This window comes from Xanthomonas hortorum (genome assembly GCF_024339125.1).
In the GTDB taxonomy this organism is placed as follows: Bacteria; Pseudomonadota; Gammaproteobacteria; order Xanthomonadales; family Xanthomonadaceae; genus Xanthomonas; species Xanthomonas hortorum.
Genome location: NZ_CP101417.1, coordinates 3889705 through 4120390, shown reverse-complemented (window position 1 = coordinate 4120390; position 230686 = coordinate 3889705). Strand labels below are relative to the sequence as shown.

General features: G+C 62.2%; 181 protein-coding genes, 1 tRNA gene, 1 other RNA gene and 26 pseudogenes (1 of these 209 cut by a window edge). 113 read left to right on the top strand and 96 right to left on the bottom strand.

Annotated features, from left to right (window positions below):
• Nucleotides 1-246: 246 nt before the first annotated feature.
• From NMB96_RS17640 to NMB96_RS17590, 11 genes are all read right to left on the bottom strand, one after another.
• Nucleotides 247-1785: a DNA cytosine methyltransferase gene (locus NMB96_RS17640; RefSeq protein ID WP_033482600.1), complete on the bottom strand. Its 1539-nt coding sequence runs from the start codon at nt 1783-1785 to the stop codon at nt 247-249.
• Between the two features lie 534 nt (nt 1786-2319).
• Nucleotides 2320-4332 (bottom strand): DNA topoisomerase III, encoded by a 2013-nt coding sequence (locus NMB96_RS17635; protein WP_033482602.1) that lies wholly within the window; start codon nt 4330-4332, stop codon nt 2320-2322.
• A gap of 279 nt (nt 4333-4611) precedes the next feature.
• Nucleotides 4612-5052: a single-stranded DNA-binding protein gene (locus tag NMB96_RS17630; protein ID WP_012438474.1), complete on the bottom strand. Its 441-nt coding sequence runs from the start codon at nt 5050-5052 to the stop codon at nt 4612-4614.
• Nucleotides 5053-5125: 73 nt separating this feature from the next.
• Entirely contained in the window at nt 5126-5659 is a 534-nt protein-coding gene (locus NMB96_RS17625; RefSeq protein WP_011269738.1) for a DUF3158 family protein, read from the bottom strand.
• The gene (locus NMB96_RS17620) at nt 5656-6411 is read right to left on the bottom strand and encodes a PFL_4669 family integrating conjugative element protein (protein ID WP_011269739.1); all 756 of its coding nucleotides are present in this window, start codon (nt 6409-6411) and stop codon (nt 5656-5658) included. Before NMB96_RS17620 ends, NMB96_RS17625 begins: the two co-directional genes overlap by 4 nt.
• Nucleotides 6412-6732: 321 nt before the next feature.
• Nucleotides 6733-7959 carry an STY4528 family pathogenicity island replication protein gene (locus NMB96_RS17615; protein WP_012438472.1) on the bottom strand — a complete coding sequence of 409 codons (1227 nt, stop codon included), beginning with the start codon at nt 7957-7959 and terminating at the stop codon, nt 6733-6735.
• A gap of 3 nt (nt 7960-7962) precedes the next feature.
• Nucleotides 7963-8523 (bottom strand): DUF2857 domain-containing protein, encoded by a 561-nt coding sequence (locus NMB96_RS17610; RefSeq protein WP_011269741.1) that lies wholly within the window; start codon nt 8521-8523, stop codon nt 7963-7965.
• Between the two features lie 15 nt (nt 8524-8538).
• On the bottom strand, nt 8539-10182 hold the full coding sequence (locus tag NMB96_RS17605; RefSeq protein ID WP_011269742.1) for a ParB family protein: 1644 nt from the start codon (nt 10180-10182) through the stop codon (nt 8539-8541).
• The gene (locus NMB96_RS17600) at nt 10175-10435 is read right to left on the bottom strand and encodes a hypothetical protein (protein ID WP_012438470.1); all 261 of its coding nucleotides are present in this window, start codon (nt 10433-10435) and stop codon (nt 10175-10177) included. Before NMB96_RS17600 ends, NMB96_RS17605 begins: the two co-directional genes overlap by 8 nt.
• The gene (locus NMB96_RS17595) at nt 10419-11294 is read right to left on the bottom strand and encodes a ParA family protein (RefSeq protein WP_011269743.1); all 876 of its coding nucleotides are present in this window, start codon (nt 11292-11294) and stop codon (nt 10419-10421) included. Before NMB96_RS17595 ends, NMB96_RS17600 begins: the two co-directional genes overlap by 17 nt.
• Nucleotides 11295-11340: 46 nt before the next feature.
• On the bottom strand, nt 11341-11553 hold the full coding sequence (locus tag NMB96_RS17590) for an AlpA family transcriptional regulator (protein ID WP_015471948.1): 213 nt from the start codon (nt 11551-11553) through the stop codon (nt 11341-11343).
• A gap of 538 nt (nt 11554-12091) precedes the next feature.
• Here NMB96_RS17590 and NMB96_RS23605 point away from each other — a divergent pair.
• Nucleotides 12092-12217, top strand: a pseudogene (locus tag NMB96_RS23605) (TrbI/VirB10 family protein); the annotation flags it as partial.
• On the opposite strand, the pseudogene NMB96_RS17585 reads toward NMB96_RS23605, so the two are convergent.
• Nucleotides 12188-12409, bottom strand: a pseudogene (locus NMB96_RS17585) (transposase); the annotation flags it as partial. The pseudogenes NMB96_RS23605 and NMB96_RS17585 sit on opposite strands and share 30 nt — an antisense overlap.
• A gap of 375 nt (nt 12410-12784) precedes the next feature.
• Between NMB96_RS17585 and NMB96_RS17580 the strand changes: the two are divergent.
• The 6 genes from NMB96_RS17580 (at nt 12785) to NMB96_RS17555 (ending at nt 21721) form a co-directional block, all read left to right on the top strand.
• Nucleotides 12785-13414 (top strand): hypothetical protein, encoded by a 630-nt coding sequence (locus tag NMB96_RS17580; RefSeq protein WP_011269745.1) that lies wholly within the window; start codon nt 12785-12787, stop codon nt 13412-13414.
• Between the two features lie 10 nt (nt 13415-13424).
• On the top strand, nt 13425-14594 hold the full coding sequence (locus NMB96_RS17575; protein ID WP_042761675.1) for a helix-turn-helix domain-containing protein: 1170 nt from the start codon (nt 13425-13427) through the stop codon (nt 14592-14594).
• Nucleotides 14595-14618: 24 nt separating this feature from the next.
• Complete coding sequence (locus NMB96_RS17570) at nt 14619-17393, top strand: class I SAM-dependent DNA methyltransferase (RefSeq protein ID WP_029996165.1); 2775 nt, start codon at nt 14619-14621, stop codon at nt 17391-17393.
• Nucleotides 17390-19495: a pseudomurein-binding repeat-containing protein gene (locus NMB96_RS17565; protein ID WP_016944204.1), complete on the top strand. Its 2106-nt coding sequence runs from the start codon at nt 17390-17392 to the stop codon at nt 19493-19495. The genes NMB96_RS17570 and NMB96_RS17565 overlap by 4 nt, the downstream gene beginning before the upstream one ends.
• Nucleotides 19488-20669, top strand: a complete 1182-nt coding sequence (locus tag NMB96_RS17560) for a GIY-YIG nuclease family protein (RefSeq protein ID WP_011037257.1) — start codon at nt 19488-19490, stop codon at nt 20667-20669. Before NMB96_RS17565 ends, NMB96_RS17560 begins: the two co-directional genes overlap by 8 nt.
• 128 nt (nt 20670-20797) lie before the next feature.
• Nucleotides 20798-21721: a hypothetical protein gene (locus NMB96_RS17555; protein WP_029216867.1), complete on the top strand. Its 924-nt coding sequence runs from the start codon at nt 20798-20800 to the stop codon at nt 21719-21721.
• A gap of 238 nt (nt 21722-21959) precedes the next feature.
• On the opposite strand, the gene avrBs1 is transcribed toward NMB96_RS17555, so the two are convergent.
• The 4 genes and pseudogenes from avrBs1 to NMB96_RS17540 form a co-directional block, all read right to left on the bottom strand.
• Nucleotides 21960-23288: an AvrBs1/Avra family type III secretion system effector gene (gene avrBs1 / locus NMB96_RS17550; RefSeq protein WP_225307021.1), complete on the bottom strand. Its 1329-nt coding sequence runs from the start codon at nt 23286-23288 to the stop codon at nt 21960-21962.
• A 99-nt stretch (nt 23289-23387) separates the two neighbouring features.
• Nucleotides 23388-24407, bottom strand: coding sequence for a type III secretion system effector XopH (gene xopH / locus NMB96_RS17545; protein WP_313905541.1), 1020 nt, complete (start codon nt 24405-24407; stop codon nt 23388-23390).
• Between the two features lie 326 nt (nt 24408-24733).
• Nucleotides 24734-24820: pseudogene (locus NMB96_RS23430) on the bottom strand (resolvase); the annotation flags it as partial.
• A gap of 97 nt (nt 24821-24917) precedes the next feature.
• Nucleotides 24918-25763: pseudogene (locus NMB96_RS17540) on the bottom strand (transposase); the annotation flags it as partial.
• Here NMB96_RS17540 and NMB96_RS17535 point away from each other — a divergent pair.
• Nucleotides 25762-26110: pseudogene (locus NMB96_RS17535) on the top strand (integrase core domain-containing protein); the annotation flags it as partial. The pseudogenes NMB96_RS17540 and NMB96_RS17535 sit on opposite strands and share 2 nt — an antisense overlap.
• 175 nt (nt 26111-26285) lie before the next feature.
• Here the strand turns inward: NMB96_RS17535 and NMB96_RS17530 are convergent.
• On the bottom strand, nt 26286-27953 hold the full coding sequence (locus NMB96_RS17530) for a DUF6119 family protein (RefSeq protein WP_164517437.1): 1668 nt from the start codon (nt 27951-27953) through the stop codon (nt 26286-26288).
• A 35-nt stretch (nt 27954-27988) separates the two neighbouring features.
• The gene (locus NMB96_RS17525; RefSeq protein ID WP_019237643.1) at nt 27989-34627 is read right to left on the bottom strand and encodes a DUF3320 domain-containing protein; all 6639 of its coding nucleotides are present in this window, start codon (nt 34625-34627) and stop codon (nt 27989-27991) included.
• 214 nt (nt 34628-34841) lie between these two features.
• On the opposite strand from NMB96_RS17525, the gene NMB96_RS23425 reads away from it, so the two are divergent.
• Nucleotides 34842-34970, top strand: coding sequence for a helix-turn-helix domain-containing protein (locus tag NMB96_RS23425; RefSeq protein WP_019237642.1), 129 nt, complete (start codon nt 34842-34844; stop codon nt 34968-34970).
• A 96-nt stretch (nt 34971-35066) separates the two neighbouring features.
• Here the strand turns inward: NMB96_RS23425 and NMB96_RS17520 are convergent, their stop codons facing one another.
• Both NMB96_RS17520 and NMB96_RS17515 read right to left on the bottom strand, forming a co-directional pair.
• A complete protein-coding gene (locus NMB96_RS17520) occupies nt 35067-36797 on the bottom strand; it encodes a tannase/feruloyl esterase family alpha/beta hydrolase (protein ID WP_223670054.1) in 1731 nt (576 codons plus the stop codon).
• Between the two features lie 122 nt (nt 36798-36919).
• A complete protein-coding gene (locus NMB96_RS17515; protein ID WP_011269748.1) occupies nt 36920-37366 on the bottom strand; it encodes an avidin/streptavidin family protein in 447 nt (148 codons plus the stop codon).
• Nucleotides 37367-38028: 662 nt separating this feature from the next.
• Between NMB96_RS17515 and NMB96_RS17510 the strand changes: the two genes are divergently transcribed.
• Nucleotides 38029-38304, top strand: coding sequence for a DUF3577 domain-containing protein (locus NMB96_RS17510; RefSeq protein ID WP_011037248.1), 276 nt, complete (start codon nt 38029-38031; stop codon nt 38302-38304).
• Between the two features lie 39 nt (nt 38305-38343).
• On the opposite strand, the pseudogene NMB96_RS17505 reads toward NMB96_RS17510, so the two are convergent.
• From NMB96_RS17505 to NMB96_RS17495, 3 genes and pseudogenes are all read right to left on the bottom strand, one after another.
• Nucleotides 38344-38467: pseudogene (locus NMB96_RS17505) on the bottom strand (IS5/IS1182 family transposase); the annotation flags it as partial.
• Between the two features lie 582 nt (nt 38468-39049).
• On the bottom strand, nt 39050-42010 hold the full coding sequence (locus NMB96_RS17500) for a Tn3 family transposase (RefSeq protein ID WP_255085336.1): 2961 nt from the start codon (nt 42008-42010) through the stop codon (nt 39050-39052).
• Between the two features lie 20 nt (nt 42011-42030).
• Nucleotides 42031-42987, bottom strand: a pseudogene (locus NMB96_RS17495) (site-specific integrase); the annotation flags it as partial.
• A 183-nt stretch (nt 42988-43170) separates the two neighbouring features.
• On the opposite strand from NMB96_RS17495, the gene NMB96_RS17490 reads away from it, so the two are divergent.
• From NMB96_RS17490 to NMB96_RS17475, 4 genes are all read left to right on the top strand, one after another.
• The gene (locus NMB96_RS17490; protein ID WP_255085337.1) at nt 43171-44226 is read left to right on the top strand and encodes a DNA-binding protein; all 1056 of its coding nucleotides are present in this window, start codon (nt 43171-43173) and stop codon (nt 44224-44226) included.
• Between the two features lie 395 nt (nt 44227-44621).
• The gene (locus tag NMB96_RS17485) at nt 44622-45356 is read left to right on the top strand and encodes a hypothetical protein (RefSeq protein ID WP_168957633.1); all 735 of its coding nucleotides are present in this window, start codon (nt 44622-44624) and stop codon (nt 45354-45356) included.
• A 195-nt stretch (nt 45357-45551) separates the two neighbouring features.
• A complete protein-coding gene (locus tag NMB96_RS17480) occupies nt 45552-45911 on the top strand; it encodes a hypothetical protein (RefSeq protein ID WP_255085355.1) in 360 nt (119 codons plus the stop codon).
• A gap of 52 nt (nt 45912-45963) precedes the next feature.
• Nucleotides 45964-46944 (top strand): IS5 family transposase, encoded by a 981-nt coding sequence (locus tag NMB96_RS17475; protein ID WP_183086593.1) that lies wholly within the window; start codon nt 45964-45966, stop codon nt 46942-46944.
• Between the two features lie 452 nt (nt 46945-47396).
• Here the strand turns inward: NMB96_RS17475 and NMB96_RS17470 are convergent.
• Together NMB96_RS17470 and NMB96_RS23600 are read right to left on the bottom strand one after the other, a co-directional pair.
• Nucleotides 47397-47642, bottom strand: a pseudogene (locus NMB96_RS17470) (integrase core domain-containing protein); the annotation flags it as partial.
• A 337-nt stretch (nt 47643-47979) separates the two neighbouring features.
• Nucleotides 47980-48234 (bottom strand): annotated as a pseudogene (locus NMB96_RS23600) (Tn3 family transposase); the annotation flags it as partial.
• On the opposite strand from NMB96_RS23600, the pseudogene NMB96_RS23595 reads away from it, so the two are divergent.
• A pseudogene (locus NMB96_RS23595) lies at nt 48228-48362 on the top strand (DNA-binding protein); the annotation flags it as partial. The pseudogenes NMB96_RS23600 and NMB96_RS23595 overlap by 7 nt on opposite strands.
• Here the strand turns inward: NMB96_RS23595 and NMB96_RS17460 are convergent.
• Nucleotides 48350-49387, bottom strand: a complete 1038-nt coding sequence (locus NMB96_RS17460) for a hypothetical protein (protein WP_255085338.1) — start codon at nt 49385-49387, stop codon at nt 48350-48352. The pseudogene NMB96_RS23595 and the gene NMB96_RS17460 sit on opposite strands and share 13 nt — an antisense overlap.
• 422 nt (nt 49388-49809) lie before the next feature.
• Nucleotides 49810-51132 carry a right-handed parallel beta-helix repeat-containing protein gene (locus NMB96_RS17455; RefSeq protein ID WP_255085339.1) on the bottom strand — a complete coding sequence of 441 codons (1323 nt, stop codon included), beginning with the start codon at nt 51130-51132 and terminating at the stop codon, nt 49810-49812.
• Nucleotides 51133-51424: 292 nt separating this feature from the next.
• Here NMB96_RS17455 and NMB96_RS17450 point away from each other — a divergent pair.
• The 3 genes and pseudogenes from NMB96_RS17450 to NMB96_RS17440 form a co-directional block, all read left to right on the top strand.
• A pseudogene (locus tag NMB96_RS17450) lies at nt 51425-51793 on the top strand (TldD/PmbA family protein); the annotation flags it as partial.
• Nucleotides 51794-51952: 159 nt separating this feature from the next.
• Nucleotides 51953-52708, top strand: a pseudogene (locus tag NMB96_RS17445) (IS5 family transposase); the annotation flags it as partial.
• 218 nt (nt 52709-52926) lie between these two features.
• Nucleotides 52927-53127 (top strand): hypothetical protein, encoded by a 201-nt coding sequence (locus NMB96_RS17440; protein WP_152025527.1) that lies wholly within the window; start codon nt 52927-52929, stop codon nt 53125-53127.
• Here NMB96_RS17440 and NMB96_RS23590 read toward each other — a convergent pair.
• On the bottom strand, nt 53115-53345 hold the full coding sequence (locus NMB96_RS23590) for a DUF3693 domain-containing protein (protein ID WP_425520931.1): 231 nt from the start codon (nt 53343-53345) through the stop codon (nt 53115-53117). The two genes, NMB96_RS17440 and NMB96_RS23590, sit on opposite strands and share 13 nt — an antisense overlap.
• Nucleotides 53346-53704: 359 nt before the next feature.
• Between NMB96_RS23590 and NMB96_RS17435 the strand changes: the two genes are divergently transcribed.
• From NMB96_RS17435 to NMB96_RS17375, 13 genes are all read left to right on the top strand, one after another.
• Nucleotides 53705-53890 (top strand): hypothetical protein, encoded by a 186-nt coding sequence (locus NMB96_RS17435; RefSeq protein WP_255085354.1) that lies wholly within the window; start codon nt 53705-53707, stop codon nt 53888-53890.
• Nucleotides 53887-54108, top strand: coding sequence for a hypothetical protein (locus NMB96_RS17430; RefSeq protein WP_255085353.1), 222 nt, complete (start codon nt 53887-53889; stop codon nt 54106-54108). Before NMB96_RS17435 ends, NMB96_RS17430 begins: the two co-directional genes overlap by 4 nt.
• The gene (locus tag NMB96_RS17425) at nt 54101-54301 is read left to right on the top strand and encodes a hypothetical protein (RefSeq protein WP_255085352.1); all 201 of its coding nucleotides are present in this window, start codon (nt 54101-54103) and stop codon (nt 54299-54301) included. Before NMB96_RS17430 ends, NMB96_RS17425 begins: the two co-directional genes overlap by 8 nt.
• Nucleotides 54298-54471 carry a hypothetical protein gene (locus tag NMB96_RS17420; protein ID WP_255085351.1) on the top strand — a complete coding sequence of 58 codons (174 nt, stop codon included), beginning with the start codon at nt 54298-54300 and terminating at the stop codon, nt 54469-54471. The genes NMB96_RS17425 and NMB96_RS17420 overlap by 4 nt, the downstream gene beginning before the upstream one ends.
• Complete coding sequence (locus NMB96_RS17415) at nt 54464-54640, top strand: hypothetical protein (protein ID WP_255085350.1); 177 nt, start codon at nt 54464-54466, stop codon at nt 54638-54640. The genes NMB96_RS17420 and NMB96_RS17415 overlap by 8 nt, the downstream gene beginning before the upstream one ends.
• 91 nt (nt 54641-54731) lie before the next feature.
• Nucleotides 54732-55673: a rolling circle replication-associated protein gene (locus tag NMB96_RS17410; protein ID WP_233363215.1), complete on the top strand. Its 942-nt coding sequence runs from the start codon at nt 54732-54734 to the stop codon at nt 55671-55673.
• Nucleotides 55670-55966, top strand: a complete 297-nt coding sequence (locus NMB96_RS17405; protein WP_343237617.1) for a single-stranded DNA-binding protein — start codon at nt 55670-55672, stop codon at nt 55964-55966. The genes NMB96_RS17410 and NMB96_RS17405 overlap by 4 nt, the downstream gene beginning before the upstream one ends.
• Nucleotides 55967-55969: 3 nt before the next feature.
• Nucleotides 55970-56191 (top strand): hypothetical protein, encoded by a 222-nt coding sequence (locus NMB96_RS17400; protein ID WP_039425063.1) that lies wholly within the window; start codon nt 55970-55972, stop codon nt 56189-56191.
• A gap of 14 nt (nt 56192-56205) precedes the next feature.
• Nucleotides 56206-56445 carry a hypothetical protein gene (locus NMB96_RS17395; RefSeq protein ID WP_255085348.1) on the top strand — a complete coding sequence of 80 codons (240 nt, stop codon included), beginning with the start codon at nt 56206-56208 and terminating at the stop codon, nt 56443-56445.
• Between the two features lie 137 nt (nt 56446-56582).
• Entirely contained in the window at nt 56583-57983 is a 1401-nt protein-coding gene (locus NMB96_RS17390; protein WP_255085347.1) for a hypothetical protein, read from the top strand.
• A 1-nt stretch (nt 57984) separates the two neighbouring features.
• Nucleotides 57985-58305 carry a DUF2523 family protein gene (locus NMB96_RS17385; RefSeq protein WP_255085346.1) on the top strand — a complete coding sequence of 107 codons (321 nt, stop codon included), beginning with the start codon at nt 57985-57987 and terminating at the stop codon, nt 58303-58305.
• Nucleotides 58302-59486 (top strand): zonular occludens toxin domain-containing protein, encoded by a 1185-nt coding sequence (locus NMB96_RS17380; RefSeq protein ID WP_255085345.1) that lies wholly within the window; start codon nt 58302-58304, stop codon nt 59484-59486. Before NMB96_RS17385 ends, NMB96_RS17380 begins: the two co-directional genes overlap by 4 nt.
• Nucleotides 59483-60166, top strand: a complete 684-nt coding sequence (locus NMB96_RS17375) for a TraX family protein (protein WP_255085344.1) — start codon at nt 59483-59485, stop codon at nt 60164-60166. The genes NMB96_RS17380 and NMB96_RS17375 overlap by 4 nt, the downstream gene beginning before the upstream one ends.
• Nucleotides 60167-60666: 500 nt before the next feature.
• On the opposite strand, the gene NMB96_RS17370 is transcribed toward NMB96_RS17375, so the two are convergent.
• The 3 genes from NMB96_RS17370 to NMB96_RS17360 form a co-directional block, all read right to left on the bottom strand.
• Nucleotides 60667-61020, bottom strand: a complete 354-nt coding sequence (locus NMB96_RS17370; protein ID WP_233363211.1) for a hypothetical protein — start codon at nt 61018-61020, stop codon at nt 60667-60669.
• Nucleotides 61021-61162: 142 nt separating this feature from the next.
• Nucleotides 61163-62971 (bottom strand): hypothetical protein, encoded by a 1809-nt coding sequence (locus tag NMB96_RS17365; RefSeq protein WP_023904056.1) that lies wholly within the window; start codon nt 62969-62971, stop codon nt 61163-61165.
• A gap of 13 nt (nt 62972-62984) precedes the next feature.
• Entirely contained in the window at nt 62985-63584 is a 600-nt protein-coding gene (locus tag NMB96_RS17360) for an NfuA family Fe-S biogenesis protein (RefSeq protein ID WP_006450396.1), read from the bottom strand.
• Nucleotides 63585-63672: 88 nt separating this feature from the next.
• On the opposite strand from NMB96_RS17360, the gene NMB96_RS17355 reads away from it, so the two are divergent.
• From NMB96_RS17355 to zupT, 3 genes are all read left to right on the top strand, one after another.
• Nucleotides 63673-64029 carry a 4a-hydroxytetrahydrobiopterin dehydratase gene (locus tag NMB96_RS17355; protein ID WP_023904057.1) on the top strand — a complete coding sequence of 119 codons (357 nt, stop codon included), beginning with the start codon at nt 63673-63675 and terminating at the stop codon, nt 64027-64029.
• Nucleotides 64026-64448, top strand: a complete 423-nt coding sequence (locus NMB96_RS17350) for an energy transducer TonB (RefSeq protein ID WP_023904058.1) — start codon at nt 64026-64028, stop codon at nt 64446-64448. The genes NMB96_RS17355 and NMB96_RS17350 overlap by 4 nt, the downstream gene beginning before the upstream one ends.
• Nucleotides 64449-64709: 261 nt before the next feature.
• Nucleotides 64710-65528, top strand: a complete 819-nt coding sequence (gene zupT / locus NMB96_RS17345; RefSeq protein ID WP_023904059.1) for a zinc transporter ZupT — start codon at nt 64710-64712, stop codon at nt 65526-65528.
• A 27-nt stretch (nt 65529-65555) separates the two neighbouring features.
• Here zupT and NMB96_RS17340 read toward each other — a convergent pair whose 3' ends face one another.
• Nucleotides 65556-66542 carry an RluA family pseudouridine synthase gene (locus NMB96_RS17340; protein ID WP_023904060.1) on the bottom strand — a complete coding sequence of 329 codons (987 nt, stop codon included), beginning with the start codon at nt 66540-66542 and terminating at the stop codon, nt 65556-65558.
• Between the two features lie 412 nt (nt 66543-66954).
• Here NMB96_RS17340 and NMB96_RS17335 point away from each other — a divergent pair, with 412 nt between their 5' ends.
• Nucleotides 66955-70689 (top strand): Rne/Rng family ribonuclease, encoded by a 3735-nt coding sequence (locus NMB96_RS17335; RefSeq protein ID WP_255086987.1) that lies wholly within the window; start codon nt 66955-66957, stop codon nt 70687-70689.
• A gap of 204 nt (nt 70690-70893) precedes the next feature.
• On the opposite strand, the gene NMB96_RS17330 is transcribed toward NMB96_RS17335, so the two are convergent.
• From NMB96_RS17330 to NMB96_RS17320, 3 genes are all read right to left on the bottom strand, one after another.
• Entirely contained in the window at nt 70894-71541 is a 648-nt protein-coding gene (locus tag NMB96_RS17330; protein ID WP_023904062.1) for a response regulator, read from the bottom strand.
• Between the two features lie 209 nt (nt 71542-71750).
• A complete protein-coding gene (locus tag NMB96_RS17325) occupies nt 71751-72512 on the bottom strand; it encodes a sulfurtransferase (RefSeq protein WP_255085343.1) in 762 nt (253 codons plus the stop codon).
• Nucleotides 72513-72546: 34 nt separating this feature from the next.
• A complete protein-coding gene (locus NMB96_RS17320) occupies nt 72547-72912 on the bottom strand; it encodes a DUF6164 family protein (protein ID WP_104552014.1) in 366 nt (121 codons plus the stop codon).
• 60 nt (nt 72913-72972) lie between these two features.
• Here NMB96_RS17320 and NMB96_RS17315 point away from each other — a divergent pair, with 60 nt between their 5' ends.
• Entirely contained in the window at nt 72973-73404 is a 432-nt protein-coding gene (locus NMB96_RS17315) for an FKBP-type peptidyl-prolyl cis-trans isomerase (protein WP_043889788.1), read from the top strand.
• An 11-nt stretch (nt 73405-73415) separates the two neighbouring features.
• Complete coding sequence (locus NMB96_RS17310; RefSeq protein WP_255085342.1) at nt 73416-74660, top strand: TIGR03862 family flavoprotein; 1245 nt, start codon at nt 73416-73418, stop codon at nt 74658-74660.
• 1 nt (nt 74661) lies between these two features.
• On the opposite strand, the gene NMB96_RS17305 is transcribed toward NMB96_RS17310, so the two are convergent.
• Nucleotides 74662-75954, bottom strand: a complete 1293-nt coding sequence (locus NMB96_RS17305) for a nucleotide sugar dehydrogenase (RefSeq protein ID WP_255085341.1) — start codon at nt 75952-75954, stop codon at nt 74662-74664.
• 143 nt (nt 75955-76097) lie between these two features.
• Between NMB96_RS17305 and NMB96_RS17300 the strand changes: the two genes are divergently transcribed.
• Nucleotides 76098-76181 (top strand) — tRNA-Leu (locus tag NMB96_RS17300).
• A 109-nt stretch (nt 76182-76290) separates the two neighbouring features.
• The gene (locus NMB96_RS17295) at nt 76291-77094 is read left to right on the top strand and encodes a 4'-phosphopantetheinyl transferase family protein (protein WP_255085340.1); all 804 of its coding nucleotides are present in this window, start codon (nt 76291-76293) and stop codon (nt 77092-77094) included.
• 276 nt (nt 77095-77370) lie between these two features.
• On the opposite strand, the pseudogene NMB96_RS23585 reads toward NMB96_RS17295, so the two are convergent.
• Nucleotides 77371-77679: pseudogene (locus tag NMB96_RS23585) on the bottom strand (hypothetical protein); the annotation flags it as partial.
• 257 nt (nt 77680-77936) lie between these two features.
• Here NMB96_RS23585 and NMB96_RS17290 point away from each other — a divergent pair.
• The 4 genes and pseudogenes from NMB96_RS17290 to NMB96_RS17275 form a co-directional block, all read left to right on the top strand.
• Nucleotides 77937-79481 carry a hypothetical protein gene (locus NMB96_RS17290; RefSeq protein ID WP_425520930.1) on the top strand — a complete coding sequence of 515 codons (1545 nt, stop codon included), beginning with the start codon at nt 77937-77939 and terminating at the stop codon, nt 79479-79481.
• 21 nt (nt 79482-79502) lie between these two features.
• Nucleotides 79503-79778, top strand: a pseudogene (locus NMB96_RS17285) (transposase); the annotation flags it as partial.
• Between the two features lie 87 nt (nt 79779-79865).
• Nucleotides 79866-80762, top strand: coding sequence for a hypothetical protein (locus tag NMB96_RS17280; RefSeq protein WP_023905861.1), 897 nt, complete (start codon nt 79866-79868; stop codon nt 80760-80762).
• A gap of 79 nt (nt 80763-80841) precedes the next feature.
• A pseudogene (locus tag NMB96_RS17275) lies at nt 80842-81659 on the top strand (IS3 family transposase); the annotation flags it as partial.
• 215 nt (nt 81660-81874) lie between these two features.
• Here NMB96_RS17275 and NMB96_RS17270 read toward each other — a convergent pair.
• A pseudogene (locus tag NMB96_RS17270) lies at nt 81875-82244 on the bottom strand (TldD/PmbA family protein); the annotation flags it as partial.
• Nucleotides 82245-82536: 292 nt separating this feature from the next.
• Here NMB96_RS17270 and NMB96_RS17265 point away from each other — a divergent pair.
• Together NMB96_RS17265 and NMB96_RS17260 are read left to right on the top strand one after the other, a co-directional pair.
• Complete coding sequence (locus NMB96_RS17265) at nt 82537-83859, top strand: right-handed parallel beta-helix repeat-containing protein (protein WP_255085339.1); 1323 nt, start codon at nt 82537-82539, stop codon at nt 83857-83859.
• Nucleotides 83860-84282: 423 nt separating this feature from the next.
• Entirely contained in the window at nt 84283-85320 is a 1038-nt protein-coding gene (locus NMB96_RS17260; protein ID WP_255085338.1) for a hypothetical protein, read from the top strand.
• Here NMB96_RS17260 and NMB96_RS23580 read toward each other — a convergent pair.
• Nucleotides 85308-85442: pseudogene (locus NMB96_RS23580) on the bottom strand (DNA-binding protein); the annotation flags it as partial. The gene NMB96_RS17260 and the pseudogene NMB96_RS23580 sit on opposite strands and share 13 nt — an antisense overlap.
• On the opposite strand from NMB96_RS23580, the pseudogene NMB96_RS23575 reads away from it, so the two are divergent.
• Both NMB96_RS23575 and NMB96_RS17250 read left to right on the top strand, forming a co-directional pair.
• Nucleotides 85436-85690, top strand: a pseudogene (locus NMB96_RS23575) (Tn3 family transposase); the annotation flags it as partial. The pseudogenes NMB96_RS23580 and NMB96_RS23575 sit on opposite strands and share 7 nt — an antisense overlap.
• A gap of 337 nt (nt 85691-86027) precedes the next feature.
• Nucleotides 86028-86273, top strand: a pseudogene (locus tag NMB96_RS17250) (integrase core domain-containing protein); the annotation flags it as partial.
• Nucleotides 86274-86454: 181 nt separating this feature from the next.
• On the opposite strand, the gene NMB96_RS17245 reads toward NMB96_RS17250, so the two are convergent.
• From NMB96_RS17245 to NMB96_RS17230, 3 genes are all read right to left on the bottom strand, one after another.
• Nucleotides 86455-86955: a hypothetical protein gene (locus NMB96_RS17245; protein WP_076037672.1), complete on the bottom strand. Its 501-nt coding sequence runs from the start codon at nt 86953-86955 to the stop codon at nt 86455-86457.
• Nucleotides 86956-87150: 195 nt separating this feature from the next.
• Nucleotides 87151-87885: a hypothetical protein gene (locus NMB96_RS17240; RefSeq protein ID WP_168957633.1), complete on the bottom strand. Its 735-nt coding sequence runs from the start codon at nt 87883-87885 to the stop codon at nt 87151-87153.
• Nucleotides 87886-88281: 396 nt separating this feature from the next.
• Entirely contained in the window at nt 88282-89337 is a 1056-nt protein-coding gene (locus NMB96_RS17230; RefSeq protein ID WP_255085337.1) for a DNA-binding protein, read from the bottom strand.
• A gap of 183 nt (nt 89338-89520) precedes the next feature.
• Here NMB96_RS17230 and NMB96_RS17225 point away from each other — a divergent pair.
• Both NMB96_RS17225 and NMB96_RS17220 read left to right on the top strand, forming a co-directional pair.
• A pseudogene (locus NMB96_RS17225) lies at nt 89521-90477 on the top strand (site-specific integrase); the annotation flags it as partial.
• A gap of 20 nt (nt 90478-90497) precedes the next feature.
• Nucleotides 90498-93458, top strand: a complete 2961-nt coding sequence (locus NMB96_RS17220; protein ID WP_255085336.1) for a Tn3 family transposase — start codon at nt 90498-90500, stop codon at nt 93456-93458.
• A gap of 94 nt (nt 93459-93552) precedes the next feature.
• Here the strand turns inward: NMB96_RS17220 and NMB96_RS17215 are convergent.
• Nucleotides 93553-93840 (bottom strand): annotated as a pseudogene (locus tag NMB96_RS17215) (transposase); the annotation flags it as partial.
• Between the two features lie 468 nt (nt 93841-94308).
• On the opposite strand from NMB96_RS17215, the gene NMB96_RS17210 reads away from it, so the two are divergent.
• Nucleotides 94309-94884: a PDZ domain-containing protein gene (locus NMB96_RS17210; protein WP_043889222.1), complete on the top strand. Its 576-nt coding sequence runs from the start codon at nt 94309-94311 to the stop codon at nt 94882-94884.
• A 13-nt stretch (nt 94885-94897) separates the two neighbouring features.
• On the opposite strand, the gene NMB96_RS17205 is transcribed toward NMB96_RS17210, so the two are convergent.
• Nucleotides 94898-95773, bottom strand: a complete 876-nt coding sequence (locus NMB96_RS17205; RefSeq protein WP_255085335.1) for a LysR family transcriptional regulator — start codon at nt 95771-95773, stop codon at nt 94898-94900.
• A gap of 142 nt (nt 95774-95915) precedes the next feature.
• Between NMB96_RS17205 and NMB96_RS17200 the strand changes: the two genes are divergently transcribed.
• The 6 genes from NMB96_RS17200 (at nt 95916) to NMB96_RS17175 (ending at nt 102864) form a co-directional block, all read left to right on the top strand.
• The gene (locus NMB96_RS17200; protein WP_255085334.1) at nt 95916-96785 is read left to right on the top strand and encodes an NmrA/HSCARG family protein; all 870 of its coding nucleotides are present in this window, start codon (nt 95916-95918) and stop codon (nt 96783-96785) included.
• Between the two features lie 280 nt (nt 96786-97065).
• Nucleotides 97066-99327: a methyl-accepting chemotaxis protein gene (locus NMB96_RS17195; protein ID WP_255085333.1), complete on the top strand. Its 2262-nt coding sequence runs from the start codon at nt 97066-97068 to the stop codon at nt 99325-99327.
• 246 nt (nt 99328-99573) lie between these two features.
• Entirely contained in the window at nt 99574-99849 is a 276-nt protein-coding gene (locus NMB96_RS17190) for a hypothetical protein (RefSeq protein WP_168957629.1), read from the top strand.
• Nucleotides 99850-100099: 250 nt separating this feature from the next.
• Nucleotides 100100-101251, top strand: coding sequence for an SPFH domain-containing protein (locus NMB96_RS17185; protein ID WP_255085332.1), 1152 nt, complete (start codon nt 100100-100102; stop codon nt 101249-101251).
• An 18-nt stretch (nt 101252-101269) separates the two neighbouring features.
• A complete protein-coding gene (locus NMB96_RS17180) occupies nt 101270-102616 on the top strand; it encodes a TFIIB-type zinc ribbon-containing protein (protein WP_255085331.1) in 1347 nt (448 codons plus the stop codon).
• Nucleotides 102613-102864 carry a hypothetical protein gene (locus NMB96_RS17175; RefSeq protein WP_006448780.1) on the top strand — a complete coding sequence of 84 codons (252 nt, stop codon included), beginning with the start codon at nt 102613-102615 and terminating at the stop codon, nt 102862-102864. Before NMB96_RS17180 ends, NMB96_RS17175 begins: the two co-directional genes overlap by 4 nt.
• Before the next feature lie 18 nt (nt 102865-102882).
• Here NMB96_RS17175 and NMB96_RS17170 read toward each other — a convergent pair whose 3' ends face one another.
• The 3 genes from NMB96_RS17170 to NMB96_RS17160 form a co-directional block, all read right to left on the bottom strand.
• Complete coding sequence (locus NMB96_RS17170; protein ID WP_255085330.1) at nt 102883-103926, bottom strand: Gfo/Idh/MocA family protein; 1044 nt, start codon at nt 103924-103926, stop codon at nt 102883-102885.
• Between the two features lie 69 nt (nt 103927-103995).
• The gene (locus NMB96_RS17165; RefSeq protein WP_023904044.1) at nt 103996-104640 is read right to left on the bottom strand and encodes a LuxR C-terminal-related transcriptional regulator; all 645 of its coding nucleotides are present in this window, start codon (nt 104638-104640) and stop codon (nt 103996-103998) included.
• Complete coding sequence (locus NMB96_RS17160; RefSeq protein WP_043889221.1) at nt 104633-106072, bottom strand: ATP-binding protein; 1440 nt, start codon at nt 106070-106072, stop codon at nt 104633-104635. Before NMB96_RS17160 ends, NMB96_RS17165 begins: the two co-directional genes overlap by 8 nt.
• 200 nt (nt 106073-106272) lie before the next feature.
• Here NMB96_RS17160 and NMB96_RS17155 point away from each other — a divergent pair, with 200 nt between their 5' ends.
• Nucleotides 106273-107181, top strand: coding sequence for a bestrophin family protein (locus NMB96_RS17155; protein ID WP_176340946.1), 909 nt, complete (start codon nt 106273-106275; stop codon nt 107179-107181).
• Nucleotides 107182-107195: 14 nt separating this feature from the next.
• Nucleotides 107196-108134, top strand: coding sequence for a universal stress protein (locus tag NMB96_RS17150; protein WP_023904041.1), 939 nt, complete (start codon nt 107196-107198; stop codon nt 108132-108134).
• 93 nt (nt 108135-108227) lie between these two features.
• On the opposite strand, the gene NMB96_RS17145 is transcribed toward NMB96_RS17150, so the two are convergent.
• From NMB96_RS17145 to NMB96_RS17135, 3 genes are all read right to left on the bottom strand, one after another.
• Nucleotides 108228-109589 carry a PQQ-dependent sugar dehydrogenase gene (locus NMB96_RS17145; protein WP_255085329.1) on the bottom strand — a complete coding sequence of 454 codons (1362 nt, stop codon included), beginning with the start codon at nt 109587-109589 and terminating at the stop codon, nt 108228-108230.
• The gene (locus NMB96_RS17140) at nt 109586-110002 is read right to left on the bottom strand and encodes a hypothetical protein (protein WP_255085328.1); all 417 of its coding nucleotides are present in this window, start codon (nt 110000-110002) and stop codon (nt 109586-109588) included. The genes NMB96_RS17145 and NMB96_RS17140 overlap by 4 nt, the downstream gene beginning before the upstream one ends.
• Nucleotides 110003-110080: 78 nt before the next feature.
• Entirely contained in the window at nt 110081-110392 is a 312-nt protein-coding gene (locus NMB96_RS17135; protein ID WP_023904038.1) for a hypothetical protein, read from the bottom strand.
• A 542-nt stretch (nt 110393-110934) separates the two neighbouring features.
• Here NMB96_RS17135 and NMB96_RS17130 point away from each other — a divergent pair.
• On the top strand, nt 110935-111156 hold the full coding sequence (locus NMB96_RS17130; RefSeq protein ID WP_023904037.1) for a hypothetical protein: 222 nt from the start codon (nt 110935-110937) through the stop codon (nt 111154-111156).
• Between the two features lie 58 nt (nt 111157-111214).
• On the opposite strand, the pseudogene NMB96_RS17125 reads toward NMB96_RS17130, so the two are convergent.
• Nucleotides 111215-111388, bottom strand: a pseudogene (locus NMB96_RS17125) (PAS domain-containing sensor histidine kinase); the annotation flags it as partial.
• 74 nt (nt 111389-111462) lie between these two features.
• Here NMB96_RS17125 and NMB96_RS17120 point away from each other — a divergent pair.
• The 6 genes from NMB96_RS17120 to NMB96_RS17095 all read left to right on the top strand — a co-directional run bounded on the left by NMB96_RS17120 (nt 111463) and on the right by NMB96_RS17095 (nt 115591).
• On the top strand, nt 111463-111831 hold the full coding sequence (locus NMB96_RS17120; RefSeq protein WP_255085327.1) for a response regulator: 369 nt from the start codon (nt 111463-111465) through the stop codon (nt 111829-111831).
• Nucleotides 111809-112936: an acyl-CoA dehydrogenase middle domain-containing protein gene (locus NMB96_RS17115; protein ID WP_255085326.1), complete on the top strand. Its 1128-nt coding sequence runs from the start codon at nt 111809-111811 to the stop codon at nt 112934-112936. Before NMB96_RS17120 ends, NMB96_RS17115 begins: the two co-directional genes overlap by 23 nt.
• Nucleotides 112924-113685 carry a PIG-L deacetylase family protein gene (locus NMB96_RS17110; RefSeq protein WP_255085325.1) on the top strand — a complete coding sequence of 254 codons (762 nt, stop codon included), beginning with the start codon at nt 112924-112926 and terminating at the stop codon, nt 113683-113685. Before NMB96_RS17115 ends, NMB96_RS17110 begins: the two co-directional genes overlap by 13 nt.
• Nucleotides 113682-114278 (top strand): class I SAM-dependent DNA methyltransferase, encoded by a 597-nt coding sequence (locus NMB96_RS17105; protein WP_255085324.1) that lies wholly within the window; start codon nt 113682-113684, stop codon nt 114276-114278. The genes NMB96_RS17110 and NMB96_RS17105 overlap by 4 nt, the downstream gene beginning before the upstream one ends.
• Nucleotides 114275-114961, top strand: coding sequence for a glycosyltransferase family 2 protein (locus NMB96_RS17100; protein ID WP_255085323.1), 687 nt, complete (start codon nt 114275-114277; stop codon nt 114959-114961). Before NMB96_RS17105 ends, NMB96_RS17100 begins: the two co-directional genes overlap by 4 nt.
• A gap of 159 nt (nt 114962-115120) precedes the next feature.
• Entirely contained in the window at nt 115121-115591 is a 471-nt protein-coding gene (locus NMB96_RS17095) for a MarR family winged helix-turn-helix transcriptional regulator (RefSeq protein WP_255085322.1), read from the top strand.
• A 68-nt stretch (nt 115592-115659) separates the two neighbouring features.
• Here NMB96_RS17095 and NMB96_RS17090 read toward each other — a convergent pair whose 3' ends face one another.
• Both NMB96_RS17090 and NMB96_RS17085 read right to left on the bottom strand, forming a co-directional pair.
• Entirely contained in the window at nt 115660-117177 is a 1518-nt protein-coding gene (locus NMB96_RS17090; RefSeq protein WP_255085321.1) for an FAD-dependent oxidoreductase, read from the bottom strand.
• A gap of 139 nt (nt 117178-117316) precedes the next feature.
• Nucleotides 117317-117478 (bottom strand): hypothetical protein, encoded by a 162-nt coding sequence (locus tag NMB96_RS17085; RefSeq protein WP_229015252.1) that lies wholly within the window; start codon nt 117476-117478, stop codon nt 117317-117319.
• Nucleotides 117479-117783: 305 nt separating this feature from the next.
• On the opposite strand from NMB96_RS17085, the gene NMB96_RS17080 reads away from it, so the two are divergent.
• The 6 genes from NMB96_RS17080 to NMB96_RS17055 all read left to right on the top strand — a co-directional run bounded on the left by NMB96_RS17080 (nt 117784) and on the right by NMB96_RS17055 (nt 126485).
• Complete coding sequence (locus NMB96_RS17080) at nt 117784-118590, top strand: MipA/OmpV family protein (RefSeq protein WP_255085320.1); 807 nt, start codon at nt 117784-117786, stop codon at nt 118588-118590.
• Nucleotides 118591-118654: 64 nt separating this feature from the next.
• Nucleotides 118655-119626, top strand: a complete 972-nt coding sequence (locus tag NMB96_RS17075) for an aspartyl/asparaginyl beta-hydroxylase domain-containing protein (RefSeq protein ID WP_255085319.1) — start codon at nt 118655-118657, stop codon at nt 119624-119626.
• A 142-nt stretch (nt 119627-119768) separates the two neighbouring features.
• Nucleotides 119769-120455, top strand: a complete 687-nt coding sequence (locus NMB96_RS17070; protein ID WP_220655544.1) for a response regulator transcription factor — start codon at nt 119769-119771, stop codon at nt 120453-120455.
• Nucleotides 120452-121831, top strand: coding sequence for a sensor histidine kinase (locus tag NMB96_RS17065; protein ID WP_183086762.1), 1380 nt, complete (start codon nt 120452-120454; stop codon nt 121829-121831). The genes NMB96_RS17070 and NMB96_RS17065 overlap by 4 nt, the downstream gene beginning before the upstream one ends.
• 412 nt (nt 121832-122243) lie before the next feature.
• On the top strand, nt 122244-122918 hold the full coding sequence (locus NMB96_RS17060) for a hypothetical protein (RefSeq protein WP_023904022.1): 675 nt from the start codon (nt 122244-122246) through the stop codon (nt 122916-122918).
• Between the two features lie 786 nt (nt 122919-123704).
• Nucleotides 123705-126485 carry a S8 family serine peptidase gene (locus NMB96_RS17055; protein ID WP_255085318.1) on the top strand — a complete coding sequence of 927 codons (2781 nt, stop codon included), beginning with the start codon at nt 123705-123707 and terminating at the stop codon, nt 126483-126485.
• Nucleotides 126486-126699: 214 nt separating this feature from the next.
• Here NMB96_RS17055 and NMB96_RS17050 read toward each other — a convergent pair whose 3' ends face one another.
• Both NMB96_RS17050 and NMB96_RS23570 read right to left on the bottom strand, forming a co-directional pair.
• Complete coding sequence (locus tag NMB96_RS17050) at nt 126700-137481, bottom strand: autotransporter-associated beta strand repeat-containing protein (protein ID WP_425520929.1); 10782 nt, start codon at nt 137479-137481, stop codon at nt 126700-126702.
• Nucleotides 137482-137652: 171 nt separating this feature from the next.
• Nucleotides 137653-137736 (bottom strand): annotated as a pseudogene (locus NMB96_RS23570) (ESPR-type extended signal peptide-containing protein); the annotation flags it as partial.
• Between the two features lie 753 nt (nt 137737-138489).
• On the opposite strand from NMB96_RS23570, the pseudogene NMB96_RS17045 reads away from it, so the two are divergent.
• Nucleotides 138490-140160: pseudogene (locus tag NMB96_RS17045) on the top strand (EAL domain-containing protein); the annotation flags it as partial.
• 275 nt (nt 140161-140435) lie between these two features.
• Here the strand turns inward: NMB96_RS17045 and xopAH are convergent.
• The 3 genes and pseudogenes from xopAH to NMB96_RS17035 form a co-directional block, all read right to left on the bottom strand.
• Nucleotides 140436-141419: a XopAH/AvrB family type III secretion system effector gene (xopAH, locus tag NMB96_RS17040; protein WP_425520928.1), complete on the bottom strand. Its 984-nt coding sequence runs from the start codon at nt 141417-141419 to the stop codon at nt 140436-140438.
• Nucleotides 141420-141698: 279 nt separating this feature from the next.
• Nucleotides 141699-141896: pseudogene (locus NMB96_RS23420) on the bottom strand (XopE/AvrPphe family type III secretion system effector); the annotation flags it as partial.
• A 355-nt stretch (nt 141897-142251) separates the two neighbouring features.
• Complete coding sequence (locus NMB96_RS17035; RefSeq protein ID WP_255085065.1) at nt 142252-143289, bottom strand: hypothetical protein; 1038 nt, start codon at nt 143287-143289, stop codon at nt 142252-142254.
• A gap of 94 nt (nt 143290-143383) precedes the next feature.
• On the opposite strand from NMB96_RS17035, the gene NMB96_RS17030 reads away from it, so the two are divergent.
• The 4 genes and pseudogenes from NMB96_RS17030 to NMB96_RS17015 all read left to right on the top strand — a co-directional run.
• On the top strand, nt 143384-143671 hold the full coding sequence (locus NMB96_RS17030; RefSeq protein WP_046932707.1) for a hypothetical protein: 288 nt from the start codon (nt 143384-143386) through the stop codon (nt 143669-143671).
• A 261-nt stretch (nt 143672-143932) separates the two neighbouring features.
• Complete coding sequence (gene istA, locus NMB96_RS17025; protein WP_229009178.1) at nt 143933-145468, top strand: IS21 family transposase; 1536 nt, start codon at nt 143933-143935, stop codon at nt 145466-145468.
• A gap of 15 nt (nt 145469-145483) precedes the next feature.
• Nucleotides 145484-146227 carry an IS21-like element helper ATPase IstB gene (gene istB / locus NMB96_RS17020; RefSeq protein WP_053051498.1) on the top strand — a complete coding sequence of 248 codons (744 nt, stop codon included), beginning with the start codon at nt 145484-145486 and terminating at the stop codon, nt 146225-146227.
• Between the two features lie 91 nt (nt 146228-146318).
• Nucleotides 146319-146480: pseudogene (locus NMB96_RS17015) on the top strand (hypothetical protein); the annotation flags it as partial.
• Between the two features lie 9 nt (nt 146481-146489).
• On the opposite strand, the gene NMB96_RS17010 reads toward NMB96_RS17015, so the two are convergent.
• The 5 genes from NMB96_RS17010 to NMB96_RS16990 form a co-directional block, all read right to left on the bottom strand.
• Nucleotides 146490-147080, bottom strand: a complete 591-nt coding sequence (locus NMB96_RS17010; RefSeq protein WP_183086765.1) for a DUF1349 domain-containing protein — start codon at nt 147078-147080, stop codon at nt 146490-146492.
• A gap of 47 nt (nt 147081-147127) precedes the next feature.
• Complete coding sequence (locus NMB96_RS17005) at nt 147128-148048, bottom strand: M14 family metallopeptidase (RefSeq protein WP_255085315.1); 921 nt, start codon at nt 148046-148048, stop codon at nt 147128-147130.
• A gap of 175 nt (nt 148049-148223) precedes the next feature.
• A complete protein-coding gene (locus NMB96_RS17000) occupies nt 148224-148733 on the bottom strand; it encodes a ferritin-like domain-containing protein (protein ID WP_023904017.1) in 510 nt (169 codons plus the stop codon).
• 483 nt (nt 148734-149216) lie between these two features.
• Nucleotides 149217-149474: a KGG domain-containing protein gene (locus tag NMB96_RS16995; RefSeq protein WP_023904015.1), complete on the bottom strand. Its 258-nt coding sequence runs from the start codon at nt 149472-149474 to the stop codon at nt 149217-149219.
• 150 nt (nt 149475-149624) lie between these two features.
• Complete coding sequence (locus NMB96_RS16990; RefSeq protein WP_255085314.1) at nt 149625-150800, bottom strand: NAD(P)/FAD-dependent oxidoreductase; 1176 nt, start codon at nt 150798-150800, stop codon at nt 149625-149627.
• Nucleotides 150801-151040: 240 nt separating this feature from the next.
• On the opposite strand from NMB96_RS16990, the gene NMB96_RS16985 reads away from it, so the two are divergent.
• From NMB96_RS16985 to NMB96_RS16960, 6 genes are read left to right on the top strand one after another with little or no spacing between them, the layout of a single operon-like run.
• Entirely contained in the window at nt 151041-152225 is a 1185-nt protein-coding gene (locus NMB96_RS16985; protein ID WP_115040002.1) for a glycosyltransferase family protein, read from the top strand.
• A 56-nt stretch (nt 152226-152281) separates the two neighbouring features.
• Nucleotides 152282-153055: a glucose-1-phosphate cytidylyltransferase gene (rfbF, locus tag NMB96_RS16980; RefSeq protein ID WP_006451332.1), complete on the top strand. Its 774-nt coding sequence runs from the start codon at nt 152282-152284 to the stop codon at nt 153053-153055.
• A gap of 4 nt (nt 153056-153059) precedes the next feature.
• Nucleotides 153060-154109 (top strand): NAD-dependent epimerase/dehydratase family protein, encoded by a 1050-nt coding sequence (locus tag NMB96_RS16975; protein ID WP_255085313.1) that lies wholly within the window; start codon nt 153060-153062, stop codon nt 154107-154109.
• On the top strand, nt 154106-154687 hold the full coding sequence (gene rfbC, locus NMB96_RS16970) for a dTDP-4-dehydrorhamnose 3,5-epimerase (protein WP_023904010.1): 582 nt from the start codon (nt 154106-154108) through the stop codon (nt 154685-154687). Before NMB96_RS16975 ends, rfbC begins: the two co-directional genes overlap by 4 nt.
• Nucleotides 154684-155985, top strand: coding sequence for an NAD(P)H-dependent oxidoreductase (locus NMB96_RS16965; RefSeq protein WP_255085312.1), 1302 nt, complete (start codon nt 154684-154686; stop codon nt 155983-155985). Before rfbC ends, NMB96_RS16965 begins: the two co-directional genes overlap by 4 nt.
• Nucleotides 155986-156029: 44 nt before the next feature.
• Nucleotides 156030-157073, top strand: a complete 1044-nt coding sequence (locus tag NMB96_RS16960) for an acyltransferase family protein (RefSeq protein WP_255085311.1) — start codon at nt 156030-156032, stop codon at nt 157071-157073.
• Between the two features lie 61 nt (nt 157074-157134).
• Here NMB96_RS16960 and cobA read toward each other — a convergent pair whose 3' ends face one another.
• The 5 genes from cobA to NMB96_RS16935 form a co-directional block, all read right to left on the bottom strand.
• Nucleotides 157135-157881 carry a uroporphyrinogen-III C-methyltransferase gene (cobA, locus tag NMB96_RS16955; protein WP_255086986.1) on the bottom strand — a complete coding sequence of 249 codons (747 nt, stop codon included), beginning with the start codon at nt 157879-157881 and terminating at the stop codon, nt 157135-157137.
• 69 nt (nt 157882-157950) lie between these two features.
• Nucleotides 157951-160749, bottom strand: coding sequence for a nitrate reductase (locus tag NMB96_RS16950; protein WP_255085310.1), 2799 nt, complete (start codon nt 160747-160749; stop codon nt 157951-157953).
• Nucleotides 160746-161111, bottom strand: coding sequence for a nitrite reductase small subunit NirD (nirD, locus tag NMB96_RS16945; protein WP_084217878.1), 366 nt, complete (start codon nt 161109-161111; stop codon nt 160746-160748). Before nirD ends, NMB96_RS16950 begins: the two co-directional genes overlap by 4 nt.
• Nucleotides 161108-163525, bottom strand: a complete 2418-nt coding sequence (nirB, locus tag NMB96_RS16940; RefSeq protein WP_255086985.1) for a nitrite reductase large subunit NirB — start codon at nt 163523-163525, stop codon at nt 161108-161110. The genes nirD and nirB overlap by 4 nt, the downstream gene beginning before the upstream one ends.
• A gap of 59 nt (nt 163526-163584) precedes the next feature.
• The gene (locus NMB96_RS16935) at nt 163585-164754 is read right to left on the bottom strand and encodes a nitrate/nitrite transporter (RefSeq protein WP_183086806.1); all 1170 of its coding nucleotides are present in this window, start codon (nt 164752-164754) and stop codon (nt 163585-163587) included.
• A 1006-nt stretch (nt 164755-165760) separates the two neighbouring features.
• Between NMB96_RS16935 and NMB96_RS16930 the strand changes: the two genes are divergently transcribed.
• A complete protein-coding gene (locus tag NMB96_RS16930; RefSeq protein ID WP_183086593.1) occupies nt 165761-166741 on the top strand; it encodes an IS5 family transposase in 981 nt (326 codons plus the stop codon).
• Between the two features lie 115 nt (nt 166742-166856).
• Here the strand turns inward: NMB96_RS16930 and NMB96_RS16925 are convergent, their stop codons facing one another.
• Together NMB96_RS16925 and NMB96_RS16920 are read right to left on the bottom strand one after the other, a co-directional pair.
• Nucleotides 166857-167921, bottom strand: coding sequence for a CmpA/NrtA family ABC transporter substrate-binding protein (locus NMB96_RS16925; protein ID WP_255085309.1), 1065 nt, complete (start codon nt 167919-167921; stop codon nt 166857-166859).
• A gap of 4 nt (nt 167922-167925) precedes the next feature.
• Nucleotides 167926-168498 carry an ANTAR domain-containing response regulator gene (locus NMB96_RS16920; protein ID WP_023904001.1) on the bottom strand — a complete coding sequence of 191 codons (573 nt, stop codon included), beginning with the start codon at nt 168496-168498 and terminating at the stop codon, nt 167926-167928.
• An 82-nt stretch (nt 168499-168580) separates the two neighbouring features.
• Here NMB96_RS16920 and NMB96_RS16915 point away from each other — a divergent pair, with 82 nt between their 5' ends.
• Nucleotides 168581-169579: an NAD(P)-dependent oxidoreductase gene (locus tag NMB96_RS16915; protein WP_115038997.1), complete on the top strand. Its 999-nt coding sequence runs from the start codon at nt 168581-168583 to the stop codon at nt 169577-169579.
• Between the two features lie 28 nt (nt 169580-169607).
• Here the strand turns inward: NMB96_RS16915 and NMB96_RS16910 are convergent, their stop codons facing one another.
• The 3 genes from NMB96_RS16910 to NMB96_RS16900 are packed head-to-tail and all read right to left on the bottom strand — an operon-like array spanning nt 169608 to nt 171823.
• Nucleotides 169608-169970 (bottom strand): hypothetical protein, encoded by a 363-nt coding sequence (locus tag NMB96_RS16910; RefSeq protein ID WP_255085308.1) that lies wholly within the window; start codon nt 169968-169970, stop codon nt 169608-169610.
• Nucleotides 169954-170523 (bottom strand): molybdenum cofactor guanylyltransferase, encoded by a 570-nt coding sequence (locus NMB96_RS16905; RefSeq protein ID WP_255085307.1) that lies wholly within the window; start codon nt 170521-170523, stop codon nt 169954-169956. The genes NMB96_RS16910 and NMB96_RS16905 overlap by 17 nt, the downstream gene beginning before the upstream one ends.
• A 46-nt stretch (nt 170524-170569) precedes the next feature.
• A complete protein-coding gene (locus NMB96_RS16900; protein WP_255085306.1) occupies nt 170570-171823 on the bottom strand; it encodes a molybdopterin molybdotransferase MoeA in 1254 nt (417 codons plus the stop codon).
• A gap of 204 nt (nt 171824-172027) precedes the next feature.
• Here NMB96_RS16900 and NMB96_RS16895 point away from each other — a divergent pair, with 204 nt between their 5' ends.
• The gene (locus tag NMB96_RS16895; protein WP_006448719.1) at nt 172028-172303 is read left to right on the top strand and encodes a hypothetical protein; all 276 of its coding nucleotides are present in this window, start codon (nt 172028-172030) and stop codon (nt 172301-172303) included.
• Here the strand turns inward: NMB96_RS16895 and xth are convergent.
• Together xth and NMB96_RS16885 are read right to left on the bottom strand one after the other, a co-directional pair.
• A complete protein-coding gene (xth, locus tag NMB96_RS16890) occupies nt 172296-173276 on the bottom strand; it encodes an exodeoxyribonuclease III (RefSeq protein ID WP_023903996.1) in 981 nt (326 codons plus the stop codon). The genes NMB96_RS16895 and xth overlap by 8 nt on opposite strands.
• Before the next feature lie 194 nt (nt 173277-173470).
• The gene (locus tag NMB96_RS16885) at nt 173471-173686 is read right to left on the bottom strand and encodes a hypothetical protein (RefSeq protein WP_043889779.1); all 216 of its coding nucleotides are present in this window, start codon (nt 173684-173686) and stop codon (nt 173471-173473) included.
• Nucleotides 173687-173732: 46 nt separating this feature from the next.
• Here NMB96_RS16885 and moeB point away from each other — a divergent pair, with 46 nt between their 5' ends.
• Nucleotides 173733-174932, top strand: coding sequence for a molybdopterin-synthase adenylyltransferase MoeB (gene moeB, locus NMB96_RS16880; protein ID WP_343237616.1), 1200 nt, complete (start codon nt 173733-173735; stop codon nt 174930-174932).
• A gap of 158 nt (nt 174933-175090) precedes the next feature.
• On the opposite strand, the gene NMB96_RS16875 is transcribed toward moeB, so the two are convergent.
• The 8 genes from NMB96_RS16875 to ndk form a co-directional block, all read right to left on the bottom strand.
• Nucleotides 175091-176311, bottom strand: coding sequence for a molybdopterin molybdotransferase MoeA (locus NMB96_RS16875; RefSeq protein WP_255085304.1), 1221 nt, complete (start codon nt 176309-176311; stop codon nt 175091-175093).
• Nucleotides 176312-176520: 209 nt separating this feature from the next.
• Nucleotides 176521-177918, bottom strand: coding sequence for a ribosome biogenesis GTPase Der (gene der, locus NMB96_RS16870; RefSeq protein WP_006448726.1), 1398 nt, complete (start codon nt 177916-177918; stop codon nt 176521-176523).
• Between the two features lie 10 nt (nt 177919-177928).
• Nucleotides 177929-179146, bottom strand: coding sequence for an outer membrane protein assembly factor BamB (gene bamB / locus NMB96_RS16865; RefSeq protein WP_074057500.1), 1218 nt, complete (start codon nt 179144-179146; stop codon nt 177929-177931).
• Nucleotides 179146-179784: a YfgM family protein gene (locus tag NMB96_RS16860; RefSeq protein ID WP_255085303.1), complete on the bottom strand. Its 639-nt coding sequence runs from the start codon at nt 179782-179784 to the stop codon at nt 179146-179148. The genes bamB and NMB96_RS16860 overlap by 1 nt, the downstream gene beginning before the upstream one ends.
• Before the next feature lie 70 nt (nt 179785-179854).
• The gene (locus NMB96_RS16855; RefSeq protein WP_255085302.1) at nt 179855-180715 is read right to left on the bottom strand and encodes a helix-turn-helix domain-containing protein; all 861 of its coding nucleotides are present in this window, start codon (nt 180713-180715) and stop codon (nt 179855-179857) included.
• Complete coding sequence (locus NMB96_RS16850; protein ID WP_043889214.1) at nt 180712-181485, bottom strand: tetratricopeptide repeat protein; 774 nt, start codon at nt 181483-181485, stop codon at nt 180712-180714. The genes NMB96_RS16855 and NMB96_RS16850 overlap by 4 nt, the downstream gene beginning before the upstream one ends.
• A gap of 10 nt (nt 181486-181495) precedes the next feature.
• Nucleotides 181496-182701, bottom strand: a complete 1206-nt coding sequence (gene rlmN / locus NMB96_RS16845; protein WP_023903986.1) for a dual-specificity RNA methyltransferase RlmN — start codon at nt 182699-182701, stop codon at nt 181496-181498.
• Between the two features lie 18 nt (nt 182702-182719).
• Entirely contained in the window at nt 182720-183145 is a 426-nt protein-coding gene (gene ndk, locus NMB96_RS16840) for a nucleoside-diphosphate kinase (RefSeq protein ID WP_006448732.1), read from the bottom strand.
• Nucleotides 183146-183364: 219 nt separating this feature from the next.
• On the opposite strand from ndk, the gene NMB96_RS16835 reads away from it, so the two are divergent.
• The 3 genes from NMB96_RS16835 to NMB96_RS16825 all read left to right on the top strand — a co-directional run bounded on the left by NMB96_RS16835 (nt 183365) and on the right by NMB96_RS16825 (nt 187756).
• Nucleotides 183365-183997 carry a TetR/AcrR family transcriptional regulator gene (locus NMB96_RS16835; RefSeq protein WP_006448733.1) on the top strand — a complete coding sequence of 211 codons (633 nt, stop codon included), beginning with the start codon at nt 183365-183367 and terminating at the stop codon, nt 183995-183997.
• Between the two features lie 25 nt (nt 183998-184022).
• On the top strand, nt 184023-186395 hold the full coding sequence (locus NMB96_RS16830; RefSeq protein ID WP_255085300.1) for a 3-hydroxyacyl-CoA dehydrogenase/enoyl-CoA hydratase family protein: 2373 nt from the start codon (nt 184023-184025) through the stop codon (nt 186393-186395).
• A gap of 155 nt (nt 186396-186550) precedes the next feature.
• Complete coding sequence (locus NMB96_RS16825) at nt 186551-187756, top strand: acetyl-CoA C-acyltransferase (protein ID WP_023903984.1); 1206 nt, start codon at nt 186551-186553, stop codon at nt 187754-187756.
• A gap of 98 nt (nt 187757-187854) precedes the next feature.
• On the opposite strand, the gene crcB is transcribed toward NMB96_RS16825, so the two are convergent.
• From crcB to NMB96_RS16800, 5 genes are all read right to left on the bottom strand, one after another.
• On the bottom strand, nt 187855-188256 hold the full coding sequence (gene crcB / locus NMB96_RS16820) for a fluoride efflux transporter CrcB (RefSeq protein WP_043889213.1): 402 nt from the start codon (nt 188254-188256) through the stop codon (nt 187855-187857).
• Nucleotides 188257-188573: 317 nt separating this feature from the next.
• Nucleotides 188574-189863, bottom strand: coding sequence for a replication-associated recombination protein A (locus tag NMB96_RS16815; protein WP_255086984.1), 1290 nt, complete (start codon nt 189861-189863; stop codon nt 188574-188576).
• 159 nt (nt 189864-190022) lie between these two features.
• Nucleotides 190023-190694 (bottom strand): outer membrane lipoprotein periplasmic chaperone LolA, encoded by a 672-nt coding sequence (gene lolA, locus NMB96_RS16810; RefSeq protein ID WP_043889212.1) that lies wholly within the window; start codon nt 190692-190694, stop codon nt 190023-190025.
• A gap of 64 nt (nt 190695-190758) precedes the next feature.
• Entirely contained in the window at nt 190759-192684 is a 1926-nt protein-coding gene (locus NMB96_RS16805) for a DUF3857 domain-containing transglutaminase family protein (protein WP_023903980.1), read from the bottom strand.
• 446 nt (nt 192685-193130) lie between these two features.
• Nucleotides 193131-195488, bottom strand: coding sequence for a DNA translocase FtsK (locus NMB96_RS16800; protein WP_006448849.1), 2358 nt, complete (start codon nt 195486-195488; stop codon nt 193131-193133).
• Nucleotides 195489-195770: 282 nt separating this feature from the next.
• Between NMB96_RS16800 and trxB the strand changes: the two genes are divergently transcribed.
• From trxB to infA, 4 genes are all read left to right on the top strand, one after another.
• Complete coding sequence (gene trxB, locus NMB96_RS16795) at nt 195771-196739, top strand: thioredoxin-disulfide reductase (RefSeq protein WP_023903978.1); 969 nt, start codon at nt 195771-195773, stop codon at nt 196737-196739.
• A gap of 57 nt (nt 196740-196796) precedes the next feature.
• Nucleotides 196797-197915 (top strand): GNAT family N-acetyltransferase, encoded by a 1119-nt coding sequence (locus tag NMB96_RS16790; RefSeq protein WP_023903977.1) that lies wholly within the window; start codon nt 196797-196799, stop codon nt 197913-197915.
• A gap of 193 nt (nt 197916-198108) precedes the next feature.
• Nucleotides 198109-198858, top strand: coding sequence for a leucyl/phenylalanyl-tRNA--protein transferase (aat, locus tag NMB96_RS16785; protein WP_023903976.1), 750 nt, complete (start codon nt 198109-198111; stop codon nt 198856-198858).
• 80 nt (nt 198859-198938) lie between these two features.
• On the top strand, nt 198939-199157 hold the full coding sequence (gene infA / locus NMB96_RS16780; RefSeq protein ID WP_002813418.1) for a translation initiation factor IF-1: 219 nt from the start codon (nt 198939-198941) through the stop codon (nt 199155-199157).
• Between the two features lie 265 nt (nt 199158-199422).
• Here infA and clpA read toward each other — a convergent pair whose 3' ends face one another.
• Together clpA and clpS are read right to left on the bottom strand one after the other, a co-directional pair.
• Nucleotides 199423-201705, bottom strand: coding sequence for an ATP-dependent Clp protease ATP-binding subunit ClpA (gene clpA, locus NMB96_RS16775; RefSeq protein WP_115038957.1), 2283 nt, complete (start codon nt 201703-201705; stop codon nt 199423-199425).
• 142 nt (nt 201706-201847) lie between these two features.
• Nucleotides 201848-202168, bottom strand: coding sequence for an ATP-dependent Clp protease adapter ClpS (clpS, locus tag NMB96_RS16770; RefSeq protein ID WP_043889778.1), 321 nt, complete (start codon nt 202166-202168; stop codon nt 201848-201850).
• A gap of 262 nt (nt 202169-202430) precedes the next feature.
• On the opposite strand from clpS, the gene NMB96_RS16765 reads away from it, so the two are divergent.
• From NMB96_RS16765 to NMB96_RS16745, 5 genes are all read left to right on the top strand, one after another.
• Complete coding sequence (locus NMB96_RS16765) at nt 202431-202889, top strand: NUDIX hydrolase (RefSeq protein WP_023903973.1); 459 nt, start codon at nt 202431-202433, stop codon at nt 202887-202889.
• Nucleotides 202886-204022 (top strand): tRNA 2-thiouridine(34) synthase MnmA, encoded by a 1137-nt coding sequence (gene mnmA, locus NMB96_RS16760; RefSeq protein WP_023903972.1) that lies wholly within the window; start codon nt 202886-202888, stop codon nt 204020-204022. Before NMB96_RS16765 ends, mnmA begins: the two co-directional genes overlap by 4 nt.
• Nucleotides 204022-204636, top strand: a complete 615-nt coding sequence (hflD, locus tag NMB96_RS16755) for a high frequency lysogenization protein HflD (RefSeq protein ID WP_023903971.1) — start codon at nt 204022-204024, stop codon at nt 204634-204636. The genes mnmA and hflD overlap by 1 nt, the downstream gene beginning before the upstream one ends.
• A gap of 61 nt (nt 204637-204697) precedes the next feature.
• On the top strand, nt 204698-205975 hold the full coding sequence (locus tag NMB96_RS16750) for a methyl-accepting chemotaxis protein (protein ID WP_176340961.1): 1278 nt from the start codon (nt 204698-204700) through the stop codon (nt 205973-205975).
• A gap of 84 nt (nt 205976-206059) precedes the next feature.
• Nucleotides 206060-206344 (top strand): secreted protein, encoded by a 285-nt coding sequence (locus NMB96_RS16745; RefSeq protein WP_023903969.1) that lies wholly within the window; start codon nt 206060-206062, stop codon nt 206342-206344.
• A 984-nt stretch (nt 206345-207328) separates the two neighbouring features.
• Here the strand turns inward: NMB96_RS16745 and NMB96_RS16740 are convergent.
• Both NMB96_RS16740 and NMB96_RS16735 read right to left on the bottom strand, forming a co-directional pair.
• Nucleotides 207329-207406: non-coding RNA, sX9 sRNA (locus NMB96_RS16740), on the bottom strand.
• A gap of 87 nt (nt 207407-207493) precedes the next feature.
• Nucleotides 207494-210280, bottom strand: a complete 2787-nt coding sequence (locus tag NMB96_RS16735) for a bifunctional diguanylate cyclase/phosphodiesterase (protein ID WP_255085299.1) — start codon at nt 210278-210280, stop codon at nt 207494-207496.
• 119 nt (nt 210281-210399) lie between these two features.
• On the opposite strand from NMB96_RS16735, the gene NMB96_RS16730 reads away from it, so the two are divergent.
• On the top strand, nt 210400-212532 hold the full coding sequence (locus tag NMB96_RS16730; protein WP_255085298.1) for a sensor histidine kinase: 2133 nt from the start codon (nt 210400-210402) through the stop codon (nt 212530-212532).
• 3 nt (nt 212533-212535) lie between these two features.
• Nucleotides 212536-214257, top strand: coding sequence for an EAL domain-containing protein (locus tag NMB96_RS16725; protein WP_006450200.1), 1722 nt, complete (start codon nt 212536-212538; stop codon nt 214255-214257).
• Nucleotides 214258-214398: 141 nt separating this feature from the next.
• Here NMB96_RS16725 and NMB96_RS16720 read toward each other — a convergent pair whose 3' ends face one another.
• The 4 genes from NMB96_RS16720 to flgA form a co-directional block, all read right to left on the bottom strand.
• The gene (locus NMB96_RS16720; RefSeq protein ID WP_023903966.1) at nt 214399-215634 is read right to left on the bottom strand and encodes an ATP-binding protein; all 1236 of its coding nucleotides are present in this window, start codon (nt 215632-215634) and stop codon (nt 214399-214401) included.
• Between the two features lie 166 nt (nt 215635-215800).
• Entirely contained in the window at nt 215801-216133 is a 333-nt protein-coding gene (locus NMB96_RS16715; RefSeq protein WP_006450202.1) for a flagellar protein FlgN, read from the bottom strand.
• Nucleotides 216134-216148: 15 nt separating this feature from the next.
• Entirely contained in the window at nt 216149-216460 is a 312-nt protein-coding gene (flgM, locus tag NMB96_RS16710) for a flagellar biosynthesis anti-sigma factor FlgM (protein WP_006450203.1), read from the bottom strand.
• A gap of 66 nt (nt 216461-216526) precedes the next feature.
• Nucleotides 216527-217171: a flagellar basal body P-ring formation chaperone FlgA gene (flgA, locus tag NMB96_RS16705; protein ID WP_006450204.1), complete on the bottom strand. Its 645-nt coding sequence runs from the start codon at nt 217169-217171 to the stop codon at nt 216527-216529.
• A gap of 324 nt (nt 217172-217495) precedes the next feature.
• On the opposite strand from flgA, the gene NMB96_RS16700 reads away from it, so the two are divergent.
• The 13 genes from NMB96_RS16700 to NMB96_RS16640 all read left to right on the top strand — a co-directional run.
• Nucleotides 217496-218440, top strand: a complete 945-nt coding sequence (locus tag NMB96_RS16700; protein ID WP_006450205.1) for a chemotaxis protein — start codon at nt 217496-217498, stop codon at nt 218438-218440.
• 336 nt (nt 218441-218776) lie between these two features.
• Nucleotides 218777-219178: a flagellar basal body rod protein FlgB gene (flgB, locus tag NMB96_RS16695; RefSeq protein ID WP_023903963.1), complete on the top strand. Its 402-nt coding sequence runs from the start codon at nt 218777-218779 to the stop codon at nt 219176-219178.
• Nucleotides 219179-219181: 3 nt separating this feature from the next.
• The gene (flgC, locus tag NMB96_RS16690; RefSeq protein WP_023903962.1) at nt 219182-219589 is read left to right on the top strand and encodes a flagellar basal body rod protein FlgC; all 408 of its coding nucleotides are present in this window, start codon (nt 219182-219184) and stop codon (nt 219587-219589) included.
• Between the two features lie 37 nt (nt 219590-219626).
• Nucleotides 219627-220292 carry a flagellar hook assembly protein FlgD gene (locus tag NMB96_RS16685; protein ID WP_023903961.1) on the top strand — a complete coding sequence of 222 codons (666 nt, stop codon included), beginning with the start codon at nt 219627-219629 and terminating at the stop codon, nt 220290-220292.
• Nucleotides 220293-220323: 31 nt separating this feature from the next.
• The gene (flgE, locus tag NMB96_RS16680) at nt 220324-221547 is read left to right on the top strand and encodes a flagellar hook protein FlgE (RefSeq protein WP_006450209.1); all 1224 of its coding nucleotides are present in this window, start codon (nt 220324-220326) and stop codon (nt 221545-221547) included.
• 144 nt (nt 221548-221691) lie between these two features.
• Nucleotides 221692-222447 carry a flagellar basal-body rod protein FlgF gene (gene flgF, locus NMB96_RS16675; protein ID WP_006450210.1) on the top strand — a complete coding sequence of 252 codons (756 nt, stop codon included), beginning with the start codon at nt 221692-221694 and terminating at the stop codon, nt 222445-222447.
• 929 nt (nt 222448-223376) lie between these two features.
• Nucleotides 223377-224162, top strand: a complete 786-nt coding sequence (flgG, locus tag NMB96_RS16670; RefSeq protein ID WP_006452262.1) for a flagellar basal-body rod protein FlgG — start codon at nt 223377-223379, stop codon at nt 224160-224162.
• A gap of 38 nt (nt 224163-224200) precedes the next feature.
• A complete protein-coding gene (flgH, locus tag NMB96_RS16665) occupies nt 224201-224893 on the top strand; it encodes a flagellar basal body L-ring protein FlgH (protein WP_255085297.1) in 693 nt (230 codons plus the stop codon).
• A gap of 10 nt (nt 224894-224903) precedes the next feature.
• Nucleotides 224904-226028 carry a flagellar basal body P-ring protein FlgI gene (locus NMB96_RS16660; RefSeq protein WP_023903955.1) on the top strand — a complete coding sequence of 375 codons (1125 nt, stop codon included), beginning with the start codon at nt 224904-224906 and terminating at the stop codon, nt 226026-226028.
• A gap of 1 nt (nt 226029) precedes the next feature.
• Nucleotides 226030-227220, top strand: a complete 1191-nt coding sequence (gene flgJ, locus NMB96_RS16655; RefSeq protein WP_023903954.1) for a flagellar assembly peptidoglycan hydrolase FlgJ — start codon at nt 226030-226032, stop codon at nt 227218-227220.
• A gap of 11 nt (nt 227221-227231) precedes the next feature.
• A complete protein-coding gene (gene flgK, locus NMB96_RS16650; RefSeq protein ID WP_023903953.1) occupies nt 227232-229106 on the top strand; it encodes a flagellar hook-associated protein FlgK in 1875 nt (624 codons plus the stop codon).
• Nucleotides 229106-230311, top strand: a complete 1206-nt coding sequence (flgL, locus tag NMB96_RS16645) for a flagellar hook-associated protein FlgL (RefSeq protein ID WP_255085295.1) — start codon at nt 229106-229108, stop codon at nt 230309-230311. Before flgK ends, flgL begins: the two co-directional genes overlap by 1 nt.
• A 158-nt stretch (nt 230312-230469) precedes the next feature.
• Nucleotides 230470-230686, top strand: the 5' end (the start) of a protein-coding gene (locus NMB96_RS16640) for an IS5 family transposase (RefSeq protein ID WP_183086593.1). It continues 764 nt past the right edge of the window; the window shows 217 of its 981 coding nt (coding positions 1-217); its start codon is at nt 230470-230472; its stop codon lies beyond the right edge, outside the window.

Sequence of the window (230686 nt, the reverse complement as noted above, 5' to 3'; positions counted from 1 at the left end):
CACGTCAGCCGAGAATCGGAACCCGGCACAGCCCCGATTGGCGAAAGTGGAAAAAAAGAAAGCCCCGCAACACGTGCGGGGCTGTCAGGACGGTGCGTGATGCTGGATCGCCGGAGGGATGCGGATGCAGATGCGAACTGGCGGGTGGCATGGGTGCAACCCACGGCAGCCTCGACACCCTGGCGGCTGCCGACATGTCGGCAATACAGGAACGAGAATGGCGCGGCCCGTTGGCGGCGTCGTGCATCAATCCGAAGCGATCGATCCCATCTTGTGCAAGCACTGCACCAGCCGCTGGCCTAGCCAGGCGACGCACGGCATGGCCATGGAGTTGCCGATTGCCTTGTAGCGCGGCGCGTCCGCAGCCGGCTTACCGCGATACGGAACCAGCGTGTAGTCGTCGGGCATGCCTTGCAGACGTTCGCATTCCACGGGCATCAACCGCCGTACCCGCCACTGCGACCAGCCCCTTGGAATGGGGTCATTCCAGTCATAGCGGAAATGCGCCTCGTGGTCAGGCGCCAGCACATGCCCATTGGCCCCGCTGCCCAGTTCAGCAGCCAGACCGTTCTGACGATCATGCAGGGCAACGCAGGCGATCATTGGCACGCCATACCCCGGCTTGCCGTTGGACAGCACGGTGCAAGCCACCTGTCCGTGGCCCGACTCGAAGCGCACCTCGCAGCGGTGGTTCTGCGCGAAGGCGATAGCAGGCACGACACCTGCGTTCGCATGGCTGCTGCGATGCCCGCCTGCACGCAGCGTCGGCGTCAGATCCATCGTGGCATCCGCGCCGCTGCCCTGGGCGGTGAAAGCGATGATCGGCACACCTTTGCCCGTACCGTCCTCGCTGCTGCCCTTGCCGCCGTTGGCGGTGTCGAGGGTGTGGGTGATGCTGCCGGCGACCGACTGCACCATGAACGTCTCCGTGCGGATGTCATGCTTGGGGCCAGCCGCCATTAGGCATGCGGCCACATCGACAGGGCCGATGCCTCCACTGAATCCGAACGTCGTCTTGACCTCACCGTAGGACGGTTTCAGTCCTGCGTAGCCGCCTGATGCTTCAGCGCTTGGTCCAGCAGCACGGGCAGCTTCTTGCCACGGCGCGCTGCCCGCAGAAGAATCCCCGCGCAGGCCCGTGCGCTCAAAAAGTACTTCGGCGGGATCGAAACCATCTCCACCACTTGCCACAAGAAACACACGCTTGCGGCGTTGGGCGACGCCGAAATATTGAGCGTCGAGCACGCGCCAGGCGATGCGGCGCCTGGGGCCAGACACGTAACCTGCGTGCGCCCATTTTTCCCCTGGCGGTTGGAGCGCACGGCTTTCTCCGGCCAATGCGCCCAGGAAATTCCCGAAGGCGTTGCTGCGGTCGCTGAGGACGCCCGGGACGTTTTCCCAGACAAGGGTGGCCGGCGAGCGGTCATTTTGGTGACGGGCTTGGTCGATGGCATTGGCTAACTCCACATAGGCAAGGGTCAAGGCTCCGCGTGGGTCATCCAGTCCCCGGCGCGCGCCGGCCACGCTGAACGACTGGCATGGCGTGCCGCCGACCAGGATGTCGGGGGCCGGCACGGTGCCGGCGTGAACCTGGCGGGCGATCATGGTCATGTCGCCCAGGTTGGGCACGTGCGGGTAGTGGTGGGCGAGCACGGCGCTCGGGAACGGTTCGATCTCGGCGAACCACGCGGCTTCGAGGCCGAGCGGTTGCCACGCGAGGCTCACGGCCTCGATGCCGCTGCACACGCTGCCGTAAAGCAGCGGCGCGCAAGGCTGAGGGTGCATATCAGCTCTCCTGTTCGTATGACCCAGGCCAATGGCCGGGCCGGGACGTTGATGGGCAGGAGAAAGGCGCCGAAGGCCGCAAGGCCTTCGGCTCGGGAGGAAAGAAGAAGCCACCCGTGGGCTGATTGGCAGTCCCGGTCGTCGGAAGAACCGTCTGCTGTCAGCAAGCACACCCGGCCCATGTCGTGGCTGGGGCCGGCATCGTCTGGCGCACATCCGCGCACAAAGGGAGCCCGTTTTTGCGCCGGCGGGCACCGGCACTGAATACCGCTGACCGAAAGGGGTCTCCCGATGGCTTGCGTGGGCGAGCAAGCCATCGGGGGACCCTTCGCGATAGGCGGAAGAAAAGCAGATCAGCAGAATGCAAGTGACGCGATTCGTGGAGAAGTCACCTTCAGGTCCCGCGGCCGGGGACGGCTGAGCGGGACGCGCACACGGATCAAGAAGGTGTTGTGCGCTGGGCGTCCAGCAGGGCATGCGGGACACGAGTCGCGCCGCCGAAGGCGAGCACGGCTCACGGGGGGGCGGGGTCGATCAGGAGTCTTTTCGGCAGCCACGGCGCGAGCGTGAGGCTACGCGCTTGGACGTGCCGGACTCGACCGGCAGCGTGCCTTTGCAGTCTGGATAGCGACTGCACGACCAGAACGGGCCGCTCTTGCCACTGCGCTGGCGCGTGGGTGCGCCGCACTGCGGGCAAGCCGGCCCATGGGGAACCTTGATTGACAGGGACGCGCTGGCGTACTGCGTGATCAACTGCGAAATCCATGCGGCCTGCTTGCCGATGAACACGTCCAGCGTGAGTTGTCCCGCTTCGATCATGTCTAGCGCTTGTTCCCATACGGCGGTGGTCCCGGGGTCGGCAATCGCTGCGGGCACGGCGTCGATGAGGGTGAATGCCGCATCCGAGGCGCGAATCGCGCGCCCCTTCTTCATGAGATAGCCGCGTGCGATCAGGCCGCTGATGATGTTAGCCCGTGTCGCTTCGGTGCCGATGCCGACCGTATCCTTGAGTTTCTGTTTCAAGCGCGGATCCGAGACCAGCTTGGCGACGCCTTTCATGGACTTGACCAATTCGCCCTGCGTGTAGGGTCGAGATGGCTGTGTCTTGAGCGCCTTCAGATCGACATCTGCTACCTGGCATGACACGCCCTCGCGTAGCGCGGGCAGCACCTGGCTGCGCGCCGCGGTGTCGCTATCCTCCTCGGGTTGCGGTTCGGCCAACACCAGGCGCCAGCCCTTGACGACCACCTGCTTTCCTGTGGCCGTCAGCGTCTGCTGGCCGCAAGAGAGGTTCGCCACTGTGCGATCGAACTCGTGGTGAGGAAGGAACTGCGCGAGGTAGTGCGCCCGGATGAGCTTGTACACCGCCAGTTCCTTCTCGCTCATGGCCGAGAGGTTCGCCGGTTCGAGCGTCGGGATGATGCCGTGGTGCGCGGACACCTTCGCGTCGTTCCAAGCGCGTGAGCGTTGTGTGCGGTCGAGTTGGTCAATGATCGGGCGCAGCGAGAAATCGGTCTTGAGCAGGCTGTCGAGGACTATGGGGACTTCGGCAAACATGCTCTCCGGCAGGTAGCCGGAATCCGAACGCGGATAGGTCGTGGCCTTGTGCGTTTCGTACAGGGCCTGAGCGATGTCCAAGGTTTCCTGCACATCCAGCCCAAGCTGCTTGGAACACAACTCCTGCAAGGTGCCCAGGTCGAACGGCAGCGGCGGGCCTTCACGCACGCGCTCGGTTTCGACCGAGACAACCTGGGCACTGCCGGTGGCGCGGATCTGCTGCGCCGCCTGCTGTGCCACCGGCTGCTGCAGGCAGCGGCCCGAGTCGTCGGTGCAGGTGTCGGGCGAAACCCACTGCGCGGTGAAGGCTTGGCCGCTTGTGGTCAGGTACACGTCGATGGCCCAGTACGGCACGGACACGAAGGCCGCGATCTCGCGGTCGCGGTCCACGACCAGCTTGAGCGTCGGGGTCTGGACGCGACCGACCGACAGCACTCCGTCGTAGCCGGCTTGCCGACCCAGCACCGTGAACAACCGACTGAGGTTCATGCCCACAAGCCAGTCCGCACGCGAGCGCGCTAGTGCCGAGTAGTACATCGGCAGCGTCTCGGCCGATGGCCGGAGTTTGCCTAGCGCGGCGCGAATGGACGCATCGTTGAGTGCCGACAACCACAGCCGCTCGATGGGGCCGCGGTAGCCGCACAGGTCAATGATCTCGCGGGCGATCAGTTCGCCTTCGCGGTCGGCATCGGTGGCGATGACAAGCTGTGTTGCCTTCGCCAGTAGCGCCTTGACGACCTTGAATTGCGTGGCGGTTTTCGGTTTGACCTCGACCTGCCAACGCTGGGGAATGATGGGCAACTGCTCGATGGACCAGCGCTTTAGCTGTTCGTCGTAGGCTTCGGGTGCCGCCGCCTCTACGAGATGGCCGATGCACCAGGTGACGGTGACGCCGGAACCGTTGAGGCAGCCTTCACCGCGTTGCGTGGCGCCGAGAATCCGGCCAATGTCTTTGCCCTGGGAAGGCTTCTCGCACAAGAACAGCCGCATGTCCGTCCACCCGATTTCCGTGGTTCATTGAGTTGCTGGAATCGAGGATGCCGAGCGCTACCAAGAGCAGCAGCAAACAAGCCGCATGCGGTGGCGACCACTTTCACGGGATGGAATGGCTTGGGTGGGGATCGAGCGTGGGTGCAGATGTGCCGGCCGGAAGCTGCGATTGGCGAGAGCGCGTGGAAGTCGGTGGACTTCGATGGAGCTATCCCCTGGGGATAGCTTGGGGGTGAATGGAAGGCGGCGAAAAACTGCACCGCCGCCCTCCATGCTGGTTCACTTCCTGCGCTTCGCGTCTTTCGGCGGAGTCGATTCCTGGGCGGCTTGGGGCTTCGGCTCTGCATCCTGCGGTTTCGGACTGAGGGCCACGGATTCGATGCGGTAGGGCAGGATGCCGACGCTGCGTGCGTTGATCTGCCAGGTCTCGCGTGGCTGATCCTCGTTGTCCGTCCACGGTTCACGCTCCATGCGGCCGATGACGAGCACGCGCATGCCTTTCTGGTAAAGATCCTTCCAGTGCTCGGCATCGCGGTGCCAGAGTTCGACGGGCGCCCAGAAGCCTCCGCGATCCTCGAACTCGCCATCTTTTCTTGGAATGGGGTTGTCGAAGTAAACGTTCAGGCGCAGCAGCCGGCGCGGTTCATCGTTTCCGTTGGGAAATTCGCGGTACTCGGGTGGCGAGCCGACGTTGCCTTCGCCCCAAAAATGCGTGCTCATGATGCAATCTCCGTGGTGGTTGAAATACTCGTGCCTCATCGGCCCCGGGCGCGTGTGGGGATGCCCGGCGCAATCACTGATTGCGCACTGCAGCGGGGAGGGATGTGAGCCGGTGCAGATAGACGGCATCCGCTTCGCCGGCCTTGCTTGCGCATTCCTGCGCCTGCCTGCCCAGGGTGTGAAGCACGCTGATCTGCATGTTCAACGTGATGCGCTGAAGCTCGATCGCGTGCAGATCGGCCAGCAGGTTGACCGGCGTGTTGGTGCTGGCGATCAGTTCCTGCCACAGCGCTACGCCCATGGCCGACCTGTCGTGCCTGCGCCAGCGCAGAAAGGCCGTGCCTGCGCCAGTGGACTGCTGGGCCAGCTCAATGGACAGCAGGTGGAAGGGATGCCCACACGCCTGTGGCAGCACCTGCCGCTGCGCCAGGGCCATCAACTCGTCGCGCATGGCAAAGCACTGGCTGGCCCATGTGTCCAATGTCCCCTTACCTTTAAAAGGCTTTAAAAGGCCTTTTAGAGAGGCTGCGTGTTCCAGCCTCATGAAGGCCGTCTGTTGCAGACTTTGGAAGTAGAGGGTGGGCCGGTCCTGATCCTGATCGCTCATGCCGACTGGTCCCCGTCGGTGTTGGCCTCTTCGCCAGGGAGGACGGCTGCGGCAGAAATCACACTGCGCTGTTGCAGACCCTGGCGCGCGATGGGCGGCGAAAACTTCGAACGTCGCGTGCCTTCGAGTACGTCCTGCGGCAGCTCGCCAAACTTGTCCATCGCGACCCGCGCCGCCGCATTCTTCGCCGCGAAATCATCGCGGGTGCAGCCCGAGTAACGGTATTGCTGTGCCAGGCTGAAAAGGCTACGCAGCGCATGTGCGCCCTCGTTGAGCCAGCGCTCCAGTGTGCTGCGGTCGATGAGTGCGGTGTGATGGGCGAGGATCAGCTTGCGGGCGATGTCGTCGTAATCGGCCAGGAGATAGACTGCGGCAAAGCCGAGCTGGGCGTTAACGAAGAGAGGCAACTTAACCGGCTGCACGTTTAGGTTTTCGCCCAGGCTCAACGCGGCGGGGACGTCTGCCAGTGCCTGGTCCACCTGTTCGCGTAGCGATTGCAGCGTGGCCTTGGTCTGGTCGAGTTTTTCCTCGATGCGTAGCATCCACCAGTCGCTGTACGGGTCGTCCTGCTCTGAGCCGCGTTTCATCTTGTTCATCACGGCGATGTAGCCGTTCAGGCCTACGATGCCCGGTCGCCCCTCGGCGGCAGCGCGGCCATGCCAGATGCGGGAAGCGTGATGGGTATGCAGCGTCAGCGACATCGCGCTGCGCAGTGAGCCGAGATTCAATTGCAAAGGTTCATTGGTTGCCATGGTGTCCGTTCGCTTTTGGAAAAGGAGCGGTCAGCATCGGCATGCAGCGGAAGGCAGTCAGTCAACAAACCGAAATTGGCCAAGCCCTGGTTTAAGTTGTGGCCGCTGCGAGCGGCACGAGCTATCCCCAGGGGATAGCTCCATGGCGCGCCAAGGAACGCTGTTCGCCAAGGACAGATCGCACACATATGATCCAGTGCATGGCATCCCGATGCCTGCCCACACCTGTTTGCCGTCCTGAACCTCCGCGCGGCTATCCCCAGGGGATAGCGCTACTGACGGCTATGGGCATCTTCTTCATGACCTTGCGGCCCCGAAAAGTCAGGCCTTACGCAGAAGCTCGCGCAGCCGTTCGATGTGCTGCAGAGCCACTTCGGTCGGAACCACGTTACGTGGTGCTTCCGGTGGCCGATCATACGCAGCAGGTACCGGTGGTGCCGTCCCGACTTGCTTGGCCCATGCATTGAACTCGCCCCGGATAGCGCGCTGGATGATGCCGAACAAATACCCTGCGGGATTGCGAATGGTCGAGCCTCGACAGCGATCCGCCCATTCATCCAGTACGGCTTGCCTCAATGGCGCATCGACCTGCTGTAACGCCACCAGTGCGCCGGCCTGCTGCTCTTCCTTCAGGCTCAGGAAGCGATCAGGCATGCGAACACCTGGCATCGCGCGCACATGCCCATGTTCACGCGCGGTAGTACGTATTTCTTTATTACTTTTACTACGTACAGTACGGTCCTGCTTCGGATTCCGAAGGGCACCGTCCGGCGTGGGTTCCAGCCCTGCTTCGGATTCCGAAGAATGCTGTTCGCCATTCCGAAGAAGGTTCGAAACCCTTTCTTCGGAATCGTGGGTGGCGTCTTCTTGTGGATAACTCTCGGGGGCAGCGATGCCCTGTTGGGCAAGGCGTTCGGCAAGCACCTGCAACCGCGACGGCAACGTGCGGCCGGACAGCAGCGGGTCTTCCTCGATTTCCTTGAGGGTGTTGAGCCCCACCATCTGCACGGCCTTCGCAGAATGGCCCAGTGACTGGCTGACCAGCTCCAGATAGTCGGTGTCAAGCTGCATAGCCTCGAATGGGGTCAAGGGCTCATCGTGCAGCACATAGAGGTTGCCGAGGATGCGTCCGGTCTTGGGATCGCGGCGCCTGCGCACGAGGCTCAACCAGCGTGTCAGGCGCAACAGCGTCAAGGCACGTGCTACGGTTTCATGCGAAGCCTTTCCTGCGTTGGGCATCGATGCCAGCCAGGGGCGCAATTGCTCATAGGTGGGGAACGCCGTCACGCCGTCGTTGTTGAGCATCAGCCGGAAGACTTGCCAGGCATTACGTTCCAGTGGCGTCAACCGACGATCCAGGAACAGGCGCCGCGGCACGCTCTCGTGCCGGTTACCGCTGAAAAGGAAACCGTCCCCGCATGTAGGGATAGGAGCAGGCGCAGGCACACTAGGTTTAGGCTCAAGGTCTTTCAGCGCACTATCGAACAAATCGGCGAGGGCTACTGGGCCTTGGCGTGGTGTTCGCGGTGCTGTTTCATCCACGGCCATGGGTCATCCCAATCCTTGGTCGATCCATTTCTTGATCGCCGCCCAGACCACCGACAGCGGCAATGACATGCCTTCTGCCAGGTCCATGGCCGCATCGAGAATCGAGGTGTCGTCCTCCAGATCGACGTTTCTGCTGCTGGTCACGGCCTTCCATTGCCGCCACAACTCCGTGTCCTGGGCTTCGTCTAAAACGGCATGGCGCCCCTTGCGCTTGGGCAGACCAAGGACTTCGCGGCGAAGGGCGACCTCCTGATGGGTCAGCCCGTAGAAGCGGCTCACCATTTCCGTACTTGCTGCCAACCTCAGCATGCGATCAACCGTGGCGATTTCCTTCTCCACGTCCTGAGCCTGCTTTAGTAGCCGAAGGAGCACTTCGCGGTTGACCGTTACGGAGCACCACGAGACGCTGGCGTTTGCCAGCACGCTGATCAGCACTGGGTGCTTGAGCGCATCAAGCTCTTCCTCACCGAATCCCATCGATTTGCAACGACGCAATTGCCCATTGCGCAGGTCGTAGAGTGCTTGGGCGATGACAGCTTGGTTGAGGGGGTGTGGTGCAGACATGCTCGCCTTCCTCGTTCAAGAATCGGGAGCCCTGGCACCGGCTCCCAAATCCAGCAGGCGTCGGGCAAGCCGCAGCAACCGGAACAACTTGACCAGCGCGGTATCGCTCAATCGCTTGGTGACATCGCCTTGACCGTGTAGCAGTGCCGGCAGATCGGTGACGAATTGCCCGTAGGGGCTGGTATCGGTCGGCTGCTGACCGGACAGAGACCCCAGCAGCGCCAGCACGGCGTGTCCACGCGGCAAAGGGGCCTGGGCGCTACATGCGAACCCGATGCCGTCGGGACGGTCCTCGATGAACTCGTCCAAATCCGCCTCGCCGGCGATCTCGCGCGCGAATTGCGCGATATGGATGCGCAGCCGGTCGGGCGCTTCCAGGCCGGGGTCGATGTACCAGACGTCGGAGATGGGATAGAGGCCACCGGCTTGCACCGGGATCGACTGCAATACGCGGGCTGAGAAGTCGGGCGGTAGCGCATCACCCAACTGGTCCGCGATCATCCGCTGGATGGACTGGAGCCGCTCTGTCGTCGGTGCCGGCGAGACGATATGCTCCTGCAGCAGCTCTCCAGCCGCTGCCGCTGGGCTTCCTGCGGATGCATTGCCAGCGGTCGCATCATTCTCGCCCGTGAGCGGGCCGCTCGCTGACCGCGCTTTAGTTGGCGAAGGCGTATCGGTGGACGGCGCCGGTCCGGCGGGCGACCGTGCGATGGCTCCTGGGTCAGGCAACGCAGTTGGTGCCGACGGCGGAGTCGGGTCGCTGACCAGCACACGGTAGCGGTTCTCGGATTCGGTCAGGTCCAAGGCCAGCACGTCGTAATTGACGCCCAGCAGTTCGGACATTTGACCGATCAGCTCGTCCTGCACCCGCTGAGGTGCGAATTCGTCAGCCTGAGTGTCGAACTGCGACAGCACCTCTTGAAAGAAGTTGTCGAAGTCCAATTGAAGGGAGCGGCCTTTGGCATAGTACTCCCAGGTGCGCTCGCAGGCCTTGCGCATGACCGACAGTCGCTCGACCTGGTGGCGGCCCAGACCGCCATAGAGCACGGTCGGAATCGCGGGCAGCAGGTAACGCACCGCATCGGCCATGCGGCTGATGTGCGACTGCTGTACGGGGTAGCCGTCGGCGACCAGGCGGCGGGCCAGTTCGGACTGGCTCAGTGTGGCGCCGCTTTCCTCTTCATAGAACTCGCGGGCTTTTTCGACGCCCAAGGCGCGCTCGATGAACGTGAGGCCGCCGCGCAGCTCGTTCTCGGCGAGGTGTCCGGTCAGCGCAACGATTTCTCCGCGCGCAGGCCAGGGCCGGAACAGGCACGATATGCGGAAGAAGCGCTCGTCCTTCGTCTCTGCCCAGAGTTCACGCAGGATCGCCAGCCTTGTATTGCCACCGTTGCGGATGATGTAGTGCGTGTCGCCAGGACGGCGTGTGATGGCTGGTGCCGCATCCAGGCCGCGCTCTCGTATGGAGGCCTTGATTTCATCGTAGGCCGAGTTGCGCTTTTTGCGGGGATCGTGGTCGTAAGGCCGCAACTGGTCCAACGTCACAACCATCGGGGTGTCGGCGATTGGGTCGCTCAATGCCGTGGCCGATGGGCCGCTGCGCTCGAACCCAGCTGCAAGCAGCTTGCCGGCCATGTCTTGGGACGTCATCTCAGCCATGGCCTCGTCCCTCGGCGTTAGCAGCCCGTGCCATGCGAGCCTCGCGCTCTGCACGGCGTATCTGCGCGCGGGCGTTAAGAGTTGCCCGGTGGTCGCTTGCGGTTGAACTGGTGTAGATAGCGGCGCAGCCGGCCTTGGTGAACTTGAGGTGTCCGCCGGGTGTGCGCTTGACGTGCCAGCCTTCGCTCACAGCAAACTCGATCAGAGCGCGCAGCCGCTTGTGGCCACGGGCCAGTTCATGTGCGTTCGCCATGAGGCCTCCCGGTTTCAATAGGACGCGATGGACGGCCGGATACATGGACAAATCTGTCTTGCCACTCAGGGAACAATTCGCCGGCGAGCGCGCGCATGGTGTCGAGCGAGGAGGGCGCAACTCTGCCCGGTGGCTGGCGATGCTCGACACGATGCACCGGCAGGCCACGGGTCGCGGCACGCGGATAGGCTTCGATGGCCGGTACGTCGGTGTCAAGCACGCGGATGTCCGCATGGTCTTGGAACAGATCACGCAAGGCCTGCTGGATCAGCCGCGCGTTAGCGGACACGGTGTGGACGCGGTTGATCAGCAGGTTCAGCGACGGTGGTTCGATGCCGAGGTGTCGGTACGGCGCGATGTCCTCCAGCAATTGCATGGTGCCGCGCCGTAGCTCGCGGGCTGCAAGTATTTCGGGCGTGACCGGAGACAGGGCCAGATTGGAGGCAAGCACCGCCATCTCGAGCAAAACGGAGCGCGCGCCCTGGGTGTCGATCAACACTAGGTCGTAGAGCGGCGCCAGCATCGGCAGCAGGTGTCGCAGACGCAGGCGCCCATCCGGTGCATGCAAAAGCAAGGTGCTCAACTCGCCCCGATGGTCGTTAGAGAGCACCAGATCGAGGCCTGCGATGATCGTGCGCGAAATGAGCCTGCCCAAGTCGCGCTCGTTGAATGCCAACAACTCGTAGATGCCGCTGGGAGCGCGGTGGGCCAATTCGTAGTAAGAGGACAGCGTTGGCTGCACGTCGAGGTCGAGCAGCAGGACGCGCAGCCCCGCGTCCGCGGCGAGCCCGCCGAGGTTGGCGGCTGTGGTCGTTTTGCCAACGCCGCCCTTGGTCGAGATGATGGATACAACCTGCATGGCGCTCTCCGTCTGAAGGATGGGGAAATCCGAGGAGGGGAGCGGATCAGGTCCGGTTGTTGAGGCGTTCGGCGATCCATTGATCGATCTCGACCGAATCCCAACCCACCGCACGCACGCCCAGGCGCAGCGCTTGCGGGAACTGGCGCTTCTTCATCAGGTTGTAGATGTGGGCGCGCTTGAAGCCAGACTTCGCTTCGACTTCGTCAAGCCGCAGGATGCGGCGCTCTTGCGGTGGCAATACAGGTGCTTGCGACATGGCGGTCACTCCTGAACGCTCAGTGGCGTTTGTTGGCGTGAGCTCCATTCAATAGACATGGCTGCGGAAAGACATTGCAAATGCAATCTCCGCGATTCCGCATACGTGCTGGAAACCGTCACGCGGCTGCGCTACGGACATCCTTCTAGACATTGGCTCCTACTAAGGGCTGTCATGTCGTTATGCCAACGGCTCATGCCTAGAACGTGGACGGACAAGACCTAGCATCTTGCAACGGGTAGTCCTCTGTTATTCGGTGTGCGAGACTTGAACAGCTGTAGGCCCGTCGCCCAATGAGGAAAAGCCCGCTCGATATCGGCGCTCACGGTGCCAGCGTTATGGGGGGCAGCAAGTCCATCAAGACCGTTTCGATATGGTCTGATATCGCCACGGTTTTACAGGGCGCGCTGGCTTGCTCAAGGCCTAGTTAAACTTAGAGAAATTCAAGCATGTCATGCTTGATTCGGCATCTTGATATATCGACATAGCATCCGGTGGTGATGCGCTATGGATTGTTTGAAGCTGCTCTGTGTCGCTCACCGATCTGGCCGGCTACGCCGGCCTGGAGGATGGCGTCGATAGGCATTGGGATCGCATCTTCGCCGGTGTGGTGCTGACCACCTTGCTGGGCGTCGGCGCCGAGCTGTGTCTGATGCCGACACGCGCTGCATTGGGAGTAGATCGCAGCACCCCGCTTGAAACGCGAACGCACGCGCCCGGCACAGACTGGGCAACGAAAGCCTTGCGGCCAGCGCCACTTGTAAAGCGCGCGGTAGCATTTGGCTTCGGTGCCGTAGGACGCAAAGAACTCGGGCATCGACAATCCCGCTTGGAACTGCACGGCATTGATGCTCATCACGCCACCTCGTCGGCTTCAGGTGACAGCAGCATCCACAAAGCGCGGCGCAGATCCTGCGACTGGTAGCTGAAAGTCAGGGCTAATCAGGAGATTAGTTGGAAGGACGTTGAGTTGCCCACCTTGACCAGGCACTCTTTGACTACGGCCAAGGGGATAGCCGGATCGTTTCCAACGGACGAGTAACAGGGGCGTTGGCCTTCGGTACAGCAGGATTGGTTAGCTGAGCTAAGCCGACCGGGCCTCTAGAAGCTTTGTGATCGGCGTTCTACCGTCTTTCCTTGGCGGAGCCGCACAGCAGTCTACATAGACTTCTTGTTTCCCTTCCTCAAATGTGGGAGAATTACCGGAAGCCTGTCCCGCCTTGGAGTTCCCATGACCGCCACCAATCCTGTTGACGTTGCCAACCGTTTGGAGGCGATGGGCCTGAATGAGGCTGCGCTGCGGGAGGCCGTCAATCAGGGTTATTTGCAGCGGACTCGCCTGACCGCCAACCACCCCATCATCTACCACGGCTTGAACATGTGGGGGGAAATTGTCGCTGCGTTGCGTGACCAGCTCCGGTCGTTGGATTGGGTCAGAGAGGATATCGGCAGCTATGCTCTGACCGTCAATGAAGAGCTCAAGCTGGCGATCACCGTGGCATCAGGTGATGAAGCTACTGGCAATCCGGATGCACATCCCACTAATCGCTCCCGCAAGGGGCGCAACACCGTGGACGCGATCGAGGCTAATCGTCAGTTCGAACTATTCGAACAGATGCCGCCTGCGACGACTGATGAAGATGAGGGTAAGCAGACATGGGTGCTGATGCATCACACCGACATTGCCCGTGGCGAAATTCGTGTGGAGTTGTCCCGCCCATTGAGTATTGGGAGCGACGGCAAGATTAACCAGTGGGCCGAGCGCATCATCTTGGCTGGCATTCCGTTTGACGATCAACTGATTGAAATCTATCCGCCTAGCGGACCGGACATCGATTTCGACATCCAGCGAAAAGCATAACGGGATTGTTATGTTCAACCCGTTGCGATTGACCCTGGCAAGAAAGCGCCGGGGAATGAAGAAACGTGAGCTAGCTGAAAAGATTGGTTTAACGGAGAAGTCGGTTTCAAATTACGAAGCCGGATCCCAAGAGCCAGAGAGCACGACGCTGAGCAAGCTATCAGAAGCGCTTCGGTTTCCCGAAGCGTTCTTCTTTGGTGATGACCCAGAAGTTCCAACTCCTGACGTCGCTAGCTTCCGTTCCCTCTCAAAAATGTCTGCTCCTCAGCGCGACTCCGCGTTGGGAGCGGGCGCTGTTGCCCTGTTGCTAAACGACTGGATCGAGTCTCGCTTCCAGTTGCCTGACCCAGATGTTCCCGATCTGGGCAGGGAGGGGGGATCCTCCCGTGGTGTGCGGGGTGATCAGTCATCGAAGGAAGCCGAACCTTATCCAACGCGTGCCTCCGCTCAGGATCCTGAGGCCGCAGCTGGAATGCTGCGCGCTCATTGGGGCATGGGTGAGCAGCCCGTCAAAAACATGATCGCCTTGCTTGAATCCAAGGGGGTGCGTGTCTATTCTCTGGCTATTGACGCCAAGGAAGTAGACGCTTTTTCGATGTGGAAGGGTGGGCGGCCGTTTGTATTCCTTAATACCTTTAAATCGGCTGAGCACTGTCGCTTTGATGCGGCCCATGAATTGGGTCATCTGGTAATGCACCAGCATGCGCAGCCGCAAGGCCCTGATCTTGAAAGGGAGGCTAATGCTTTCGCTTCTGCCTTCCTGATGCCAAAGGCCAGCGTGCTGGCACTCGCTCCCAAGTCAGCCACCATTCCCAGCCTTATTCGACACAAAAAACACTGGCTGGTTTCCGTCGCTGCATTGAACTATCGGCTGCATGCGCTAAGTCTTACGACCGATTGGACCTATCGAACGCTTTGCATCCAGATTGCACAAGCTGGGTATCGAGGAAAGGAGCCCGAGAGCATCAATCATGAGAAGTCTCTCGTTCTGGAAAAGGTGTTCACAGCACTTCGAAATGAGGGTCTAGGCAAAGCAGATGTAGCGAGACAATTGGCCATCCCGCCAGAAGAAATCAATGATCTGACCTTTGGGCTGATGCTCAATGCACTCAAAGGTGGTCGCAGCGATGATGCTGTTCCAAAAGCCAGTCGTGCAAAACTGCGCTTGGTCAAGGGCTGAAATGATTAAGAGAGCGGCAAGCGCATGAACGCAGTTGAGATTGAAGAGGCACTATCAGCTCTGGCTGAGGCCCAGTTTGAGCCGGCAGAATTCCCATATCAGTTCCTGACAGCGTTTGGGAACAAAGACACTACTATCAAGCGCCTGCGGAAGGGCGATAGCAACGCGTCCGACGTTCCGGGCGCCGTCCTGCAACGAAGCAACATCCATCTGGCCACCTGTGCCCTGGGAAAGGTCCAAGAGACCTTGCAGGCGTTGCGCGACAGTCCGCGGACTCTGCCAGCCAAAGCCAAGTTCGTCCTAGCGACCGATGGCCAAATCTTGGAAGCTGAGGACCTGATCAGCGGAGAAGTGCTAGCCTGCGAATTCGTGAACTTTGCTGACCACTTCGGCTTCTTCCTTCCACTGGCAGGCATCTCCACGATCAAGGAGATCAAGGAGAACCCGTTTGACGTTCGAGCCACTGGCCGACTGACTAAGCTCTACATCGAGCTTTTGCAGAACAACAAGACCTGGGCGTCGGACGAGCGCCGAGCGGACATGAACCACTTCATGGCGCGCTTAGTGTTCTGCTTCTTCGCGGAAGACACAGATATCTTCCACGGCACGAGTCTGTTTACCAAGACTCTGCAAACGATGACCGAGTCTGATGGCTCCAACACCCACCAAGTGTTGGAAACCATCTTCCGTGCCATGAACCTTGCTACCGAAGAGCGGGCAACGGCCAAGCTGCCGGGTTGGGCTGAGCATTTTCCTTATGTCAACGGAGGCCTGTTCTCTGGTAGCACCGATGTTCCGGTGTTTACTCGCACGGCGCGCTCCTACTTGATCCGCACTGGCGAGCTGAAATGGCAGGAAATTAATCCCGACATCTTCGGGTCGATGATCCAAGCCGTGGCCGATGAGGAGGAGCGCGGCTCACTGGGCATGCACTACACCAGTGTGCCCAACATCCTCAAAGTGCTGAACCCACTTTTTCTGGATGACCTGCGCGCACAGTTGGAAGCTGCCGGCGAGAACAAGGTGAAGCTGCTGAACTTGCGAAAGCGCATGGCACGCATTCGCGTGTTCGACCCAGCCTGCGGTTCCGGCAACTTCCTAGTCATCGCCTACAAGCAGATGCGAGAAATCGAGGCTGAGATCAACATGCGGCGAGGGGAAGCGGAACTGCGCACTGAGATCCCGCTGACCAATTTCCGAGGCATCGAGCTACGCGAGTTCCCGGCTGAGATTGCGCGGCTGGCTCTCATAATCGCTGAGTTTCAGTGCGATCAACTCTACCGCGGCCAAAAGGAAGCGTTGGCAGATGTGTTGCCTTTGGATTCCCAGAACTGGATTACATGTGATAACGCGCTGCGTCTGGATTGGTTGGCGATCTGCCCGCCCACTGGCACAACGGTAAAGCTGATCGGAGACGATCTTTTTGACACTTCTATTGACCAGGCAGAGATCGACTTTGAGAACGAAGGTGGTGAAACATATATTTGCGGTAATCCCCCCTATGTGGGGCGTAAATATCAGACAGATGCACAAAAGGCGGAATTAAAGGCCGTTTTTCGTGGTCGATCCAACGACACTTTGTCGTTGGACTATGTATCTGGCTGGTTCATGAAGGCCACCGATTACATGGCGGAAACGCTGGCAGACGTTGCGTTTGTTTCGACGAATTCCATCTGCCAAGGTATCCAAGTCTCAGCTCTTTGGCCCACGTTGTTTGGTGAAGGTGCAGAAATTAGATTTGCTTATCAATCCTTTAAATGGGCGAACCTTGCAGCAAAGAATGCGGGGGTTTCGGTTGCCATTATTGGTTTAACACGTAGGAATGGCGGCACTAAGCAGATTTTTATCGCCAATGAGGATGGGGTAGTTACCGTTCGCACTGTCTCTAATATAAGCCCTTATCTTGTTCCAGGAGACAATGTTCTGGTTTCACCTCGATCCAAAGTTCCAGACGAGCGCGCACCTATGCAATTTGGCAATCATCCTTACTACGCGAATGAGCTAATGCTTTCGCTGGATGAAGCGTCCGGGATGGTAGGAGAAGATGCGCGGGTTGCTGAATTTATACGTCCCTTGTATGGCTCACGTGAGAGCATCAGTGGCACGCCCCGCACGTGTTTGTGGATTACAGACGAAAACCTTGCGCTAGCGCAAGAAATCCCTGCTGTATGGGCTCGTGTTGAAAAAGTCCGCAAGGATCGTAAAACTAAGACAAAGGATGTTCAGGCAAAAAAGCTAGTTGAGACGCCGTGGCGCTTCCGAGATCAATATGAAGCGGAAAGCAGTTTGCTGGTCGTTCCGATTGTAAGCTCGGAGAACAGGCCGTATCTGCCAGTTGTTCTGCTGTCGAAAGAGGCGATAGTCCATAACAAGGCGTTTGCGCTGTATGACGCGCCTCTTTGGAACTTTGCGCTGATTGTGTCAAAGATGCATCTTGTCTGGGTGGCGGCTGTCTGTGTGCGCTTAGAGATGCGTTATTCCTACTCAAATACTTTGGGTTGGAACACCTTTCCGGTGCCGACTCTCACTGAACAAAACAAAGCGGATCTAACTCGATGCGCGGAAGACATTCTGCTTGCACGAGAGTCGCACTATCCGGCCACAATTGCCGATCTTTACGGCCCTGATAATATGCCGGATGACCTTCTCCGTGCCCACGAGCGCAATGACGAAGTCCTGGAGCGGATCTACATCGGTCGGCGCTTCCGCAATGACACCGAACGCTTGGAAAAGCTGTTCGACCTCTACACTAAGATGACGGCGGGCCAAGGCAAGCCAAAGAAGAAGGCTAAGAAATGAGCATGGAAGGCAATCCGACCAACAAATACACCGTCCCGTCAGTGTCCATCGCGACGGCACAGACGGGTGCTTCCAGCAAGATCAATGCTCTGGGCATGCGTCCGATGCAGGAGAAGGCCTATGCCAAGCGAGGCGAGCAACACCTGCTGATCAAGTCGCCCCCGGCCTCCGGTAAGTCCCGAGCCTTAATGTTCATTGCCTTGGACAAGATCAAGAACCAGGGCTTAAAGCAGGCCATCATCGTAGTGCCCGAACGTTCCATCGGTGGCAGCTTTGCCGACGAGAAATTGTCTGAGCAGGGCTTTTGGGCGGACTGGATGGTTAGGCCTCAGTGGAACCTTTGCAATGCGCCAGGTGAGGACAACGGAAAGGTAGCCCCGTCCAAAGTGAAGGCAGTAGGTGCTTTCCTGGCCAGCGAAGATCCGGTTCTGGTGTGCACTCATGCCACCTTCCGTTTCGCCGTGGATGAATTCGGTATCGAAGCCTTTGACGGACGCCTTATCGCCATTGATGAATTCCACCATGTCAGTAGCAACCCGGACAACAAGCTAGGCACGCAGCTCGGACAACTCATTGGCCGTGGACAGGTCCATGTGGTTGCGATGACGGGTTCGTATTTCCGTGGGGATGCGGTCGCGGTTCTTTCGCCGGAAGATGAGGGCAAGTTCGAGTCGGTCTCCTATACCTACTACGAGCAGCTAAACGGCTATACCTACCTCAAAAGCCTGGACATCGGGTATTTCTTCTATACCGGTCGCTACCTAGACGCGATCATGAAGGTTCTGGATCCGTCTTTGAAGACGATCATCCATATCCCCAATGTCAATGCCCGCGAATCTTTGAAGGACAAGCACAAAGAGGTTGACGAAATCCTCGCCTCGCTGGGCGATTGGAAGGGACGCGATGAAGCAACGGGCTTTCACCTGATTGAAATCGAGGGTGGGCGGATCATCAGGGTGGCTGACTTGGTGGACGACAGCGACGCGGCCCGTCGCTCCAAGATCCTTACGGCCTTGAAGGATCCGGCTCAGAAGGACAACCGCGACAACGTCGACATCATCATTGCCCTTGGGATGGCCAAGGAAGGGTTCGACTGGATTTGGTGTGAGCACGCTCTGACCATTGGCTACCGCAGTAGCCTGACTGAGATCGTCCAGATCATTGGTCGAGCCACTCGCGATGCACCAGGTAAGGGGCGCTCCCGCTTCACTAACCTCATTGCTGAGCCGGCCGCAGACTCGGAGATAGTGGTCGATGCCGTGAATGACACGCTTAAAGCCATCGCTGCAAGCCTGCTGATGGAGCAAGTGCTGGCGCCGCGGTTTGAGTTCACGCCCAAGAATGCAGGCGAGAAAGAGGGGTTTGACTACGGTGATGAGGGCTACCAGGAAGGCAACGCCAATGTAGGCGTAAACGCCGCGACCGGAGAAGTCCACGTTGAAATCAACGGCCTCGCGCAACCCAAGTCTCCTGAGGCAGCGCGTATCTGCAAAGAGGATATCAATGAGGTCATTACTGGTTTCATTCAGGACAAGCCGACCTTGGAACGAGGGTTGTTCGACAAGGAAAATACGCTGCCTGAGGAAATCACCCAAGTCCAGATGGCGAAGATCGTTCGAGATCGCTACCCGGACCTGAGTGAGGAAGATCACGAGGCTGTGCGCCAGCACGCTATTGCGGTTCTGAACATTACCCAGCAAGCCAAGCAGGTGATAGCCCAAGTTGATGCGAAGGGAGAGTCGCCAAACATGTCCTTGATCGAGGGTGTCCGGAAATTTGTCAATGTTAAAGACCTTGATATCGACCTGATTGATCGGATCAATCCGTTCGACGCCGCCTACGCCGTCCTGGCCAAGGCCATGGACGAACGTGTGCTTCGTCAAGTTCAATCCGCTATTGCAGCAAAGCGCCTGGCTATCTCCTACGAGGAAGCTAAGGACTTGGCCAAGCGCGCCGTTGCCTTCAAGAACGAGCGGGGGCGCTTGCCTGAAATCGGCTCGGCAGATCCTTGGGAGCGTCGCATGGCCGAAGGCGTGGCCTCGTTGCAACGCCACATCGCTCAGCAAAAGGCAGCAGCAGCCCAGGGAGGCGGCAATGGCTGATCGGGAAGGCGAGGACCTGCTGGAAGAACTGGGCCTTGAAGCGACACCGATCAAGGCCAGTAGCCACACCCCACAGGAGGAACGCCTCCTGGCAGGGTTTGAAGACATTCTCCGGTTCGTCCAAGAGCATGGGCGAGCTCCCCAACACGGCGAAGACCGCGACATTTTCGAGCGCCTTTACGCCGTTCGGCTGGATCGATTGAGGGCTCTGACCAGCGCCCACGCGTTGCTTATGCCACTAGATTCCCAAGGCCTGCTATCGGCGCCACCCAGCCGCGCCGCGCCTGATGCTGCCGATGACTTAGATGATGCGGCGCTGCTGGCTGAACTTGGCCTTGGATCCGGTGAGGACGACATCACCAATCTGCGTCATGTCCGATCTTTCGAAGAGCGTAAAGCTGCTGAGGATGTGGCAAACCGGACCGCATGTGTCGATTTCGATCGGTTCCAGCCTCTATTTGAGCGAGTGGAAAGGGATATTAAGACAGGCCTTCGCAAGACGCTGCGGTTTGGCCGGGATGCGAGCGTGGCCGAAGGAAACTTCTTCATCCTGGGCGGCCAGATGGCCTATGTCGTCGAAGTAGGGGAAACTATCCGCGCCCCCAATGGCGAAGCCGATGCTAGGCTGCGCGTCATCTACTCAAACGGCACTGAGAGCAATCTGCTGCAACGCTCATTGCAACGAGCCCTCTACAAGGACGACACGGGTCGACGCATCACAGATGACGACGCTGGTCCTCTCTTTGGCGATACGTTGGAGCTGAAAGATATCGTTAACGGCACCATCTATGTGGTGCGTAGCCTGTCTAACAATCCATTCGTGGTCGCACATCGTGAGTTGATCCATAAAATCGGCATCACAGGCGGGAGCGTCGAAGCGCGCATCGCCAATGCTCAAAAGGATCCGACTTATATGCTAGCCAAGGTAGAAGTGGTGGCTACCTATAAGCTTTCCAATCTCAATCACGTCCGTTTGGAAAATCTCTTTCACCGCATTTTCCAATCGGCGCGCTTGGATCTGAAACTCCAAGATCGCTTTGGCGATAATGTCCGCCCACGTGAGTGGTTTCTCGTGCCTTTGCCTGTCATTGATGAGGCTGTAAAGCGCATCCAGGATGGATCCATCACCGACTACATCTATGATCCGGCCCGGGCTGCGCTGGTCAAACAGTAAAGGTATTTCCACAGGGCGCGTACGCAACCTGATGCTTCGTTGGGCCTCAAAGTAGATCAATCAGCAGTAAAGACTCCATCGCGGAGATGATCCGGCACGCTAGCTCAGCGCGGCCCGAGGATGAGTTGATGGCAAAAGACAAGAGCGACCAACACCTGCCCACGTGGCATCCTTCGTTGAAGAAGACCTTCAAGCGGTGTGATCGCTGGATCGAGCACGCCAGCCGGGACAATGAACCACAGCGATATTTCGACAACATAGAGAACTATCTTGCGGCATCCGGCCCCGTGTCGGGCAAACTTTGGATGGAACTAACTTGGGCTGGCCATGTGTATGCGGTCCAAGCCTGCGCCCTCAGCGGCCAGGGCCGCTTGGACGAACTCGCCCAGCCGCTGTGCTGGGCGGTGGCGATGCGCTCAATCGCATTTCGTTTCGAGGCCGCCGTGACCCTGGCCTGGACCACTGAGAGGCAGCCGCTGCTACCGTTCTGGACCAGCATGAAGGTGGCTGCCACCGCAATGCTCTCGCAGTGGGAGGCCACCGAGGCTGGTGCCCGCTTCCTGGTCCAGGTCGCGCAAAAGGACCAGGCCCTGAAGCCCGATGAGTGGCGTCGCGAGGGGTGGGGTAAAGGCACTAACGACGCCTTCCTGATTTTCCTGTTCGCACAGGCTTTCGGCATTTCGACCCATTACCAGCCTGTGCACCCGCTGATCCCCGAATACCAGGCCGTGCTCGAACACTGGCGCAGCACCGACGCAGCGGCTTTCCAGGCGGCCATGCAGGTCGCGGCCGACTGGCACATCGCCCGCAGCAAGGATGGCACCGAGCGCAACACCTACGAGTTTGAGAAGGACATCGATCGCGTCTACCCAGCCGAACTGCTCGCCGTGCAGGCACTGCGCCAGCGCGACGGCCTGCCGCATTTCGACACCGACCATCTGCTGATTGACACGCCCTGGGCTATCCTGCGCAACCTGACCGAGTGTGCGTCGCATCCGCTCGCCGTGACGGTGGAGGAGCGGGTGCGCAGGGACTATCCGTATTTCCGTTGAGGCGAATACCTCAGACACAACGGGGGGCGATGGGCCAGTACCGATTTCCCATGGCCGCCGGAGTGGGCTGGTGCGAAACTGGCGCCATGTTGAGGGTCGGCAGGGATTCGTTTAAAAAACAGCCAAAAGTGAGCTAACTGGCTCTCAGCAAAGGTCTTTTACACGAATCCCTGCCGACCCTCCAGAAGGGCGTAAGGACGTCGGTCCGCCGCTTCGATTGTGGCGGATACTTCTTCTCTTACGCTTCTCCTGCATTTGTAACATGTAAAAGCTTGGAGGAAATAAAAATACTTATCCCCTCTATGATTTCTTCAACCCTAAAATCCAACAAACTCATTTCACGGATATGACTTCCTGCTTCATCTTTATCGTAAGTGCAAAGTGAAACACCTTGACGCAACGATCGGCTAATCTCATTAGCAATAAATTCCCTTTCTTGTATGGTCACCGCTGAAACCCTTTCAAGCGTTGACTTGCTGTCAAGTGCGGTTTGTGGGCCAAGCCATGATAGTTGGCGCTCGATAAAATCGGCGACCATTTTACTCTTGTGCCCATCATCATCTATCTCTTGTGCTATCGACAACATCTCCAAATTAAATTCAATCAGGGTAGCGACCGCCAAGGCACGAGATTCACCAACTGCTATAGCTTTAGCATCCCACAGTTCAAGCTTGGTGCAATATTCATTATGCCGCAAAGCACTGGCAGGTTTTCTTGATTGCAATAGCATCTGGTGTTCAGCCAATTCTTCAATAGAGTGAACAAAGTCGGTGGAGATTCTATCTGGATCATGCCTTATAAAGGGAGTAAGATTCCTTTCAATTAACCCCAGCTTTTCGGCATGGCTAAGCGACCCACATATTTTTTCGTAGTCGGAATTAAATGCGTTATTGGATTTGAAAGAGTGCACGTCGCCGAAACCATTTCGAGACGTTAGATAGTCTGATTCACTACGGCGGCTGCTTTGGCCATATACGACTGAAGGAAGACCTCTGTATTTTTGTTTATCCTTCGCCCTTGGGACTTCAGATATCAGGTTCATCCGCACTTCCTTTTTTACAAGGGAGGCGGGCGTCATGACAATGTCATGCAGCGTGGATTTATTGCAAATCGTATCAACCTCTCTTTTGGCTGGCGTTTTTCCTTCCGCCCCAAGCTTACTAGTCACCTCTTGGGGGTTTGAAAATCTTAGAGATCGAATCATTAAAGGATTTCCTTCTCCATACTCTTCAGCAATCTTTGGATTTCTTTTTATTAGCAATTCCTTGACTGAAAATCCATCAATTAGCTCTTCGAGTTCGACTCTACCATTTATCTTAGCCAACCCTCTCTGCAACTGCGCTAAATTCTGAACTAATACCTTCTTTTGATGAACTCGCTCTAACGATGAGGTGTGCAAAGCAGCTATATTTTCTTTTATTACTCTTTTTCTAGGTGCTTTTTTCAAGGCTTGTGAATCGAGCGATGGCGCCACCAGTCCAGATTTCGTATAACTATCTTGCTGAGTGGCGACCTCCTCTTCACTGGGTGTTGAATCTATTATTTTTGAAGAGAAATTAACTTTCATGTCGGACATTAGTTCGATATTTATATTAATTGATATTTATCGAGAAAGCCGCCAGCGCATCGAGCACAAGTCCGTCATAGCCGAAAATGTACTTGCGATTTATGCATTGTGGTCGAGCCATTCGGACCATAACAATGGCTGGCCCTTTGGATTTTGCTTGGCGTACTCGTAGAATAGAGGAAGGAACTCTGACCGTTCATTACGAAATTCTGAGCGCCCCTTGTCAGAAACGTCTTTATTATTATCCAAGCTTCGCCCTGGATTAAATTTACGTTGCCGTTCGATGATATCATCAAACGATAACATTGCAGCATTTCTTAGTATGTCATGCATGACAATAAATATTGTCGTACGGCCTAGGCCCATACCACAATGTACATGCAGTCTCTCATCATGGGCCATCTCCCGCTCCATTGCAATAAACGCATCAATATCGTCCGCCCGTGGTGAAAGATGATCTGTCACTGTTAAACGTACATATTTGGCGCCCGCAGCTCTCACAAGCTCTTCTTCGCTAAAAATCAGTGGCTTACTTAACGTCGCTCCGCGTGGGTTGCGGGCTTCGCTCTTGACATCTTTGCGATGGAAGATATGTACCGTCTCTTGCGATTTAAGCGCTTGAATCCTCTGTTGCTCGTCTGCCAAGGCTTCGTCACGTGATTTGCCAGCATTGCCCCAGTTGTTTGGTGTACGCCAAGTACCCGGATAACCGCCGACAATGGCATGCGACTCTTCGCGAGCATCCAGAACGACCACTGGGCGCTCCTTGGACGGCCTCAACCTAGTAATCTGTCCAATGGACGCTATACTGCCGCTACCTGAAACGTGCAGGTTTTTCCAACCAGTCGGATTGAGACTTTCGGGGAGGTCAAATTCATCCGAAGAGCGAAAATTATCGGATGATCCTAGATCCCTGTCGTAAGCTAGAACAGGATGTGACGTGGGTGGTGGCGGGAGAGGCAAAGGGTCTCTGAATTTCTGGATTACCTGATAAAGTGCTGTTTTTGACCGAGGTGGTTGCCGGCTTGGTAGATCGGCGAGTTCTGCGGGAACCGCTTGATGAACGTGTTTTGATACAACTTCCTCTTTAATATTCTCAGCGCAGTCGGCACTCTTCATCGCGTCGCTGCTGGCCGATGGTGCAATTGAGCCGGAGATTTTGTTCGGCATTTTCAGGCGCCTATATATGGATTAGAACTCCTAATTTTAATTGTCGCGCTAACTAGTTTTATATCGTGATCGGAAGTTATGTCGTCAATCGCGATATCGAAGCCTGCCTGGCGCCGGATCTGTGAAATGCCTGCCGTGCAGCAGATCGGTAGTCTGATCTTGGTTTCGCCACACACAACGCGAACATCCCGGTGTTCGGCGATGCCGAGTGGATTGGCGTGTTCACGGCTGCCGAGAACGGGGGTGTAAGCCGGAACCCCAGAAAATTCCGTCCATCATTTCCACCCGCCATCGCATTCGTCCCAGTACAAACCGTTGGCCTCGTTCTTGACGCTGATGTCGTCGACCACGCAATTGCGTAGATGAGGGTCGGCAGGGAATCATTACGTACAGGGCCAGAACTAGCCTAAGCGGCTGACGTATAAGGCTATTTTCTCATCGCGTGGGTAATCTCCCCATCTATGGGGCCTGTTCGAGGACCTTGGCCGTGTAGCTCAAGGGCGCCACTTCCCTTTCAAGATCTAGGTGGTAATCGCCAAAGCGATTGATGTGACTGGTCCGATAAGGCGACAGACCGGCCAGGATCTCGGGCGTCAGTTCGACCCCCTCCTTCCGCATCTCAGCCAACGTCCGGCTCATACCCTCCACGTTGTGGAGGATGATCATGTTGGCCACCAGCTGGCTGTACTTGATGATCTTGCGCTGCTCGTGTTGGACGTTCTCAGCAATGATCCCTTGGCTGCCAAAGAAGACCCATTTCACGAAGCCGTTATACTCCTCGCTCTTGTTGGTCGCGGCATGAATCGTTTTGCGAATCTTGTTGTCATCAATGTAGCGCAGCAAGAACAGTGTTCTAACAGCCTTGCCCAGCTCCCGAAAAGCAAAGTACAGCTTGTTCTTCCGGCTGTAGGTGCCAAGCCGGCGCAGGATCGAGGACGCGGTGATCTTGCCCAGTCGGATGGAGATCACCACACGCAGCATGTCGTGAAGATGGGTGGCGATCAGCTGCCAGTCGATGTTGTCCCCGAATAGCGCCTGGATGTTCTTATAGGCCCTGCCCGGTTCGGGTCGGAAGAACGTCAGATCCTTGATGTTTCGGATCCTGGGCATCAGCTGGATACCCAGCATGTGGGCCAAGCCGAAGACCGGATAGCTTTGGGCCTGCGTGTCCCCATGGACGATCTCAGGCTGGATGTCGGAAGTGTTGGCCAACAGGCCGTCGAGGATGTAGATGCCCTCGTGCACGCCACAGGGAATGAAGTGGCTGAACAGCGCCACGTATTTGTCAGACACGTGGTAGTAGCCATCTGCCCGGGTGATCCGATCGTTGGAGCAGGTCATCGAGTGGCGCGGCAAGCCGCGCGTCATTCGCTGCGATAACGGGCCCGAATACATCAGCGCAGCACTGCTGGCGTGGGCGGAACGCAACGGCATCCGCATCGAGCACATCCAGCCGGGCAAGCCACAACAGAACGCCTACGTTGAACGTTACAACCGCACGGTCCGCTACGCCTGGCTGGCCCGCACCCTGTTCGACACCATCGAGCAGGTGCAGGACAAAGCCACGCGCTGGCTATGGACTTACAACCATGAGCCCGAACATGGCGCTAGGCGGCATCACGCCAGCGATGAAACTGGCAATGGCTGCATAACTCCACTTCTGGAGTCCGCTAAAAGCGGGGGGATTACCAATTGAGCTAATTCCCTCGCAGATAATCCCTTTACTTACGCGGACTTACGCGATCTGTTGATGATCGAGTGGGTCGATCGTGCTGGAGCCATCTCCAGTAGGTTCCAGCGTAACCTCCATGGTTTCTTACATGCCTATTATGTCTTTTCAATAAGGTGTACTTCCACGGCATAGCCCATTAGTTGGATCCGGCTTGCGACGGCACGAAGACTCACTTTGCTAAAAAACGGAAGGCCGAGTCGTTTGCTCCGCTGGTACGGATGTCGCATTATGCCAAAAACCACCTTGTAGTCCGTGGAAGTTACTTTTGAACGGCCATCGGGTAGCAATAGCTCAAATTTTGACTTTTTTGCAGCCTTTTGTCGCTTGATTGCCGAGTCTCGCATGGATTTTCGAAAAACGTCATCACGAATAAAGCTTTCTGCCGAGACGAGCCCTTGATTCCATAGATGGCTAATTGGGGCGGAGCCGTGGCCGTCTTTTAGGTGAATAAACTCCTTTCGGCGAGATAAGAAATCACAAGGCTCAAGATTGGCGCCCTTTGCCCCTGACGGCGAGGCTTTCACTTTATCTAGATTTAGCAGGTTGCTATTCTTGTCGAGCTCTGAGATTAGCTCTTGCTCATTTTTGGCTTTCGTTTTTAAGTGGAATGAAACCCCCAGTAGCGCCTGATAGTCTTTTTCCACTGCGTCGAAAAACTTGCTTTCGATGCAATACCACTCTCCAGAGAAAAGCACGTAGGTTTTCTTCTTGTAGATCACTTCGTACACAAAACAATCATAGACTCGTCGCCGCCTCTGGCGATCTCCGTGACCGTCAATTACAACTCGGATCTCATGGCTAGCCTTTAATTCTGTTATGTCAGAAATTTCTTGTGGCCGTCCAGCCTGTAATTCGAGAATATAGTCCTCGATGGCAAGCTCGCCGTAAGATTTCTTCGATCCAGAGTTGAAGCCTATGCCGAAATATCCGAAGTCACTCGACTCTTCCGGATCAATGATCTCCGGCAGAGTTATGTGTAAGTCTGACGGTTTTCCATCAAGTAAGGTTTTTATTTCTTTAAAGACAATATCATCGAGATCTGCAAGTGTTTTCTTGTCCAGGACGGGAATTATCTGATCAATAAAGGAATAGTCTTTCTTGTAATCGTTGGCGTCAAATAGCCTAAGCGCCGTTTTGCATTTTTCAGGAATTTCAGTTGCTGAGAGCTTGCTGGTTAGGGTGAGTGCGTCTCTTCCTGCAAGCGCATTTGCAAATGACGTGTCGGTGGGAACTCCACCGGCGAGACGCAACAGATCGTTCTGGAGATCAATTCCAAAACCCTGTAGATCGGCTTTTCTACTTGCTTGAATGCGTTTCTGAATGGTCGTACTGTCGAGCGTGGCGATATCAAGATTCTTTAGTGCGCCCCGCGCAACAGAGTTGAGCGTGACCTTCAGGCCGAAGTTTCGGACAAATGCATCGGTATCGAGGGCATGGTGACCGCTGCCGAACGTAAGCGCAAAGGTGCGAGTTCGCAATCTCTTGTCATCTGGCTGAATATCGAGAAATAGGACTGCTGCACAGCTCTTGTTCTCGAGTTTCAGGTCTCCCTGTTTGGTGAACTGGTTCACGACCCTGAGCCAAGTGGGGGGAGTTCCAGGAGCTTGTGCTATAAACAAGCGACCAGAATCACACTCAACCTCTGCCACAGCGCTCGTATCTCTGATCGCTTGCTCGACTGTCCTATCGGGACGCAGCAGGCGTAGTGAAAGCGTCGTTGTGATAGCCGCATTTTTTTGTCCGAGTTGCCTGGTTTTTGGCATAGCTCCCTCCATGTTCTGTCGGCGAACTCTTCAGGTCATGGCTCTGCACGCAGAGAGCGCACAACATTTTCAAGACGTGCCCGGCTGGCTGCTCGTAGCTGTTGGAGCCTGAGCCTGCGCGCCATTGCTTGATAGATCCCTTCGCCTTGGGTGCCCTGTGCGATGACGGCGCGAGCCAGGGAGGCCAATTCCGCGATACTGATCTCATCAGCGGCCCGCACGCTGTCCTCGTCGGCGGGCTCGCGAAAGGGAGGCTCTGTCGCAGGATCCAGATGCTCGGGCCAGTAGAACGTGCCGACTTCTTCATCGGTCGTCCGATAGCGGGGACGCGCGATTTGGAAAACGCGCTCTCGGATGCGTCCGCCTGTACGCAGCCAGCCGTGGGCACGGGCGATGCGGCGGGCCAGCAGGGCGTCGAGCACGGGCCCTTCGTGATCGACGACGTGGGCGATCATGGTCAACAGGATGTCGTTGTACTCACCGTCGAAAAAGCGATCGGGATTGGCGCCGGTCACAGCTTCGGCGGGATCGGTGATCCGATAGAGCGAGGCTTCCGGTGGCGTTGTTTCTTCGGCATTGGCATGGGCTGCTTCTGCGGAGACCTGGCGAGCAAAGACTTCCTCGACTTGCTGTGATGGAGCTGTCGCCGAGACTTCCGGTGCGATCGGGTCCGCGTCCTGAGCTGGGGGCGCCATTTCCCCGTCTGGCTTCGTCACCGATGCTATGGCCTGCGCGATGGCCGCTTGCGCCAGGCTCTCGGCCTCGGCATCGCGCTCGGCCTGTTCGGCGCGCTGCTCGCGCTGGGCTATGAGTACGGCTTGCAAGCGGGCATCCAGTCTGTCGAGCGTGCCGGCCGGATCGATCCACCAGTCGGTGGACCAGACGCGAACAATGTCCCATCCCAGGCCGCGCAGGACTTGCTCGCGCAGTTTGTCGCGGTCGCGTGCGGTGGCGCTGCGATGGTAGGTGGCGCCATCGCATTCCACACCTGCCAGGTAGCGTCCAGGCGCGTCGGGATCGACGATGCCGAGGTCGATGCGGAAGGAGGAGGCGCCGATCTGCGGCTGGACGTGCCAGCCGCGCCGGGCCAGGGCTGCGGCCACGGCCTGTTCAAAGGGACTGTCGAAGCCACCCAGGCTGCCGCAGTTGGCTTCTGCCAGCGCACGGGCACCGCGTTCGGCGAATTCCAGGAAGTGCTTGAGGTCGCGCACGCCGATTGCTTGCGTTCGCGCCAAATCCATCTGCTCCGCGTGGAAGCTGGCGAATACACGCAGTTCGTGACGTGCGCGTGTAATGGCCACGTTGAGCCGGCGCTCGCCACCTTGACGGTTGAGCGGACCGAAGTTCATGGCCAGTTGGCCTGCGGGATCCGGACCGTAAGTGATGGAGAAATAGATGAGATCGCGTTCGTCGCCCTGTACGCTTTCCAGGTTCTTGACGAACAGCGGTTCCAGTTCGCTCTCGGCGAAATAGGGCTCCAGCCTTGGATCCTGGCGGCGTGCCTCGTCGAGCAGGTCCTCGATCAGCTTCTGCTGTTCGGCATTGAAGGTGACCACCCCAATCGTGAGCCCGCTTTCGCGGAAGCCAGGCGCCGTCAGGCGCGCCACCACGTCGGCCACCAGCGCCTTCGCTTCGGCCGGGTTGGTCCGTGTACCGCCTTTCTGGTAAGTGCCGGAGACTGGCTGCAGGCTGACCGCGCGATCGTTGGTGACGGGGGAAGGAAAGGTGACCAGTCCGCCGTCGTAGTAGGCATGGTTGGAGAACGCGATCAGGCTTTCATGACGGGAGCGGTAGTGCCAGTTCAAATTCCGTGTCGGCAGGTTAGCACCGATGCACTCGTCGAGGATGCTCTCCAGGTCGGCCTCGACGTCTTCGTCGTCCAGCCCGGATTCGGCGCGGTCGAAGAAGGAAGTCGGCGGCAACTGCTTGGGATCGCCGACCATGACGACCTGGTGGCCGCGGGCGATGGCGCCGATCGCATCCCAGACTGGGATCTGCGAGGCTTCGTCGAAGATCACCAGGTCGAAGGCGTTTGCCCCGGCCTGGAGGTACTGTGCGATGGACAGGGGACTCATTAGCAGGCAGGGCGTGAGCTTGGTCAGCGCCTCGGGAATCTGGGCCATCAGTTCGCGCAAGGGCAGGTGCGCACGCTTCTTGCCCATCTCGTGCCGTAGCAGCCCCCATTCGGAGTTGCGGCTGACGTTGTCCTGCGAGGGCAGGTCGGCGCACAGGCGGGCGCGCAGCCAGTCCCGGGTCAGGGCGGTGAAGCGCTCGTCGAGCTCGCGGAAATCGCGGATGCGCTGTTCGTGCTCGGCGCTGACGAAGCCGCGGATGACCGGCTCGTGATCGACCACGGCGTTGAGCCACCAGCGCGCGTAGTTGGCCTCGAAAGTTCGGCGTGCCTGGTCCGGGCCGACCTGGCCTTGCTTGATGCCCTGGACCAGCGTGGCCAGCCCCAGTGCCAGCGCCTCGTCGCGCGCCTGGCGCCATGCGCACCAGCTGCGCAGTCCGTGTTCGGCGCGCACGATGGACTGGCTTTGCTCGATCAGCCCGTCGAGTGACATGGACTGCCACTGCGTCTGGGCGGCCTCGGCAAAATGTCCGGTGGTCGCGAGTGCCTCGCGCCGGGGTAGCAGCTGTTCCCATTTTTCCACGTATCGGGCGCCGGCCAGCGCGATTCGACCACCTGGCTCCAGCAGTGCATTGGCATCGCCCAATAACGTATGCAGCGGTGCCTTGCAGGCAGAGATATGTTCGGGCGTAGTGGCCAGGCGGGCCAGCACGGCTGCCAGATCCTCTCGGAGCTGGCAGGCCTGTTCGAGGTCATCCAGGTTGGTCGCGAGACCTTTCCACAAGCCTGCGGTGGACTCGCGCAAGTCGTCCAGGGCAGCCAGCGCCTGTTCCATATCGGCCCGCTGGCGAAGCGTCTGGTGGTCGCGTGCCAGCGTGGGGCCGCAAGCGCCTTCCTCAACCAAGGTGTGGGCATCCAATGCACCTTGCTGGGCATGGCTGCGCCAGTCGCTAAGGAAGTCGAGTGCGGCACGCAGGCAGTTGAATTGCGTCGCATGGCCTGCCCATAGGCCGTCGGTCGCCGTTTCCAGCGATGCATGTGCAGCAATGTCCTGGTCGAGCTGGCGCAGTCGTCGTGCCCGTTGCAGATCGGCCTGCAGGGTGGCTCCGCATTGGCCACCGGCGATGGCGTCGAAGCCGTCGTCTTCCCAGGCCTGGCCTTCGAGTACGGCAGCCAGGGCGATTTGCCAGCGCAGGGCCGTGCTCACCTTGTCCTGTTGTGTGTCAAGTCCTGCCCAGACGTCCGCACACTGCTGGCCTGGATCGATTGCCTGGATCCGTTGGCGCAAGGCGCGGATGGCATTCCAATGCTGCAGATCGTTGGCGACGTCAGGCTGCGAGCCGCCTGTGGTGGCGCTGGACAGTTGAGTTGTGACCTTGCGTTTGCCCAGCCACGACTTGGGCCAGAACGTCTGCTCGGCCTGTTCCCACATTTGCTGCAACTGGGCGACGTCGAGCTGTTCGATCGTCTTGCCGTAGGGAACCGACAGGGCCGCATGATGCTCGCTGAGCTGGGCCAGCAGGCCTAGCGCCTGGTTGAGCTGCACGGTGATGCGTACCGGCCAGGGCTCGCCGAGTTCTGCGTGAGTCTGCCGGTGCTCGGTGAGCAGGGCCAGCCCGTCGGCGCAGGCGGTTATGACGGAAGCGGGCCACGGCGTGGACAGCAGCGTGTTCAGTTCCGCATGGCGGCGCACCCGTGCCGCACCTTCCTGCAGGCGTTGGCTCAGGCTGCGTGCGTCGGGCCGCAGGACAAAGCGCCAATCGTGTCCCGCTGCCAAAGTGAGACGTTGGGCGAGGAGCAGTAGCGCTTCGCAGGTTTCGGGCGTCAACAAGGGCGAGGGCAGGCCAATGGCCTGGACAAACGCGTGGGCTGACTCGATTGTCGCCTGGGCGGCGGGAAGCACGTCACGCGCAGCGGCGATCAGTTGCTGTTGCCAGGTGGGCGACCAGTCTCTATGGCCGACCAGCGCCAAGGGGTGCTGCGCCAGCGCGGCATGGCCAATGGCTTGTGCATTGACTTCCAAGCGGTCCACGGCACTGCGCAACTGGTCGATGCCGGCATGATCGTGCTGATCGGCCGAGAGCCAGGCCAAGGGGAGTGTCGGGATGTCGTGTCCCGCGCTGACGGTGCCGATAGCATCAAACAGGCTCAGGCCGTTGCGGCGACGCTGGTGAAGGCGTTCCACATAGATGTTCAGCGCATCGCGCAGACGTTTGAGCTTCTCGGCTTCGGCCCGCCATTGCTCGGCATCGGTCTGGCCGCTGCTGGACCAAGCCGACTGCAACTGCGCCAGCACGTCGAGCTTGCGGGCCTTGCTCGAGTGCAGTTCCAGGCAGAACTCGCCCAGGCCAATTTCGCGCAGGCGCCGGTAGACGACGTCCAGCGCCGCAATCTTCTCGGACACGAAGAGCACGCGCCGGCCCTGTGCCAGGGATTGGGCGATCAGGTTGGCGATGGTCTGGCTCTTGCCGGTCCCAGGGGGACCGATCAGCACGAAGTCCTTGCCCTGCGAGGCGGCCAGCACGGCCGACAACTGCGAGGAATCCGCCGGCAAGGGGCAGAACACCTGCTTGGGGTCGAAGTGCTGGTCCAGTTCGCGCACTTGCGGGAACGGAGCACCCGGAGGATAGGCATCGCGCGGGGTGTCCAGCAGGTGGCGCACGACCGGGTTCTCGCGCAACTGCTCGCTGTGCTCGGCCAGATCTTTCCACATCAGGTACTTGGCGAACGAGAACATGGACAACACCACGTCCTCGGTCACTTCCCAGCCCTTGATGTCCTTGATCGCGTGGCCGACAGCCTTCCAGACCGCAGTGACGTCCAAGCCGGCATCGTCTCTCGGCAGTTCGCCTTCGACCGCGCCCAGGTTCAGTTCGAAGTCCTGACGCAACATCTCGATCAAGGTCGGATTGAAGCGAGGCTCATCGTCATGCAGGCTGAGCGTGAAGCCCGAGCGAGCACTCTTGCGCTGCAGGCTGACCGGCACCAGGACCAAGGGGGCGCGGTAGCGCTGACCGTCACGGTCTTCACGGGTCCAGGACAGGAAGCCCAGCGCGAGATAAAGCGTGTTGGCGCCGCCTTCCTGCAAGGTCGTGCGAGCGCTGCGAAACAAATCGACCAGACGTGAGTCGAGCTCGGTTTCGGGAACGCCAACGAAAACCTCGCGTTTCTGCAGGGCTTCCAGCGCGTGCGCGCGGCGCACGTTCTCACGTTCACGGGCTTCGTAGATGGCCTGATCGCGTGGATCAGCGCCGTCCATCAGGTCCGGGCGCGGGCGCAGCTTCAGGGACTGGCCGCTGGCCAGCAGGTCTTCCAGCGTGCTGGGGTCCGGTGCTTCCAGTTTGAGTGCCTTCTTGCCGGCCTTGAAGTTGAGCAAGTTGTTGCGAAGCGACAGATCCAGCAGCTTGCGTTGCCAGCGAAGCAACCGGTCCTTGGGATCAAGTTGGCTGGCGTCTTCTGTTTTGAATGGCGGGCTATCGGGAAGGTCAGGCGCGTCTTCGATCACTGATACGGCGGGTGAAGACAGCGTCGCTTCACTGTCTGACACCGCAGCAACTGCCGCTTCTGCACTGGCCAATGGCTTGATGCGCTGCAGCCGCGCCCGGCGGATGTCCACGGCCAGGCGGAATCCCGCATCCTGAGATTCGTCAACCTGCTGGGCACCGCGGTCGGTGGCATAGCTGAAGGGAACGGTGGGGCGCTGGGTGATCAGAGTGGTCTCGAACAGCACCAGTTCCTTGAGCCTGAGGCGCTTGCGCAATGCGGTCACGTCGTCGACGACCGTATTTGAAAACTCCTCCGATTGCAGCCAGACGCCTGCAAAGGCATGGCCCTCGGTGAAGACCAGCAGGGGGTTCAAGCCTGCCTGCTCGAGTGCGGCGCAGAACAGCAACGTGAGGTCGAAACACGTTCCCAGGCCCGAGCTTTCGATCTGGCTGGGGCTGCGCACCTTCTGGCCCGATTGCTCGAAGCTGGCGGGGGGCAGGGCATAGTCCAGTTGCATGCCAGCCGTGGCCCCCCAGAGGGCCGAGGCAAGTTCCCAGGCGCGCTTGGCGCCGCCGGTGTAGCCATCCAGTGCGGGGTTGCGATTGTTCTGACGCAGTACCTCGGCGGTGCGCTTGAGTAGCCGATCCACGGCCGGATCGTTGGGCTGAACGAACGCGGCGACCAGGTCGGGCAGATGCGAGATGCCGCCCCATTGATTGCGTGGCAGCAGCTCAAGATGGGTATCGCGCTGGGCGAGAGCTGTGTTGGAGGCATCCGCGGCCACGGAACGCAATGCCAGAGAAACCGTGGCCGTCTCGGCTTCGGTCAGCCGAGCCAGCAGTCCACCATCCAGGTTCACATCCAGATCGCGGATCGGATAGCGGGAGCCTGCTGCCAGCGCATCAATCCGCCAACGGCGCGGCTTAAGAAAAGGCGGGTCGGACGTCAGGACTAACTCGACCTGCTCATGTACCTGATCGGTTTCGTTGATCAGCCAGAGGTCCCGGACCAGTGGAACTGCATTCTGAAAGTCCGCCAAGTTCAATTTGGCGATCAGGGTTACGTCGATCTTCAGTTCGGCAGCGACGGCCGAAGCTTGCGGTTGTGTCTCGTCCATGGAATCCCCTGTGGTGCCCCCCCCCGTAACATGCATTACGCCCCGTTACGCTCTGCCACGATATTAGCGCTAATTGCCTGACATTTCGGCAGATGAGAGTTATGGCAGCGTGGGGGGGGGTAGATCGGGGCCGACGGATCCGCTTCTTGTAGGTTAGGGCACGCAGGGGTGGTATTTACAAAATATCAGACATTTTATTTGCTTGCCATCTGCCATGAATCTCATCGATATCGGCCATGCCGTGCGGACCCGGCGCGCTGAGCTGGGCCTGTCCCAAGCGCAGTTGGCGCACCTGAGCTGCCTGTCTCGTAAGACGTTGGTCGGCCTGGAGAAGGCACCTTGAGCGATCTGGGCGTCAACCGGGCGGGGCAGGTCATGGCGGTCCTGGGCCTGGACAGCCCTAAGCTGGATACCCAGGCGCGGCGCAAGAACGCCCGACTTATCGGCTTTGCGCCGAGCTTGGCAGCGGCGCGCGCGCAGGTGCCGCGTCGAGGTAGGCACCGCGCGGACTGTCCACACAGATAAAGTTCTGCGCATCTTCGGCGCTGCCCTGGCCGATCCACACCGCCGATTGCGGATAGTGGCAGAGCGGCCGGGTGCGGACCACCCCCTTGGCCGGGTCGTCATTGGCGTATTTTGCCGCGACGATGCGTTCCGGGGCGATGCCTTGCTCGACCCACGCCTCCATCGCCGCCAACACGTCGTGCTGGCGATCGATGGCCAATGCGGGCGGCCCATACAGCGCGCCGAAGGCCGACGTGCCGGGTCCGCCGGTGAAGTGGCCCATGCCGGGCACCATGAACAGGCGGAAGAACTGCTGGGTCTGCGCAAGCGCATCCTCGGCCCTGCTGATCTGCGGGTTGTCCAGCCATTGCCTGGCCACGACCGATTCGTAATAGGTGATCGCGCCTCGCGGCGGAACCACCGGATCTTCCCAGCCGATATACAGGATCATCTTGCCGTTGCGCGCGCGAAATCCGCTCAGATCTGCGGAGGTGGCGTCGATGACGCTGGCCAGCGGCTGGCCGGCGACCGGCTTGCGTTCGGCGCGGGCGACATCGGTATCGAAGTTCACTTGCGTATGGTCGAACCCGGCGCTGCCGGTATCGAACACCATGTTGGCGAAGAACTGGTTGGCGAGCACCGCATGGCCCCCGCCGGGAACGGCGGCGTTGCCGGTGATCCACTGGTTCCATGTCCCCGGCGTGGCGACTGCGAACGGCTCGAAACCGTAGTAGATGCGCTCGCCGGTGCGCGGGTTGACCGGGCCGGCAAGGATGGCGGCGAGCGTTTGCAGTTGCGGCGCAGTGAGACACGCGTCGCTCTCGGCACCGCTGCACAACAGCACGCGGGGATCGAAACGGCACCGGCGCGGGTCGTTGACCACGCCGTCGGCCGTGTGGTCCTTTGCATCGCATTGGGCGAGCGCGGCGGCCTGGATGGCCGGCAGCTTGGCCGCCGAGATAGTCGCCGCCGGACTGCCGAACTGGGCGTCCTGCGACCACAGCCAGGAAAACGCGTTGTGGACCCAGGCGCTGGAAGGCGCATCGGCGATGATGCCGTCGAAGGCGCCCGGAAAGCGCTGCGCTGCGATCAGCGCATCGCGGCCACCATTGGAGGCGCCGAAAAAGTAGGAATAGTGCGGCGCGCGGTGCGTGTAGGCGGAGACCAGCGCCTTGCCGTTGGAGATCGTCGTGGCCAGCGCCTGATAGCCCCAGTCGAGGATCTTCTGCGGGTGGCCGCGCGCAAAGCTCGCATCGCCGATCGACGCCCGGTGGCCGCCATCGGTGGTTGCGGTCGCATAGCCGCGGCGCAAGGCGAAACCAAGCGACCTGTATTGAATGTTGCCGGCGAAGACGACCGTACCGACCTGCAGGTAGTTCTGGTTCCAGCCTGCGGACGGGATCCACACCTCGAACCCGATTTCCGAATCGCTGGCCGGCCGCGACACACCGACGACGCGACAGAACGCCGGCAGTGCGTCGAGCACGGTACCGTCCGGCGCGGTGAAGGCACCGGCGGGCACGTCGGTAGCGCTGCTGATTGTGGTGGACGGCAGCGACAGCGCGAGCAGGTCGGCGCAGGCGGCCGACGCCGATGCCGTTGTCAGCAAAGCGCCGATTGCCGCCAGCGTCCGTAACAACACGCGTAATCCGTTCAATCGCAACATTGAGCATTTCCTTTGGTTGAAGAGCAGGGGGCACCGGCTATGACCTTGGTCTCACGAATACTGCGAGCTGTCACCAACCGCCCAGCCTCTGCGCTGGGCGTTTTGTTGGCGACAGCTCTCTGTCATTTGGGGACGAAAACATCGCTGTTGGTGAGCATGTGGTCCCACGAATACTGGGAACCGGTCCGCACCAAGTGCCAGACTGTGGTGATGGCCGGTACGCCGCCAGACGCATCACAGGTGCCGGTCCAGGCAGTCATGCTGCCGTAATTACCCCACTGCACCGAAAAAGTGATGGCGGGCAGTTTGCTCAATGCCGTCGACCCGGCAACCGGGTTGGCAAACCAGCCGACTAGCGGATACACCCCACCAGTGGTGCCGGAAGGCGAGATGTACGTGCCCAAGAGCTGTCCGGAGGTATGGACAGCGGTGATCGTGAGTGTGGAACCCAGCTGGTTTTTCCACTCGCCTACCGGGTTGTTGCAGGTTGGCGCGGCCTGGGCGAGCGAGACGCAACTTCCGAGCAGCGCAACGCAGGCAGCATATTGACGCATGGACATGCACATCATCAGTTCTCCTCGTAATCAAGCGAAAAGTGGCCGGTTCAAGCCAGCGACTAAATAGCACCGACCGGGTCCGCGTTGCTGGGATGGGTGTCTCCATCCCTCATCCTTGACGAAGGTCAGGGTGTTACACGGGGTAGACCCAACAGTCGTGTCACTCCGTTGACCGACCTGACGATTAACTGGCAAGCTGCTTGATGCGCTCGGCCAGATTGCCGAAAGCCTCGTTCACGTATTCCAGCACCTTGGGTTCTGCGCCCTGCGTGCGCAGCGAGTCTTTGAAGGCGTCCAGGTCGGACAGCCATTGCCGATGCAGGCGGCCCAGCTCGTCGAGCTGAGGCCGGAAGCGGGATCAGGTGGCCAGCATTCTGGAAGGAGGGCGCGACGCCTTCATTAAGCGCAAAGATGAAGTACGAGTTCTGATGCCCTTGCCCTCCGCGCTGAATAATCCGGGGTGACTGCCTTGTAGCGGCGTTTTCCTTCCTGACAGCACGCAGTCTTTCACGGCCTCGCTCTGCGAGGCAGCTTTCTTTCTGGGGTTCCGGGGTGTAACCCCAGGTGCACGCCGAATCGAGGCTCGGCAGGAATTCGTGAAAAATCCTTTATTGACGGTGAGTTAGCTCACTTTTGGCTGTTTTTTATACGAATCCCTGCCTAATCTCAAGAAGGTGCTGATCGGCTTTCGCCTGGGCGATCTGTGGACCGACGTCTTCACCTATGAAAAAGGTGAGCGCGCCAGCGAACAGGGCGTCAGTGTCAAGGCTCGTCTGCGGTATATCAGCTGGATCAAGGTCGACGGCAACATGGTCTACAAGGCCGAGCCGAAGTCCGCCGAGTCCGAAGACGAAGCCAGCGAGCGCGCCGCCACTCCTGTCGAGCAGGAAGCACAGGCTCCCGAAGCTGCAGAGCTCGCTGTCGAAACCGAAGAAAGCCTCGATGAATAAGCTCCCGCCAATGGCCGAGTCCTTCTGACTGATCCACAACCGACCTGGCCGCCCCGACACCGGCATAGTCCGGCGTGATCAGCCCGAGCAAGTGATGCCACGGAACCACCCGCTCCATCTCTGCCAAAAAGATCTCGCGCCGGGTCTGCTTGCGCTTGCCCAGGCCTTCAGGGTCGCCGAACGTTCAGTTGCATGGATCACTGCTCAACATGAGGCGGGTAGTGTCGCGTATCTGTGGTGCGTTTTTCGGTAGGGCTCTGCGTCCGTTGCGACGACGCGGATGGCAGTCCTTGAACCTTGATGGAAGTCCTTGGACGAATTTTGTTGCATAGGGCGAAAAACAAGGCTAGAATTCAGGCCTTCGCTAAGCACCGAGGCGAAGAAAGTAATTGGGAATCAACGACTTAGCGCTCTAAAGCATGACTCGTTTCCCGCTCCAAATCAGAACGACTGAATTTGACGATTCAGTTGATCACTCAAAAGGGCCTCACGGCCCTTTTTTGTTGCGTCGGATTTGTGCAGGCACTCTGTTCCCGCGCCTGTGGCTCGACGTTCTTCGGCCAGACTCACCAGACTCGATAGGTGATCACCGTCTGCGAATCGACAAAACCGAAACTGATATCGCACAGATGCCCGCTCGGTAGATCCGGGCAGGGGTTCAGCCGACATACGTGTAAAAATAGCTCACAAGATCGGATTTCATCCATTGCATCAGTGAGTTAGCGGATATTTTGGAGTAACAAAACTACACGACTAATGCCAGTTCAGTCTCATACGGTTCCGGTACCGCCTCCACATTAATCAGGTAATCCCCGAAGCGCTTCACATGGCTGGTCACGTACGGGCTGAGGAAAGCCACGTCCTCCCGCGTGATCTTCCACCCCTGCCGCATCAGAGACTTCATGATCCGGGTCTGTTCGACCACGTTGTAGAAGATGACTGCATTGGAAACCAGGTCGTTGTACTTGACGGCTTTCTCCTGCTCGACGGGGTCGTTGTCGGCAATCACCCCTTCCCCGCCGAAGAAGAAATACTTTGCGAAGCCGTTGTAGGCCTCCACCTTGTTGGTCGAGGCGGTGATCTGTTCGCGCAACTCGCGGTTGGAGATGTACTGCAGCAGGAACAAGGTGCGCACGGCTGAACCGAGCGCCTTGAAGGTCTGGTACAGCCGGTTCTTGCGGCTGTAGTTGCCCAGCTTGCGCATCAGCGTCGAGGCCGCGATCTTGCCGGTCTTGATCGAGAGCACGACCTGCATCAGGTCCTTCCAGTGCGTCTCGATCAGATCCCAGTCGACAGTGTCCCGGAACAGCGCATCGATGTGTTCGTAACGAATGTCCTCATCGGGGCGGAAGAACTTGTATTCGCGCCAGTTGCGGATGCGCGGCATCAGCTGGATGCCCAGCAGATGCGAAAGGCCGAACACCGGCAGCGACTGCCCCTGCGTGTCGGCGTGGACGGTGTCAGGCTGGATGTCGGAGGTGTTCTTCAGCAGGCCATCGATGATGTAGACCGCCTCCCAGACACCGCACGGAATGAAGTGGCTGAACAGCGCGACGTACGTATCGGACACGTGGTGGTAGGCGATGCCGCCGTAGCCGCCATAGCGGATGTGGTACGAGGCGAGCAGATTCTGGTCGTAGAGGTCGTACTTGGTGCCGTCGGCGGCTGCGCTCTTGCCATCGCCCCAGCATTTGGGGAGCTGCAGGCCGGCGTAGCTGTTGATGATGTCCCGACAGGCCGCCGCCAGTTTGTTGGCATCCACATGCCGGCGGTTGACGAACGACAGCATGTGTGCCGAGACGGCGCCACGCAGGTGTCGGGCAGCCTGGGCCGGTCCGAGGTTGCAACCATAGGTGAAGGCGGTGAGGACGTAGCGCTCGGTCGGTTGCTCGATCTTGGCGTCCGAGCCGGACAGAGGACCGAAGTGCCGGGGCCAGCGCGTCCAGTGGGCCACATCGCACAGGATCTCGATGACGCTGCGTTCGCGCATGCGGTCGAGGACGGCGGTTTCCAGGGCACGGGCCCCGACGCTCATCTCCTTTGCCTTGCTGCGCTTGAGTACCGGAATGCCATCCTCGCCGATGACCACTTGGCCGTTCTCTAGATAGCCCTGATCGGTCAGCTCGGCGACCTGCGTCAGGCGCGATTGCAAGGCATTGACGAAGCCCACGGCCGTAGCCGGCAGCCCCACCTGCTTGCAGTAATCCTCCAACATAGGTTCGCACTGGTCCCACGGCAGCAACTGCTCGCGGTAGTCGGCGTAGGTTTCCGATCCGCGCACAGCCACGTCGCCCGATTTCAGTTCGTTGGCCAGCGATGAGAACACACAAACCTCGAACAGGCGCCGGTGGATGCGCTCTTCGCCCTGTTCGGTGCGATGGATGATGGTCTTGCGCCAGAGTTGGGTGGTGAACGCCAGATCGACCGCTTCGTCCAACCAATCGCTGCGGGTTCGTTCCTGCGTCAGGATCAGCTCGATCGCGTCGATCAGCGAGCGGTCCTCCGTGGTCGAGGCCAAGTCCAGCCTACGCACCATCCGCAGGATGGTGGAGCGGTGACTTTTGTAGAACAGCCAAAGCAGCGGCAAGTGATTGTCGCCACTATGCGCCGCAATGGCGTTGCAGTCGGCCTGCAACGTCTGCACGCCACCATGGGCGTTGACCAGGCGGCGGATTTCACGCCCCGCCTCGGTGTCGCCGCGATGATGGTCGAGGACGCGGACCACATCCGACATCGTCGCCACGATCGCTTCGGTCGTCTTGCGATAGCGCGCCCTCAGCCGCTCCAGTTCCTCTCGGCCCCGGTTGTGGATGTTCCCCATGCGCTTGATGAACATCTCCGCGAGATCGTCGCGCGTCTGGACCCGGGCCCGGTGGATCAAGCACACCAGTACGGCGTAGCGCTTGGCGGGCCGAAACTTGCGCAGCTCGGAAGCATCCAATGCCCGTGCCTCGGCGGCAAAGTGCTTGCGCTTGACCTCCGGGATGCCCGCCAGGTGCAACTCGCTGCCGACCAATTCGCCCAGTTCGGCGATATGGTCGATCAACTCCTGGAAATGCTGCAGCGAAGAGCGCTTGGGCAGGCGCTTGATCGCGTGGAGCGGGCTCTTCTGACGCCCCTGTTCGACCTGCAGGAGGCCTTCCAGGCACTGTTTTTCGTCGATGGTCAGTCGAGCCTCGATCTGGGCGAAATAGCGCCCGTTGACCAGCGTGCGGATGCGCCGGGTCAGGCGATCCAGTGTGGAGAACGCCGGCAGCTCAACGCGATCACGCACGAGCTGTTCGATGGCTACATTGATCAGGTCCGCCGGGTTATCCATCACCGCAGCGGCTTCGTATACCGCGCGTGCCGCAATCTTCAGCCCGCCGTCGCTGTAGGCCCGGACCTGCAGGAATTGTCGGATCCGGCGGTAGTAGCGATAGCGCGAGGCGTTGGCAAGATTCGCTGGCTTGACCTGCACGCGCAGTTTCAGCTCGCTGCGGATATGGCGCACCACCGCCGGCGGGACTTCGTCCAGCATGGGGAAGTACCCCAGCCGTTGGAAGGTCTTGAGCAGGATCGTCAGCGTCAGGCGGTGCGCAGGCTGCCGGGTGTACTCGGCAACGAAGGCCACCTCAGCGTCGGTTGGCGTGTAGGCCGCAACCAGTTCGCGGACGACCGGGTTGCGCTTGCATTGCGGGTATGCGGTCCGTTCGATCGACGCCATCCAGCCCCTCAGGTCGTTGCAGGCCTTGGCAGCGCGGGCGCTTCCGGCAGACTGGCTTCGATGCGCTGGCGGGCGAACGGATCGGCCCCGTCGATGTAGCGCATCGCCGACTGCACGTCTCGCCAGCCGACGTACTCCATCAGCGCCTTGACGTCCCAGCCGTTGGCGTTGGCCCAGCCAGCGAAGCCGCGGCGCAGCGAGTGGCCGCTGTAGTCGTTGGGAGAGCTCAGCCCGGCCTCGCGGAAGATCCGCCGTAGCAGGCGCACCAGGCTGTTGGGGTGGAGCGGGGCGGCGGCAATCCCGCCCCACTGGTTGACCGCGCGAAACAGTGGCCCCTCGTGGAGGGCGGCTGCCATGACCCAGGCCATGGTGGCAGCCACCGGGCACCAGCGCGACAGCGCCGGGACCTTGTAGGTGGTGCCGGCGTGCTGGCGATCGCTCTTGCTGTGCGGCAGGAAGCAGGTCATGCCTTCGCCCGGCACCAGGCGCAGGTGGTTCACCTGGAGACGGGTGAGTTCATCGCCGCGGAAGCCGCGCCAGAAGCCGAGCAGCAGCAAGGCGCGATCGCGCAGATGCCGCAGTTTTGCGACGCGATCACCGCGAGAGTGGGCCGCAGCCGCAGCGTCTTCCAGCCATGTCGTGACCTGGCCCAGCTGGGTGAGTTGCAGGGGCGTGGCGCGTTTTTCGACGCTAGGGTGAAGAGCTTGGATGCCCTTGAGCACTTGGCGCACCACGGGCGCCCGGGTTGGGTCGATAAAGCCGTGCACCTGGTGCCACTGCGCCAGTGCTGCGAGCCGGTGCCTGAGTGTGTTGATCGCCAACTGGCCGGCGTAGGCGGCCAAGTAGCGCGCCACCTGCTCCGCAGTCGCCGGGAGATGACCACCCCACTCGACCTCGAAGTGACGGGTCGCTCCTGCATACGCGCGCGCGGTGTTGGCGCGGGTTGCCGCTTCCAGATACTGGTTGACCGAGCTCACCGCCTCGCTCCGAAACGCCGTTTCGTACGGCCGCAGGGCGACTATAGCCGAAAATTCCGGCTAACGCGGGATAATTCCATATTATCCCGCGTAAGATCACGGCCCGCAGCTGGTCCTTCTAACGCGTTGAATGGTACGTAATTACATGGTATGTAATACGTTACGAAATACGTGGAGTGACGGATGGCAAGGTCCGGGCTGTACAAAAGCGATGTGCAACGCGCCCGCGATCGCCTGCGCGCCACGGGCACGCACCCGTCCGTGGACGCGGTGCGGGTGGCGCTCGGCAACACGGGGTCCAAGACCACCATCCACCGTTATCTGAGGGAGTTGGACGACGAGGACGGGCAGCGCCCCGGCGCCAAGGTCGCCATCGGCGACGCGCTGCAGGATCTGGTCAGCCGCCTGGCCGAGCGGTTGCACGCCGAGGCCGACACGGTCGTGGCGCAGGCGCAGGCGCGTTTCCAGGCGCAGTTGCAGGAGCGCACCCAAGCGCTGGAGCAGGCCTGTCACGAGGCTGACTCACTCAGGACGCAACTGCAACGCACAGAGATAGCACTGCAGGCCGAACGCGAGGCGGGCGACGCCGCCAGGGGCGAGGTGGCCAGCCGCACCACCGAACTGGCCCAACTGGCTGAGCGGATCGCAGGCCTCACGGCGCGATTGGCGGAGCACGAACGTCATGCCCAGTCGCTGGAGCAGAAGCACGAGCATGCCAGGGAAGCCCTTGAGCACTACCGGACCTCCGTCCGAGACCAGCGCGAGCAGGAGCAGCGCCGGCACGCGCATCAAGTGCAGGAGTTGCAGGTCGCCCTGCGGCGGGCCAACGAGGCCTTGACCGCCAAGAACCACGATCTGATGCAGCTCAACCGCGACAATGGCCAGTGGCTGGAACGCCATACCCGCCTGGAGCGGGAACTGGCGCAGGCACGCCAGCGGACCGATGCCCAGCAACGCGAGCGCGACGCGCTGCGCCTGACGGCCGCCGAGCACCAAGCCCTGCAGGTGCGCTGGACCCAAGATGTCCAAGCGCTGGAATGCGTGCGCGCCGAACTGGCTGCGGCGCGGGCCGAGCTGGTCGAAGAGCGCCAGCGCCGGGAATACGCCGAGGCGGACACCTTGCGGGCCACGGTGCGCCTGAGCACGTTGGAACAACTCCTGGCGCGGCTGCGGCCAGTGCACTCCGTTGGCGAACCCGAAAACGCCATCTCAGCCGGTGCAATGCCGGCAGGCAGATGATCAGCCGCTTGGCGAAGGCTCGGGAATCCCCCGCGTCAATGCTTCGCCGTCCCAACCATGCCTTCGGTGAGGCGAAGCGAAGCGGAGCGCTCCCCGCCAAACTTGCTTCTACAGTCACTGCAGGAGATCGACATGGGTCTATGCAATTCAAAGCCGAGCGTGGCAGGGTCACCTGCGCGTTATACAACCCGCACTACAGAGCAGGCCACGCCATCCGAGTCGTCGTCGCCATCGCGCAGGGACTCGTCTTCCTCCTCGACCAATGCACTGCGCGACGCTTTGCCTTCCCCGCCGCGTCGCGCGGCTTCTCCTGAACCGCAGGGCTCACCCAGTCGGCAAGGGCAGGATGGTCCGGCCAGGAAGGTTTTAGCGGTTGGTCAGAATACCAGGGCAACTTGCATGACTCAGCCCATGAGTGGCAGGGCGTATCGACCGGCGAGTATCCGATCGCTCCTGCCGATATGTGGGCTCCTCCCGCCTGGAACCCTTATCCCACTGGCACAGCTTCTTCGCACCATCAAGCACTCCAAAAGCGGGCGCAAGAGTGGGCGAACCTCACCACCACCACCTTGCAGCACGACGGGAAGGACCCGCGGCTAGCGCAGGCTATCACGCATCTTTTCCTGATATTCGCGGATTCTCCAACGTTCCGTCAGACCATGGCGACTATCCAGAAGGAAGGCATGGTAGGGATTCGCATTGATCCCGAAGTAGCCACAGCGCACTTCAATCCGCAACAGAGGGAGGTGGTGTTGGGAGAGATGATGGCGCGCGACCCCACCACTGCAATGGGCGTTCTTGCCTTTGAATTGAGCAACGCTTCGCTAGACCTCGCATTCAAAGAATGCGAGCGCAATGCAGCCATCGCCCAGCTTTCCCCCCGCGAACTCGCGGAAAGCATTGAAAGAGTTGAATACAATTCCACCCGCAACGTTCAGGCTTATTATATGGAAGCGCACGAAACGCTGCGTCGGGTTGGTCTCGACAACCCCTACGCATGGCATTGCATGGTTACAGCCCAAGGACACATCGAGCCTAGCACCCGGTCGGAGGACGAGGCAGTGGCAAATTCGTTGGCTACTGGTCATTTGGGTTGGTATGAGCAACAGTACGCAAAACGAAATATGTGATCTCTTGCATCCTCGATGCTGGGTCAGCGTACATAAGGGCATCTACATCCTGGATGACCTGTTGGCTAACACCTCTGATATCCAACTTGAGATGTTATTGCGCAAGTAAGAAATCCTCACGAAGATCCGCGCATCGACCATTTGCTGACGATGGCAGGAGAAATTTACAAGGCATCAAGCACGTTCAGGAAAAGAATGAACGCAGTTGCAGGCGAAGGTGGTGTCACGATAAGGATCGTGCCAGACAGTGAGATCGGCCAGTCCTTTGGGCATGCCGCAACACGACCGGGAACTCGGACTATTGCCTTGACAGAGACAACAGCCAGCAACGTTCAAGGGAGCCACTATCAATCTCTCAATATATTATTGGTTGAACTCTCCAACCTGAGCCGGGCCAATGAAATTGCGGAGATCAGATCCGGTTTCCAGCAGGGGCGAATAGGTCAGCGGCGAGCGGCTTATAACGCCGAAAGAGTAGAGTATGGAACTATCGAAGACATGGTCAAATATTTTACCGAGGCTCAACCTGTCATCGAATCACTAGGGAACCTCTGAACAACGCACCACAGATACGCGACACTACCCGCCTGATGTTGAGGAGTGATCCATGCAACTGACGTTCGGTGACGCTGAGGGCCTGGGCAAGCGCAAGCAGACCCGGCGCGAGATCTTTCTGGCCGAGATGGAGCAGGTGGTTCCGTGGCAGCAACTGCTCGGTCTGATCGCGCCGCACTATCCGGTATCGGGCCGGCCAGGTCGGCAGCCGTACGCACTGGCGACGATGTTGCGGATTCATCTGCTGCAGCAGTGGTATGCGCTGAGCGATCCGGCGATGGAAGAAGCACTGCACGAGATCCCGACCTTGCGGCGGTTTGCCCAGCTCGGTGGCTTGGACAACGTTCCGGACGAGACCACGATTCTCAACTTTCGGCGCCTGCTGGAGACCCATGGCCTTGCCGCGCGGATGCTGGAAGCGGTCAACGCGCATCTGGCGCGCAAGGGCCAGAGCCTGCGGTCGGGCACGATCGTCGATGCGACGCTGATCGCGGCGCCCAGTTCGACCAAGAATGCCGACAACGCGCGCGACCCTGAGATGCATCAGACCAAGAAGGGCAATCAGTGGTATTTCGGGATGAAGGCGCACATCGGCGTGGATGAATTTTCCGGGTTGGTGCACCACGTCCATTGCACAGCCGCCAACGTCGCCGATGTCACGGTGATGCACACGTTGCTGCATGGCAAAGAAGACAGCGTGTTCGGCGATAGCGGCTACACCGGTGCGGACAAACGCGAAGAACTGCAGGCCTGCAAGGCTGCATTCTTCATCGCCGCCAGGCCCTCGACGATGCAAGCCCTCGGCAACAAACGCGAGCGTGCTCGGGAAAGACGTTGGGAACACTTCAAGGCCAGCGTGCGCGCGAAGGTGGAGCATCCATTCCGGGTGATCAAGCGCCAGTTCGGCTACACCAAGGTCCGCTATCGCGGCCTGGCCAAGAACACCGCGCAGGTGCTGACCTTGTTTGCGCTATCGAACCTGTGGATGAAGCGAAAGCAGTTACTGCCGACGATGGGGAACGTGCGCCTGTAACCCGGGCAACACCCTGCAAACGCGCCGGAAACGGCAAAAAAATCGAGGATCTGAGCGCCGTCAGCCTGGTCGATGTGGTTAGGCTCATCCTCCGATGCCGTTGATCAGACCATCCCTAGGCTACGGAAATCCGTTGATGTGGTACGCCGCATACGACTACGGCGGCGGAATCGTGCCAGCATACCGATCATTTGAGGATTACTACGCAACAGCGCTTTCAAGCGGTCATACCGATGTTCATCTTAACAACTATTCTCGGTCTGAAGAATAACGGTAGTGAACCGCCCGGGATTGAAATGACCCCCAGAAGTTGGACGGTTCATTCAGCGCTTCTGGTCCAGCAATTGAGTGCGCACGGCAGCCATCAGGGCGTCTTGCTGGAGAGGTGCAGAGAGGTGGCTCCATTCATTTAAACAGCGTAGCCGTGCTGGATAAGTGGATCGCCTGCGGGTTCAAGCTGCCTTGGGCAAGGACAGCATCTGGTTGAAGTAGACCTGATCGGGGGTCAGCCGATCAAGCGCGGTGTGTGGCCTGCGCTGGTTATAGAAGCTCAGGTAACGGCCGATCGATGCCTTCGCGTGGCTGACGCTGTCGTAGGCGCGCAGGTAGACCTCCTCGTATTTGACCGACTTCCACAGCCGCTCGATGAATACGTTGTCGCGCCAGCAGCCCTTGCCGTCCATGCTGATGGCAATACGGGGTTCAGCCGACATACGTGCAAAAATGCCCCCCAAAAAATCCGCTAACCCACTGATGAAATGGACGAAATCCAATCTTGTGAGCCACTTTTGCACGTATGTCGGCCGAACCCTTACTCGGGTTAAACCCAACAGTCGTGTCACCAGTCGCCAGGGGAGCCCGACACCGAAACGGAAAGATCGACCTTTAGATTCAATAGTTTAGAGAGATTTCGGCCCCGCACGTAATGATTCCCTGCCGAACCTCGAATTGATCCTGCGGCACATGCCAGAGTTCACCCTGGACGAATGGGCTGCGCTTGCAGAAATGCTCAACGACGCGTGCAACGAGGCGGACTACCTTGTTGGTCGAGGCGGTGATCTGTTCGCGCAACTCGCGGTTGGAGATGTACTGCAGCAGGAACAAGGTGCGCACGGCTGAACCGAGCGCCTTGAAGGTCTGGTACAGCCGGTTCTTGCGGCTGTAGTTGCCCAGCTTGCGCATCAGCGTCGAGGCCGCGATCTTGCCGGTCTTGATCGAGAGCACGACCTGCATCAGGTCCTTCCAGTGCGTCTCGATCAGATCCCAGTCGACAGTGTCCCGGAACAGCGCGGGCCACGGTACGTCTGAGCACGCTGGAACAGCTCCTGGCGCAGCTGCGGCCACCGCGCCCCGTTGGCGAACAAGTAACGTCTGGGAAGGACGAAACCTCCCCAGACGCAAATAGTCAGTTGCTTTGAGGAAAGCTAATGCCGGGCGAAGCGCCACCAAAGACGGAGCAACTACCGCGCGTCAGGTTGTTCTGCTCGAACGTCTGGCCGGCATTGCCCAGGCAAGTCGGGGCATTTGTCGTACCATCGTTTACCGCTACGTTTACCGTGACGTGCGAGCCGCGATTGAACGACACCGTCTGAGTTCTGGCGCCGTTGCCGAAGATGTTGAATTCGGTCAGGCGCCAGATCTTATTGATATCCACCGTAGAGGCGCGCTGACTCACGCTGTAGGCCCTTCCGTTCACCGAAAACGACACGGTATCCACGCCCCCCGAGGTCGCAGAACCGGTCAGCTTGACACCAGCGATGCCCGAAACTGGCACCAGAGGCACTCGCACCGATTCGCTGTTAATCTCGCAAGCGTTGCCTTCGTAAGCATCCCAGCCGGACGGGCAACCCGCCGCATCGTATTCCGAGGTACTGTCCGCATATACCCAGCTTTCAATGAAGATGACCGGGTCAAAGCCATTACTTGAGTCTTCGTCGGCGTCGCTGGAGTAGACGTACTGTTGCCAGGTCTTGCACGAAGAAAAACCGAACTGCGCGCAAGCGGCGGGGTTGCTGTCGTTGTCGGTATTGATTTGCAGCGAGTATTGGACTACCCCAGTGGTCACGCCGCTTACGCTCGGGAACGAACCGACGGCTGAGTGGGTGAGCCTGCCCGTGCGTGCAGCGTAGTCATCGCCATTGCCGGTGATGAGCACACGGTTGTCGGTGGTGGTACGAGCGTTGCCGCTGGCAACGTGTCGTGGCTTCATGACCAACTTCGGCGGTGCGCCACAGCGTACCGCCTGCCACCCCATGTCCGGAAATGTCGAGCTAAAGCAGCCCTCCATAGCCGGAGCCTCGTGCTTGAGCGTAGTTTCCCATGCAGACATAGCCTCGGCACGGCCAGTATTGTTTATTGCAGCGACCTGCGCCGCTGCACCCGCGCTAACGATGCTTCCAACGATGCAGGCGCCAAGCATGTACTTCGATTTAAATTTTCTCATGGTCTTTCTTCTGGTTTGATAGTTAAATTACAGTAAAATTTTAGTAAATTTGCGGCGCACCAAATCGGAAGTAATCGCCGCGTTAGAGAAGTGCCACTTCTGCGGCAACGCGTTACTTCGTCCTCGATCACAATTCATAAAATGGCGCGAGACCAGCGCTAAACCGCCAGACGTGGAGGTCGCGGGCCAGCATGCGCGCGGGCCAGCTCGGTCAGGCGTCGCGCGGCGCTGGCGATGGGCGCATCGAACCAGACGGCATGCGGAGTGCCGGAAGCCGGGGCGGTTCACCGGCCTACACCCCCAAAAAAAGTGAGCTAACTCGCTGTCAGTAAAGGCCTTTTACACGAATCCCTGCCGACCCCTAATCCTGCCGGGCACGATGGTGCTAACCGCCGGCCAGGCGGCTAGCGCCATCGTCCGGATCAACGCGCCTCGAATGCCCCCAGGTCCGGCGCACGTCCGTTAAAGGCCTCACCGGTATCGGCGCCGGCGTCGATCAAGGCGCTGCCCGGTGCCAGGGTGGCGAAGGTGATGATGGGTAGGTCGCCGTTGGCCTGGCGCGGACGCATGAGCTGTCGCTCGTCCAGGCTGACGAAATCGCCTGCACTGATGACAAGGGGAAGATTGAACGAATTGCGGCCGATATCGTTCTCACTGGCAGACCCCAGGTTGATCATTTCGATGCGCGTTCCGAATCCCAGGTTATTGGCCAGATGGTGGTCGTATCCAGGCACGTCGGTGAGGTTGTCGCTTAAGGTGGATTGCATGTCGTAGTTGGCGCGGCCGTTCTTGATCGATGTATTGCTGATCCACTCCTGCCCACCGATGTGGTGATTGGCGTAGAGGCCGTTGGATCGATTGCCCACTGCCAGATTGAACCGCACGATATGGCGCGGCACCGGCTTGGGATAATCGCTTCCGTTGCGGCCGTAGCCGCCTGCCTTGAAGCCTGCGCCATTGCCCAGCGGGGTGAATGCGCTGTCGTACCCGTTGTAGAACGACCAGTTGCGTTGCAGGGTGACTGCGGCAGCAGCATTGATCAGGTCGAACCCATCGTCGCTGTTGAACCATGCGCGGCTGCCTTCGATAAGGTTTCCGGTGCTTCCGGCAAGCGTCGGGTGCACGCCGAAACCGTCGATGTTTCCATCGGAGAAGGCATTTAGTCCGCGGTTGTTATAGGCATCGACGTTGTGAACCCGGTTGTCGTTGCCGGAAACCAGGTACCAGCCGATCGCCTGGCCGTCATGGATCGCCAGATTCTCGAACAGGTTGCCGTTGCCGCGGTCAACGCGGAATGCCTCGGACTGGGTCAGGCGGTCTGCAATGGTGATCCGCACACCCACCACCTCGAATCCGCGAAAGACGCAGTTGTTGCTGGCCACCCGGAATGCGGCCACGCGCAGGCCGGTGGGCGTCACCGCAGAGAAGTCGAACACCGGCCGCTCGTTGGCGACGTTGACATAGGCGATGCCGGGCTTGGTGATCTCGTTGACCACGGCGTAGGGCTGCCGCACCACGCTGATGTTGGCGCTGGTCAGGCGATAGGTGCCGCCGCGCAGGTAAACGGTATCGCCACCGGACGCGGCGGCCTGCGCAGCCATCACGCTGGCAAAGGGGGCGGCGCGGGTGCCGGGATTGCCGTCGTTGCCGGTGGGGGCGACGTACCAGTCGGCGGCAACGGCCGTGCACGGCGGCACGCAGGCGGCAATGGCGATCGCCACGATGGTGCAAAGAGAGAGGTTCATCGGATGTCCCTGGTGTACCGCATGAAAGTGGCTGCTTGCCGCCCTTGACCCGGCGTGGCGCAAGGCCGCGAGTCGCGCAGCTTGCGGGAACCGGTTTGCGCTCGACAGTGGTCGTGCTCGGTTCTGCTACGGCGGTTGACGTTTCGATGTGCCGCAACGCAGAAGTGTGCAAACGGGACATAGGTCTCTGGATCGATGCGGGCGCTGCCGCTGCCCGCACTGCGGCGCGACGTTCCACGGCCGCCCTGTGTCCGGCATCGCATCGCCGCGCGCCATGCGATAGAGAACCGCCGTGGACCGTCGTACCTTCCTCACCCTGTCGGGCATTGGTGCTGCCGGCTTGCTGCTGCCGAACACCGCCTGATCGCCGCCAAACAGTTGCTCACGCCCAACGATGCCGCACGCAGCCGGCGCTTGTCCGATACCGCGCTGAGCACCGCCAAGGCAGCCGGCGCCAATTATTGCGATGTGCGCGTAAGCAACTATCTGCGCCAGTTCGTGATCACCAGCGAGGCGCAGGTGGAGAACGTGGTCAACGCCGAATCCAGTGGGGTGTGCGTGCTGGCCGATGGCGCCTGGGGTTTGCGCCACCAACACGCTGACAGCGATGGCGTAACCACCGCCACGCCGGGCGGTGGCGATCGCCAAGGCCAACGCGCGGCCGGCCATCGCAAGCTGGTGCACTAGCTGGCACGACGCGAGGTTGGCCAAATTGTCCTGGAGACATCGGGCGGCTCCAGGGCCTGCACGTCTTCAGCCCAGTGCCGCTGCAATGACACTGCGGTGTTGCTTTGCTGCCCAAAATATCCGCTAACGCACTGATGCAATGAATGAAATACGAACGTATGAGCTATTTTTACACGTATGTCGGCTGAACCCCGACAACGTTCCGGACGAGACCACGATTCTCAACTTTCGGCGCCTGCTGGAGACCCATGGCCTTGCCGCGCGGATGCTGGAAGCGGTCAACGCGCATCTGGCGCGCAAGGGCCAGAGCCTGCGGTCGGGCACGATCGTCGATGCGACGCTGATCGCGGCGCCCAGTTCGACCAAGAATGCCGACAACGCGCGCGACCCTGAGATGCATCAGACCAAGAAGGGCAATCAGTGGTATTTCGGGATGAAGGCGCACATCGGCGTGGATGAATTTTCCGGGTTGGTGCACCACGTCCATTGCACAGCCGCCAACGTCGCCGATGTCACGGTGATGCACACGTTGCTGCATGGCAAAGAAGACAGCGTGTTCGGCGATAGCGGCTACACCGGTGCGGACAAACGCGAAGAACTGCAGGCCTGCAAGGCTGCATTCTTCATCGCCGCCAGGCCCTCGACGATGCAAGCCCTCGGCAACAAACGCGAGCGTGCTCGGGAAAGACGTTGGGAACACTTCAAGGCCAGCGTGCGCGCGAAGGTGGAGCATCCATTCCGGGTGATCAAGCGCCAGTTCGGCTACACCAAGGTCCGCTATCGCGGCCTGGCCAAGAACACCGCGCAGGTGCTGACCTTGTTTGCGCTATCGAACCTGTGGATGAAGCGAAAGCAGTTACTGCCGACGATGGGGAACGTGCGCCTGTAACCCGGGCAACACCCTGCAAACGCGCCGGAAACGGCAAAAAAATCGAGGATCTGAGCGCCGTCAGCCTGGTCGATGTGGTTAGGCTCATCCTCCGATGCCGTTGATCAGACCATCCCTAGACATGATTCGACAATACATGTGTGCAATAAGCCATGTGCAGGTTACATTACCGTAAGTCCATTAAGAATGCATGTGAGAAAGCGCGAACAGACATCCAGATGGCCTTGGATGATTTTACCAAAGTACAAGGAACAGATAGCGGACCCAATCCATCGATTGGCTTGACGGCCTGCTTCAAAGACGGCGATAAATGGCAGCGTGCGATTCCTTTGCTTCTTAGTTGGGATGATCTACGCCTTGAGTTGTCCAAGAAAAATGGGGCGCGAATTAAATTACCCGGCGGGAGTCAAAACGGATGACAAGAACTGACATTTGTCAGTGATAGGCCTGCAAGACGCACGGGAGTGGCAACACTCCATTTCGCATAATGTATAGTGGGTGACGCCTCAAAGCCCTGCGTGACCGCCTCAGCGCGCACGGGTAGGGCGAGCGACACCCCTATCGCTAGGGTCATGGCAGTAGCTGCCAATCGCTTCCAGAACGTCCGTTCTGGCGACGTCTGAGCCTCCGATTTCATTATTTGTATTGCTGCCTTTTCTGGCTGCGGATGCCCTTGCAATTTCAGGCATTCAGCAACTACCCAAACCTGGGGCACTCTTTTTCCGGTGCGGTAGTGCGATATCGCGCCGTCTGAAATTCCCAGCTTAGGAGCTAGCTTCGCGAAGCTCTCCACGCCAGCTGCTACCCGCGTTTGTTCGAAGAACTCCACCCAATTCACGACCGTCTCCACCCGTTGACTACGGGCGAAGACTACAGGCGTTGACGACTACGGGTGTAGCCGTGTAGTGTCGCGCCCATCGTCTACAGGCGTAGACGATCCCGCCCCCTGGTACCCCCCAGGGGCCCGGGTCAAGGGTAGGGGTAAGGGGATACACCATGGAATTTCAAGTTCAGTACCGTTACGAGCGTCGCTGGATCGTGCTTGCGCGTTTTCCTACTCGCAATGAAGCGCGTGATGACGCCGCTGCTCGTATTGCCTTTCTGGTCGCCGACGGTTTTAAGCACTGCGATGTGGTTCGCGACTTCCGCGTGCGCGGCGTCTCCCAGCAGGTGGCCGCATGACAGGCCTTATCGCATTTTCGCTGCTCGGTGTTGCCTGCTTCGTGTGCAGCATCGGCACCGCGCGCCTCGTCGGTTGGATCTTGGATCGCCGCGACGCTGCCATTCTTCGCCAGCTGCGCGAAGAGGATTTGATTGCTTCAGCTAATCACCACGTTCGCATCGCAAGGATCAAGCGCTCTGTTCGTGCCGCTGCCGAGCGCGAGGTGGATCATGCGTAAGGTTTTGCAGTTCCTCAGTGAAACGCCGTGGCCCATTTTCTTCGGCTTGATCTTCGGTGCGGTCGTTGGTGCTTTCTTTGGCATCAGCACTGCTCACGGCATCAATGCACAGCTTGAGCGCGACGAAGCTATCCAGCAGCAATGCATTGACGGCAACAACAACGCTTGCCGCGTCATGGAGCTGCGCTCATGAAGGAGTTCGCAAAGTGCATCGGTTTTGTCTGGGCGCTCGCTCTTTTCCTTTCGTTGTTCATCCTCGGATTCCATTACCTCGCTGAGCCGTGGGCATGGATCTGCGGCGTCTTTTTGTTTGTAACGCCTGCTGGCTTCATTGCTTACCTGTCTGGTGCCGGCCATGAGTGACGCTCGATCTGTTGCATGGGGGATTTTCTCAGCGCCAGTGCAGGGCGGTCCGCGCATCTACGTGTTGACCATCACTGTCAACGGTAAAGTCGTTGAGCAAGCCTATTTCGCATTTCGCAGCGATGCCTTTGATGCGCGCGATGCTGCCATGGAGTTCTACCGTGGCTGACGGCACATGCTCCTTCTGCGGTGAAACAACCGTCTATTTTTTCCCCGGTGGTTTATGCGTCGCATGCACCGGTAAAAAAGCACGCATCCGCATGCAGGAACAGCCCACGCAGTCGCGTGAGCTGTCTGCGTTCGATGCGTCTATCGGCGTCATGCAGGCCGCTACGCGCCGTACTGAATTAGCCGCTGAAACCCTTCAAAAGAATAAGCGCGTCGTCGGCACAAGCGTGCGTGAGTTCGACGCTGCCCATCCGATCGCATTGACCCCAGAGGGCCAGCGCGCAGCGCTGGCCCTTGGGCTTGTCCATTACAAAACAAGTGACACGCGGGCGGCTACGACCGGCACCGTGACCATTGAAATTGACCCGCTACAAGCGCGGGCGCAACGGCTGCGCAAGTCCGTGATTACCGGAGCACGTCTGCATGACCAGGAAGCGAAAAAAGGCTCCTTCCGGGGTGCGTGGTATTTCCTCACGCTCACCTACCGTGATGGAAGCGACAGCAGCCCTCGTGACGTTAGCGAATTATTTAAACGCATGCGCGGCCACTTCAATCGCCTTAAATCTGGGCGCGCACGGTGGAACCGTGAAAGCTTTCGTTACGTATGGGTCGGAGAGCTCACCCAACGATTCCGCCCGCACTACCACGTGATGTTGTGGGTACCGCAGGGCATGTTTTTCGGCAAGGTCGATCAACGCGGATGGTGGCCCCATGGCAGCAGCCAAATTGAGAAAGCGCGCAACTGCGTCGGCTATCTCGCCAAGTACGCAAGCAAGTTCACCGCCATTACAGCTGCTGCTTTTCCCAAGGGATTTCGCACACACGGCTGCGGTGGACTCAACACCGAATCCAAGCGCGAATTGCGCTGGTGGAAAGCCCCCAAGGACGCGCGCGAAGCTCTCGGCGGGGAAGCGGATATCCGCAAAGCAAAGGGCGGATGGTTTGACAGGCTTACCGGAGAGTTCTGGCCGTCTCCGTGGAAAGTCACATTCATTTTCGGCCGGACATTTGCCTGGAAGGTAGTCCAACTATGAAAGTTCAGATCATGAGTTCCGCAGTCGCGGTTCGTTCGTTCCCTGCGCGCGATGGCAAGCCTGCCACGCATTTTCGTGAGCAAACTGCGGCTGTGCTGCGCGACGGCGATTTCCCGCTGCCGTTCACCATCGGTCTCGATGAGGACCAACCGCCGTATGGCGATGGCTTCTACGTCATCGATCCCAAGTCGTTGCAGAACAATAAATACGGCGGTCTCGAGTTTGGCCGTCGCATTCGTCTGATTCCGGACCTCACTGCGAAGCTGCAACAGCAGTCCGCCAAGGTCGGCTAAACCATGTCCACACCGGAACCGCTGTTCGTCATCGGCTGCGCTGCGCAAAACATGCAGCAGGACGGGACGTGTTCGGTTCCGGTGTGGGTGCCGTACCACCAGCCAATTCTTCCACCCCTGGATTTGGCAGATGGAACCATGATCGCTTTCGCCATCGTATCGGTGTGGGCAATCGGGTTGAAAGCGCGCCTCGTATTCCGCGCGGCGCGTCTTGGGGTCTACTGAAAATGGAGAGATTTATGAAGAACGTTGTCAACGCTGCCCGTCGTTTCGGTTCGTCCACCACCGGCAAGTTCAGTGCCGGCGCTTCCAGCCTCCTCGCATCCGGTGCTGCATTCGCAACCGGTACCGGTTCGCCCGGTGCTGCTGTTGCCGGCGAGTTGGCCAGCGGCAAGGGTGATGTGATGTTGGTCATCGGTGCGTGCGCCATCATCCTCGGCGCGATCATCCTGTGGGCCTACGTGAAGCGCGCCCACTAACCGCGTCGCTCCAGGGAAAAGTGGGAGGGGCGCGCGGCAACGTTCGCCCCTTTTTTTTAGGCAAAAGGGGGAGTTATGGGCTATTTCATTTTGGTGGCAATCCTGGGTGCAGTCTGGCTCGCATTCGAGGGCATGTGATGCGCTGGCTTGCACGCGTGTTTGCATCCGCAGTGGCGCGCCGCGTTGCCTATTTCATCGTTGCATTGCTGTTCGCTGCGCTCGGCGCGGGAAACGCACGGGCGGCTAGCTTTGACGATCAAGGCGCAGCGTATGCAGCTTGCATGGGCGCATCTGCCGGGCATCAGGCCTGGTCTGAGGGGCGTGAGGTCACAACGAATTGCGAAAAGTTTGGTGACTGGCCGCAATACACCTGTTACGGCTACACCAAGGGTGGCGGCCAGATCGTTGGTTGCTCAGGAAAAGACCCGTTTTACATCTGGCCTATTGGCAAGGATTGCAAAAGCCGCACTAGCGACATAACGCAGTTCCAGCCGATGAACGGCTCTAGCCAATGCTGGAACGGCTGCGAAGTGAAGTACCGCCAGAACGGCGACGACGAAACCAGCACCCGCAGCACTACAGGTGCGGTGTGCGATCCCGACTATAAGAAGAAGTGCCCAGCCGGCTCGTTCTGGAACGGCTACATGGGCGTCTGTCAGCCGATTGAGCCTGATTGCCCAGAGGGCCAGGTGAAGCAGGACGGCGTTTGCAAGCCCGAGAACAAATGCCCGCAAGGCATGGTCGCCGTGCAGGCATCCACACCCGGTGCTGTTGCACAGGGCGCGCTCTATTGCGCACCTGAGAAGGAAGAATGCCCGCCCGGCACCATCATGGCACCTTCTGGCAAGTGCTTACCTGGCGAGGGTCAATGCGCCGAGGGTGAGGCACCTGGCAAGGACGGTACTTGTAAAAAAGATGGTGATGGAGACGGGGAGGGCGATGATCCTGGGGAGGGTGATAAAGATTCTGCATCTGGCGGCGAGACGTGCGACACGCCTCCGACCTGTAGCGGCAACGCAATCCAGTGCATACAGGTCAAGATTCAATGGCGCATTGACTGCAATACGCGTCGCGCTCAGAACATCAGCGGCGGTGCCTGCGAGGCAGTGCCGGTCTGCACGGGCAAGGCCTGTGATGCCATGGAATACGCGCAATTGATGCAGCAGTGGCGTTCTACCTGCGCACTCGAAAAGATTGCCAAGGGCGGCACGTCATCTGGCAACAACACCGACAAGAATGGCAACGGTGTTGCCGATGTGCTTGAGGGCAGTGGCAACGCTACCGATCCTGGCGATGGGAAATCTGACGTGGACGGCGCTAAACGCTTCGGTATTCGCTTCTCTACTGACAAGCTGGATAGAGAGAATATTTTCGGCGGCGGCAGCTGCCCTGAGCCTCCCAGCTTCGTCATCATGGGCAAGACGATTAGCGGTGGTGACTTCCCTTATTTCTGTCGTGCAGCTGCAATTCTCCGTGCGCTCGTTCTGATGTTCGGCGCTTATTACGCTATAAAAATTCTCATGGGATGGATGGGTTGATATGGGCATGGTCTGGGAGTGGATCACTAAGGGCATTTTCTTTTTCCTCGGCAAGCTAAAGGACATTGCGGCCGGCATCGTTGGCAAGATTTTGTCGAGCTTTGGTCTGACCATCGTCTCCTTCGAAGCGGTGCTGCCAAGATTGAAGGAGCTCATCACCGAGCAGGCATCTGGGTTATCCGGTCCTACCATGGATTTCCTCGGCTATCTCGGTGTTGGTCAAGCTATGTCGATGGTGCTATCCGCGCTGACCATCCAGATGGCTTGGAAGGTTTTCGTCATTCCGAAAACCGTCGCTGACCAGCTTGGAGCCGGCTCATGATTTATTGGTATACCGGCCAGCCTGGGCACGGCAAAACGCTGCATGCGATTGAAAAATTGCTGGAGTTCAAGGATCAGGGCCGCATTGTTTACGCGTGCAATATCCGCGAGTTCGACTACGCAAAAACCGGTGTGCTTGAGATGACGCCGGAGCAGTTTCGCGACTGGCCTAATTTCCTGCCCGATGGTGCTGTGGCGCTGGTCGATGAGGCTTACGAACACGGCATGCTTCCCAAGCGTCCGAATAGTTCCAAGGTTCCGCATCATGTCGAACAGCTTGCGAAGCATCGGCATCGCGGCCTGGATTTCATCTTCGTTAGCCAGTCGCCCGATAAGCAGTGCGACCAGTTCGTGCACGATCTGATCGAACGACATATCCATGTGCGCAGGCGCTTCGGAACCAAGTTTGTGCACTTGCGCGAGTTCGACCGGTTTGAGGCTCGCGCTGAGAAGGCAACACCACTCGTTGTCAAGCGCAAGGCCTTGCCCAAGCGCCCCATGGGCACCTACAAATCCACTGAGCTTGACACCACGCAGCGTAGGATTCCGTGGTACTACATCGCGCTGCCGATCTTCGTTGTGGTCGGTTTGGGCTTGATGTATTACACCTTCGGCAACATGGGCAAGCGGCTAAGCGGTGAGTCGGTTCCGGCTGCTGTGCCAACCCCTCAAGGCGATGCGGCGCGGCCCGACGGAGCGTCAGCGAAGGCGGCCGGCGCGGCTACGCCGCAGAGGGTCATCACTGCTGCTGAATTCGCCAAGCAATTTCTGCCGCGTGTCCCGTCTGAGCCGTGGAGTGCGCCCATATACGATGGCAAGCTGACATTGCCGAATGAGGCACCGCGGTTGTTCTGCATGTCCTCGCTGACAGGCAGTAACGCGCACGGTGAGCGTGTCGGCCCCACGTGCACGTGCATGACAGAGCAGGGCACGCAGTACGTGGTGGATCAGCAGACGTGTCGCTACATCGCCCGTCGCGGCCAGTACGAACCGTATCGCGATGAGCGCAATGATCGATTGGTTGACGGTCCTACGCAGATTGATCGCGGTATGCAAGCCGTCGCGCAGCGTCGTCTGGACGCAATGACGATTGATCGCGGTCAGCGTGCGCAGGGCACGTTTCCTGAGTCGCCTGGCTATGTGCCGTCCACCAGCACGCCGTCAACAGGCCTTGACCTATGACCAGCAGCGGCCGCGAGTTGCTCAAGTGGGTCGCGCTCATCTGCATGACGTGCGACCACGTGGCAACCATCGTCTATGGCGGCTACGTGCCGGTTCTGTCGCAGCTTGGTCGCATCGCTTTTCCGGTGTTCGCCCTGGTCATGGCCTACAACCTGGCGCAGCCGCGTGCCGACTACCGCAAGTCTGTCTCGCGGCTTGCGATCTGGGGCCTGATCGCCCAGCCGGTGCACGCGTGGGCATTCGGAGCCTGGATGCCACTCAACGTGCTGCTGACCTTCTCCCTGGCCGCCTGCTTGGTCTGGGCGGTAGATCGTCGCCAGTGGCCGCTAGCTGCCTTCCTTGGCCTGCTGGCACCCATATTGGTCGATTACCAGTGGACGGGCGTCTGGCTCGTTCTGGCGGCGTGGCACTGGTTCAAGGGGCAGGGCAGGTTGGTCAATATTTTCGCCTGGTACGACACCTCCACCACGCTTGCCCACGTGCGCATCCCTGTACTTCTTGCAGCCGCAATGACCCTGATGTGCCTCTACAACGGCAACGCCTGGGCATTGCTCGCCATTCCACTCATGGAGATCGGTTATCGCAACTGGAAGCTGCCGCGCCTGCGGTGGGCGTTTTACGGCTATTACGTCGGGCACCTGGCCGTTCTGAGCCTTCTCAAAGGAAATTTGTTATGCTGAATTGCTGCAGCAAGCCAGCGCGCCTATCAGAGATTGCAATGGAAAGCAATAAGGCAAGAATCATGCCATTTATCGCATGTTCATTTTACGTGTGGACTTCATTCATAGTTCCGTCAAATGCCCATGCCCAGCAGGTTCACAAGTGCAGGGAGCGCGGCCAGGTCGTCTATCAATCCGCGCCATGCGCCGCTGGTGCTGCTGAAAAGGTCTGGGCCGCTACGCCGGTCGCTGAGCCAAGCAACGCAGAGTTGTGGCGTCGCTATCGCATTCAAAAGCAGCTGGATCGGCGGTATGCCGCTGACCGCGCATCTTCTTCAGCCGCATCTATGTCTAGCTCTGCGTCTGGCAATGCATGCGAATCCGCGAAGCGTAACCGTGCAACGATCTATGAGGCCGCCGGGGTCCATCGAGATTTTGCGTTGTCCAGCCAATGGGACAACGCGGTCCAAGACGCCTGCAAATAACCGGGGTGTAGGGGCATAGCCCCTACGGATAACGCCTTATCCCGCTATGCGTCCGAAGTGGCGGTCTCGCCATTCGCCAAGATCCACCACGACGACCTTGACCATCGACTGCTGAACCGCCTTTCGTTTGGCGTTCCGCCTGCGGACCGAATCCCGAATGTCGCTGGCATTGGCATGCCATAGCAATCCGCGAAGCCGGCGTTCTGGGATTCGTTCGCCGCTGGGGGCGACCAGGTCGCGACCAGCCAAGCGCCAGCCAGCCCAGGGGCCGGTGAGTTCTACATGGTTGGTGACGACGCGCCGATGCAGATCTGCCGCGCAGCTGTTCGGGCATTGCTCGCCAACGGGCCAGCACGGCGGGCGAAGGTCGAGATTGTAGGTGTCGGTCATGCCGCGATTTCCGTTTCGCTAGGGGAACGGTTGGGCAGGCAAGATTTGATCCATAGCCAGATCCAGCGGAGCCGCGCCCGCGCCGCCCCAAGAACCGATTTCGCATAATGTATATTATGTCAGGAAATGCCCAGCTGATCTTCTACCTCACAGCCCCGTTGTCCTCCTGCAACTCCCGCTTGAAAGGCACATCCGGCGGCGGTCTGGCTGTTGCCGGCTGATCGTTGAGATTCGGGTCGCTCAGGCCGCAGCCGCCGCCGAACTGCAGCAGCGACACCACGCAGCTGATCTTGGTGGTCGTTCCCGGGATCGGGATCTCGATCTTCTTCAGGCCGCGGCGCACCCATTCCTGCAGCAGCGACTGGTTCGGCATCCAGTACTTGTCTAGCGAGGTCGGCGTGTAGCCGTATGGCGGACGTTTGAGCCAGGTGCCGCCCTGGGCGATCTGGTCGCGGGTCCAGGTGTCGGTGTCGCTGCCTGGCGGTCCGCGTTCGCCCGCGCCGTTGCCTGTATCGCCTGTTCCGGCGGCAACACGGACGCTGCCATCGGCGTTGAACATGCCGTCGCGTTGGCCATCGGCGCCGGTCGTTTTCCCGTCACGGTTGCGGTCGGATTTGCTCCAGTCGTCGGCCTTGGTTGCCACATCCCAGCCGCCGCTGCGATCAGCCAGCTGCGGGCCGGCGTTGCTATTGGTTGCAGGTTTGCTGGATGAAGATGCTGCTGCCCCGTTGGTGGATTGTTCGGATCGCGATTGGGTCGCTTGCGATTGTGTGGAAGGCGCAGTGGAAGGCGTCGGCTGCGCCGCAGCGCTAGTGGCTGATGCTGTCGGCGACGGAATGGTCGGGGTCGATTGGGCAGGCACCGCAGGTGCCGGCTGAAGCTGCGGCGCCGGATCCGGCACGCTCGGCAACTCGGCCGTTCGAACCGCTATTTCCGGCATGCGAACCGTCGGCGTGAGCTCGCGATTGCGCACGACTGGCGCAACGACCTGAGGTCGATCCGGCACGACGATTTCGCGCTCACGGACCGCTGGCGCATCGGCAGATCGCACCGCAACGTTGGTGGCAGGACGTTGCAACTCGCGCAATTGCGGCTGTTCGGTCACAGTCTGAATCTCACGCTGACGCACCTGTATCTGAGGCGCTGCAGCCTCGATCGGGCGCGGAGCCACGGTGATCGTGGGCGGTGGCGGCACTACGAAGTCGTTGGTGGCTACTGGCGTTTCGGTCACTTGCAGCGGCGATTCGATCGTCACCGGCGACACCTGCACCCTCACCTGCGGCACATCCGGCGTCGTCGGCTCGCTGACGGCAGCCACGGGTTCGGGCGCGACCTGCTGCGCCTCGGCAACACTTGGACTGTCAACGGAATCGGCGGTGGCCTGCGTTGGCTGAGGCGGCGGCGTTGCCGAAGCAGTGGTGTTATCACTCGCCGCATTCGCATTCGCTTGCGACGCTGCAGACGCTTCACCCGACGCCGCCTGCGCAGCAGCAGGTTCCCCTTCACCACCGCCCTGCTCCGCCGCGCCCTCGCCAATGAAGCTCATGCGCACGCGCGATTCGTCGCCCTGCGTGGTTTCATCCGGCGCCCAGCGCACGCTGACCACCCAGATCAGCAAGGCGATGAAACCGAGGTGGATCAGAAAACTGCCGAGCAGCGCCAGCCAATGCAGCGGGCGTTCGTCTTTCCGGCGCGGTTCCCAGTGTTGCCACCACAGGCTGCGAAAGGCCTGAAATGGAGACAGCAGCGCAGCAGTCTGCATGCTGTGCGGTAACGCTGGCCGCGCCAGCAGTACATCGGTCACCTGGCCGCGGTCGAACGGCGCAACCACGTTGTCGCGGTTGCGCATCCAGGTTGCCCAGCCGTAAGGCAGGCCAGTGCGCCGATCCAGAATGAGCTTGCTCGGCATGCGCGCGCGCAGTGCCTGCAGCAGATCGGCGGCCGTTGTCACCGGTGGTGCGGAATCAGGCCGCGCTGTCGCGCGGAATGTACGGCGCGTCGCCGGTGGCGTGGTCGGTCGCGTCGCGCACCGCAATCACGCCGGGCACGCGTCCCATCAAGGTCTTCTCGATGCCCTGCTTCAAGGTCACATCGGCCATGCCGCAACCGTGGCAACCGCCGCCGAAGCGCAGCAGCACCACACCATCGGCCGAGACCTCTTGCACTGCCACGCGGCCGCCGTGCGAGGCCAGCTGCGGGTTGATCTCGTTCTCCACCACCCAGCGCACGCGCTCCACCATCGAGGCGGAATCTGCCGGCGCCTCGCCCTTGATCTTGGGCGCCTTGATGGTGAGCTGCTGGTTGCCGGTGGACTGGGTGACGTAGTCGATCTCGGCGCCATCCACCCATGGCACGCTAGCGGCGACGATATATAAAGTGAAGCCGTCGCAGTCGATCGCCCATTCGTCGCCGCTGAGATCGGCCGGTTCGGCGAACTCGAGGCGGGCATCGGCGCGCGGGGTACCCGCATCCACCGCGCTCAGGCGCACGCCCATGCCGGGCACGCCCTCACGTTCGATGAGCTTGCGGAAATAGGTCTGGGCTTTGTCGGATATCTGGATCATGCGGGTTATTCTACCGCTCAATGCGCCCGCGCTCATGGAACACCGTGATCCCGCTGGGCGCGCTGTCCGCCACCCCTGCGAGACCGTCATGACCGATCTGATTCCCCTGGAGCAGGCCCATTGCCTCCCGCGCAAAGGCAGCGACCACAAGCTTGGCGAAGCCCGCCTGGCCGAGCTGTTCCCGCAAGTGCCGGGCTGGGAGCTGGCCGAAGCGGGCACGGCGATCACCCGCACGTTCCGCTTTGCCGACTATTACCGCACCCTCGCCTTCGTGAACGCGCTGGCCTGGATTGCCCACCGCGAGGACCATCACCCCGATCTGGGCGTGCATTACGACCGCGTGGTGGTGCGCTATTCCACCCACGACGTCGGCGGGCTGAGCGAGAACGACTTCATCTGCGCGGCCAAGGCTGCGCAGCTCTACGATCAGGGAGCCACTGCATGACCCGTTACCGCACCGCCCTCGCCTGCCTATTCGTTGCCGTCGGCATCAGCGGGTGTGGCAAGTCGTCCCAGCAGGCGTCCGCGCCAGCGGTTGCACCGACCGAGCTGGCCGCCTTGAAGACGCCGCCGCCGGAATACTCGCCGCAACTCGCCTGCGCCGGAGTCGGCGGAACCTCCGTGCTCAGAGTCGTGATCGGTACCGAAGGCACCCCCACCGACGTGTCGCTGGCGCAAAGCAGCGGTCAACCGGTGCTGGACGAGGCCGCGCAAACGCGCGTGCGCGAATGGAAGTTCAAGCCTGCCACCCGCAACGGGCAGCCGGTGCCGCAGACGATCCAGGTGCCGGTCGCGTTCAAGCCGCCGGTGCCGCGTCCGGACGAATGCTTCGCCATCGAAGAGCGTGCACGTCGCGGCGGCTAAGCCTTGATGGAATCTCGCAGGTAGCGCGTCGCCAGACAGGCGACGCTGGGGAAACGGACAGGCGAACGGCGCATGTCCGTTTCCGGCAGCAAATGCATTCGTTTGTTTGCCGCTTAATCGTTCTGCCCATCGCACCAGGCACCACACGTTCGTCATCCAGGCATGACCATCCTGCAATCGAGGGTGGCCGTGCGCCTATCGCGCAGCAATCGCCACGCTCCCCGCAGAAGTGCGTTCCATTCCACGAGGTCGTCGCGTCACATGCTCGAAGTGTCATCACAGAACGTCTGGACCGCGTTTGCGGTCACCCTGGCCGCCGGGCTCGCTACCGGGCTCGGCAGCCTCATGGTGGTGTTCTCCAAGAAGCCCAATCCGCGCCTGCTGGCATTCGGGCTGGCATTCGCCGGCGGCGCGATGGTGTACGTGTCGCTATCGGAGATCCTCAACAAGTCGATCGCCTCGTTCTCCAACGCCTATAACGACAAGCTCGGCTTTACCTTCGGCACCTTGGCGTTTTTGGCTGGCATGCTGCTGATCATGGCGATCGACCGCTTGGTGCCCAACCCGCACCAGAGCCTGTCCAGCGACGACCCGCAGTTTCGCGACGACAACCGCGCCTACATCCGTCGGGTCGGCTTGATGACGGCCATTGCGATCACCGCGCATAATTTTCCCGAAGGCCTGGCCACGTTTTTTGCGACGCTGGAAAGCCCCGCAGTCGGCATGCCGCTGGCGTTCGCCATCGCCATCCACAACATTCCCGAAGGCATTGCGATTGCAGTGCCGGTTTACTTCGCCACGCGCAACAAGTTCTATGCATTCGGCGCCAGTCTGCTGAGCGGATTGGCCGAGCCGATCGGTGCCGGCATCGGCTATCTGGCCTTGTCCAATGTGCTGTCCGAAGCGGTGTTCGGCACCGTCTTCGGCTTGATTTCTGGCGTAATGGTGTTTCTGGCGCTGGATGAATTGTTGCCCGCCGCCAAGCGCTATGCGAAAGGCCATGAGACCGTCTACGGCCTGGTGGCCGGAATGGGCACCTTGGCGATCAGCCTGGTGCTGTTCCGCTTTGCGACGCCCTGAGGCTGACGTGGCCTGCGGTGGCTTCGTTTAGCGACCCAGCCGGCCCAGCGCTTCGGCCAGCTCCGGCGCCAGCGGCGCATTCAGCACATACGGCGCCTTGCCGGCATCCAGTGCGAACTCAAGCGACGCCGCGTGCAGAAACAACCGCTTCAGGCCGAGCTGATCGCGCAGACGCTTGTTGACCTCCGCCTCGCCGTACTTGTCGTCGCCGGCCACCGCATGCCCCAGGTGCTGGGCGTGCACACGGATCTGATGGGTGCGGCCGGTCTCGATGCGGACTTCGCAGTACGAATGCCCGCCGCGTCGCTCGAGCAGCTTGAAGTGGCTCAGCGACGGCTTGCCGATCGCGTTCACCTGCACATGCCGCTCGCCGCCCTGGCGCAGGCCGATATGCAACGGCGCATCCACCGTCATCACCCCGTCCGGCATCCGCCCGACCAACAGGGTCAGGTAGCGCTTGGTGATACCGCGGCCCTGGACGCGGTCGTCCTCGCGCATCAGTGCCTGCATCTCGGTCAGCGCAGAGCGCTTCTTGGCCACGATCAGCAAGCCGGAGGTGTCGCGATCGAGCCGGTGCACCAGCTCTAAGGTCTGGTTTGGGCGTAACGCGCGCAAGGTTTCGATGGCGCCGAAGCTGATCCCGCTGCCGCCATGGCTGGCGACGCCCGACGGCTTGTTGAGCGCCAGCAGGCGCGCGTCTTCGAACACGATCGCCGCCTCCAGCCGGGCCATGAACGCCGACGGCGGCGCTGCCTTGTCGCCCTCCTCATTCACGCGCACGGGCGGGATGCGGACTTCTTCCCCACCCTCGAGCTTGCGCTCGGCCTTGGCGCGGCCGCCATTCACCCGCACCTGACCGCTGCGCACCAGCTTGTAGATCAGGCTGCGCGGCGCGCCCTTGAGCTGGCCAAGCAGGAAATTGTCCAGCCGCTGCCCGGCACGGTCTTCCGGAACTTTGAGAATGCGTACGCCTACACGGTCGGCAGGCGGCTGGGGGGACTGGGGGTCGGTCATCTGGCTCTTTATTCTGTTACACTCGGCGAGCGAGATAAGGGTTTGATTTCGTTGGAAGTTGATTGGCCAGAAGCCTGACTTCCGATGATTCCGGCACAGTGCGCGACCACCGCCCCCGGGGCGGCCATGTTAGCGGCTCACCGGCCTGCCCGGCCATCGCCGTCGGTTTTTGGACCGTCGCGCTGAACATGTCCCGTGCGCTGCCCCGGTTCGTCCGGACGCGGCTGCCGGCCCTGAAACACCTATAAAACTTAAAGACAAGCGCTCCCGCGGCCTGCCGTGGTGTTGCAGCGCTGGAAACCCTGGTCAGGCCTGTCCGCGCGTTGCGCGAAGGGCCGACAAGCTGTTCCAGAGGCGAAACGTCACGGCGTTCCGCGCGGTAGAGCGCGTGAGGAACGCAACAATGAAGCGAATGCTGATCAACGCAACGCAGGCCGAAGAGCTGCGCGTAGCGATTGTGGACGGCCAGACCCTGTACGACATCGACATCGAACAGCCGTCCAAGGAACAAAAGAAGTCCAACATCTACAAGGGCCGTATCACCCGGCTCGAGCCCTCGCTGGAAGCGGCGTTCGTGGACTATGGCGCCGAGCGCCATGGCTTCCTGCCGCTGAAGGAAATCTCCCGCGATTACTTCCAAGCTGGCGTCGACCACAACAAGTCGACCATTCGCGAGCTGTTGCGCGAAGGCCAGGAAATCGTGGTGCAGGTCGACAAGGAAGAGCGTGGCAACAAGGGCGCTGCCCTGACCACGTTCATCTCGCTGGCCGGCCGCTACATGGTACTGATGCCCAATTCGCCGAGCGCCGGTGGCGTCTCGCGCCGGATCGAAGGCGAAGACCGTGCCGCGCTGAAGGAAGCGCTGGACAAGCTCGATATCCCCGACGACATGGGCGTGATCATCCGCACCGCCGGTGTCGGCCGTGACGCCGAAGAGCTGCAGTGGGATCTCGATTACCTGCTACAGACCTGGAAGGCGATTGCCGAGGCGGCGCTGAGCAAGCCGGCGGCGTTCCTGATCTACCAGGAATCGCGCCTGATCATCCGCGCCCTGCGCGATTACCTGCGCGCCGACATCGGCGAAATCCTGGTCGATACGCCGGAACTGTACGCCGACGCCCAGGAATTCATGCAGCAGGTGATGCCGCAGAGCCTGCGCAAGCTCAAGCACTACACCGACGACATTCCGCTGTTCAATCGCTTCCAGATCGAATCGCAGATCGAAGGCGCCTATGAGCGCAACGTGCGGTTGCCGTCGGGCGGCTCGATCGTGGTCGACCAGACCGAAGCGCTGACTGCCGTCGACGTCAACTCCTCGCGCGCCACCAAGGGCAGCGATATCGAAGAGACCGCCTTCCAGACCAATCTGGAAGCGGCCGAAGAAGTGGCCCGTCAGTTGCGCCTGCGCGACCTGGGCGGCCTGGTGGTGATCGACTTCATCGACATGGCCTCGACCAAGCACCAGCGCGAAGTCGAAAACAAGCTGCAGAACGCGCTCAAGTACGACCGTGCGCGCGTGCAGCTGGGCCGTATCTCGCGCTTCGGCCTGATGGAAATGAGCCGCCAGCGCCTGCGTCCCAGCCTGGGCGAATCCAGTCAGATCGTGTGCCCACGTTGCGACGGCCATGGCCGCATGCGCAGCGTCGAGTCGTTGTCGCTGTCGATCATCCGCGTCGCCGAAGAGCACGCGATGAAGGAGAACACCGGACAGGTGCTGGTGCAGGCCCCGGTGGAGATCGCCAACTACCTGCTCAACGAAAAGCGCAGTGCGCTGCGCGAGATCGAAAATCGCCACGCCTCGCCGATCATCATCGTCGCCGACGAGCAGCTGCACACCCCGCATTACGAAGTCACGCGCCTGCGTGAGAACGAGCTGGGCGAAGACAGCGGCAAGCCGAGTTATCAGCGTGGTACGCCGCGCAAGTTGCCGGTGCATGCGCTGACCAAGGCGCAGTTGAACATCCCGGCAGCGCCTGCAGTGACCTCGATCAAGCCGAGCCAGCCGGCTCCGGTACGTGAGGAAGCCCCTGCCCCGGTCGCTGCAGCACCTGCGCCGGCTCCGGTCGTCGCACTGCCACTTCCTGCGCCGGTCACCGGCGTGGTCGGTTGGCTGAAGCGGATCTTCGGTGGCGTCGAGCCAGTGGCTCCGGTCCCCGAGTCGACCCAGCGTCCGCGCCAGAACGATCCAGCCCGTGGCAACCGCAACGAGCGTGGCGATCGTGGTGGTCAGCGCCGCGATGGCCGTGGTGAAGCGCGTAACGGCGGCAATCAGCAGCGTGGCAATGGCGGTAACGGCGGCAATGGCAACGGCAATGGCGCCAACAAGGAGCGTCGCGATGAGCGTCGCCAGCCTGCCAATGGCCAGAGCGCGCAGAACCCGCAGAATGGTGGTCAGGCGCAGCAGCAGGTGCAGGTCGCCAAGCCGCCGCGCAACGAACCGCAGGCGCCCAAGCAACCGCAGCAAGGCCAGCAGCAGCAAAAGCAGAAGCCGCAGAATCAGGCTCCGCGTCCCCCGCGTGCATCTGCACAGCAGGACGGCGCGCCGTCCGAGAGGCAACAGCGCCCCGCCCGTCAGGACGAAGGCACGGCTTCGGCACAGACGCTGACCGCAACTGCCGCAACCGCGCCGACTGCCGGTGTGGTTTCGGCAATCGCTGAAACCGCCGCGCCGGCGACGACGCACGTTCCCGCTAATGAAGCCAACCCGGCACACCCGGTCGATGTGATCGTGACCGAAGCGCATGCCGACCGTGGCACTGACGCCAGTGCAGACGGGCAGGCACCGGATGCAGCAGGCGATGATTCGGCCAATGGCGAAGGCGGCAGCCGTCGTCGTCGTGGCCGTCGTGGCGGCCGTCGTCGTCGTCGTGGCGCTGGCGCAAATGGTGAAGGTGGTATCGGCGCCGACGGCCTGGAAACGGACGATCTGGATGGCGATGCCGAAGGCGATCTCGATGGCGACAACGAGAACGAGGGCGACGAAGCCGGCACGCAGACGCATGCCTCCGCTGCACCGCGCGCCGGCCAGCCGGAATTCGACTTCGACGATGACGCCGCGCCTGCAGCAGCTGTCCGCGCCAAGCCGGAGTCCAGCACTCCAGCAGCAGTGAAGCCGCGTCCGGTGCCGAAGGAGCGTTCGGAAAGCCAGGTAGCGGCCGACACCACGTCGACCACTGCACCGGTTTCCAATGCCACGCCGTCCTTCGAACGGCAGGCTGCGGCGGCTCCGGTTGCAGCTGCAGCTGAGCAGACGCGTGGCGATGCTTTAGTTGCCTCTGCGGCACCTGTTGCGCAATCGGCACCGGCGGCGACACCTGCTCCGGTTGCAGCTCCGACGCCGACTCAGGCTTCGGTTGCTACTCCGGCTCCAGTTGCAGCTCCGTCTCCCGTCGCTGCTTCGACACCGGCTGCCAACCCGGCTCCCGTTGCAACTCCTGCCGCGGTCGTGTCGTCTGCTCCTGCAGCTGCGCCTTTCGAGCGTGCCGCTACGACGACGTCGGCGACTGCGCCGGAGTCGGTTACGCAGCAGAGGCAGGTGTCGTCGGCATCGACTGACGTTGCAGCACCCGCTGCGGTCAGCCCGGAACGCGCTGCACCCGTCGTGGCCCCGGCACCAGTGCAAGCGGAGTCGGTGAAAGCCGAGACAGCTCCGGCTGTTGCTCCAGTGCACACGCAAGCGGCACCTGCGCCTTCGAGCGTCCCGGCTGCCCAGGCTGAGGTGGTCACCGTCAAGCCGTCGCAAGCAGAGCCGTCCAGCGCTGCAAGCCCGGCTGTAGATGTCGCAGTGACCTCCACCACGACGGTGCCGCAGAGCACTCCGGCCGCTGACGCTGCTCCAGTGACTCAGGCACGCAAGCCGTACGCACCGGTGCAGACGACGCTGCTCGACGCATTGGCTCCGGCCGATGCCAAAGCACCGGCATCGTCGGCCTCGGCGCCTGCTGAAACGCCGGCACCGTACAAGGCGCCTGAGCAGCCTGCAGCAGTCGCCCCCGTAGCTCCTGCGAACGTGCAGAAGCAGGCAGACGATGCGCACAAGCCGACGGTTGTCGTTCCGGAAGCTGTAAAGCCGGTGGCTCCGTCGACCACTGTGACTGAGGCTCAAGAGCAGGAAGACGACACCAACAAGCCACGTAGCGATCACTGATCCCTGCATCGCCTGTTTCGACCTTGCCTGACTAATCAGGCAAGGTCGACGTCAAACAAAGCGGCCTTCGAGCCGCTTTGTTTTTGCGTGCAAGTTGCGAATAAGACGGCTGCGAGGATTCGCACCAGCGCGTTAGCTGCTGAGTGAGTCGCTTCGTTCTGAGATCTCGCTTGTCAGGAGCGAGACCAATCACCAGCGCATGACCTACATTGTTTGCGCGGGATCGGTCAGACCGTATTGGTTGGCCAGACGCGCCAGCGCGATGCTGTCCTGGATTCCAACCTTTTCGAACAGACGCGCCTTGTGCGTATTGATGGTCTTGGCACTGAGGTTCAGGCGCTTGGCGATGTCTTCCTGGCGCAGCCCCTGCGTCAGCAACAAAGCGACCTCCAGCTCGCGTGGCGACAACGCATCGAACGGCGAGCCGCCACCTTCTAGGTTGGAGAGCGCAAGGTTCTGCGCGATGGTGTTGCCGAGATAGCGCCGCCCCAGTGCGACTTCACGCACTGCACGCAGCAGTTCCTGCGCATCGCCGCCCTTGCCGACGTAGCCGGATGCACCGGCTTCGAGCAGACGCTTGGGCAGGGGGCCATCTTCCAGTACCGACACGATGACCACGCGGGTGCCGTAATCGCCCTTGACGATGCGCTCGGTGATTTCCAGACCGCTGACGCCGGGTAGATGCAGATCGCACAACACGATCTCGGGCTTGAGCTGGCGGATTTGCGGCAACGCCGACTCCCCGCTCTCGGCCTCTCCTACCACATCGATGTCCACTTCCTTGGACAGGATCATCTTCATGCCTGTACGCACGAGTGCATGATCGTCAATCAGAAAAACTCTGATGGTCATCCTTGTTGTCCTCGCTATGCGGCTGGCTGGTGCAGCCTATCTCCGTGAATAATTCAGGGCAAGCACGATGCGACGTATTACTTTCAAGTCAGAGACCAAAGCCTCTCGCCACGGTGAGGCATGACGCACATGCGGGGCAACGTTGCGTCGTGTTTGCATGATCCGAACACGCGCAGTGCGCGAATATCGGGAAATTCACTCGCGCCCGGTCAGATTTCCCCGGCCTCGGTGCTGCGCTCGGCATCCACCAGTGGGCGCAGTTCGGGATCCAGCGCGACACGCTCGTCGAAGACGAAGCAGCGGCCGTCATAGCCTTCGCCGCCGACCTCTTCGAAGTAGCCCAGGATCCCGCCTTCGAGCTGCAACACGTTGTCCATGCCATCGGCCTGCATCCACAGCGCGGCTTTTTCGCAGCGGATGCCGCCGGTGCAGAAGCTCACCACTGTGGCATCCGCCAGCGCAGTGCGATGCGGTTCCAACGCGCCCGGCAACTCGGTGAACTTGTCGATCGGCAACGTCAACGCACCCTGGAACGTGCCATATGCCACTTCCTGCGCATTGCGCGTGTCCAGCAGCACCAGCGGGCGACCGCGATCGTCGTGTCCTTGTCGCATCCATTCGCGCAGCACGCTTGGCGTCACTGCCGACGCACGTCCCTGCAGCGGCGAGGCATCGTCGCGACGGAAGCTGATGATCTCCGGCTTGCGCTTGACCTTGAGCCGCGCGAACGGCTGCTGCGCGCTCAGGCTGTACTTGATGCGCATCTGCGCAAAGCGCGAATCGCTCTGCAACCACGCATAGAACGCGCCGACCTGCTCGGCCTCGCCGGCCAGAAACAGATTGATGCCCTCTTCGGCCACCAGCACCGAGCCCTTCAACGCCTGCTGCTCGGCGTGGCTCAGCACGCTATCGGCAAGCTGCTGCGGGTCCTGGATGGCGACGAATTGATAGGCGGCGGTATTGGTGATCATCGGGTCATTTTAAGCCTGATGGCGCCGCAGTGGGTCAGCCGCGCAACAGCAGAAACGGCAGCAGTACCAGCGAGGCGACCACCAGCATGCCGATCAGCGTGGCGATCACGAACAACGGACGCTTGCGCAGCAGCGCAGCGAAGGTTTCGGCGGTGCCGGATGCCAGTGCCTCCTGACGCTGCGCGCGTGCGACCGCCCCGCGTTGGGCCTGATAGGCATCCATCGCCGCCTTGGCGCGCGGGTAGTCGGCATCGTCGCTGAGCCAGATGCCACCGGCGGAAATGCCCCAATTGCTCGGCCGCGTTTCGTAGATCTGCACCAGGTTCTCGCGCATCAGCGCTCGCACCTCGTCGGCTTCGTCATCGGGAACATTGCGCAGATTGAGCAGTAGCTTGGCCATGGGCGCGATGATAGCCGGAGCCAGATGCGATAATGGCGCACTTCCTTCATGGACCATCTCATGCGCCTTCTGTTGACGCTCTGTGCCGCCTTGTTGCTCGCGAGTTGCGCGCCTGCCCTGCCGCCGTCCGGTGGCAGCATCGCCACCTTCGAACGGATCGACCGCACCGTCGGCACCGGCGCAGTGGCAACGCCCGGCGCGATGGTCACCGTGCACTACACCGGCTGGTTGTACGACGAAAAGGCCGCCGACAAGCACGGCAAAAAGTTCGACAGCTCGCTCGATCGCGCCGAGCCATTTCAGTTCGTGTTGGGCGGCCATCAGGTCATCCGCGGCTGGGACGATGGCGTTGACGGCATGCGCGTGGGTGGCAAGCGCACCTTGATGATTCCGCCCGATTACGGCTATGGCGATAACGGTGCAGGTGGGGTGATTCCGCCTGGCGCCTCGCTGGTGTTCGATGTGGAATTGCTTGGCGTGCAGCCGCGCTGAGTGCCTGAGCAATGACGGATGTGAGCAAGCGGCGGCTGGCGGTGATTGGCGGCGGGCCGGCCGGCTTGATGGCCGCAGAAGTGGCGTGTGCGGCCGGCCTTGCGGTGGACCTTTACGAGGCGAAGGGCTCGGCCGGGCGCAAGTTTTTGATTGCCGGCAAGGGCGGTTTGAATCTCACCCATTCGGATCCGATGCCGCTGTTTGCGCAGCGTTATCGCGAGCGTGCCGAACCGGTGGCGGCCTGGTTGCGGGACTTCGATGCGGACGCGCTACGCGATTGGGCGCGCGGGTTGGGTGTGGACACCTATGTCGGCAGCTCCGGGCGTGTGTTTCCGATGGATCGCAAGGCGGCGCCGTTGTTGCGTGGCTGGGTGCGTCGACTCAAGGAACAAGGCGTGGTCTTTCATGTGCAGCATCGCTGGCTTGGTTGGAGCGAGGACAGTGCACTGCGCTTCGACACACCAACCGGTGACATCGAGCGCGTCGCAGACGCGGTGGTGTTGGCGCTCGGTGGCGGCAGTTGGCCGCAGCTTGGCTCGGATGGTCTGTGGCAAGCGCCACTGCAGCAACGCGGCATCGCGGTTGCGCCCTTGGTGCCGGCCAATTGCGGTTTCGACATCGACTGGAGCGCGCATTTTGTGCAGCGGCATGCCGGTGCGCCGCTCAAGCCGGTGGTGGCGCATTGGCATGATCGCCATGGCGTGCAACACGAACTGCAGGGAGAGTGCGTTGCCACCGCCACCGGAATCGAAGGCAGCCTGATTTATGCGTTGGCTGCAGACTTGCGAGAGCAGATCGATGCGCAAGGCGTGGCCGAACTTGGCCTGGATCTGGTCCCTGGACGTTCCCTTGAGCGCGTGAGCGCCGAACTGGACAAGCCGCGCAAGGGACGGAGTTTTAGCGAGCATTTACGCCGGCAGGTCGGCATCGATGGCGTCAAGGCGGCGCTGCTGTACGAACACCTGGGCAAACAGGCCGGCGACAATCTTGTGCAAGTGGCACGCACGCTCAAGCAATTACCGTTGCGCTTGCTCAGGCCGCGCCCGCTTGCCGAGGCGATCAGCTCGGCAGGCGGCGTGCGGCTGGAAGCGCTGGACGATGGGCTGATGGCGCTCGCACAACCTGGCGTGTTTTGCGCCGGAGAAATGCTCGATTGGGAGGCACCGACCGGCGGCTATCTGCTGACCGCCTGCTTCGCCAGCGGATTACGTGCCGCACATGGCGCGGTGCACTGGCTGCAGCAGCAAGACGGGTGAGTTACAGACGATCGTTGACCGCTTCGCGCGGCCAAACCGATTTGACGTCGTAAATCACCGCGCCGGGTTTGCCCAACGCGGCGATGCGCTGGGCGTCGTAGTCGCGGTACTGCGCATGCGCCACCGCCAGCACGACCGCGTCGTAGGCACCTTCGTCCGCAACCTCGCACAACTGCACGCCGGCATGCTGCAGGGCTTCTGCCGGGTCGGCCCAGGGGTCACAGGTATCGACCTGCACGCCCGCAGCTTGCAGCAACTGCACCAGTTCCAGTGCGCGGCTATTGCGTAGATCCGGGCAGTTCTCTTTGAAGGTCGCGCCCAGCACCAGCACCCTCGCCTGCGCGAGCACCACGCCGCGCGTGGCGAGCATGCCGCAAACGCGCTCGGCAACGTGCCGGCCGACACGGTTATTGACCTGCCGCGCGGTATGGATCAGATCCGGGTGATAGCCCACGCTCTCGGACTTGTGCATCAGGTAATACGGATCCACGCCGATGCAGTGGCCGCCGACCAGCCCGGGCCGGAATGGCAGGAAATTCCATTTGGTTCCGGCCGCTTCCAGCACATCCAGCGTGTCGATGCCCAGTTTGTCGAAGATCAATGCCAGCTCGTTGACCAGCGCGATATTGACGTCGCGCTGGATGTTTTCGACCACCTTGGCAGCCTCGGCCACGCGCATCGACGGCGCGCGCCAGGTACCTGCGGTGATGATGCTGGTGTACAGCGCATCGACCGCATCGGCAGCTTCTGCGGTGGAGCCGGAGGTGATCTTGCGGATATCGCGCAGACGCCGTTGGCGGTCGCCCGGATTGACGCGTTCGGGGCTGTAGCCGCAGAAAAAATCGTCGTTAAAACGTAGCCCCGATGCGGCTTCGAGCAAGGGCACGCAGACTTCTTCGGTGGTGCCCGGATACACGGTGGATTCGTAGATCACCAGGTCGCCGGGCTTGAGCGCGGCGGCGATCAAGGTGGTGGCGCTGCGCAGCGGCTCCAGGTCGGGTTGCTCGAAGCTGTCGATCGGCGTCGGCACCGTGACGATGAAGATGCTGCACGCGGCCAGGTCGGCCGCGTTCGCGGTGTAGCGCAACCGGGTGGCGGCAGCCAGTTCGGCGTCGTCCAGTTCCAGCGTGGCGTCGTGGCCATCGCGCAACTGCGCTACCCGCTGCGCATCGATGTCGAAGCCCAGCGTGTCGCGCTGCTCGCCAAAGGCAACCGCCAGCGGCAGGCCGACATAGCCCAGCCCGATGACGGCGATACGCGCTTGAAGCGGTGCGAGAAGCGTGGTGCGGGACATGCGGTTCCTTCGATCGTGCGCGGGCGGTTTTCCACGCGGCTATACAGCGGCAGGATAGCGCAGGCCGCACAGGCGCCGGCAGTGCAGCAAGACATACGCACAGAGATTCACAATCGGCGCGCAATCAGGCACGCTATCGCAATGCCCGGGTGGCGAAACTGGTAGACGCAAGGGACTTAAAATCCCTCAGCTGCAAGGCTATGCGGGTTCGATTCCCGCCCCGGGCACACTCTTCATCCATCTCCATCTGTCACGCGCTCGCAGCCGTGCTTGGCACGAATACGTTGGCAGATGTCGCTCGGACAGGTAAGCCGGACGAAGTTGAAGGCGTCGATGATGTCCAGCACGCAAGGCGACCAGCTCGATGACGGCATGCAGTTCGTGCTGTTGAGCAGAAACACGCCTCCAGCGAGCGATCCAGGCATCGATTCGATCGAGGCATTGCACGGGCGTTGGCAGTACGCCCTGCCCTGCCTGGGCGGTAGCAGTTTGATCGTGCAGATCATGGCATTCGAACTTGCGCAGTTTTCGCTGGAAGCATTTGGTCTCTGCAACATCGCATGCCCTGACACGATTGCGCGTAGCGTCCGAAAACGCCAGGCCGAGTATTTCTTCGGTCGACTGGCTGCGCAACAAGCCTTGCAGCATCAGGTACTGGTCGCCGCCGGTATGTGCCCCGACATCGCCACCGGCAGCTCGCGTGAACCGCTATGGCCAGCGCAGGTGATCGGCAGCATCTCGCACACCAATCGCCTGGCCGCGGCGGCGGTTGCACCACTTGGCAGATGGCGCGGTATCGGCATCGATCTGGAGCACGTGGTCGGTGCTGACGCACGCGAGGCGTTGTTGAGCACTGTCGTGGATAGCTCGGAGCTGGCGTTGCTGCAGTCGATCTGCGGGTCCACCCACGTGCCGCTGGAAGTGTTGCTGACCATCGTCTTCTCTGCCAAGGAGAGTCTGTTCAAGGCGAGTTTTTCCGCAGTAGGCCGCTACTTCGATTTTTCCTGTGCGCACATGGTGGCACTGGATCCCATTGCGGGAGTCGTCCGTTTTCAGCTCAGCGAGCAGCTCTGCCCGGGGTTCAGCCGACATACGTGTAAAAATGACTCGCAGAATCCGATTTCTTTTGTGAAAACATGAAGTTGCCAGATAAAACGGCGCTTCCATCGGCTCATCCACTACCTCGTCCCTTTCGAGGTTCGACACGCTGCAACTGTCTTGCGGCGACTATGCGAGACCGGTCGGTCGCAGGGTGGGTCATAGACGGATGCCGCCGGCTTCACAGCAGAGCACGCAAGAACTATTCGGGAGTACACGCAGCCGGGATTGAGGGCCGGCAGGAATCTGTGAAAAAATTCTTTACTAACAGCAAGTTATCCCACTTTTGGCTGTTTTTTGCACGAATCCCTGCCGACCCTCCACCTCATCCAACTCTCCTGGGGCAGCCTCTGTATGAGGAGCGCCGAAGGCAGACACCGAATCAAGAAGCGACGGATCGAACTGACGTAGCAGATCGCTGAAGCTGCCCGCTGAGAATGCAGGCATGGGTGCAGGGGGGGGCGGCAGCCGGGTCTGAGACATCGTCCGCCGAGCCGGCAAGCCATCCAGGGGGCCGCCAGCAGGCGGAGACACCCCCCGATCTGCAGTCGGCTGAACCCTATCCGGTTGGGGTCCGGGCAGAAGTTCGCGGGCAGGAATTGGCGTGCGCGAACGAATGGGATCCATCAGGCATACCTCTTTACAGAAAACATGGTCGCCTCAAGACTAAAGGTCTCTGGTCCCTACACTTCTTCCGAATCCGCATGGCAGCACACAACTTCGGGTGATCCTGGCAACCTTCGACGACCGGGGTTGAGGCGCAGACGTGGCGGCGATCCCGGACCCGTATGGAGGGCCGGCAGGCGGTTGTGAAAAACTTCTTTGATGACCGCGAGTTAGCTCACTTTTGGCTGTTTTTTACACGAATCCCTGCCGACCCTCAGGTGCAATCGGTTCTGCGTGCAGCCGATGACCCGCAACCCACCGTGCACGTCGCTGTCACTGCCGCGCGGCCGCCGCGCGCCAAGCCGGCGCCGCGACGGCGTGCTGCGCAACCCTCCGACGCTTCGCCGGCCGCGCAGGTGGATCTACGCACGCTCGGCTACAGTCAGCAGCAGCAAGAAGAGATCAAATCGGAGGCTCGTTCGACAGTAGCGCAGCACCACAAGGCACTGGTCGGCCATGGGTTTACACACGCGCACATCGTTGAGCTCAGCAAACACCCGGCAGCGTTAGGGACCGTCGCTGTCAAGTATCAGGCCATGATCGCGGCGTTGCCAGAGGCGACACACAAAGACGTCGTTGGCGTCGGCAAACAGGGGTCCGGCGCACGCGCTCTGGAGGCATTGCTCACGTTGGCGGGAGAGTTGAGAGGTCTACCGTTACAGTTGGACACAGGCCAACTTTTCAAGATTGCAAAACGTGGCGGCGTGACCGCGGTGGAGGCAGTGCATGCATGGCGCAATGCACTGACTGGTGCCCCCCTGAACCTGACCCCGGACCAGGTGGTGGCCATCGCCAGCAATGGCGGCGGCAAGCAGGCGCTGGAGACGGTGCAGCGGCTGTTGCCGGTGCTGTGCCAGGCCCCCCATGGCCTGACCCGGGAGCAGGTGGTGGCCATCGCCAGCAATGGCGGCGGCAAGCAGGCGCTGAAGAGCATTTTTGCACAGTTATCTCGCCCTGATCCGGCGTTGGCCGCGTTGACCAACGACCGCCTCGTCGCCTTGGCCTGCATCGGCGGACGCTCTGCGCTGAATGCAGTGAAAGACGGATTGCCGAATGCGCTGACATTGATCAGAAGAGCCAAAAGCCGTATTCCCGAACGCACATCGCATCTCGTTGCCGACCAAACGCAAGTTGTTCGCGTGCTGGGTTTTTTCCAGTGCCACTCCCATCCAGCGCAAGCATTTGATGAAGCCATGACGCAGTTCGGGATGAGCAGGCACGGGTTGTTACAGCTATTTCGCAGGGTGGGCGTCACCGAACTCGAAGCCCGCAGTGGAACGCTCCCTCCAGCCTCGCAGCGTTGGGGTCGTATTCTCCAAGCATTAGGGATGAAAAGGGCGAAACCGTCCTCTGCTTCGGCTCAAACGCCGGACCAGGAGTCTTTGCATGCATTCGCCGATTCGCTGGAGCGTGAGCTGGATGCGCCCAGCCCAATGGACCAGGCAGGCCAGGCGCTGGCAAGCAGCCGCCGCAAACGGTCCCGATCGGATCGTTCTGTCACCGGCTCCTCCGCACAGCAAGCTGTCGAGGTGCTCGTTCCCGAACAGCGCGATGCGTTGTCCCTCCTCAGCTGGGGTGTAAAACGCCCGCGTACCAGGATCGGCGGCCTGCCGGATCCTGGCACGCCCATGGATGCCGACCTGGTAGCGTCCAGCACCGTGGTTTGGGAACAAGATGCGGACCCCTTCGCAGGGACAGCGGATGATTTCCCGGCATTCAACGAAGAGGAGCTCGCATGGTTGATGGAGCTATTGCCTCATTGAGGCTCAGTCGGGGACTACCTGAACGGACCCGAATACATCAGCGGAGCACTGCTGGGGTGGGCGCAACGCAACGGCATCCGCATCGAACACATCCAGCCGGGCAAGCCACAACAGAACGCCTACGTTGAACGTTACAACCGCACGGTCCGCTACGCCTTTCTGGCCCGCACCCTGTTCGACACCATCGAGCAGGTGCAGGACAAAGCCACGCGCTGGCTATGGACTTACAACCATGAGCGCCCGAACATGGCGCTAGGCGGCATCACGCCAGCGATGAAACTGGCGATGGCTGCATAACTCCACTTCTGGAGTCCGCTAAAAGCGGACGGATTACCAAAAACTGGTTCCATCACGCCTTCTCCGAAAAACAACGAGGACTCAAGAATGCGACCTCTTTCGCCCTATTCAGCCATCATCGCCAATGACCTGATCGACAACAGCCTCGCCGATCCTCACTCGCCCGATCAGGAAATCGCCGACACCGTCAATTGGCGCCGCACCCAACACGGCCAGGACGCGTTGGCGCAATTGGCTGAGATGGCACCTCCGTGGAGACGGCGTGTTCTTCCCGCCGATCCCACCCCGTATCGGATCCAGGAGATACGGCAACACCGCCTCAACCGCGCCTCTACCTCCATACAGTCCGCGCCACCTGCGCCACCGCCGGCAGTGTCGTTGTCCGGAGAGCTTGCGTTTGACCCGATGCCATCCTCCGCCTCAAGCGCCCCTGCATTACAGGAGGTTGCCAACCGGTCGGAGCTGTCGGTGCCTGCGGGAGAGTCTGTTGATTGCCCTGCAATCGCGCTCCCCCCTACATCGAGCTATTCCCAGGGCGTTGGACACTGTCCCGCCCCTTCCGCTTCATTGTTAGCCAGTTCGTCGACGCACGCGACAGTCATGCCGACTCCCGCCAGCACGGGCAAGGGACCGATCGTCCCCGGTCTTCCCTCACAGGCTCCCGGCTCGAGCACGCCTGGGCCAATTCCCAAATCCACGCTGTACGGGCGCCAGAAGGTGGTCGACCCGGAAACGGGGGAAACCGTGTCAAAAGCCGCGCAGTACCGGCATCAGAAGGTGTTCGACCCGAAAACGGGGAAACTCGTGTCAAAAGCCGCGCTGTACGGGCGTGAGAAGGTGTTCGACCCGAAAACGGGGGAATTCGTGTCAAGAAACACGCTGTCCAGTCGTCAGAAGGTGGTCGACCCGAAAACGGGGGAATTCGTGTCAAAAACCGCGCTGGCCAAGCGTCAGAAAAAGCGGTTGAAGAGCTCTGGGATTTGAGAGTCGGGGGGTAATCCCCCCTCAGATCAGCAGGAGCCAGAAGTGGAATTTTCTCGTAACCTTTCCTGAGGAGATTTCCATGAAGACATCACGATTCACCGACAGTCAGATCATCGCGGTACTCAAGCAGGCCGAGGCCGGCACGCCTGTGCCAGAGCTATGCCGTGAGCACGGCATCAGCTCGGCAACCTTCTACAAGTGGCGTAGCAAGTTCGGCGGTATGGACGCATCGATGGTGTCCCAGCTCAAGGAGCTGCAGGAGGAGAACCGGCGCCTGAAGAAGATGTATGCCGAGTCGCAGATGACATCCGAGGTGCTTCGGGAGGCCATGGCAAAAAAATGGTGAGGCCATCTCAACGCCGAGAGATGGCCCGATGGGCGGTGAACAACAAGGCGATGAGTATCCGGTCAGCCTGCATGGCGTTTACGGTCAGTCAGACCTGCTACCGCTACCAGGCCAAGGCATCGGATGAGAACGCGCTGATCGCCGACTGGTTGATCCGATTGACCACCGCTTACCGCGACTGGGGCTTCGGCTTGTGCTTCCTGCACCTGCGCAACGTCAAGGGCTTTGGCTGGAACCACAAGCGCGTGTATCGCATCTACCGGGAGCTGGAGTTGAACCTGCGGATCAAGCCAAGGAAGCGGCTTGTGCGAGAACGCCCAGAGCCGCTGGCTGTGCCCGAGTCGATCAACCAGGTCTGGTCGATGGACTTCATGCACGACCAGCTCAGTGATGGGCGCAGCTTCCGATTGTTCAACGTGATTGACGACTTCAACCGCCAAGGGCTGGGGATCGAGGTCGACCTGTCCTTGCCCTCGGCTCGTGTGATTCGGGCACTGGAACAGATCATCCAGTGGCGCGGCAAGCCGCGCGTGATTCGCTGCGACAAGGGGTTCAGCCGACATACGTGTAAAAATAGCTCATACGTTCGTATTTCATTCATTGCATCAGTGCGTTAGCGGATATTTTGGGCAGCAAAGCAACACCGCAGTGTCATTGCAGCGGCACTGGGCTGAAGACGTGCAGGCCCTGGAGCCGCCCGATGTCTCCAGGACAATTTGGCCAACCTCGCGTCGTGCCAGCTAGTGCACCAGCTTGCGATGGCCGGCCGCGCGTTGGCCTTGGCGATCGCCACCGCCCGGCGTGGCGGTGGTTACGCCATCGCTGTCAGCGTGTTGGTGGCGCAAACCCCAGGCGCCATCGGCCAGCACGCACACCCCACTGGATTCGGCGTTGACCACGTTCTCCACCTGCGCCTCGCTGGTGATCACGAACTGGCGCAGATAGTTGCTTACGCGCACATCGCAATAATTGGCGCCGGCTGCCTTGGCGGTGCTCAGCGCGGTATCGGACAAGCGCCGGCTGCGTGCGGCATCGTTGGGCGTGAGCAACTGTTTGGCGGCGATCAGGCGGGTGTTCGGCAGCAGCAAGCCGGCAGCACCAATGCCCGACAGGGTGAGGAAGGTACGACGGTCCACGGCGGTTCTCTATCGCATGGCGCGCGGCGATGCGATGCCGGACACAGGGCGGCCGTGGAACGTCGCGCCGCAGTGCGGGCAGCGGCAGCGCCCGCATCGATCCAGAGACCTATGTCCCGTTTGCACACTTCTGCGTTGCGGCACATCGAAACGTCAACCGCCGTAGCAGAACCGAGCACGACCACTGTCGAGCGCAAACCGGTTCCCGCAAGCTGCGCGACTCGCGGCCTTGCGCCACGCCGGGTCAAGGGCGGCAAGCAGCCACTTTCATGCGGTACACCAGGGACATCCGATGAACCTCTCTCTTTGCACCATCGTGGCGATCGCCATTGCCGCCTGCGTGCCGCCGTGCACGGCCGTTGCCGCCGACTGGTACGTCGCCCCCACCGGCAACGACGGCAATCCCGGCACCCGCGCCGCCCCCTTTGCCAGCGTGATGGCTGCGCAGGCCGCCGCGTCCGGTGGCGATACCGTTTACCTGCGCGGCGGCACCTATCGCCTGACCAGCGCCAACATCAGCGTGGTGCGGCAGCCCTACGCCGTGGTCAACGAGATCACCAAGCCCGGCATCGCCTATGTCAACGTCGCCAACGAGCGGCCGGTGTTCGACTTCTCTGCGGTGACGCCCACCGGCCTGCGCGTGGCCGCATTCCGGGTGGCCAGCAACAACTGCGTCTTTCGCGGATTCGAGGTGGTGGGTGTGCGGATCACCATTGCAGACCGCCTGACCCAGTCCGAGGCATTCCGCGTTGACCGCGGCAACGGCAACCTGTTCGAGAATCTGGCGATCCATGACGGCCAGGCGATCGGCTGGTACCTGGTTTCCGGCAACGACAACCGGGTTCACAACGTCGATGCCTATAACAACCGCGGACTAAATGCCTTCTCCGATGGAAACATCGACGGTTTCGGCGTGCACCCGACGCTTGCCGGAAGCACCGGAAACCTTATCGAAGGCAGCCGCGCATGGTTCAACAGCGACGATGGGTTCGACCTGATCAATGCTGCTGCCGCAGTCACCCTGCAACGCAACTGGTCGTTCTACAACGGGTACGACAGCGCATTCACCCCGCTGGGCAATGGCGCAGGCTTCAAGGCAGGCGGCTACGGCCGCAACGGAAGCGATTATCCCAAGCCGGTGCCGCGCCATATCGTGCGGTTCAATCTGGCAGTGGGCAATCGATCCAACGGCCTCTACGCCAATCACCACATCGGTGGGCAGGAGTGGATCAGCAATACATCGATCAAGAACGGCCGCGCCAACTACGACATGCAATCCACCTTAAGCGACAACCTCACCGACGTGCCTGGATACGACCACCATCTGGCCAATAACCTGGGATTCGGAACGCGCATCGAAATGATCAACCTGGGGTCTGCCAGTGAGAACGATATCGGCCGCAATTCGTTCAATCTTCCCCTTGTCATCAGTGCAGGCGATTTCGTCAGCCTGGACGAGCGACAGCTCATGCGTCCGCGCCAGGCCAACGGCGACCTACCCATCATCACCTTCGCCACCCTGGCACCGGGCAGCGCCTTGATCGACGCCGGCGCCGATACCGGTGAGGCCTTTAACGGACGTGCGCCGGACCTGGGGGCATTCGAGGCGCGTTGATCCGGACGATGGCGCTAGCCGCCTGGCCGGCGGTTAGCACCATCGTGCCCGGCAGGATTAGGGGTCGGCAGGGATTCGTGTAAAAGGCCTTTACTGACAGCGAGTTAGCTCACTTTTTTTGGGGGGTGTAGGCCGGTGAACCGCCCCGGCTTCCGGCACTCCGCATGCCGTCTGGTTCGATGCGCCCATCGCCAGCGCCGCGCGACGCCTGACCGAGCTGGCCCGCGCGCATGCTGGCCCGCGACCTCCACGTCTGGCGGTTTAGCGCTGGTCTCGCGCCATTTTATGAATTGTGATCGAGGACGAAGTAACGCGTTGCCGCAGAAGTGGCACTTCTCTAACGCGGCGATTACTTCCGATTTGGTGCGCCGCAAATTTACTAAAATTTTACTGTAATTTAACTATCAAACCAGAAGAAAGACCATGAGAAAATTTAAATCGAAGTACATGCTTGGCGCCTGCATCGTTGGAAGCATCGTTAGCGCGGGTGCAGCGGCGCAGGTCGCTGCAATAAACAATACTGGCCGTGCCGAGGCTATGTCTGCATGGGAAACTACGCTCAAGCACGAGGCTCCGGCTATGGAGGGCTGCTTTAGCTCGACATTTCCGGACATGGGGTGGCAGGCGGTACGCTGTGGCGCACCGCCGAAGTTGGTCATGAAGCCACGACACGTTGCCAGCGGCAACGCTCGTACCACCACCGACAACCGTGTGCTCATCACCGGCAATGGCGATGACTACGCTGCACGCACGGGCAGGCTCACCCACTCAGCCGTCGGTTCGTTCCCGAGCGTAAGCGGCGTGACCACTGGGGTAGTCCAATACTCGCTGCAAATCAATACCGACAACGACAGCAACCCCGCCGCTTGCGCGCAGTTCGGTTTTTCTTCGTGCAAGACCTGGCAACAGTACGTCTACTCCAGCGACGCCGACGAAGACTCAAGTAATGGCTTTGACCCGGTCATCTTCATTGAAAGCTGGGTATATGCGGACAGTACCTCGGAATACGATGCGGCGGGTTGCCCGTCCGGCTGGGATGCTTACGAAGGCAACGCTTGCGAGATTAACAGCGAATCGGTGCGAGTGCCTCTGGTGCCAGTTTCGGGCATCGCTGGTGTCAAGCTGACCGGTTCTGCGACCTCGGGGGGCGTGGATACCGTGTCGTTTTCGGTGAACGGAAGGGCCTACAGCGTGAGTCAGCGCGCCTCTACGGTGGATATCAATAAGATCTGGCGCCTGACCGAATTCAACATCTTCGGCAACGGCGCCAGAACTCAGACGGTGTCGTTCAATCGCGGCTCGCACGTCACGGTAAACGTAGCGGTAAACGATGGTACGACAAATGCCCCGACTTGCCTGGGCAATGCCGGCCAGACGTTCGAGCAGAACAACCTGACGCGCGGTAGTTGCTCCGTCTTTGGTGGCGCTTCGCCCGGCATTAGCTTTCCTCAAAGCAACTGACTATTTGCGTCTGGGGAGGTTTCGTCCTTCCCAGACGTTACTTGTTCGCCAACGGGGCGCGGTGGCCGCAGCTGCGCCAGGAGCTGTTCCAGCGTGCTCAGACGTACCGTGGCCCGCGCTGTTCCGGGACACTGTCGACTGGGATCTGATCGAGACGCACTGGAAGGACCTGATGCAGGTCGTGCTCTCGATCAAGACCGGCAAGATCGCGGCCTCGACGCTGATGCGCAAGCTGGGCAACTACAGCCGCAAGAACCGGCTGTACCAGACCTTCAAGGCGCTCGGTTCAGCCGTGCGCACCTTGTTCCTGCTGCAGTACATCTCCAACCGCGAGTTGCGCGAACAGATCACCGCCTCGACCAACAAGGTAGTCCGCCTCGTTGCACGCGTCGTTGAGCATTTCTGCAAGCGCAGCCCATTCGTCCAGGGTGAACTCTGGCATGTGCCGCAGGATCAATTCGAGGTTCGGCAGGGAATCATTACGTGCGGGGCCGAAATCTCTCTAAACTATTGAATCTAAAGGTCGATCTTTCCGTTTCGGTGTCGGGCTCCCCTGGCGACTGGTGACACGACTGTTGGGTTTAACCCGAGTAAGGGTTCGGCCGACATACGTGCAAAAGTGGCTCACAAGATTGGATTTCGTCCATTTCATCAGTGGGTTAGCGGATTTTTTGGGGGGCATTTTTGCACGTATGTCGGCTGAACCCCGTATTGCCATCAGCATGGACGGCAAGGGCTGCTGGCGCGACAACGTATTCATCGAGCGGCTGTGGAAGTCGGTCAAATACGAGGAGGTCTACCTGCGCGCCTACGACAGCGTCAGCCACGCGAAGGCATCGATCGGCCGTTACCTGAGCTTCTATAACCAGCGCAGGCCACACACCGCGCTTGATCGGCTGACCCCCGATCAGGTCTACTTCAACCAGATGCTGTCCTTGCCCAAGGCAGCTTGAACCCGCAGGCGATCCACTTATCCAGCACGGCTACGCTGTTTAAATGAATGGAGCCACCTCTCTGCACCTCTCCAGCAAGACGCCCTGATGGCTGCCGTGCGCACTCAATTGCTGGACCAGAAGCGCTGAATGAACCGTCCAACTTCTGGGGGTCATTTCAATCCCGGGCGGTTCACTACCGTTATTCTTCAGACCGAGAATAGTTGTTAAGATGAACATCGGTATGACCGCTTGAAAGCGCTGTTGCGTAGTAATCCTCAAATGATCGGTATGCTGGCACGATTCCGCCGCCGTAGTCGTATGCGGCGTACCACATCAACGGATTTCCGTAGCCTAGTGATTCGATGACAGGTTGAGCCTCGGTAAAATATTTGACCATGTCTTCGATAGTTCCATACTCTACTCTTTCGGCGTTATAAGCCGCTCGCCGCTGACCTATTCGCCCCTGCTGGAAACCGGATCTGATCTCCGCAATTTCATTGGCCCGGCTCAGGTTGGAGAGTTCAACCAATAATATATTGAGAGATTGATAGTGGCTCCCTTGAACGTTGCTGGCTGTTGTCTCTGTCAAGGCAATAGTCCGAGTTCCCGGTCGTGTTGCGGCATGCCCAAAGGACTGGCCGATCTCACTGTCTGGCACGATCCTTATCGTGACACCACCTTCGCCTGCAACTGCGTTCATTCTTTTCCTGAACGTGCTTGATGCCTTGTAAATTTCTCCTGCCATCGTCAGCAAATGGTCGATGCGCGGATCTTCGTGAGGATTTCTTACTTGCGCAATAACATCTCAAGTTGGATATCAGAGGTGTTAGCCAACAGGTCATCCAGGATGTAGATGCCCTTATGTACGCTGACCCAGCATCGAGGATGCAAGAGATCACATATTTCGTTTTGCGTACTGTTGCTCATACCAACCCAAATGACCAGTAGCCAACGAATTTGCCACTGCCTCGTCCTCCGACCGGGTGCTAGGCTCGATGTGTCCTTGGGCTGTAACCATGCAATGCCATGCGTAGGGGTTGTCGAGACCAACCCGACGCAGCGTTTCGTGCGCTTCCATATAATAAGCCTGAACGTTGCGGGTGGAATTGTATTCAACTCTTTCAATGCTTTCCGCGAGTTCGCGGGGGGAAAGCTGGGCGATGGCTGCATTGCGCTCGCATTCTTTGAATGCGAGGTCTAGCGAAGCGTTGCTCAATTCAAAGGCAAGAACGCCCATTGCAGTGGTGGGGTCGCGCGCCATCATCTCTCCCAACACCACCTCCCTCTGTTGCGGATTGAAGTGCGCTGTGGCTACTTCGGGATCAATGCGAATCCCTACCATGCCTTCCTTCTGGATAGTCGCCATGGTCTGACGGAACGTTGGAGAATCCGCGAATATCAGGAAAAGATGCGTGATAGCCTGCGCTAGCCGCGGGTCCTTCCCGTCGTGCTGCAAGGTGGTGGTGGTGAGGTTCGCCCACTCTTGCGCCCGCTTTTGGAGTGCTTGATGGTGCGAAGAAGCTGTGCCAGTGGGATAAGGGTTCCAGGCGGGAGGAGCCCACATATCGGCAGGAGCGATCGGATACTCGCCGGTCGATACGCCCTGCCACTCATGGGCTGAGTCATGCAAGTTGCCCTGGTATTCTGACCAACCGCTAAAACCTTCCTGGCCGGACCATCCTGCCCCTTGCCGACTGGGTGAGCCCTGCGGTTCAGGAGAAGCCGCGCGACGCGGCGGGGAAGGCAAAGCGTCGCGCAGTGCATTGGTCGAGGAGGAAGACGAGTCCCTGCGCGATGGCGACGACGACTCGGATGGCGTGGCCTGCTCTGTAGTGCGGGTTGTATAACGCGCAGGTGACCCTGCCACGCTCGGCTTTGAATTGCATAGACCCATGTCGATCTCCTGCAGTGACTGTAGAAGCAAGTTTGGCGGGGAGCGCTCCGCTTCGCTTCGCCTCACCGAAGGCATGGTTGGGACGGCGAAGCATTGACGCGGGGGATTCCCGAGCCTTCGCCAAGCGGCTGATCATCTGCCTGCCGGCATTGCACCGGCTGAGATGGCGTTTTCGGGTTCGCCAACGGAGTGCACTGGCCGCAGCCGCGCCAGGAGTTGTTCCAACGTGCTCAGGCGCACCGTGGCCCGCAAGGTGTCCGCCTCGGCGTATTCCCGGCGCTGGCGCTCTTCGACCAGCTCGGCCCGCGCCGCAGCCAGTTCGGCGCGCACGCATTCCAGCGCTTGGACATCTTGGGTCCAGCGCACCTGCAGGGCTTGGTGCTCGGCGGCCGTCAGGCGCAGCGCGTCGCGCTCGCGTTGCTGGGCATCGGTCCGCTGGCGTGCCTGCGCCAGTTCCCGCTCCAGGCGGGTATGGCGTTCCAGCCACTGGCCATTGTCGCGGTTGAGCTGCATCAGATCGTGGTTCTTGGCGGTCAAGGCCTCGTTGGCCCGCCGCAGGGCGACCTGCAACTCCTGCACTTGATGCGCGTGCCGGCGCTGCTCCTGCTCGCGCTGGTCTCGGACGGAGGTCCGGTAGTGCTCAAGGGCTTCCCTGGCATGCTCGTGCTTCTGCTCCAGCGACTGGGCATGACGTTCGTGCTCCGCCAATCGCGCCGTGAGGCCTGCGATCCGCTCAGCCAGTTGGGCCAGTTCGGTGGTGCGGCTGGCCACCTCGCCCCTGGCGGCGTCGCCCGCCTCGCGTTCGGCCTGCAGTGCTATCTCTGTGCGTTGCAGTTGCGTCCTGAGTGAGTCAGCCTCGTGACAGGCCTGCTCCAGCGCTTGGGTGCGCTCCTGCAACTGCGCCTGGAAACGCGCCTGCGCCTGCGCCACGACCGTGTCGGCCTCGGCGTGCAACCGCTCGGCCAGGCGGCTGACCAGATCCTGCAGCGCGTCGCCGATGGCGACCTTGGCGCCGGGGCGCTGCCCGTCCTCGTCGTCCAACTCCCTCAGATAACGGTGGATGGTGGTCTTGGACCCCGTGTTGCCGAGCGCCACCCGCACCGCGTCCACGGACGGGTGCGTGCCCGTGGCGCGCAGGCGATCGCGGGCGCGTTGCACATCGCTTTTGTACAGCCCGGACCTTGCCATCCGTCACTCCACGTATTTCGTAACGTATTACATACCATGTAATTACGTACCATTCAACGCGTTAGAAGGACCAGCTGCGGGCCGTGATCTTACGCGGGATAATATGGAATTATCCCGCGTTAGCCGGAATTTTCGGCTATAGTCGCCCTGCGGCCGTACGAAACGGCGTTTCGGAGCGAGGCGGTGAGCTCGGTCAACCAGTATCTGGAAGCGGCAACCCGCGCCAACACCGCGCGCGCGTATGCAGGAGCGACCCGTCACTTCGAGGTCGAGTGGGGTGGTCATCTCCCGGCGACTGCGGAGCAGGTGGCGCGCTACTTGGCCGCCTACGCCGGCCAGTTGGCGATCAACACACTCAGGCACCGGCTCGCAGCACTGGCGCAGTGGCACCAGGTGCACGGCTTTATCGACCCAACCCGGGCGCCCGTGGTGCGCCAAGTGCTCAAGGGCATCCAAGCTCTTCACCCTAGCGTCGAAAAACGCGCCACGCCCCTGCAACTCACCCAGCTGGGCCAGGTCACGACATGGCTGGAAGACGCTGCGGCTGCGGCCCACTCTCGCGGTGATCGCGTCGCAAAACTGCGGCATCTGCGCGATCGCGCCTTGCTGCTGCTCGGCTTCTGGCGCGGCTTCCGCGGCGATGAACTCACCCGTCTCCAGGTGAACCACCTGCGCCTGGTGCCGGGCGAAGGCATGACCTGCTTCCTGCCGCACAGCAAGAGCGATCGCCAGCACGCCGGCACCACCTACAAGGTCCCGGCGCTGTCGCGCTGGTGCCCGGTGGCTGCCACCATGGCCTGGGTCATGGCAGCCGCCCTCCACGAGGGGCCACTGTTTCGCGCGGTCAACCAGTGGGGCGGGATTGCCGCCGCCCCGCTCCACCCCAACAGCCTGGTGCGCCTGCTACGGCGGATCTTCCGCGAGGCCGGGCTGAGCTCTCCCAACGACTACAGCGGCCACTCGCTGCGCCGCGGCTTCGCTGGCTGGGCCAACGCCAACGGCTGGGACGTCAAGGCGCTGATGGAGTACGTCGGCTGGCGAGACGTGCAGTCGGCGATGCGCTACATCGACGGGGCCGATCCGTTCGCCCGCCAGCGCATCGAAGCCAGTCTGCCGGAAGCGCCCGCGCTGCCAAGGCCTGCAACGACCTGAGGGGCTGGATGGCGTCGATCGAACGGACCGCATACCCGCAATGCAAGCGCAACCCGGTCGTCCGCGAACTGGTTGCGGCCTACACGCCAACCGACGCTGAGGTGGCCTTCGTTGCCGAGTACACCCGGCAGCCTGCGCACCGCCTGACGCTGACGATCCTGCTCAAGACCTTCCAACGGCTGGGGTACTTCCCCATGCTGGACGAAGTCCCGCCGGCGGTGGTGCGCCATATCCGCAGCGAGCTGAAACTGCGCGTGCAGGTCAAGCCAGCGAATCTTGCCAACGCCTCGCGCTATCGCTACTACCGCCGGATCCGACAATTCCTGCAGGTCCGGGCCTACAGCGACGGCGGGCTGAAGATTGCGGCACGCGCGGTATACGAAGCCGCTGCGGTGATGGATAACCCGGCGGACCTGATCAATGTAGCCATCGAACAGCTCGTGCGTGATCGCGTTGAGCTGCCGGCGTTCTCCACACTGGATCGCCTGACCCGGCGCATCCGCACGCTGGTCAACGGGCGCTATTTCGCCCAGATCGAGGCTCGACTGACCATCGACGAAAAACAGTGCCTGGAAGGCCTCCTGCAGGTCGAACAGGGGCGTCAGAAGAGCCCGCTCCACGCGATCAAGCGCCTGCCCAAGCGCTCTTCGCTGCAGCATTTCCAGGAGTTGATCGACCATATCGCCGAACTGGGCGAATTGGTCGGCAGCGAGTTGCACCTGGCGGGCATCCCGGAGGTCAAGCGCAAGCACTTTGCCGCCGAGGCACGGGCATTGGATGCTTCCGAGCTGCGCAAGTTTCGGCCCGCCAAGCGCTACGCCGTACTGGTGTGCTTGATCCACCGGGCCCGGGTCCAGACGCGCGACGATCTCGCGGAGATGTTCATCAAGCGCATGGGGAACATCCACAACCGGGGCCGAGAGGAACTGGAGCGGCTGAGGGCGCGCTATCGCAAGACGACCGAAGCGATCGTGGCGACGATGTCGGATGTGGTCCGCGTCCTCGACCATCATCGCGGCGACACCGAGGCGGGGCGTGAAATCCGCCGCCTGGTCAACGCCCATGGTGGCGTGCAGACGTTGCAGGCCGACTGCAACGCCATTGCGGCGCATAGTGGCGACAATCACTTGCCGCTGCTTTGGCTGTTCTACAAAAGTCACCGCTCCACCATCCTGCGGATGGTGCGTAGGCTGGACTTGGCCTCGACCACGGAGGACCGCTCGCTGATCGACGCGATCGAGCTGATCCTGACGCAGGAACGAACCCGCAGCGATTGGTTGGACGAAGCGGTCGATCTGGCGTTCACCACCCAACTCTGGCGCAAGACCATCATCCATCGCACCGAACAGGGCGAAGAGCGCATCCACCGGCGCCTGTTCGAGGTTTGTGTGTTCTCATCGCTGGCCAACGAACTGAAATCGGGCGACGTGGCTGTGCGCGGATCGGAAACCTACGCCGACTACCGCGAGCAGTTGCTGCCGTGGGACCAGTGCGAACCTATGTTGGAGGATTACTGCAAGCAGGTGGGGCTGCCGGCTACGGCCGTGGGCTTCGTCAATGCCTTGCAATCGCGCCTGACGCAGGTCGCCGAGCTGACCGATCAGGGCTATCTAGAGAACGGCCAAGTGGTCATCGGCGAGGATGGCATTCCGGTACTCAAGCGCAGCAAGGCAAAGGAGATGAGCGTCGGGGCCCGTGCCCTGGAAACCGCCGTCCTCGACCGCATGCGCGAACGCAGCGTCATCGAGATCCTGTGCGATGTGGCCCACTGGACGCGCTGGCCCCGGCACTTCGGTCCTCTGTCCGGCTCGGACGCCAAGATCGAGCAACCGACCGAGCGCTACGTCCTCACCGCCTTCACCTATGGTTGCAACCTCGGACCGGCCCAGGCTGCCCGACACCTGCGTGGCGCCGTCTCGGCACACATGCTGTCGTTCGTCAACCGCCGGCATGTGGATGCCAACAAACTGGCGGCGGCCTGTCGGGACATCATCAACAGCTACGCCGGCCTGCAGCTCCCCAAATGCTGGGGCGATGGCAAGAGCGCAGCCGCCGACGGCACCAAGTACGACCTCTACGACCAGAATCTGCTCGCCTCGTACCACATCCGCTATGGCGGCTACGGCGGCATCGCCTACCACCACGTGTCCGATACGTACGTCGCGCTGTTCAGCCACTTCATTCCGTGCGGTGTCTGGGAGGCGGTCTACATCATCGATGGCCTGCTGAAGAACACCTCCGACATCCAGCCTGACACCGTCCACGCCGACACGCAGGGGCAGTCGCTGCCGGTGTTCGGCCTTTCGCATCTGCTGGGCATCCAGCTGATGCCGCGCATCCGCAACTGGCGCGAATACAAGTTCTTCCGCCCCGATGAGGACATTCGTTACGAACACATCGATGCGCTGTTCCGGGACACTGTCGACTGGGATCTGATCGAGACGCACTGGAAGGACCTGATGCAGGTCGTGCTCTCGATCAAGACCGGCAAGATCGCGGCCTCGACGCTGATGCGCAAGCTGGGCAACTACAGCCGCAAGAACCGGCTGTACCAGACCTTCAAGGCGCTCGGTTCAGCCGTGCGCACCTTGTTCCTGCTGCAGTACATCTCCAACCGCGAGTTGCGCGAACAGATCACCGCCTCGACCAACAAGGTGGAGGCCTACAACGGCTTCGCAAAGTATTTCTTCTTCGGCGGGGAAGGGGTGATTGCCGACAACGACCCCGTCGAGCAGGAGAAAGCCGTCAAGTACAACGACCTGGTTTCCAATGCAGTCATCTTCTACAACGTGGTCGAACAGACCCGGATCATGAAGTCTCTGATGCGGCAGGGGTGGAAGATCACGCGGGAGGACGTGGCTTTCCTCAGCCCGTACGTGACCAGCCATGTGAAGCGCTTCGGGGATTACCTGATTAATGTGGAGGCGGTACCGGAACCGTATGAGACTGAACTGGCATTAGTCGTGTAGTTTTGTTACTCCAAAATATCCGCTAACTCACTGATGCAATGGATGAAATCCGATCTTGTGAGCTATTTTTACACGTATGTCGGCTGAACCCCTTGTCCAAGCCACCGAGCTGGGCAAACCGCCGCAAGGTCGGGATCTCGTGCAGTGCTTCTTCCATCGCCGGATCGCTCAGCGCATACCACTGCTGCAGCAGATGAATCCGCAACATCGTCGCCAGTGCGTACGGCTGCCGACCTGGCCGGCCCGATACCGGATAGTGCGGCGCGATCAGACCGAGCAGTTGCTGCCACGGAACCACCTGCTCCATCTCGGCCAGAAAGATCTCGCGCCGGGTCTGCTTGCGCTTGCCCAGGCCCTCAGCGTCACCGAACGTCAGTTGCATGGATCACTCCTCAACATCAGGCGGGTAGTGTCGCGTATCTGTGGTGCGTTGTTCAGAGGTTCCTTAGAGCTACTGGAACGGGCAAACAAGTCGCCGCATAACCGGGCCAAATGATCGGGAAGTAAGGCCTATCGGTTGCCTCACAGGTAGCGGGCGAATGTCCGCTTCAGGTTGAGAAACGCCCTGCCCTATCCCTATAAAAACGCCCAACCACCTGCACGTGCCAGTTCGCCTCTGGCCAAAGGCGGCCATGCCAAACGGCACGTTACTCAGGCACTTACCCTGCCTATAGCGCCGTTCGCACCCTGAAGCACTGCCCATCATGAAGACACTGAATCTAGCCGCTGTGCTTGCCGTATCACTGTATGGCCCAGCGGCAGTGGCAGGCGACTTTGCCACTTCGCTGCGCAGCGTCTACCCGTCGCTTAGCTATGTCGAGCGTTATCGCGATGCGTTCCGCAAGATGTCGTGGGATCTACCGCGGCTTGGCAGGACAATTCGTTAAAGCAGGGCGTTAGTGCGCCCGCCGCCGTGACGCAGCTATTGACCGGCTTGGCCGACCAGCACGTCGCGTTATCCGAACCGAAGGCCGGGAAGACCGAGACGCTTGGTGTTCTCTTTCGGACTTCAAGCGATGGGCAGATGGTTGTCTGGCGCATCCTTGATCCGACTGTGACGTCACTGAGCATCGGCGACAAAGTTCTCGCGATCAATGACGTCACCACACCGGAATGGCAGCGGCGCTTACCTTTGGCGGAAATCAAAGGGATTCCGGTCGGCGACTCCGGCTACAACGCCTTGGTCAGCGAAGACTTTTACGTTTTCGATCCAACCAGCGAACTCCAGCCTGGTGAAATCAACGAGCAACGCTTGATCGACCGCGTTGCTGCGGAACGCTTCGCCCCGAGCCACCTGCGGCCCTACATGACGCAGGCTATGGGCGTGCGGCCTGACATTGTGCAACTGATTGAAGCGAGCGATCTTGAGGATGGAGGGCAGCGGCTTGTTGAGCGCAGCATCGCTGGCATGCGGTCTGCGCTTTGAACATCCCGCCGCCCTACCCCTTCAACACCAGCGACACATCCGGATATCTGTCGCACATGAAGTCCACGAAGGCGCGCACCTTGGGTGCGGCCAGACGTTTGGAAGTGTGCAACACCCACAGCGCCGGCTCTACGCCCGCGATCGTGCCCCACTGCACCAGTTCGCCGCGCGCGAGTTGGTTCCATGCGATCGACTGCGGAAGCAGCGCCACGCCACCGCCTGCAATCGCCGCGTCGCGGACCATCAGGAAGGAGGAAAACCGCAGCCTTGGAATGGGTTCCAGGACCAGGCGCCCGTCATCGAGCGCCCATGTGGTCGGCTGGAAGCTCGACATCACCACAGCGGGAACTGATGTGAGCGCGCCGCTGGTGGGCATGGCGATGCCGGGCGCAGCCACGACAACCAGCCGATCCTTGGCAAAACACCGCCCGACCAGGCTGCTGTCCGGGCTTGGGTTGATGCGGATGGCCACATCGAACTGCTCTTCCACCAGATCGACCGTGCGGTCTTCTGCCATCACCTCGAGCATGATCTCCGGATAGGCCGCGCAGAACTCTGCGCCAATACGTCCCATCGCCAATTGCGAGAACAGCACGGGAGATGCCACCCGCAAGCGTCCGCGCGGTGTCGAGAGCCCTTCGCGTGCGGCAGCCATGGCCTCGGCCACCTCGCTCAACGGCACTTCGGTGCGGTCCATCAGCAGCTGCCCGGCTTCGGTGAGCCTGAGGCCACGGGCACTGCGCTCGACCAGTCGCACCCCCAACTGCTCTTCGAGATCGGCAATGCGCCGCGACAAGGTTGCCTTGGATCTGCCACTGGCACGGCTCGCCTTTCCCAGGCCCTGGTTCGCTGCGACCAGCGCGAAATCGATCAATGCATTGAGATCCATGGTGTTCCAGATTTGAAACCAGGCGTCCACATCTTGGCGTCTTCGTCTTGGAGGTGCAACGGCCTATCGTCTGGTCACCGCAACGTCAGTCGTGGCAGCGATGTCGCACTGACGCCTCTTCCATCCATAGCAGGAGATTCACATGAGCATTCTTGTCATCGGTGCCACCGGCACCATCGGTTCTCTCATCACCCACGGCCTTGCCGACGCAGGCGCAGAAGTCAAAGCATTGGTTCGCCAACCGGGCAAGCGCGTTTTTCCGGCGGGTGTGACTGAAGTTGTCGCAGACCTCACCGACGTTGCATCGATGCGTGCCGCGTTGTCGTCGGCGCGCACGCTGTTCCTGTTGAATGCGGTCACTCCCGATGAAGTGACGCAGGCGCTGATCGCATTGAATCTGGCCAAGGAGGCAGGCATCGAGCGCATCGTGTACCTGTCGGTGATCCATGCCGATAAGTTCACCAACGTGCCCCACTTCACCGGCAAGCACACGGTGGAGCGCATGATCGACAGCCTGGATATTCCTGCAACGATTCTGCGTCCTGCGTACTTCATGCAGAACGAAGCGATGATCCAGCAGACGATTCAGGACTACGGTGTCTACCCGATGCCGATCGGCTCTGCGGGTGTGGCCATGATCGATGCGCGCGATATCGCAGACATCGCGGTTGTCGAGCTGCTGCGACGCGACCGTGCACCTGCCGCGCTCGCACGTGTCACGCTCGAACTGGTTGGCCCACATGCCGTCACGGGCAGCTCTGTTGCGAAGGTTTGGAGTTCGGCGCTTGGGCGCGAGATCGCCTACGCGGGCGACGACGTGGCCGCGTTCGAAGCGCAGATGGCGGCCTACGGCCCATCCTGGCTGGCCTACGACATGCGCCTGATGATGGCCGGTATCCAGAGATTCGGCATGCAGGCAGCCGACGGCACGGTAGAAAAACTGCAGGCCATGCTGGGGCGCCCGCTGCGCACCTATGAAGACTTCGTGCGCGAGGCGACGGCGCGGGCTTGATCGCATGCGACGCAACAAGCGTGGGAAACCCCGCTTGTTGCGTACAAGCATCTGCTGGAGGCGAACTGACCAGTGGTATCAGCATTCTCACGCACATAATCACTACGCTGCCAGTCGGTTTTTTCCTGACGTACGTGAACGAAAATGCAAGCTAAATGCAGCCTGGAGCGCGCGGTTCAAGTTTCCGATTTTCGCGTCGTTATCACGTTGCCGAGGCACTCACGCGAACATCACGCGGCCTGCTAGCCGGTGCCACTTACTGGACATCAGGACGATTCGCATGACTGCCTATTTGCAACGCTATAACGTCGGTCGCCGTCTCGGCGTCGCCTTTGGAATTTTGATCCTATTGTCGAGCCTGCTGGTGGCGACGGGCTTGATCACCATGGCCAACGCACGACAACAGTTCGATTTCATCGTGCTCGATCGTATGGCTAAGATCCAGATCGGAAATGGCATGCTGGATGCCAATTCATCGATCCTGATCGCGCTGGGCACGTACGCCATGGCAACCAGCGATGAACTCAACAACGAAGCGCTCTCCACCATCAAGGCGCAACGTCAGCGTTACAACGAGTTGCGGGCCAAGCTGGACACATTGCCCAGCTCCGAGGAAGGCCGCAAGATTCGTGCAGAGATGGATGCGCGACGCGCCATCTCGGGAAAAATCAACGACCAGGTCATGGCGCTCGCGGCTCAAAACGACAATACGCCGGCGCAGGCGTTGCTCAGCGAAAAGGCGCGCCCGGCGACGATTGCATGGCAGGACAAAATCCGCGAGCTGGTGACGCGTCAGGAAGGTCAGAGCCAGCAAGCCTATGCCGACGCAGTGGCGTCGATGAATCGCGGCAAGCTATTGATCATCTCCGGTGGCGTTGCCGTGGTGGTGATCAGCAGCCTGCTTGCCTGGCTCATCACCCGCAGCCTGACCCAGCCGCTCGCACGTGCAACGAAGGCTGCAGAGGCAATTGCCAACGGGCAGCTGGACAACAACGTGGAAAGCGACGCCAAGGATGAAACCGGCCGCCTGCTGCGGGCCATGCGTGGCATGCAGACGCAGCTGCAATCCTTGCTCACTGCACAGAGCGACATGGCCAAGCGCCACGATGATGGCCAGGTCAGTTTCCGTATCGACGCCACGGCGTTTCCCGGCGACTACGGCCGCATGGCCAAGGACACCAATACGCTGGTGGCCTCGCATCTGGCCGTGCAGACAAATCTGGCGCGCATTATGGGGCGTTACGCCATCGGCGACCTCAGCGAAAGCATGGACCGCCTGCCCGGCGAGAAGGCGGTGCTGACGCAGACCATGGACGAGGTGAAGGCCAACCTGTCTGCAATGAACCACCAGATCAAACAGCTGGCGCAATCTGCGGCCAATGGCGACTTCACCGCACGCGGCGACGCCGACCGCTTCCAATACGATTTCCATGTGATGGTCGATAGCCTCAACCAGCTTATGGCCACGGCCGATGGCAACCTGCAGTCGCTGTCGTCGCTGCTGCAATCCATCGCCGCAGGCGACCTGACCGCGCGGATGAGCGGCGAGTTCAAGGGCGTGTTTGCGCAGATGCGCGACGACGCCAATGCCACTGCTGCGCAACTTGCCGAAATCGTGGGGCGTATCCAGCATTCGGCGATCTCGATCAACTCGGCCGCCAGCGAAATCGCCGCCGGCAATCAGGATCTGTCGCAGCGTACCGAGCAACAAGCGGCCAACTTGGAAGAAACCGCCGCTTCGATGGAAGAACTGACCTCCACCGTGCGCCAGAATGCCGAGCATGCCCGTCAAGCCAATCAGTTGGCGATCGGTGCGGCAAGCGTCGCGTCACAGGGTGGCGAGATCGTGAGCAAGGTCGTGGGCACCATGTCTGGTATCGAAGCTTCGTCCAAGAAGATTGCCGACATCATCTCGGTCATCGACGGTATCTCGTTCCAGACCAACATCCTCGCGTTGAATGCCGCGGTGGAAGCCGCACGTGCCGGCGAACAAGGCCGCGGCTTTGCGGTGGTGGCGTCGGAAGTGCGCACCCTCGCCCAGCGTTCCACTGCTGCGGCGAAGGAGATCAAGAGTCTGATCGACGATTCGGTCGAGCGGGTTGCCGAAGGCTCGACGCTGGTGCATACGGCGGGCTCCACGATGGCGGAGATCGTTGCCAGCGTGCAGCGCGTGACCGACATCATGGGCGAGATTTCTGCGGCCTCGCAGGAACAGTCGGCCGGTATCGAACAAGTCAACACCACCGTGACGCAGATGGACGAAACCACCCAGCAAAACGCAGCCCTGGTGGAAGAAGCCACCGCCGCGGCACGCTCGATGGAAGAACAGGCTGTGCAGCTGACGCAGGCAGTGTCCGTGTTCAAGATCAGCGACGACAGCACGCGCACCCTGCGTTCGACAACACCGGTTGCTGCAAAGCTCAGTGTGATTGCTGGACGAACTGTTGCCGCTGCCAAAAGCCCGGTACGCCCGGCGGCTGCACCGAAGCGCGCGGTGGCCGCAGGCGCCTCGCACGATGCAAGCGACTGGCAGGAGTTCTGATCTTGCGCGTCGCAAACGGCCCGGCTTGCCCGGGCCGTTTGCGTTTGAGAGGTGATCGAATCTGCAGATGGCCAACACGTTGAGGCGATCCGCCACGGCGCATACGCGCGTATGCACGATGCCTTAACTCGACCGGCCTATGCTGCGCCGGGCTGGACAGCTCGCGGCGCGCTGTTTTGCCAAGCCTCGATCGCCGCTGGCGTCCATGCCCCCCGGAAGATCTAAAGACATCGCAAAGGAGATTGTATGAAAAAGCTGCACGCTCTTATGGTTGTTGCTGGCTTGTTGGGCATGAGTTCGCCGGCATTTGCCGAGGTCGCCAATCTGACCAACAGCGCCGACGGCGCCAATCGCGATGCTGGCATCGCGGCAGTCAAGAAGAAATTGCAGGATGCCTGCACGGGACGTCAGGGCAAGCCGGATCTGGATTCGTTCGAGGTGGTGTTCGAAAAGACCAGCACGAATCCGGAGGTTCCCAAGCCTTATTACGTGGACGCGAAACTCAAGTGCGATCTTCCGTAAGGCTGACAGCGGCTGCTACGCCATTGTGCCATTGGCGGCGATAACACCGCGATAGAGCCCCGCGCATGCGGGGCTTTTTGTGTCTGTTGCATCGTGCGCTAGCTCGCACCGCGACACGTCGTTGCAGCACCACCACGCCGTGCCTGGATGGGCAACGCCATAACGCCAGCGCGCTGCTGATATAGTGCGGCGAACGCGGTGGGCGCAACACCCATCATCAATATCTCGTCACCAATTACAGGGAGTTGTCATGGGTCTTTTGCAGGCGGTAGCAGGTGCAGTCGGTGGCGTGCTTGCTGATCAGTGGAAGGACTTCTACACCGTGCCGGCTGGCCTGCCATCCACCGCCGCGCTGTTCGCTGCGGTGCCGAGTGGAAGCAACGCCGGGCGCGGTGCCAACACCAACGGGTCTTCGAACATCATCAGCAACGGCTCGAAGATCGTCGTTCCCGAGGGTTACGGGCTGCTGTTGTTGCAGGACGGTGCGATCACCGGGTTTGTCGCCGAGCCGGGTGGTTACGAATGGCGCTCCGACGATGTCAATGCGCAGTCGATCTTCGCTGGCGATGGCCTGGTGACGCCGCTGATCCGGCAGAGCTGGGAGCGCTTCAAGTTCGGTGGCCAGCCGGGTGCGCAGCAGGCCGCGTTCTTCGTGTCGCTGAAGGAGCTGCCCGATAACCGATTCGGCACGCAGTCGGAAATCTATTGGGACGATGGCTTTCTTGGGACGCAGGTCGGCGCGATCACGCGTGGCTCGTATACGTTGAAGATTGTCGACCCCATTTTGTTCGTGAAGAACTTCGTGCCTGCGCGCTACCTGCAGCCGGGCCAGGTGTTCGATTTCACTGATCTGGACAACGCTGCTGCCAGCCAGCTGTTCAACGAGGTGGTGAGTGCGCTGGCGCCGGCCTTCAGCCTGTATACGAACGATCCGGGCAAAGGCAACCGCATCGCGCGGCTGCAGCAGGATTCGCTGGGCTTTGCCAAGAGTCTGTCCGATGCGGTCGAGCAGGCGTATCAATGGAACTCCGAGCGTGGTCTGGCCATCGTCAAGACCGCCATCGTGTCGATCGAATACGACGCCAATACACGGGAATTGCTCAAGACCGTGCAGCGCGCCGACGCACTGGCGGGCGCACGCGGCAACTCCAATTTGCAGGCGAGCGTGGCGCAAGGCATCCAGTCTGCGGGCGAACATGGCGGCGCTGCAGGTTTGGTGGGCGTGGGCATGGCCACCGGCATGGTGGGTGGCGTTGGCGGGCTGCAACAGCCGGTCGCGCCCGCCGCACCCGCTGCCGACGATGTAGTCGCCAAATTGAAGAAGGCCAAGGAAATGCTGGACCTCGGCCTGATCACGCAGGACGACTACAACGCGGCAAAAGCCAAGGCGTTGGGCCTGTAAGCGAGACGCGCCGCCATCATGTCCGACTCCCGCATCCCGCCGCCGTTGCCGGCGACACCTCCTCCGTTGCCGCCGCTGCCCGCAGCGCCTGCGACCGGCCCCGGTTCGCCGCAGGACGTACCGCCGTTGCCGGGTAGTTTCAAGCTCGACCCGGCCACCCTGCCCGCCCCAATCCGCAACGAGCTGCAGGCGCCCGACCCGCTGGCCATCGACACCGCCGCCGCCGAGCTCAAGGACGGCCTCAATCGCTGCCCAAAATGCGGTGCCAGCGATATACGGCTCAAGCTCGGCACCGATCTGCTGGTCTGCCAGTTCTGTCGTCACGAATGGCACGGCGCGCGGGTGGAAGAAGTGTTCGGATTCGGCGAAGGCATCAGCCAATTACGCGGCACGGTCATCGCTTCGGGCGCGCAGGATATTGCTGCAGACGCCGCCAGCCTGATGAGTTTCAAGTGCACTGGCTGCGGCGCCGAGGTGACCATCAATACGCAGAGCACGATGACGGCGCGTTGCCACTGGTGCCGGCATGTGTTCGGCGTCAACGAGCAGGTGGCCAATGGCGCGGTGCCCGACGCAGTGCTGCCCTTCCACATCAACAAAGACGATGCCGTGGCGCGTATCCGTCAGTTCGTTGACAAGCGGCGCCTGTTTGCGCTCAAGGCCTTCAAGCAGCAGTTCACGCCCGAGAACGTGGTGGGCGTCTACCTGCCTTACATGATCGTCGATGGCAGCGTTAGCGCCAGCGTAAGCGGCAAGGGCGAGATCAAGACGCGGCAGTACACGCAAGGCACCGAAAAGAACAAGCGCACCTATTACGACGCCGACGTGTACCAGGTGCAGCGGCAGGTGGAATTCACGGTGGACGATCTGCCGCTGGAATCGTCTGCCGAACGCGGCAACCTGGATAGCCGGGTCAACACCAACAACATCATCAATACGATCCTGCCGTTCGACACCAAGAATGCAGTGAAGTGGAACGCGTCGTATCTGGCGGGGTTCACCTCGGAAAAGCGCGACCGCGATGTCGAGCAGCTAAGGCCGCGCCTGGAAGACCAGCTGCTGTCGATCGCCCGCGTACAAGTGGAAAGCTCGGTGCGCCGCTACGACCGCGGCGTGCGTTGGGAGGTGGAGCGGCTGGATGTCCATGGCACGCGCTGGGTGTCGATGTATCTGCCGGTGTGGCTGTACTCGTACCACCAGCCCGGACGCGGTGGCGGCATGCTGCACTACATCGCGGTGAACGGCCGTACCGGCGAGACCATGGGCAGCGTGCCGGTGCAGCAGTGGAAACTGCTGCTGGCCGCACTCACCGCCGGCACCGTCATCGAAGCAATTGCCCTCTGGATCGTGGCGGTGACTGCATGAGCGACAACAACGGACTGTGGTTACTGCTGGCCGGCCCGGTCGGTGCGTCTGCGCTGTATTGGGTGCTGTACCAGTACTACCGCAATACCGATCAGTCGCACGCCTTCGAGCGGGAAACGACGGTCGATGCCAAGCCAGTGACCGGCTCGGACCGCAAGATCGATACGATCACCGGCACGCAAGCCAAGCACATCGACGGCGACAATGTGGCTGCGTACCGAACGCGCGTGCGCCGGGATGCAGATTAAGAGCGGCTGTTTGAGGTCCTAAGCTGCGGTGCCAACGCCCAATTGCGCGCGTGCCACATCCAGGGTGGTCATGATCTGGACCACTTCGTCGAGTGGATGCAGTGGCGATTCCTTGCGCCCTTCGCCGATGTAGCGTGCAGCGGCGGTGGCTTGCCAGGACAGCCCGTCGTAGCCGTTGACGCCGGTCGGGTCTGCCCACAGAGCGGGTTTGCTGGCGTAATCGTTGCCGACCAGGCACAGGGTTGTCGGGTTATGGAAGTCGCCGGCAAGGTCGATGCGGCCTTCGCTGCCTGTGACATAAGCGACCGAGCTGCTGCGGGCTACGATGGAACTGATCAGGGTGGATTGCGCGATTCCTGCATGCGAGAGCACGACGGTCGAAAACGCATCCACGCCGGTGTCGGTCAGCGCACCGGTTGCCGCGATGGCGGTGGGGGCGGCCAGGATCATCGATGAGAACTGCACGGTATACACACCCAGATCCAGCAACGCTCCGCCGCCGAGTTCCGGCCGGCGTTGCCGATGCATCGGATCATTGGGGCCGATTTGACTGAGGTCCGCAAAGACATGCCGGACCTCGCCGATTGCGCCATCGGCCAGCAGTTTGCGCAGCACCGAGGTGTGAGGCAGATACCGGCTCCACATGGCTTCCATCAGGAAAAGGCCGCGTGCGCGTGCTTCCTGCACCAGCACGCGTGCGTCGTCGGCGCAGGTGGTCATGGGTTTTTCGATCAACACATGTTTGCCGGCGCGCAGCGCCAACAAGCCATGTTCCAGATGCTCGCTGTGGGGCGTGGCAACGTAGACGATGTCGATCTCGGGGTCGTCGACCAATGCCTGGTAGCTGTCGTACGCACGCTCCATCGCCCAGGTCTTTGCGAAGGTGTCAGCACGCGCACGATTGCGTGAGGCGACCGCGAACGGCTGCTGCCTGGTGTGCTTGCGCAGTGCGCTGACGAATGCCGCTGCGATCAGCCCCGGACCCAATACGCCCCATCGCAGCGATGGCTCGCCCTGTCCTGGCAAGAACAGGTCGGGCTCGGGAAATGTGGTTGGCGCCATGCTGTGGCCTTCGCAGTTGCAGGTGGTTGCATGCTAGCAAACGGCGCACTTCCATCAGGGTGGCGAGGCTCACACCAGATCGCGATAGTCCTGCAGGATCACCATCACCAGTTGACTGCGCGAGCGCACGTCCAGTTTGTTGAACAATTGCTGGAACGTGGCCTTGATGGCGCTCTCCGAGCTGCCGAGTTGGCGGGCGATCAACTTGTTGGATTGGCCGCGCAACAGGCCGCGCAGCACTTCGCGCTCGCGTTCGGTAAAGCTGGGGCGGCTTTCCTGCGTGTCCTGGGCGACCAGCGATTGCAGGTAGCGTTGGTCGATCAACACCCGCCCCATCGCAACCGCATGAATGCTGTCGATCAGCTCGTCGGTGGAGACGTCCTTGCGGCAGATGCCCGACACGCCAAGGCGTATCAACGCCAATGCATCGCGCTCGGGAAGCCCGGCGGTGACCACCAGGGTTGCCGGGCGCTTGGCCTGGTCGGCCTGCCGCCGCATGTAGTCCAGCGCGTTGTATTCGCCCATGTCGTAATCAAGGATGACCACGTCCGGTGCCAGCGATGCGATCTGCACGATCGCCTGTGCCAGGTTGCCGGACTGCCCGACCACATCGAACCGTGCGTCGGCGCCGAGCAGGCGCAGCAGGCCTTCGCGGAACAGCGTGTGGTCATCGAGCAGATACAGACGCACCGGATTACGCCGCGACTCATCCATCCAGCGTCTCCGCCAGTGGTGCATGCGCAAGCGGCATGTGCAGCTCGAAGCAGGCGCCCTCGCCTCCCGGTGCGTAGCGCAGCGCGCCCTCCTGATTGCTCATCAAGGCGCGCGAGATGTAGAGCCCCAATCCGGACCCATCGCTATCACTGCGAAACGGCTGGAACAAGCGCCCGGGCTCGGCGATGCCCGGGCCGGTGTCACGCACGCTCAATACGGCACTGCCCTGCTCCATGCGGGCGCTGACGATCAGCTGGCGCCGCGGCTGCGGCAGCGGCTGCACCGCACGCAGCGCGTTGCGTGCCAGGTTGAGCAGCACCTGCAACAGCGCATGACGGTCGCCGTGCACCGCCGGAAAATCCGCCGGGATCTGGATGACCAGCTGGCCATCGATGTCGTCCCAGTCCGAGCGGATGATTACGTCCAACTCGCTGCACAGGGTCTGCAGGCGGGTCTCGTGCGCCGCATGCGGTGTCTGCCGGCGCAGGTTGAACGAGGCCAGTTCCATCAATGCGGCGACCAGGCTTTGCAATGCGGCCAGGTCCGGATCGGCGCGGATGGCCGGATGACGCGCAAGATTGGAGGTCACCACGCCAGCGGCCGAGCACAGGTTGCGGATCTCATGCGAGACGGCGCCGGCGAGCAGCCGATTGTTCTTGAGCAGGTCATCGAAGTGCGCCGATTCGCGCGCGCGCACTTCTTCGCTGGTGTCGACCAGGATCGCGGCCAGATGGCGCTCCTCGCTGTCTTCGTAGACCGAGAACCAGGTGGTTGCAGGAAACGTGCTGCCATCGTCGCGCCGGCCCCAGGTGCTGGCCGATGTGCGCATGCCGTCGAGGTTGGCGCTCATGCTGAGCGCGTCGTCGAGCAGCGGCAGGAAGTCGCGCACGGCGCGCCCTTGCAGCCCGCCCTCCTCGGCCATGTCGAGAATTTCGTGGGCGGCGCGGTTTGCCGCGACGATACGTCCATCGCCGGCCACGGTCAGCAGCGCGGCGGGGCTGCTCTCGGCAAGCAGGCGCAGTTGCCGCTCCAGCCGCCGGCGCAGGCGTTGTTCGGCACGCAGCTGCACGTAGTGCGAGAGGATCACCCGGCGGGTGCGGCTGATCTCGGCCACCAGCAGGCCGCAGCCGGCGTAGGCGATGGTCGCCATGAAGAAGCGCAAGGCCTGCTCGACCAACGATTCTTCGGTGACGAACAGACCGCGTAGCGCCGCACAGGCGACGGCGGCAATCACAATATTTCGCCGCGACAGCACGGTGGCTGCCAGCACCACCGGCAGGATGTACAGCAGCCCGAGCGACACGCCCAGGTGTGAGTACCACTCGGCCAGCACCAGCAGCGCGAGCATGGCCAGCGACGCCCACAGCGTGGGAGCTCGATTGAGCCTGACCACCTGCCCGCGCCATTTGAACGGCAACCTCAGTCTGTCCATTGCTTCACCACGTTCCGAATCATCAATCAGCTGTGCTCATGCAACAGCATTGCGGCGGCGCCCGCTTATTGCATCCTATCGAAAGATAGCTGGACGGCATCGTTGGACGGCGCAGTGACCGTCCAACGCTGGCGCAAGGATGGCAGACACATCCGTGGAGGCTGGGTGTAATGGCGGCACCCACGTCGATACCGCCTCCCATGATTCTTCGCGATACGTTTCCGCTGCGCCGTATCTGGCCAAAGACCTACAAGCGCTTGCTGGTGCTGCTGGCATTCGATTGCGCGGTGGCCGGGCTCTACACCTTTGTCGATTGGCATTGGCTGTCGATCGAGGCGCTGCCGCTTGCGCAACTGGGATCGGCACTAACGATCTTTCTGGCGTTCCGCGCCAATGCCGCGTACGGCCGTTGGTGGGAGGCGCGTCAGCTGTGGGGGTCGCTGGTGAATACCTCGCGTGCGATCGCGCGTCAGGCGCTGACCGCATTGGATGTGGATCCAGCCGATCCACAGCAGGTGACGCTGCGCGACGACATCGTGGTGCATCAGGTGGCCTTCGTCCATGCGCTGCGCTGCCATCTGCGCAAGCAGAATCCGTTTCCGGAACTGGCCGGGCTGCTCGGCGCAGAGCGCGCCGACGCACTGCGCGTCTATGCCAACATCCCAAATGCCCTGACCTTGCGCCTGGGGCAACAGCTGCAGCAGGCCCGTGCCCTGGGCATGCTCGACAGCCTGCGCTGGTCGTCGCTGGATGCCAACCTGACCACGCTTGCCAATATCCAGGGTGCCTGCGAGCGCATCAAGAACACGCCGCTGCCACGCCAGTTTTCGTCGCTGCCGCGCGCCTTGGTGAACCTGTATTGCTGGCTGGTGCCGCTCGGCCTGATCGCCGGCATGGGCCTGGCGATGCCGATAGCCTCGGTGCTGATCAGCTTCACGTTGATCGCGATCGACAGCGCCAGCAGCGCGATCGAGGACCCGTTCGAAAACACCGTGCACGACACCCCGATGACCGCGTTGTCGCGCGGGATCGAATTGACCTTGCGCGAAATGCTCGGCCAGCGCGTGCCGCTGCGCGAGGTGCGCGCCATCGACGGTTTCATCTACTGACCAGGGACACAGCCATGCAGACCACGCCCACCCAGCTGATCTTTGCCACCAACTTTTCCGAGACCTGCCATGCCGCGATCCCGACGGTGGCGCAATTGGTCGACCGCCTGCGTGCACGCCTGACCATCCTGCACGTGCATGCCAAGGGCAAGCGTGCGCAGGCGCAACAATCGCTGGACTCCTTCTTTGCCGAAGCGTCCAACTACCCGGGCTGCGAACGTGCGCTGAGCAGCGGCCCGGCCGCCGCCGGTATCGTCTCGTTCTGCCGCAGCCGCAACGATGCGCTGCTGATCATGCCGCCCTCCGAACGCACCGGCCTGCCGCGGCCGTTGCATGTCTCCCTGCGTGCGCGGGTGCTGCAGCGCGTGGCCACGCCGATGCTGACCCTGCCCTACGCCGAGGCGTTGCCGCGCGATGGCGCCGTGGGCGGTCATGTCGCGTGCTGGATCACCGGCCGCGAAACCAGCCTGGACTCCTTGCGCGATGCGGCAGCGCTGGCACGTCGTCGCGGCGCAGACCTGCATCTGCTGCATGTGATGCCAGACATCAGCGAGGGCTTGCTGATGGACAGCCTGTTCAACGACCAACCCTTGACCGAATCGGCAGCTAGCCATTGGCTGAGCGAGCTTGCCGCGCAGTTGCAGGACGACGACTTACGCGTGCGCATCCACGTGGCAGTGGGCAACCCACGGCGCGAAATCGCCAGCCTGCTCAAACGTGCCCGCGCCGATGTGCTGGTGGTCGAACACGATGCCGTGGTGCGTCGCGGCGTCTGGCGCTCCTCGCTGCATGCCGCATTGGCGAAGACGCCGTGCGTGTTGATCTGCCTGCCTCCCGGCCGGCTGCGCGCTCCGGCATTGCGGGTCACGGTGGGGCCGTCGCTTGAGGGGCAAGCGACTGGTCTGGCAAGCCGGCTGCTTGCACGCGTGCAACGTCTTCAGCTGCATGGGTGAGGATCGCAACAGACCAGCTGTTTTTGCGGTTCCACACACGTCAATGCCCGGCTCCTTGCGGAACCGGGCATTGGCGGTGAGTCGCTGCGCCGCTTAGTTTGGTGAAGCGGGCGCCGAAGCGGGCGCCGCCTCAGGTGCGGGATTCGGCACGGCGTTGGGCGCGGCATCAGGCGTGACCCGCCAGATGGTATTGGCCAGGTCGTCAGCAACGATCAGCGCACCACGTGGGTCGACAGTGACGCCGACCGGACGGCCGCGAGTCAGGCCATCGTCGCCATGGAAGCCGGAGACGAAGTCGATCGCATCGCCTGCCGGGCGACCATCGCGGAACGGCACGAACACCACTTTGTAGCCGACCGGCGGGTCGCGGTTCCAGCTGCCGTGTTCGCCAACGAACACACCGTCGACAAACTGCGTCCCCATCGCTGCAGATGAAAATGCAACGCCGAGTGCGGCCACATGCGAGCCCAATGCGTAATCGGGAACGATGGCCGATGCGACCTTTTGCGGATCCTGCGGCATCACCCGTGTGTCCACATGCTTGCCCCAGTAGCTGTAAGGCCAACCGTAGAAGCCGCCTTCGCGCACCGAGGTCAAATAATCGGGAACCAGGTTCGGGCCGATTTCATCGCGCTCGTTCACCACGGCCCACAACACACCGCTGCCCGGCTGGATCGCCAGTGCGGTGGGGTTGCGGATGCCGGTCGCGTAGGGCTTGTGCGCACCGGTTGCCGGATCCACCTGCCAGATCTGCGCACGATCGATCTCCACCGCCATGCCGCGCTCGGTGATGTTGCTGTTGGAGCCGATCGCCACATACAGGTAACGCCCGTCGGCACTGGCGGTCAGCGCCTTGGTCCAGTGATGGTTGATGGCCGAGGGCAAGTCGGTGACCTTGGCTGGCGCGCCGCTCGCCTTGGTCTGCCCTTCGCGATAGTCGAAGCGCACCAACGCATCCTGGTTGGCGATATAGAGCGCGTCGCCGATCAGCGCGAGCCCGTAAGGCGCGTTGAGGTTTTCAGCGAATACCGTCTTCAGCTCATAGGTGCCGTCGCCATTGGCATCGCGCAACAAGGTCAGCCGGTTGCCACTCTTGACCGATGTATTGCCCTTGGCCTTAATCGCGCCGGCAATCACGTCCTTGGGCTTGAGATTGGGCGCGCCGCCACCTCGACCTTCGGCCACCAGAATGTCGCCATTGGGCAACACCAGGGTCTGGCGCGGAATGCCCAGGTCGGTGGCGATCGCAGCGATGCGGTAGCCGGCTGGCACGGTCGGACGCCGGTCGCCCCACGCGGTGGGCTTGGCGATGGTCATGTCGGGCATCAGCCCGCGGTCGGGCTCCGGCAACTCCGGAGTGGCGCCACGCTGATTGAGCTCGGGCGCCTTGCTGCAGGCGGCCAGTGCTGCAGCGAGTACGGACACTGCAATGATCGTGATGGTTTGACGCTTCATCGTGCACCTCCTACGCGCAGGCCGGACAATCCCGCCCAGGTTGCGACCAACGCAAACGCGGTTGCGATCGCTGAAAACACCAGTGCCGCCGGCATCACTGCCCAGGCGTCACGCGCATGATGCAAGGCATCGAAAAAGCCCACGATCCACGCCGCGCCGAGCGCGATGATGTAGATGACGTTGCGGCTTCCACGCGCGAATCCAACGATCGCGCACACCAGCGCAATGCTGGTCAGCACCATCGCCGCGACCAGCAGCCAGGCGGCAAAGTTGCTCCACTGGATCTGGTAAGTGCTCCAGTAGGCGTAGTCGCTCAGTAGCGCACCGAGAAACAGTGGCCACACGCCACCGAGCACGGCGGCATGGAATGGATGGATCGCCCAGGACCGGGCGGGAAGCGCAGTTGAATTCATGGCGGACTCATTTAGGACGAGATCTGGACGTGGCTTGATGCTGCCAGCAGGCATGTGATGAGAAGCGCAATGTAGATACTAGCGGCTGGCGTCTTTGTTGGTCTGGGCACGCGCAAGCGCGCTTGCGGCTGCGATGAGCTCTGGCAGTTCCTGCCGGAAGGAATCCGCGTATCCGGGCAACAGGGTCGCCTTGAAGCTCGCGTGGTCGAACACCGGCTTGTCCTGCAGGTATGCGATCTCCCGGCCTTGCAGGACAAAGTTGAAGCAGGCACGCCAGCGCGGATCCGGGCTGCTGGACAGATGCACTTCGATGAGACTGCTGGCATCGCTCGCGGTGTTCTTGGGTGCAGCGGAAAATGCGCGCACCGAGATCTGGCTACTGCTGTTCATGCGCGCAATGATCGTCTGTGGACCGTCGCGGTGTTGTGAGTCGATGGCAGCTCACGCTTTGCGTGCCGGTTGGGTGGCGTCAAGCTTGCACCTAGCTGGCTCTGCAGGTTTCAAAGGTTTGATGCCAGCCATCTCACAGAACGTGCACACGCCTCAAGTCCGGATTCACGTCAGCAATGATGCGTAGTGAGTAGTTTTTGTTGATCGAGGTCGGCTGCGTGTTGCGATTTTATTTGCTGTGGATTGCTTTCGGAATACCATTTGGTTGATCAATTCCTGACCGCCACTGCTGGCTGTATCGAGTAACAAGCCCGGCAATGAAATCGTTCCGCTGCTTTATGAATCCTTTTATCTAAGAGCGACCTGTGCAGTATGCGATCTGCCGTGTTTAAAGCTTCATTGCAAACAGCAGCAATGAATCCCGTTGATTCCTTGCAAGTTGCAAAATTAGCGCCCACTCTGGAATCGACAACTTCTTACTGGGCAAGCCTTACTGGTTCAAGCCGCTCAATGCAGGCACTGAGGTGTGTATGGGGCTCACCATGATCCGGAACATCGGTCACTACCGATTGACGGCGCACACGGCGCCGGCAGGTGCCTTGTACGCTCCGGAAATTCTTGTCTCTTTCGAAGATGGCATTACTCTGCGCGGTTATAAACCGCCGGATGTCAGATTCGATACCCAGCTTGCTGCGAGGCATTACGCCAGGCAATGGATGGGCAGATGCAAGCTCTCGGCGTTGGGCATTCTTGAAGACAGCTGACATGGCTGTGCTTTCCGGGGCGCCGCACCGATCAATGAAGACTTACAAGGCGCCGTTTTGCAGACCAGCGCTCGCCCACGATGGACCTGGCATGCTCTGCCGCCACACGTGCCAGACCATGCGCATTGACGAATTTGACGCGCCCATCCAACGAAATTTCCTTGATGGAATCCAGCGAGAGTTCGACCACTTGCCGGTAGCGATGATCGGGGAAATCTTGCGTCGTGTTCATCGTGCTCAAATCGATCACATGCCTTTCGCGTGGGAAACGTAGTGTGGTGCGGGCATCCTCAGAACACCTGCTTTATGGAATTCAAGAACGAAAAACTGATCCTCGTGGTCGACGACGATGTTGACACCCTTGAGGTCGCTGCGCTGTTGCTGTCGGCTATTGGATATGCGGTTGTGACTGCTGTAGACGCCCAGGAAGCACTCGAACATATCGACAACCATCCGGGCATCGACCTGCTCTTTACCGACCTTCAGATGCCGGGCCTGCTGGACGGCTATGGTCTCATCTCTTACCTGCGCTCCAATGGCAACAATGTGCCAGCCATCCTCACCTCCGGTCTGGGCCGCTCGCCCAACGGGCTGCCCGAGCGCACCATCTTCCTGAGCAAACCCTACACGCGCCGTGGTCTGGTGCAACAGATTGAGGCGTTCGTCGGTCACTAGAAACAGGGCGGCTGCAGCGCGGCCCCCAATTGCACAGCCCGCTTCACAGCGATGTCATCGATTGAGCGCCTCACACGCTTTGCACCACTCGCTGCTTAGCTTCCTTGCGATGAGCGCACGCATCACATCCAACGATCCAGTTTTTTCATCGCCTGACGATCTCGACGCAAAGAACGGGCTCAACCAATCAATGCTGCAACGTTGGTTGCGCGATCACCCTGTGCTCCCTTTACCAGGGCGCGGCCGAACTGCCGAACGCTGGCAGCTGCTCGCCGATATCGCTGCGGAAGACCTGTGTGTCGCCAAGTTTCTGGAAGCGCATTACGACGCGCAGGCCATCTGTGCCGATCTGGCTGTCGAACTGATCGAACCGGGGCAGCGCTGGGCTGTGTGGGCGGCGGAGCCACCGGGTTCGGACATGCGATTTACCGGCAGCACGCTCGAAGGAACCAAGGCGTGGTGCTCTGGTGCAGCACAGGTCACGCACGCGTTGGTGACCACGCAGCACGCCGGTGCCAGCGGTCTGTTTGCGGTGGCCTTGAATCAACCCGGTGTGCAGATCGATGCAAGTGGCTGGCAGGCGATCGGCATGCGCGACATCGAGACCGCCAATGTCACCTTCACCAGGGTTCCCGCGCAGCAGGTTGGAGCGAGCGATGCGTATCTGACACGGCCAGGGTTCTGGCATGGTGGTGCCGGCATCGCCGCATGCTGGTTTGGCGCAACCAGCGCCGTTGCCGATGTGCTACGCACAGCGTCTCGGGTACGCCGCGATCCGCATGCCGCTGCGCACCTGGGCGCCATCGACGCAGGCTTGGCCGCTGCTGGTGCGTTGTTGCGTCAGCTCGCGCAACAGATTGACGCACAACCGCAGGATCCGCAGATGCGCGGCGTGCTGCAGGTACGCAGTGTTGTCGAGGCGGTGGCGCGCGACACGCTCGATCGGGTCGGCCGTGCCCTGGGCCCGGGTCCGCTTTGCGGCGACCGCGTGCATGCACAGCGCTGCGCCGACTTGTCGGTCTTCATCCGACAACACCACGGCGAACGTGATCTGCAAGCCTTGGGTGAGCTCTGCCATCAACAGGATCTCGCATGGAAGATTTGACCGGTCAGCCAATCGAAGGCGCAGGCACACCCGAGTCGGTGTGGCGCGATGCAGCGTGTCTGAGTGGCATGCCGCGCAGCTCGCTATCGCAACTGCTGCAAGGCAGCCCTCGGCTGGTCGTGGTCGCGCCCCACCCTGACGATGAAGTGCTTGGCTGCGGTGGGCTCATCGCAGCTGCACGCGCGGCTGGTGTACCTGTGCTGATCATTGCGCTCACCGACGGCGAGCTGGCGTATCCCGACGAACCGGGCTGGGCGCCGCAGGTGCTTGGCCCTGCGCGTCGGCTGGAGCTCGACGCAGCCGTTCAACATCTGGGTCTGTTGCCAGGCGCGTTGATCCATCTTGCATTGGGTGACGGCGCGCTGGCTGCGTGCGAGGTGCGCATTGCAGAGGCCGTGGGCGGCTTGCTCGATGCAAACGATACGGTGCTGGTGACCTGGCAACGCGACGGCCATCCCGATCACGAAGCCGCATCGCGCGCCACCAAGGCTGCCTGCGACACCCACGGTGCGCGCTTGCTGCAATACCCGGTCTGGGCATGGCATTGGTCGCAACCGGACGATGGCGTCTTTACCGACGAGCGTGCGACCCGATTCGATCTGGCTCCCGCAGTGATGGAGGCGAAGCGGCAGGCCATCCAGTGTTTCGCAACGCAGATCGGTCAGTGCACGCCGGCTGTTGCGGCGCCGATCCTGCCATTGCACGTATTGGAACGGTTCGATCGCTCTTTTGAGGTGTTCATCCGATGACGGCCTTGAGCGTCGCGCATTTCGAGCAGCTGTATGCCGACGACGACCCGTTCGGCTATCGCTCGCGTTGGTACGAGCAGCGCAAACGCGAGATCCTGCTCGGCACCCTGCCCTATCGACGCTTTGCAAAAGGTTGGGAATTTGGATGTTCCAACGGAGAACTCACTGCAGCACTCGGGCAACGCTGCGACGCGTTGCTGGCCACCGATCTCTCTCAGCAGGCGGTCGATCTGGCGAGTGCGCGCGTCGACCAGATGCGCCATGTGACCCTGCAACAAGCGGCGCATCCTGCGGATTGGCCGGAGGGCAGCTTCGATCTGATCGTGTTCAGTGAGGTCGGTTATTACCTGGAAGATGCCGCATTCGAAAAAACCGCTGCACTGTTTGCGCAATCGCTCAGCGAGCGCGGTTGCCTCGTCGCCTGTCACTGGCGTCACGACTTCCAGGGCGCGCTGCGCAGTGCAGAGCGGGTGCATGAAGGATTGAACGATGCATTGGCGCTGGAAACGCTGTGCACGTATCAAGACCCTGATTTCGTGCTGCAGGCATGGATGGCTGGACCGTCGATTGCGCAACAGGAGTGCCTGCGATGATTGCGGTGACCATTCCGGCGCATAACGAAGCAGCGTTGATTGGGCAGTGTCTACAATCCATCCTGGTGGCGGCAGGGCATCCGCAGTTGTATGGCGAGCGCGTGGAAATCCATGTCGCGCTCGACCGCTGCACCGACCTCACTGGCAGCATTGCCCGTTCGCATGGCGCCATGACGCTCAAGACCAGCGGCGGCGTCGGCATTGCGCGTGCGGCAGCGGCTTCTGCGGCAATCTCTCGCGGTGCGCGCTGGCTTGCCTTCACCGATGCCGACACCCGCGTGCCACCAGACTGGCTGTCGGCCCAGCTTGGCTGTGCGGCCGATGTATTCTGCGGCGTCGTGGAGGTTGGCGATTGGCGCGACTTTCGGCCGGAGACGCGCAAAGCCTTCATGGACACGGAAATCCGCTGTGACGGCCATCCGCATGTGCACGGCGCCAACCTGGGCATGAGCGCAGCTGCCTACCTGGCCGCCGGCGGTTTTTCCACGCGCACCTCCAGCGAAGACGTCGCCCTGGTCTGCGCACTGGAAGACGCCGGCATGCACATCGCGCGCCTGGTCACCCCGGTCGTCAACACCAGCGCCCGCCGCGACGCCCGCGCCACCGGCGGATTCAGCGATTACCTGATCCGTCTGGAAGCCGCCGTCATGGCCATGAGCCCTGTGCCCAGCAAGAACGCGTAGCAAGACAGCCATCGGTTCAACGGCGACACGTGATCAAGCTACGACAGATCGGACATGCACGCCCAGGTCCTATGGTCTGCACGATCGTCATTCATGACGGGCGGTTACCAGTCATCAGTGGGTGTAAAATGCACCCATTGAACGCAAGGCCCGGCCCTGATGAAGAAAACCGAAGACACGCCTGAAGGTGCACGACTGCGTGAGCTGCATGGCGCGCTGCTTGAGATCGTTGGTGTGATGAACCAACCGCAGCGCGATGCAGCGATGATTCTGGAGGCTGGGATCACCCTGGAGCGCGCGCAATTTCCGCTGCTGGTATTGATTGAACGGTTCGGGCCGATCGGCGTGGTCGAACTTGCCGATCGCGTGGGGCGCGACTACACCACCGTCAGCCGGCAGATTGCAAAGCTGGAAGAACAAGGCCTGGTCAGCCGGCGCGAGAGCGCTGCCGACCGTCGTGTGCGCGAGGCGGTGATCACCAGGAAGGGAAAGACGATGACCGACAAGGTCGATGAAGCGCGCAAGAAGATCGGGTTCTCCATCTTTTCCGAATGGAAAGAGCGCGATCTCGATGCACTGGTGCGTCTGATGCGCAAGTTTGCGGACGATCTCAAACGCGGCGTTCCATAAGAGGCCCAGTCATCTCTGCGACCTGAAGGAGACCTACGCGGGAGCTTCACACTTGTCGATTCGAATGATCACATCAACTCGAATTCGGCATGCTCTGTCGCAACAACACCGGTCGTGTGCAGGTAGTCGGTGATGCGCTGCGTTGCCTCGATGCGGCCGGTGAGGGCAACGTAGCCGTCCGGCCGCACTAGCACCAGATCGCCCGCTGCCAGCCCATAGGCACGTTCGATCTGCTGGCCCGGATCCTGCAGATCGCCGTCGCTACCGATCGAATAGCTGCGAACACCCGGATAACACGGCAGCGTGTGTGCAGCGATCTGGTAAGCCAACAACGTCCAGTGCGGTCCCTTGAACAGCTCGAACAGGCGCGTTGCCTGCCCTGCCGCGCCAAGCAAGGGTGCATCCGGTGCGCGCCAACCGGAGGCGATCGCGGTCGTAGAGGTGGTCGGCCACACCAATACAGAGGCGTCGTAGTGCAGGTCCAGTTGCTGCGTCTGCCGACTACGGCGCAAGTCGCCCTGCTTGGCTGCGTCGAGCAGCTTGACCGACAGGCCCAGCATTGCGGCAGCGATTGGCCGGCGTTCCTGCTCGTAGCTGTCGAGCAGGCTCTCGGACGCACCGCGCACCACCGCAGCCAGTTTCCAACCCAGGTTGTAGGCATCCTGCACGCTGGTATTGAGCCCCTGCCCGCCAGTCGGTGGATGGATATGGGCGGCGTCGCCAGCCAGCAAGATGCGCCCGACGCGATAACGGTCGGCCAGTCGCGCGTTCATCGCATATGCCGATGCCCAGAACACCTGCTCGACGCGGATTGCGGTGTCGCCGATGCGCGCGGCGATCATCGCGTTGAGGCCGCCGACCGACAGATCGATGTCGCCTTCCAGCGGCACCGGTGCCTGGATCTGGAACCAATCGGTCCCCGCCAGCGGGCAAAACGAAATCTGGGTTTGCATCGACGCCTGGTTGAAGCGGTGCCAACACGCCCGATCCAGACCACGGATGACCACGTCGGCCACGATTGCGCGCACGCCCAGCGTCTTGCCGGGGAAATTGATCGCGAGTGCCTGCCGCACAAAGCTGCGGCCGCCATCGGTTGCCACAAGATAGCGGCAGCGGATCACCTGTGGCCCGCCGCCATCGCTTAGCTGCACGCTCACGCCGGTGGCGTGCTGCTCCAGTCCGACCAGCTCGCATCCATAGTGCGGGGCATGCCCGAACTCGGCGAGACGCTCGCGTAACACGCGCTCGGTCAGGAATTGCGGGGCCATCAATGGCTGCGCAAACGGCTCGGTCATGGTCGGCTCCGCACGATCGGGTTCGGCGTCCGTGTAGCTGCCGTCCTGAGCATAACTGCGTTCAGGCGGATACGGGCCGCCCACGGTTACCAGGCGGTTTGCGATGCCCAGGTCTTCGAAAATCTCCAGCGTTCTCGGTTGGATGCCCTTGCCGCGCGAGCCACCGAACGGCTCGCTGATCTTGTCGATCAAGCGGAACTTCACTCCCCGGCGCGCCAGCTCCAGCGCCAGGGTCAGGCCGGCGGCACCGGCGCCGCAGATCAGCACATCGAGGTCTTTGTCGTCGTTCATGGCCATCCATATATGTGCAATATGCACTTAATCTGGCGGCAGCTTAGGCCCATCGAAAAAAGAGTGCAAGTAGCACATATTCAGCCGGCACTGCTGGCTTGGCCCGGCCGGCGCGCAAGGCCCGCGCTCTGCATCCTTTTCAGTCGCGTTCGCCGCGCAGAACCGACTGCAGAAACCTGACGACCTGGGCGGAATGACCCCGCGCGGCGAGTTCGGCTGCCGTCTTACCTCCCAGCTCGCGAATCGGGTCGTGATGAAACCAAGCGGCCGCTTCGGCAACAGGAACAATCTTCAGCGCCAACGTCAGGATCGTCGCCTCATCTCGCATACGGCGGTATCGGCGATGAAGACGACAGGCAACTACAGAAAGCGGTCATGGCGAACTCCATAGGCGAAGCATCGTGGTGGCAAGCAAGACGGCGTAGGACGCAGTGCGATTGCGCTGCACGTTGCCACGCCGATGTCGGTGGAACGTCGCAAGCGCCGCTGCTGCACTGCCGACATTTGGCCGACATGCATGACGCACGCTGCTGCCGCGCCATCGCTCCCTGCTCGACCGCGGGTCGGCACAGCGGCGGCGCTGCCCTCTCCCACTGAAGCCTCCCCATGACGCATTCCCGTTTCTTCCTCGCCACACTATTGGCACTCCCCTCTCTCGCCGCAGCGCAGACCACACCGGAAGCGGACCCATCGCTGGCCGAACAATCGCCTTATCGCTGGGGCCTGGGCCTGGGCGCGATTGCCTCGGATAGCCCGTTCGCCGGTGAGGGCACGCGGATCAACCCGGTGCCATTGATCCTGTTCGAGGGCGAGCGGGTGTTCTTGCGCGGTATCACCGGCGGATACCACATCGTCAAAGGCGAGACCTTCAGCCTGGATGCGATTGCGGCGCTACGCATGGACGGCGTGGCGGCAGACGATCTGGGTAGCGAGGAATTGGCGCGCAACGGCATCGATCGCGCGTTGCTGGAAGATCGCGATGACAGTCTGGACCTGGGTCTGGTCGGTACATGGGAAGACGCGGCAGGCGAATTCGAATTCACGGCCAAAGCCGACGTGACCGGCACCAGCGAAGGCTACGAATTGACTGCGCGTTACGGCTACCCCATCAGCGTGGGACGCGGCCGATTGACGCCCAGCGTCAGCATCAGCCACCTCTCCAAGGACATGGCCAATTACTACTACGGCACGCTGGACGAGGAAGTCGCGCGCGGTGTGGTGGATTACAAGCCGGATTCGGCCACCGTGCCGACCGTGGGTGTCACTTATGTGCGACCGATCGGCAAGCGCTGGCAGTTCATGACGCGCCTGCAATACAGCGTGTTGCCCAGCAAGCTCAGCGACAGCCCGCTGCTCGAACCCGATACCGACGGCGTCGGCACGGTGTTGATCGGTTTTTCCAGGGGCTTTTGATGACACCGGGCCATGCCGCCGCCATGCAGCGGCAATGTAAGCGATGCCTGCGCGCGAGCGCAGCATGATCGCCTGGACCTTGCTGTGCCTGGTGGCGAGCTGGATCGCAGCGATGACCTACGTCTACCGCTATCGCGGTCGAGCGCGCTATGCCAGCTTGAAGCAATACCTGCGCAAGAGCTGGCCGGTGTTCGCCCTGCCGAACGTGATTCTCTACACGTTCACCAAACGCGCAGCGCGTGGCCCGTTCGTCGCGTTGGATGCCTATCCAACGCTGGCATCGCTTGCGCAACATTGGGAAGTGATGCGCGACGAGGCACTGGCGATCCAGGCTGGCGGCAGTTTCGACGAGGCGCGCCGGGAAGGCTCGGTGGCGTCGTTCGATGTGGGATTTCGCACGTTCTACAAATATGGCTGGAGCCGCTACTACCTGCGCTGGTATGGCTACACGCATGCATCGGCGCGTGCCAGCTGCCCGCAGACGCTGCGGATCCTGGCGCAGTATCCGCAGGTCAAGGCCGCCATGTTTGCGATCCTGCCGCCGCATTCGGGGCTCACACCGCATGCCGATCCGCTGGGCTGCTCGTTGCGCTACCACCTGGGCCTGGCCACGCCCAATGCCGCGCAATGCTTCATCGACGTCGATGGCCAGACGCGTGCCTGGCACGACGGCCAGGCGTTCATCTTCGATGAAACCTATCTGCATTTCGTCCGCAACGACACCGATGTTGCGCGCCTGATCCTCATGTGCGACGTCACCAGGCCGATGCGCTGGCCGGGAAGGCTGTTCAACCTGCTGTACTGCCAGCTCGCACGTGCCGCGATGACACCCAACGACACGCGCGACAAGCGCGGCCCGGCGAGCACCTTGTTCACCTGGATCAGCCCGCTGATGGCGCGCGGAAAGCAGCTGCGTGCGCGGCATCGGCCGACCTACACCGCCATCAAGTGGGCGATCAATCTGCTGTTGCTCAGTGTTGCGCTGGCAAGCCTTGCCGGCGTGATCGGTGCCGGGCGCTGGCTACTGCATGTTTGAGCATTCCCCTGCCCTGCTGGCATCGATCGGCCGCCTGTTGCGCGAGCTGGTCGAGTGCATGGAGACGATGCTGCGTATGATGTTTCCCACCCTGAAAAACACCGATGCGATGACCTCCAGCTCGATCCAGCCTGCGCAGGTATTGCAGGTGCTCATCATCGAAGACAACCGTGCACTGGCGGCCAATATCTTCGATTATCTGGAGGCATGCGGACATCAACCCGATGCTGCGCCCGACGGCAACTCGGGACTGAATCTGGCCATCAGCAATCGCTACGACGCCATCATTCTGGATTGGATGCTGCCGCGCATGGATGGCATGAGCGTGCTGCGCACGTTGCGCGAAGACCATGGCTGCCGCACGCCGATCATCATGCTCACCGCCAAGGATCGGCTGGAGGGCAAGCTGCTCGGGTTCGAAAACGGCGCCGACGATTATCTGGTCAAACCGGTCGCGCTGCCGGAGCTGGAAATGCGCTTGCGCGTGATGGTGGGCAGAGCCAGCGCGAATGCAGCAACAGCGGGTCACTTGCTGCAGGTCGGCGATTTGCGCTTCGACCTGGACAGCCTGAAGGTCTCGCGCGGCGAGCGCAGCGTGGTGCTCTCCAGCACCTTGCGCAACGTGCTGGAATTGCTGATGCGCGAATCCCCGAGAATCGTGCGTCGCGATCGACTGGAAAGCCTGATCTGGGGCGACGCATTGCCCGAAGGCGATCTGCTGCGTTCCCACATGCATGTGTTGCGGCGTGCCCTGGATCAGAGCGGCGAACACAAACTGCTGCACACCGTCACCGGTGTCGGCTATCGCCTGGGTGGTGGGACGCGATGAGATTTGGCGGGCGCCTGGGAAGTCTGCAGTGGTTGATCAGCAGCAGCCTGATCGTGTCCGGCGCGATGCTTGCCCTGGGGTTGGCGGTTCAAGGGTTTTTGAGCCAGGAGTTGATCGAAGCTCCGATCTGGAAACAGCTGCTCACCTCGAGCACGCAAAGCATTGCGCACCTGCCTGTGGCCGAGTTGCAAAGCGCGCTTCCTACCGATGGCCCGGTGCAGGGCTGGCTGGTGTCAGATCCTGCGCGACTCCCCGCAGGAATGCCGGCCTTCTTCGCTGCGCTGACGCCTGGCTACTACGGCGAAGGTGATCTTGAAGCCGCCAAGGGAGCCCCCTTCCTGACCAGGAAGTTCATCAACATCCTGCAACCGCATTGGGGGCCGTTCGCTGAACCCCCGGGCCAGACACGGCCCGATCGCAGTTACTCGGTGTTGATCACCACGCTGCCGCAAGGGCGATTGGTCATGAGCATCGACATGACCGAGCTCGAAGACAAGCAGAACGAAAGCGTTCAAGTGAGCGTGCTGTTCATGCTGTTGAATCTGGCGATGATCGCGTTGGTGATCTGGTGGCTCTTCATCAGTCTGACCCGGCCGGTCACCGACCTGGCACGGCGCATGCGGCAGCTGGACCCGCTGCAACCCGCGCAACGGCTGCCCACCGACTACCGCAAGAGCGAGCTGAATACGATTGCGCGTGAGGTGAACGCGCACCTGGAACGTGTAGCGCGCGCGATCGAACGCGAGCGCAGTCTGCTGGACCAGGCCAGCCACGAATTCCGCACGCCGCTGGCCGTCATCTCCGGCGCGGCCGATGTACTGCACAAGCAGCAGTTGCCGGAGCGCGCGCAGCGGCCGTTGCATCGCATCGACGAAGCCGTGGGCAACCTCAAACAGATCATGGAAGCGCTGCTGTATCTTTCGCGCGAACCAACCCCTGCCGAGCGCGAAGAGATCACCGTCCTGCACGGACTGCTTCCCGATCTGGTCCAGGACCATCTGTATCTGGTCTCGGCAAAGCCGGTGCAGTACCACATCGACGCGCTGGAGCCGCTGATCTTGCACGCATCCGAATCGATGGTGCGTATTGCCGTGGGCAACCTGCTGCGCAATGCGGCCGACCATACCTATGCCGGCGACATCCGCGTCTCGCTGATCAAGCACAGGCTCTGCATCCGCGACTCGGGCGAAGGCTTCGATACCGCGCTGGCGGCAGAGCGTTACACCGCCTCATTGAAACACTCGGTCAAGCAAGGCGGCGGTTCGGGGCTGGGCCTGTTCCTGACTCAGCGTATCTGCGAGCGCTTCGGCTGGCGCCTGCATCTGGAGTCGACCATCGCCGAGGGAACCCTGGCGATGATCGATTTCAATCCGTAACCGAGAGCCGCTGCAGACCTCGCGTTCGTGCGCTGTCAGCGACGCACTGAACTGATGGTCTGCCAGTCGGTGGTGCTACCGCAATTCCCCGATAGCCGGGAAGCCGGTGCAGGCGCTTACCAGAGCGCCACGCGGTCCTTGTCCGATGCGCTCCACCGATTGCGCTCGTCACGGCCTTGCAGGCATCATGCGCCACGTTTTTCGTCCCCCCACCCCAGAGGCCTGCTCCTTGGACAGTCATAGTCGATTGCGTCGCGGCACCTGCGCCGACGGATCCTGACCCAAGGTCGGCTCCGTCCGCACAGGGCGGGGCTCATCGCGTGCGCTTGCGCCCACGCATTGCCTGCATTACCCACACAATCCAGCTAGACCCAAAGCGCGGTCTTTGGCGCTCCGACCCTGGAGAGTGCCGATGTCCCTGAAGCTGTTCCCCGCCCTGCTGCTGGCAGCTGCGTCCGTGCTTGCGTTCCGTGCGCAGGCCGCCGCCAGCCTGACCACCGACGATGCCGCCCTTACCCCGGAAGGACGCTGCCAGGTGGAAACCTGGCTACGTGGCTCCCGCCCGGGGCGCGAACTGACCGCCGTGCCTGCCTGCACCTGGGCTGGCAACGAGGTCAGCCTGGGGCTGTCGACATTCAGCGACCAATCCCGGGCCGGTATCGCCGCACTGGGCGTGAAGCGGCTGTTTCGCGACCTGGACCAGCAGCGCTGGGGCGTGGGTGCCTCGCTGGGGGCGAACTGGGATATGCGCCGGCAGCGGCTGGATGGGCTGATCCTCAATGTGCCGGTGAGCATTGCGCTGGATGCGGACCGGCGCAGCTTGCTGCATCTGAACGTGGGCGCGAACACGCCCCGCAGCGCGGCGATGGCGCTGACGGCAAGTGTGGGCGTGGAGCACACGCTCGGCCCCGCCTGGACGGTGCTGGCCGAGGCGTTTGGCGACGACCGTGGCGGTTTTGGCCAGCAGGCTGGCGTGCGCCGCCTGATCGGCGAGCGTGCAAGCATTGATCTACTGGCCGGATATCAGCATGGCGCAGACCACACGCCGTGGGTCACGCTGGGCTTCAATCTTTTATTGCCCGATTGATCGCTGGACTAAAAAAGCGCCTATTCGCTAACAGCAACGGCGTTTTTCCTGCCTAAAGAGAATCGGCTTCTATCGAGCAACCACTCGAATCACCCTAGCTGCCTATACAGAAATCTAGGCCGATTAGCATGCAAAAACCATTGAATTTTGCACAATCGATTCCATTTGTTGTGGCTGCTTAGTATAAATTCAGATGGATATACTAATTTAAACATTGACCGACGATAAAGATCCCACTGCTTTTATATCGCGGGAAAAATCATTCGCCGCTCATACGGCAGAGTCCGTTAGATTCGCTAACTTACGGTCGAATCCGCTACAGCATGTGAGGGATTCACCGACAGCTTGAGGTATATCCCTGATTCACTGCGATAGCAATCGCATTTAGGATTGCGGCCCCTTGAGAAATGTGATGGTTTACGGTCGCGTTCGCTTCGACTTTCCGCTGTACTAGAGCTCGCTAGCGGCATTCTAATTCTTTCTGGCTATGGATTAATTCGCAAATATCTATCGACTCGGTTTTTCTCTGAATTGCAACTGACCATTCAGGTTTTAGAGTTTCTGGATAGCGCCGTTAAACAATCTCGCAAGCACACGATTGGATGCATCACTGCATTCCCCGTGTTCTAAGCGGCGCTTATCCGAAGGGACGGATCAGCGACGAATAAAGTGAATAACCCGTGAAATTAAATGCCTCCGTCGGCACAACCGCTGACGTGGGAAACCTTTGCGCCAAATTCAGTATTCAGCAGTAGCGGCGCGCCAAATGACCGGATTAAACAAACTATGAATCGCTCGCTACTCGCAACGACCATCGCATCCTGCCTCGTCCTGACCGCCTGTGGCGGCGGTGGCGGTGGCGGCAACGTCCGCAGCGACCCGCCGCAGACCACGGTCGTGGCCCCGACGCCGTCCACGCCTGCACCGACAACTCCGACGACACCGGCCCCGACGCCGATGCCGACTGCGCCTCCGCCAACCCCCGCAGCCGACCCGCTGCCCAAGACAGCTCCTGCACCGGCCCGTTACCAGGGTCTGCGCAGCAACCTGCTGGTGCCGACCAATGCGGATCTGGCACAGCAGGCCGGTGCCCGCGGCCAGGGCGTGAAGTTGGCCGTGCTGGACGACAACCTGGTGCCGAGCTACGCGCCGATCAGCGGCAAGGTCGACAGCTTCAATGACTACACCGCCAGCCCCGGCACGCCGGAGTCGTCTGCGAACGCGTTGCGCGGCCACGGCACGGTCATCTCGGCACTGGTGCTGGGGTCGGCGCAGGACGGCTTTGCCGGCGGTATCGCGCCGGATGCAGACCTGTTCTATGCGCGCATCTGCGCCGAAAATTCCTGCGGCACCCAGCAGGCTCGCCGCGCCGCGGTGGATCTGGCGGCTGCCGGCGTGCGGATTGCCAACCTTTCGATCGGTGCCTCGTATGCAGATGCTGCCAGCAGCGCGAACGCTGCGCTGGCCTGGAAGTTCGCACTGGCTCCGCTGGTGCAGGCCGACGCGCTGATCGTGGCATCGACCGGCAACGAAGGTGCGTCAGAAGCGTCCTACCCGGCGGCCACGCCAGTGCAGGAAGCCAGCCTGCGCAACAACTGGCTGGCAGTGGGCGCAATCAATATCGACAGCGCCGGCAATGCCGCCGGCCTGACCAGCTATTCCAACCATTGCGGCGCCGCTGCGCAGTGGTGCCTGGTGGCGCCGGGCAGCTACTTCGCCCCGGCCCTGGCCGGCACCGAGTTGCAGGGCCAGATCGCCGGCACCTCGTTCTCCACCGCTGCCGTCACCGGCGTCGCGGCGCAGGTGCTGGGCGTGTATCCGTGGATGAGCGCCTCCAATCTGCAGCAGACCTTGTTGACCACTGCCACCGATCTGGGCGACCCGGGCGTGGATGCGTTGTACGGCTATGGCCTGGTCAATGCGGCCAAGGCGATCAAGGGCCCGGCGCAGTTCGTCAACAACTGGTCGGCCAATGTGACCTCCGGTTACGACAGCACCTTCAGCAACGACATTTCCGGCGCGGGCAACCTGACCAAGAACGGCGCCGGCAAGCTCACGCTCAGCGGCAACAACAGCTACACCGGCGGCACCAGCGTCAGCGACGGCGTGCTCGCACTGTCCGGCAGCCTGCGCTCGGATGTGATCGTGCTCAACTCGGCCACGTTCGAATCGCACGGCGGTGTGATCAACGGTAACTACAGCCTGGTCAACAACACCGGCACCACCGCACTCGAATTGGGCAAGGGCTTGACCGTCACCGGCCAGGCCAGCCTGAAGGGCAATCTGCTGTTGCTGCCGGAAGCGGCTGGCTACACCGTCGGCAGCAGCGAAAAGATCGTCCAGGCGGGCAACCTGCAGGGCACCTTCGATCGCGTGCAGTACGCCAACAATTTCTTCTGGACCGCCTCACTCGCCTACGACCCCACCACCGTCACCGCCACGCTGACGCGTAATGCCTCCGCTGCCAGCGCGCAAGCGGCCGGTGCGCCGCAATCGGTGGTCAACGGTGCTGCGCAGGCCGATACGCTGGTCAAGGTGCTGGATACGCGTGTGGCTTCGGGCGACACCGACAATCTGGGTGGTTTGATCAGCGCCACCGGCTCGCTGCTGGCCGCGACCGATGCGCAGGTTGCCGCATCGCTGCCGACCCTGGCTGGCCAGGTACACGGCATCGAGCGCACCCTGGGCTTCCAGTCCGCACTCAACGATGCACGCGTGGCTGCCGATCGCCTGCCCTACCTGGCCGACACCACCACGCTGACCACCTGGATGCAGGGCAGCTATCTGGACGGCAATCTGGGCGGCAACGGTTTCGACTCGGCCGATTACACCCAGCAGTCCACCACCTTCGGTGTGGATCTGCCGGTGGGCAGCACTGGCACGGTGGTGGGTGCGGCGGTGAGCTCGGGTCAGGATCGCGCAAACATCGATGCCTCGGCCAGCCGTCTGCGCTCGGACCGTTATGCGATGACGGCGTATCTGTATCAGCCGATCGGCCAGGCCTACCTCTCGGGCATCGGTTCGTATGGCATGAGCAATGTGGAAACCGAACGCAGCGTACAAGCGGGCAGCATCGGCGAGCGTCTGCAGGATCGTCGCCACGACACCAACTGGTCGCTGCGCGCCGAACTCGGCCTGCTGCCGCACGCGGGTTTGTCGCCGTTCGTTGCCGTCGGTGTGGTCAGCCAGAAGCAGGATGCCTTCAGCGAAGCATCGGCCACCGGCCTGGGCTTGAGTGCCAATAGCGACACGCTGCGCGCGGGCTACGGCGAAGTGGGCGTGCGTGGCCATCTGACGCGCGGCAAGTGGGGCTTCGATGGTCTGGTTGCCTACCGCTCGCTGTTCGGCAACCCGAACTCCGACTTCACCGCATGGTTCACCGATTTGCCGGAAGCGCGCTTCAACGTCGCCGGCGAGCCGGTGTCCAAGCAAGCGCTGCGTGCCTCGGTCGGTGTGCGTTACCAGGTGAACGATGCGTTCTCGATCTACGGCAACGTGGGTGCCGAGCGTGGTCGTTCGGATGCCAACAGCATCAACGCCAATGTCGGCCTGCGCTGGCAGTTCTAAGCGCCGTCTGCAGACCGGCAGTGTGGCCGCAAGGCTGCATGGCCGGTACGCGGAGTCGGCCTGCGCTATGCCCACGCAGCGGTTGCCGATGCGGCCGACCAGCGGGTGCGGCTGCGGGTACGCTGCAAGTGCAAGCATGACGCTGTATGTGCGTGCCTTTGTATCGGCCAAAAAAAAGCCCCGGCAGTGCCGGGGCTTTTTGGTCTGCAGTGAATCAGAAGTTCCAGCCCCAGGTGACCTGGCCGCCGTACGCGGTCTGGCCATCGCCGTTGAGTCCTTGCAACGACAACGACAGGCGACTGGCAGGCGAGGTAATCAGGCTCACGCCCAACTCGCCGACCACCGCATTCTTCGCCAGGGTGACGCTCTGCACCGAGAACTGCGAGCCGGTGCCGATGAAACCGGCCGAACGTTCCACAGCGCGGTCGCCGAACGCGTGCCGCCAACCCACCGACGCATACAACCCGGCCGCCTGGCCCAGCTGCCAACGCCCACGCACACCCACCGTGCTGGTGGTGTACTCGTCCTTGGCGCTGTCCACCGACAGCCCGGCAATGCCGCCGCGCTCGTTGAAACCATCGGTCTTCAGGTGCGTGTAGTCGGCTGCGATGAAGGGACTGTACACCGCGTTGCCGGTGCGCAGATTCCAGGCCGCTTCCAGCGACACGGTGATGGCCTTCGCATCGTAATTGCTGCTCAGCCGCTCCTCGAGCACGCCGGGCAACATCACCCGACGCGTGCTGTCCACGCTGTAATCGGCATAGTCGACCGAGGCTTGCAGCGCGAACGCGGACCAATCGGCTTGGCCGTAGATGCCGGCATGGGTGCCATCGATATCGGAGCGATCGAAGGACTCGCGCGAGCGGGTTTCGATGTCCTGATTACCGACCGCGATACCGAGCACACTGCGCTCGCCGATGCGCCGTTCTGCGCCGGCCATGATGCCGTTGTCCTCGCGCCGTACCGAGGCCGCATTGGCATTGCCATCGACACGATTGGGCAGGCTGCGACCGGTGATCCACACCGTAGTGTCTCCCACGCGCGCGTCCTGGCTATCGCCACGCAGATGGTTGCCGACGCCACTCAGCAGGAAGCGGCTATCCAGCAACGCGGTGGCCGTGCTGGCATGGCTTTCGCCAGACAGCGAGGCAAACGCGGTGCTGATCGCCTGCGGATCGTCAGGCAAGCGCACCACAGCCTGATAGACCGGGTTGGTGGTCGGCAATCCGTCCACAGCAGCTGCGGCAGCCTGCTGGTTTGGCACGGTGACCGCATCGACCATGGCCACGGTGTTGCGACCCAAAGAGACCGACAACGCCGTGGCGCTGGTGCTGACGTTCGGCTCGACGAAGGCGTAGTCGGAAACAACGTTGCTGAACTGCCCGCTGAGCCCGCCAGCGGCGTTGATGACCGGAATTTCGGTAAACAACGGCAGATCCGTCGCACGCACCAACTGCAGAGTGCTGCCCGGGGACAACGTGGCCGCACCGCCCACGCTGATGGGTGTGACCGCGCCACCTGCGCCGGGCGTGACCTGCAAGGTGGAGCCATTGCCGAGCGTGGCATTGCCGCCGACACTGATCGTGCCGGCAGTGCCGCCGATCACCACGGTGCCGCCCGAACTCAGGCTGCCAACGCTGCCGCTACCGGTAAGCGTGCCTCCTGGGCCTACCGTGACCGGCCCGCCCAACGCGGCGCCCGGATTGGCTGGGTTGCCTACACTCAAGGTGCCGGCGGCGACCGTGGTCGGCCCGGTGAAGCCACTGCTGTTTGCGGTGACCAGCAAGGTACCAACACCATCCTTGAGCAAGCTGCCAGTGCCCGACAACGTCCCTGCGTAGGTGCCATTGCTGGTCTGCTGGAACACCAGCGCGCTGTTATTGGCGATGTTGCCCTGCAGGCTGTCGGTATCGCCGACCAGCGTGCCAGCAGCGATGGTGGTGCCACCGAGATAGGCGTTGACGCCATCCAGCGTGAGTGCACCTGCCCCGGTCTTGATCAACGCACCGCTACCGGTGATGTTGCCGGCAAACGTACCGGCGCCAGCCTGATCGAACACCAGTACCGCGTTGTCGAGGATGTTGCCTTGCAGGCTGGTGGTGTTGCCGATCAGGCTGCCGCTGGCAATCGTGGTACCACCGCTATAGGTGTTGGGAGCGACCAGCGTCAACGCGCCCGTACCCTGCTTGATCACGCTCCCGGTGCCGCTGACGGCGCCGGCAAACACGCCATCGGTGGCCTGATCGAACACCAGCGTGCCGTTGTCCACCACGTTGCCCTGCAGGCTGGTGGTGTTGCCGATCAACGTGCCGGCACTGACCACCGTGCCGCCGGTGTAGCTGTTGGGACCGATCAACTGCAACACGCCTGTGCCGGCCTTTTCCAGCGAACCAGTGCCGCTGACCGTGCCTGCATACACGCCGCCGGTGGCCTGGTTGAAGACCAAGGCCGCGTTGTTGGCGATGTCGCCCTGCAGGCTGGTGGTGTCGCCGATCAACGTCCCTGCAGCGATCGTGGTGCCACCGGTGTAACCATTCGCACCGTTGAGCAACAGAGCGCCGGAACCATCCTTGATCAGGGTGCCAGTGCCGGTGATCGAGCCGGTGAACACACCATCGGCCACCTGATTGAATGCCAGGGTCGCGTTGTCGACGATCGCCCCTTGCAAGCTTGCGCTATCGCCTACCAGCGTGCCGGCGTTGAGCGTGGTGCCGCCGGTGTAGCTGTTGTTGCCATCGAGCGTCAGCGTGGATGCACCGTTCTTGATCAAACCACCAGCGCCCGTGATCGGGCCGGTCAACGCGAGATCGTTGCTGCCTGCCAGCGCAAGTGCACCTGCGCCTGTCAGATTGACTGCATTGCTCACCGTCAATACCTGATCGGTATCCAAGGTGGTGCCTGCTGCCGCAGTCAAGCTGCCGGTACCCAATGCCTGCGCATCGCCAAGCACCAGCGTGCCGCTGGCAAGCGTGGTGCCACCGGCATGGCTGTTGGCGACGTCGAGCGTCAGCGCGCCAGCACCTTGCTTGATCACGCTCCCGGTGCCGCTGACGGCGCCGGCAAACACGCCATCGGTAGCCTGATCGAACACCAGCGTGCCGTTGTCCACCACGTTGCCCTGCAGGCTGGTGGTGTTGCCGATCAACGTGCCGGCACTGACCACCGTGCCGCCGGTGTAGCTGTTGGGACCGATCAACTGCAACACGCCTGTGCCGGCCTTTTCCAGCGAACCAGTGCCGCTGACCGTGCCTGCATACACGCCGCCGGTGGCCTGATTGAAGACCAGGGCCGCGTTGTTGGCGATGTCGCCCTGCAGGCTGCTGGTATCGCCGATCAACGTCCCTGCAACGATCGTGGTGCCACCGGTGTAACCATTCGCACCGTTGAGCAACAGAGCGCCGGCGCCATCCTTGATCACAGTGCCAGTGCCGATGATCGAGCCGGTGAACACACCATCGGCCACCTGGTTGAACGCCAGGGTCGCGTTGTCGACGATCGCCCCTTGCAAACTTGCGCTATCGCCTACCAGCGTGCCGGCGTTGAGCGTGGTGCCGCCGGTATAGCTGTTGCTGCCATCCAGCGTCAGCGTGCCGGCGTTGGTCTTGATCAGCGCACCGCTGCCGTTGATGTCGCCGGCCAGGATCAGATCCGCCGGATTATCGACAGTGAGCGCAGCGCCCAGCGTGACCGCGTTGCCCAGTGTTGCTGCAGCCGCATTACTCAACACCGCATCGCCCGTCACCGACAAACCGCCGCTACCCAGCGCGGTGTTGCTGCCGACCGCCAGGGTGCCATCGCTGAGCACGGTGCCGCCGGCATAGCTGTTGTTGCCGCTGAGCGTCAGCGTGGTCGCACCATTCTTGATCAAGCCACCGGCACCGCCAATCGCACCGGTCAGGGTGAGATCGTTGCTGCCCGCCAGCGTGAGTGCACCGCTCAGATCCAGCGCATTGGCGACCGTCAGTGCCTGATCGGTATCCAGCGTGGTGCCCGCTGCAGCCGTCAGCGTACCGGTACCCAATGCCTGTGCATCGCCCAACACCAGCGTGCCGCCGCCGAGTGCGGTGCCGCCGGTGTAGGTATTGGCGGCGCCCAGGATCAATGTACCGGTATCGAGTTTCTGCAGCGTGCCGGTGCCACCGATGCTCACATCGATGGTGCCGGTGGCGCCCGGATCGACGCGCACGATGGTGGTGGCCGCATTGGCGCTCAGTGCACCGGCGCCAGCATCGCTCAGCACATAGCCGTCGCTGGCGAACTGGATCCCGGTGATGCCCTGCGTACCCTGCACGCCCACGTTACCTGCTGGGCCGGCGAAGACGGCGAAGCTGTTTTGCCAGTCGCTGTTGAGCAAGCCATCGGCCGTGGTCCAGTTGGTCGTACCCGCTGCCCACACGCCTGCGCCGCCATCGATGCTGCCGTTGGCCAGCGTCTGCGCACCATCCCAGAACTGCACGTTGGTGCCGGGTGCGGAGACCACCACGTTGACCTGCTGCGACAACCCGGTTTGCAGCGTCAACTGGGTGAGATCGATCGTGCCCGGAATGGTGCCGAAGCCCAGCCCGTTATTGGTCAGTGCGCCGGTGTAATCGATCAGGCGATACACGCCATTTCCAAAACCACCGATGTCGGTGATGTTGAGCGTGCCGTCCAGGGTGAGATCGCCGTTGACCGCCAACACACCCGTGGTGCTGGGCGTACCGAGGAACGCATCGATGCTGGCATTTGGCGCCAGATTCAACGTGCCCGTGGTCAGCACCGCACCGCTGGTCACCACCAGACGGCCGCCATCGTTGACGGTGACCGGTGCAGCGACCTCGCCGCTACCGCTCAGCGTGCCGCCCGTTGCGACGGTCACACCGCCAGTGCTGGCCAGAACGCCATCCACATCCAGCGTGCCTGCAGTGATCTGCGTTGCGCCGCCGAGCGTGCTGGTGCCGGTGAGCTGCACCGTGCCTGCGCCCACCTTCTCCAGATTGCCGGCATCGCTGAGGCTACCTGCAAAGGTGCTAGTAACGTTGTTGACGCCCAGCTGCAGCGTATTGCCGCCAAGAATCGCGACATTGCCCTGCCCGGTCACCGCACCCAACGCCGTGTTGCTGCCCAACGAGAGCCCGGCGCCTGCCGCGACATCCACTGCGCTGGCATTTCCCAACGCACCCGGTGCAGCGGTCGCCAGCACGCCGGCCTGCACCGCCACCGGGCCGGTGAAGCTGTTGGGGCCGGACAAGGTCAGTGTGCCCAACCCGTTCTTGGTCAACGCACCGCCACCACTGATGGCGCCGGTCAGTGCCAGATCGTCCGCACTGGCAATGGTCAGATCGGCACCCAGATTGACTGCATTGCCCAAGGCCAGCGCAATCGCGTTGCTCAAGGTGGAATTGCCCAGCACAGACAGGCTGCCGGCACCCAACGCGCTGTTGCTGCCAACCGCCAAGGTGCCTGCGTTCAACACGCTGCCGCCGACATAGCTGTTGGCGCCATCCAGCGTCAGCGTGGACGCACCGTTCTTGATCAGACTTCCCGCACCGCTGATCGCACCGGACAAGGTCAGATCGTTACTGCCAACCAGATTGAGCACACCGCCGAGCACTACCGCATTGCCCACTGCCAATGCTTGATTGCTATCGAGGTTGGTGCCGGCTGCCGCAGTCAACGTGCCGGTGCCGAGTGCCTGCGCGTCGCCGAGCACCAGGGTGCCGCCGCTGAGTGCCGTACCGCCGGTGTAGCTGTTGGCCGCGTCGAGCACCAGCGTGCCGGTGTCGAGTTTCTCCACGCCACCAACACCGGAAATCGCGACGTCGATCGTGGCAGTTGCACCCGGGTCCACACGCACTGCGGTCAACGGTGCGACCACGTCCAGCGCACCGGCGCCGGCATCGGTCAACTGATACCCGTCGGTGACGAACTGCAGGCCACCGATGCTCTGCGTGCCCTGCACGCCCACCGCACCTGCGGTACCGGCAAACACCGCAAAATCGCCCTGCCAGGTGCTGTTGGCGGTGCCGTCCTGACTGGTCCAGTTGGTGGCCGCGCCCCAGGTGCCGGCGCCACCATCGACCGTGCCATTGGCCGTGGTCTGCACGCCGTCCCAGAACTGCACGATGCTGCCCGGCGCGGTGACCACCAGATTGAGCTGCTGGCCGATGGCGGTCTGCAAGGCGAGCTGGCTCAGATCCACGCTGCCGGGAATCACGCCGAATGCCAACCCGTTGTTGGTGAGCAGGCCGGTGTAATCGATCAAGCGATACACGCCGGTGCCGAAGCCACCGATGTCGGTGATGTTGAGTGTGCCGTCCAGGGTGAGATCGCCATTGACTGCAAGCAGACGCGTGTTGCTCGGCGCGGCCAGTGCGACATCGAGAAATGCGCCCGGTGCCAGCGACAAGCCACCCACGCTCAGCGAGGAGCCACTGGTCAACGCAAGCCGGCCGCCATCACCGATGGTGACGCCACTGGCCACACTGCCGTTCGTGCCGGTGCCCGTCAGCGTGCCGCCGAGCGCAACGTTCAACGCGCTGGTGCCGAGACTGCCGATCACATCCAAGGTGCCGCCACTGACTTGCGTGGCACCACCGATCGCACTGGTGCCGAGCAAGCGCACCGTGTCCACGCCGACCTTGTCCAGATTGCCGCCACCGCCCAGGCTGCCGGCAAAATCGCCGCCGCCCAATTGCAGCGTGCCGCCGGCATCGGTGTCGACATTGCCGGCACCACTGAGTGCGGTGATCAGGCCGCCGTTGGTCAGATTCAACGCTGCGCCCGCCGCCACATCGACGTTGCTGGCATTGCCCAGCGCCGCACCGGTGCTGGCCACCAGCGTGCCGGCCTGAATCGCCAACGGGCCGGTGTAGCTGTTGCTGCCATTCAAGGTCAGGGTCCCGGCGCCGGTCTTGATCAAATCGCCGGCACCGCTGATGTTGCCACTGACCAGCATGTCTGCGCCGTTGTCCACGGTGAGCGCTGCGCCAAGTGCGATGTCGTTGCCCAATGCCACCGCAATTGCATTGCTCAATGCCGCGTTGCCGACGACCGACAGACTGCCGGTACCGAGTGCATCGTTTGCACCGACCGCAATGGTGCCCGCAGCCAATGTGGTGCCGCCTGCGTACGTGTTGCCTGCATTGAGCGACAACGTGGTGGCGCCATTCTTGATCAGGCTACCGGTGCCGCTGATGGCACCGTTCAACGTCAGATCGTTGCTGCCGATCAGGGTGAGCTGATCATTCAACTGCACCGTATTGCCCAGCGTCAGCGCTGCATTGGTATCCAGTTCCGCAGCGCCGCCGACCAGCAGACCACCTACCCCCAACGCAGTGTCGTTACCCAGCACCACACGCCCTGCATCCAGCGCAACGCCGCCGCTGAAGCTGTTGGCGTTGTTCAAGGTCAGCGTGGCCGTGCCTTGTTTATCCAGACTGCCGATGCCGCTGATCACGCCATTGAGCGTGGTGTCCTGCGTGCCGGGCAGCGTCAACGCGCCGTTCAATGCGAGCGCATTGCCCAGTGTCACTGCAGTGGTGGCATCCAGCGTGGTGCCAGCCGCCGCAGTCAGCGTGCCTAGTCCCAGTGCGGTATCGCTGCCGACCAGCAACGCGCCGCCCTGCAATTGCAGGCCGCCCACCCAGGTATTGTTGCCAGTAAGGGTGAGCGTCTGGGGGCCGTTCTTGATCAAGCTGCCGGCGCCATCGATCACACCATCGAGCGTGAGGTCCTGGCCATCGATGCCGAGTTGACCGGCAACGTTGAGCGCGTTCTGCAACGTCACTGCAGTGCTGGCAGTGAGTTGCGTCCCATCGGCAGCAGTGAGTGCGCCGGTGCCCAGTGCAGTGTTGCTGCCGACCACCAAGGTGCCGGTGTCCAGCACGGTTCCACCGGTGTAGAGGTTGTTGCCGGTGAGCGTGAGCGCACCAGCGCCCTGTTTGATCAGGCTACCTGCGCCACTGACGATACCGGTCACGCCAAGATCGTTGTTGCCGGTAAGCGAGAGCGCGCCGTTCAGGGCGACATCGTTGCCGATCGTGGTTGCGGTGGTGGCTTGCAGTTGCGTGCCATCGGCCGCCGTCAGCACGCCGCTGCCCAGTGCAGTGGCGTTGCCGATCAGCAACGCGCCTGCATTGAGATCCACGCCGCCGGCAAAGGTGTTTGGTCCACCCAGGGTGAGTGTGGCGCCGCCGTCCTTGATCACCCCGCCCACGCCGCTGACAACGCCGTTGAGCGCAAGATCCTGGCTGCCGCCGAGTTGCAGATCCGCTTCCAGTGCCACGTTGTTATCGACGATGCGTGCTGCGGTGCTGTCGAGCAGACCGCCGCCGATGGTCAGGGTGCCTGTGCCCAACGCCGTATCGCTGCCCAGTACCAGACTGCCTGCAGACAAGCGCGTACCACCGGCATAGGTGTTGTTGCCTGCCAATGTCAGACTGGCCGGGCCGAGCTTGTCGAGACTGCCGGCGCCGGTGATCGCACCATTGAGCGTCAGCGCATTGCTGCCACCCACATTGACCAGGCCCGCCAGTGCGATGGCATTGGCGAGCGTGCTCACCGTGGCATTGTCCAAGGTGGTGCCGGCGGCGGCGCTGAGTGCACCAACGCCGAGTGCGGTGTCGCTGCCCACCGTGAGGCGACCGGCACCGAGCGCAGTGCCGCCGCTGTACAAACTGTTGCCGCTCAACGTCAGGTCGCCACTGCCGGATTTGATCAGGCTGCCCGCACCGCTGATATCGCCGCTCAAGGTCAGTGCCTGCGTGCCATCGAGGCTGAGCGCGCCGGCGGTCAGCGCAATATCGTTGGCCACCGTGGTAGGCACCGTGCCCTGCAGACTGGCATTACCGGTGACGGTCAATGCACCGCTGCCGAGTGATCCGTCACTGGTCACCTGCAGGATGCCGGCATTGAGCAACGTGCCGCCGGTATAGGTATTGAGCCCACCGAGCGTGAGTGTGCCGGTGCCGAGTTTGTTCAACGTACCGCTGCCGCCAATCGTGCCCGTCAAGTTCAAGGCGGTGCCGTTGCTGCCCACGCCCATGGTGTCGGTCAACGTGATGGCGTTTCCGAGCGTTGCCGCTGTGGTCGCATCGAGTACGCCGCCACTGGCGGTCAGCGTACCGGTGCCCAGCGCCGCGTTGGAGCCGACCACCAGCCGCCCGGTGCTCAGCGTGGTACCGCCGGTATAGGCATTACTGTTGGTCAGCGTGAGGTCGCCCGCACCGCTCTTGATCAAACTGCCGCCGCCAGTGATGGCACCGCTGAGCGTCAGCGCCTGCGCGCCGGTCCAGTTCAACGGACCTGCGAGGTTGATGCCGTTGGCCACCGTCAACGCAGCGCCGGTGCTCAGGTTGGCCGGGCCAGTGACATTTAATGCGCCCGTTCCCAATGCGGAGGCCGTGCCGAGCTGCAACGCGCCCGACGCCAACGTGGTGCCGCCGGTATACGTGTTGGTGCCGTTGAGCGCGAGCGTGCCGGTGCCGGTCTTGTTGATGCCACCGGCACCGGCAAGCGTGCCACTCAAGGTCAGCGCGTTGCTGCTGGCACCAAGGCCCAGGGTGTTGGTCAGCGCAAATGCATTGTTCAATGTCAGCGGAGCAGTGGTATCCAGTAGCCCGCCCGCTGCGGTCACCGTGCCGGTGCCGAGCGCACCGGAGGTTTCCAGCAGCACGGTGCCGGCGCCCAGCGAGGTACCACCGGCGTAGGTATTGGTGCCGCCAAGGGTCAGCGTGCCGGTGCCGATCTTGTTCAGCGCCCCGGCACCGCTGATACCGCCGCCAAGCCGCAGGTTGTTGGCACCGCCGATGCCGATGAAATCGTTGAGTACGAACGCGTTCGGCAAGTTGACTGCAGTACTTGAAAGTAGGCTGCCAGCAGATGCGTTGACGGTGCCGGTTCCCAGCGCGACGTTGTTGCCGACGGTCAGCGCGCCACCGAGCAGGTTCACGCCGCCGCTGAAGGTATTGGCGCCGGTCAAACCCAAGGCACCGGTGCCGGTCTTGGTCAGCGCACCGGTGCCGGTGACGGGGCTGGCAACCGTCAGGTCGTTGGCGCCTTGCAGGGTCAAGCCGCCTGCACCCAGCGCGATGCCGCCGGTGGGATTCAGCGTCAACCCTGCGGCAGTGGCCTCCAGTGCACCGCCATTGGCAGCGATGCTGGTGCCGAGCTGGGCAGGGTTTGCGAACTGCAGCACGCCGCCATTGAGCGCGCTGCTGCCGAAGTTGCTGCCGCCACCGACTGACCAGGTACCGCTGTTGACGCGCAGGCTGCCGAAATTGATGTACTGCGCCGTGCTGAGCGATCCAACACCGGTACTGCCAGTGCCGGTGCCGGTTGCCGAATTCTGCAGGATCAACGTATTGGTGCCGCCTGCACCACCATCCACCACGCCGGTCTGCGCGAAGCTCAGCAAGCCGCCGGGACCCAGCAGTTCGAGCGCCAGTCCACCGCTGCTGTTGACGCTGCCGCCCGTCACCGCAGTGAAGCTGTTGGTGCTCCCCGCCCCCATCGACACGCTGCCGTTGATGGTGCCCGAGTTGACGAAGGTATTGCCGGTGGCCGAACTCTGGAAGCCCACACGTCCGTTGATGGTGCCGGTATTGACCGCATTGACGGTACCGCCGCCGCTGACCGCAATCACCGGCGTATCGGAACTCAGGACCGACAGATTCAACAATGCACGGCTATCGATCAGGCCTGCGTTGTTGATCTGCACAACGCCATTGCTGGCCGAGGTGATGCCCAGCGCCATGCCGTCGAGATTGAGTAGGTTGGCACCAAGCAGGCCGCCGGTGCCGTAGATCGTGCCGGTGCTTAGGTTATTGGCAGTGACCAAGGTGGAACTGGCATTGCCCATGGTGACGCCGGTGCTCAACACCGACAACAAGCCAAGCACGGAAGGGTCGACCGTGCCGCCATTGTTGAGCGTGGCATTGGTACCACTGAGCGCGATGGCGGTGCCACCGAGCAACCCGGCAGTCATTTGCGTGCCGGCTGCGACATTGACAGTCAAGTTGTTTGCGCCGCTGGCAAAACTATTGCTGGTAATCGGCAATCCGGTGCAGGTGACGGTTGCGCCCGCCGCAGGTAGCGCCGGTGTACATGCTCCCCAGGCCAGAGCGGGTGCGGCGGCCCCCACCGCCAATACAACCAGGCTCGACAAACAACGACGGGTTGCCCCGGACTTGCGCCGCCGACGCACCAACTCATGCGTTACGACCCAATTGCCAATCGCCGCGTTCCAGACCAGCGCAAATGCACGATTCATTTCATTTTCCCCTGATTGCCGTACAGAGACCGGCGTGTGCCCATGCACGCGCCTTCAAAGACGAGAGTTGACCAATGGTTGAGTCGGTTTAAAACAGGACGTACTGCTACAGACCTGGGTAGTTCAAGCGTGACGGAGATTAATACCAATCCCGATAAAGAACATGCTGCGATTAATAGGCGAAGCGGCACAGCTGAAACTGTGCGGAATATCACTAACCATAAACCCATCCGTTACACAAACAAAATCTGTCGACTGGTTTGCTCGGGCTCGCTAGAGGCAGTGACGTGCCTCATCCGCATTGGCGCACGCTCCATGCACCACCTGCTTCACCGTTAAAATGGGAATTTATCCACGATCTATGCGGAATTTGATTGGATGAGCCTGGTAGTTAAAAGCAGGAAGATGCGCGCGCCTGGCCATGCTAGCGAACCGAACAATAGGCATGGCATGTTATTCAAGGATGCTGCGATGCAAAAATTCGTATATGCAGCCGGCAACCTAGAGACTTGTATTGCAATCGTTTGGAGAATCATTGCAATCGTTTTCTATATTAATACCAATGGACATTGCTCTCAGAACTCAGCCGACCGAATATCTGCGGTGAGCGAAACTTATTGAAACAACGCTTGCAGAGCCTGCTGATGTGATACCGTTTTTTCGTGCATTACATCGGGCATGGGATGTGGATCAGATCCCAGATGTTCGTCACCTGCCGATGACTCCGGTTTGTTTCTAGTAGCCATGCAGTGTGTGATCTTCAACACGGACTCTGACGAGATGACGCTTGCTCTGGACAACAAAACGCAGGAACGGCACGCCGACTGGTCAGGCGTGCCGATCGACCTGGGCGGAATGGAGCCGCTCGATCAGATCGCACGCCTGGTTTGCCACGCATTGGTAGCGCCTGCTGCTGCGCTGACCATCACCGAAGGCGGCCGCTTACGTGTGCTGGCGGCGCGCGGCATCAGCATCGGCCATGTCGAACAGGCCATCGCGTCTTGCTGTCAGGTCAATGCCGCCGCCAACGGCGTTTCGGAGTTGATCGGTCACTCCGCGCTGGCACCGATTCAATTGGGCGATGCCGCGTTTCCCGGACTGCCTGCGCGCTTCATCGCCTGTGTGCCGGTCGGCACGCCGCAAACCGGTGTCACCGGCACGCTGTGCGTGATCGATACGCGTGAGCGCCATCTGGCCAGCCAGGAGCATCAGCAACTGCTGATGTTCGCCAACGTGGCGGCGGCGCAACTCGAATTGCAATTCGGCGCTGGCCGTCGCGAACCGCATAGCGGCCTGCTCAATGCGCGTCAGCTGCAATCGGATCTGGATGCCCTCGCCTTTGGCAGCCACTGCGTGCCGACCATCGCCTCGTTCATCGAGGTCTACGACACGCAGGCCGCCAACGAAGCACGCCAGGCGCTGGGCATGCAACCGTTGGAAGAGTTGATACGGCACGCCAGCTACGTGCTGACCCGCGCACTGCGTGGCAAGGCCACCGTGTATCACGTGGCACCGATGCGGTTTGCGTTCTTTCTGTTGAACTCTGCGCCCGACGAGATGGAAGACCTGTTGCTCGATCTGCGGGACATGCTGCATCAGCCGATGGATGCGGCCGGCGTGCCGATGTCGTTGACCTTTCACGCCGGTGTTGTGCGCTTTGCGCCGCAGCAACCCGACACCAACGATGTCATGCGCAAGGGGCTGGTGGCGTTGGGCGATGCGATCAACAACCACGCCATCGTGTGCTGGTACAGCGCCCTGCACGACGATGCGATTCAACGCTCTTACCGCCTGGCATTGGATGCAGAACGTGCATTGGACGCCGGCGATTTCCGGCTGGTGTTTCAGCCGCGCATCGACCTTGCCGACCTGTCGGTGACCGGTTTCGAAGCGCTGCTGCGCTGGCACCACGCCAGTCTTGGCCCGATCGGCCCGGACGAATTCATTCCGCTGTTCGAAAAGACCGCCCTGATGTGCACCGTCACCAACTGGGTGATCGAAACTGCGCTGGTGCAGCTGGCCAAGTGGCGGGCACAGGGGCTGGATTTCTCGATCTCGATCAATCTGTCTTCACGCGATTTCGGCAACCTCAATCTTGCTGCGGATGTCATCAATCGCTGCAGGGAACTGGCGATCCCCACCTCGCGGATCGAATTGGAAATCACCGAAGGCCGCTGGTTGCGCAGCAATGTGGAAGCAGTCCCTCGGCTACGCGCACTACGCGATGCCGGCGTCAGCGTGGCCATCGACGATTTCGGCACCGGCTACAGCAACTTCGGTTACCTCACCGAGTTGCCGGTCAATGTGCTCAAGCTCGATCGCTCGCTGGTCACCGGCATTGCCACCAAGGCCGGCATGCAGATGCGCGCCGAGGCGGTGGTGCGGCTGGCCAATGCGCTGGGCTATCGCACCGTGGCCGAAGGTACATACAGCCAAGCAAGTGGACGCTGACACTAAATAAACTGGACGAAGCTATCAGCCAAACTGGACGGCGACGTCATTTAGGCTGGACGGTTGTGACTTGCAAAGTCAGCGCAGCCAGGCAAGGAGGATGCAACTCGGCTGGCCTGCTGCTGGTCAGAGGCAGCGCTTATAGAGCGCCCAGCGCCGCCTGCGGGAGGACTGCGCGGCCACGTACTGCTAGCGAGGGATTCTCACGGAGCCTAAACGCCGGCAGAGCTAGAGCAGGCGCGGGCCGATCACGCCTGCTCTGGCAGTTCGAAGAAGTCCGCGTAGCGGGAACTGAAGCTCTCGCGGTCTGTGACGAATGCCTCCAGATCTGCTGCAATTCCATGCGCGAAAGGTGGTAATTCGATACCATGCGCATGCGCCAATGCTCGGACGGCCAATTCGGTCTTCGCAGCGCTTCCTCTACTGTCAGGCATGGCATGCGCCATCCACCAGTGGAGACTACCCAGCGTCGGCATCAGGCTGGCGGGATCGTGGCGTTGTGCGATTAAGTTGCTAAACAAGGTTTCGACATGATTCATGATCGGCTGCACCATTCCGAATGGTGTGTGCTCAATGACAAATGGAAAAGCTGAGCCTTCAACCTGCAGACCGTTTCCTTTCCGCCCTTGCTGGGCGAGCGAATGGTAGAAGTCGTCAGGATTCACAGCCAGCTTTAATTGGGTGAGCGGTATCATTGCCCCATTCAGTACACCTACCATTTCGAAAACATCATGCGCCATGAATGTTTTGGGCAGCGCCTGCTCACTTTTTGCAACAAGGTCGTTCGCTTGCCGGATCAGCGGAAGCTGGCGCACCCTTGGTCGCAGATATGCATAGTGTTTTGTAAGAGGCGTGGAGACGTTCTTTTGCCGTGGGTAGCCCGCCGCAAATGGCTGTGCATTTCCTTTCGTTTGACCGGGGCCCTCTGCCTGCGGATTTTGTTGTGTAGCCCAGCTATGACGTGCTGCGCCTGAGAAATCCCACAACTGCCGGAAGGTCTGGATCTGCCCGCTTGCAATACGTTCGCCACCTTCCCGCGCAGTGGCATAAAATCGGCGGCCATACTCTTGATTCTCTGGGGTTGACTCTTGGTTGACGCGCGGATCTGGCCATCGTGCCACGCCCGTCAGCGCGACCTGTGCGGGCGACAGACTGCACTCGGTAGCAGGTCCTGGCAGTGACCTGCGGATAGGCGGCGATACCGAGGTGATACTATGGTTCAGCCCCTGCATGCCGGGCGCCAGAGCCGCGAAGGCAGCCTCCCTCAACAACGTCTGGGACCACTCCGTGAGGGATTGATGTCTCGGCTCATGGAAGCGACTGCTTTCAATGTGGAGCGTATGTTCGCCTTGTTCCTCGGTGTAAAGCACTTGCAGCTGCACATCAGAACTGATTCGTTCCTCTGGAGCCAGCGCCTGGTGGGGGCGGCGATGTTTCAGTTCCACGGTCACTTTCTCCCACGGTCTGGACAGCGCCATGTCGATAGCTGCCAGCGCTACGTTTTCCCCGTGCTGCTGAACTTTGTGCGGCAAATGGCCGGCGCCAGCCCGCCTTGCCCTACGAGCCCCGAGTGACCCCAAGCCATACAGGCTAGGTGACATGGGCGCCTCGGGAGATGACGGCGTAGAGGGCGTGGTCTGCTCTGCGGCGTGGGCTGCATAATCCTCAAGTGAGCCCGCCACGCTCGGCTTTGAAACGCATAGACCCATGTTGATCTCCTACAGTGACTGTCGGAGCAAGTTTGGCGAGAAGCTCTCCGATTCGCGCTGGCTCACCGAAGTCATAGCTGGGACGACGAAGCATTGACGCGCGGGATTCTCGAGCCTCTATAGAGGCTTGGCAGGGATTCTTGAAAAAATCCTTTTCTGACAGCAGGTTAGATCACTTTTTGCTTTTTTTACGAATCCCCCCCCCGACCCTCGATCGGCTTGTATTACATATCGATGTAATCGAACACTTCGGTGCGAAGTCTTGGAGCAGAGGGGTTCAACATCCGATTCCACGGGCGCTTACGAGAAGGCCGATTGAGGCCGTGAGGAGGGTTCATGTCAAAGCGAAGGAAGTTCAGGCGCCCGAAGCGGCAATTCGATCTCTCACCTCATCCGGCATCAGGCGCTCGCGCCTGCCGGCTTGAAGCGTCCTCAGTCCCCACTCCCATGCAATGTCTTGCTCTGCGACCCATCGCCTGGCGTTCTCGCTGGATTGTTCGACCGGCTGAGTCAGCCGAAAGCGTGGTCCGAGCCCAAAGAACAGATCGAAACCAAAATCAATCGTCAGCAACCGACGCAGCTGCCGGGTATGCCCGCCCGGGAGATAGCCATCCCATCCAGCGTCCTCTAGCTGCAGTACGACGCGGGAGAAGCAGAAAGCCTGCCTTTGCATGATCCTTGGATGCAGATCAAACGCAAGCTCCTTGTCTTCTGCCAACGGAAAAATGAAGCAGATGAAGTAGGCGAACAGCTCCTCTGCGATCTCCCACAGCGGACCCTCAATCGTGGCCAGGAACAGGCTGGCGTGCAGCGAACGCCCGAGTTCAAAAGCCCGCCCTTGATTTCCTGCTTCATGCGCTTCTCGAAGCAATACGACGAGCGCGGCTAGGCTATCCAGGCCCGCTTGTCCCTCCAGGCGTCGAGTCACTTGGCGCGTTGCTTTACGCCGCACATAGCGTCCGCGCTCCAACGCCTGCTGATCGAAGATCGCCATCTGGATCCCGGGTCCCAACCGCTTTAGCAGCGTGTCGGCACTTACCCCAACAGGGCGGGAGATGTCCAGCGCGTCCCAAGCTGCTGCCATGAGGATTTCACTGGAGCCTGCCATGGCTGCTTCTGTGGTGCGGAGAGTTTCGGCGCCGGGGACGTGCTTACCCAGGGCGTACTTGGCCCACAAATTGTGATGGTGCTCGCCCTTGAGGTAGGTGCCGGGCTGCAAAACCTGACCCAGGCGATAGGCCGTCGGACGGCCCATACGCGCCCGCAGCCCCTCGAACCATAAGCCAACCTTCAGCACGTTCAAGGCCTTCTCAGCGGAACGGTTTGCGTTCGATTCGGCTAAGCGAACTACCGCTTTTACCCGGCCAAGTTTGTAGTCCTTGATCTGTATCAATGGCTTATCGACTCATTGCGGTGCAATTTAGAGTAACGCGGAAGCCCTCAGTTTCCTTCTGGGCGACTATCGGTGCAATCGTTACGCTAGCGGCATGACAGAGCGTGACGAACACATCGGCGCGTTGGCCAAAGTCCTGGAGCAGGATCTGTTGCACCACTACGGCCCGGTGATCGGCCAGGATGATCTGCGCCAAGCACTGGGCTACACCTCGCTGGATGCGTTCCGGCAGGCTCTGTCCCGTGACTCGCTGCCGGTGCCGGTGTTCCCCATCCCTAATCGCCGCGGCAAATACGCGCTTGCCAAAGACATTGCGCACTGGCTGGCAGGCTTGCGCGACCAAGCCATCCGGGCATCGCACCCAAACGGAAACACGCCATGACTGCGAACATGGAAGACAGGGGGTCAGCATGACCTGACGACTCCCACCGCCATTCCACACGTGGGAAATGCAAAAGCCCCCAAGCGCGTCAACGCTTGGGGGCTTTGAGGGTGTAGCTAGAACCTATTCGCTGCATTCTCGGCATCCGCCCTCCCTTCGTCAATCCCTGTTTGCCAGCTCTTACGCGCTGGCGCGGGGGACTGTTGCCGCTGTTCTGGCCCGGATGCTGGTGCCTGGAACGAAGGCGGTGCAAGGAGTGCCATGAATCCGTTGAAAGACCTGTGCCGGTGCCTGCTGCGCACTGACCTGACCGATCGGCAGGTTGGTCAAAAGTTGAATCGCTCGCCGACCACGGTCGGCCGCTATCGCAAACGCCTGCGAGCCCTCTCACAATCGTGGGATGACATCGAGAGCATGGACGAAGTCGCGCTGGCGCGCCGATTGAATCCGGGCAAAAGTAGTGCGAAGAAGTTGCTCGTTGAACCGGATTGGTCGTATGTGCACGCCGAGCTGCAGCGGCGCGGCATGACGATCGCGCTATTGCATGAGGAATATGCCCTTGGCTTGGAAGCCGGGGCGATGTCAGAGACCGAGTTCCGACGCCGCTACCGCCGCTATGCGCGTAAGCGAGGACTGGTCATGCGTCAGGTGCGTGTACCGGGACAACAGCTGTTTCTGGACTTCTCCGGAGTGCGCCCTTCGATCACTGATCAGATGACCGGCGCAACAACCCCGGTGGAGCTCTTCGTGGCGGTCATGGGTGCCAGCCGCAAGACCTTCGTCTATGCCGTCGCAAGCCAGAAATCGGTTGACTGGATCGCTTGCAATGCAAAGGCGCTGGAGTTCTTTGCGGGCGTGCCCACCTATCTGGTGCCGGATAACCTCAAGGCGGCGGTGACCTCCGTTTCCGGGCAGGACGGGGCACTGCTGAACATGACCTACGCCGAGTTCGCTGCACACTACGACACCATGGTGCTGCCGGCACGTCCGCGCAAACCTACGGACAAGGCGCCGGTGGAGATTGGGGTGCAACTGGCCCAGCGTTGGATCCTGGCGCGGCTGCGCAATCGGGTGTTCTTCTCGCTGGAGGAACTGAATCGCGCCATTGCCGAGCTGGTGGACCGCATGAACCTTCGTCCGATGCGTGGGTCCGGCGGAAAAAGCCGTCAGCAACTGTTCGAGGAACTGGACGGCCCCGCGCTGCGTCCCTGTCCGCAGATGCCCTACGAGTACGCAGAGTGGAAGCTTAAGGTCCCTGTGGGACAGGATTACCACGTCCCTTGGCAGGGCCACTTTTACTCGGTTCCTCACACATTGGTTGGCGCAAAGGTGAACTTGAAGGTCACCCGGGAGGCCGTGGCAGTCTTCCACCGCGACAAGCGGGTGGCCATGCATCCGCGCAGCGGCGAAGTGGGTGGATGTAGCACGTCACCGGAGCACCAGCCACCGGCTCATCGCGCTTACGCACAAGACACGCCGGACGTACTGATGACATGGGCGCGTCAGCAAGGAGGCGCCCTGCATAAGTTCGTGCAACGACATAGCGCGACCCATCGCCGACCGGCACTGACCCTGCAAGCCTGTCGAGGGCTGCGACGCCTTGCGCGTGAACACGGGATCGAAAGGCTGCAGGCGGCCTGTGACCGGGCAGTGCGCATCCAAGCAAACAGTGTCAGCTCGGTGAAGTCGATCCTGGTGCGCCATCTGGATCGCAGCGCATCTTGCGATGACAGTGCAAGCAACGATGACGCTCCACAGGCGCACGAAAACGTGCGCGGTGCTAACTACTACTCATAATTCAGGGAGAACATTATGTCTTTGGAACATACGATTGATCAGCTACGAACGCTCAAATTGACCGGCATGGTGGCTGGCGTCGAACATCAACTCGCCCAATCCAGCTACGGAGCACTCGGCTTCGATCAGCGCCTTGGCCATCTGGTTGACGCCGAGGTGAGTCAGCGCGACAGCAAGCGCTTCACGCGCCTGATTCGCAATGCCAAGCTCAAGGTCTACGCCGAACCGGAGGCTATTGACTATCGTGTTGGGCGCGGGTTGGATCGATCGGTGATCGCGGATTTGCTGACCTGTGGCTGGATTGAGCACCGCCAAAACGTTTTGGTCACTGGACAAACAGGTACTGGAAAGACCTGGTTGGCATGTGCCCTGGCCGTACAAGCCGCACGCCAAGGGATCACCGTAGGCTACCGGCGCGTAGGCCGCCTGTTGGAAGACATGGAGGTCGGGCATGCGGACGGCTCACTGGCCAAGCTTCGCAATCAACTCGCCAGGACCGGACTACTAATCTTGGATGATTTCGGCCTGACGCCGCTGAGCAGCCGCGGACGTGCAGATCTACTGGAATTACTCGATGACCGTGTCGGCTCTGGCGCCACGATTGTGGCTGGCCAGATGCCAGTGCAGGACTGGCATGCGTTTATCCATGACCCTGCTTTGGCTGATGCCATCATGGATCGACTGATTCACAGCAGCCACAAACTAGCGCTCAAGGGTGAATCCATGCGAAAGACGAAGGTGGCCAAGTCCGGGAAGTGAAGATTGGCGGCGCTGTCCAGCGCTTCTGGCGCTCGCATCCAATTCATTTGGCGGCGGTGTCCAGTTCCGTCGCCGATGAGTGTCCAGTTGGTTGGCTTTTCGTACCGAAGGCATCGAACATGCCGACGAAATCGCGCTGTTGCGTAGCTGGGGATGCGACGAAGCGCAGGGATATCTGCTCTCCCGCCCGATGGAAGCGCACCTGGTGGCCGCTTACGTTGCGCAGGCGCTGGCCGCGCAGCGACTGCCGTGACCGCAGCGTTCAACTCAGATCGTGCAGCGCCTTGCCCAATGGTGGACCCAGCGTCCAGTCGGAGAAGCGCACCTTCAACCCCGCGCGCTCCGGCGTGCAGCACATCGGCCCGACCCGATAGGCGTCGGCCACCGGGAACGGGCAAAGCCTGATCAACGGCCAGCTGCGTCCATCGGCAGAGACCTGCAGGCGCAACACACCCTCGGCAACGGTGGCGCGGATCCAGAAATCCTTCGGATCGGCTTCGTAGGGACCGGTGGCCCAGTCCGACACCGGATTGGTCAGCACGCTGCTGAGCATCGCGCGGCCGTCGCTGAGTTCGATGCCCGCCTTGACCCAGCGCTGCTCGTCCAGGCGCACCATGATGCCAGCCTGGTCGTAGAGCGATGCGTATTGGGCGCGCACGCGCAGCTGCGCGGTGAAACCCGCTGCAGCTGCGACACCCAGAAAGTGCCCGCTATCGCGGGTAAATCCGTAATGGGTCTGGCGCCAGAAGTCGGTGGCCTGGTCGGTCACCACCTCCAAGGTGTCGCCATCGATCTCCACTGTCTTCGGCCGGTTGAGCCAGATACCACCGTGCCAGGCCGTGTCATGCGGCATGCTGATCTCCGAATTCGTTGTGACCTGCTTTTCCCGGCTCCGCGTCTTCACGCATGTGCCAGCGCGTAATCCAGTGCCGCACAGATCGCCGCCACCTGCGCCGCATTGCATTGCGCAGGCGTTGCACGCGGGCTGTCCGGATACACCTCGGTGGTGGTGCGATAGCGTGCCTGCGTCACGCCGGCGCACAAGCCCAGACGCCGCACCGGATAGTTGATGACACCATGGCCCACCACAGGTGCGCCGATGATCTGGCCCTGCGCGTCGGCAGGCGCGATGTGGGTGATCTGCGCCACCGCCGCAATCACGGCCTGCTGAAATTCCGGCTGCGGATCTTCGCTGTCGCCGACCAGATAGAAACCATCCGGAATAGTGCCCGGCACGTACGCAACACCGTCGCGCGCGGCCAACGCCGGGCGGAATTCGGTTTCGTCGCTGTCGGTGGTTTCGTGCAGATCGATATGCACGTGCATCTGCCCAGGCAGTGCGGTGACCAGCTGCATCAACGCGGCCGATTCTGCTGCAGGACTGTCCTGGCGAAAGGAACGATTCGGATCGATTGCATCGGCATTCCAGCGTTGGATGCGCTCATACCCCCACGGATTGATGCAGGGCGCCACCAGCAGATTGATCCGGCCCGCGTAATGGGCAGCGTGTTGCTGCAAGAACTGCAGCGCGCCCTGCACGCCACTGGTTTCATACCCATGCACACCGCCGGTGACCAGTGCGCACGGTAGCGCAGCGTCCCAGTCGGCATTGCGCAGTGCGATCAACGGATAGTGCTCGGGTGCCGCGCCGATCGTCCCGTAATGCACGCGTTCAAGGTGCGCATCCAGGCGCTCGATGGGCTGCACGACATCGTCGGCATAACTACGCTGGCGCAGCTGGCGTGCACGCCATGCACTGCGCTCTGTCTCACCCCAGGGGTGCCCTGCACTGCCGATCGGATAAGCCGCGTGCGCTGTCATCACTGCAACCGTTTGTCGAGAGATCGACAAGGGTAAGCGTTGCGGATAAGCCGGTCCATGGCAGTGCCGGATCGCGCACGCTGCCGCATCCAAGCCTGTCTCGGAACAAGAAAGGCCCTGCATCGCAGGGCCTTTTGTGTTTACCGGTCCACGGCGCGGCGGCCCGCGTTGCGGCTCACTTCTTCGCAATGACGCCCGGGGTTGCATCCCGCACCAGGAATTCTTCGGTCAGCTGCGGCAGATAGTCCAGCAACCAGTCGGCCATTGCATGTTCCTGCTCCAGTATCTGCTCGCACACGTGCTGGGTTTGCACATCGCCTACCGTCCTGGCTGCACCGAGCAACGCGGTATAGGTGGCGATCTCCAGATTCTCGAACACATAGCCGGCCATCGCACCCTTGACGATTTCGTCGGAGGTGGTCATGCCGCCCATGGCCTGGCCGAACGCGGCCATCTTGCCCATGGTGTCCTTGATCACCGACGGCGAACCGCCAAGGCGCTCGATGCAGGAATCGACCAGGCGCTGCTGGCCCAGCGTCTCTTCCAGGTGCTGCTCGAGACGTGCCTTGAGCTGGGGATAATGCTCGATGCGCGCCGCCTGAGCCTTGAGCATCTGTTCGGCCTGCTGCTCCATTGCATGCGCATCGCGCAACCAGTCCATCAAATTTTCTTGGGGTTCGGCCATGCGACATCTCCTGTTATGTGCGAGGACTCCAGCGTGGCGCGCACCGCATGAAAGACACGGCTGCACAAGGTGAGCGCGCAGTGGGACGTCCACATGTAATTGACATCACGACCCAGCGAATGGGCCGGGACGAGAGAATGAGGGGTCTGGCCAGCTCTGCAAATCCTGCAGACACTGTGAGAGGTGCGACAGTGAGGGTGAAGAATTTCCCTGCAATCGATGGCAGCGCCGCACAAGGTGTGCAAAATTTTCCTCATCCGTGCCGATGCGTTGCGCACCAACAGGTTCAAGACCACACCTTTGCAATCCAATCGCCATCAGGCGACCTCAAGCGACGGAGTGCTGCAATCGTTTGTGCCTGCAGACCTCGAATGACATCGCGAAGTACCTTCCCAAAACGTAACAGGCCCTGCATCCAGCTGACGCAGAGCCTGTCGTGCTGCAACCCGCACCGGCACGCCATCGGCGCGCCGAACGGCGGATTTAGACTGCTTCTTCCTGCGGCTTGGCCTGCTTGGAACGGCCACCTTTGCTGCCGATACGCGACATATGATCGCGATCGCGGCTGACTGCCTGGCCACCCTTGCGACCCGCTTCACGTGCTTCGTCGCTGGTGAATTCATGTGCATTGCCGCTGGCGTGGGCGGCTTTTCCACCGCTGCTGGCCAACACGCGGCGCTTTTCAGGATCCAATGCGGCAAAGCCGCGCCGGCTACGAGTAACGTTCTGTCCGTCTTCCACTGTGCCTCCTCTCGATGCTTCGTTGGTACGCCATTGGGTAATGGGGTCAACGCAACAATCGTGCCAACCCGCAAATGCAGGCCACACGGTGCACGTACATGGGGTGTCGGAAAAAACGGCTGCGCTCGCTGTGCAAATCTTGCACTCCTGTCAGCAAGACGTGCCTGCCGCTTGCGGTGATGCGTGGGTAGCGCTACCAGTACTGGCCTGCAAGGGGCGATCTTCCAGCAACGCGGCCACGTGCGCGGCGATGCTCAGGCAGCAGGTCAACCCCGGCGATTCGATGCCCAACAGATTCACCAGCCCGGCGATGCCGTGCAGACCTGGCCCATCGATGCGGAAATCGGCGGCCGCCTCGCCGGGCCCGCTGATCTTCGGTCTTACGCCGCAATAGCCAGGCTGCAATGCGCGCTCCGGCAAGCCAGGCCAGTAACGCCGTATCGCCGCCACAAAGCTGTCTGCCCGCGTTGGCTCGCAGTGGTAATCGGGCGCACTTACCCACTCCACATCAGGGCCGAAGCGTGCACGCCCGTGCAGGTCCAGGGTGAGATGCACGCCCAGGCCGCCAGGTTCGGGCAGCGGATAGATCAATTGACCAAACGGTGAGCGGCCGGCCAACGTGAAGTAGCTGCCCTTGGCGAAGTAGGCCCGCACCTGTGCACGCGCGGGCAAACCATCGGTGCGGGCAGCCAGGGGTGGCGCGCCATGGCCGGCCGCATTCACCAGCCAGTTGCAGGTGAGCGACACCGGCGCATGGCCGTCACCTGCAATCGAAAGACGGAATCCTGCTGCACTTGGCTCGACGTGTTCCACCCTCGTGCGTAGCGCCACGGTGGCGCCGTGCGCTTCGGCATCGCCCTGCAATGCCAGCATCAATGCATGGCTGTCGATGATGCCGGTGGCGGTGGACTCCAGAGCGGCAACGCAGCGCAGCTGCGGCGCGCGCTCCCGCACCTGCGCCTGAGTGAGCGGCACAACACCGTGCGCACCACTGGCCACCGCGTTGTGATGCAGCCGGTCGAGTTGTTCGCGTTGCGCGTGATCGCACGCAATGATCAATTTGCCGCAACGCCGATACGGCACGTGACGTTGCTCGCAATAGGCATACAACACGGTATTGCCGCTGACGCACAACTGTGCCTTCAACGACTCGGCCGGGTAGTAGAGACCTGCGTGGATCACCTCACTATTGCGCGCACTGCTGCCAGTGCCGATCGCGGCCTGCTCTTCCAGTACCAACACCGCATGCCCCTGCAGCGCGAGGTGACGCGCAATCGCCAGCCCCACCACGCCTGCGCCCACCACCACACATTCAACGTCGTGCATGTTCGGCCTCAAACCATCGGCAACCCAGCGGGCTTACACCATAGCGCACAGGATTATCGCGACCGGTATCACTCTTTTCTCACTATCTGCTCTTATATTTAGGTCGGGTTATGTTGAACCGCACAGTGCTGCAAGGCGACGAACGTTTTCCTGGCCTTGGTCTGGGGCGTGCGTTGTTTTACCCACCCGAGTAAAAGCAGTCGCGGCCGGTTGGCAGGTGCGATCACCGAAGGAGTATCGATGGACGCAACGCGCTCGGTCCTGCTGGCCTCCAATTACCAGGCCTGGCCAGAGGCCTTCAACGGGCAGGCCTATGCCTTGCTCAATGTCATCGGCAGTCTGGAACATGCAGACCTGCTGTGCCCGCCCGCAGCGGAGTACACCAGCGGGCGCGGGGTCAATCCGGGTGTGTCGTATCTGCTCAACGAACTGAAGCATCGCGGCGCCTCTGCGCTGCATCGGTTGAGTGGGCGGCCTGCCCTCTCCAATGCACAGCCACGCAAAGTCGAGCAGGACTACGATCTGTTTTTCTACGTGTGCCAGTTCCCAAGAGAGCTGAGCGCGCTCGGACGCATGGACGGCTGGCGCAAGCGCTGCCGCACGCGTGTGGTGTACCTGCTGGAAACCTGGCCTGAGCTGCTGGAATCGCAAAAGACCGAATTGAAACTGCTCGATCAGTTCGATCATGTCTTCGTGCTCAATGCCAGCTGCGTGGATGCGCTGCGTGGCTACACCAGCACGCCAGTGTCGTTTCTGGCCAGCGCGTGCGACACCTTGTTGGCAACCCCACTGCCGCGTGCGCCACAGCGCTGCATCGATGTGGTCAGCATTGGCCGGCGCGTGCCGCAGGTGCATGCGCAATTGCTGGCGCATGCACAGGCCAACCCAGGATTTTTCTATCTGCACGACGTGCTACGTGGCGGTGCGGTGCAGGACTGGGCTGCACACCGCCTGCAATCGAGCGCCATGATCAAGCGCGCCAAGTTCTTCATGGCCCACGACTTTACTGTCGACACGGCAGGCTTCTTCAAGGGCGTGAAAAAACAGGCCTTGGCCACGCGCTATTTCGAAGGTGCCGCAGGCGGCGCGATCGTGCTGGGTTCTGCGCAGGGCTGCCCGGAATTCCGGCAGTTCTTCGATTGGGACGATGCGGTCATCGATCTGCCATCAGACGTCCGCGACATCGGCCAGTTTCTGCACGATCTGGAACAGCAGAGCGAGCGACTGGATCGCGCACGCCTGCACAACACCGTGCAATCGCTACGCCGGCACGATTGGGCGCACCGGTGGGCGCAGATTCTGCAGACGCTGCAGCTGCCTCGCCCGGCGTTGATGGCCGAGCGTTTTTCCATGCTCGACAACCTGGCGGCCATGGCCGAACACGCTGCCTGCTCCCCGGCACCCGTGCTGAGCATGACCGCATAACGTTGCATCGCAGTGCTCCGGCATCACGCAAGGCTCCAGCCCCAAAGGACGTATCAATGAAAGCAGTCATTCTGGCTGGCGGACTGGGAACGCGCATTTCCGAAGAAACCGCCATCCGCCCCAAGCCCATGGTGGAAATCGGCGGCAAACCGATCCTGTGGCACATCATGAAAATCTACGCGCACCACGGCATCCAGGATTTCGTCGTGTGTCTGGGGTACCGCGGCGAAGTGATCAAGGATTTTTTCATGAACTACCACATGCGCGAATCGGATGTGACCTGCGACCTTGGCAGCAATACCACCACCTTGCATAACACCCGTGCCGAACCCTGGCGGGTGACGCTGGTGGACACCGGTGCGCAGACCATGACCGGCGGCCGGCTGCGCCGCGTGCGCGAGCATCTGCGCGGCGAATCGGCGTTCTGCATGACCTACGGCGATGGCGTGGCCGATGTGGATATCGGCGCAGCCATCGCGCTGCATCAACGCGAAGGCAGGCTTGCCACGGTCACTGCCGTGCAACCGCCCGGCCGCTTCGGCGCGCTGCGGGTGGAAGGCGAACACGTCACCGGTTTCCGCGAAAAACCGCTGGATGGCGACGGATTGATCAACGGCGGTTTTTTCGTGCTGGACCCACGCGTGATCGACGTGATCGAAGACGACGCCACCGTGTGGGAGAACAGCCCGCTGGAAACGCTGGTCGACCGCGACGAGTTGAGCGTCTATCGCCACGACGGGTTCTGGCAACCGATGGACACACTGCGCGACCGCAATCATCTCGAAACCCTCTGGTCGTCCAATCGCGCGCCGTGGCGCGTGTGGGAGTAACAGCATGCGCATTCTGATCACCGGCAACATGGGCTATATCGGGCCGGTAGTGGCCGCCCATTTGCGGCAACGCTATCCGCAGGCCTGGTTGGTGGGGCTGGATCGCGGCTGGTTCGCGCATTGCCTGTCCGACCCGCGGCGCCTGCCGGAAGTGGTGCTGGACCAGCAATGGTTCGGCGATGTGCGCGACCTCACCGCGCAGCAACTGCAGGGTTTCGACGCGGTGGTGCACCTGGCGGCGATCTCCAACGATGCGATGGGCAAGCGCTTCGAGCTGGTCACCGACGCGATCAACTGCAAGGCGAGCGTTGCCGTGGCGCAAGCCGCTGCGCAGGCCGGAGTGCGCCACTTCGTGTTCGCCTCCAGCTGCAGCGTGTATGGGGCAGCCGCCGATGGCACGCCGCGCTCGGAAACCAGCACCATCGCCCCGCTGACCGCGTATGCGCATTCCAAGATCGATACCGAACGTGCGCTTGCGCAGCTGGATACCGACATGGTGATCACCTGCCTGCGTTTTGCCACTGCCTGCGGCGCCTCGCCACGCCTGCGGCTGGATCTGGTGCTCAACGATTTCGTCGCCAGCGCCGTGGCCAACGGCACCGTGGAGGTACTGTCGGATGGCTCGCCGTGGCGGCCGTTGATCCATGTGCGCGATATGGCGCGCGCCATCGACTGGGCATTGAGCCGCACACCGCTGGCCGGTGGGCAGTTCCTGTTCGTCAATGCCGGCTCGGCACGCTGGAATGTACAGGTACGCGATTTGGCGCATGCGGTCGGTGTGGCGATTCCCAGCGCAACGGTGTCGATCTCCAGCAACGCGCCGGCCGACAGCCGCTCGTATCGTGTGGATTTTTCCCTGTTCGAACGTCTGGCTCCCGAGCATCAACCGCAGGAAACCCTGCGCTCCACCATCACCGAACTCCGCCACGATCTGCAGCGTGCCGGCTTCACCGATGGCGACTTCCGCCAGAGCTCGGACTTCATCCGGCTGCGCATCCTGCAGCAGTTGGTCGATGCCGGCACCCTCGCAGCGGACCTGAGGGTGGCTGCATGATCTTTCACCCTACCCCGCTGGCAGGCGCGTTTGTGATCGAGCCGGAACAACGTGGCGATGCGCGCGGTTGGTTTGCAAGGGTGTTTTGCACCCAGGAAATGGCCCAGGCCGGCCTGGTCGATCAGTTCGTGCAGGTCAACAACTCGTTCAATGCGCAGGCCGGTACCTTGCGCGGCATGCACTACCAATTGCCGCCTGCCGCCGAGGTCAAGATCGTGCGCTGCATTCGCGGTGGGCTATGGGATGCGATCGTGGATCTGCGCCCGGATTCGCGCACCTACCTGCAGTGGTACGGCACCGAATTGACTGCAGACAATCGTCTGGCGCTGTACGTGCCGCGCGGCTTTGCGCATGGCTTCATCACCTTGCAGCCGCAGACCGAAGCCTTCTACTTCGCCAGTGCGATGTACACGCCGCAGGCCGAGCGCGGCTTGCGCTGGAACGATCCACGTCTGGGCCTGCAGTGGCCGCTCAAGCCGCAGCTGGTGTCCGACAAGGATGCCGCCTGGCCAGACTTCAACGAACACCAGCACGGCATTGCGCAGCTTGCCGGGCTTACCCAGAAGGAGCGCGCATGAATATCGATCGTCTCTTGCAGGCACGCGCCGATGCAGGTCGCCCATTGCGGGTTGGCCTGTACGGGGCAGGCTTCATGGCACGCGGCATCGTCAACCAGATCGCGCACTCGGTGCCGGGCATGCGGGTATCGGTGATCTGCAACCGCAGCGTGGACAAGGCGCTGGAGGCGTACCGCCAAGCCGGCCAGCATGCACGTGTGGTGGATGGCGCCACCGAATTGAAGCGCCAGATGGCTGCCGGCATTCCTGCCGTAACCGATGACCCTGCATTGGTCTACGAATGCGACGCACTGGATTGCCTGATCGATGCCACCGGCGCCATCGAGTACGGCGCGCACATCAGCCTGGGCGCCATCGCCCATGGCCGCCACATGGTCACGATGAACGCCGAGCTCGACGGCACCATCGGCCCGCTGCTCAAGCGCAAGGCCGATGCGGCCGGGGTGATCTTCAGCGCCTGCGATGGCGACCAGCCCGGCGTGCAGATGAACCTGTATCGGTTCGTGCGCTCGATCGGTTTGACGCCGCTGCTGTGCGGCAACATCAAAGGCTTGCAGGACCCGTATCGCACACCGGCGACACAAGCCGGTTTCGCCGCGAAGTGGGGCCAGGACCCGCATATGGTCACCAGTTTTGCCGATGGCACCAAGATCAGCTTTGAACAGGCGATCGTCGCCAACGGCACCGGCATGTCGATCCTGCAGCGCGGCATGACCGGCTATGAGCATCGCGGGCATGTGGACGCATTGACCAAGCGTTACGACATCGAGGCGTTACGTGCAGTGGGCGGCGCGGTGGATTACGTGGTGGGCGCCCTGCCCTCGCCCGGCGTGTTCGTGCTGGCCAGTCACGAGGATGCCAAACAACAGCATTACCTCAATCTCTACAAGCTCGGCGAAGGCCCGCTGTACAGCTTCTACACGCCGTATCACTTGTGCCATTTCGAGGTGCCGTTGTCGGTGGCGCGCGTGGTGCTGCTCGGCGATGCGGTGCTGCAGCCGCTCGGTGCGCCGCTGGTGGAAGTGATCGCCACCGCCAAACGCGACCTGGCCACCGGCGAAACCATCGACGGGCTTGGCGGCTACATGAGCTACGGTCAATGCGAGCGCGCCGATAGCACCGCGAACGCACGCCTGCTGCCGATGGGCGTGGCCGAAGGCTGTGTGCTGCGGCATGCGGTGGCCAAGGACCAGGTGCTGACTTACGACGACGTGCAGCTGCCGGCCAACCGCCTGATCGACCGCCTACGTGCGGAACAGGCCAGCGTCTTTGCCGACGCTGCGGAAATGGCCGCCTGAGCGCAGAGACACCGGCCGGCGTCCGCGTGCCGATGTCGCAGCCGATGGCAGCGCTGCCTGCCCGTCCCACCATCCGCGTCCTGCAGGCCGGGCGTGCGCTGGCCGCGATGATGGTGGTACTCAGCCACAGCGTGCTGCCCACCACGCACCTGGTGCAGCCGTTACCCGCATGGCTGGCTGCGGCACTGGCGCATGGCTATCTGGGCGTGGATTTTTTCTTCGTGCTGTCGGGCTTCATCATCTACTACGTCAACCACGCCAGCGCGGGCACGCCAGGCTGGAGCCGCGACTACGCCGGCAGCCGCATCAGCCGCATCTATCTGCCGTACTGGCCGGTGGGGGTTGCGTTGGCGCTGGCCTACACGCTGCGGCCCAGCCTGGATGATGGCGACATGGGTTGGTCGTGGTTTGCCACGCTGACCCTGCTGCCGGTCGATGGAGCATCCGCCCTGGGCGTGGCGTGGACGCTGAGTTACGAGCTCATGTTCTACGCGCTGGCGTGGTTGTTCTTTCGCAGCGGGCATCCGTTGCGCTGCGCAGTGCTCTGGGCAAGCGTGACGCTGCTTTACGCGGCAGTTGGCGCGCCGTTTGCACAGCCGGTCGATCTGTCCTGGCGTGCGCTGCTGCTGCATCCCATCACCCTGGAATTCGTCTTCGGCATGCTGGCCGCGCGCGCGGTGCTGAGCACTGCACCATGGACTGTCTGGGTCAGCAGTGCTGTCGCGGTCGTCGCGTTGCTGTGCTTCGTGCTCGATGGCATGCAACGCATGCATTCGCCGCTGCTCGGCCTGTCGATCGCCGGCGTATTGGTCGGCCTGGTGCGGGCCGAATGGCGCGGCTGGCTACGCATCGGCCCGACCCAGCTGTTGCTGGGCAATGCCTCGTACGCCATCTACCTGGTGCATATGCCGCTGATGTCGCTGGTGGCACGCACCACACGCCGACTCGGGCCGCTGGCCACCTGGCCGGTGAACCTGCTGCTCAGCGTGAGCGCCGCACTGCTGCTCGGCGTGGTCTATCACCTGTGTTACGAGCGCATCGCCTTGCGGCATGCGCGTCGCCTGTTGGCACGTCGCGTTGTGCAGTGAGCATCTTTTCCGCGATGAAGCGGCGCACACCACGTTGCAGGCCACTGTTTTGAAATCGCGCTCAGCCCACCGCCTGCTCCAACATCACACCGAAACGATCGTCGCACTGCACTGCCGCCTCGGATAACGCAGTGCCCACCAGCAGCAAGGTCGGCAAACCCGGCAGCAGTGCCGCAGCGGTGCTTCCAAGCTCGCCCAATGTGGTGAGCCGGCGTTGCTGCTCGGGACGTGTGGCGGCCTGCACGATCGCGGCCGGCGTGCTTGCGGGCAGATGCGCGAGCAAGGCACTGGCCACTGCATCGGCGCGCCGCAGCCCCATGTAGATCCCCAGCGTCGTGCCGCTGGCGGCAAGCGCGCCCCAATTCGGCTCGCCGTGATCGTGCGTATGCGCGGTGACGAAAGTGATGCCGTGGCAATGGCTGCGATGGGTCAACGACACTTCCAGCGCAGAGGCAGCGGCGAATGCGGCACTGACGCCGTTGATGATCTGCACACCCACCCCGGCGCGGCGCAGGAAGCTGATTTCCTCCCCTGCTCGCCCGAACAGGAGTGCATCGCCCCCTTTGACGCGCACCACGCGCAAGCCCTGCAAGGCGTAGCGCCGCATCAGCCGGCAGATGAAGTCCTGCGGCGTCGATCTGCAACCACCGCGCTTGCCGACCCGGATCACCCGCGCTTGCGGTGCGAGTTCGACGATCTGCGGATTGGCCAGATCGTCCAGCAATACCACTTGCGCGGCAGCAAGCGCCTTGACCGCCTTGATCGTGAGCAGTTCCAGATCGCCGGGGCCGGCGGACAACAACACCACATCGCGCGTGCAAGAATGACTGACGAACATGAGAAAGATCTCGCAGTGTGTGGAGGGAAGGACGTGCGCTCAGGCGAGCCGTGGTTGCCGGCATAGCCGGGTGAGTTGCGGAACGCAGGAACCGCAGACGCTGCCGCAGCCCAGGCGTTGTTTGAGCTGATCCAGATCGGCGCCGTCGTCGATGGCGGCATGAATCGCAGACGTCGACACCTGCATGCAGGTGCACACGATCGGGTCGCTCGGCGTGCGTTGCGTCTGCGCGAACACCGCCAGCCGCGGACCACGCCACGCCTGGCCTGCCAATGCGGTAGCAAGCAAGGCGTGATTGGCTTCACTGGGCTGCGCAGCAGTGAGCAGCAAGCCATCGATATGGCTGTGACCGTCCTGCATGCGCCAGCCGACGCGGCGCATCAGGCCGCGGCGCAGATCGCGGTACTCAAGTACGTCCGCGCCGGACGGCAGCTGCAAGGCGGCGACCAGGCGATCGAGCCATTGCGCCTCCGGTGCGCGTTCGCAGGCGGCATGCAACACCGCCCAGTGCCCGCGCCCTTCCGCCAGCGGCTCGGCATGCAGCCGCAGCGATGCATAGCCGCACGCGCGCAATAGCGGCTGCAGGGCTTGTTGCAAGGCCAACGCATCACCGCGCCGTGCGGCCAGCAGATGCCAGCCGAAACTGGCCTTCTCTACACGCACCGCTGCGTGCTTGAGCTCGGGCTGCTGCGAGCGCGCATCCACCGCCGGGCTGCTCACTTCATTGATGCCGCCACTGGACAGGCTCTGCCCACTCCAATGCATCGCGGCGAACACGGTGCCCGAGCGCAGTTCGTCGGAGAGTTCCAGCGGCAACACCAGCGCGCCGCGCTTGCTCGCAATCTGCACCAGTTCGCCCGCGACCAGACCGCGTCGCGTCGCGTCGTCCGGATGCATGCGCAACGCCGGTTCCGGGCTATGCGCAAACGCCGCAGGCACACGCCCACTGCGCGACATGCCATGCCACTGATCGCGCAGGCGGCCGGTCAGCAGCCGCATCGGAAACCGCGCCGAGGTCGGCTCGGCAACCTTGCGATACGGCGTGGCGTGGAAGCGCGCGCGTCCGTTGCTGGTGGCAAACACGCCATCGGTATAGCGCCGTGCCTGCCCGTGTGCGGCACCGGCCGGAAACGGCCACTGCTGCGGGCCGCAATCCAGCATCGCGTAATCCAGCCCGCCGATATCCAGATCGCGGCCCACCGTCAGCGCACGATGCTCGTCGAAGATCTGCGCGGTGCTGTCGAACGCGAACAATCCCTTGCCCTCGGCTGGCGCCAAGCGCGCTTCCAGGCGGCGTGCGACTTCGCGCGCGATCCACCAATCCGCACGCGCCTGGCCCGGCGCGTCCACCGCCTTGCGTACGCGGGTGATGCGGCGCTCGGAGTTGGTCACGGTACCGTCCTTCTCTCCCCAACTGGCTGCCGGCAACAGCACATCGGCATACGGCACGGTGTCGGTGCCGGAAAACGCGTCCTGCACGATCACCAGCTCGGCCTGCTCCAGTGCGGCGCGGATGCCCTCCACCTCCGGCATCGAATGCACGGGGTTGGTGCAGACAATCCATACCGCTTTCAACGTTCCGGCACGCAGGCGCTCGAACAACTGCACGGCCGGCGTGCCGGCAGTGGCGCTCACACGGCCGGCAGGCAAGTTCCACAAGCGCTCCAGTTCCGCACGATCGTCGGCATTGCCGATCTCGCGGTGCGCCGCCAGCATCGTCGCCATCCCCCCAACCTCGCGCCCACCCATCGCATTGGGCTGGCCGGTCAGCGAAAACGGCCCGGCACCTGGCTTGCCGATCTGCCCCGTCGCCAGATGCAGATTGATCAAGGCCAGATTCTTGTCGGTGCCATGCGCGGATTGATTCAAGCCCATGCAATACAGCGACAACGCCGCCGGGCTGCGCCCGAACCACTCGGCGGCCTGCACCAGGTCCTCATGCGAGATCCCGCAGATCTCGGCGCTCATCCGCGGGGTGTATTCGCGCAGCATGTGCTTGAGGGCGTCGAAATCCTCGGTATGCGCCGCAACGAAACGCGCATCCACCAGACCCTCCCAGATCAGGTGATGCAGCATGCCGTTGAACAGGGCGACGTCGGTCCCGGGCTCGATCGCCAGGTGCAGGTCGGCCATGGCCGCAGTGTCGGTGCGACGCGGATCGATCACGATCCAGCGAATCTCGGGGTTGCGTGCGCGCGCCTCTTCCAGCCGGCGAAACAACACCGGATGCGCATACGCCATGTTGCTGCCGGCAAACAGCACCGTCTGGGCCAGCTCCAGATCTTCGTAACAGGTCGGCGGACCATCAGCGCCCAGGGCGAGCTTGTAGCCGGTGACCGCGCTGGACATGCACAGGCGCGAATTGGTATCGATATTGTTGGTGCCAAGCAGGCCCTTGGCGAGCTTGTTGAAGACGTAATAGTCCTCGGTCAGCAATTGCCCGGAGAGATAAAACGCCACCGCATCCGGGCCGTGCTCCTCGATGATCGCCGCCAGTTTGCTGCTCACATGCTGCAGGGCTTGATCCCAGCTCACCGCCGCCCGCGGTGCCTGCCGATGACGACGCAGCTCGGGTTCAAGCACGCGCCCCTGCGTACTGGCGACGGTCTGCGGCAAGGCCAGGCCCTTGCTGCACAAGCGCCCATGATTGGCTGGATGCAGCGGGTCGCCTTCGATCCCGACGATGCGCTCACCATTGGTGTCGTGCTCGCTCTGGATCAGTACCCCGCAGCCAACGCCGCAGTAGCAGCAGGTCGAAGGTGTGATGCGATGCATCGGCGAGGATGCGTGCGGCTGCACCGCCTCGCCGCTTGATGCGGGCTGCAGACCTTCGCTCATGCGGCTGGCTCGGCGATTGCGTCGGGTTGCGACACCGGCTGCAACACGATCCACACCGCGTCGGCTTCCACCTTGACCGGGTAACGCGGCGCGCAGCCCACATCCGGTGCGCAGGCCTGGCCGCTCTGCAAGGCAATCGCCCACCCATGCAACGGGCAGGTCACGGTTTCGCCGGCGACAATCCCTTGCGACAACGGGCCGCCCTTGTGCGGGCAACGGTCGCGCAACGCGAACACCTGATCGCTGGCGGTGCGGAACAAGGCGATCGGCGGGATGCCGTCGATATCGAGTACACGTGCGCCCAATGCAGGCAATTCCTGCAGCGCGCAGACGCGGATCCAGGCGTTTTCCTGCATGCTCATTCCTCCACCGTTGCGGCCGGCGCGGCGATACGCAGCGGTTGGTATTCCTGCCGCCGTTCCCCGGCGATACGCGCCTTCCACGGGTCGACCAAACCTTCCAGCGAATACAGCAGGCGCTCGTAGAGCGCACGTCGGTTGGCCGCGTCATCGACCACCTGCGCGCGGATATAGTCCAGCCCCACGCGTGCGATGTAGTGCACGGTACGATCCAGGTAATAGGCCTGCTCGCGATACAGCTGCAAGAACGCACCGGTGTACTCGCGCACTTCGTCGGTAGTGGTCACCTTGACCAGAAATCGCGCCACTTCGGTCTTGATGCCGCCGTTGCCGCCGATATGCAGCTCCCACCCCGAATCCACCGCAATGATGCCCACGTCCTTGATGCCGGATTCGGCGCAGTTGCGCGGGCAACCGGACACTGCCAGCTTCACCTTGTGCGGGCTCCACATATTGGCCAGCATGGTTTCCAGATCGATGCCCATCTGCGTGCTGTTCTGTGTGCCGAAACGGCAGAACTCGCTGCCCACGCAGGTCTTCACCGTGCGGATTGATTTGCCGTAGGCATGCCCGGATTGCATGCCCAGATCGCGCCACACATCGACCAGATCTTCCTTCTTGACCCCGAGCAGATCGATCCGCTGGCCGCCGGTCACCTTGACCATCGGCACCGCATATTTGTCGGCAACATCGGCAATGCGGCGCAGCTCGCTGGCATTGGTCACCCCGCCCTTCATCTGTGGAATCACCGAGAAGGTGCCGTCTTTTTGAATATTGGCGTGCGCCCGCTCGTTGATGAAACGCGACTGCGGGTCGTCGATGGCCTCATGCGGCCAGGTCGACAACATGTAGTAGTTGATCGCCGGCCGGCAGGTGGCGCAGCCGTTGGGCGTGCGCCATTCCATAAAGGCATAGGCCTGCGCGTGGGTCAGCAACTTGTGTTCGCGAATGGCGCGCCGCACTTCGCCATGGCTCAGGTCCGTACATGCGCAAACCGCCTTGGTTTTCGGGGTTTCCTGGAAGTTGGAGCCCAGGCAGTTCATCAGGATCTGCTCGACCAGCCCGGTACACGACCCGCACGAACTCGCCGCCTTGGTGTTTTTCTTGACGTCGTCGACGGTGAACAGGCCTTGCTCGCTGATCGCTTTCACAATCGTGCCCTTGCAGACGCCATTGCAGCCGCAGACCTCGTCGCTGTCGGCCATCGCACTGGCACGATCCTGCCCGCCCGTACCGGCATCGCCCAACGCGCTTTCGCCGAAGATCAATTGATCGCGCTGCGCCTGGATCGGTGTGCCGTCCTTGAGCAACTTGAAATACCAGCCACCATCGCTGGTGTCGCCATACAGGCAGGCGCCCACCAGCACGTCGTCGCGGATCACCAGTTTCTTGTAGACGCCGCCGGCCGGGTCGGACAGCACGATCTCCTCGCAGCCATCGCCGCCCATGAAGTCGCCTGCCGAAAATAGATCGATCCCGGTGACCTTGAGCTTGGTCGACGCCACCGACCCGCGATAGATACCGATACCGAACTGCGCCAGATGATTCGCGCACACCTTGGCCTGCTCGAACAACGGCGCCACCAGGCCGTACGCAATGCCCCGATGATTTGCGCACTCGCCCACCGCGTACACGCGTGGGTCGAAGCTCTGCAGACTGTCGTTGACCACGATGCCGCGCGAACAGTGGATGCCGGCTTCTTCGGCCAAGCGCGTGTTCGGGCGAATGCCCGCCGCCATCACCACCAGATCGGCCGGGATCTCGCTGCCATCGGCAAACCTCACCCCGATCACTTCGCCCTGCGCATTGCCCAGCAGCACACTGGTCGCAGTACTCAGCTTGAACTCCAACCCGCGTGCACGCAGCGCCTGCTGCAACAAACCACCAGCCACCGGGTCGAGCTGACGCTCCAGCAACCAACCGGCCAGGTGCACCACGGTCACGTCCATCCCGCGCACTTTCAACCCATTGGCCGCTTCCAGACCGAGCAAGCCGCCACCGATCACCACCGCGTGCTGCTTGCTGCGCGCGGTCTCGATCATCGTGCGCGTGTCCTGGATATCGCGGTATCCAATCACGCCCTTCAAGTCGTTCCCGGGAATCGGCAACACGAACGGCACCGAGCCGGTGGCGATCAACAAGCGGTCGTATTCGGCCTCGGTGCCATCGGCGGCAATCACGCGACGCCGCACGCGATCGATGCGCGTGACCTCCTTGTTCAAGTGCAGGTGGATGCCGTTGTCCTGATACCACTGCAACGGATTGAGCACGATATCGTCGAACTCCTGCTCGCCGGCCAACACCGGCGACAACAGAATGCGGTTGTAGTTGGGATGCGGCTCGGCGCCGAACACAGTGATCTGGTACATGCCCGGCATCAGCTTGAGCAGTTCCTCCACGGTGCGGATGCCGGCCATGCCATTGCCGATGACGACGAGTCTGGGTTGCTTCATTGCCTGGATTCCTGTCGACATGTTCAGACGCGCGCCGCGCCAGCGGTGGACCATTCGCTACGCCATTGCGTCTTGACGCCGGCCAGCAACGCCCAGCCAACGAGTGCGAAAGCAGCAAACAACCACATGCCGATCGCATAGCTGCCGGTGTGCTGCTTGAGCACGCCCAAGCCTGCAGCAAGCGCAAATCCACCGATGCCGCCGGCCATGCCGATCAAGCCGGTCATCACCCCGATATCCTGCGCAAACCGCTGCGGTACCAGTTGAAACACCGCACCATTGCCGGCGCCCAGGCATAACAAGGTCAACACAAACAACGCCAGCGTCACCATCGCGCCGCCGGCACCGAAACCTGCGATGCCCACCAACGCGGCAACCAACAGATACACCGTGAGCAAGGCACGCGTGCCTCCAACGCGGTCGGCAATCACCCCGCCCAATGGACGCATCACCGAACCCGCCAACACGCAGGCGGCCGTCGCCCACCCTGCAGTGCGCGCATCGAAGCCGAACTGATCGTGGAAATAGCCGGGCAATGCACTGGCAAACCCGGAAAACCCACCAAAGGTCACCGAGTAAAAAAACATGAAGCGCCACGCATCGCGGTTGCCCAACAGCACGCGGCCATAGTCGGCCCAACGCTTACGCGCGATCGGTGCAGGCGCTTCTTTCGCGATCAAGACGAACACGATCAGCGTCAGCAGTAATGGAATGCACGCCAGCCCAAACACGTTCTGATAACCGAACGCCAACGCCAGCATCGGTGCGAACAATGCAGCCAGCACCGTGCCGGAATTCCCTGCACCGGCAATCCCCATCGCGGTGCCCTGATGCTCTGGCGGATACCAACGCGAGGCCAACGGCAGCGCCACGGCGAACGAGGCGCCGGCAATGCCGAGCAACACGCCCAGCAACAACACCTGCCCCATGCTGTGCACGCCCAACTGCCATGCACCGAACAACGAGGCAATCACCGCAAGTTGTGCGACAACGCCAGCACGCTTGGCACCGATGCGGTCGGCCAGCATGCCCAGCACCAGCCGCAACACCGCGCCGCACAGAATCGGCACCGCCACCATCAAGGCACGCTGCTGCGTATCCAGTCCCAGCGCTTGCGCGATCGGCACCTGCAGCGGACCAAGCAGATACCACACCATAAAGCTCAGGTCGAAATACAGAAAGGATGCGAACAAGGTGGGCGTGTGCCCGGATCGCCAGAACGAGCGCTGCATAGAGACCTCTTCGAATGCGATGGCCAAAAAAAAACGGCGCCCCTCCGGTAAACCGGAAGGACGCCGTTGTCCTGGATGCGTGCGGATCGCCGTTGATCCACTGCATCGTGTTCGTGTTGTTGCAGGCACGCCGTTGCACCTGCACGTAATCACTACGCAATCAACGTGCCAACTTGCTCACCTGAGCATCACGACGATACAAGTCATTGAAAAATAGTGTTTTGGATGCAGCGCGTCCGACTTAACGACGGCCTGTCGACACGCCAGTGCAGCCCATCATTCCCGTCTTTCGTGCAGCAATGCACCAACAGCGTGCGTCGTGTACCACTTGCTCTGCCGCTTGGCACGCCTGATGGCGCCGAACAAAACTACAGCGCGGCTGGCGCTAGGAAGCCTCATCTAGGACGCGTGCACACCGATCAAATATCTAGGTCAAAAGCCGAGTTAGTCGAGCGCGCGGTGCCCTCGCCGCTCGCGGGACACGCCGCAAGTACGTCCATGTAGGCTCGGTGGCGGCATCTATGCCGCCACACGGTCCCGCAAGCGGCGAGGACACCGCACCAGAAAGTTAGTCGGCTGCTTTGTTGAAAACATGCACACCTACCATCTCCACTGGCCCTTGCCCGCCCACCGTCGCGGGACCTTACGCGGCATGGATGCCGCGTAAGAGCCTACATGGACGTACTTGCGGCGTGTCCCGCGATGGTGGGCGGGCAAGGGCCCTCCAGCAAACCCACAGATCGATAGCTCCACAACCAACTCAAACGTCAGGCGTTAGGCCTTAGGCGTCAGACGAGTGCAAGCATGCGCAAGAGTTCGGAGTTCATGCGGGTCCATGCTGATTGCCTTGCCGGTGACGCGCTCCTGCCTAGCGGTAACACCGTCGTGTAGTCATCCGCCCTAGGGAACCTCTGAACAACGCACCACAGATACGCGACACTACCCGCCTGATGTTGAGGAGTGATCCATGCAACTGACGTTCGGTGACGCTGAGGGCCTGGGCAAGCGCAAGCAGACCCGGCGCGAGATCTTTCTGGCCGAGATGGAGCAGGTGGTTCCGTGGCAGCAACTGCTCGGTCTGATCGCGCCGCACTATCCGGTATCGGGCCGGCCAGGTCGGCAGCCGTACGCACTGGCGACGATGTTGCGGATTCATCTGCTGCAGCAGTGGTATGCGCTGAGCGATCCGGCGATGGAAGAAGCACTGCACGAGATCCCGACCTTGCGGCGGTTTGCCCAGCTCGGTGGCTTGGACAACGTTCCGGACGAGACCACGATTCTCAACTTTCGGCGCCTGCTGGAGACCCATGGCCTTGCCGCGCGGATGCTGGAAGCGGTCAACGCGCATCTGGCGCGCAAGGGCCAGAGCCTGCGGTCGGGCACGATCGTCGATGCGACGCTGATCGCGGCGCCCAGTTCGACCAAGAATGCCGACAACGCGCGCGACCCTGAGATGCATCAGACCAAGAAGGGCAATCAGTGGTATTTCGGGATGAAGGCGCACATCGGCGTGGATGAATTTTCCGGGTTGGTGCACCACGTCCATTGCACAGCCGCCAACGTCGCCGATGTCACGGTGATGCACACGTTGCTGCATGGCAAAGAAGACAGCGTGTTCGGCGATAGCGGCTACACCGGTGCGGACAAACGCGAAGAACTGCAGGCCTGCAAGGCTGCATTCTTCATCGCCGCCAGGCCCTCGACGATGCAAGCCCTCGGCAACAAACGCGAGCGTGCTCGGGAAAGACGTTGGGAACACTTCAAGGCCAGCGTGCGCGCGAAGGTGGAGCATCCATTCCGGGTGATCAAGCGCCAGTTCGGCTACACCAAGGTCCGCTATCGCGGCCTGGCCAAGAACACCGCGCAGGTGCTGACCTTGTTTGCGCTATCGAACCTGTGGATGAAGCGAAAGCAGTTACTGCCGACGATGGGGAACGTGCGCCTGTAACCCGGGCAACACCCTGCAAACGCGCCGGAAACGGCAAAAAAATCGAGGATCTGAGCGCCGTCAGCCTGGTCGATGTGGTTAGGCTCATCCTCCGATGCCGTTGATCAGACCATCCCTAGAGCGCATCGAACAACCGATTGCTGCGGTGATCGTCATCCGGCACAGCCACACCCACGCGGGCTGCCGCGCGCCGATAGTTGTCCAGCCGATGGATATCGCGCAGCCGCGCGATGTCGTCGTCGTGGATGTCATGCCAGCCCCAGCGCTGAAACTGGGTCAGGAACCACTCGCCATCCGACAGCCACGGCATGTTCACCGCACCATTGCGATGAAAGGCCAGCGCCGTCGCATCGTTCGCATGGATCTCGATATCCGCGTCCAGACACGCCGCCAGATGCGCAGCCGACACACCGATATGCTGCGGCTCGGCCAACCACTGCGCACACTGCGCGCGATTGCCTGGCGCCGCATCCAGCCAGCGACAGGCTTCCAGCACGCAGGCGGTCAGGCGCTCGGTCAACTCCGGTTGCAGCGCGGCGAACTCGCGCCGGCAGGCCAGCACTTTTTCCGGATGCCCCGCCCACAACTCGCCACTGCGGATCACGCGGCGACCGCTGCCCTGCGCCTCGGCCACCGCAGCCCACGGCTCGCCGGAGCAATAGCCATCGACCAACCCGCTAGCCAAGGCCTCGGGCATCTGCGGCGGCGGAATGCTGAGCACATCCACATCGCGCATCGGGTCCACCCTGCATGCGGCCAGCCAGTAATACAGCCACAACGCATGCGTACCGGTGGGAAATGTCTGCGCAAACACCGCACGGCGGCCCAGACCGGCCAGCACCTGCGGCAACGCGTGACCATCGGCCAAGGCCTGCGCGAGCGCAGGTGCCAGCGTGATCGCCTGGCCGTTGTGGTTGAGCGTCATCAACAACGCCATCGGGCATTGCGGCCCGGCAATGCCGAGATCGATCGCATACACCAGGCTGGCCAAGGCATGCGCCGCATCGACCTCGCCGGCCAGCAGACGGTCGCGCACGCCAGCCCACGACGCCTGACGCTGCAGCGCCAACTGCAAGCCATGCGCACGGTCCAGGCCCAGCCGTTGCGCCGCGATCAGCGGTGCGCAATCGATCAGCGGCATGTAGGCCACGCGCAATACGGGGAGGTTGGCTTGGCTCATGTGTTCATCCCAACAGCTCGGCCATGGCCACGATGCGTCGCGCCACTTCGGCCAGTTTGACGCCCTGCTTCATCGCTTGCTGGCGCAGCGCCGCGTAGGCGTCGGCCTCGCTCAGGCCACGTTTTTCCATCAGCAGGCCCTTGGCGCGATCGATCTGCTTGCGGTCCTGCAGCGCCTGCTGCACATCGTCCAGGCGTTTGCGCATGCTGCTTTCCTGCGCGAATCGGGCAAGCGCCACCTGCACGATCGGCGCCAGCCGCGCCGGTGCCAGCCCATCGACTACATACGCGGTGACACCTGCGCCTACGGCCGCATGGATCAACGCATCGTCGCCATCGCCGGAAAACATCACCACCGGGCGCGGCGCGTGTGCGTGCAGCATCGACAGTTGCTCCAAGGTATCGCGCGAAGGCGAGTCCACATCGATCACCACCACATCCGGCTGCTGGCTCTGCACCGCATGCAGCAACGCACCGACCGAGGCCACATCGTCGAGCACCGTATAACCGGCACGCGTCAATGCCTGGCGCAGTTCGCCAATCGGCTTTTCGGTATCGTTGACCAGCAAAACACGCATTGGCGGCGGCGAGGCGTGGACGTGGCTGGATGGTGCCATGCAACATGCTGTCGGTGCGAGTCATCTTTTCGGAGTCCGTCTGATGCCGTTGTTCCCGTTGTTCGCAAACCTGCAAGCGCGCCCCGTGTTGGTGATCGGCGGTGGCGAGGTCGCCACGCGCAAGGTGCTCGCCCTGCTCAAGGCCGGCGCGCAGATCCGTCTGTATGCGCATGCGCTCTCGCCGGAACTCGATGTATTGATGCAAGCCGGTCGCTTCGAACAGTTGGGCGGCGAATTCGATCCAGCCTGGATCGACGATGTGTGGCTGGTGGTCGCCGCCACCGACGATGCAGACTTGAATCAACGTGTCGCCACTGCCGCCGGCGCGCGTCAGCGCCTGGTCAATGTGGTGGACGATGCAGAGCTGTCGACCTACCAGGTACCGGCGATCGTGGACCGCGACCCGCTGGTCATCGCCATCTCCTCGGCAGGCGCCGCACCCATGCTGGCACGGCGTCTGCGCGAACGGCTGGAGCGCGAGCTGGATGCCTCGGTCGGCCGCTTCGCTGGACTATTTGCGCGTCACCGCGAGCGCATCCGCAGCCAGTTCCCGGATATGAATCGGCGCAGGCGTTGGTTCGACCGCGTCATCGACGGCGACGTGCCGTTGCTGCTGCAGGCCGGCAACGATGACGCCGCCGAAACCGCGTTCACCGCAGCACTGGACGATGCTGGCGCGGTGCCGGCGCGTGGCAGCGTGCAACTGGTCGGCACCGGCCCGGGCGATCCCGGCCTGCTCACCTTGAAAGCGCTACGCGCGATGAATCTGGCCGACGTGCTGCTGATCGGCGACGACATCCCCGATGCGGTGCTGGAACTGGCGCGTCGCGATGCCTCACGCCGCGCCTTGCCGCGTGATACCGATGCACAACGGCATCTGTTGCTGGAACTGGCGACAGAAGGCCTGCATGTGGTCGCATTGCGCAGCGGCGCCGGCTACAGCGATGCCGATGCTGCTGCGATTGAAGCAGCGCTCCATGCGCGGGGCCTGGCGTGTGATCGTGTGCCCGGCATTGCCATGCACATGCACGCCAACGCATGAGCGGCACGCACGTACGGCCACAGCTGGATCACGCTTTCAGAAACCGCTTGCGCGCACTGTCGCGCACGTCGATATCGAAGGTCACGCGCAACGCCGTGTGTTCGGCATGGCCAGCCCCGGCATCGAAGCTGAAACTCAGCCCGTCGCGGATGGGCAACTGCCGTGCATGCTCCTCCAGCGCATCGCGCGGCACCGACAACTGCCAATGATCGGTGGCGCAGTTGCAGGCCGCGTGACCACCGGTCAGGCTCACGCTGTGGCGCACCAATCGCGCGCCCTGCCCACTCGGCAAGCGGCTTTCGTTATCGACGGTGCGCCCGGCAAGCAATTCGGCCAATTCGGCTTCGTCGATGCGAAAGCGCAACTGCTGACCTTCAATCTGGATTTTCATGACTGAGCTGACTCCACTGCTCGGGCGTATTGCAATTGACGAACGCGCCGCGTTCGCTGGCGGTGACAGCCACGCGATGGCACTGCAGTGAACGCTGCAAGGCGCGCAGCGAGCGTGACGATGCAGCGCCGGCCATTAACACCGAGAGCGCCTCACGCACAACGCCATCCACGCACAGACGCATCGGCAACATCTCGTCTTCGAAAGCGGCGCAGCGTTGGTCTGGTGGCGCCAGCAGTCGTTCCAGCAATGGTTTGGACAGCAGCGGCATGTCGACCGGTACCACCACAAGTGTCGTTGCATCGGCCACATGATCGATCACGCTGGCCAGACCGCCCAACGGCCCCAGATCCGGCTGCGCATCGGCAATCCCTGCATAGCCAGGACGATCACCGCTGATCACTACGTCCAGCGCGCCTGCATCGCGCAGCACCGCCTGCATATGCGCAACCAGCGGACGCCCGCGCCACGGCAGCAGCGCCTTGTCCTGGCCCATGCGTGAGGAACGGCCGCCGGCCAGCACCACGCCGATCCACGGGTGTGTTGCGGTCATGCCGCCTGCCCGCAGGCACTGCGTCGCGCTGCGTGCCGGCACACGCTCATGGCGCAATCGCCGGTGCAGCCGGCTGCAGATGTCCCAGCCCGAACACCTGCGCCGTCGTACTGGGCGCGGCGCCATCGTCCTGCGGCTCCAGCACCGTCCACACATTGGCCTGCAACAACGGCGCCACGCGAAACGACTCTTGCTGCGGCAAGATCTGCACGCACAGCACACCGGCATCGCTGCAGTTCAAACGCGCGCGCAGGTGCTGCCGCCAGATCGGTCTTGCATGCATCGGTGTGTGCAGCGCAACACGCAAACCGCGCTCTGCAGGCATGCCCAGCAAACCACGCAAGGCCGGCTCGACAAAAAAACGTAGCCCGGCAGCGCTGGCCATCGGATTGCCCGGCAAACCGAAATACAGCGCGCCGTCCGCAAAGCGCGCCAACAACACCGGCTTGCCTGGCCGCACCGCCACCTTATGAAATAGCAACGCCGCCCCATGTCGCGCCAACGCATCCGGCACGAAATCGTAGCGACCACGCGACACCGCACCGGTGCTCAGAATCACGTCGGCTCCCGCATGTCGCGCTTGCGCGAGCGCCGCATCGAAGGCGGCAACGTCATCGCCCACCTGCCCTCGCCACACCAGTTCGGCACCGGCTGCATGCAACTGACTGAGCAGATAGCTGCTGGTGCCATCGCGGATCTGGCCGGGCTGCAGCGGCTGCGCAGGATCGCCCACCAATTCGCGGCCGGTCGCGATCAAGGCCACACGCGGGCGCCGCACCACCTGCACACGCACGCAGCCCAGTCCGGCCAACAGCATCAGATGTGCACCGCGCAGCACCGTACCGGCCTCGATCACACGATCGTGCAAGGCCACATCTTCACCACGTCGGCGAATGTGCTGGCCCACGCGTACATCGGCGCGTAGCCGGATGCGGCTGGGGCGTGTGCCGTCATGCGCCAGCAGCTCCACCTTTTCGATCGGCACCACGGCATCGGCACCTGCAGGCAAGCCGGCACCGGTCATGATTTCCCAGGCAGCGCCTGCCGTAATGCCACCCGCATCTTCGCCTGCGGCAACGGTGCCACCGACCGCGTGCTCACTTGCGGTCATTGCACCACGGCCATCGGTGACCAGCGCAAATCCATCCATCGCACTGTTGTCGAAAGCCGGCAGCTCGGCCGGGCTCGACAATGCCTGCGCAAGCACGCGGCCTTGCGCATCCGCACTGTCCGCCCACTCGCTGGCGAGCGTGGCGACCTGCTGATGGATCAGTGCAAAGGCTTCGGCGTAGCTGATCATGAGCAAGGCGACTGCCGACCGATGGATGACCTGGCTAGGATACCGGCCTCCAGCGCGGCTGGTACAGGCATGCTGCGACGGCGTGGCGATGGCGAATGCACCAGTGAACGATCACGTGATCACCCCAGCGCTCGACGCTGCTCGAACGCATCGTCAACACGCTGCGCCGCACACTTGCAGGTAGTTTTTTCATCTTTGCACACCATGCAATTCGTCGACCTTGTTGGCTGGCTCGCCAGCGCCGTTCTGATCGCCACCTTGATCCGCCAGATTTACAAGCAATGGCAGTCGCCTGCGGCACAGGGTGTCTCGCGCTGGTTGTTTGTCGGTCAGATCAGCGCCTCGGTGTTGTTTATCGTTTACAGCTACCTGGTCGGCAACGCGGTGTTTATCGTCAGCAATGCACTGATCCTGCTGACCGCCATCACCGGCTATGTGCTGCAACGGATCAAGCATCGCCAGCTGCGTGGCATCAGCTGACGCGCTTGGCTGCCTTGCGCGGCTTGGCAGTGCGGGGCGTCGGTTTTTTTGCTGCGGTCGTTTTCGCGGCGGCCTTCGATGCGGCCTTGTTGTCCTTCTTGCGCGCAGGCGTCTTTTTCACAGCCGCACGCTTGCGCGGCTTCGACGGAGCCTCGGTCTCCACCACTGTCTCTGCAACTGCATCCGGCACACGCACGCTGATCCAGGTCGGCGCATGGTCGCTGGCCTTCTCCAGGGCGCGCACCCACTTGTCCACGCCGGCATCCTGCAAGCCGGGCGCCAGCGTGCGATTGAGCAGTAGATGATCGATACGCAAGCCGCGGTCACGCGCAAAGTGCTGGCGAAAATAATCCCAGAACGTGTAGATGGGTGTATCGCCATGCACGGCCAGCAAGCTGTCGGTCCAGCCTTGCTGCAACAGCCCTGCATATGCCTGGCGACTTTCGGGCTGCAGCAACGCATCCTTGCGCCAGCCCTTGGGGTCGTAGATATCCGCATCGGTCGGCACCACGTTGAAATCGCCGATCAAGGCCACCGGATGCGGCAACTCGACCAAGGTCTTGGCATGGCGGATCAAGCGCTGAAACCAGGCGAGCTTGTAATCGAACTTCGGTCCCGGCTGCGGATTGCCGTTGGGCAGATACAGACACGCCACCACCACGCCGTGAATCGCAGCTTCCAGATAGCGGCTTTGCCTATCGCCTGGGTCCCACGGCAGGCCGCGACGAATCTCTACCGGGTCTGCGCCCCGTGCAAGCAGGGCCACACCGTTCCACGACTTCTCGCCCTGCCAGATCACCCCATAGCCGGCGTCACGGATCGCCTGTTCCGGAAAGGCCTCCTGGGTGGCTTTCAGCTCCTGCAAACCGACGATATCCGGTTGCTCGCGCTGCAGCCATTCCAGCAGATGCGGCAGCCGGCTATGGATGCCATTGACGTTGAAGGTGGCGATCTTGCGTGTGGTGGCTGACATGGGGATGCGAGCGGCCCTCTGCGTAAGGTAACGACAATGGCTGCAGCCGCATGAAGCCGATGCTCAAGCGAGGTGAAGCCTCTGCGTACCCCGCCCATGTGAAGGCCATGCCGCACAGTTAGCTCAGCAATCAATGCCGAAGCAGCAAGCACTGCCAAACCAGTTTTATCGGCCTTGCAGCGCGAAACGCTTAGTCAAGCTCCAGGGTCCGCAGGCCCAAGCTGATGGGCCGCCAGCATCTCGTCGATCCGCTTGACGATCTGTGCGGCTTGTTCTGTCGAATCGGCCTTCGCTGTGATCGTCTCCGCACGTGCATGGAAGACATCCCAGAAATCATCCGGGTGCTGGCGTCGGATATCGGGCAATTCGTCGGCGAGGTGTTTCAGTTGCGCATCGATCTCAGGTGTCATGACTGTCTCCTTTTGCCTCCACGCTACCGCGACCTCGGTGAGCCTGATGCCAACGCCGCCAGCCAGCACATCGCCGTATCGGGGTTTGCGCGACAATGGCGGGATGAGCAGCCACGACATTACTCCCGCCGACGCCCGCGCTCGTGCCATGCAGGGCGCCTTGTTGATCGATATCCGGCAACTGCACGAACGCGCCAGCGGCCAGGCCGAAGGCGCACTGGCCATCGTGCAGAGCGATCTGGAAACTGCACCCGCACGGCATCTGCCCGAGCACACGCGCGAGATCGTAGTGATCTGCCAAAGCGGCAAGCGCTCGGCGCAGACGGCCGAGGTGCTGCGTGCGCACGGCTATACAGCGGTGTCTTCGGTACTCGGCGGCACCACCGCGTGGACGAACGACGGCCTGCCGCTGGTGCGCCCCACGCTGCCGGCGGACGAACAGGATTTTCTAGAGCGCTATTCGCGCCATCTACGCCTGCCGCAGGTCGGTCTGGAAGGCCAGCAGCGGCTGGCGCGCGCGCGCGTCTTGCTGGTCGGCGCGGGCGGGCTTGGCTCGCCGGCCGCGTTTTATCTTGCCGCTGCGGGTATCGGCCATCTGCGCATCGCCGACGACGATGTGGTGGATCGCAGCAATCTGCAGCGCCAGATTCTGCATACCGAAGACAGCGTAGGGATCGCGAAAGTCGCCTCGGCCACGCAGCGCATCGCCGCACTCAATCCACGCGTGCAGGTCGACGCGCTGCAGACACGCGTCACCGCCAGCAATGTCGAAGCATTGCTGCAGGACGTGGATGTGGTGATCGACGGTGCGGACAATTTTCCTGCGCGTTATCTGCTCAACGATGCCTGCGTCAAACTCGGCAAACCGTTGGTCTACGGCGCAGTGCAGCAGTTCGAAGGGCAATTGAGTGTGTTCGATGCCGGCCGCAACCGCGGTCATGCGCCCTGCTATCGCTGCCTGTTTCCCGAACCGCCACCGCCGGAGTTTGCGCCCAGCTGCGCCGACGCCGGCGTTCTCGGCGTGCTGCCTGGCGTCATCGGATTGCTGCAAGCCAGCGAAGCGATCAAGTTGCTGCTGGGCATCGGCGACAGCCTGGCCGGGCGCCTGCTCAGCTTCGATGCCTTGGCCATACGCTTTCGCGAAATCCGCCTGCCACCCGATCCGCATTGCCCAGTCTGCGCGCCTGGCACCGCGTTCCCCGGCTATGCCGACTACGCCGCGTTCTGCGGCAGCGCAGTCGGCTGAAAGCGGCACTTAAATCGACTGCGCAGCGTCAGCCAGGCCTGAGCGGGCGTCATGGCGCACCGCCCGGCCGCAGCGCTTCGACCTGCCACCTACACGCTTGCCGCACACGCGCGTGAGAGCTATCGCCACGTGTTGTTCGCCACTGATCCAGTGAGCGATCAAAGCGCGTAAGGAATCACCCGCACGATCTCGCCTGCCTCGAAGCGTCGTGCCGGCTCCGGCAACACGATCAAGGCATTGCTGTCAGCCGCGCCACGCAGCAGATGCGATGCATCGCCGCGATGCGGCAGCGCGGTCAACCGCCCGTCCTCGCCGCACTCCAGCCGTCCGCGCAAAAACTCCAGGCGTTCGTGGCGCTTTTCCCACGGGCCTGCCAGCGCTGCATGCCACACCGGACGCGGTTCGCTGCGTCCCTGCAAGCCATCCAGCAGCGGCACACCGTAGGCGATCAGCGTCGCCAGCACCGACACCGGATTGCCCGGCAAACCCAGCACCAGACAGCGGCCGATCTGCCCCAGCACCGCCGGCATGCCCGGGCGCATGCGCACGCGCCAGAAGTGGATACGGCCCAGCTCGCCGATCAGCTGCGGCAGATAATCTTTTTCGCCCGCCGAGACGCCGCCGCAGGTGATCACCACATCGAATGCAGCGGCTGCATCTTCCAGCATGGTGCGGATACGCTGCGGATCATCCGGCAGGGTCGGCCATGCCGTCGGCGCGTAACCCAGGGCCCGTAGCTGCGCCATCAACATGTCGCGGTTGCTGTTGTAGATCTGCCCCGGCCCCAACGGCATGCCAGGCTCCATCAACTCATCGCCGGTGGCCAGCACCGCGATAGTCGGCCTTGGTGCCACTGCAAGCCGCGACAGCCCGAGCGCCGCCGCCAACCCGATGCGGGCAGGCGTCAACACCTGCCCGCTCTGGATCACCAGATCGCCCGCGCGCACGTCGCTGCCGGCCAGACGCACCGCCGCGCCCAACGCAGGCATCGTGCGGAAGCGCACAACACCATCGCGCTCGTCTGCATCTTCCTTCGGGATCACGGTGTCGGCGCCATCGGGCAGCGGCGCGCCGGTGGTGATGCGCAGACATTGGCCTGCGCTGAGCGTGCCGGTCCAACGCTCGCCAGCGAATTGCTCGCCGACCAGTTGCAACGACGCATCGCCGCCAGCGACATCGGCATGCCGCAACGCAAAGCCGTCCATCGCACTGTTGGCAAACGGCGGTAGTGCCAGCGGTGCAATCAGATCGGCAGCGGAAATCCGCCCATCGGCACGCGAGGTGGCGATGTTTTCATCGGGCGGGCGGTTTTGGGCCGCAACGGCCTGCAGAATCTGCAGCGCCTGCGCATACGGAATGCGGGAGGGATAGTCGGTCATGGCGCGCAGGATACCAGTGCGCCAGGCCGGCTCAGAGCGGCGACCAGCACGATCACCTGTCCGTCAGAGAGCATGGCCGGCACTGCGGCCAGCACGAACCGCGCGAACACGGCAGCTTCCAGGCGAATTACTCAACCCAAGCTTGAGCTAGCACGCCATGCATGCCAGCTCGTCGAAGATGGCTCGCCACGCCCAGCGCGGCAGCCTGCCTACTTGCCCTTGACGTGCTTCATCAAACGCCGCTTGCGCGCCACCTGCCGCTCGGTGAGCGTGTTCTTCTTGCCCTCGTACGGATTGGCGCCTTCGCGGAAGATGAAACGCACCGGCGTGCCGACCAGCTTAAAACGCTTGCGGAAGAAGTTTTCCAGATAGCGCTTGTACGACTCCGGCAATACTTTCAGACGCGTGCCATGCACGATGAAGGTCGGCGGATTTGCGCCACCCGGATGCACGTAACGCAGCTTGGATACGTGACCACGGATGCTCGGCGGCGGATTGGTCTCGTAGGCGATTTCCAGCGCCTGGTTGACTTCGCTGGTGCTGAATTCATGCGTCGCCGAGGCATGCGCGCGGTGGATCGCCTGAAACAGTTCGCGCATGCCCGAGCCGTGCAGCGCGGAGATCCGCACCGCCTCGGCCCAGCTGACAAAGCCCAATTTGCGCGACAGCAGGTCTTCGGCCTGTGCACGCTGATAGTCGCTCTGCCCGTCCCACTTGTTGATCGCCACCACCAACGCGCGGCCAGCGTCCAGGATAGCGCCCAGAATGGTCGCGTCCTGATCGGTGACGCCTTCGCCGGCATCGAGCATCAGCACCGCGACCTGGCATTGTTCGATCGCCTGCAGCGTCTTGAACGCGCTGAATTTCTCCACCGCCTCCTCGACCTTGCCACGGCGACGCAGGCCGGCCGTATCGATCAAGCGGTATTGACGCCCGTCGCGGTCCATGTCCACGGCGATCGAATCGCGCGTGGTGCCCGGCACTTCCGAGGCGATCATGCGCTCTTCGCCGAGCAGGCGATTGACCAGCGTCGACTTGCCCACATTCGGGCGGCCGACAAAGGCGATGCGCACACGCGCCGGGTCGGTATCCAGCAACTCGCCGGCACCTTCGGCAGGCAAGCGTGCACCGACTTCTTCCAGTAGTTCGTCGATGCCCTGCCGATGCGCGGCAGACAGCGCCACCACATCGGAGAACCCGTAGCGCGCGAACTCCGAGCGCACGGTTTCTTCGTCGGTGCCGTCGATCTTGTTGATGACCAGCACGGTCGGCCGCGCCAGCTTGCGCAGCCAGGCCAGGATCTCGTCGTCGAGCGACGACGCACCTTCGCGGCCATCGACCACGAACAGCACCAGATCGGCTTCGCCGGCAGCGGCACGTGCCTGACGCGCGGTGGCGCCGGCAAGACCTTCCTCGTCGCCGGCGATACCGCCGGTATCGACGACGATGAAGGGGCGCTCCTCATCGAGACGGCAGACCCCGTAGTTACGGTCGCGGGTGACGCCAGGCTGGTCGTGGACCAGCGCGTCACGGGTGCGCGTCAGCGCATTGAAAATGGTGGACTTGCCGACATTGGGCCGTCCAACCAGGGCGACCAGGGGCAGCATCGCAAAGTCCTTATTGTGCCAACCGGAAGGCGGTGATATCGCCATCGGTGTTTTGTACCAACAGAATGCCATCCACGACGATCGGCTGCGCCAGCAGCGTGTCGCGTCCAGCGCGAGCGCGCGCGGCCAGTGCACCATCGCTGAGTTTCAGCCAGTGCAGATAACCCTTGTAATCACCAACCACGGCGTAATCGCCCTGGATGGCCACACCGGTCAGGGAGCGACGTGCAAGCGCGGCCTGCGACCACATCGCCGCACCGCTGCTCTTGTCCAGACCCCACACCGAACCGGCGTTATCCGACACCACCACCACGCTGGACGACACGCCAACGCCACCGGCACCGCCGTGATCGCGCGTCCACAGCGGACGGCCACTCGGGCCTTCCAGTGCGAGGGTTTCGTTCTTGAAGCTGGTTGCGTACAGCGTGGTGCCGTCGAGTACCGGTGCGCCATCCACGTCGGACATGCGCTCCAGCTCGGTACGGCCTTCCGGCACGCCGATGGCCTGTTCCCACAACGGGCGTCCGTCCTGCAGCGCCAGCGCACTCAAGGTGCCGCTGTCATTGCCGACGAACACCACGCCCGGGCCGGTGACGATCGGCGCATTGCCGCGCACCGACAGGGTCGGGCCTTCCTCGGCATGGAACCAGCGGCGCTCGCCGGTGGTCGCGTCGAAGGCGCTGACGCGACCGTCGTTGCTACGCACCAACACCAGACCCTGCGCAATGGCCGGTGCAGCGATGACCTCGTTCGGTACCTTGGCGCGCCACTTTTCGGTGCCATCGGCCTGGTTCAGCGCAATCACATCGCCAGACAGCGTACCGATCACCACCAGACCTTCGCCAACGCCGGGGCCACCGGACAGGCGCTGCTTGAACTTGCGATCGTTGCGCTCTTCTTTTTTGGGCTTGTATTCCCACACGCGCTTGCCGGTCTGCAGGTCCAATGCCTCCACGCCACCAGTGATCGCCGAGGCGTACACCTTGCCATCGGCCACGGCCGGGCGCTGACGCACGCCGATATGGCCTTCGCCCTTGCCCACGCCGGTGGACCACAGCTTGTCAACCTTGACCGAGGGCTCGAACTTGACCAGTTCGGCAGGTTCCTGCGCCTTCTTGGCAGCAGCATCCTTCCCGGCAAACCAGCCCTTGACCGTGCTGCAACCAGCCAACGACACGCCCATCAGGGCGATCAATGCAATGCGCTTGTACATATCAACCTGCTTCATCAAATCGGCTCCGCCGGATTGGGCACTTTGCCGCCCACATCCATCAGCTTGGTTTCCAGCAAACGGCGCTGCGGCGAGGCCACATCCACCGTGGTCAGGGCCTTGGCGTAGAGCGCACGCGCTTCATCCGGCTTGCCCTGCACGACCAGCGCATCGGCGCGGATCTCCAGACTGGTGTGGTCCTGCGCATCGGCCAGCAGCTTGATCGCTTCGTCCGGCTTGCCGCTTTCGGTCAACACACGCGCCAGGCGCTGCTGCACGATCTGCTTGAGCTCGCCTTCGGCAGGCACATCGCGCAGGGTCTTGATCGCTTCGGCATGCTTGCCGGCATCCACCTGGGCCTTGGCCAGACGCAACGCAGCCAGTTCGGCGTAGACACCGCCCTTGCCGTCGTCGAGCGCCACGATCTCTTTGGCGGCCTTGTCCAGGTCCTTGCCCTGGATCGACTTCACCACCGCCTCGTAACGGGTGTTGGCTTCCACCGATTGGGTGTTGGTGTGCTTCTGCCACCACTGCCAGCCCAGGATCAGGGCCAGGCCAACCACGACGCCGCCCACCAGACCCGCGCCATTCTTTCTCAACCAGGAACGAACGCGTTCGCCTTGTTCGTGTTCGTCCAGCAGATCGTCGATCGCCATGCGTACTCTCGCTCCGTCGTCCCGGAGGCGCGGAACATCAATAGGGAAAAATGAAAAACCGCAGTCCGCTTCACTCGGAAGCAGGTACCACGGAGCCGTCGGAGGATACCGCAAAACGGGCCACGTTAGCGCGCTGGAACGGTTTCAAATCGACGATACTGCCGCCTTGCTGAACCTCTACCGCCGACGCATTGCCCAGCACGATGCGACCCACCTGCCCCGGCGAATAGCTGCGACGTTCGCCGGCACGCACCAGCGCTTTTTCGACCGCGCTGCCATCCGGTGACAGGATCTGCACCCAGCTGTCGCCGCTGAAACTCAACGACAAACTGCCGCCACTGGCGGCCGCAGCTGCAGACGTCTCCACGTCGGGTGTGGCCCGCGGCACCGGCGTCATCGACGCGATGTACGGCGCGGGTTGCTCGCGTGGCGCATTGGCCGGCTGCGTTGCACCCGCGGCGGATGTGCCGGTGTTTGCCGCTTCCGGCATGCTGTCCAGCGACACCGTACTCGGCGCGTTGCCATCAAGATGCGAGCGGGTCGCATACCAGACCGGTACGGCAAACACACCGGTGATGACGACATACATCGCCTTGCGCGCGGTGCTTTCGAGAATGCGGCGCGCACGCGGGGTATGCGTATGGCTGACCAGGGTGACCGGTTCGACCGGCGCAATGGTTGCCTGCAGCAACAGCGGCTCCAGGTCCACATGCAGCAGACGCGCATAACTGCGCAGCTGGCCGCGCACGAAGACCGGCGCGCCCAGACGCTGCCACTCTTCCTGCTCCAACGAACGCACCACGTGTGCCGGCATGCGCAGCTTGCCGGCGACATCTTCCACGCTCAGACCTACTGCTTCGCGCGCTTCGCGCAAATGCTGTCCGCAGCCCTTTTCCTGCTCGAAAGGGTTCGGATGGGAATCATTGATCACAATGCATTGGCCCCGGGGTTGGCGGTCGCTGCGTCAGGGAATTCCTTGACCAACCGCTGGTGGTAACGGCCGGCGGCTACCTTGTCGCCGAGCCCTTGCTCAATCTGAATGGCGAGTTGTAACACGGAAGCAGTGACCGGTGCAGCCGCAAGACGTCTTTCGATAAACGCGCGGGCTTCGAAATAGGTCTTTCGCCCGGCCTCGTAGCGCGCCATTGATTCGAGCGCATATGCGCTGACCGGATCCAGTTCTAACGCTTTACGGAGATCGCGTACAGCACGCTCCGATTGCCCAGACTGCAGCGCGCATCCACCCGCATTAGCCAAAGCCGGTGCCGGTGGGTAGTTCGAATCCTGCAGCGCACGATCAAACCAGGCCAGAGACTCCAGTGCCTGGCCGTTCGCACACAGCCAAGCACCATAATTGTTCAACACATCGCCACGTTGGGGCGCGAGTTCAGCGGTACGGCGATACGTCTCACCTGCTGCCGGATTACCCTGCCCCTGCTGAATCACACCCAGAAACATCAACGCATCAACCGAATTGGGCGTTTTTTTTAGAACCTCACGCACCAACTGTTCGGCGGCGGCATAGTTACCACTTTGCAGGCGATTGTTCGCAAGACCAAGTCTTTGCTCCAATGCAATCCGATCACGCGTTGCTGCGCTGTCACGGAAATCGTAACTCGGCGCTACCTGTTCCACACTCCCGGCCTTGGCATTACGACCACCGCAGCCGACTGCGCCAAGCGCGATCGCCACAGCCGCCATTAACGCGAGATCACGCTGCCGCATCGCGATCGGCCTGGCCTTCCAGTGTGCGCAGGAAATCTGCCTGGCGACGGGTACGGTCCATGACCTGCCCCTTGAGCTGTCCGCACGCGGCGTCGATATCGTCGCCACGCGTGCGGCGAACCATCGTCAGCACCTGCGCGTCGAGCAGGATCTTCTGGAAAGCCCGGATCTCCGTCTCGCCAGAACGCTCGTAGCGCGTGCCCGGGAACGGATTGAACGGAATCAGGTTGACCTTGCCCGCATCCTTTGACTGCACCGCATTGTCGAACTGACGCATCAAGCGGGCCAGCTGACGCGCATGCTCCGGCTGATCGTTGATGCCCTTCATCAAGGTGTATTCGAAGGTGACCGAATCGCGCTTCTTGTTGCCGCGCAGATAGCGCGCGCACGACTCCATCAGCTCGGCGATCGGGTACTTCTTGTTCAGTGGCACCAGGCTCTCGCGCAGCGCGTCGTTGGCGGCATGCAGCGAAACGGCCAGCGACACATCGCTTTCGGTCGAGAGCCGGTCGATCATTGGCACCAGGCCGGAGGTCGACAGCGTCACCCGCTTGCTGGCAAGGCCGTAGCCCAGATCGTCGCGCATCACGCTCATCGCGCGCACGACGTTGTCGAAATTCATCAGCGGCTCGCCCATGCCCATCATCACCACATTGGTGAGACGACGCTGCTGGTGCGGCACGTTGCCCAGATGGCGCGCCGCTACCCACACCTGCCCAACGATCTCGGCGGTGGTGAGGTTGCGGTTGAAGCCCTGGGTCGCGGTCGAACAGAAGGTGCAGTTCAAGCCGCAGCCGACCTGGGAGGACACGCACAGCGTGCCACGGCCCTTGTCGGGGATATACACCGTCTCGATCGCATTCTTGCCATCGGTGCCCATGGCCAGCAGCCACTTGTGGGTGCCGTCGGTGGAAGGCTTGTCGAACACGACGGTCGGGACGAGGACCTCGGCGTGCTGGTGCAATTTCGCACGCAGCGCCTTGCCGAGGTCCGTCATCTGGTCGAAGTCGGTGACGTAGCGATGGTGAATCCACTTCATCACCTGATGGGCACGGTAACGCGCTTCGCCGAGCGTGTCGGCGAAGAAGCGCTCCAGTCCCTCGCGGTCGAGGTCGAGCAGGTTCTGCTTGCGCAGTTCCGGGGTACGGACAGGGACGTCCTGCAGCACGGAGGGGATCACGACCTCATTCACGATTCGACTCTCTCGGCCTCAGCGCGAGACCACTTCAGTAGCGGCAAAGAAATACGCGACTTCGTTGGCAGCGTTCTCGACCGAATCCGAGCCGTGGGCGGCGTTGGCATCGATCGAATCGGCGAAGTCGGCGCGGATGGTGCCCGGCGCAGCGTCCTTGGGATTGGTCGCGCCCAGCAGGTCACGGTGTGCAGCAACGGCGTTCTCGCCTTCCAGCGCCTGGATCACCACCGGGCCGGAGATCATGAACTCGACCAGCGCATTGAAGAACGGACGCTCCCGGTGCACGGCGTAGAAGCCTTCGGCTTCGCGACGCGACAGCTGCTTGTACTTGGCGGCCACGATCTTCAGGCCGGCCTTTTCGAAACGGCTGTAGATTTCGCCGATGACGTTCTTGGCGACGGCATCGGGCTTGATGATGGACAGGGTGCGCTCCAGCGCCATGGGAAGATCTCCGTTGGGCGGGCCACTTGAAGACCCGAGGTTATCATGAAAAAAACCCGCGTCAAAACGCGGGCTTAGGCTTCTTTGCGATGATCAATTCTATCTCTTAGTGAAGACCTTTGCACACCGCCTCCTGAATCGTGCTGCATTGCCGCATGACCGGCGCAGTCTCCAGCCCGTAGACTCAAACAATCGTTTGATTGAGTTCCACCCCTGCGCATGCCCAAGCCCGCCCACTTCTCCACCAAGGACCGCATTCTCGGCGCGGCCGAGGAGCTGTTCGCACAGCATGGCTTCGCCGGCACCTCGCTGCGCCAGCTGACCACCCAGGCCGACGTCAATATCGCCGCGGTCAACTACCACTTCGGCTCCAAGGAGAACCTGGTCAACGAGGTGTTCCGGCGCCGCATGGACGAAATGACCACCGCGCGGCTGCAGCAGCTGGAAGCCGCCAAGCGTGCGCATCCGGGCGAACTCACCGCGGTGCTAGCGGCCTTCGTCGAGCCTGCCCTGGCGATGGCGCAGGACCGCCAGAGCGGCGGCGCGTTCGTGCGCGTGATCGCACGTGCCTACGCCGAAAAGAACGACAACCTGCGCAAGTTCCTGTCCGATCACTACGGCCATGTGCTGCGCGAATTCGGCAAGGCCATCGCCGCCTGCGTGCCGGGCCTGAGCAAGGAAGAGCTGTACTGGCGGCTGGATTTTCTGGCCGGTGCGCTGACCTATGCGATGGCCGACTTCGGGCTGATCAAGCGCCCGGCCGGCGTCAGCGAGGCCGACCACCGTGCGCGGGCCGCGCGCGAACTGATTCGTTTCGCGGAACCCGGTTTCCGCGCTCATTCCACACCGTAAACGTTCCACCAAGAGGCTAATTGCTATGTCCAATCCGTTGCTAGTCCGTCGCGCCGCCGTGCTCGGTGCCGGCGTCATGGGCGCGCAGATCGCCGCGCACCTCACCAATGCCGGTGTCGACACCGTGCTGTTCGACCTGCCTGCCAAGGAGGGCCCTGCCGACGGCATCGTGCTCAAGGCCATCGCCAACCTCGGCAAGCTCAGCCCTGCCCCGCTCGCCAGCAAGGCGCTGGCCGAGGCGATCACGCCGGCCAACTACGAGAGTGGCCTGGAGCAGCTGCGCGATTGCGATCTGATCATCGAGGCGATCGCCGAACGCATGGACTGGAAGCAGGACCTGTACAAGAAGATCGCCCCGTTCGTGTCCGAGCATGCGGTGCTGGCGTCCAACACCTCCGGTCTGGGCATCAACAAGCTCTCCGACGTGCTGCCAGAGCAATTGCGCCACCGCTTCTGCGGCGTGCATTTCTTCAACCCGCCGCGTTACATGCATCTGGCCGAGCTGATTCCAGCCAAGGGCACCGACAAGGCGGTGCTGGAAGGGCTGGAAAGCTTCCTGGTCACCACGCTTGGCAAGGGCGTGGTGTATGCCAAGGACACGCCGAACTTCATTGGCAACCGCATCGGCGTGTTCTCGATCCTGGCCACCATCCATCACACGCAGGAATTCGGCCTGGGTTTCGATGAAGTGGACGGCCTGACCGGCCCGCTGGTCGGGCGCCCGAAGTCGGCGACCTACCGCACCTCGGACGTGGTCGGTCTGGATACCATGGCGCACGTGATCAAGACCATGGGCGACACCCTGCCCGAGGATCCGTGGCACCAGTATTTCAAGTCGCCGAAGTGGCTGGACGCGCTGATCGCCAAGGGCGCGCTCGGCCAGAAGGTCGGCGCCGGCATCTTCCGCAAGGTCGGCAAGGACATCGTGGTGCTGGACCTGCAGAAGCAGGATTACCGCGCCGCTGATCGCACTGCCGCACCGGAAGTGATCGAGATCCTCAAGATCAAGAACCCGGCCGAAAAGTTTGCCAAGTTGCGCGAGAGCCAGCACCCACAGGCACAGTTCCTGTGGGCCAGCTTCCGCGATCTGTTCCACTACAGCGCCTATCACTTGGCCGACATCGCCGAGACTGCGCGCGACGTGGATCTGGCGATCCGCTGGGGCTACGGCTGGTCGCTTGGCCCGTTCGAGACTTGGCAGGCCGCCGGCTGGAAGCAGGTGGCGCAGTGGATTGCCGAAGATATCTCTAACGGCAAGAGCATGAGCAGCGCGCCGTTGCCGAACTGGGTGTTCGACGGCCGCGACGGCGTGCATGCGGCCGAAGGCTCCTACAGCCCGGCGCACGATGCCAAGCTGCCGCGTTCGGCGCTGCCGGTGTACAAGCGTCAGCGCTTCCCGGATCCGCTGCTGGGCGAGCAGTTCTCCCCGGGCGAGACGGTGTTTGAAAACGACGGCGTGCGCATGTGGCATGACGGCGACGATATCGCCGTGGTCAGCTTCAAGACCAAGATGAATACCGTCTCCGATCACGTGCTCAACGGGTTGCAGGAAGTGGTGGGCCGCGCCGAGAAAGACTTCGCCGGGCTGGTGATCTGGCAGCAGAAGGAACCCTTCTCCGCCGGTGCCGATCTGGCCGGTGCATTGGGTCTGCTGCAGGCCGGCAAGGTCGATGCGTTCGAAGCGCTGGTCGCCAATTTCCAGGCCACCAGCCAGCGCATCAAGTACGCGCAGGTCCCGGTGATTTCGGCCGTGCGCGGCCTGGCGCTGGGCGGCGGTTGCGAGTTCCAGATGCATAGCGCCAAGACCGTGGCCTCGCTGGAAAGCTACATCGGCCTGGTCGAGGCCGGCGTCGGCCTGCTGCCGGCCGGTGGTGGCTTGAAGGAAATCGCCGTGCGCGCATCGATTGCCGCCGGCCCGGGTGGCGATGTGTTCGCCGAGCTGAAGAAGACCTTCGAAACCATCGCGATGGCCAAAGTCTCCAACTCTGCGGTCAATGCCCAGGAACTGGGCCTACTGCGCGGTACCGACAAGATCGTGTTCAACAGCTTCGAAGCGCTGCACATCGCCAAGGCCGAAGCGCGCGCACTGGCCGAAGGCGGCTACCGCGCGCCGCTGCCGGCACGCCGCATCCAGGTCGCCGGCGACGTCGGCATCGCCACCTTCAAGATGCTGCTGGTCAACATGCTGGAAGGCCGCTTCATCAGCGAATACGACTATGAAATCGCCACCCGCATCGCCACGGTGATGTGCGGCGGCGAAGTCGATCGCGGCGCGCTGGTCGACGAAGAATGGCTGCTCAAGCTGGAGCGCAAGCACTTCGTCGAACTGGCCCAGCAGGAAAAGACCCAGGCGCGGATTGGGCACATGCTCAAGACGGGTAAGCCACTCAGGAACTGAGAATCGGGAGTGGGGAATCGGGAATGGGTAAAAGCCCAACCGACTCCCCGCTTCTCCCCACTATTCTGCCGGGTAATGAAAATGGCGAACTCAGGCGAATCCGCACTTGCGATTCCCGACTCCCCATTCTCGATTCCCGGCTATCGGAGATAGCCATGAGCAAGCAGATTCAAGAAGCCTACATCGTCGCCGCCACCCGTACCCCGGTCGGCAAGGCGCCCAAGGGCGTGTTCCGTAATACCCGTCCCGACGACATGCTGGCGCACGTGCTGCGTGCGGTGGTGGCGCAGGCGCCGGGCATCGATCTGTCGCGGATCGACGATGCCATCATCGGCTGCGCCATGCCCGAGGGCGAGCAAGGCATGAACGTGGCGCGCATCGGCGTGCTGTTGGCCGGCCTGCCCAACACCGTGGCCGGCCAGACCATCAACCGCTTCTGTTCGTCCGGCATCCAGGCCGTGGCGATGGCGGCCGACCAGATTCGTCTGGGCAACGCCGACCTGATGCTGGCCGGCGGCACCGAGTCGATGTCGATGGTGCCGATGATGGGCAACAAGGTCGCCATGTCGCCGAACGTGTTCGCCGACGACCATGTCGCCATCGCCTATGGCATGGGCATCACCGCCGAGAAAGTGGCTGAGGAATGGAAAGTCTCGCGCGAGGATCAGGACGCGTTTGCACTGGCCTCGCATCAGAAGGCGATTGCCGCGATTGCCGCCGGCGAATTCCGCGACGAGATCACCCCGTACGAAATTCTCTCGCACCAGCCTGACCTGCAAGGCAATGTCATCGCGCTGCGCAAGCGCCTGGTCGACACCGACGAAGGCCCGCGCCCGGACAGCTCGCTCGAAGGCCTGGCCAAGCTGCGCCCGGTGTTCCGTAACGGCCAGTTCGGCGGCAGCGTCACCGCCGGCAACTCCTCGCAGATGAGCGACGGCGCCGGTGCGGTGCTGCTGGCCTCCGAGCAGGCGATCAAGGATTACGGCCTGACCCCGCTAGCCCGTTTCGTCAGCTTCTCGGTAGCCGGCGTGCGTCCTGAAGTGATGGGCATCGGCCCGATCGCGGCGATTCCCAAGGCGCTCAAGCAGGCCGGCCTGACCAAGGACCAGATCGACTGGATCGAGCTCAACGAAGCCTTTGCCGCGCAGGCATTGGCGGTGATCCGCGACAGCGAACTGGATCCGTCCAAGGTCAACCCGCTGGGCGGCGCGATCGCTCTGGGCCACCCGCTGGGCGCGACCGGCGCGATCCGTGCCGCAACGCTGGTGCACGGCCTGCGTCGCCGGCAGCAGAAGTACGGCATGGTCACCATGTGCATCGGCACCGGCATGGGCGCGGCAGGCATTATCGAAGCGTTGTAAGCCGCTGCCTGCCGCGCGATCGGGGCGTTGTCACGATCGCGCACTTCATCGACATGCAGTGATCGAGAGGGTGTGCGAAAGCACGCCCTCTTTTACTTTCAGCGCGCCACCAGCCATTGACCGGTGCGTGCACCCAAAAACACCAAGGCCAAGCCGGCCACCAGCGTGATTGCCAGATACACGCCGATCATCGCGGAGCGATCGGTGCGCGCAAACACCAGGCATTCCATCATCAACGACGAGAACGTTGTCAGCCCGCCGATCACACCGACGATCAGCAAGGCCCGCAGCGGCCAACTCGACGCTCCGCGCGCATCCAGCCACACCAGCAGCACACCGGCGACGAACGAACCGACCAGGTTCACGGTCAGGGTGCCCCATGGAAATCCTGTACCGAAGCGCTGCAGCAAGGACGCGCCAATGGCAAAGCGCAGGCCCGATCCGAGCGCGCCGCCGGTCATCGCCAGCAGCAATTGCTGCCACCACACCGGAGCGTTCATGCGCGCGTTCCGCAATGGATTGGCTGCGTCTGCAAGTGCGTGTCGTGCATTGTCATTCCTGAAAGCTGCGAACAAAACGTGGCGAGCTCGCATCAGGTCATCAAACGGCGCGCTCTAACCGGATTGTACGAGTGGTGACGCCGCACCGAGCATCGGCCGCGTCCGCTCAGTGGCCACGCGTTCGTTTTCTCGCTGGCTTCAAGTCGAGAAACACTCGCTGGACACAGAACGCCGTGCCGGCAGGGTTGGCAAACACATCCCTTTAGTCCAGGCGGCGTGCAGCTCCAGGGCGCGATGCTATCCAGCGTTGTCACCACTTATCCCGCCGGCTTGCGGGCCTTCTCAGCCCTGGCCTGCTCGCGCGCCGCGCGCAAACGATCGAGCTTTTCCTTGAGCTTGATCTCCAGCCCGCGCGGCACCGGGTTGTAAAAAACCCGCTCGCCCATCGCATCGGGGAAGCCGGTCTGATCCAGCGCAATGCCGCCTTCGGCATCGTGGTCGTATTGATAGTCCTGCCCGTAACCGAGCGTCTTCATCAGCTTGGTCGGCGCATTGCGCAGATGCAGCGGCACCTCTTGGGTGCCGGTGGCGCGCACTTCGGCCTTGGCCTGATTGAAGGCCGCATAGCCGGCATTGGACTTGGCGGTGCTGGCCAGATACAGCACCAATTGTGCGAACGCCAGCTCGCCTTCCGGGCTGCCCAGGCGCTCGTAGATGTCCCAGGCTTCCAGCGCCATGCTCTGCGCGCGCGGATCGGCCAGGCCGATATCTTCGATCGCCATGCGGGTCAGCCGCCGCGCCAGATACGCCGGGTCGCAGCCGCCATCGAGCATGCGGGTCAGCCAGTACAGCGCGGCATCGGGATTGGAACTACGCACCGATTTGTGCAGCGCCGAGATCTGGTCGTAGAACTGCTCGCCGTTCTTGTCGAAACGACGGGTGCGGTCGGCCAGCACCTGCAGCAGCGTCTGCGGGGTGATCTCGCCGCCCTCGCCCGTCGCCAGTTCCGCAGCGATCTCCAGCAGCGTCAATGCACGGCGCACATCGCCGTCGGCCGCGCTGGCGATTTCCAGCAGCGAGGCATCGCTGACCTGGATGGTCTCCTGCCCCAGCCCGCGCTCCGAATCATGCAAGGCCCGCTGCAAGGCCTCGACAATGTCCTGCGGCGAGACGCCTTCCAGCACATGTACGCGGCAACGCGATAGCAATGCGGAGTTCAATTCGAAGGATGGATTTTCGGTGGTCGCACCGACGAACAGGATCGTGCCGCGCTCGATATGCGGCAAAAACGCGTCCTGTTGCGCTTTGTTGAAGCGATGCACCTCATCGACGAACAACACCGTGCGGCGGCCGCTGGCAAAGCGCTGCGCGGCCTCGGCCAATACCTGGCGCACTTCCGGCAATCCCGACAAGACCGCCGAGATCGCCTTGAATTCGGCATCCGAGTAATGCGCCAGCAGCAGCGCCAGGGTGGTTTTGCCGCAACCGGGCGGCCCCCACAGGATCATCGAATGCACGCGGCCGGATTCCACCGCGCGTCGCAATGCGCTGTCGGGTGCCAGCAGGCGTTTCTGCCCGACCATCTCGTCGAGGGTGCGCGGACGCATGCGCTCGGCCAGCGGGCGCAGATGCTCGCCGTCTACGCTGAGCAGATCGGCTTCGGGAGCGATAGGGAGCTTGGTTCGTGCCACGCGTCATTGTATCGCGTAAGCAAACGGCCTTCTGCGAAGAAGGCCGTTGTCAGTGCGGATGCGTCGAACGAGGGCTTACTGCGCGTCGCCGACCACGTCCACACCCTTGCCAGGCGTATAGCGAAAGGTGTCTGCAGCGAACGCCGGATTACGCTTCCAGCCACTGAAGCTGATCGCGGTGCGCTGACCAACCGCATCCACCACTTCCATCTTGGCCAGGCCGTCTTTGCCGAAACCGAGCGAGGCCATCTGGAAGCTGGCTTCGGTGTCGACCTTCGGCGTCAGCGACAACCACTGCAGACCGTCACGCGGCGCGGCTTCTTCGCTGACGTCGTATTGCTTGTCCAGGCGTGCCGGATCGATCAAGGCGACCAACGGGCTGTTCTGTTCTTCGCTACCCTGCGCGCGCACGGTGACCTGCTCCAGGTCCGGGTCGAACACCCACACCTTCTTGCCGTCGGCAACGATCAGCTGCTTGTAGGGCTTGGCGTATTCCCAACGGAACTGGCGCGGCGCCGACAATGCCACCCGCCCGCTCGAGCTTTCCTTGACCCGGCCATTGGCATCGGAGACCTGCTGACTGAACTGCCCGTCCAGCCCTTTGAGGCCGCGCGTGAACGTATCCAGCTCCTGACGTGCACCGGCAAATGCGGTGCTGGCGAACAGGGCGGTGGCGAGGACGGCATAACGGAGCTGGCGATGCATCGCGGTCTTCCAAAAGGGAATGCGTGGATTCTGATACTTCATAGATGAATGGGCGAGCGCTGTCGCCTGCCGCGCTCGGATCGCGGTTGCGACAAACCAATCCATCTCACTGCGCCGTCTGCACCCTGGACAGGTCGCCATACACGATCTGCCCGCGAAAGCCACGCCGCACCTGCTGGTAAAGCTCGCGGAATGCGCGGTAATCCTGCGGCTGACACAGCGCCTGCGGCCCACGCACTGCGGCACGCTGCAACCGATGCACCGCAGTCACCGTCTGCCCTTGGCGCGTCCAGTCGACCGCGTATTCGCCGGCAGCATTGCGAAAGGTGCTGCTGCGCGGGATCGCGATGATCGGCACCGTCGCCGGGAAGCTCACCACATAGGTTTCTTCGCGCACGCTGTCGTTGCAGTAGAACGGAGTCAGATTGTCTTCGGCCGAGGTGGTGGTATAGATCCCGCGTGTCGATTCGGCACCGGGCATGTCGGGCAAGGTCATGCCGCCGACCACCGAAAAATCCACCGCATCGTTGGCCTGGAACGTGTAGCGGTAATTGAATGGCGCATCCAGATCCAGCGGGTCGCCCTGGATCAGCAGATCGCCGGTGCCGTCGAAGCCGGACTGGGCAATGATCGATTCTTCGATGCGATTGCGGTTCTGCGCGTTGAGTTGCACGAACATCGCACGCAAGCCCACCTCGCCGGTCTGCCCGCTATCCAGCATGGTCATGCCTTGCAGGCCGCCTTGCGGGGTGAAGCGATACTCGGTGCGCGCGACGTAGCGGTTGACCTTGCGGTCGTTGGGTGGGGTGTGCGTGACCTTGCCGTCCAGCGTATGCACCACCGGCGCACCGAGGTCGCCGGCCGGCAGCTGGCCGAAGCGCGCGTAGGGGTTGGTCGAATCCACGTAAAGATCGAACGCCGGGATATAGGTGATCGCATGGTTGAAACGACCAAGCACCGGAATCGGCGGCAACGTGGGCCCGCCCTCGGCGCCGATCAGCACCGGCGTACTGGCAATGCCCTTGGCGGCCAGCAAGGCTTCCAGGATCACGGTGTGATCCTTGCAGTCGCCATAGTGGTTGGACAGGATGCTGTCGGCGCTGTTGGGCTCCAGCCCGCCGTTGCCCAAGTACACCGCCACGTAGCGGATATTGCGCGCTACCCAGGCGTACAACGCCGCCGCCTGCGCACGCGGGTCGTCGATGCTGCGGGTCACCTCATCGGCCAGCGACTGGATCGCTGGCGTCACCGCAGCAGCGCGGCCGCCTTTGACGTGGTAGGCCAGGCCCATCTGCGACCAGCTGTCGAAGGTGCTGGCCATCAAGGTCGGGCTGAATTCCCAGGTTGCTGCGCTCCAGTTCTGGTTCTTCATCGGCGTGGTGCGTTGGTAGCGCCACTCCCAGCGGGCCTGATCGCCGCGTACCACCGGCTTGGTACGGCCCTGCAGCCCGCGCACCGATAAATGCATCGGCAACGCCTTCGGCGCCACCAGCGTGACCACCGCATCGTCGTACTGCGCGAACACGCTGAAGGTCTCCCACAGGCTGAAATAGCCAGGGAAATACGGGGTGTTCTGCGCACGGCGTACGCGATAGACGATGCGCGCACCCGGCGCCAGATTCGGGAACACCACCACCTTGACCTTGCGGTCGGCGTACATCGCTGCCGCCGCGCTGGAATAGCTTTCCTGGGTGTAGATCTTGTTGGCCGCCACGTCCTGGCGCAGGCCTTCGGCGGTAACCGTGTAGGCCTGCAGCACCTCCAGGGTTTCCATCTTCTCGCTATAGCTCAGCCGCACCTGGCTGAACTGCTCCACTGCCGATTTGGTCTTGAGCAGGATCTCGTATTCGTCGGTTTCCACGCTGCTGGCGTCGGCACGTACTTCGTAGTCGGCGCGATAGCGCACGAAACTGTAGTTGGTGTCGGCCTGCGTACGTGCCGCAGCAGCGGCAGGCGCGGCCTGCTGCTGCGGCTGAGCCAGCAGCGGCAATGAGATCAGCAGCAGAAGCAGCAACACAGGACGACGCAGCATGGGTCTCGATCACGACGGGCCGGAGCGGCCCTTGCTCAACAGGGTAGCCGGTGTACGCGGCAGCGTCAGGCACCGGCCTCCAACATCGCCGCATCCATGTGGCTGCGGGTACGCGCACGCAATCCGGATAAGAGCGGCCGACAAAACCAAGCAGCAAGCTGTCTGGTGCGGTGTCCTCGCCGATTGCGGGACCATGTGGCGGCATGGATGCCGCTACTGAGCCTACATGGACGTACTTGCGGCGTGCCCCGCGAGCGGTGAGGGCACCGCGCCCTCGACCGACTCGGCTTCTTGACCTTGGCTTCTGACTGTATCAACCAAGATGCGGCCAACAAAACACCTGCGCTCACCGCCAGGCGGCCTCTCGCCACGGTTTGTTAGCCGCCCCTACGCCCGGAACACCGCGCCAAGCGTAAGCCGACACGCGCCGCGTTGCCGGCCGCCGATTACTTGGGCGGCGGCGGTGCCAGCACGGTACGGTCGCCATTGTGCTCGGGCTGGCTGACAACGCCGGCCGCTTCCATTGCTTCGATCAAACGCGCGGCGCGGTTGTAGCCGATCTTCAAGCGTCGCTGCACGCCGGAGATCGAGGCACGCCGGGTTTCGGTGACGATGCGCAAGGCCTCGTCGTACAACGGGTCGGACTCGTCGCCGCCACCGCCGCTGCTTTCGGGCAAGCCGGTCGCACCCACCACGGTGCCGTCGCCCATGGTCTGCACTTCGTCCAGCACGCCTTCGACGTACGACACCGGCCCGCTCGCCTTGAGATGCTCGACCACACGATGCACTTCTTCGTCGCTAACGAAGGCACCATGCACGCGGTCCGGCAGCGCCGTGCCCGGCGGCAGGTACAGCATGTCGCCGTTGCCCAGCAACGCCTCGGCCCCTGACTGATCCAGGATGGTGCGCGAGTCAATCTTGGAGCTGACCTGGAACGCCACACGGGTTGGAATATTGGCCTTGATCAAGCCGGTGATGACGTCCACCGACGGCCGCTGCGTGGCCAGAATGAGATGGATACCAGCCGCGCGCGCCTTCTGCGCCAGACGCGCGATCAGCTCTTCGACCTTCTTGCCGACGATCATCATCATGTCGGCAAATTCGTCGATGAAGATCACGATGAACGGCAGCGACTCCAGCGGCCGCGGCGCCTCACCCAATTCGGGATTGGGCTTGAACAGCGGGTCCATCATCGGCTGGCCGGCGTCGATGGCGTCCTTGATCTTCTTGTTGAAGCCGGCCAGGTTGCGCACACCCACCGCGCTCATCAGCTTGTAGCGGCGTTCCATCTCGGCCACGCACCAACGCAGGCCGTTGGCGGCCTCCTTCATGTCGGTGACCACCGGCGCCAGCAGATGCGGGATGCCCTGATAGACGCTCAGTTCGAGCATCTTCGGGTCGATCATCAGCATCCGCAGCTCCTTGTGCGAGGCCTTGAACAGCAGGCTCAGCACCATCGCATTGACCGCCACCGACTTGCCCGAACCAGTGGTACCGGCCACCAGCAAGTGCGGCATGCGCGCCAGATCGGCCACCGTCGGGCGCCCGGCGATGTCCTTGCCCAACGCAAGCGTCAACGGGCTCGGCGACTTGTCGTATTCCTTGGAGCGCAACAGTTCGGACAGGAAGATCATCTCGCGGGTGACGTTGGGGATCTCCAGACCCACCACCGACTTGCCCGGAATCACATCCACCACGCGCACCGACTTGACCGACAACCCGCGCGCGATGTCCTTGTCCAGCGAACTGATCTGGCTGACCTTGATGCCGGGCGCCGGCTCGATTTCGAAGCGCGTGATCACCGGACCCGGATAGGCCCCGACCACCTGCGCCTCGATGCGGAAGTCCTTGAGCTTGAATTCGATCTGCCGCGACAGCGTCTCCAACGTTTCTTCCGAATAGCCCTTGGCCTGCGGCTTGGGGTCGTCCAGCAAGGCAAGCGGCGGCAGATCGGAGCCATCGGTGCTCACGCCCTGGAACATCGGAATCTGGGTGTCGCGCTTGGCGCGCTCGCTCTTTTCCACCACCGGTGCCGGCGGCGGCTCGATCTTGACCGGCTCACGCTTGGCCTGCTTGACCGCATCGACCTTGCGCACTTCCTCGCGCTCTTCGCGCATCACGCGGGTCTGCTGCCATTCGGTGGCCTGATGAGTCTTGCGCTGCATCAGCGGCCCCAGTGCCAACACGCCCTTACCGATACGTTCCATCAGCGCAAACCACGACAACCCCGTGGCCAGCGTGATCGACACCAGCAACAACACCATCACGAACAGGTTCGCGCCCAGCGCACCGAACCCGGCGCTCAGCGAATTGCTGACCAACCGCCCCAGGATGCCGCCGGCCCCGGCCACATCGCCGGTGAACAGGCGCAGATGCAGGAAGCCAGTCGAAGAAATCAGGAAGCCCACCATGCCGACCAGGCGCAGTGCCGGCCCCAGATCGGCCTCGGCCTGCCCTTCCTTGTCCATGCCGAACAAGGCGATCCAGGCCACCGCGCCCAGCACCACCGGCAGCAGAAAGGCCACATAACCGAAGAGCTGCAGTAGCACGTCGGCCGTCCATGCACCGACCCGGCCGCCCATGTTGTGCACCGGCGCGACCACGCTGCCGGTCTGCGACCAGCCCGGATCGGCCGCCGAATAGGTGAACAGGCTGGCCAGCAGATACAGCAGCAACGGCGCCACCGCGATCAATGCCAGATCGCGCCAGAGCTTCTGCCGACGCGGATTGTCCGCCACCGCCGTCTTGCGCGAGGACGGTTTGCCCTCTGCGGGCTTGCTGCGTTCGGGAACCTGCTTTGCCACCTGTAGCCAGACCTTAGAAATATGCTGTTAGTGATTGATAATAAACGACTGACGCCACAGTTTCAGCTGTTGAACTTCACCGCTTGCCTTGGCACCAGCCAGTCAACGAAAAACGCCGCACAAGGCGGCGTCGACTACGCGTACTGGGTGGACCATGCCATCTGCGGTTCATGCAGTTCCATCGCGCCGCCTTGATTCACCGGGTGGGGACCGCCACTCTATGCCGCCACAGGGGCGCGAATTCATGCGCCAGCCCTGCCTTTTCCTAGATCGCGAGTATACATGAGCGCCTCATCTGCCAGTCCCGCCAAGCATTCCCGCCTGCTGATCCTGGGCTCCGGCCCGGCCGGCTGGACCGCCGCGGTCTATGCCGCGCGCGCCAACCTCAAGCCGGTGGTGATCACCGGCCTGCAGCAGGGCGGCCAGCTGATGACCACCACCGAGGTCGACAACTGGCCGGGCGACCCCCATGGCCTGATGGGCCCGGACCTGATGAGCCGCATGCAGGCGCATGCCGAGCGCTTCGAGACCGAGGTGATCTTCGATCACATCCACACCGCCGATCTCTCGCAGCGCCCGTTCCGGCTGACCGGCGACGGCGCCGAGTACACCTGCGACGCGCTGGTGATCGCCACCGGTGCCACCGCCAAGTACCTGGGCATCCCCAGCGAAGAAGCCTTCAAGGGCCGCGGCGTGTCTGCCTGCGCCACCTGCGACGGGTTCTTCTACAAGGACCAGGACGTGGTCGTGGTCGGCGGCGGCAATACCGCAGTCGAAGAAGCGCTGTACCTGTCCAACATTGCCCGCAAGGTCTACCTGGTGCACCGCCGAGACACGCTGCGCGCCGAAAAGATCATGCAGGACAAGCTGTTCGCCAAGGTCGCCGCCGGCAAGATCGAAACCGTCTGGCACCACGCCATCGACGAAGTGTTGGGCAACGATGCCGGCGTCACCGGCGTGCGGGTCAAGTCCACCCTCGACGGCAGCACCCGCGAGATCGTTGCACACGGCTTCTTCGTCGCCATCGGCCATCACCCCAACACGCAACTGTTCGACGGCCAGCTGGCGATGAACAACGGCTACCTGGAAATCCGCTCCGGCCTGAACGGCGCGGCGACCGAGACCTCGGTCAGCGGCGTGTTCGCTGCCGGCGACGTTGCCGACCAGCACTACCGCCAGGCCATCACCTCGGCTGGGTTCGGCTGCATGGCCGCGCTGGATGCCGAGCGTTATCTCGACAAGAGCGCCTGAGGTGGCTGACCGCCGGCCGCGCCGTGCGGGCAGCCTCGCTCCCCACGGGCCGCACGCATGAGCGTCACCGCCCGCTGGTGCCGCCGGCTGGACGAGCTTCCGGCCGGCGCCTGGGATGCGCTGCACGACGGCACGCATCCCTTCGTGTCCTATGCCTTCCTGCAAGGTCTCGAACGCGAGGGCTGCCTGCGCCCGGATTGGGGCTGGAACCCGTTGCACCTGACGTTGTGGGACGGTGACACGCTGGTTGCAGCTGCGCCGGGATATTTGAAGAACAACTCGCACGGCGAATTCGTGTTCGATCACGCCTGGGCACATGCGTATGCGCGCTACGGCCAGGAATACTTCCCCAAGTGGCTGTGCGGCGTGCCCTACTCGCCGGTGACCGGCCCGCGCCTGCTCGGCGCGGCGCAATGGCGGCCGCAGCTGCTCGCGGCGATGCGTGAACTGGTGGAGCGCAGCGGGCTGTCGTCGGCGCACGTGAATTTCTACCCAGTCGACGAAGACGCCGCCTTCGATGCCGACTGGCTGGAGCGCAACGACCTGCAATACCACTGGCATAACGCCAGCGGCTGGAGCGATTTCGAAAGCTTCCTGGCAGCGATGGATCACAAGCGGCGCAAGAACATCCGCCAGGAGCGCGCCAAGGTGCAGCGCGCCGGCGTGCAGTTGCGCGTGGTGCACGGCGACGAGGCCAGCGCTGCCGATCTGGATGCGATGTATGGCTTCTACCTCAAGACCTTCAACGAATACGGCAACTCGCCGGCTTTGACGCCGGAATTCCTGCGACACCTGGCCCAGCACCTGCCACGTCAACTGGTGATGTTTCTGGCCGAACTGGACGGACACCCAATTGCCGGCGCGCTGTGCCTGCGCGGCCACGACACGCTCTACGGACGCTACTGGGGCGGCGAAGCGCTACCGGGGCTGCACTTCGAAACCTGCTATTACCAAGGCATCGAATACTGCCTGCGCGAAGGCCTGAGCCGGTTCGAACCGGGCGCCCAGGGCCAACACAAGATCGCGCGGGGCTTTTTGCCGACGCTGGTACGCAGCCGCCACTGGATCGCCGACCCTGCCTTTCGCGAACCGCTGGCGCAATGGTGCGCGGATGAGCGCGAGGCTGTCGCCCAACATGCGCGTGAGCTGTTCGAGCACAGCCCATTCCGTGATTAATGCCGCGCGGTTGACCCGCATGCCTGACGCGTCGCGACGGACGCAGTCGTCATGCGTGCCTGATGGCTGCGAAAGCGCGCTGCGCTCTTCGGGCTGAGAGTCGCTGACAACACACCACGATGTCGTCAGGTGAGTGCAGCCGATTGGCAGGCGTCCTCAGTGCGAACCGCATGGCAGGCTCTAAACTCCCCACATGTCGCGCCCCCTTCCCTACCTGCTTGACGCCGATCCTGCCGCGCCGTTTCCGCCCGTCGAACACGCCTTGCGCGAGCCGGACGGCTTGCTCGCACTCGGCGGCGATCTGTCACCGCAGCGGTTGCTCAATGCGTATGCGCACGGCGTATTCCCGTGGTTCTCCGACGACCAGCCGATCCTGTGGTGGAGCCCGGATCCGCGCACGGTCTTTCGTACCGATGCCGTGCATCTGTCCTCGCGCTTTCGGCGCGAGCTGCGCAGCAGCACCTGGACCGTGCGTGCCGACACTGCGTTTGCGCAGGTGATCGACGCTTGCGCATCGGTACCGCGCGCAGGCCAGCACGGCACCTGGATCACCACGCCGATGCAGCAGGCCTACATCGAACTGCACCGCCTGGGCCACGCGCACTCGCTGGAAGTGTTCGATGGTGCGCGCTTGATTGGCGGCATCTATGGCGTGGCGATCGGCCAGATGTTTTTCGGCGAAAGCATGTTCAGCGCCGAAAGCGGCGGCTCGAAGGTAGCGCTGGCAGCGCTCGCTGGGTATCTGCATGGCTGCGGATGGCCGCTGATCGATGCGCAGGTGGAAAACCCCCATCTGATGCGGCTGGGCGCACAACGCCTGCCACGCGCGCAGTTCCTGCAGCAGGTGCGGCGGCAGGTCGCCCAACCCGCCCTGCCCGGCAACTGGTCCGAGCGCTACGGCGAGCGGCCTGCCAGGGCACTCGCTGAAGTCCGCTTAACATAAAATTTGCACCGGGGGGAGATGGAGCGTAAAATGCTGTCCCTTACGGCCCTCCCGGGCCAGCCGTGATTGCACAGGATTACATGTCGAAAGACGACTCCATTGAATTCGAAGGCAGCGTCAGCGAGACGCTCCCCAACACCACGTTCCGGGTCAAGCTGGAAAACGGGCATGAAATCATCGCCCATATCTCCGGCCGTATGCGCAAGAACTACATCCGCATCCTGACCGGCGACCGGGTCAAAGTTGAGATGACTCCCTACGACCTGACCAAGGGTCGTATTACCTACCGCATGAAGTAAGCGGTTCTGGTGTGAGACGCGAGGCGGCCACTGGCCGCTTTTTGTCGTGCCTGCGATTTGTGTGGCGGATGCCCCCGGTCATGTAAAGCAGGTGGTCGCGTGCAAGGACGTCGTCAAAAAGTGCATGGCGGAAGCCTCGCTGATCGCAGCAGTTGCAGCTACATTTGATCGCGCCAGGCATTCTGGGCTCAGCGACAGAATCAGTGCCGCAGACAAAAAAAGCCGCTCATAAGAGCGGCTTTTTCGCTTCAAGATCGCAAGACGATCAGTCGACGGTTGCCGGCAACAGGCGCTCCGGTTCCGGATGCGCTTCCACCACCAGCTCGCCATCCTTGACGTCGATGTTGACCCGGCCGCCAGCGATCAGCTTGCCGAACAACAACTCGTCGGCCAGCGGGCGCTTGATCTTCTCCTGGATCACGCGCGACATCGGGCGTGCACCCATCAGCGGATCGAAACCATGCTGGGCCAGCCAGTCGCGCGCGGTCGGGGTTGCCGACAGCGAGACGTGCTTTTCCTGCAACAGCATTTCCAGTTCGATGATGAACTTGTCCACCACCCGCAGGATATGGTCGAAGCCGAGCGGCTGGAACTGCACAATCGCGTCCAGGCGGTTGCGGAATTCCGGTGTGAACCCGCGACGGATCGACTCCATCGCATCGGTGGAATGATCCTGCTTGGTAAAACCGATCGAGCGCCGCGACGCCTGCGTGGCGCCTGCATTCGTCGTCATCACCAGGATCACGTTCTTGAAGTTCGCCTCGCGCCCGTTGGTGTCAGTGAGGATGCCGCGATCCATGACCTGCAACAGGATGTTGAAGATGTCCGGGTGCGCTTTCTCCACTTCGTCCAGCAGCAGCACGCAGTGCGGCGTCTTGACCACCTTCTCGGTCAGCAGGCCGCCCTGGTCGAAACCGACATAGCCCGGGGGCGCGCCAATCAGGCGGCTGATCGAATGCGCTTCCATGTACTCGGACATGTCGAAGCGGACCAGCTCGATGCCCAGCTGCAGCGCGAGCTGCTTGGTCACTTCGGTCTTGCCTACACCGGTGGGGCCGGCAAACAGGAAGTTGCCGATCGGCTTTTCCGGATTGGCCAGGCCCGAACGCGCGAGCTTGATCGAGCCGGCCAGCGTCTCGATCGCCGGGTTCTGGCCGAAGATCACCATCTTGAGATTGCGCTCCAGATGCTGCAGCACGTCCTTGTCGGTCGCGCTGACCTGCTTTGCAGGAATCCGCGCCATCTTGGCGACGATGGTCTCGATCTCTTCGATGTCGATCAACTCCTTGCGCTTGCCTTCCGGCAGCAGGCGCTGACGCGCACCGGCTTCATCGATCACGTCGATCGCCTTGTCCGGCAGCAACCGGTCACCGATATGCTTGACCGACAGATCCACGGCGGCCTGCAGCGCGTCGTCGGCGTAGGTCACGCCGTGGTGCGCTTCATACTTGGGCTTGAGGCCCTGCAGGATTTCAAAGGTCTCGCCCACGGTCGGCTCGACGATGTCGATCTTCTGGAAGCGACGTGCCAGCGCACGGTCTTTTTCGAAGATGCCGCGGTATTCCTGGAACGTGGTCGAACCGATGCAACGCAGCTCGCCAGACGACAGCGCCGGCTTGATCAGATTGGACGCATCCATGGTGCCGCCCGACGCAGAACCCGCACCGATGATGGTGTGGATCTCGTCGATGAACAGCACCGCATTCGGCACCTTCTTCAGCGCCGCGAGCACGCCCTTGAGGCGCTTTTCGAAGTCGCCGCGGTATTTGGTGCCGGCCACCAGCGCGCCCAGGTCGAGCGAGAAGATCACCGCTTCGGCCAGCACTTCCGGCACGTCGTTGTCGACGATGCGCTTGGCCAGGCCTTCGGCGATCGCCGTCTTGCCCACGCCGGCCTCGCCCACGTACAGCGGGTTGTTCTTGCGCCGACGGCACAGCACCTGGATGGTGCGCTCGATTTCGTCGGCACGGCCGACCAACGGGTCGATCTTGCCGTTACGGGCCTGCTCGTTGAGGTTGGTGGCGAACTCGGCCAGCGCATCGCCCTTGGCCTCGCCTTCCCCACCTTCGCTCTTGGGCTCGCCATCGGACGCGGACGGCTGCTCGCCGTCCTCACCCAGCTTGGCGATGCCATGCGAGAGGTAATTGACGATATCCAGACGGGTGATGTCCTGCTGGTTCAGGAAGTACACCGCGTGCGAATCCTTCTCGCCGAAGATCGCGACCAGCACGTTGGCGCCGGTGACTTCCTTCTTGCCCGAGGATTGCACGTGATAGACCGCACGCTGCAGCACACGCTGAAAGCCCAGGGTGGGCTGGGTGTCGCGGCCATCGTCTTCGGCCAGTCGCGAGACCGAGGCCTCAATCGCCTGCTCCAGGTCGTTGTGCAAACGCACCTGGTCCGCACCGCAGGCCTTGAGGACGGCCTGGGCGGAAGGGTTGTCCAGCAGCGAGAGCAGCAGGTGCTCGACGGTCATGAATTCATGACGCGCCTCGCGTGCTCGCTTGTAGCACTGGCCGATGGTTTGCTCTAGGTCTTTGCTGAACATTGGTAACTCCGAACGGCTGTTGCCAACAATATGCGGCTTTTGTTGGGATTTACCACAACCCTATCGGATAGGTATGTTCAGACGGCGTTAGCATGTGATTGCAGCCACAGTGTTGCACTGCTGGAATGATCCCTGACCGAACTCAGGTTTGCTCCATCGTGCACAGCAGCGGGTGCTGATTCATCCGCGAAAACTCGTTGACCTGCGCCACTTTGGACTCGGCGACCTCGCGGCTGTAGACCCCGCAGACACCGCGCCCACGGGTATGGACATGCAGCATGACCTGGGTCGCCTGCTCCAGGCTCAGGTTGAAAAACTGCTCCAGAACGGTCACCACGAAGTCCATCGGGGTGTAGTCATCGTTCAGCAGAAGCACCTGATAACGCGGCGGTGGCGCCACTTCAGGCTTGCTGGCTTCGACCATCAGGCCGTGATCGTGTTCGTGCGTAGTATTACGAGGCATGTGGCCATTATACGGTTCATCGTTGCGCGCATTGGACGATTTGCGCCGCGGCCCGCACAATTTGTCTCCGATTCCCTGGCTGGCCCTTGATGACCGATTCCGTGACCGCGCTGCCACTGGCACCGTCGTGCGCCTCCACTGCGCAACGATCCGCGCCGAGGCTTGGTACGCCTGATCGTTCGAGCCGAGCTGTGAGACGGGTTGTGATCGTGGCGAGTGCGGATGCTGCGCGCCGGTTTTTCATCCGCCGGAGCCAATGTCGATGAACACGCCCGTAGAACGCTGGCACCCGGATGTCACCGTCGCCACTGTGGTGGTGCGCGACGGGCGATTTTTGCAGGTGGAGGAGACCATCGGCGGCCGCCTGCTATTGAATCAGCCGGCCGGACATCTGGAGCCGAACGAAAGTTTGCTGGACGCAGCGGTGCGCGAGACCCTGGAAGAGACCGGCTGGGATGTGCAGCTGACCCAGTTCATCGGCACCTACCAGTGGGTTGCGCCAAGCGGCCAGTGTTTTCTGCGCTTTGCCTTCGTCGCCGATGCGCTGACCCACCACCCCGAGCGCAGCCTCGATACCGGGGTGGTACGCGCACTGTGGATGACCCCGGAAGAACTGCGCAGCGCGGCCGGCCGGCTACGCAGTCCGCTGGTGTGGGAAGTGGTGAAAGATTATCTGGCCGGTCAGCGCTATCCTTTGGCGTTGGTGCAGCACGTCGCATGAGTACGCCGCGCATCATCGTTGGCGTGTCGGGCGGCGTGGATTCGTCGGTGGCCGCCTGGCGGCTTGCCCAGCAAGGCGAGTCCATCGCCGGGCTGTTCATGCAGAACTGGGCCGACGACGGCAGCGGCGACTGCCGCGCCGAAGATGATCGTCGCGATGCGGTGGCGGTGTGCGGGGTGCTCGGCATTCCCTTCCACTTCCGCGATTTTTCCAGCGAGTACTGGGGCGGTGTGTTCGAGCATTTTCTGGCCGAATACGCAGCCGGACGCACGCCCAACCCGGACGTGCTGTGCAACCGCGAAGTGAAGTTCAAGCATTTCCTGGATGCGGCCCAGGCGCTGGGTGCCGAACGCATCGCCACCGGTCACTACGCGCGGGTTGCGCACAGCGGCGGGCGTTGGCGCCTGTTGCGTGGTGCCGACCGCGGCAAGGACCAGAGTTATTTTCTGCACCAACTGGGGCAGACCCAGCTGGCGGCGACGTTGTTCCCGATCGGCGATCTGGAAAAAAGTACGCTGCGCCGGATCGCCCAGGACGCCAATCTGCCGACGCATGCCAAGAAGGATTCCACCGGCATCTGCTTCATCGGCGAGCGCGATTTTCGCGAGTTTCTGGGCCGTTATCTGCCTGCGCGCACCGGCGAGATCCGCGACCCGCAGGGGCAACGCATCGCCGAACATCCGGGGGTGTTCTATTTCACCCTGGGTCAGCGCGAAGGCCTGAACATCGGCGGCGTGCGTGGGCGTGCTGCGGCGCCGTGGTATGTGGTGGGCAAGGATGTGGCGAGCAACGTGCTGTACGTCGATCAGGACCGCGACAGCCCGCTGCTGCAATCGCACTGGCTGCAGTCCGAGCAGGCCCATTGGGTCACCGGGGCGCCGCCGGCGCGCAGCTTCAGTTGCACCGCACAGACGCGCTACCGGCAGCCCGATGAGCCGTGCACGGTGGAGGTGCAGGACGATGGCAGCGTGCAGGTGCGTTTCGAGCGGCCGCAGCGTGCGGTGACGCCAGGGCAATCGCTGGTGCTGTACGACGGCGAAGAATGCCTGGGGGGCGCAGTCATTGCGGCCACCGATGCACCGATGGAACGCCAATTGGCGGGATCTTCTTTTTTACCTGAGGTAGTGGCTTGATGAGTTCTTCCATGGATCACCGTGTGCTGGCGCTGGCCGGCGTCGCCCAGGCCTTGCAGCAGGTGCGGCGGATCGCCGAAACCGGGCATTCGGAGGCTGCGACGGTGCGCACCGCCATGGACAGCGTGTTCCGGGTGGATGCGTCGTCGCCGGAGGCCGTGTACGGCTCGCCAACCGATCTGGCGCCAGGTCTGCGGCTGCTGCATAACTACTTCCGCAATCAGGGCCAGGACGAGGTGTTGCCGCGCCTGGCACTGGCGGTGCTGCAGCTGGAGCGCCGCTTCGTGCGCGACACCGCCACCGTCACCACCGTGTCCAACGGCATCGAGGCGGCCGCACGTCAGGCACAGACGCTGGGCGACAGTGGCCACCCCGACGTGCTGAGCGCGCTGGGCGCGCTGTATGCGCAGACCATCAGCCACTTGCGCCCCAAGGTGATGGTGCAAGGCAACCCGCATTATCTGGGCCAGGCCGGCGTGGTGGCGGAAATCCGTGCGTTGCTGCTGGCAGCGGTCCGCTCGGCGGTGTTGTGGCGCCAGATGGGTGGCAGCCTGTGGGATTTTCTGTTTGCCAAGCGCGCAATGCTCGAAGCGGTGGACCGCGCGCTGCGTTGAACTCCGCGACAAACATGCTTTGCCACACGCGCTAGCGGCCGCTGGCGCGCGTCAACAGCGGTTGAATGGGCGAGACGATGTGGCGATCGTCGCTAAAGACAAAGGGGGTACGGCCGATACAGCAACCGTGACTCTGCCGAGAACGCCCATGTATTCACGTCCACTGATCCGTCTAGCCGCCCCTTTGGCTCTGACCTTGCTGTTTCCCTTCGCTGTCGGATTCGACTGGCCCGCTTCGGTGCGCTGGGCGATCCTGGCGACCATGACCCTTAGTTGGTTGGTTTTCGCTGCCTGGGTGACGTATTCCCAGTTCCGGCGTAATCCGGACCAGACCCGCATCCTGCGCGAGCAGGACCAACTGCTCAACGAACTGCGTACGTTCGTCAGCAACGAAGTCGACGGTTCGCGCTCGGAAGTCGAGCGTGCCCGCGAACTGATCCGCCAGGCCGTGTCCGGTCTGGGTGGCAGCTTCGAAGCGATGAACCGCAAGTCGCGTCAGCAAAGCCAGGCACTGGCCCGCATCGTCGACCGTGCCGGTGACGATGGCAGCGCTGGCGTCGACGTCGCCCGCTTCGCCCAGCACGCCAGCTCCCGCATGGAGCAATTGGTGGAAGCGCTGGAGCAGGTGAGCGGCCAAAGTACCAACACGGTGCATCACATCGATGAGATGGCGCAGCACCTGGATGGCATCTTCGCGCTGCTGGAAGACGTCAAGTCGATCGCCGACCAGACCAACCTGCTGGCCTTGAACGCCGCCATCGAAGCAGCACGTGCCGGTGAAGCCGGTCGCGGCTTCGCAGTGGTCGCCGACGAGGTGCGCAACCTGTCAGAGCGTTCCACCACCTTCAACGAACAGATCCGCAAGCTGGCGCACAGCTCCAAGGAATCGATCTCCAAGGTGCGTGAAACGGTCTCGCAGCTGGCCTCGCGCCACATGGACCGTTCCCGCGAAGCCCGCCATGAATCGGCGGCGATGCTGGAGAATGTCGCTCAGATCAACGCCTCGTTGGGCGATGGCATGCGCGAAATTTCCGAGTGCGCTCGCTCCATCGACGGTAGCGTGGCCGAAGCGGTGCGTGCCCTGCAGTTCGAGGACATCGCCACGCAGACGCTGAGCGGCATCCACACGCACCTCGATCGCCTCACCGCGATCAACCGTGAAGCGGTGGCGCTGCAGGAACTGCTGCATCGCAATGGCGGCGTGTACGACAGCGATCTGGTCGCCGCGCTGCAGAAGGTGTCCACCCGCCTGCGCGATATGCGCGTGGAATGGGAGCGCCCGCCGCACAAGCCGGTGGCGCAGCAAGGCATGGGTGCCGGCACGGTCGAGTTGTTCTAAGACCGATGCCACGCACCATCTGACCCCGACATTCCCCGGCCTCCCCGGGGATTTGTCGTTCCGCAACGACCTGGTGTTCCGCTCATGACGCTTCTCCCCCCGACCGTCGATAGACCCACCGCCGTGCTGGAATCAGCCGTCGTTGCGGCCGCACAGGCCGAGCGCATCGCGCAGAGCGATGCTGCCCGGCCCACGCCGCGACGCGTGCGCATGCCGGCTGCGTTGGAACGGCTGGAATGCGCGGCACGTGCGGAGGTGCAGGCATTGATCCATCCGCGCCGTAGCAGCAGCGAAGAAGAATTGCTGTTCGCAACGGTAGCGTGGGATCTGGGCCTGGACGGTGCTGCGGTCAGCGTGTCCGGACGCTGATGTCGAAACGGCGGGGCGTGCCTCGGCAGGCGCCCCGCTGGTTGTCGTGACTGCCTGAGTTATCGATGATGGGTTAGGCAGTGCCGACAAGCCTGGCTCTGAACCACGCAGCATCTTTCGATTGCAGCATCAGGGTGACGTCTCCCCTGCCCGCCTGCTCTGCGACTTCTGCGACACAACACAACTTGACGCTTCGATCGATGCGATGTCATGGGAACGATGTGGCACGACACCTCTTGCGCGTGAGTGCGCTTGCGAGATGGGTGCTTGCTAGCGATAAAAAAGCCGTGAGATCTCGGCTTTCTTGGGGTATTAGACACTCGCAATGTGTTGTTGCAGAGCGGCTGATCTGCGGCTTGGTTGCAGGCCCTCGATTGACCAAGCGTTTGTTTGCATCTAAGCGCTGCTTGCTATGACTCGACATCTCGGTTGTCTTCACGTCGTTGGAGACTGCGGATAGATCGGTCGTAGAGCGGATGATCTGCGGTTTGGCTGCAGGGCCCTTGCCCGCCCACCATCGCAGGACACGCCGCAAGTACGTCCATGTAGGCTCTTACGCGGCATCCATGCCGCGTAAGGTCCCGCGACGGTGGGCGGGCAAGGACCAGTAGAGATGGTCGGTGTGCATGGTTGCAAGCAATGCACGACGTGCAATGTTCGGATAACGGCTCGTCTGATCAGCATCCCAAGCAAGTCAAGCATCAGGCAGACTTTCAACGAAACAACCTACAAACGTCCTGGTGCGGTGTCCTCACCGATTGCGGGACCGTGTGGCGGCATGGATGCCGCCACCGAGCCTACATGGACGTACTTGCGGCGTGTCCCGCGAGCGGTGAGGGCATCGCGCCCTCGACTGACTCAACTTTTGACCTTGGCCAAACTACGCTATGACTCGATAGCTCGATAGCTCGATAGCTCACTTGTAGACCGTTGATTTGCTGCTTTGCGCTGGTGAGGACATCGCACCCTGGACTGACCAGCAGCGGCTCACGAAAACGTAGCGAGCAGTCATCAGGATAGGCGTGGAAGGCGCAGGCGAACCGGAATGCATGAGTGGTAGCTGCCGACTCCAAGCACCGGCCGCACAGCTTGCGGCTCCGCAGTAGTCTTAATTAGCCGCTCTAAATGCAGGCGATGCAACACACTGCGTCAGTTGGCAACGACCAGACGAGCGCCAAGGCGCATGCCGGCTTCGGCTTCGCGCAGCCACTGCGCCATGTCGCGTGGCGACAATGGGCGTGAGTAGAAGTAACCCTGGATCTCGTCGCAGCCCTGCAGGCGCAGCAGTGCGTCTTCCTGCACCGTTTCAACACCTTCGGCGACCACCTGCATGCCCAGCGCATGGCCCAGATGCACGATGGCCTGGGTGACTTCGGCGGTGTTGGCGTCGTCGAGCATGCCTTGCACGAAGCTGCGGTCGATCTTCAGGCGCTGCACCGGGAAACGGTTGAGATAGTGCAGATTCGAGAAGCCGGTACCGAAGTCGTCCACCGCCAGCAGCACGCCGTTCTGTTCGAACAGCTCGAAGCAGCGGCGCAGCGAATCCGAATCGCGGATCAATGCGGACTCGGTCAGTTCCAGCTCAAGCCGCGACGGCGGCCAACCGTTGTCGCGGCAGATTTCCAGCACCCGCTCGGCAAAGCCGCGCTCGCGCAGCTGCACCGCAGACACATTGACCGCGATGCGGCTGAAATTAAGTCCAGCGCGGTCCCAGACCACCGCCTGGCGGCAGGCTTCACCGATGACCCATTCGCCAAGGCGCACGATTTCGCCGCATTCCTCGGCGATCGGAATGAACTCGACCGGGCTGCAGGGACCATGACCTGGACGATTCCAGCGCATCAGCGCTTCGATCGCCGGCGAGGTATCGCCGACCGTGTTGACCAGCGGCTGGTAGACCAGCGTGAATTCTTCGCGCTCGAGCGCGCCCTGCAGCGCGTGTTCCAGCTCCAGGCGGCGCTGCGCACGCAGCAGCACGTCCTGGCTGTAGTAATGGAATGTGTTGCGGCCGGATTCCTTGGCCGCGTACATCGCCGCATCGGCGGCGCGCAGCAGGCTATCGAAATCCGACAGGCCATCGCCCTGCAGCGCAATCCCGATGCTGGCACCGAGCTTGAGGGTAACGTGGTCCTTGCGCAGCGGCTCGCCCAGCGCGCTGATCAACTTGCGCGCCACGTGGCCGGCATCTTCCGGCTCGCCCAGATCGCGCAGCAGCACGATGAATTCGTCGTCGCTGAAGCGACCGAACAGATCGCTGTTGCGCAAATGCTGATGCAGGCGAGAAGACGCAAGCTTGAGCAAATTGTCGCCGGTGGCATGGCCGAACGAGTCGTTGATGCTCTTGAAGCCATCCAGATCGATCAGCAGCATCGCCAGCACCTGGCCGCGCTCATGCGCTTCGCGAATCGCGCTCTCTGCCTGCTCGCGCAGCAGAAAGCGGTTCGGCAAGCCGGTCAGACGGTCGTAGTGCGCCAGCAGCTCGATGCGCTCGTTGGCTTCGCGTTCGCGGGTGACATCGCGGAACAGGGCGACAAAACGCGGCGGCAGGCCTTCGCGGCGGTCCAGTTCGATCAGTACCTGCACCCACACACGCTGGCCGGAATTGCGATAGAAACACAGCTCCAGCTGCTCGGGCAGGCCGCCATCGGAAATCCGCAACAGCGCCGCTTCGAAGGCGTCGCGCGAATCCTGGGTGTATAGCGACAGCGCCTGCTCCAGGGTGATGTTCTCTTTACGCAGACCGTGAATGCGATAGCACTCCTCGGTCCACTGCATGCGCCGGGTCTCGACCTCGATCTCGCAGCCGCCGATCTTGCCCAGCGCGGAGACGCGGTTGAGCAACTCGGTGCGCCAGCGGATCAACGCGTCGGTCTGGCGTTGCTCGGTGACGTTCTGCAGCTGGCCGAGCAGGCGCACCATGGTGCCGTCGCCATCGAAGACCGGCTGTGCCCACACCCGCAGATGATGCGGATTGATGCCGGCAAGGCCATTGATTTCCAGCTCGAAATGCATCGGCATGCCTTCGTGCTTGATCTTGCGCCAGGCGCTGCGCAGCTGCGCAATCGAGGGCCGGCCGAGCAGACGCAGGATGTCGCGAATGCTCTGCAGCCGTACCTGGGTCATGCCGAGCTGCTGCAGGAAATCGGGCGAGACCCACAACGCGTCTTTGAGCGTGTCCAAGCTCCAGCTGCCCATGCTGGCGATACGCTGGGCATCTTCGAGCTGGGCCTGCTGCTCGCGCAGCTGCTGCTCGAGCAATTTGTGGTGATGCACGTCGGTATGCGTGCCGACCATGCGCAGTGGGCGGCCGTCGGCGGTCCGCGAGACCACGCGGCCGCGATCGAGGATCCAGCGCCACTGCCCGTCGCTCTGACGCAAGCGGAATTCGGCCACATAGGTATCGGTGCGTCCATCCAGGTGCGCCTGTACGGCGGCACTGACCAGCGCATGGTCGTCGGGATGAATCAATCCGGACAAGGCGGTGAGATTGTTCGGCAGCGGCTGCTCCAAGTAACCGAGCATGCGGGTCCAGCGCTCCGAGCGGTACACCACGTCGGCAGGAATATCCCAATCCCACAAACCGTGATCGGCGCTGTCCAGGCCCATTTCCCAACGGCTGGTGCCATCGGCGCCCACCGGCTCGGGAATGCTCAGCGTGAAGGCCATCACCTGGCCGTGTTCGTCGCAGACTGCGCGCAACCAACCTTCCAGACGCCCGCCGCCGGTGCCCGGCAGCACGCAGGCCGCCATGCCGCCGTTATCGGCCACCTGGGCTCGGCTGCTTTCCAGAACTTCGGCATAGGCACCCAGGGTTGCCGGCAATCCAAGCGACTGCGCAACGCGGTTGGCCGCCAGAGGCTGACCATGCGCATCCAACAACACCACCGCTGAGGTCAACGGGTGCTGCAGCATGCTTGCAATGACGCCTGAGTCCACTCTGGAACACTCCGAAGAATCGACCCCTGCCTCGGAGTCGCAATGGATAACGGCCGTTTTGGCGATTAGTTGAGGTGCCTGTTTGCGGCACGACCGAACCAGGCCGAGTTACGGCTAAGATGTCTGCATCGCCCGCTCCAAAGGTCGTTCGCGGACCCATGCCTGATCCCGTTGCCGCGCCCGCGTTTTCGTCCGCCCCCGTCTCCCGACTTCGCCTCGCCGAACGCCTGCAACAGGGTCTGTGGACGCTGACAGGGCTGTATCTGCTGACCGGTGTGGTGTGGCTGCTGCTGGGCAACCGGCTGCTGCACCTGGCCGGCGCCGCCATGCCGGAGCGCTGGTCGGATGCGAGCTTTCTGGTGGTATCGAGCATCGTGATCCATCTGGTGCTGCGCCGCTTTGTCGCGCTGATCGTGGAAGAGCACGCCCAGCTGGCGCAGTCCGAGGCACTGCTGCAGGCCAAGTTCCTGGCCCTGCCCAGCCCGGCCCTGATCTACGACCTGGCCACGCTGCGCATCCTGGATGCCAACCCGGCAGCGCTGGAATTCTTTGGCTGGGAGCGCGACGAGTTTCTGCAGCAGACATTGCAGGCGATCTGGCCCAATGCCGACGGCGTGCGCCTGGAAGAAATCATCACCCAGATCCGTGCCAAGGGCGACGACACCTGCACCCTGCACGAGGATCTGCTGACCCGCAGCGGCCCGCGCCATGTCGAGATCCGCAGCAATCAGCTGCATCTGGCCAGCGGCCCTGCCCGCCTGGTGGTCACTGTGGACCGCAGCGAGGAGCGCCAGGCGCAGCATCTGCGCGACGAAGCACTCGAGCGGCTGGAAGAGGCGCAAGGTATTGCACGGCTGGGATCGTGGCAGTTGGATCGCGCAACCGGTCTGGGCCGTTATTCGCCGGCGGTGTATCGGTTGCTGGGCCGCAGCGTGCCGATGCATCGCCGTGAACATCGGCTGGAAGAATTGCTGACCGCCTCGGATACCGCCACCCAGGCACGCATCGAACGGATGATCGAAGACATGTGTACCGGTGGGCAGGTGCAGATCGATGTGCTGCTACCGCTCACTGGCGGCGACTCGCAGCCGCGCACCGTGCACCTGCGTGCCGAGAGCGTCACCACGACGAGCGGCGCACGCCATATCCACGGCACGCTGCAGGATGTGAGCGAGCGCGAACAATCGCGGCGCCTGCTGCGCGAGCGCGAGGAACAGTTCCGCGAGCTGGTGCGTGTGCTACCCGATGGTGTGCTGATCCTGGCCGACGAGCACGTGATGTATGCCAATGCGGCAGGCTCGACGCAGTTCGGCTTCCAGGGCGAGACCATTCTGGGTGAACCGTTGCAGACGCTGGTCGGCGAGCACGATCTGCCGATCGTGCGCGAGTATTTACGCGCAGGCAGCGACCGCAACGAGCCGGTGTCCAGCGCACGGGCGATGCGCCGTCGCGATGGCAGCACTTTTTATGCCGGCTTGTCGGCTGGCGATATCCGCTATGGCGGGCGCGCCTGCAAGTTGCTGGTGGTGCGCGATTTGAGCGAACCCGAGCGTATGCGCGACGCTCTGGCCGAAAGCAATGCCGAACTGCAGGCGATGGCCAAGCGGTTGTTCTCGTTGCAGGAAGACGAGCGCCGCGCGATCTCGCGCGATCTGCACGACGATATCGGCCAGGCGATCACCGCGATGAAGCTATCCGCACATGCCGCGCTGGACGAGCTGGACCCGGCCGCGCGTCGCGAGGATCTGCTCGAGGTGGTGTCGCTGGCCGACAGCACGGTGACCAAGCTGCGTAATCTGTCGATGCTGTTGCGCCCGCCACAACTCGATGCACTGGGTCTGGAAGCGGCACTGCGCTGGCAGGCTTCGATGTTGTTCCGCGCCTCGCAGGTGCATCTGGAACTGGATATCCAGGCCCTGGACGTCCGCCCCGGCAACGAAATCGAACAGGCGTGTTTTCGCATCGCGCAGGAAAGCCTGACCAATGCGTTGCGGCATGCGTGCGCGGGCGAAGTGCGCATGAGCCTGCAGACGATCGACAGCCAGAGCTTTCGCCTGGAAGTGAGCGATGACGGCGATGGCTTCGAACCCGAAGGCCCGCGCGGTCTCGGGCTGATCGTGATGCGTGAGCGTGCGCAAACCGTCGGCGGCGCGCTCGCGATAGAATCAGCCCCCGGAGCAGGCACGCGCGTGACGTTGCGCCTGCCCTATCACCCGGTCGGCGAGTCCGTCCACGACGATGGTGGACGTTGAGTCATGTGGAGCCCGGTTATTCCGCCTGGATTGGAAATCGTCAAACCCACGCGCCTGGGTGCAGGCAATCCCGAACTGCTGCATCTGGTGGACGCTGCGGCATCCGGCGGCCCGCCGTTGATGGTGTTCCATATCGATATCGATCACTTTGCCTCGATCAACGAGAACATGAGTGCCGAGGTCGGCGATCAGGCGCTCACGCTGGTCGCGCGCAGGCTGCAGGATTTCCTGGGCGCACGCGGCAAGTTGTGGCGTCACGGCAGCGATGAAATGGTGGTGGTGGCGGTGCGTCGCGAAGACACGCCACTGCCGGAAGATTTCGCCGAAGAGATCCGCCAGCAGCTGGAATTGCCGTTATCGGTGTTGCCGTACACCTTGTTCATGACCGGCAAGGTCGGCATCAGCCTGTGCCCGGAACACTCGAGCTCGCTGTCGATCCTGCTCGATTACGCCGAGGAAGCCAGCTACCAGGCCGCGCGCGAAGGCGGCAATACGGTGCGGCTGTACACGCGCAACTCGACCACCAGTGCGCATAGCGAAAGCATCATCGCGCGGCAGATCGTGGATGCGATTCCGCATGGCGAGCTGCGTCTGCGCTATCAGCCGCTGGTGAGCGCACGCGATGGCCGCATCGTGGGCATGGAGGCTTTGCTGCGTTGGCAATCGCCGACGCTGGGCATGCTGGTGCCGGAGCGTTTCATGCGCACCGCCGAGCGCCTGGGCGTGATCGTGCAGATCGGCGAATGGGTGCTGCAGAACGCGGTGCGCCAGGCGCGTCTGTGGCGCGACCAGGGGTTCGACGACTTCAGCATTGCGGTGAATGTGTCCACGCTGCAGTTGCTGCGCCCGGGCTTCTTCAACGAAGTCATGGGCATGTTGCAGACCGCCGGCGTGCCGGCGCAATTCGTCACGCTGGAGATCAACGAAAGCGCGTTGACCAACAACGTCAACTTCGTCCACGAGACGATGGCCAACCTGCGCAACGAAGGCATCAGCCTGAGTCTGGACAACTTCGGCACCGGCGATTCCAGCCTCAGTGCGCTGGTGCGGTATCCGGTGGATCGACTCAAGATCGATCGCAGCTTCATCAAGAGCGCACCGGCCGGCAGCCGCGAGGCGGCGATTGCGCGCGCGATCATCGCGATGGGCCATCAGCTCGGCATGACGGTGATCGCCAACGGTGTGGAATCGCAGGCGCAGCTGGGCTTTCTGCGTCGCAACGATTGCGACATCTTCCAGGGTTATCTGTTCGGCGAACCGATGTCGGCCGAGTCGGCAGGCATGGCGTTACGTCGCCGCTATCTGCGCCCGGAATCGTTTGCCGAAAGCCGCCCCGACCGCACGCTGTTGTTGCTGGACGACGAAGAAAACGTGCTGCGCTCGCTGGTGCGGTTGTTCCGCCGCGACGGCTACCGGATCCTGGCCGCCGGCAATGTCCGCGATGCCTTCGACCTGCTCGCCACCAACGACGTGCAGGTGATCCTCTCCGACCAGCGCATGAGCGACATGAGCGGCACCGAGTTCCTGGGCCGGGTCAAGATGCTCTACCCCGACACCGTGCGCCTGGTGCTCTCCGGCTACACAGATCTGGCTACCGTGACCGAGGCGATCAACCGCGGCGCGATCTACCGCTTCCTGACCAAGCCCTGGAACGACGACGAACTGCGCGAGCACATTCGTCAGGCCTTCCGCACGCACGATGAGCTGCGTAACGGCCGGGAATAGGGAATCGGGAATGGAGAATCGGTAGAGCAGATCTCTACCGCCTGATTCCCCGCGTGCCAAATCGTGCCTCAAAACCAAAGCACCAGCGCACGCCGCTCTACCGATTCCCTACTCCCGATTCCCCATTCCCAGCGCGAAGCGCTACCGGGGCTGCCGCACCGGCAACACGATGCGGAAGCTCGCGCCCTGCCCCGGTGTGCTTTCGACGTCGATACGGCCGTGGTGCTTGTTGATGATGCCGTAGGAAATCGACAGGCCCAGACCAGTGCCGCTGCCGACCGGTTTGGTGGTGAAGAACGGGTCGAAGATGCGTTGCATCAAGTCCGGGGCGATGCCGGCGCCGGTGTCCTGGAACTGGATCCAGACCTGCTCGGTGCCATCGGTGCTTTCGCGGCCGGTGGTCACGATAATCGTGCCGCGCTCGACAATCGCCTGGCCGGCGTTGAGCAGCATGTTCATGTAGACCTGGTTGAGCTCGGACGGCAGGCATTCCACCAGCGGCAGCTCGGCGTAATTGCGCTCCAGAGTCACCTTGTACTTGAGCTCGTTCCAGATGATGTTGATCGTGGATTCGAGACCGGCGTGCAGGTCCACCATCTTCCACGACTCGGAACGGTCCGAATACGAGAAGTCCTTGAGGTCGCGCACGATGCGGGTCACCCGTTCGATGCCTTCGCGCGATTCGGCCATCAGCTGCGGCAGATCGCGGCTGATGAAGTCGATATCGGCGCGGTTGCGGATCTCGTCGATTTCGGGAATCAGCGCCTTCGGATCCGGCGCCTGCAGCGCGCGCTCGTAGGCTTCGATCAGCGTGAACAGGCTGCGCAGATATTCCTGCAGGCTACCCAGGTTGGAGTGCACATAACCGATCGGATTATTGATTTCGTGCGCCACGCCCGCAGCGAGCTGGCCGATGGAGGCCATCTTTTCCGATTGCAGCAGTTTGTCCTGCGCACCGTTCAGACGCAGGTAGGCCTGGCGCAATTCGGCGTGGCGCTGTTGCAGCTCGCGCTCGTAATCCTGCTGGCCTTCGATGTTGTGAAACAACGCCAGAAAATGCCCGACGCCCTGCTCTTCGTTGTAGTACAGATGCGCGATGACCACGCGGTCGCCGACCGGCAGGCTGCCGGTCCAGGTGCCCTTGCTACGCGCCTGATTGAGCGCATCGGACGGCAAGACCTGCGATATCCGCTCGCCGAGATTGCGATCGTCGTCGGGGTCTTCCTTGCACAGGCTTTGGCGCGCGATGGCGTTGGCCAGAATCAGCTGCCCGTCTGCGCGGAACAGCAATACGCCTTCAAGCATCTGATCGCCGAAGGCGCGCAGCATGTCCGAAGACGGCAATAAGGTCTGATTGAGAAAAAACTTGGCAGTCACGGGAAGAGGCGGCGTAGAAGACGCGTCAATATACGCCCAACCGCTCACGTGCCGTATTGCGCAAGGCCACGCTCTGACAAGTCGAGCAGATCGCCCGAGCAGATCGAGTGCGTGACGCGTGTGCGCCGGACAGCACGCGCATGCGCTCTATGCAACGTGACTTGGATTAAGCCACTGCCAGCGAACGTCCGCCGCGCAGTACGCTCGATTGGCCCTTGGCGTCATAGGACGGTGCACTCTCGGTGCGGCCCAGGTGACGCAGCGCCCAGTTCACTTCGCGGCGCCGACGTGCCAGCAGCGCGCCGTTGGCGCGATTGGCTTCGGCCAGTTCGCGCAGACGCGCTTCTTCGCCTTCGGGCATTCGCGCTTCGAGCGCGCGCAGTGCCGAGAGCTTGTCTTGCGTATGCCGCATCAACCCATCGATGTCGTTCTCGAGTAATGCCTGGCGTTCGCCGGCCAGCGCGTCGCTGAGACGTTGCAGGAACTCGTTCACGTTCATCCTTTCGGCTGGGAATTAACCCGCCAGTTGCTGATTCAGATCCATCATGCGGCTGGCGATGGCATCCGGGTTGATGGAATAGCTGCCGTTCTGCAACGACTCCTTCACGGCCTGGACGCGACCGGTGTCGATCGCCGAGGACTGCGAAAGCGTGCGCTGCAAGTTCTGCAGGTTGGTGGCCTCGCCGGTCAGCTTGACGCTGTCGGTGGGCGGAAGTGCTGCAATCGGGGACGCGCGGTCTTCACCGGCCGAAGCGATCTTGCTGCTTGTGGCGGCGGTACGAAGGGTGGCGGCGGTCGGTAGATTGCCTTCGATTTTCTGGGTCATGTCAGGAACTCCTCTACAGGTCGTAGGGGATAACGGCATGCCAAAAAAAAACTTTATAGCGAATTTCTATCTGGACACCACAACGGTCCCGCTCGCTTCGACGATCCCCTGCACCACCCGGCGCGAGGACGAGTTCTCTACCGAGACGCGCTCGTTCTCGCCGGCATCCGACAAGGCGCGACCGCTCATGCGCACTTCCAGACCGCCGTTGCGCGATACCAGCGGCACCGTATCGCCGCGCCGCACCAGCCGCTGCGTGACCAGATCGTTCGACGACAGCAGCGACCCGGCCGGCAGAATGCGCCGGGCGGTCTTGCCCACCGCAGCCACCGGATCGGCCAGTACCGCACCGACAATGCGCGCGGCATCGCGTTTCTCGATGCTGATATCGGCCAGCGAGATGGTTTCTCCAGCGCTGATGCCCCGGCGCAGCACCAGCACGTCCTGATTGCGACGCACCTTCAGCGGCACGAACAGACGCCAGCCGGCCGGCTGCGGGCAGGCCACTTCGACGGTGTTGGTCCCGGTGGGCTGCGCCTGCAGCGCAATCGGGCACGCCGGCATGCGCAGGCCCGGATCGAGCGTGGCCTCGGCCTCGGCATCGGGGCCGACGGTAGCCAGGGCGGCAGCCCGGATGGAATCGACAGACTGGTAACTCTGGGCCCAGGCCGGAGCGGCAGCCAACAAGATGACAAGCAGTAGCAGGCGCATGGGACCAGATCCGGAGGAAGACGAAACAGACAGTGCAAGAGGTGTGCCTGTTTTGAATCGGGAATCGGGAATCGGGAATCGGGAATCGGGAATCGGGAATGGGGAATCGGTCGGGGGCTGAGCCTTGGTCGGTCTTCGTTGCTGATGTGCGATTTGCTTAGTGAACACCGTAAGTACGTCAGAGCACGGCCCCTCGCCTCGGGCTTGCTGCGCAAAGCCCTCCGCTTTTGCGATTCCCCATTCCCGACTCCCGATTCCCGACAGCGCCCCACGCCAACCTTAAAACCGCTCAAGTTTTCCGATGGCGCTGTCGATATCTGCCCCATGACCCACGATCTGCTCAACCGCATCGACCAGCGCACCCGTCTGGCTGGCCACAATCGACTGGCCCTGCTGCTGTTCCGGCTGGGCGGGCGCCAGCTTTTTGGCGTGAACGTCTTCAAGGTGCAGGAAGTGCTGCGCCGCCCGGACCTGTTTCAGGTACCCGGCCTGCCGACCGAGTTCGCCGGCGTTGCCGACGTGCGCGGGCGCTCGGTGCCGGTGCTGGACTTGGGCCTGGCCATCGGCCACCCGGAGCGCGACACGCTTTCCGAAAACGGCCCTGGCTATCTGGTGGTGGCCGAATTCAACCGCTCGGTGCAGGGCTTTCTGGTCAGCGGCGTGGAGCGCATCGTCAATATTGCGGTGGAAGATATCCATCCGCCGCCGGAACTTGGCGCCGAAGCCACTTATTTGACGGCGGTAACGCGCTTCCAGGGTGAGTTGATCCAGGTGATCGACGTGGAAAGCGTGCTCGCCGACATCGCCAAGGTCAGCAAGGACGTGCAGCTGGATCCCTCGCTGCAGCTGGTTGCCTACGACCGGCAGTTCCAGGTGCTGGTGGTGGACGATTCGCGGGTGGCGCGTCAGCAGATCCGCAGCGTGCTCGACCAGCTCGGCGTCGCGGCAACCTTGCTATCGGACGGCCGCCAGGCGCTGGACCATCTCTTGCAGGTTGCAGCGTCAGGCGAGAATCCGGCCGACCGCTACGCGATGGTGATCTCCGACATCGAAATGCCGGCGATGGATGGCTACACCTTGACGACGGAAATCCGACGCACGCCGGGGCTGCAAGGCCTGTACGTGCTGTTGCACACCTCGTTGTCGGGCGTGTTCAACAACGCCATGGTCGAACAGGTCGGCGCTAATGCCTTCGTGGCCAAGTACAGCGCCCACGAATTGGCCGATTATGTGTTGGCGCGCCTGAAAGTGGTCGCTGAAGCGGCCTGATCAGGCCAATCAGCTGCTGGATCCGAGCCGATAGCAGCAACAAGGCGTCGCGCCGGGCTGCAAAAGGCTCCGCGTCATAGAAGTGGGTCGGTTGCGTCGACGCGCTTTTGAGGTGAGACCCGCTGACGCCAGACCGCGCCTCGGGTAATGCCGAACCTTCGGCTTGGCGCGCTTGATTGAATCAACGTCGTGACGGACACAAGTCCATCACGTTTCGCGAACGGCCAAAGCGCCGTTCGTCGGCAGCACCGATCATTCTCCGCGTTCTGCGGCCCGTACCACCTCGATTGGCACAAACTTTGCTTTCTCCCTGGTAACACTTCGCGGGAGAGCACCGTGTCCAACTCCATTTCGTCCTTCCTCGGCATCCACGGCGATGCTCTGCCGCTGCGCGAGCAGCGCATGAAGCTCATTGCCAGCAATCTGAGCAATGTGGACACCCCTGGATACAAGGCCAAGGACATGGACTTCGAGGCCGCGCTGAAATCCGCCGAAGGCGTGCGCGACGGCAGTCTGATGCAGACCACCGACGCCAAGCATTACGAAATCGGCAGCAGCGGCGGGCTCAACCCGTTCCAGATCACCCGCGAATCCGATCAGCCCAGCCTGGACGGCAACACCGTCGATGCCGACGCCGAACGTGCAGCCTACGGCCGCGCCGCGCTGGAATACCGCGCCTCGCTGAGCTTCCTCGAATCCAAGGTGCGCTCGATGCTCACCGCGATCACGGGCCAATAAGTCATGAGCAATCTTCCCATCTTCGATGTGGCCGGCTCTGCGCTGCATGCGCAATCGGTGCGCCTGAGCACGATCGCCTCCAACCTGGCCAATGCGGACTCTGTCGCAGGCTCGGCCGAGGCGACCTACAAGCCGATCGAGCCGATCTTCCAGGCCCAGCAGAACCGCCAGGATCCCAGCCTGACCTCGGTAAACGTCAAGGAGATCACCACCACCAACGCACCGCCGATCCGTCGCTACGAGCCCGGCCATCCGCTGGCCGATGCCGACGGCTACGTGTTCTCGCCCGACGTGGACCCGGTGGCGCAGATGGTCAACATGATCTCGGCCTCGCGCAACTACCAGGCCGGCGTGGAAATGCTCAATACCGCCAAGGAACTGGCGCTCGCGACCCTCACGATGGGTCGCTGACCCTTCTTAGCTGACCTTTACTAACGGACCTTTCCAGATGAGCACGATCGGCAGTGACCTCTATAAAACGCTCGGCCTGAGCACCAGCAGCACCGTCGCCAAGAAGGAAGAAGCGCTCGGCCAGGCCGACTTCCTCAAATTGATGACCGAGCAGCTGCAGCACCAGGACCCGCTCAAACCGATGGAAAACAGCGCGTTTCTGGGCCAGTTGGCGCAGTTCTCCACCGTGCAGGGCATTGGCGATCTCAATACCAAGGTCAGCAATTTTTCTGCATCGCAAAGCAGCGATCAGGTGCTCAAGGGCGCGGCGCTGGTCGGCCACAACGTGCTGGTGCCGTCGGCGCAGGTGTCCATCGACGCCACCAACTCGGCCAAGGGCGTGGTCGCCGCAACAGCGGCCGGCACGGTCAACTTCGAAATCACCGACGCCAACGGCACCTTCGTCAAACAGCTCAGCGTGCCGTCCAGTGCCGCCGGTGAGGTGTCGTTCGCCTGGGACGGCACCGATGCCAACGGCAACCGCATGGCAGCGGGCAAATACGGCGTCACCGCCACCCAGACCGACACCGCCGGTGCCAAAAGCAAACTGGCCACCTACGTGGACGCACCGGTGGACAGCGTCACGATCGGCTCCGATGGCCTGTATCTCAACCTGACCGGGCTAGGCACTTCCCCGCTCGCCAACGTGCTCCGCGTCAGCTGAGCCGGCAACCGACACTTAAAGGACCTCATCCATGGCTTTCAATACCTCGTTGTCCGGCATCAACGCAGCCAATGCCGATCTGAACGTGACTTCCAACAACATCGCCAACGTCAACACGACCGGTTTCAAGGAATCGCGCGCCGAGTTTGCCGACATGTTCCAGAGCACCAGCTATGGTCTGTCGCGCAATGCAGTGGGTTCGGGCGTGCGCGTCAGCAATGTGGCGCAGCAGTTTTCGCAGGGCAATATCGACCCGACCGGGCGCAGCCTGGATCTAGCGATCTCCGGCGAAGGCTTCTTCGCCGTGTCCTCCAACGGCGCCAAGATGTACACCCGCGCCGGCAACTTCCAGACCGATGCCAACGGCTATGTGATCAACCCGCAGGGCGCACGCCTGCAGGTGTTCGCGCCCAATCCCAGCGGCAATGGCTTCGACGTGGGCCGTTTGTCGGACCTGCAGTTGCTGACCACCGACAGCCCGCCCAAGTCGACCTCCACGGTCAACCTGGCCTTCACCCTGCCCGGTAATGCCACCGCACCGACGGTCACGCCATTCAACCCGGCCGACGACAAGACCTATAGCCATTCCACCGGCGGCATCAATGTCTACGATTCGTTGGGCGTCAGCCATGTGCAGACCTCCTACTTCGTCAAGACGGCCAACCCGAACGAATGGCAGGTGCACAACTACGTGGACGGCGCAGCGGTCGGTGCCCCGACCGCGCTGCAGTTCTCCGACACCGGCGCGCTGACCAACCCGGCCAACGGCATCATCGCGATGGATCCGTTCACCCCGAGCACCGGCGCCGGCGTGCTGAACATGCAGCTCAACGTCACTGGCTCCACCCAGTACGGCGAGGCGTTCGCACTGCGCGACACCCGCCAGGACGGTTATGCCAGCGGCAAGCTCAACGAGATCAGCATCGACACCAGCGGCGTGGTGTTCGCGCGCTACTCCAACGGTGCCGACAAGGCGCTGGGCCAGGTCGCGCTGAGCAGCTTCGTCAACCCGCAGGGCCTGCAGTCGCAGGGCAACAACATGTGGGCCGAAAGCTATACCTCCGGCGCCGCCCGCATCGGCGCACCGGACACCTCGGACCTGGGCCAGATCGAATCCGGCTCGCTGGAAGCCTCCACGGTGGACCTGACCGAGCAGCTGGTGAACATGATCGTGGCCCAGCGCAACTTCCAGGCCAACTCGCAGATGATCTCGACCCAGGACCAGGTCACCCAGACGATCATCAATATCCGTTAACGGCTGGGAATCGGGAGTTGGGAATAGGGAATCGTAAGAGCTGGCATTGCGTGTATCGGATGCCGGCCTTGCCCCTTCTCTCCCAGCTTCCTGCAACTCCGCTTTTGCAATTCCCCATTCTCGATTCACGATTCCCGGTGCCCCATGGACAAAGCTCTCTACGTTGCGATGACCGGCGCCCGCGCCTCCCTGCAGGCGCAGGGCACCGTGTCGCACAATCTCGCCAACGTCGATACGGTAGGGTTCAAGGCCGCGTTGGCCAACACCGAGGCGTTCAAGATCCAGGGCAAGGGCTATCCGTCGCGGATCGATGCGCTGCACGTGGATCAAGGCTTCGATCGCAGCCAGGGCCATCAACAGGTCACCGGCAACCCGCTGGATGTGTCGCTGCAACAGGACCGCTGGCTGTCGGTGCAGTCGCCCGACGGCAGCGAGGCCTACACCCGCAACGGCGAGTTGGCGCTTACCGCCAATGGCCAACTGGTCACCGCCAATGGGCATGCGGTGCTGGATGAAGGCGGCGCCCCGATGACGATTCCGCCGCACCAGGCGATGGAAATCGGCAGCGACGGCAGCATCTCGATCATTCCGCAGGGCGAAGGCCCGCAGACCATGGCCATCGTCGGCAAGATGAAGGTGGTCGATGCCCCCGCCGACCGTTTGACGCGGCGCCCGGACGGGCTGATGCGCAACACCAGCACCGACCCAGCGCAGGCGTTCCAGATCGCCACCGGCAAGACCATCAACAGCGGCATGCTGGAAGGCAGCAACGTGGACGCCGCCGGCGCGCTGGTGGAAATGATCCAGCTGCAGCGTCAGTTCGAAATGCAGGTCAAGATCATCAAGAACGGCGACGACAACGCACAATCGGCCAATTCGATGATGCGTCTGAACGGCTAAACGTGGCTCACTCTGTGGCTTTGCTGCAGAGCGCTTGCCCGCCCACCGTCGCGGGACACGTCGCAAGTACGTCCCTGCACTCTCTCTTTGAACCGCTAAAAGTGGCTCACTCTGAGGCTTTGACTGCAGGGCCCTTGCCCGCCCACCATCGCGGGACACGCCGCAAGTACGTCCCTGCACTCTCTTTTGAACGGCTAAAAGTGGCTCACTCTGTGGCTTGGCTGCGGGGCCCTTCCCCGCTCACCATCGCGGGACACGCCGCAAGTACGTCCCTGCACTCTCTTTTGAACGGCTAAAAGTGGCTCACTCTGTGGCTTGGCTGCGGGGTCCTTGCCCGCCCACCGTCGCGGGACACGCCGCAAGTACGTCCGTGTAGGCTCTTACGCGGCATCCATGCCGCGTAAGGTCCCGCGACGGTGGGCGGGCAAGGACCAGTCGAGATGGTCGGTGTGCATGTTTTCAACAAAGCACCGACTCACTCTCTGGTGCGGTGTCCTCACCGATTGCGGGACCGTGTGGCGGCATGGATGCCGCCACCGAGCCTCCACGGATGGATTCACGGCGTGTCCCGCGAGCGGTGAGGGCACCGCGCCCTCGACCGACCCAGCGTTTGATCTGGCTTCTGACTGCATCCAACAAGATGCAACCAACGAACCCCTACTGCGCTCCTCGTCAGCAAGCCCCGCCACGTTCTATTAGCCGCTCTGACCGGCAACCGATCTACCGCGCCTGATCTGCAGCGCAAGTTTCCACCGCTTCCGCCTAGCTGCTACCCACCTGCAGCCAGCCCTGCCCCGCGCAGGCCGCCGCGCCCCACTCCGCGTGATCCAGCGCACAGCCGGCAAAAATCCGGCGCGGGTTTGGCACGGCACGTGCATATACCCAGCCGTGCCCGGAACACATCCCCGGGTCTAACGAGGAATCGGGTCATGAATCAGGCTTTGTGGGTCGCCAAAACCGGACTGGATGCGCAGCAGACGCGCATGTCGGTCATTTCCAACAACCTGGCCAATACCAATACAACCGGCTTCAAGCGCGATCGTGCTGCGTTCGAAGACCTGTTGTATCAACAGGTGCGTGCGCCGGGCGGTTCCACCTCCGCGCAGACGCAGTTGCCGACCGGCCTGCAACTGGGTACCGGTGTGCGCGTGGTCTCCACCTTCAAGGGCTTCGACCAGGGCAGCCAGCAGCAGACCGGCCGCGCGCTCGACGTGATGGTCAACGGCCGCGGCTTCTTCGAAGTGCAGATGCCCGACGGTACCTCCGCCTACACCCGCGACGGCACCTTCCAGATCAATGCGCAGGGCGAAGTGGTCACCAACAGCGGCTACCCGCTGCAGCCCGGCATCCAGGTGCCCGAAGGCGCGCAGTCGCTGACCATCGGCAACGACGGCACCATCAGCGTGACCCTGGCCGGCCAGGCCGCCGCGCAGGAAATCGGCGCATTGACGCTGACCGACTTCATCAACCCCTCGGGCCTGCAGTCCAAGGGCGAGAACCTGTTCGTCGAAACCACCGCCTCCGGCCCCGCGCAGAACGGCACCCCCGGCCTCAATGGCCTGGGCACCACCGTGCAGGGCGCCCTGGAAGGCAGCAACGTCAATACGGTGGAAGAGCTGGTGAGCATGATCGAGACCCAGCGCGCCTACGAGATGAATGCCAAGGCGATCTCCACCACCGACTCGATGCTCGGTTACTTGAACAACAACGTCTGATCGGCTCGCCGGTCGCTGCCCTCTCAGGAATCCACGCCATGTCACGCCTGCCCTCTCTCTCCTCTCTGGGTCTTGCCCTCGCCTGCAGCGCGCTGCTGGGTGGCTGTGTGGCAGCCGGCGATGTGCGGCCGTTTGCCGAACTGGCGCCGATCGTGCCGGTGGTCGCGCCGGTGGCGCAGCCCACTGCCGGTGCCATCTATGCCGCCGGCCCGGGCCTGAATCTGTACGGCGACCGCCGCGCACGCGATGTCGGCGACCTGCTGACGGTGAACCTGGTGGAAAGCACTACCGCCTCGTCCACCGCCAACACCAGCGTCAGCAAGGCCGACACCGTGGACATGAGCACGCCGACGCTGCTGGGTGTGCCGCTCACCGTCAATGGCACCGACGTGTTGCGCAACTCCACCAGCGGCGACCGCAGCTTTGCCGGCAAGGGCAACACCGCGCAGAGCAACCGCATGCAGGGCAGCGTGACCGTCACCGTGATGCAGCGCCTGCCCAACGGCAATCTGGTGATCCAGGGGCAGAAGAATCTGCGCCTGACCCAGGGCGACGAACTGGTGCAGGTGCAAGGCATCGTGCGCGCCGCCGACATCTCCCCGGACAACACCGTGCCCTCCAGCAAGGTGGCCGACGCACGCATCGCCTACGGCGGCCGCGGCGCGATCGCGCAGTCCAACGCGATGGGCTGGCTGAGCCGCTTCTTCAATTCCCGTTTGTCGCCCTACTGAGCCTGCGACCATGAATCTGTCTTCCCTGCCCTTCCGTCTGCTCGCTGCCGCTGCCGCTGTTGCGGTCTGCGCGATCGCCGCGCCGGCCTCGGCCGAGCGCATCAAGGATCTTGCCCAGGTCGGCGGCGTGCGCGGCAACGCGCTGGTCGGCTACGGCCTGGTGGTTGGCCTGGACGGCAGCGGCGACCGCACCAGCCAGGCGCCCTTCACCGTGCAGAGTTTGAAGAACCTGCTCGGCGAGCTGGGCGTCAATGTTCCGGCGAACGTCAATCCGCAGCTGAAAAACGTCGCGGCCGTGGCCATCCACGCCGAATTGCCGCCGTTTGCCAAGCCCGGCCAGCCGATCGACATCACCGTCTCCTCGATCGCCAACGCGGTGTCGCTACGTGGCGGCTCGCTGCTGATGGCCCCGCTGAAAGGCGCCGATGGCCAGGTCTACGCGATGGCCCAGGGCAACCTGGTGGTCGGTGGCTTCGGCGCGCAGGGCAAGGATGGCTCGCGGGTGTCGGTCAACATTCCCAGCGTCGGTCGCATTCCCAACGGCGCCACTGTTGAGCGCGCATTGCCGGACGTGTTTGCCGGCACCGGCGAGATCACGCTCAACCTGCATCAGAACGATTTCACCACCGTCTCGCGCATGGTCGCGGCGATCGACAACAGCTTCGGCGCCGGCACCGCGCGTGCGGTCGATGGGGTCACCGTGTCGGTGCGCTCGCCCACCGATCCAGGCGCCCGTATCGGCCTGCTGGCGCGGCTGGAAAACGTCGAACTCTCGCCGGGCGACGCGCCGGCCAAGGTGGTGGTCAACGCACGCACCGGCACGGTGGTGATCGGCCAGCTGGTGCGGGTGATGCCGGCGGCGATTGCGCATGGCTCGCTCACCGTCACCATCAGCGAAAACACCAACGTCAGCCAGCCGGGTGCCTTCAGTGGCGGCCGTACGGCAGTGACGCCGCAATCGACCATCACGGCCACCTCCGAAGGCAGCCGCATGTTCAAGTTCGAAGGCGGCACCACGCTCGATCAGATCGTGCGCGCAGTCAACGAAGTGGGCGCGGCTCCCGGCGACCTGGTCGCCATTCTCGAAGCTCTGAAGCAGGCTGGCGCGCTGACGGCGGAGCTAGAGGTCATCTGACATGCGTATCGCAGCCTCGCCCATTGATCTCAACCCGAGCACCAAGGCCGATCCGGCAAAGATCGACAAGGTCTCACGTCAGCTCGAAGGCCAGTTCGCGCAGATGCTGGTCAAGAGCATGCGCGATGCGAGCTCCGGCGACCCGATGTTTCCGGGTGAAAACCAGATGTTTCGCGAAATGTACGACCAGCAGATGGCCAAGGCGCTGACCGAAGGCAAGGGTCTGGGTCTGTCGGCGATGATCTCCAAGCAGTTGAGTGGCGACACTGGCGGCCCGGCGTTGAACACCTCGCTGAGCACCGCCGATGCGGCCAAAGCCTACGCCCTGGTGGCCGGCAAGCGCGATGCCTCGTTGCCGCTGCCGGCACGCGATGGCGCGGCAACCAGCGTGGGTGCGAGCCTCGGCGCAGCGGTCGGCACCGCTGCAGGCATCGGCGCAGGCGGCCTGACCGGTATCGGCATGAGCCAGGTGCTGGATCTGATCGCCGGGCGTACCGGCGGTGGCGAGTCCGGCGGCGACGATGCGGCCGCACTGAGCTGGCCGTCGGCCAACGATCGCTGGAGCGATGTGGCTGTCAGCGATGCCGCCGATGCCAGTGCCGCGGTCAATGCGAGCGCGGCCAGCAGCGCCGCCGCCAGCCTGGGCGAGCGCACCCCGGAAGGCTTCGTCGCCAAGATCTGGACGCATGCGCAGAAAGCCGCGCGCGAACTGGGCGTTGACCCGCGTGCGCTGGTCGCACAGGCCGCGCTGGAAACCGGCTGGGGCCGTCGCGGTATCGGCAATGGCGGCGATTCCAACAACCTGTTCGGCATCAAGGCCACCGGCTGGAGCGGCGACAAGGTCACCACCGGCACCCACGAATACGTCAATGGCGTCAAAACCACCGAAACCGCCGATTTCCGTGCCTACGGCTCGGCCGAAGAGAGCTTTGCCGACTACGTGCGGCTGCTGAAAAACAACAGTCGTTACCAGCCCGCACTGCAGGCCGGCACCGATATCAAGGGTTTTGCACGCGGCTTGCAACAGGCTGGGTACGCCACCGATCCGGGCTATGCAGCCAAGATCGCGGCGATCGCCAACGGTCCGACCATCGACCGCGCGGTGGCCGCCATCGGCAACGCGGCGGCCGACCTGTCCAACCGCTATGCCAGCACCGCCGAGCCCGCCGGGCTTGGCACCATCCGTCGTTGAGGTAAACGCCCATGTCCATCATGTCCACCGGGACCAGTGCGCTAATCGCCTTCCAACGGGCGTTGTCGACCGTTAGCCATAACGTCGCCAACATCAATACCGAAGGTTACAGCCGCCAACGTGTGGAATTTGCAACGCGCACGCCCACCGACATGGGCTACGCGTTCGTGGGCAATGGCGCCAAGATCACCGACGTGGGCCGGGTGGCCGACCAGCTGGCCATCTCGCGGCTGCTCGACAGCGGCGGCGAGCTCTCGCGCCTGCAGCAGCTGTCCTCGCTGACCAATCGCGTCGACAGCCTGTACTCCAACACCGCCACCAATGTCGCCGGGCTGTGGTCGAACTTCTTCGACTCCACCAGCGCGGTGTCGTCCAATGCCTCCTCCACCGCCGAGCGGCAGAGCATGCTCGACAGCGGCAACTCGCTGGCGACGCGCTTCAAGCAGCTCAACGGGCAGATGGACAGCCTGAGCAACGAGGTCAATAGCGGGCTGACGTCCTCGGTGGACGAGGTCAATCGCCTGACCCAACAGATCGCCAAGATCAACGGCACCATCGGCAACAGCGTGGACAACGCCTCGCCGGATCTGCTCGATCAACGCGATGCGCTGGTGTCCAAGCTGGTCGGCTTCACCGGCGGCACCGCGGTGATCCAGGACGGCGGCTTCATGAATGTTTTCACCGCCGGCGGCCAGGCGCTGGTGGTGGGGACCACGGCGGCAAAACTGACCACCGTGGCCGACCCGTATCAGCCGACCAAGCTGCAGGTGGCGTTGCAGACCCAGGGCCAGAACGTCAGCCTCAGCGCCAACTCGCTGGGCGGGCAGATGGGCGGTCTGCTGGAGTTCCGCAGCAGCGTGCTCGAACCGACCCAGGCCGAACTGGGGCGCCTGGCCGTGGGCATGGCCAGCACCTTCAACGCCGGTCACGCCCAGGGCATGGACCTGTACGGCGCGATGGGCGGCAACTTCTTCAACATCGGCTCGCCCACCACCGCCGCCAATCCCAAGAACACCGGCACCGCGGCGCTGAGCGCCAGTTTCAGCAACATGAGCGCAGTGGACGGGCAGAACGTCACGCTCAGCTTCGACGGTGCGGCGTGGAAGGCCACGCGCGCCGACACCGGCGCCGCCGTGCCGATCACCGGCACCGGCAGCACGGGCGATCCACTGGTACTCAACGGTGTCAGCCTGGTGGTCGGCGGCACGCCGGCCAACGGCGACAAATTCCTGCTGCAGCCCACCGCAGGGCTGGCTGGCAGCATCTCGGTGGCCATCACCGACCCCTCGCGCATTGCCGCGGCAACGCCGGTCAAGGCCACCGCCACGCTCGCCAACCTGGGCACCGGCAAGATCAGCGACGTCAAGGTCACCAATGCGCAGAACCCTGCGCTGCTGACGCCGTCGTCGGTCGAGTTCATCGACGCCAACCAGTACACCATCGATGGCAACGGCCCGTTTCCCTATACCGCCGGCCAGACCATCAGCGCCAATGGCTGGAGTTTTGCGCTGGATGGCGCGCCCAAGGCCGGCGACACCTTCGGCGTCGGCCCGATGGGCGCCGGCTCCAGCGACAACGGCAACGCCAAACTGCTGGCCAAGGTGGAAGACGCCAAGGCGCTCAATGGCGGCACGGTCACGCTCAATGGCGCGCTGTCCGGTCTGACCACCTCGGTGGGCTCGGCCGCACGTGCGGCCAGTTACTCGGCCGATGCACAGAAGGTCATCAACGACCAGGCGCAGGCCAGCCGCGATTCGATTTCCGGCGTCAACCTCGACGAGGAAGCCGCCGACATGCTGAAACTGCAGCAGGCCTATCAGGCCGCCGCACAGATGATCTCCACCGCCGACACCATCTTCCAAGCCATCCTGGGCGCCGTACGCTGATGACCGACCGTATCTCCACCAGCATGATGTACAGCCAGTCGGTGTCGTCGATGACGGCCAAGCAGTCACGGCTGAATCAGATCCAGGCCCAGCTCGCCAGCGGGCAGCGCCTGGTCACCGCCAAGGACGATCCGGTCGCCGCCGGCACCGCGGTGGGCCTGGATCGCGCCCTGGCAGCCATCACACGGTTCGGCGAGAACGCCAACAACGTGCAGAACCGGCTTGGCCTGCAGGAAAACGCCCTGTCGCAAGCCGGCGACAAAATGGCGCGCGTCACCGAATTGGCGGTGCAGGCCAATAACTCCACGCTCAGCCCAGACGACCGCAAGGCGATCGCCTCGGAACTGACTGCGCTGCGCGACAGCATGGTGAGTCTGGCCAACAGCACCGACGGCACCGGGCGCTATCTGTTCGGCGGCACCGCTGATGGCAGCGCACCGTTCATCAAGAGCAATGGCGGCGTCGTCTACAACGGCGACCAGACCCAGAAGCAGGTCGAAGTGGCGCCAGACACCTTCGTCAGCGACACCCTGCCCGGCAGCGAAATCTTCATGCGTATCCGCACCGGCGACGGCACCGTGGACGCGCACCCCGCCAACACCAATACCGGCACCGGGCTGCTGCTGGATTTCAGCCGCGATGCCAGTACCGGCAGCTGGAATGGCGGCAGCTACAGCGTGCAGTTCACCGCCGCCGACACCTACGAGGTGCGCGACAGCACCAACGCAGTGGTCGGCACCGGCACCTATAAAGATGGCGAAGACATCACCGCCGCCGGCGTGCGCATGCGCATCAGCGGCGCACCGGCGGTGCGCGACAGTTTCCAGATCGGCGCCTCCACCACCAAGGACGTGTTTTCCAGCATCGACGACCTGGTCGGCGCACTCAACTCCGACACCCTGACACAGCCGCAGAAGGCAGCGATGATCAATACGCTGCAGACCTCCATGCGCGACATCAGCCAGGCCTCGTCGAAGATGATTGACGCACGCGCCTCGGGCGGCGCGCAGTTGTCGGCGATCGATAACGCCAACTCGCTGCTCGAATCCAACGAAGTCACGCTCAAGACCACCCTGTCGTCGATCCGCGATCTGGATTACGCCTCGGCGATCGGGCAGTACGAACTCGAGAAGGCCTCGTTGCAGGCCGCTCAAACGATTTTTCAGCAGATGCAGTCGTCGTCGTTGTTCAACCTGCTCCGCTGATTTTGCAGTAGAAAACCAGGGTCTTCTTCGCTCCTGCGCGTGAGCAGTGCGCCAGGCGGACGGAGTTTATTTGTAGAAAGTTATACCAGCGCTAAGGAACCTCTGAACAACGCACCACAGATACGCGACACTACCCGCCTGATGTTGAGGAGTGATCCATGCAACTGACGTTCGGTGACGCTGAGGGCCTGGGCAAGCGCAAGCAGACCCGGCGCGAGATCTTTCTGGCCGAGATGGAGCAGGTGGTTCCGTGGCAGCAACTGCTCGGTCTGATCGCGCCGCACTATCCGGTATCGGGCCGGCCAGGTCGGCAGCCGTACGCACTGGCGACGATGTTGCGGATTCATCTGCTGCAGCAGTGGTATGCGCTGAGCG

What these genes read in the sequence shown, in the direction of transcription:
- NMB96_RS17395 (WP_255085348.1), top strand. Translation starts at nt 56,206, where the DNA reads ATGAAGAACGTTGTCAACGCTGCCCGTCGTTTCGGTTCGTCCACCACC.
- NMB96_RS17060 (WP_023904022.1), top strand. Translation starts at nt 122,244, where the DNA reads ATGTCCCTGAAGCTGTTCCCCGCCCTGCTGCTGGCAGCTGCGTCCGTG.
- flgG (WP_006452262.1), top strand. Translation starts at nt 223,377, where the DNA reads ATGAATCAGGCTTTGTGGGTCGCCAAAACCGGACTGGATGCGCAGCAG.
- NMB96_RS16990 (WP_255085314.1), bottom strand. Translation starts at nt 150,800, where the DNA reads ATGCACGACGTTGAATGTGTGGTGGTGGGCGCAGGCGTGGTGGGGCTG.
- NMB96_RS17375 (WP_255085344.1), top strand. Translation starts at nt 59,483, where the DNA reads ATGACCAGCAGCGGCCGCGAGTTGCTCAAGTGGGTCGCGCTCATCTGC.
- NMB96_RS16975 (WP_255085313.1), top strand. Translation starts at nt 153,060, where the DNA reads ATGCGCATTCTGATCACCGGCAACATGGGCTATATCGGGCCGGTAGTG.
- NMB96_RS16725 (WP_006450200.1), top strand. Translation starts at nt 212,536, where the DNA reads ATGTGGAGCCCGGTTATTCCGCCTGGATTGGAAATCGTCAAACCCACG.
- NMB96_RS23590 (WP_425520931.1), bottom strand. Translation starts at nt 53,345, where the DNA reads ATGAAATCGGAGGCTCAGACGTCGCCAGAACGGACGTTCTGGAAGCGA.
- crcB (WP_043889213.1), bottom strand. Translation starts at nt 188,256, where the DNA reads ATGAACGCTCCGGTGTGGTGGCAGCAATTGCTGCTGGCGATGACCGGC.
- istB (WP_053051498.1), top strand. Translation starts at nt 145,484, where the DNA reads ATGTCTTTGGAACATACGATTGATCAGCTACGAACGCTCAAATTGACC.
- NMB96_RS17560 (WP_011037257.1), top strand. Translation starts at nt 19,488, where the DNA reads ATGGCTGATCGGGAAGGCGAGGACCTGCTGGAAGAACTGGGCCTTGAA.
- NMB96_RS16850 (WP_043889214.1), bottom strand. Translation starts at nt 181,485, where the DNA reads ATGGCGGCTGTGGCGATCGCGCTTGGCGCAGTCGGCTGCGGTGGTCGT.
- NMB96_RS17005 (WP_255085315.1), bottom strand. Translation starts at nt 148,048, where the DNA reads ATGACAGCGCACGCGGCTTATCCGATCGGCAGTGCAGGGCACCCCTGG.
- NMB96_RS17195 (WP_255085333.1), top strand. Translation starts at nt 97,066, where the DNA reads ATGACTGCCTATTTGCAACGCTATAACGTCGGTCGCCGTCTCGGCGTC.
- clpS (WP_043889778.1), bottom strand. Translation starts at nt 202,168, where the DNA reads ATGCCTCGTAATACTACGCACGAACACGATCACGGCCTGATGGTCGAA.
- NMB96_RS17580 (WP_011269745.1), top strand. Translation starts at nt 12,785, where the DNA reads ATGACCGCCACCAATCCTGTTGACGTTGCCAACCGTTTGGAGGCGATG.
- NMB96_RS16885 (WP_043889779.1), bottom strand. Translation starts at nt 173,686, where the DNA reads ATGACACCTGAGATCGATGCGCAACTGAAACACCTCGCCGACGAATTG.
- NMB96_RS17355 (WP_023904057.1), top strand. Translation starts at nt 63,673, where the DNA reads ATGACCGATCTGATTCCCCTGGAGCAGGCCCATTGCCTCCCGCGCAAA.
- nirD (WP_084217878.1), bottom strand. Translation starts at nt 161,111, where the DNA reads ATGAGCATGCAGGAAAACGCCTGGATCCGCGTCTGCGCGCTGCAGGAA.
- NMB96_RS16895 (WP_006448719.1), top strand. Translation starts at nt 172,028, where the DNA reads ATGCAATTCGTCGACCTTGTTGGCTGGCTCGCCAGCGCCGTTCTGATC.
- NMB96_RS16790 (WP_023903977.1), top strand. Translation starts at nt 196,797, where the DNA reads ATGAGCGTCACCGCCCGCTGGTGCCGCCGGCTGGACGAGCTTCCGGCC.
- NMB96_RS16745 (WP_023903969.1), top strand. Translation starts at nt 206,060, where the DNA reads ATGACGCTTCTCCCCCCGACCGTCGATAGACCCACCGCCGTGCTGGAA.
- xopH (WP_313905541.1), bottom strand. Translation starts at nt 24,407, where the DNA reads ATGAAGAGTGCCGACTGCGCTGAGAATATTAAAGAGGAAGTTGTATCA.
- NMB96_RS17160 (WP_043889221.1), bottom strand. Translation starts at nt 106,072, where the DNA reads ATGGACAGACTGAGGTTGCCGTTCAAATGGCGCGGGCAGGTGGTCAGG.
- NMB96_RS16830 (WP_255085300.1), top strand. Translation starts at nt 184,023, where the DNA reads ATGTCCAATCCGTTGCTAGTCCGTCGCGCCGCCGTGCTCGGTGCCGGC.
- NMB96_RS17405 (WP_343237617.1), top strand. Translation starts at nt 55,670, where the DNA reads ATGAAAGTTCAGATCATGAGTTCCGCAGTCGCGGTTCGTTCGTTCCCT.
- NMB96_RS16715 (WP_006450202.1), bottom strand. Translation starts at nt 216,133, where the DNA reads ATGAACGTGAACGAGTTCCTGCAACGTCTCAGCGACGCGCTGGCCGGC.
- NMB96_RS17515 (WP_011269748.1), bottom strand. Translation starts at nt 37,366, where the DNA reads ATGATGTGCATGTCCATGCGTCAATATGCTGCCTGCGTTGCGCTGCTC.
- flgH (WP_255085297.1), top strand. Translation starts at nt 224,201, where the DNA reads ATGTCACGCCTGCCCTCTCTCTCCTCTCTGGGTCTTGCCCTCGCCTGC.
- NMB96_RS17075 (WP_255085319.1), top strand. Translation starts at nt 118,655, where the DNA reads ATGATCGCCTGGACCTTGCTGTGCCTGGTGGCGAGCTGGATCGCAGCG.
- NMB96_RS17030 (WP_046932707.1), top strand. Translation starts at nt 143,384, where the DNA reads ATGACAGAGCGTGACGAACACATCGGCGCGTTGGCCAAAGTCCTGGAG.
- NMB96_RS17100 (WP_255085323.1), top strand. Translation starts at nt 114,275, where the DNA reads ATGATTGCGGTGACCATTCCGGCGCATAACGAAGCAGCGTTGATTGGG.
- infA (WP_002813418.1), top strand. Translation starts at nt 198,939, where the DNA reads ATGTCGAAAGACGACTCCATTGAATTCGAAGGCAGCGTCAGCGAGACG.
- NMB96_RS16875 (WP_255085304.1), bottom strand. Translation starts at nt 176,311, where the DNA reads ATGACCGACTATCCCTCCCGCATTCCGTATGCGCAGGCGCTGCAGATT.
- NMB96_RS17435 (WP_255085354.1), top strand. Translation starts at nt 53,705, where the DNA reads ATGGAATTTCAAGTTCAGTACCGTTACGAGCGTCGCTGGATCGTGCTT.
- NMB96_RS17600 (WP_012438470.1), bottom strand. Translation starts at nt 10,435, where the DNA reads ATGGCGAACGCACATGAACTGGCCCGTGGCCACAAGCGGCTGCGCGCT.
- aat (WP_023903976.1), top strand. Translation starts at nt 198,109, where the DNA reads ATGTCGCGCCCCCTTCCCTACCTGCTTGACGCCGATCCTGCCGCGCCG.
- trxB (WP_023903978.1), top strand. Translation starts at nt 195,771, where the DNA reads ATGAGCGCCTCATCTGCCAGTCCCGCCAAGCATTCCCGCCTGCTGATC.
- NMB96_RS16960 (WP_255085311.1), top strand. Translation starts at nt 156,030, where the DNA reads ATGGCAGCGCTGCCTGCCCGTCCCACCATCCGCGTCCTGCAGGCCGGG.
- NMB96_RS17010 (WP_183086765.1), bottom strand. Translation starts at nt 147,080, where the DNA reads ATGCCGCATGACACGGCCTGGCACGGTGGTATCTGGCTCAACCGGCCG.
- NMB96_RS17500 (WP_255085336.1), bottom strand. Translation starts at nt 42,010, where the DNA reads ATGGCGTCGATCGAACGGACCGCATACCCGCAATGCAAGCGCAACCCG.
- NMB96_RS17065 (WP_183086762.1), top strand. Translation starts at nt 120,452, where the DNA reads ATGAGATTTGGCGGGCGCCTGGGAAGTCTGCAGTGGTTGATCAGCAGC.
- NMB96_RS17635 (WP_033482602.1), bottom strand. Translation starts at nt 4,332, where the DNA reads ATGCGGCTGTTCTTGTGCGAGAAGCCTTCCCAGGGCAAAGACATTGGC.
- flgK (WP_023903953.1), top strand. Translation starts at nt 227,232, where the DNA reads ATGTCCATCATGTCCACCGGGACCAGTGCGCTAATCGCCTTCCAACGG.
- NMB96_RS17570 (WP_029996165.1), top strand. Translation starts at nt 14,619, where the DNA reads ATGAACGCAGTTGAGATTGAAGAGGCACTATCAGCTCTGGCTGAGGCC.
- NMB96_RS17615 (WP_012438472.1), bottom strand. Translation starts at nt 7,959, where the DNA reads ATGGCCGTGGATGAAACAGCACCGCGAACACCACGCCAAGGCCCAGTA.
- NMB96_RS16660 (WP_023903955.1), top strand. Translation starts at nt 224,904, where the DNA reads ATGAATCTGTCTTCCCTGCCCTTCCGTCTGCTCGCTGCCGCTGCCGCT.
- NMB96_RS17095 (WP_255085322.1), top strand. Translation starts at nt 115,121, where the DNA reads ATGAAGAAAACCGAAGACACGCCTGAAGGTGCACGACTGCGTGAGCTG.
- NMB96_RS16930 (WP_183086593.1), top strand. Translation starts at nt 165,761, where the DNA reads ATGCAACTGACGTTCGGTGACGCTGAGGGCCTGGGCAAGCGCAAGCAG.
- NMB96_RS17350 (WP_023904058.1), top strand. Translation starts at nt 64,026, where the DNA reads ATGACCCGTTACCGCACCGCCCTCGCCTGCCTATTCGTTGCCGTCGGC.
- NMB96_RS17110 (WP_255085325.1), top strand. Translation starts at nt 112,924, where the DNA reads ATGGAAGATTTGACCGGTCAGCCAATCGAAGGCGCAGGCACACCCGAG.
- NMB96_RS17130 (WP_023904037.1), top strand. Translation starts at nt 110,935, where the DNA reads ATGATCCGGAACATCGGTCACTACCGATTGACGGCGCACACGGCGCCG.
- NMB96_RS17055 (WP_255085318.1), top strand. Translation starts at nt 123,705, where the DNA reads ATGAATCGCTCGCTACTCGCAACGACCATCGCATCCTGCCTCGTCCTG.
- NMB96_RS23425 (WP_019237642.1), top strand. Translation starts at nt 34,842, where the DNA reads ATGAATCTCATCGATATCGGCCATGCCGTGCGGACCCGGCGCGCTGAG.
- NMB96_RS17340 (WP_023904060.1), bottom strand. Translation starts at nt 66,542, where the DNA reads ATGACCGACCCCCAGTCCCCCCAGCCGCCTGCCGACCGTGTAGGCGTA.
- lolA (WP_043889212.1), bottom strand. Translation starts at nt 190,694, where the DNA reads ATGAAGTATCAGAATCCACGCATTCCCTTTTGGAAGACCGCGATGCAT.
- NMB96_RS17455 (WP_255085339.1), bottom strand. Translation starts at nt 51,132, where the DNA reads ATGAACCTCTCTCTTTGCACCATCGTGGCGATCGCCATTGCCGCCTGC.
- NMB96_RS17265 (WP_255085339.1), top strand. Translation starts at nt 82,537, where the DNA reads ATGAACCTCTCTCTTTGCACCATCGTGGCGATCGCCATTGCCGCCTGC.
- NMB96_RS17620 (WP_011269739.1), bottom strand. Translation starts at nt 6,411, where the DNA reads ATGGCAACCAATGAACCTTTGCAATTGAATCTCGGCTCACTGCGCAGC.
- xth (WP_023903996.1), bottom strand. Translation starts at nt 173,276, where the DNA reads ATGTCAGCCACCACACGCAAGATCGCCACCTTCAACGTCAATGGCATC.
- NMB96_RS17000 (WP_023904017.1), bottom strand. Translation starts at nt 148,733, where the DNA reads ATGGCCGAACCCCAAGAAAATTTGATGGACTGGTTGCGCGATGCGCAT.
- NMB96_RS16860 (WP_255085303.1), bottom strand. Translation starts at nt 179,784, where the DNA reads ATGGCGATCGACGATCTGCTGGACGAACACGAACAAGGCGAACGCGTT.
- zupT (WP_023904059.1), top strand. Translation starts at nt 64,710, where the DNA reads ATGCTCGAAGTGTCATCACAGAACGTCTGGACCGCGTTTGCGGTCACC.
- rfbC (WP_023904010.1), top strand. Translation starts at nt 154,106, where the DNA reads ATGATCTTTCACCCTACCCCGCTGGCAGGCGCGTTTGTGATCGAGCCG.
- NMB96_RS17380 (WP_255085345.1), top strand. Translation starts at nt 58,302, where the DNA reads ATGATTTATTGGTATACCGGCCAGCCTGGGCACGGCAAAACGCTGCAT.
- NMB96_RS17330 (WP_023904062.1), bottom strand. Translation starts at nt 71,541, where the DNA reads ATGACCATCAGAGTTTTTCTGATTGACGATCATGCACTCGTGCGTACA.
- NMB96_RS16900 (WP_255085306.1), bottom strand. Translation starts at nt 171,823, where the DNA reads ATGATCAGCTACGCCGAAGCCTTTGCACTGATCCATCAGCAGGTCGCC.
- xopAH (WP_425520928.1), bottom strand. Translation starts at nt 141,419, where the DNA reads ATGCAGGGGCTGAACCATAGTATCACCTCGGTATCGCCGCCTATCCGC.
- flgJ (WP_023903954.1), top strand. Translation starts at nt 226,030, where the DNA reads ATGCGTATCGCAGCCTCGCCCATTGATCTCAACCCGAGCACCAAGGCC.
- NMB96_RS16925 (WP_255085309.1), bottom strand. Translation starts at nt 167,921, where the DNA reads ATGAGCCAAGCCAACCTCCCCGTATTGCGCGTGGCCTACATGCCGCTG.
- NMB96_RS17325 (WP_255085343.1), bottom strand. Translation starts at nt 72,512, where the DNA reads ATGATCACCAATACCGCCGCCTATCAATTCGTCGCCATCCAGGACCCG.
- NMB96_RS17360 (WP_006450396.1), bottom strand. Translation starts at nt 63,584, where the DNA reads ATGATCCAGATATCCGACAAAGCCCAGACCTATTTCCGCAAGCTCATC.
- NMB96_RS17140 (WP_255085328.1), bottom strand. Translation starts at nt 110,002, where the DNA reads ATGAATTCAACTGCGCTTCCCGCCCGGTCCTGGGCGATCCATCCATTC.
- NMB96_RS17165 (WP_023904044.1), bottom strand. Translation starts at nt 104,640, where the DNA reads ATGGATGAGTCGCGGCGTAATCCGGTGCGTCTGTATCTGCTCGATGAC.
- NMB96_RS17575 (WP_042761675.1), top strand. Translation starts at nt 13,425, where the DNA reads ATGTTCAACCCGTTGCGATTGACCCTGGCAAGAAAGCGCCGGGGAATG.
- NMB96_RS17175 (WP_006448780.1), top strand. Translation starts at nt 102,613, where the DNA reads ATGAGCGACAACAACGGACTGTGGTTACTGCTGGCCGGCCCGGTCGGT.
- NMB96_RS17525 (WP_019237643.1), bottom strand. Translation starts at nt 34,627, where the DNA reads ATGGACGAGACACAACCGCAAGCTTCGGCCGTCGCTGCCGAACTGAAG.
- ndk (WP_006448732.1), bottom strand. Translation starts at nt 183,145, where the DNA reads ATGGCGCTGGAGCGCACCCTGTCCATCATCAAGCCCGATGCCGTCGCC.
- NMB96_RS17385 (WP_255085346.1), top strand. Translation starts at nt 57,985, where the DNA reads ATGGGCATGGTCTGGGAGTGGATCACTAAGGGCATTTTCTTTTTCCTC.
- NMB96_RS17320 (WP_104552014.1), bottom strand. Translation starts at nt 72,912, where the DNA reads ATGGCCAAGCTACTGCTCAATCTGCGCAATGTTCCCGATGACGAAGCC.
- NMB96_RS17630 (WP_012438474.1), bottom strand. Translation starts at nt 5,052, where the DNA reads ATGAGCACGCATTTTTGGGGCGAAGGCAACGTCGGCTCGCCACCCGAG.
- NMB96_RS16920 (WP_023904001.1), bottom strand. Translation starts at nt 168,498, where the DNA reads ATGCGTGTTTTGCTGGTCAACGATACCGAAAAGCCGATTGGCGAACTG.
- bamB (WP_074057500.1), bottom strand. Translation starts at nt 179,146, where the DNA reads ATGAAGCAGGTTGATATGTACAAGCGCATTGCATTGATCGCCCTGATG.
- NMB96_RS17430 (WP_255085353.1), top strand. Translation starts at nt 53,887, where the DNA reads ATGACAGGCCTTATCGCATTTTCGCTGCTCGGTGTTGCCTGCTTCGTG.
- NMB96_RS17080 (WP_255085320.1), top strand. Translation starts at nt 117,784, where the DNA reads ATGACGCATTCCCGTTTCTTCCTCGCCACACTATTGGCACTCCCCTCT.
- NMB96_RS17200 (WP_255085334.1), top strand. Translation starts at nt 95,916, where the DNA reads ATGAGCATTCTTGTCATCGGTGCCACCGGCACCATCGGTTCTCTCATC.
- NMB96_RS16825 (WP_023903984.1), top strand. Translation starts at nt 186,551, where the DNA reads ATGAGCAAGCAGATTCAAGAAGCCTACATCGTCGCCGCCACCCGTACC.
- NMB96_RS17135 (WP_023904038.1), bottom strand. Translation starts at nt 110,392, where the DNA reads ATGAACAGCAGTAGCCAGATCTCGGTGCGCGCATTTTCCGCTGCACCC.
- flgM (WP_006450203.1), bottom strand. Translation starts at nt 216,460, where the DNA reads ATGACCCAGAAAATCGAAGGCAATCTACCGACCGCCGCCACCCTTCGT.
- NMB96_RS16805 (WP_023903980.1), bottom strand. Translation starts at nt 192,684, where the DNA reads ATGCTGCGTCGTCCTGTGTTGCTGCTTCTGCTGCTGATCTCATTGCCG.
- NMB96_RS16905 (WP_255085307.1), bottom strand. Translation starts at nt 170,523, where the DNA reads ATGACCGCAACACACCCGTGGATCGGCGTGGTGCTGGCCGGCGGCCGT.
- NMB96_RS17520 (WP_223670054.1), bottom strand. Translation starts at nt 36,797, where the DNA reads ATGTTGCGATTGAACGGATTACGCGTGTTGTTACGGACGCTGGCGGCA.
- NMB96_RS17245 (WP_076037672.1), bottom strand. Translation starts at nt 86,955, where the DNA reads ATGAACGCAGTTGCAGGCGAAGGTGGTGTCACGATAAGGATCGTGCCA.
- NMB96_RS17295 (WP_255085340.1), top strand. Translation starts at nt 76,291, where the DNA reads ATGTCCAGCACGCAAGGCGACCAGCTCGATGACGGCATGCAGTTCGTG.
- flgC (WP_023903962.1), top strand. Translation starts at nt 219,182, where the DNA reads ATGAGCAATCTTCCCATCTTCGATGTGGCCGGCTCTGCGCTGCATGCG.
- flgE (WP_006450209.1), top strand. Translation starts at nt 220,324, where the DNA reads ATGGCTTTCAATACCTCGTTGTCCGGCATCAACGCAGCCAATGCCGAT.
- NMB96_RS17335 (WP_255086987.1), top strand. Translation starts at nt 66,955, where the DNA reads ATGCTGATCAACGCAACGCAGGCCGAAGAGCTGCGCGTAGCGATTGTG.
- NMB96_RS16765 (WP_023903973.1), top strand. Translation starts at nt 202,431, where the DNA reads ATGAACACGCCCGTAGAACGCTGGCACCCGGATGTCACCGTCGCCACT.
- flgA (WP_006450204.1), bottom strand. Translation starts at nt 217,171, where the DNA reads ATGCGCCTGCTACTGCTTGTCATCTTGTTGGCTGCCGCTCCGGCCTGG.
- NMB96_RS17590 (WP_015471948.1), bottom strand. Translation starts at nt 11,553, where the DNA reads ATGTCGCAAGCACCTGTATTGCCACCGCAAGAGCGCCGCATCCTGCGG.
- NMB96_RS16910 (WP_255085308.1), bottom strand. Translation starts at nt 169,970, where the DNA reads ATGAAAATCCAGATTGAAGGTCAGCAGTTGCGCTTTCGCATCGACGAA.
- NMB96_RS17480 (WP_255085355.1), top strand. Translation starts at nt 45,552, where the DNA reads ATGAACGCAGTTGCAGGCGAAGGTGGTGTCACGATAAGGATCGTGCCA.
- NMB96_RS17185 (WP_255085332.1), top strand. Translation starts at nt 100,100, where the DNA reads ATGGGTCTTTTGCAGGCGGTAGCAGGTGCAGTCGGTGGCGTGCTTGCT.
- flgF (WP_006450210.1), top strand. Translation starts at nt 221,692, where the DNA reads ATGGACAAAGCTCTCTACGTTGCGATGACCGGCGCCCGCGCCTCCCTG.
- hflD (WP_023903971.1), top strand. Translation starts at nt 204,022, where the DNA reads ATGAGTTCTTCCATGGATCACCGTGTGCTGGCGCTGGCCGGCGTCGCC.
- istA (WP_229009178.1), top strand. Translation starts at nt 143,933, where the DNA reads ATGAATCCGTTGAAAGACCTGTGCCGGTGCCTGCTGCGCACTGACCTG.
- NMB96_RS17460 (WP_255085338.1), bottom strand. Translation starts at nt 49,387, where the DNA reads ATGAGAAAATTTAAATCGAAGTACATGCTTGGCGCCTGCATCGTTGGA.
- NMB96_RS17415 (WP_255085350.1), top strand. Translation starts at nt 54,464, where the DNA reads ATGAGTGACGCTCGATCTGTTGCATGGGGGATTTTCTCAGCGCCAGTG.
- avrBs1 (WP_225307021.1), bottom strand. Translation starts at nt 23,288, where the DNA reads ATGAAAGTTAATTTCTCTTCAAAAATAATAGATTCAACACCCAGTGAA.
- NMB96_RS17390 (WP_255085347.1), top strand. Translation starts at nt 56,583, where the DNA reads ATGCGCTGGCTTGCACGCGTGTTTGCATCCGCAGTGGCGCGCCGCGTT.
- NMB96_RS17490 (WP_255085337.1), top strand. Translation starts at nt 43,171, where the DNA reads ATGGCAAGGTCCGGGCTGTACAAAAGCGATGTGCAACGCGCCCGCGAT.
- NMB96_RS17315 (WP_043889788.1), top strand. Translation starts at nt 72,973, where the DNA reads ATGCGCCTTCTGTTGACGCTCTGTGCCGCCTTGTTGCTCGCGAGTTGC.
- NMB96_RS17150 (WP_023904041.1), top strand. Translation starts at nt 107,196, where the DNA reads ATGCAGACCACGCCCACCCAGCTGATCTTTGCCACCAACTTTTCCGAG.
- NMB96_RS16985 (WP_115040002.1), top strand. Translation starts at nt 151,041, where the DNA reads ATGGACGCAACGCGCTCGGTCCTGCTGGCCTCCAATTACCAGGCCTGG.
- NMB96_RS17370 (WP_233363211.1), bottom strand. Translation starts at nt 61,020, where the DNA reads ATGACCGACACCTACAATCTCGACCTTCGCCCGCCGTGCTGGCCCGTT.
- NMB96_RS16700 (WP_006450205.1), top strand. Translation starts at nt 217,496, where the DNA reads ATGACCCACGATCTGCTCAACCGCATCGACCAGCGCACCCGTCTGGCT.
- flgL (WP_255085295.1), top strand. Translation starts at nt 229,106, where the DNA reads ATGACCGACCGTATCTCCACCAGCATGATGTACAGCCAGTCGGTGTCG.
- NMB96_RS17310 (WP_255085342.1), top strand. Translation starts at nt 73,416, where the DNA reads ATGACGGATGTGAGCAAGCGGCGGCTGGCGGTGATTGGCGGCGGGCCG.
- NMB96_RS17230 (WP_255085337.1), bottom strand. Translation starts at nt 89,337, where the DNA reads ATGGCAAGGTCCGGGCTGTACAAAAGCGATGTGCAACGCGCCCGCGAT.
- NMB96_RS17145 (WP_255085329.1), bottom strand. Translation starts at nt 109,589, where the DNA reads ATGAAGCGTCAAACCATCACGATCATTGCAGTGTCCGTACTCGCTGCA.
- NMB96_RS17595 (WP_011269743.1), bottom strand. Translation starts at nt 11,294, where the DNA reads ATGCAGGTTGTATCCATCATCTCGACCAAGGGCGGCGTTGGCAAAACG.
- NMB96_RS16965 (WP_255085312.1), top strand. Translation starts at nt 154,684, where the DNA reads ATGAATATCGATCGTCTCTTGCAGGCACGCGCCGATGCAGGTCGCCCA.
- NMB96_RS16835 (WP_006448733.1), top strand. Translation starts at nt 183,365, where the DNA reads ATGCCCAAGCCCGCCCACTTCTCCACCAAGGACCGCATTCTCGGCGCG.
- NMB96_RS17610 (WP_011269741.1), bottom strand. Translation starts at nt 8,523, where the DNA reads ATGTCTGCACCACACCCCCTCAACCAAGCTGTCATCGCCCAAGCACTC.
- NMB96_RS17440 (WP_152025527.1), top strand. Translation starts at nt 52,927, where the DNA reads ATGGCCTTGGATGATTTTACCAAAGTACAAGGAACAGATAGCGGACCC.
- NMB96_RS17180 (WP_255085331.1), top strand. Translation starts at nt 101,270, where the DNA reads ATGTCCGACTCCCGCATCCCGCCGCCGTTGCCGGCGACACCTCCTCCG.
- rfbF (WP_006451332.1), top strand. Translation starts at nt 152,282, where the DNA reads ATGAAAGCAGTCATTCTGGCTGGCGGACTGGGAACGCGCATTTCCGAA.
- NMB96_RS17170 (WP_255085330.1), bottom strand. Translation starts at nt 103,926, where the DNA reads ATGGCGCCAACCACATTTCCCGAGCCCGACCTGTTCTTGCCAGGACAG.
- NMB96_RS17530 (WP_164517437.1), bottom strand. Translation starts at nt 27,953, where the DNA reads ATGCCAAAAACCAGGCAACTCGGACAAAAAAATGCGGCTATCACAACG.
- NMB96_RS17555 (WP_029216867.1), top strand. Translation starts at nt 20,798, where the DNA reads ATGGCAAAAGACAAGAGCGACCAACACCTGCCCACGTGGCATCCTTCG.
- NMB96_RS17205 (WP_255085335.1), bottom strand. Translation starts at nt 95,773, where the DNA reads ATGGATCTCAATGCATTGATCGATTTCGCGCTGGTCGCAGCGAACCAG.
- NMB96_RS16730 (WP_255085298.1), top strand. Translation starts at nt 210,400, where the DNA reads ATGTCTGCATCGCCCGCTCCAAAGGTCGTTCGCGGACCCATGCCTGAT.
- NMB96_RS17565 (WP_016944204.1), top strand. Translation starts at nt 17,390, where the DNA reads ATGAGCATGGAAGGCAATCCGACCAACAAATACACCGTCCCGTCAGTG.
- NMB96_RS17410 (WP_233363215.1), top strand. Translation starts at nt 54,732, where the DNA reads ATGCAGGAACAGCCCACGCAGTCGCGTGAGCTGTCTGCGTTCGATGCG.
- mnmA (WP_023903972.1), top strand. Translation starts at nt 202,886, where the DNA reads ATGAGTACGCCGCGCATCATCGTTGGCGTGTCGGGCGGCGTGGATTCG.
- NMB96_RS17640 (WP_033482600.1), bottom strand. Translation starts at nt 1,785, where the DNA reads ATGCACCCTCAGCCTTGCGCGCCGCTGCTTTACGGCAGCGTGTGCAGC.
- NMB96_RS16815 (WP_255086984.1), bottom strand. Translation starts at nt 189,863, where the DNA reads ATGCGTCCGCGCACCCTCGACGAGATGGTCGGGCAGAAACGCCTGCTG.
- NMB96_RS16685 (WP_023903961.1), top strand. Translation starts at nt 219,627, where the DNA reads ATGAGCACGATCGGCAGTGACCTCTATAAAACGCTCGGCCTGAGCACC.
- NMB96_RS17605 (WP_011269742.1), bottom strand. Translation starts at nt 10,182, where the DNA reads ATGGCTGAGATGACGTCCCAAGACATGGCCGGCAAGCTGCTTGCAGCT.
- NMB96_RS17280 (WP_023905861.1), top strand. Translation starts at nt 79,866, where the DNA reads ATGCGACCTCTTTCGCCCTATTCAGCCATCATCGCCAATGACCTGATC.
- NMB96_RS17625 (WP_011269738.1), bottom strand. Translation starts at nt 5,659, where the DNA reads ATGAGCGATCAGGATCAGGACCGGCCCACCCTCTACTTCCAAAGTCTG.
- NMB96_RS17120 (WP_255085327.1), top strand. Translation starts at nt 111,463, where the DNA reads ATGGAATTCAAGAACGAAAAACTGATCCTCGTGGTCGACGACGATGTT.
- NMB96_RS17190 (WP_168957629.1), top strand. Translation starts at nt 99,574, where the DNA reads ATGAAAAAGCTGCACGCTCTTATGGTTGTTGCTGGCTTGTTGGGCATG.
- NMB96_RS17420 (WP_255085351.1), top strand. Translation starts at nt 54,298, where the DNA reads ATGAAGGAGTTCGCAAAGTGCATCGGTTTTGTCTGGGCGCTCGCTCTT.
- NMB96_RS16950 (WP_255085310.1), bottom strand. Translation starts at nt 160,749, where the DNA reads ATGAGCGAAGGTCTGCAGCCCGCATCAAGCGGCGAGGCGGTGCAGCCG.
- NMB96_RS17105 (WP_255085324.1), top strand. Translation starts at nt 113,682, where the DNA reads ATGACGGCCTTGAGCGTCGCGCATTTCGAGCAGCTGTATGCCGACGAC.
- NMB96_RS17475 (WP_183086593.1), top strand. Translation starts at nt 45,964, where the DNA reads ATGCAACTGACGTTCGGTGACGCTGAGGGCCTGGGCAAGCGCAAGCAG.
- NMB96_RS17400 (WP_039425063.1), top strand. Translation starts at nt 55,970, where the DNA reads ATGTCCACACCGGAACCGCTGTTCGTCATCGGCTGCGCTGCGCAAAAC.
- NMB96_RS17220 (WP_255085336.1), top strand. Translation starts at nt 90,498, where the DNA reads ATGGCGTCGATCGAACGGACCGCATACCCGCAATGCAAGCGCAACCCG.
- NMB96_RS16915 (WP_115038997.1), top strand. Translation starts at nt 168,581, where the DNA reads ATGCCGTTGTTCCCGTTGTTCGCAAACCTGCAAGCGCGCCCCGTGTTG.
- NMB96_RS17305 (WP_255085341.1), bottom strand. Translation starts at nt 75,954, where the DNA reads ATGTCCCGCACCACGCTTCTCGCACCGCTTCAAGCGCGTATCGCCGTC.
- NMB96_RS17425 (WP_255085352.1), top strand. Translation starts at nt 54,101, where the DNA reads ATGCGTAAGGTTTTGCAGTTCCTCAGTGAAACGCCGTGGCCCATTTTC.
- NMB96_RS17090 (WP_255085321.1), bottom strand. Translation starts at nt 117,177, where the DNA reads ATGAACGACGACAAAGACCTCGATGTGCTGATCTGCGGCGCCGGTGCC.
- nirB (WP_255086985.1), bottom strand. Translation starts at nt 163,525, where the DNA reads ATGGCCGGCATCCGCACCGTGGAGGAACTGCTCAAGCTGATGCCGGGC.
- der (WP_006448726.1), bottom strand. Translation starts at nt 177,918, where the DNA reads ATGCTGCCCCTGGTCGCCCTGGTTGGACGGCCCAATGTCGGCAAGTCC.
- moeB (WP_343237616.1), top strand. Translation starts at nt 173,733, where the DNA reads ATGCCAACGCCGCCAGCCAGCACATCGCCGTATCGGGGTTTGCGCGAC.
- NMB96_RS17155 (WP_176340946.1), top strand. Translation starts at nt 106,273, where the DNA reads ATGATTCTTCGCGATACGTTTCCGCTGCGCCGTATCTGGCCAAAGACC.
- NMB96_RS17260 (WP_255085338.1), top strand. Translation starts at nt 84,283, where the DNA reads ATGAGAAAATTTAAATCGAAGTACATGCTTGGCGCCTGCATCGTTGGA.
- clpA (WP_115038957.1), bottom strand. Translation starts at nt 201,705, where the DNA reads ATGTTCAGCAAAGACCTAGAGCAAACCATCGGCCAGTGCTACAAGCGA.